Source organism: Paraburkholderia denitrificans, assembly GCF_042655705.1.
Lineage (GTDB): Bacteria > Pseudomonadota > Gammaproteobacteria > Burkholderiales > Burkholderiaceae > Paraburkholderia > Paraburkholderia denitrificans.
The window spans coordinates 1-225280 of sequence record NZ_JBHSMP010000016.1; the positions used below are offsets into that span (position 1 = coordinate 1).

A 225280-nucleotide genomic window follows, 5' to 3' on the forward strand; every position below is an offset into this window, starting at 1 on the left:
GAGGCGAGAGTCTCACGTACGGTTCTGCGAGAGACTCGGGATGAAATTCCCCGGGTCTACTCACCATGGCGCGGTTTGGACTGCACTTTTTCGGGAGCCCCGGGCTGCGCCCCGTGCCTGAAATCCCGCCGAAAGGCGGACCCGGGGTCCCGCTTCAGCGGTATCCACCACGAACGCATTCCCGGGCCACCGGACACCCGGTCCGCGCGGTACGACAGCAAAAAGAAGGCCGTCACCGCAGTCATGCCAGGCCGGGGCCGGAGTCCTGGGTGTTACATGCGTAGCTGGGCGAACTGCTGCAAGCTGGAATGTTCAAATAATCGGCCTTGTACCCCGCGCGGCACACGTGAGCTGATCAGTCGTCGTGGCCTTCGGTCAACTCGTTCAGTGTGACGCAGGTGAGGTTTGAAGCCGCCAAAACAGCGGGGTATTGTGAATTCCATTCAATGCGTTCAAGATCGTATTGCGCGGAAGATCCTGGGTGTCGATCAAGAATTGAGGCGGTTGACCAATTCGACAGATCTGTATGGGCCGGAGTACGCGTTAAAGCGCTAGTTCCGGATCGACAAGCGGTGAGGGAGAACCCTATGAAAACACCGAGTCGCATTCCTGACTTGAATCGTCGTGCGGTACTCAACGCGGTTGCCGCCGCAACGGCCCTGCAACTCGCGCCTCCCTTCATCATCAAGGCGCGCGGCGAGGCCCCTCTGCGAATCGGCATGGTCGACCCGTTGACCGGCGTCTATGCTGCAGACGCACAAAACGAAGTGATTGGCGCGAGGCTTGCCGTTCAGCAGATCAACGCCCGGGGCGGCATCCTCGGGCGACCCGTCGAGCTGATGGTGGAAGACTCGGCGAACGACGTCGGAACCGGCGTGCAGAAGGCGCGCAAGCTGATCGATCGTGATCAGGTCACGTTCCTCATCGGCGACGTGAATTCTGCAATCGCTCAGGCCATTGCCCAAGTCAGCAACGAGAAGAAGGTGTTGCACATCGTCTCTGGCGGCCATACCGACACAATAACGGGCAGCGATTGCAAATGGAATGTTTATCGTGTTTGCAACACGACGAGCATGGAGGCCAACGCCGTCGCCAATCTGCTGTTTACCAAGTACGGGAAGAAGTGGCATTTCATCACGCCAGATTACGCGTTCGGCCACACTTTGCAGAAGGCCGCGGCGGCCGACCTGCAGAAGTTGGGCGGCACGATCACCGGAAACGAACTCACGCCGCTCGGCACGACTGACTTCTCCGCCTATCTGATCAAGGCGCGCGCTGCAAAGCCGGACGTTCTGCTGGTGCTGCCGCAAGGCTCCGATATGGTCAACTGTTTGAAACAGATCGCGCAGTTCGGTATCAGCAAGGATATTCACGTCGCGGGCCTGCAACAGGAGCTTGAATCGCTCGAGTCGATGCCGCCCGAAGCGCGCGTCGGCATCTGGATGATGGAGTGGTACTGGAAACAGCCAGGCGTGCCGGGCGTCGAGAAATTCGTCGCCGACATCCGCAAGGTGAACGCCGGCAAAGTACCCACTGCCCGTCACTGGTTCGGGTACACGTCGGTCCGCACGTTGGCCGCCATCGCCAACAAGGAACAAACCCTCGACTCCAGAAAGCTTGCCGAGGCGCTCGGCGGATTCGAACTGTCAGATGACATCAAGCTGCAGCCCAACAGGGTCTACTACCGCAAGGGGGACCACCAGTTGATGACGTCTGCGTTCGTTGGCGAAGCGCTATCCAGGCCGGGCAGCGATCCTGAAGACCTCTTCCGTGTCGAACGCGTGGTCGCCGGCGACGAGACTGCGCTGCCCGAGAGCGAGACCGGTTGCAAGCTGCAGTGGCCGGCGTGATTCCGGAAAGCTTGCCCGGACTGTACTGTCGGGTGGCGTTCCGTAGGCGAACGTGCGTGGCGAAGCGAACGGCGCAAGCGCACCGGGAGAGGGCCGTACTCGGCATGCACGATAACAAGAACGGTGGGCCATGACCCAGCTTCTCCTGTTCAACGTCACCAACGGGCTGATCATTGGCGCGTTCTATGTGCTGATGGCACTCGGGTTATCGCTCATCCTTAACTTGAGCAATGTGATCAACTTCGCCCATGGCGGCTTCCTCGTTGCCGGCGGCTACGTCGCATACACCATCACACCATACGTGGGCTTCTGGGGCGCGCTGCTGATCGCGCCGCCGTGTATCGCCCTGATAGGCCTCGCCATCGAGCGGGTGCTGATCCGGCGAGTCTACGGGCGCGATCCGCTTTACAGCCTGCTGCTGACGTTCGGCCTCGCTTTCATCTTCGAGGACGGCACCCGCTTCATATGGGGTGCCCAAGGCAAACCCGTAACAGTTCCGGCCGTGCTGGCGCAGCCTTTGAGCGATACGTTCTTTTTCGTCACGGGCTACCGTCTGTTCATGGTCGCCACTGTAGCGGTGGCAGTGGCGCTGCTCTTCATTCTGCTGCGCTATAGCAGGCTTGGCATCCGTATTCGCGCAGGCACCCTCGACCTTGAAACCGTCGCCGCGCTCGGCATCAATGTGGGCAGGTTGCGCTCGCTTAATTTCGCGGTCGGGGCGTTTCTTGCCGGTCTGAGCGGCGTGCTCGCAGCCGGCCAACTCGGGCTGGAGCCAACCATGGGAACTGGATTACTGATGCCGAGCTTCATCGCCATCATTGTCGGTGGGGTCGGCAGTCTCACTGGCACGCTGCTAGGTGGATTGCTGATCGGGGTCGCGTCGGGCGTCACGGCTGTGTTCCTGCCCGCTGCGAGCGAGGCGGTCATATACGTGATGATGGCGGTGGTGCTGCTGCTGCGCCCGCGTGGTCTGCTTGGCGAAGAGGGGATGCTGGAATGAGCGAACGGCCACGGTCTCGCCAGCGTCGGCTGCTGAAGCTCGCAGCAATCTGGGCGGTGTTGCTGCTCGCCCCCTGGTGGATGCCACCGCTCGGCGGCTACACCGCGCTGGGCACGCGCGTGCTGGTGCTGGGCCTCGCTGCGATGTCGTTGAACTTTCTGCTTGGCTTTACCGGCGTACTCTCCTTCGGTCACGCGGCCTTTTTCGGCCTTGGTGCCTACGGCGCGGGCCTCGCGTTGAAGCTCGTTGCGCCGAGCACGCCGCTTGCGCTGCTATGCGGCACTTTGCTCGGTGGAATCGCCGGCGCGCTGCTGGGTGCGCTCTGCGCGCGGCGGCGTGGCGTGTACTTCGCCATGGTCACCATCGCGTTCGGACAAGTCTTCTACTACATCGCTTTTCAATGGAGCTCATTGACTGGAGGCGACGATGGATTGCGCGGGTTTTCACGTGTCCCCCTCCATCTTGGTGTTGTGACGATCGACATCCTCTCGAACTCCAACGCGTTCTACTACTTCGTGCTTTTTTGCACGGCGCTGGCGGTCGGATTGATGGGGTTCATTCTGTGCGCGCCCTTCGGGCGCACGATGATCGCGATCCGGGAGAACGAGCAGCGGGCCCGCTTTCTCGGCATTCCCGTCGATCGCCACATCTGGATCGCATTTACGCTGTCGTGCTTCTTCATGGGATTCGCTGGCGCGCTTTACGCGCTCCTGAACAACTTCGCCGATCCGCGCGGGTTGCATTTCAGCCAGTCCGGCGATTTCGTGATGATGGCCGTGATGGGCGGCATGCGCAACTTTTGGGGACCGCTCCTCGGTGCTGCGGTGTTCGTCGTGCTGCAGGACTATCTGTCGAGCATCACCGTGAACTGGATGTCCTTCATTGGCATGCTGTTTGTCGCGATCGTGCTGTTTTTCCCGTGTGGCCTGCTTGGCTTCATCAGGCGCGAGGGTGAATCATGAGCGTTCTTGAAGTCAGGCTCGTCAGCAAGCGCTTCGGCAACCTCGTTGCGGTGCGGGACGTATCGCTTGCTGTCGAGAAAGGGGAGTTGCGCGCAATCATCGGGCCGAACGGGGCTGGCAAAACCACATTCTTCAATCTGATCAGCGGTTTTTTCCCGCCGAGCGCGGGAGCAATCATCTTCGATGGACGCGACATCACGGACCTTCCGGCACATCGGCGCGTCGCGGCGGGTATCGCACGCACATTCCAGATCACCGAGATCTTTCCCGAACTCACGGTGTTCGAGAGCGTGCGCATCAGCACCGAGGTGGCGGCTGGTCTTCGCCTGCGCCCATGGATCAGCCGGGCAGAGAGGACGCAGGTGCGCGAGCGCGTCGAAGAGGCGCTCGACGTAACCGGCCTCGGCACCAAAGGTGACCGGCTCGTCGGCGAACTTCCGCATGGCGATCAGCGCGTTGCCGAAATCGCCATGGCGCTGGCCCTTCATCCGCGCGTGCTTCTGCTCGACGAACCGACCGCGGGCATGGGCGACCAGGAGACTCACGAGATTACGAAACTCATCCGCCGCTTATACCGCGGTGGTGACGTAACTATCGTCTTGATAGAGCACGACATGCGCGTTGTGTTCAATCTTGCTGATCGAATCACGGTGCTCGACCGCGGCAGTCTGCTCGCCGAGGGCGCGCCGCAACAGATTGCGACGAACGAGTCCGTGCAGGCCGCTTACCTGGGTGACTCCACATGAGCGCAGTACTCGTCGCCGAAGGCCTTCATACCTACTACGGGAAGAGCCATATCCTGCATGACGTGAGCCTTGCAGTCGAGGAGGGCAAGATCACGGCTTTGCTTGGTCGCAACGGCGCAGGCAAGACTACGACTCTGCGAACGCTGATGGGCCTGACACCCGCGCGCCGTGGACGCGTGACGATCTTCGGCGCGGATACCTCGCGCTGGCCGACCTTCCGGATCGCCGCCAGTGGCGTCGGCTATGTGCCGGAGGGGCGGAGAATCTTCGCCAATCTCACTGTCGAGGAAAACCTGAGGGTTCCGCTCGTGCGCAGCGGACCGTGGACGATTTCACGTATCTACGAGTTATTTCCTCGCCTCGCCGAGCGCAGGGAGAGCCGCGGGCGGCAGTTGTCCGGAGGCGAGCAGGAAATGCTGTCAATTGCCCGGGCGCTGCTGCTCAATCCTCGGTTGCTAATTCTCGATGAACCGTCACAAGGTTTGGCCCCGCTGATCGTGCGCGAGGTGTCTCGCGTCATATCGCAGATGTGCGATAAGGGGATTTCGGTGCTGCTGGTGGAGCAGAACGCGCGCATGGGTCTCAAGATTAGCGACTACGTTTATGTGCTGGACGATGGCGGCATCGTCCATTCCGGCAAGTCGCGAGATCTCGCCGCCGACGAGAATCGGGTGCGCGCGCTGACTGGTGTAAGTGCGCACGAGTAGACGCATCGAAGGATGCGCGACTTCATCGGCTGCGCGACGGCTTCGAACGGCATTGTCAAATTGCGGGCGATGCCGGATAGAACTCGCGATGAAGAAGAACTCGCCGTTTCGCGGCTTCCGTTTTCCGCCGGCCATCATCAGTTGCGCGGTACGGAGGTCCCACCGTTTCAATCTGAGCCTGCGCGATATCGAGGAACTGCTGCTCGAGCGCGGTGTAACGGCTACGTACGAATCGGTGCGTAACTGGTGCGACCGGTTCGGCGCACAGTTTGCTCGTCGTGCAAAAGCCGCGCGCCACCGTGCACATCTCACCGCGCAGCTTGCAATGTGGCAGCAATGGACTTCCGCTGACGCTGCATTTTAATAAGAATTCCAACCCATTTAAAGCAGACCTCGCTCGCGTCGCTCAACTTGACAAGGCCTGCCCCGCCTGTCACAGCACCCGTGCTGCCGGATGACTGCTATGACGCGAAACGGCAGGTGCACGCGGTGCAGATTTTTCCGATAAAAAGTTCGATTTGCTGCGCCTGCTGGTTGTGTTTGCAAGCAGGCAGGACCATACTTTCTCGCAATGCATTCAATATAGAGGGCATTACAGGATGCCAAGGCCGCCGGTCATCAAGGCACACGAAATTCGCCATGCACTCAAGGTCGCGGCGGTGACTGGGCAGAACGCGCTCCGCGATGTAGCGCTGCTGACGGTGTTCTACGGTACCGGACTCACGGCCAATGAAGTGGCCAGGTTGCAGGTGTCCGATTACCTCTCCAAGAGTGGAAAGATTCGTGTCGATTCGGCGGTGCGGCCAGAAATTGCATTTAACGGCAAGACCCGGCCGCTTGTATCGGCCAACACCAGGACGTGCGCGGCGATCGATGCTTAATCGCATATCGCGTAAACGCCCGCCAAGGGATTACTAACCACAGGGCGGTCTTCAGGGGCCTCGACGGGAACGGCTCGTTGTTCCTGACGAGTGACGGCGAGTCGTTTGCGTTCGCGAGGCGCGTCACGGGGACCGGGACGATCAGCTATTCGTGTGAGACGTTGACTGAAATCGTTCGGCGTCTGCATCAACAGGCAGGGATCGAGAATGGGAATGCGAGCGCCGCACGCCGAACTTTTGCTGTTCGGCTTTATCGTGACGGCCGATCGGTAAAGCTGATTCAGGAGCTGATTGGAGTTTCCAGCCTGTCTGCCGTTAAAAGATTGACAGACAGTGATCCGGTTCGACTGGCGTCCATCGTTAGCGGGGTGATCTAGTGCCACTTTGCGGGGGATAGCGCTGGCCAGTTTGCCCAGAAGCACCGGTCATCGGCGTGCGCGTCATAGAACGTTTCTGGTGCTGTACATCGTTTCCGATACTGAAAAATAGAGATAACAACAATGAGCGTACAAGTGAATATGCCAACCAAGCCTCGCGCCGTCGGCCTCGCAGTGATCGCCTTTCTCGGTTTCGCGCTAATTATCAGTGGTTTCGTGACCGTCGGCCCTGGGCAACGTGGAGTGCTTATGACATGGGGTGCGGTCGAACCGGGTGTACTTGACCCGGGCCTGCATTTGAAGGTCCCATTCGCGCAGTCCGTCGCTAAAATGGACGTTCAGGTGCAAAACTCGCAAGATGCCGAAACGGCGGCGAGCCTTGATTTGCAGGATGTGACGACCACGGTGGCGACGAACTGGCACATTCTGCCTGCCGACGCGGAGTGGGTCTATCAGCACATTGGCAATGAATCCGCTCTGGTTGCCAAGATCATTAGGCCGGCGATCAGTAATTCGGTGAAAGCGGTGACCGCCCACTACAACGCTGAAGATCTGATTACCCACCGAGATCAGGTACGTGGTCAAATCGAGGCGCAAATTACCACCGAACTCAAACCTTATCGGCTGGTGGTCGATTCTGTAAACATCACTGACTTTCACTTCAGTCCACAATTTGTGCAAGCGATTGAGCAAAAGCAGGTAGCCCAGCAGCGAACACAACAGGCGCAATACGAGTTGCAGAAAGCCAGGGTCCTTGCTGATCAGAAAATCGTCGAGGCACACGCTCAGGCTGAAGCGCAAAAGTTACTCCAGCAGACGATAACACCTGAGATCATTCAGCAGCAGGCAGTGGCCAAGTGGGATGGCCATTTGCCGGAAGTGCTGGGGAGTAGCGGAGTCTTGCCCATGCTTGGCAATCTTGGGATAGGTAAGGCAGATCGATAGGAAAATACGCAAATGTCGCGCAGATTCGGTCGCGCCTTCGTCGGACCTTCAAGTTGTAAATACACGGGAAAATATCGTGAGTGAACTCGACCTGCAGACGGATCTTTCGACGCTGCCCGGCGTGTCGGACGTGTACCGCGATCCCGAACGTAGGCGCCTCCTCGTGGGCTTCGTTGACGGGTCGACTGCAACGATTGATCGCGATCCCCTGGACCTGTTTGCTCGACGGGATTCGTACATCATGGGTCTGTTCGGTCAGCCGCAAGGCAGACCCGATGTGAATTTCGTTGGTCGCCCGCGGGCCAAGGTGATCGAGCACATTGCCGATCCGGCCGCGCGTGCGGCGACGTTGGCCTAACACGGAAAATCTGGAGATACTGATGGCGACAACCATGTACTTCGAAGAGACGATACGCGATCAAGGCGGCAAAGCGGCGCTTGATCTTGAGGTAGGTCGTTCGTCGTTCTATCCGGAGGACAGCATTTACCTGACCGTCGATGGTAAAACCGTAATCATGGATCGCGCCACTGCCAAGCGCTTTGTCGATGCTGTCGTCGCCGTCGGGCAATACCACTGCATGATCGACTAGGCGAACCACGGGAAAATGGCGCTTTGTCCTGCAAGCTGTATGCCGCTCTTTCCACGCGGTACGTATCTGCTCTTAGACGTAGCCGGGTTCACGCAATGGAAGCAATGCAGCGGCTGCGGACGGCTGGTCAAACCGTGTTGGTTGAATGGGAAGGCCGGGGTGCCACGTTATTTCATTGCGCGCCACGACGCATAGGGAAATCGAACTCATGACATACGTTATCAAATACACGCAAGGCTCCGGGCCGACCGAGCGATGGTTCCGCAACTGCGCTTCTGAAGCAGAAGCGCGCGCTCAGTTTTGGAGCCAGCCACAGGTCAAGAACAACCCAAAGACAGAGATCGTGACTGTCAGGGAGTTGCCCTGAAAATCGAGAGCAAAATAAATTTGCTTCAGCCAAACCAGCAGTGGATCGAACAGGCTCAGGCCGCGACCCGAAAGACCAATCCAACCGCCGCAGAGGTAGTGGCAGCCACGCGTAGTTTCGCTGTGCTGGGGCGTGAAGGCCTGTTTAACGCGCGCCTCTGTTACAGTGAATCGACCGATCCACGACGCCATCAAGGAAGTCACTGATCGCGCGGGCGTTCAGTGCGCGAGTGTATTTTCGGGAAACTGGCGTACAGCTATCTCGGGCCTCAGCAAAGCTGAGGAAGCGCATTTCAAGTTGCTGGTCTGCGATCACTGCACGGTTAATTAGCCGAGGAATTTATGGAAACGAGAACGATGAACGGTTTGCCGAAGCTCAAGCCGACCGGCGCTACGGACGAAACGTACGGCGGCGTCACGTATCACATTGGCGGCGAGCTTGTGCCCGTCCTTTCGGTCGACGTGTCACGTCAGTCCGTCTATTTCGAACACCATATCCTGCTCTGGAAGAACTCGAACGTAAAGATTGGCCTCCGCTCCATGAAAGGGGCTTTGAAGCGGATGATGGCGGGTATGCAAATTTTCGTAACCGAGGCGAGCGGCAATGGCGTCATTGCCTTCAGCCGCGACGGGGCAGGGCATATCGTCCCGATCCATCTTGCGCGAGGCGAAGAGTTGCATGTACGCGAGCATCAATTCCTCGCAGCGACAGCTAGCGTCGATTACTCGTTCGAGCGGGTGCGCGGCATCAGCAACATGCTCTTCGGGCAGAGCGGATTCTTCATCGACAAATTCCGCGGTGAGACGGGTGACGGGGTGCTCTGGCTGCACGGCTACGGGAATGTGTTCGAGAAAGAGCTCGCGGAAGGCGAGACCATCGATATCGAGCCGGGCGGTTGGCTCTATAAGACGCCTGCCGTCAAGATGGAAACCGTCGTCGACAGGCTCTCCAGCGGGCTCTTTGGCGCGGGCATGAACTTCATCGTCAACCGGTTTACCGGGCCCGGTCGTGTCGGTATCCAGTCGATGTACGTCAACTACGACAGCAGTGACAAGTAAGCTGCAAGTGGCGGGACTTGGTGCCCCAGGCCATCGTTCGACATCGGAATATCCCAATAAGCGATGGATACGAGCCAAACGCCGATGAGATTCGTCAATCGAGTGATGATGCTGACCCTGTTCGCGGGCAGTGCATTCATGCTGCGAGAGACCATGCGGCATTTCCGTAGGACGCGATAAATTTGTCACTACCCGTTCCCAGTAACCACGAGCCAAAGCACGACCCGGGTGACAGTTTTATTTACCTTTGAATCGCAATAAAAGCGTCAATTCGCACAAGTCCGTATTAAATTCGTCACTTCACCTCCTGGACTTCGAATCCCGTCCGTAAGGTTTTGATCTTATGGAACATTCCCTGAAAATCCCGGAGCCGGGTGCGCTCGCTCGGCTTCGTTGCGCTCTTTCCCGTGAACTCACCCATTGCATCATGATGTGATATAAAGTGCGGAAGGGCGCCATCGTCTTCTCGCCCGGCAAGAGGAATCATGAGCGATCACAAGGGCGATTTCGCTACCGATGTCCGGCTACTGCGCATTAGCGCCATCGCGGCCGCTGGCGGCGCGCTCAGCACCGTTGCGGCCGACTTCCTCCTGCACCTCATCCGCTTCTTCACGAACCTCTTTTTCTTCCAGACGCTATCCACGGCGAATCGTTCTCCTGCGGAGAACGCGCTTGGCGTATTCGTCGTCGCGGCTCCCGTGATAGGTGGTCTGCTCGTGGGGTTGATCGCCCGGTTCGGCTCGGAACAGATTCGCGGCCACGGCATACCCGAAGCCATCGAGGCCATTCTGTTCGGCAAGAGCCGGATGTCGCCGAAGGTTGCCGTGCTCAAGCCGCTTGCTTCCGCTATCGCGATTGGCAGCGGCGGCCCGTTTGGAGCGGAAGGCCCGATCATCATGACGGGCGGTGCGATCGGCTCGCTCATCGCGCAGTTCTTTCATCTCTCGGGTGCGGAACGCAAGGCGCTGCTGGTGGCGGGCGCGGTAGCGGGCATGACCGCCGTGTTCGGCACGCCGGTCGCCGCGGTGCTGCTCGCCATCGAGCTGCTGCTGTTCGAATTGCGGCCGCGCAGCCTGTTGCCGGTCGCCATTGCCTGTGCCGTGGCAGGGTTCACGCGTCCGCTGCTACTGGGCAGTGGCCCGTTATTTCCGCTGCAAACCATGCCGCTCGGGACGGTCGGCATCGTGTCGTCGTGCATCGCGGGGTTGATCGCGGGTGCGTTGTCGTGGGGCCTCTCCACATGGCTCTACAAGGTCGAAGACCTGTTCGGCAAGCTGCCGGTTCACTGGATGTGGTGGCCCGCGCTGGGCGCTATCGCGGTGGGCATAGGCGGGTATTTTCAGCCGCGCACGCTTGGCGTCGGCTACGACGTGATCGGCGACCTCCTGCACGATCACCTCGCCATGCAGGCCGTTATCGGCATCGTCGTCGTCAAGGCCATCATCTGGGTGATTGCGCTGGCTTCGGGCACCTCGGGCGGCGTGCTGGCGCCGTTGCTGATGATGGGCGCCGGCGTGGGTGCGCTCGTCGGCCCGTACATGCCAGGCAGCGAGCCCGCGGTGTGGCCGCTCATCTTCATGGCGGCCGCGCTGGGCGGCATGATGCGCGCGCCGATCATGGCCGCAGTGTTCGCGTTCGAATTGACGGGCGACGTCAACGCCTTGCTTCCGTTGCTGGCCTCGGCTGCGGTCGCGTACGGCTTTACGGTGCTGCTCATGCGCCGCTCGATCCTGACCGAGAAAATTGCCCGCCACGGCTATCACATCTACCGCGAATACAGTATCGACCCGCTCGAGCGTCACTACGTCGAAGAGGTGATGACGAAAGGCGTTCAGACGATTGACGCACGCGTGACGGTGGGCGACGTGCTGCGCAGCCATTTCGGCGCGCAGCAGAAGTTCCGCGCGTTTCCGGTTGTCGCCGACGGCGTGCTCGTGGGCATGGTCGACCGGGCGTTGCTTGACAGCACGCCTTCGGGGAACGCCGATACGCCCGTCGGCGAGTTGTTCACGCAGGCGCGGCCCGAGATCGCACTGCCCGGCGAGACCTGCCGGAACGTAGCCGCGCGTCTTGCCATTACGGGCCTCGATCGCGTTCCCGTGGTCGACGACGAAAAGACCCGGCGCCTGCTCGGTATCGTTTCGCGGCACGACCTGGTCAAGCCGTCGTTGTCGGTGTTCACGGAGGAGCGCGAGCGCGAACAGTTCCGGCGCGTGTGGGTTCCGCGCAGTACGCGCTACGCCCCGACCGGCAAGCAGCCGGGCACGACTACGGACGAGCCCGCCGACACAAAGCGCTGAAGGAAGCGTTGAACAACGCGCGTATATGGCCCGCAACGGAGAGATAGATGCCTGAAAAGGACAAGGCGCAGGGAAAAGCGAAACGCGGTATCGGCTCTTTCCTGAAATCGGTTGCGGCGAACGTGCTTTCCGAGCGTGACACGCACCTGGGCGGCGTGCCGAACGAATACTACGCCATGTGGCTGGACCCCAGAATGGTCTATTCGTGCGCATGGTTCGAAAGCGGCGAAGAAGACCTCGCTACCGCGCAGCTCAGGAAAATCGACCACGTACTCGCGAAAATCGGACTCCAGCCTGGTGACCGCCTGCTCGATGTCGACTGCGGGTGGGGCGCGCTGGTCATTCGGGCTGCTGAAAAATTCGGCGCGCGTTGCGTGGGCATTACGATGTCGAAGAATCAGCTCGAATGGGCCAACGAGTGCGTGACGGCGGCGGGCCTTGCCGACCGTGTCGAAATCCGCTTGCAGACCTATGCCGATGTCGAAGGCCGTTTCGACCGGATCACGAGTCTCGGTATGTTCGAATGCGACGGTCGCAACGATCTGCAGGACTACGCCACGGTATTGCAGCAGCACCTTGCGGCGGACGGCGTGCTAGTGACGCACGGGATCGTGTCCACGGCACCGGGCGGCATCGACTCGCGCTTCGGGCTGGACAATGGTGGGTACCTGGCGCGTTATCTCTTTCCCGACGACGACCTTCCGGACCTCGGCTACGCATTGACCGCCATGCGTGAAGGCGGGATCGAAGTGTCGAACATCCAGAACCTGCGGCGGCATTGCGTGAGGACGCTGCACTTGTGGGAGGCGAACTTCCGCACGAAGGAACTCGCATTGCGGAAACTCGTGAACGATCGCAAGTATCAAACCTGGTGCAAATATCTGCGCGACTGGGCTACTGCGTTCGAGCGCGACGAGGTGTCGATCTACGAGATCGTCGGGCGCAAAGTGGGCACACGCGCGAGCGCGCTGCCCTGGCCCGGCGTGGGCAGTGTTCTGTCCGAGGAATAACTTTGCATACAAGCCCGATTTTCTCGATGATGGAATCGGCGATCGCCGTCCACATGAACGGGCGTAAACCGAAACGGTTATGTGCGCCTGTGGCGGGCTGTAGCGAATCGCATTGTCGATTTGCCTCGTCCAGTCAAAGGCTTCTGCTCGCGTAGAACGTTTATCGCCTGGCTCGGAAGCGGCACGATATGCACGCCCCTGGACTTCATTTTCTCTGCCCGGATCCGCCATTCCGCTCCGTCGAGCTCGATTTCCGCCCATTCAGCGTGACGCGGCTTACCACGCCGGACAAGAGTACGGGAGCCAATCGGGCGGCACATTGGACAACACGCGAAGCATGCAGGCCATCTATGGCTCGCAACAATACACCAACCTGCTCGGGGTCAGTGATCGCCGGAAAGCCGATGATGGGCTTCAAGGGCTTCCGGTGTGCGCGCATCATCCTGTCTGGCATCGAGGTGATGCATATGATTCGAAAAGGGCAGATGAAGGATGCCGGAGGCACCCAAACCGCTGCCGGGCAATTCCACTTGCGGGCCATATAAGCAGTCCGGTTTAAATAGAAACTCTCGCGCCCACCTTCTCTTATCGCAACACAACCTCAAGTTGACCGTGCCCCTTTCTCCGGCCCTGGACACACTGACCATCGCATGATTCAACAGAGTTGATTTAGATCAAAAAACAGAGCGCTGCTGTTGAGAATGGATTTGATGGCAGCGTTAAGACTCCGGTAAGGAAGCTGTCCGAACATGTAAAGCATCTGTTGGGAGGATTCGCGATGCTCACGTCCGGGCGCCTGTGCGCACTTCGTTCTCTGTACATCTGCGGCATTGTCGCTGCCGCCGGTGTTTCAACCGCGTTCGCGCAATCTCCTGCACAAATCCTGAACGGCTACGCCGCGCAGTCGGGAACTACACCTGTTCCGTCACGAGGCCAGCAGTTCTTCACAACGCGGCACGGCCATGAGTGGGCCTGTGCAACGTGCCACGGCGCGACGCCGACCGGCAGCGGACGACATGCGGCCACCGGCAAAGCGATTGCACCGCTTGCCCCGGCGTTTAATCCGGAACGCTTCACGGACACGGCGAAGACGGAAAAGTGGTTCCGCCGCAATTGCGGGGATGTGGTCGGGCGCGAGTGCACGGCGTCGGAGAAGGCAGACATCCTGAGCTGGCTGATGACGCTCAAGCCATAGCGCGCACAAGCGCGATCCATATCGATGACTTCGCTGGTGACAGACACATGAGAATCCGATTCGCTTCTGTTATTGCATACGCGTTCGCGACACTTGCCGCGACCGTGCTTTCAGGCCTTGCTTTCGCGGAGGAGGAGCAACTGCAGGCAAGATCCGTGACGCCCCTGCCGAAGTACCAGCAGGAGTGTGCCGCCTGCCACATCGCGTATCCGCCGGGTACGTTGCCCGCGGATTCGTGGCGGCGCATCCTGAACAATCTCGATCACCACTTCGGCACCAACGCGTCTCTGGACGCCGCTTCCGTGAAGCAGATCGAAAGCTGGCTCACAGCCCATGCCGCAAACGCGGGGCGGGCGACGAGCGCCCCGCCCGAGGATCGCATCACCCGCTCCACATGGTTCATGGCCGCGCACGACGAAGTTCCCGCGTCGACGTGGCGGCGTCCGGCAGTCAAGAGCGCATCGAACTGCGCCGCCTGTCACACGCGGGCAGATCAAGGAAATTTCGATGAACGATACATTCGCATCCCGCGCTGACAATAAAACGCGCGCGTCCGGCACGGCCCGGATTCTGGTATGGGACGCGCCCGTGCGCGTGTTCCATTGGCTGATGGTTGCCTCGTTCGCAGGCGCATGGCTGACGGCGGAAAGCGAGCGATGGCGCCTGCTGCACGCGACACTGGGCTACACGATGGTCGGGCTGGTGGCGTTTCGCATCGCCTGGGGACTGATGGGAACCCGATACGCCCGGTTCTCCGCCTTCGTGCGCTCGCCAGCCGCGGTCATCCGCTACATGGCGAGCCTCGTCAAGGGACGTCCGGAACGACACGTTGGCCACAATCCCGCAGGCGCTATCGCGATCATTGCTATGCTGCTTATGACATTGGCCGTCGGAGTGACCGGTTGGGCCGTCTATAACAGCACCGGTGGCGAATGGCTTGGCGAGCTGCATGAGGGCGTCGCCAACGCCATGCTCGCGCTCATCGCCATTCATGTCATCGCGGTGCTGGCGAGCAGCCTGCTGCACCGCGAAAACCTGATTGGCGCGATGGTAACGGGATACAAATCGGGCCACGCGGACGAGAGCATTCGAACCGCGCGCTGGGGGTTCGCTGCATTGGTAATGGCAGTTGTCATCGCCTGGTGGTGGACGCAATGGCAGGCGGCGCCAGTACCGGCGCCGGATCAGACCGCGGGAGCCGCTGCGCATCCGCGGACCGAAGGCGATGGCGACGCCGACTGAGCCCGATCGACAGGACATTTCACGCGTGCGCATTCTGCTTGTCGAAGACGAACCCCTGCTCGGCGACGGCATTCGTGCCGGGTTGCGGCAGCAGGGTTTTCAAGTCGACTGGGTTCGCGACGGCGAGGCCGCGCAGAGCGAGTTGTGCGCGCATCCTTATGCGGCCGCGGTCCTCGATCTCGGCTTGCCGCGCATGGACGGAATCGAGGTGCTGCGAAGCGTGCGCCGCGCCGGTGTGGAGCTTCCCATTCTGGTGCTCACGGCGCGCGATGCCGTGCCGGATCGCATTCGCGGACTCGATGTGGGGGCCGACGACTACGTAGTCAAACCGATCGATCTGCATGAACTCGGCGCCCGGCTGCGGGCACTGGTGCGCCGCGCGCATGGCCGGCCGCGCGAGCGGCTTCAGGCTCAGGATGTCGTACTGGAACCGGCATCGCGCACGGTGTACCGCGACGGCGTACCCGTGACGCTGTCCGCGCGCGAGTTCGATCTACTGCACGTGTTGATGCTGAATGCGGGGCGCGTACTTTCGCGTGAACAGATCGAGCAGCACTTGTATAGCTGGGGCCAGGAAGTGGAAAGCAATGCAGTCGAAGTACATGTGCACCGCCTCAGAAGCAAGCTCGGCAGCAACCTGATCCGGACCGTGCGCGGCGTAGGCTACGTGCTGATGCGCGAAACCACGGGCGAACCATGAAGCTGCCGCGCTCGCTGCAGGGACGTTTGCTGGTTCTCGTGACGGGAGTGGTAGCGGCCGTGTGGCTGGTTGCGAGCGCACTCACCTGGCAGGACGCGCGACGGGAAATCGATCGGCTACTCGATAGCCATCTCGCGCAGGCTGCAGCACTGCTGGTGATGCAGCAGGCCCAGGCGGCAGACGACGACGAAACCCTGGATGCGCCGATTCTGCATCCCTATGCGCCGAAGGTGGTATTTCAGGTTTTCCACGAAGGGCGGCTCGGAATGCATTCGGCCAATGCGCCCGCGCAACCCATGGTGCCTCCCCAGGAGAAGCGGGTGTCGGGATTCTGGACCGTCCAGATAGATGGCAATGCATGGCGGGTGTTTGCGACGCCTGGCGCGCAGCACGATGTTGAAGTCTACGTGGGCGAACGGATCGATTCACGCACTTCGATACTGATGGCGGTGATGCGCAGCGCCTTCTGGCCCATGGCCGGCGCGCTGCCGGTGCTCGCGCTCGTGACCTGGTGGGCTGTCCGGCGAGGCGCGGCGCCGCTACGGGACCTGGGGAGCATGCTGGCGCGGCGCGATCCGCGTGCACTGGATGCGGTCCAGATGAATCGCGCGCCGCAGGAAATGCAGCCGATGCTCGATGCGCTCAACCGTCTGTTCGATCGCATTCGGGCCGTACTCGACGCGGAGCGGCGGTTTACCGCGGACGCCGCGCATGAACTGCGCACGCCGATCGCCGCAATCAAGGCGCAGGCGCAGGTGGCGATGGCGGAAGATGATGCCGGGCTTCGCACGCACGCGCTCTCTGGCGTGCTTGAGGGCTGCGACCGTATGGTGCATCTCGTCGATCAGCTCTTGCTGCTGTCGCGGCTCGAAGCCGGTGCGCCGACCGGCGATAGCGCTGCGGTCGATCTTGGCGCCGTAGCGAAGCAGGTTGTCGCCGACATCGCCCCGCAGTCGATCGGCAAGTTGCAGCAGCTCGAACTCGTTGCGCCTGAACGCTGTGTCGTCGCAGGCAACAAGGTGCTGCTCGCGTCGCTCATTCGCAATCTGGTCGACAACGCTGTCCGCTATAGCCCGCCTCGGGCTCGAATCTCGGTGTCGGTGCGCCGTCGCGATGACCACGTCATGCTGGCCGTAGAAGATAGTGGACCGGGTCTGCCGGAAGATGACCTGCAACGGCTGGGAGACCGGTTCTTCCGCGCGCGGGGCAGCGGGCAAAGCGGGAGCGGGCTCGGATGGTCAATCGTACGGCGCATTGCGAGCGTGCATAGCGCCGCGATCCGCGTCGGCAGGTCCTCTGCACTGGGCGGCTTGCGTGTGGACGTTTCCTGGTTTGGCGCGAATACATTGGATGACGTGAAATCGAACCCACACAGCGTCCAGACCTGAATCGATTGCGCGATCGGTGTGGAGCACTGATTCAGCGTTTGAACGTTCCGGGCTCAAGACTTCGCAGGACCTTTGTCCCTGCTTTTCGACGGCTTGGTTTGCCCTCGCCATCTCAACTTGCGCTGCTCTAACAGCATTTTCCAGTCGAGTTTCATGAGCACGTACACAAACGCAAGCAGTGCCAGTTGCGAAAGCGCGAACCCAACTCCGAGATACTTTCCGTCAAACAGGGATTCCGGGTCGACGGCCGCGGATGCAAACCGTCCGAGTCGCGCCCAGATCACATAACTCACGGCGCGTCCGGCAAAAAACGCTGCGCCGATAAACCTGAGCGGCAAGCCCGATAGTCCGTAAGCGATGAACAGATAATTGGACGGAAACGGGCTGAGCGCATAGACAAGAAAGGCGCCGACCGTCTTCTTTTTGTGCGTTTCGAGCCACGCGCTGACCACGTCGATGTTCTGGCGATCCGCTTCGCGGATCCAGCGCCTTCTTACAAGTGAACGAGAGAAGGCGGCCAGCGCGAGCCGGCCGAGCGTCGCCGCGCTGGCCGCAACAAGCGCAAAGAGCAGCGTGCTGCCCTCCTGAACGTTGAAGCCAACCCACGACATCGCCATCCAGGTGGGTGGCGCAAACGCCGGCATGAGATTGATCAGCAATACAACGAGAAACAGGACCGCCAGGGTCTTCACGCCGATCCTCCATGAACGCACACGGCGCATGCTTTCGCCGGTACACTCGACGCGGCTCGCATGTGCGCGCTCCGTCGGCGAGGTGATATTTGTCTTGCCTGCGACTAACCGGCCGACGCCGGCACGAGTAGCAGCGGTACTGACGTCAATCTCACCTCGCGTTCCGCGACGCTGCCGAGCAGCCAGCGAGTCAGACCGCGTCGTCCATGCGTTCCCAGCACAACGAGCTGCGCCTTCCAGTGGCGCGCCTCACGGTCGATTGCGTGAGGCACGTCATCAAACGTATTCCTCGTCTTGATGATCGCCGTCTCCACCACCCATTTCGTCTGCTGGCCGTACGCGGCGAGTTCGTCGGCTGCCGCCTTGACGGCGATTTGCCCGCTCTCGCCCAGCAGGTCTTCGAGCTGTTTTTCGACAGGCCCCGTCCCCGATGCAAGAAGCCGGTCGACTACGTAGATGACGCGGCAGTCCGCCTGCGGCGCCACCAGCCGGGCACCGACACGCAAGGCGGCTACGGACGCGTCGCTACCGTCGGTCGCAAACAGAACCCGGGACGGGGGTTCGTCTGGGCCAGTCTCATGGTCTACCGGAACGATCAGCGTCGGCCAGTGGAGCAGCCGCGCAAGCGGTGCGGAAACCTCGCCTTCCACCCAGCGCAAAAGCGTCCGGTGATGGCGCGTTCCGAGGACAACCAGATCGGGTGACCATTGCGACAGCGCTTCGGCCAGCGCGTGGACAAGATCTCCGCCTTCCCGGCTCAGGTCGACGAGTTGCCCCTCGAGTTGCGCGCCGCAACCCTCCAGGGCGGTCTGGGCAGCCTGGATTGCCTCTGCGGCAACGTGCCTCAGCTCCTCGCGCGCGGCTTCGAGCTGCGACCCGGCCCACGTTCCGAGCGGCACAAGCGTGCGTGGATTCTCGGCGATCGATACGACGCGCACCGCAACGCCGGGACGCAGGAGCGGCCTCAGGTATCGGAGCGCCGCAGCCGAGGCCGGCGTGGAATCGACAGCGACCATGATTCTTGCGAAGGGCATGGAAGCATTCGTGGCAGATTTCTGCGTCATTTCGGACCTCACGATCGATGGCGGAAAATCATCTCCTACACTGCCCGGGTTGCGGCGCCGACGTATGATGCAGATCATCCAGCTTTGCGCGTGAACCATCAAGATGGGCTGTTGATGTCTGTCGCGGCAGAACCCGTTTCGCCAGCGCGCTCTGAAACAGCAGAAGATCTCCCCGTGCGGTATCCCCGTCGTCCGATTGAGGTATGTCCTGGCCATGCGCTACATCGTACGATCGCCGAATGTGCTGCTGCTTGCCGTTTGCGCGGTGACGCTCATCGCGGGACTTGTCTGCCGCATCGCCGGATCGGACGAGGCGGCACGCCTCCTCTGGCTCGTGGGCCCGTTGCCGGTTCTCGCAGCGCTTGGCGCCTCGATCGCCAGTGCGCTGCGTCGCCGCGAGGCTGGGGTCGACATTCTTGCCGCGCTGGCGATTGTTTTCGCGCTGCTTCTGGACGAACGGCTGACTGCGGCCGTCATCGCCTTGATGCTTGCGACCGGCCGGACCCTGGAAGATTACGCACGCGAACGGGCGCGGTCCGAGATGACCGCTCTGCTTAGCCACGCGCCGCGCGAGGCGATGCGGTTCGAGGCAGGCGAGTGGCGCACCACCGCACTCGACCGTATCGCGGCGGGCGATCGTCTGCTCGTGCGTCATGGCGACGTCCTGCCGGTCGATGGAACCCTGACTGGCCCCGCAGACCTCGATGAATCGACGCTAACGGGCGAATCACGCAGTTGCGCACGCACATCCGGCGAAGGTGTCCGAAGCGGCGCCGTGAACGTCGGCGCGCCGTTTGAGATGATTGCGTCCGCCACGGCTGCGGACAGCACGTTTTCCGCGATCGTGCGGATGGTCGAATCGGCCCAGCGAGGGCGTAGCCCCGCGACGCGACTCGCCGATCGCTATGCACTCGGATTTGTTGTGTGCACATTATTCGTTGCCGCCGGTGCATGGCTTGCAAGCGGCGAGGCGGTACGTGCACTCGCGGTGCTCGTCGTGGCCACGCCCTGTCCGCTGATTCTCGCCGTGCCGGTCGCAATTGTGTCAGGCATGTCCCGATGCGCGCGCCGCGGCGTGCTCGTCAAGGATGGCGGCGCGCTCGAACAACTCGCGATTGCTCGCACGCTGTTTTTCGACAAGACGGGAACGCTGACCGCCGGGCACGCACGCCTTGTCGCGATTCAGACCGGCCCCGCGGACAGCCCGCAGCGCGTGTTGCGCATTGCCGCGTCGCTCGCGCAGGCCTCGGCTCACGTCATGTCCGAGGCCGTCACGTCGGAGGCGCGTGCGCGCCAGCTCGCACTGTCTGCTCCACAAGGTGTGCGTGAAGCTCCCGGCGCAGGAGTCGCCGGAAACGTCGACGGACACACGGTTGCAATCGGATCGTTTGAGTTCGTCTGCACGACGGCGCCCGCTGCCGCCTGGAGTGAGCGGCTTCTTCGTCGCGTTGCCTACGAAGGCGCGTCTGTGGTCTTCGTCAGCGAGGACGGGGTCATGACGGGCGCGATTCAGATGGCGGACCGCATCCGTACCGACACGCCGCGCGCACTCAGGCTGCTGCGACGCGAAGGCGTTGATCGGATCGTGATGCTGACGGGAGATCGGGCCGATGTGGCGGACACTGTCGGCACCATACTTCAGGTCGATGCAGTGCGCGCCGGTCAGACGCCTGCGGACAAACTCGCTGCAATCGACGAAGCGAGACAAAACGGCCCCGTCATGATGGTCGGCGACGGTGTGAATGACGCGCCCGCACTCGCGACTGCCGACGTCGGCATTGCGATGGGAGCGAGGGGCGCTGCCGCGTCGTCCGAGGCAGCCGATGTGATCCTGCTGGTCGACCGGCTCGACAGGCTGGTCGACGCACGGCGCGTGGCACAGCGTACGCGCCGCATTGCGATCCAAAGCGTGTACGTCGGCATGGGACTCTCTCTGGTTGCAATGGGTTTCGCAGCGATCGGGATCCTTTCCCCGCTGGCCGGTGCGGTGCTCCAGGAATTTATCGACGTTGCCGCCATCGCGAACGCACTGCGTGCATTGCGTGCCCCGGCAGGACTGGGGGGCGTCATGCCGACCGGCTCCGCCGCTCAGCTCCAGCAGGCGCATACGCAACTTGAACCGGTGATCGAGCAGATCCGGCAGCTTGCTGATGAGCTGCCGGATCTGCCCGCGACAGCGGTTAAAGGCCGGCTTTCCGATCTGGGGGTGCTGCTGAAACAGCAACTCATTCCCCACGAAGCTCACGACGATACGCAGGTCTACCCTCGACTTGCGCCGCTGCTGGGCGGGGACGACCCACTCGCGTCGATGAGCGCCATGCACCGCGAAATCTTTCACGTTACCCAGACACTGAACCGGATGGCGAACGACATGCCCACCGACGGTCCCGACTCCGACTGGCTGCGTGAAATCCAGCGCCTGCTTTACGGTCTTTACGCGGTCGTCCGTTTGCACTGCGCCCAGGAGGACGAGCTTTTTCACGCGCTCGGCGATAGCACATGACCTTGCCTGATTTGCGAACTGCTTCGACCATGCAACCGAACCGTCTCCAGCTACATGGCGTAGCGTCCAAAATCAACGCCGTGGTGCAAGGAGATGTGAATCGCAGCAGCAGTCAGGAATTCCGAGAAACAGCCACATGCCTCCAAGGATCAGAATGACGGCGGCTGTGAACTTCGCGAAGCCGGTGCGATGAAGTACAAATCGCCATCCCCGTGAGTTGCTGTCATCGGTTTCGGACTTCATATGCCAAAACCGTCGCAACAACTTGCTGAGCAGCATGTCCAGTCGCTCTATCGCGTACCTTCGAATGGGCCCACGAGACTCTTCGATGCACATCCGCTGCCAATACAACACTGACGACGGTGCATGCCGGGTGGCCGAAGCAGATTGACCCAGCGCAGGGGAAGATTACCGGTTACTGCGTTATCCGCTCTGTGTGCGCACATCTGGCAACGCTACCGGCGACTGGCGAAGCATGCGTCCAGACTGTCGGTCGCCGTTGGCCGTTCGCGCTGGCTTGGTGCGGCTCCGATGCGCAGCGCCGTCTTCCTGGTCTGGACACGCAGGGCGGGGTTGAAAAACGGTGTTCAACAGCCAGACGACAGGTGGCTTCGCCCTCGAGGACTCCGCCTCAACACCTCAACCAGCCCCTTCCGCGCGCAGTATCAATAAACGACCGCGCCCCATCGGCAATCTGGCCTTCATCGGCGCCTGAATACGCTGCCTGAAGCTCCGCGACAATGTCCGAAACGCTGCGCTGTCCGTCGCAACGCTTCAAGATCTCACCAGCGCTCATGTTGAGCTTGATCAGCCCTTCCGGATAAAGGATGACGTAGGCATCCTGACTGGCTTCCCAGCGGAAAACGAAATGCGGTGCGAGGCGCGGGCAGGCCTCAAGGGAGACGGCGAATTCGGTGGTCATGGCGGGATGCGGCGCTGGCGCCGGGCGGTGGTCCGTACTGCTACTGCTGTGCGGCCGCCCGGCGTCGGCTTACCGGACGTAGACGTAAGCGGTAACCTCGAAGCCGAGGCGGATGTCACAAAAGGCCGGGTTTTCCCAAGTCATGTCAAGTCTCCATTCATCGAGTTATGCGATGGCATCCTGTCATCGCTGATCGATTATCGGCACGACGTTCACGCGAGCGCTAGCGATGTTTCACGAGAAACCCCTCATGAAAATCTGGACTCGTCGAGCATCGTCCCGTTTTGGAACAGTGCGCGCCGCGATGTGTCCCGTAACGGCGCATTGACGCGCGCGCATTTGTCTCGGTCGGCCGCGCGTGCGCCTCAACGCGGATATCCGCCTCCATTGATCGTTCCCCCACAGGCCGACGATTTCCGTTCCTCGCGCGGCGCACAGCCATGCACCTTGTTAAGGTGGTATCGAACTTGCATCTTTTCAGCCGGAGGCAGCAAGCGCTCGCCTTCTACAAAAGAGGGCATGAGGGGATGACAACACAATTACAACCAGTGAAGTTGAGTCTGTCCACGCGCATCGGACTCGTGCTGACGGCGCTTGCCGCAGTGCTCGTCGCGGCGCTGGGCGCGATCTGGGTGCAGCAAACGCGCGACTCGATCCACGAGGAAATCACGGCCGCCACGCGCGTCGCCGAGCAATGGCTCGATGTCTCCGCGCGTGAGCTGCAGGCGTATCCGTCGGATTCGAGCCGCGCGCGGCTGCTCGCGCACATCGTTGCGGTCGGCCGGATTCGCGCCAACGCGCTCGAAGTCATCGACGCGCACGGACAGCGGCGCTATCTGTCGCCGCCGCCGACGTACAAGGCCGGTCGTTGGGCGCCTGCCTGGTTCACCGCGCTCGTCGAGCCCCGGTTTGCGCCGTGGCGCGCGCAAGCGGGAGACCTTACGCTTGTCCTTTACCCGGATGCGTCGCGCTCCACGCTCGATGCCTGGGACAACCTGTGTGCCATGGCCGGCTGGGCCGCGCTTCTGCTCGCGGCGCTGTTTCTGGCCGCGCGCTTTGCGCTCAAGCGTGCGCTGTATCCGCTCGATCACGTGATGACGGCGCTCGACCGCACGGGCCAGGGCCACTTCGACACGCGCCTGCCCGTGTTTCCAATTCCCGAGCTGGGCCGCCTCGCGAGAGCGTTCAACGGCATGGCCGACCGGCTTGCGCAAGCAGTCGACGACAACATCCAGCTCGAAGCCGAGCGCGAATTGAGCGTCCGCCTGCAGGCGAGTCTCGAAGCCGAGCGGCGGCATATCGCGCGCGAGCTGCACGATGAACTGGCGCAAGGCATTACCGCTGTACGCGCGCTCGCCGGTGTTGTCGCTCAGCATGGCGAGACGATACCCGCGCTGCGCCGGCCGGCCGAAAGCATCATCGTGGTGACGGGCCAGATGCAGGACGGCGTGCGCTCGATTCTCCATCGTCTGCGTGAAAACCCCGACAACGAGCTGCTCTGCACCGACGAACCACTGCGCCGTCACGTCGACATCTGGCGGCAGAACTTTCCCGACATCGTTCTCAGCGCGACCTTCGCCATCGGACCCGAGCCGTCCGGCAAGGCGTCGATGCACACCTTCCTGCGCGTCGTCCAGGAAGGGCTGACGAACGTCGTCCGCCATGCCCGCGCGACGCGCGTGGAACTCGCATTGCGGCGCTCGCCGGATGGCAACTGGCTGGAGCTCACTCTTGCCGACAATGGCGTCGGCTACCCCGGGCGCTCGCCGGCCGCCGGTTGCGGACTGGGGATGGCCGGCATGCGCGAGCGTGTGCGCGCGCTCGGCGGCGAGTTCGCGTTCGAGGCCATTGCGGGCCGAGGCGCTCGCCTTGCCGTGCGGCTGCCCGCCTTTGCCACACCTGCCGCAGTTGCCGCTGACGCCGCTGACGCCGCTGCCGCTGCCGTGACGCCTTTGGAGGATCTGCGAGCATGAGCACACCGCTTGCCGGCTATCGAATCTTGCTTGCGGATGACCACGCGATGGTCCGCACCGGCTTTCGCTTATTGCTCGAAGGCGCCGGTGCAACGGTCGTGGCCGAAGCCGAGAGCGGCGAAGAGGCCTTGCGCTTCTACGCGGAATGCGCGCCTGACATCCTCGTCATGGACGTGTCGATGCCGGGCATCGGCGGACTTGCCGCGCTCGAACGGCTGCGCGCGCGCCATTCCGAGGCCCGCGTGCTGATACTGTCGGCCCACCAGGACGCGATGATCCCGATCCGCGCGTTGAAGGCCGGCGCCACGGGTTACCTGAGCAAGCGCTGTCTACCGCAAGCGTTGATTCAGGCCGTGCATCAGGTCGCGCAAGGCCAGCGTTATCTCGACCCCGAGCTTGCGCAGCAAGTGGCGCTCGCCCAGATCTCGGGTTCCGCAGATCCGGCGCAGGCGTTGACGGACAAGGAATTCACGATCTTCCTGCAATTGGCGCGCGGGCGCAGCGTCAACGAAGTGGCAAGAGACTTCCATTTGAGCGGCAGTACGGTCGGCACGCATCTTTATCACATCAAGCAAAAGCTCAACGCGGGCAACGCCGCCGAGCTTGCCGTCATCGCCATGCGCGCCGGCCTGCTCGAAGTGTGAAGGGCGGCCCGAACAGCGTGCTCTCATGAAATTCACGAGGCCGGTTTACTGGAAAGATTGAGTGCACGTTCCATCGGATTGCGTCGCCGCCGCCGGGAAGAACGGTCAAGAATGTCATAAAACGGCGGGCATTCTGCACCGCCAGTCGAACAGAAAGGAGACGGCGATGCCGAAGGAATCTCAAGGAGTCAGCCTCGATGGCCAGGGCAAGCCACTGTGGCTGACGCTCGAACTCACCTATCGCTGCCCATTGAAATGCACGTGGTGCAACAACCCGCTCAACTTCAAAGACTACGAAAAGCGCGAGTTGTCCACGCAGGAGTGGAAAGACGTGCTGCGCGATGGGCGCGCGCTCGGTGCATTGCAGCTTGGGTTCTCGGGCGGCGAGCCGCTTGAGCGCGACGATCTCGAAGAACTCGTCGCGTATGCCGACGAGATCGGCTACTACACGAACCTGATCACTTCCGGCATCGGCCTGACCGAACAGCGGATGGCCGCGTTGAAGAAGGCCGGGCTCAAGCAGGTGCAGTTGTCGCTGCAATCGATGCATCCTGAACTGACGGACGAACTCGTCGGTGCGAAGGCGCACGCGCGCAAGCTCGAGGCGGCGCGTCTCATCAAGGCCCACGGTTTGCCGATGGTGCTCAACATGCCGGTGTGCCGCCAGAACATCGGCCAGATCGGCGCGGTCTGCGAGTTTGCCGCCAGCATTGGCATCGAGTACATCGAGTTCGCCAATATCCAGTACTACAACTGGGCGTTGCTCAACCGCGATGAACTGATGCCCACGCGCGATCAGGTGCGCGAAGCCGAAGCGGTGGTCGAGCGCTGGCGTCGCGAGCAGGGCGAGGACATGACGATCTACTTCGTCGTCCCCGACTATTACGAGAGCCGGCCGAAAGCGTGCATGAACGGCTGGGGCGCGATCCATCTGACGATCGCACCCGACGGCGTGGCCATGCCTTGCCAGGAAGCGCGTGTGATACCGGGCCTCGAATTCGAGTCGGTCCGCGACAAACCGCTGTCGTGGCTGTGGCACGAATCACCGCTGTTCCGCAAGTATCGCGGTCTCGACTGGATGCCCGAGCCATGCCGCTCATGCCCCGAGAAAGAGAAGGACTTCGGCGGTTGCCGCTGCCAGGCGTTCCTCCTCACCGGCGATGCGGCCAATACCGACCCTGCATGCAGCCGCTCGCCGCATCATCACCTGGTGACGCAGGCGACAAGCCAGGCCGGGTCGCCGGTGCGCTTTCGCAAGCCGCTCATCAAACGCTGGGACAACGGCGTCTCGACCGCCTTCATGGAGGACTGAATGGGCCATCCCTATGACTCGGCGAGAGGCACGGTCGTGCTCGGCCTGCTGCTGACGGTGGCGCTCGTCGCGCTCGCGCACCTGCTGATGGCGTGAGGCGCACCATGACCTATCTCGTCACCTTCGATCTCTTGTTGCGCTGGACGCATTTTCTTGCCGGCATCATCTGGGTCGGCCACAACTACGCCAACGTGATCCAGCGTCCGAATTGGCGTCCGCTGACAAGCGCCGATCTCGTCAACGATCAAAGCCCGCGTTTTCAGGCGCTGCTGAACCGGGAGCACGGCGTGTTCCGCTGGGCTTCGGTCGTCGCGTGGTCGGCGGGCATGCTGATGCTCTGGCGCTACGGCGCGCTCGTCGGCGCGCTTACGCTGCACGGCGCATTCGTGCCGATCGGCATCGGCGCTTACATTGGCACGCTGATGATGTGCAACGTCTGGTTCGTGCTCTGGCCGCATCAGCAAAAGGTGCTCGGATTCAAGCCCGCGTCGGTCGATGAGCGCGTGCGCTGCGCGCGCATCACGCACCTGTCGTCGCGCACCAATACGATGCTGTCGATTCCGTTGCTGCTGTTCATGGCGATCGGTGCGCACGGCGGCCTTGTGCTGCGATGAACGGCGACACGCTCGTCCAGTCGCGCCCGGCCACCCGAAGCGGTGCGTCATGGAACTTCGGTGCCGGCCCTTCGCGCCTGCCCGATGCCGTACTCGCGCGAGCCGGCGACAGCCTGCTTCGGCGCGCGGCCGACGGCATGGCGGCAATCGAGCGTCCGTTCGCGGGCACCACGTTCCGCGAAATCCTGGCAGCCGCGCGCGAGCGGCTTGCCCGGCTGCTCGGCGTGCCCGATCACTACCGCGTGCTGTTTCTCGCGGGCGGCGCGACGCATCAATTTTCCGCGGTGCCGATGAATCTGCTCGATCCGTCGTCCGGATTGCGCCGCGCCGCTTTTGCGGACTCGGGCTACTGGTCGCGCCGGGCGCTTGCCGAAGCAAGCCGCTATGCGGAAACAACCGTCATTGCGCGTCATGCGGGCGATACGCCGCTCGCCGTGCCGCCGCTCGGCGAGTGGACGCTGCCGCCCGACACGGCCTATTGCCACATCACGGCCAACGAAACGGCCGATGGCGTGGCCTGGCCGGCATGGCCCGAGACGGGCCCGGTTCCGCTCGTGGCCGATGCGAGTTCCTGCCTGCTCAGCGCGCCGATGGATGTCTCCCGCTTCGGACTCGTTTACGCGAGCGCGCAAAAGAACATCGGGCCGTCCGGGCTCACGATCGTCATCGTGCGTGAAGACTTGCTGCATCGCCCTGCGTCGATGGCGCCTCTGCCGTTTCAATATCGGCTCCAGGCTGCCGAGGAAAGCTGTGCGAACACGCCGCCGATGCTGGCCGTTCACCTGGCTGCGCTCGTCTTCGAGTGGATCGAGGCATGCGGCGGCTTGACGGCGATGGCAGCCACCAACATGCGCAAGGCGTCGTTGCTGTATCGGGCGATCGACGAAAGCGGCGGCTTCTATGTCGCGCCCGTGGAACCCGGCCATCGCTCGATGACCAACGCCCGCTTCCATCTGGGGCAGGCGTGCCTCACGGAACGTTTTCTCGATGAGGCCGAGGCTGCGGGGGTCATGCATTTGCGTGGCCATCGTCAGCTCGGCGGCGTGCGTGCGAGTCTCTACAACGCCATGCCGGAGGCCGGCGTCGAGGCGCTCGTCGGCTTCATGGCCGATTTCGCGGAGCAACACCGATGAACGACGGCAGTTGGCCTTCTCGCCTCGGGTTGGCCGGCGGTATCGACAAGGACGGCAGCCGGGCCGCCGAGTTGCTCGGGGCGGGATTCGACAGCGTCGAGTTCGGCACCGTGGCACCTGAAGCTGCACCGGACGGGCACCCCGGTGTTCGTGCGCTCACCGCGCGCCTCGCCGCGTTGGCGCCCGCCGAACGGGCCAGGGCGCGTGTGGGCGTCGGGTTGGGCATGAGCGCCGACGCGCCTGCATCCACGTTGCCAGGCGAATGGACGCGCGGGCTGCACGAAGCCTGGGCCGTTGCCGACTACTTGAGCTTCAATCTGAGTGCGCGGCGTTACCGGCCTCTGTTGAATGCCGATTACGCGGCACTCCTCTTGCGCGCTTTTGCGGGCGTGGCCGCCGAGCGTGATCGACGCACACGCGAAAGCGGCCGCCATGTTGCAATTGCGCTGAAGGTGCCGCTTGCCGGTGACGATCCGTTTCCGCTCGCGGTGGCCGAAGGCGCCGCCGATGCCGGCTTCGATGCGGTAATCGGCGTTCTGCCCGAAGACGCAGGGCGACTCGGGCAGTTGGGCTTGCTTGCCGGCCGGCTGCGCGGCAAGGCTGCGGTGCTCGCCGTGGGCGGCGTGCGCGCGGCAGTCGATGTGCGCGCCGCGCTGGAGGCCGGGGCCAGCGGCGTGCAGGTCCATACGGCCTTCACGCAGCTCGGCGCGCGCTGCGTTGCTGTGCTTCGCGGAGAAGCTCTGGTGCAAATCGGAGGGTGAATCCACCGTTTTTCACCCGCGCCCGAATTTGCACCACAGCCGGAATTTACGCCTGCCTTGCCGCTACGCCGAAGATGCCCGCAGGCGGGGGGGCGCAGCCGCACCCCACTGCCTGCGTCACTCGTGTTCACACGGGCCAGGCTTTTTCGACCCCATCGAGTATCGACCAGAGAATATCGAGCTTGAACTGGAGAATATCGAGCGCGCGCTGCTGCGCCTCGGGCGTGCGGAAGTAGTTCAGCGTGACTTCGAGACCGTGTTCGACATCGCGCTGGGCGAGCGGCACGCGGCTGCGGAAATACTGCAGCCCGTCCGGCTCGATCCACGGATAATGCGATGGCCAGCCAGCGAGACGATCGAGATGGATCTGCGGCGCGAACATCTCCGTGAGAGACGAGCACACTGCTTCCTGCCACGGCGCGCGGCGCGCGAAATTCACGTAGGCATCCACAGCGAAGCGGACTGAGGGCAGCACGAGCGACTGCGACCACATCGTCGCGGAATCGATGCCCACCGCTTCGCCGAGGCGCACCCACGCCTCGATCCCGCCCTCGCCCTGACCATCGGCCTGGCCGTCGTGGTCCACGAGTCGCTGAATCCAGCGCCGGCGTGTGGCGCGGTCCGGGCAGTTCGACAGGATCGCCGCATCCTTGAGCGGAATGTTGATTTGATAGTAGAAACGGTTCGCCACCCAGCCGCGGATCTGCTCGCGCGAACACTGGCCGCTATTGAGCCGCTGATTGAACGGGTGATGAATGTGATAGCGCGACTCCAGCGCGCGCAGCCGCGCCTCGAATTCCGCGGGTGTCCACGGCGCGTCGTGCAACACCTGTGTGGGGACCTGTGCGTTCATCTTCATACCTCGAGAACCATGCCGTCGTGCGCCACATCGATGCCGCAAGCGCGCAGTTGCGCGTGCTCGTCGGAATGCGGGTCGAGAATCGGATTGGTGTTGTTAATGTGCGTGAGAACCTTGCGCGTACCGCGCGGCAATGCTTCGAGCCAGTCGATCATGCCGCGGCGCTCACCCTCGGCGCATTGCGCCAGATGTCCCATTTCGTCCGCGTGCTTGGTCGAGATACCCAGATCGATCATCTCCGTGGCAGTCCAGAACGTGCCGTCCACAAGCACGAGATCGGAACCGCGCATCATGGCATTGATCTCGTCCTGCATCTCCGCCAGGCCCGGTGCGTAGAAGGCCCGAGTACCCTTGATTCGATCCTCGATCAAAAGGGCGATATTCGTGCCGTCGATGCTGCTCTGGCGAAATGGCGAATAGGGCGGCGCCTTGCCGTCGACGGCAATGGGCGTAAAGCGCAAGCCTTCGCATGCGGGAATCGTAAAGTGCTCGCCAGGCTGTATCTCATGCGTTCGCACGCCGCAGTAATGGCCGAGCAGCGGCACAAGCGGCAACCCCGTCGAGAGATCTTCCAGCACGGGCGCGCACGCGTAGAGCGGCAGTGGCGCGGTGCGCTCGCGCAGCATCAGCAACCCGGTCACGTGATCGATCTGCGCGTCGCTCAGCACGACCGCCGCGATTCCGCTGTCGCGTATTGTCCGCTCGGGCTGCATATCAGGATGCGCGCGCAACTGTGTGAGCACGTCAGGAGACGCGTTGACGAGAATCCAGTCGACACCGTTATCGCTGACCGCAATCGACGATTGCGTGCGTGGCAGCACATCGCCGCGCCCGTGGCGCGCACTGCGACAGTTCGCGCAGTTGCAGTTCCATTGCGGCAGGCCGCCGCCCGCGCCCGAACCCAGTATTTTGATTTTCATTGTCGTTGCTTCCGGACGCCACCCGCAACGCCGTTCGGGCGCTGCAGGCGGCGGGTCCCGGCCCGCTTAGCGATTGGCGACATACATCGTGATTTCAAAGCCGAAACGCAGGTCGGTGTACGACGGCGTGGACCATTGCATGGCATGTCTCCTTGTGTGCAAATGAATTGTAATTGGATGGAAGAACCGCACTGGATGCGCGGCCGTTTCCTTTGAAGCAAGAGGTATGCCGATGTCGATACACGAAGCGCGCAAGCGGCGCGAGCGGAGCTTCGTGCGATAGCCGACAAGGACATTGTCGTTTTGCAGACGCAAGGGGGCCGAACGTGTTGCCGCCCGACACGTTCGGGAAATGCACAGTGTTGATTTTTGGAGCACTTGTGCCGCAGGATGCAACACCCGTGTGACAACTCGCTCGAGAAAAAGCGTGGCGAAGACGGTGGAGAGTGCGGCAGCGCCAGCATTGCGACGAAAGCGTATGCGCTCGCAGCGCTGCGAGCGACATGCCGAGCTACAATTTGCGGACTCACCCCAATCTGTATCAATTCGTACCTCGCGTGCGATTCTTGCCTGGTTGAACGCTTTTTTTTCACTACGCGCTCGTGACGAGCGGCCCATTCATGCGCAGACAAACTTCCGGCTGGCCAACTTCGTGCGGCCCGCTGCGCCACCTGCGCCTGAATAGAGACGGGCATTCAATCGCGTTCACGGTGGCCGGCGAGAGCACGGCGCAGACAGTCGTCGTGCTGCACGGCGGCCCGGGCAGCGCAAGCCAGCCCGGCATGCTGGCCTTGTTTGACCTGACGAAAACACGTGTCGTACTCGTCGATCAACGTGGCGCGGGCGAGTCGCGTCCACGCGGCGGGTTGCGCGGCAACCGCACGGACCACCTCGTTGCGGATCTCGAGGCGATTCGCCGCGCGCTCGGCATCGCGCGCTGGGGGATCGTCGGCGGTTCCTGGGGCGCCGCGCTTGCGCTCGCGTATGCAGGTCAGCATCCCGCAAGTGTGCTGGGCGTCGTGCTGCGCGGCCTCTTTCTGACCTCGCGACATGAAGTACGGCACCTGTTCGTGACATCGCGCCACAAAGCGCCACGCGCCTGGCGGCGCCTGTACGCCGCGGCCGGATGCACCCGCGCGAGCGCGTTGCTCGCATGCTGTGGGAAGCGATTGCAGCCTGGCGCGGCATACGTGCGTCAACGTGAGGTCGCGCTCGCATGGCGCGCGTACGAAGAAGCGATACTCGCCTCGTCGTGGCCCGGCCGTGCTTCGGCATCTCGTCCACGCCGCGCAAACGCGCCGAAGGCCATGCGCACGCTCATCGCCAAGTACCGGGTCCAGGCGCATTACCTGTTGCACGACTGCTGGCTCGGCGAGCGGCGCCTGCTCGCTTTCGCACGCAACGCACAACACGCTGGCGTGCCGATCTATGCCGTGCACGGCCTGCGCGATCCCGTGTGCCCGGTCCGCAACGTCGATCGTCTTGCGAAAGCAACGCCTGGCGCGCACATCACCCGCGTACCCGGCGGACATCTCGCCAGCGATCCCGCACTGAAGCGCGGTGTCGCGCAGGCGATACGGGCCATGTTCGCCAGCGCGCCCCAGTCAGTCAGCGCCACGCTCAGTCCCACGCGTAGTGCAGTCCAACCCGGATGACGCACCCCCACTGGTTGCACGTGGCAGGCGCGGTGCCGACATGGCCCTTGTGCGTATTGAACGGAACGGCGCGCGGAAATCCGTCGCGGGAGAGGCAAATATTTTTTCTTCGCTGAATCGCTGAATCGCTGATTGGTGCCGAAGCGACAACAGAGTGCGCACTCCGCCGGTACTACTGGCCTGTGAGTCCCGGGTTTACCATGCTCGCGAGCCTGGTCCCGCGAAAGATCGTTCGATGCGGGCTCAACAAGCGCCCCCGAACCGGTCAGGAGAATCGAGCATGACGCAACGCCTCAACTACTTTCAGCAATCGCCGGAACTGTCCAGAAAGCTCGGCGAGCTTGGCGAACTTCTTCACAAAACGACGCTGGAAGCGCCCATTCGCGAGCTCGTCGAAATCAGGGCGTCGCAAATCAATGGCTGCGCGTTCTGCGTGGACATGCACGTCAAGATGGCGAAGCTCCACGGAGAGCGTGAATTGCGCCTGCATCACGTGGCGATCTGGCGCGAGTCGCCGCTGTTCTCGCCGCGCGAGCGTGCCGCGCTGGCGTGGGCCGAAGTTCTGACCCGCCTTCCGGCCGATGGTGTACCGGACGATCTCTACGAACACGTACTCGAACACTATTCCGCGCAGGAATTATCGGATCTCACGTTTCTCGTGGGTTTGATCAATAGCTGGAACAGGCTGAGTGTCGCATTCCGCAGCGTGCCGGGCTCGCTCGACAGGTTGTTCGGACTCGACAAGGCCAATCTGGAGTGACGCCATGAAACGCACCCTGCTTGCGCTGGCTGCCGCGATGTACTCGTGCATGCTGGCCGCGCTGCCGGCGAGCGCCGAGCCCACAGCCAAAGTCACGTCGCTCGGCACGCGAACCTTGCCCGAATATCCGGGCAAGGAAGTCCAGATGATCGTCGTGGACTATCCGCCGGGCAGTGTCGATCCCGTCCATCGTCACGATGCGCACGCATTTGTCTACGTGCTCGACGGCAGCATCGTGATGGGCCTGAACGGCGGCAAGGAAGTCACGCTCCATAAGGGCGATACCTTCCACGAAGGACCGGCCGATATTCACACGGTCGGGCGAAATGCCAGCAAAACGAAGCCGGCAAAATTCCTGGTGTTCCTGATCAAGAATCAGGGTGCACCGGTCCTCACGCCCGTAAAGTAGCGCGCTCGTCGATCGACGCCAATAGACACCAGTCGAAACCGTGACACGCTGCACGCCGCCATGAACTTTCGCGAGACGCTCGGCGTCGGCTGCGGCGTGCCGCACGTCAGCGGCCCAGGCAGGCACGCAGTGTTTGTGCGAGACGGTGCGCTTCGTGCGCATCGGCGATGTTCGCGAACCCGATGACGAGGCCGCGTGGCGTTTGCTGCGTGCGGCTGCTCGCGTACCAGATCGAAAGCGGCAAGACCGCGAGTCCGGCGTCGCGGGCGCGGGCAGCGACGGCGACGTCGTCGACTGGCCCTTCGGGCCCCTCGGTGAACCGCACCGCGAACTGGATGCCGCCTGACGGCAATTCGACGATCAGCCGTTCGCCGAACGCCTGCCGCAATGCGTGCACGATCAGCGTGCGCCGCTCGCCGTACAGCGTGCGCATCCGCTTCAGATGCCGGGCAAAGTGCCCCTGTTCGATGAAATCCGCCAGGGCCGCCTGCAAGAGCGCTGGCGAGCCGGCATTCATGCTGCATGCCACGCGTTCGACGCGCTCCACGGCGCGCTCCGGCACGACCGCGTACGCAAGCCGCAAACCGGGGTACATCGCCTTGCTGAAGGTACTGCAATAGACCACGTGATCCCGCCGGTCGAGACTCTTCAACGCCGGAAGCGGGTGGCCGAGATAGCGGAACTCGCTGTCGTAGTCGTCCTCGACGATCCAGCCCGACATTTTTTCGGCCCAATCGAGCAGTGCGATGCGACGGGAAAGCGACAGCGTGTGCCCGAGCGGGCTCTGATGCGACGGCGTCACCAGCGCGAAGCGTGCCTGCGCGTCCAGTTGCATGCCGCGCCCGACGTCGAGCCCTTCGACGTCCACCGGCACCGGGACGAGTTGCACGCCGGTCTCGGACAGGAAGCTGCGGGCGAGCAGATAGCCGGGATCCTCGAACCACACACGGTCGTTCGGACGCGCGAGACTGCGCAGCACGAGTTCCAGCGTCGAGCGGTAGCCGCCGGTGACGAACACCTGTTCCGGCACGCAGGTGACGCCGCGCAATAGCGTCAGATAGGTGGCGATGTGTTCGCGCAGCGGCCGGTAGCCGGCCGGATTCGGGTAGCCCAGCAGTGCGCGTTCGCTGCTGCGCGCCCGCTGCGACACGAGCCGGTGCCATACCTTGCGCGGAAATGCATCGAGCGCCGGGATCCCGGGCTGCAGCGGGCGCGGCTCGCCGCTCATCGCGACGGCGATTGGCTGCGGGCGCCGTGGAGGCTGACTGTCGTGCGGCGTGCCCGGCGCCCGGTGCAGATCGGCGTTTTCGGCGCGCCGCGCGTGTTCGTCGGCTCGCGCGGGCGACGAGCGCGTGAGCGATTCCGGCAGGGACGGCGATACGAACGTGCCTGCCGCGCCGCGCATTTGCAGATATCCCTCGTCGACCAGGATCGTGTAAGCCTGTTCCACGGTGCCGCGCGCCGTGTTCAGTTGCGTTGCCAGACCGCGCAGCGCGGGCACGCGATCGCCGGGACGCAGATGACCCGCGGCAATCGCGGTTCTGAACCGCTCGCAAATCTGCAGATAGACCGGCAACTGGTGCTGCCGGTCGATTTCGATGGTCAGTGCGGGTGTTTGCGCAGACATGGCGGTCTCGTGCGTCACGGGAACAGGTGCGACTTGGACTAGTCCAGTCGACGATTCTTGGCACTTATGGGCAGGACATGATTCTTTCACAATTGCGTCACGCGATGCGGTGGTTGTAAGCATTTCGTCGGATACGGCACGCGTCACGTGCCCACGCGTTCAAATTGAATCCTTGTGTCAGGAGAGTTTGCGATGAAGATCGTTGTCATCGGCGGTTCGGGCCTGATCGGCTCGCGTGTCGTCACGCTGCTCGGCGAAGCGGGCCATCAAGCGCTTGCCGCATCGCCGCGCACCGGCGTCAATACCATCACGGGCGAAGGCCTGACCGATGCATTGACGGACGCGGATGTCGTTGTGGACGTGGCGAATGCGCCGTCATGGGAACCGCAGGCGGTACTGGACTTCTTCCGCACGTCGGCGCGCAATCTCGGCAAGGCCGAAGTGGCCGCAGGCGTGCGCCATCACGTTGCGCTGTCCATCGTCGGCTGCGACCGGATGCCGGAGAACGGCTATTTCGCGGCCAAGGTCGCGCAGGAACAGGCGATCGAAGCGGCGGGCGTTCCGTACACGGTTGTGCGCGCAACGCAATTCCTGGAATTCATCGGCGGTATTGCGGATTTCGGCACGGAAGGCAGCACGGTCCGCATCGGCGACGGACTGTTTCAGCCGATCGCGGCGGAAGACGTCGCGGCACTCATCGCGCAATTCGCACTCGCCGGGCCGCTGAACGGCACGGTCGAGATCGCGGGCCCGGATCGCGCGCCGTTCGCGGAGATCGTCGCGCGCTATCTGAAGTCGGTCGGCGACACGCGCACGGTGGTGACCGATCGCGACGCCCGCTACTACGGCGGCCGTGTCGAGGAAAAATCGCTCGTGCCGCTCGGGCCCGCGCGAGTCGGCCGCATCGGTCTCGACGAGTGGCTTGCACGAGGCTGATGCGCGTTCGCACGTGTGGGTGGTCCGCTGGCGCGGGCCAGCGACGGGCAATCGGGATGAGCGGCATGTCTGGGGCGGCTGAAATGAATCGATCGGATCCATCGGAGCATGGCGTTCGTCGCGACCTGGCCGGTCGCGACGATGCATTGTCGGCGAGCTTTGGTGCGAGCTATGCGGGCATCCTTGCATTCGTCGCCGTGGCGAGCGAGGGGAGCTTTACCAAGGCCGCCGAACGTCTCGGAGTCGGCCGGCCGGCCGTGAGCCGGAACGTCCAGAAGCTGGAGACGCAGTTGAGTACGCGGTTGTTCCAGCGGACCACGCGCACGACCGAACTGACGCGCGAAGGCCAACGATTCTTCGAGAACTGCCATCAGGGCGTGGCGCAGATCGTGGAGGCCATGAACGACATGCTGGAGCTGCGGCAGGGGCCGCCGCGCGGCCTCATTCGGATCAGTTCCGCGGTGGGATTCGGCAGGAAAGTCGTTGCGCCCCTGCTGGAAACGTTTGCTCAGGCTTACCCCGACATCTTGATCGATCTGTTGCTCGACGACCGGCCGATCGATCTGGTGTCGGAGCGGATCGACGTCTCGTTCCGCAATGGACGCATTGAAGACTCCAGCATCATTGCCCGGCAACTGATTCCGATGCAGATGGCGCTCTGCGCGGCGCCGTCGTATGTGGCGAGGCATGGCCTCCCGCAGAGTCTGGAGGATCTGTGCGAGCACGAGTGCATCAATTTCCGTTTTGCGAGCGGACGCCTGTTCGAATGGGAATTCACCGTTGATGGCCGAGTGCAAAAGTACCTGCCGACGTCCCGCCTCACGTTCAACGATGCGGATCTGGTGTTGCGTGCGGTTCTGAACGGATCGGGCATTGCTCAGATGGCGGGCTATCAGATTCGCGACCATATTGCATCGAACGAACTCGTCGTCGCGATGGCGAAGCATGTGCCGGAAGATCGCGGCCACTATATCTGCTATCTCAGCCGGCAACATCTTCCGGCGCGCATCCGGATCTTCGTCGACTTCATGACTGAACAGATTCGCGCACTCGACTTGAACTGTATGACCCGATTTAATCCGGATATCGTGGATGCATCATCGGCGGGATTGGCTGCTTGAGGGCAGTCGGCCGTCGCAAATCGCGCGAGCGGCCTGCGGGCGCGTAACTTGCGCCGACCGGGAGGTAACATGAAACGCTTCATTGCGAGGCTCGGAATGAGCACTATCCCGACGCTGACGCGGGGCACCGCGGCAGGCATGGTTCTGCTGGTGACCTCCGTCTTGTTCCCGGCAGCGTATGCGCAGCCCGTTACCACGGGTCCTCTCAGCATCACCGGGTCGGCCGTCGTGCGCGGGCCGTTGACCGTCGACGGCTCGCTCACCGTCGCGGGTGACATCTACGCCCGCGGGCCGATCACGGCGGACTGGATCGAACGGATTCCGTTCAACGATCCCGCCGTACGCAGGCGCCGGGGAGAAAACCTGTTCGATGGCCCGCTCACGGTGCACGGCCCGCTGGTCGTGCACGGCGATCTGGAAGTGGATGGCCCGATTACCGTTGGCGGTCCTGCCGGTGCTGTCGGGCGTGTGAATGCCGAGGGGCCGATTACCGAGCGCCGTTGAATCTGCGCCGGACGAGATGTCTGGAGGTCTGTAACGTTTGGCAACTTGCCGCCGGTTGAACCCGTCGTTGCGAACGGTCGATCCCCGAAGCGCGGCGGCTGACCAGCACGCTCTTGTCGAATCGAGGCTAGCGCCGTCCGCTGCGGCCCCATACGTAACGCACCCACCGCTGCCACCGGCCTTGCGGCGGAGCGGGTGTGTGCGCAGCCTGCGCTTCGCGGTCGCGCTGGACGGACTTCTGCACCTGTTCGTGAATCTGCCGCAACGTCATGCCGCCCGGGCCCTTCAGCTTATCGGGATCCGAAGCAGGATCGAAATCAGGATCGTGTGTCATGGGAGTCACTCGTTTCTGATGCTGCGAGTTAATCTTGATACAGACGCCCGGTTGCAGCAAGCATGTGGACGCGGCGTAATCCAATCCACGTTGCATCTGCCGACGATTGCGCAACGCCGGTCAGTCCATGCCACCGCCTGATTTTCAGGTAATCGGATTAATCGAGAAACCGCTACAGAACGCCTTTCAGCGTGGGATGGAACTTCACCGGCGCGAATTCGGTTATGCGGTAAGCCGCTAAGCCATGCTGATAAAACGGATCGCGCGCAAGAATCGCATCCAGTTCCGTGCGGCTGACGCGGCCGCTTACAAGAATAACGCCTCCATCGCGCGGATTTTTTGGCCCGGACGCGAGGAACGCTTCACTGGCATATTGCTCATCGAGAAAACTACGATGTGCTTCCAACTGGATTTCAATGGCGTTAAGGGGCTTCAGGTACGAGAGTTCTACGATATACATCGCCATAACCTATAAAAGCGTTTTAAAAGTAGCTTCGCTGAAATCGTACATTACAAAAGCCGGGTCGCGCGCCGAATGGGCGTGGGCGGCACCTGAACCGCCGCTATGGAGCGGATTGCTAACGGTCTCCGCCTGTTCGTCAATCAGCGTTTACAAGGGGTAACATCCGTGCAGGCCCGTTGCGGGTGCAACGGCGCAATCGCGACAGGAAAATGACGATAGCAATTTGCCCGGGTTTGTCGAATGACAAACCCGGGCAATCAAGGCTACCTGCGTTTTTGCCGTAATTCAGTTATCCGGCGGCGCGGACCCATATTCATGCAAGAAACAAGGGAGTCGGGCGCAGTCAACCAGCCTGGGGGAATCGGCGATGCGGAGGAGGGACAGGGGGCGAAAGATTGTCGTGAGACATGTCACGTCCGACCGCAAGGTCTATCGCACTGGTGCGTGGAAGCTCGCTTACGCGGACTTCATGACCGCGATGATGGCCTTTTTTCTGCTGATGTGGCTGGTCAGCATGGAGTCCAGGGTTCAGATTCAGGGCGTCGCCGACTTCTTCAAGCAGCCCCTGAAACTCACGCTGTGGGGCGGCGAGCGCAGCGCGGTGGATTCGGGCGTCCTGAAGGCGGGAGGCCGGGACGTTTCCACTGACCGCCAGGGTGACACGCAGCAAACGGATGGTCATCTCGACCGGGGCGAGCACTCGGCGCAGCGGGCCGACGACAACACCGGCAAACTGCAGAGCCGCGATGTTGCATTGCGGGAACAGCTCCGTTTGCATGACCTTCAGATCAAGTTGATGGCGGCGCTGCAGGCCAATCCGGATCTGCGGCAATTCAGACAACAGATCCGGATCGACTCGACGCTCATGGGGCTGCGTATCGAGATCGTGGATTCGCAGAAGCGTCCGATGTTCGCAACCGCGCGGGACACGGTCGAGCCGTATATGCACGACATCCTCAGGGCGATCGGAGGCACGCTCAACAGCGTGCCTAACCGGATCATCGTTCAGGGGCACACGGACGCCGTGCCCTACCCGCATGGCGAGAAGGGCTACAGCAACTGGGAACTCTCCACCGACCGCGCGAACGCATCGCGCCGCGAGTTGATTGCAGGCGGCCTCGACACGGGTAAGGTTATGCGTGTCATTGGACTCGCTGCGACGCAGAACCTGAACAAGGCCGATCCGCTCGATCCGGAGAACCGGCGCATCAGCATCATCGTCCTCAACAAGAGATCGGAAGAGGCGCTCATGCAGGACAACACATCAACGACAACCGTTCCCAATGATGCGGCTGGCGCAGGAAAGTCACCGCTGTCGGGTCTCTCCGTATCCGCAGCCACTACCGCGCCTCGATAGACAAGTTTCGATCGTCAAGGCAGCCTGCGATTGGCGCTCGGCTTCATGGCAAATCCACTCGTGAAATTGCGTGACGATCTGGCGACGCGAAGCCTCAGGATGACTCACCACACAATACGTTCCTGACAACGGTACGCGCACGCTAAATGGCTCGACGAATCCGCCGGACTTACGCCATCGCGACGCGCGGAGTTCTACGGTAGCATCGGCTATCATGCTGCCCGAGGATGATGAAGGGATGTTCATGAAGGTGCTTATTGTCGAAGACGACTCCGCGATAGCCGCGAACCTCTACGACTATCTTGAGGCGAGCGGCTATGCGGTCGATGTGGCCTCCAATGGCAATGCAGGGCTGCAGATGGCGCTTGCCGATGCGTGGGATGCCATCCTGCTCGATCTGTCGCTGCCTGGCATGGACGGTCTCACGCTCTGTCGCAGGTTGCGTGAAGAGGCATGCCGCGACACGCCCGTGCTGATGCTGACCGCGAGGGACGCGCTTGACGACAAGCTGAAGGGGTTCGTGCACGGCGCGGACGATTACCTGGTCAAACCGTTTTCCCTGAAGGAAGTGGGGGCGCGTCTTGGCGCCATGGTCAAGCGCTATCGCGGCCAGGTCGCCAGCATGGATCTTCGATTTGCGGACGTGCGCCTCGATCTGTCGACGATGACCGTCGAACGCGCCGGGCGGCCGGTCAAGCTTCCTCCCAAATGTCTCCAGTTGCTGCGCATCATGATGCAGTCGCCGCACCGCACCTTTAGCCGCGCCGAGCTTGAATCGGAAGTCTGGGGCGACGAGTTGCCGGACAGCGACACGTTGCGCACACATGTCTACACCCTTCGCCGGGCACTGTGCGATCCTGGCGAGCCGGACGTTATCGAAACGCTCCATGGCGTCGGCTACCGACTTGCGGCAACCGGCCATGATACGAAATAGCCTGCGCTTCAAGGTCGCGCTCTTTTTCTCGGTGCTGGGCATCGCGCTGCTGCTGGCGCAGGCGTTTGGCGTTAAAGCGCTGGCCGAAACCCAGGAAGAAAAACTGATCGCGGCGCTTATCCATGATGACATGGCGAGCGTGCTCAAGAATTACGAAGCCGATCCGTCTTTGCTGCCGCCTTTCGATGCACGGATGAGTGGCTATGTATCGGGCGCGCACCGGGAGTCCATTACGCTGCCCGAGTCGGTCAGGGATCTGCCTTTCGGCACGCACGAGATCATCATCGGCGGACGGGAGATTCATGTCGCGATTGCGCCACTCGGCACGGCGCGTCTGTACCGGGTTTACAACTTCAATATCTACGAAAAGCACTTCAAGCAGGTTATCAATGTGCTGATGGCCGGTACGGGCATTTTCGCGCTGCTCACGATCTGGCTGTCCTTCGGTTTGTCGGGTCTGCTGGTGCGGCAGGTGGCGGGGCTCGCGCGACAGGTGAAGGAACTACGGCTCGGCGAATCGGCGCCGATTCAGCCCGGCAGATATGACGAGACCGAACTCGTCGGACTGGTGGAGGCATTCAACGATTATCACCAGCGTATGGCCGACATGATTGCGCGTGAGAAGGAATTCACGGGCAATGTCAGCCACGAGCTTCGCACGCCGCTCACGGCTATCAAGACAAGTTGCGAATTGCTTGAACAGGATGCGGCGATCAGTGGCAAGTCGCGCGCGCGTTTGCAGCAGATCGAGCGGGCCGCCGACAACATGCGCGAACTCACCAGCGCGCTGCTGATGCTTGCCAGGGAGGATTCGGCGCGCGATGTCGAACCGGTGGCAATGGCGAAGATGATTGAAACCACGCTGGCACCATTCGCTGACCAGCTCGCGCGAAAGGGACTCGACACGATCATCGACGTGGATTGCGAACTGCGGGTTGCGGCAAACCGGCCCGCGCTCGCAATCGTGCTCTCCAACATCGTTGACAACGCCGTGCGGCATACGGACCACGGACGTCTTCACTTTCGCTACGCCGATGGCTGGTTGTGCATCGAGGACACGGGGCCGGGTATTCCGGCGCAAGCGCTCCCGCATGTTTTTGAACGGTTCTATCAGACAGGTTCGCCACACAGCGCGATGCAGGGTGTCGGGATCGGCCTGTCTATCGTCAGAAAGCTGTGCGACCGCTACGGGTGGCGGATCGAGATCGGCAGCGAGCCAGGCATTGGCACCCGCGTTTCGCTTCGCCTGCCGACTGCGAACGAAGCATGAGCCGACTTCACGAGAACCGCTCAGTTTCTTGATGGGTTCTTGTCAGGTTCTTGACGAAAACTTCACAAGCACTGGCGTAGCATCGGCCCCGGAAGCTGCCCGTTCGGGCGGCACAACGTCCGATGGAATGCCAGAATGCGCCGCGCGTTTTCACTTGCATCATTGATTGCCTTGATTGGCATCGGCGGCTGTGCGACCTGGCATCCCCAGCCGATCGCCCCCGACCTGCTTGCCCGGCAATTCGAGCAGCGCTCACTGGCTAGCGAGGACCTGCACGCGTGCATCGCGCGCGAAGCAGGGCACGATGCTGCACCGTGGCCGCCCGCGGTCTGGAACCGCGAGTTGCTCACCCTGGCGGCGTTCTGCTACAGCCCCGCGCTCGACCTCGCACGCGCGCAATGGGACACGGCCAAAGCGGGCATCGACGTCGCCAACGCGATTCCCAACCCTGTTTTGCAGTTGCCGTTCCAGTACGACACACCGAACCCGGGGCCTGGCGCGCCCTTCACCTGGGGGCCTGCGCTCGACATCCCGATCGAAACCGCACACAAGCGCGGCTATCGCGTCGATCAGGCCGCTCACATGTCCGAAGCCGCACGGCTAAACATCCTGAGTGCGGCGTGGACCGTCCGTGCGCAGGTTCGCGACGCCATGCTCGCGCTGTACGCTGCCCGCAGCCGCATCGCATTCCTGTCCGCAAAAGCGGAAGCCGAGCGGCAGATCACGGCGATGAGCCGCCACCGTCTCGCCGTCGGCCAGTTTTCTCAGCCCGATGTCAACGCCGCCGTGCTTGCCGATACCCAGGCGCAGAGCGATCTGGCCGCCGCGTGCAGCGCGGAACAGGATGCGCGCGCGCAATTGAGCGCCGCCATCGGCGTGCCGGTCACCGCACTCGACGGTGTGACGCTCGACATCAGCGCTTTTGGCACGGCTGCGCCTGCGCCACCGGCAGCAGATGCGCAGCGCGCCGCCATTTTTCATCGTGCCGATCTGCGCGCCTCACTGGCCGACTACGCTGCGGCTGAATCGGCGCTCCAGCTCGAGATTGCGAAACAGTATCCGGATATCCATCTCGGCCCCGGCTATACGTACGACACCGGCACGAACAAGTTCGCGTTCGGACTGGCCGGTATCGCGTTGCCGATCTTCGATCAGAACCAGGGTGGCATTAAACAGGCCGAGGCCAAGCGCAAGGAGGCGGCAGTCCGCACCGGCGCGCTGCAAGACAAGATCATTGGCGATCTCGCGCACGCACTGGCGCGCTATCAGGCGAGCATCGACGCATTGCGGATTTCCGATGACCATCTGGCGAGCGCCCGCCGTCAACTCGACAGTCAGGCCGCTGCGTTCTCCAGCGGCGACGCGGACCGGCTGACTTACACACAGGCGAAAGCCGACTATCAGACGAGCGAAACCACGCATCTCGATGCCGAAGTCGTTGTCCAGCAGGCTGCCGGCGCACTCGAAGATGCGATGCAATTGCCCCTCGCCCACGAGGCGGTGACTCACACCCTCAGTGAGGGGACGACACGATGAAACTCCCGCTCATTCTTCCTGGTGTCGTTTCGCTCGCCCTGTGCGCCGGTGCGGGCTGGTACATCATTAACCAGATGTTCGACGCGCCCGGTGCATCGACTGCCACCGCAACGCAGTCGGCTCCGCCGTCCGCTGTGCAGACCGTCAACGGTGAAACAGTCGTGGTCTTGAGCGCCGACGCACAAAGCGCCAGCCATATTGAAGCCGCGCCGCTTGCCGCCGTCACGAGCCAGTCGCGCATCAGTGCCGACGCCACGGTCATCGATCTGCAGCCGCTCTTCGATCTGCGCAACCGCCTTGCCACCGCACGCGCGGACGTCGATACATTCACCGCGCAGGCGGCCAGCTCACGGACGCAATACGCAAGCAGCCGCACGCTGTTTGCCGACGACCGCAATATTTCTCAGAAGAGTCTGTTGGCTGCGCAGTCAACGATGCAAGGCGATGAAGCGAGACTGCAATCGGCGCGGGTCACGCTGGCAGGCCTTGACGGCACGATGCGCCAGCAGTTCGGCGACGCACTCGCGAACGCCGCCGCCGCACCGGTCTCGAAGCTGTTCCAGCGTCTCCAGTCGGGCCAGTCGGTTGTGCTGCGCGTCACGTTGCCTTCCAGCTTCGCCGCGACGCCGCCAGTGCAGATCGCGGTCGATACACCCGACGGCCGCACGTTGCCTGCTCAACGGCTTTCCGCTTCGCCGCTCGCCGATCCGGCCGTGCAGGGCACGCCGTGGCTATACGTTGCCGACGCGACGTTGCCAGCCAACCTGCGCACGAGCGCGCGCGTGCCGACGTCGAGCGAGGCGCTGTCCGGGCTGCTGATTCCCGAGCATGCGGTGGTGTGGTACGGCGGTCAGACATGGGCCTACGTACGTACTGCGCCTGGGCACTTCACGCGCCGCTACGTGCCTGCGGGTAACGAGGGCGAGCACGGTTTCGTGGTGACGTCCGGCTTCAACGCTGGCGACCAGGTCGTGACGCAGGGCGCGCAACTGCTGCTCTCCGAAGAACTCAAGCCGCAGGGCATCGCGACCGCCTGCAAGGATCCGCCCGAGTGCGACGACTGACCCGCGTATGACACGCCCGGAACAACTCGACAACACGTCCCATGCTTAGCGCGATCATCCGCTTTTCGCTGCGCTTTCGCGGCATCATTTTTTCGCTGGCCGTCATGGTGGCCGGCTACGGGCTGTTTACGCTGACGCGCGCGCGGCTCGACGTCTTTCCGGAATTCGCGCCGCCGATGAGCATTGTGCAGACGGCCGCACCGGGCATGAGCAGCGAACAGGTGGAAGCCCTCGTCACACAGCCGGTTGAAAACGCCCTCGGCGGCATGACCGGCCTGCAGTCGATTCGCTCGCGGTCCATGCAGGGCCTGTCCTCGGTCACGCTCGTGTTCGAGGACCATGCAAACGTGATGCAGGTCCGGCAGCTCGTCAACGAGCGCGTCGGCGGACTCGCGGGCACGCTGCCGGCAGGCGTCGCGGCGCCCCAGCTTCTGCCGCTCACGACGACGACGAGCGTCGTGCGCACGATCGGCCTCACCTCGAAGACGCGCTCGCTCGCGGACCTCTACGACATCGCCCAGTGGACGATCAAACCTCAGCTGCTGAGCACGTCAGGCGTAGCCGACGTGATCGTGTTCGGCGGCGAGACGCGCGAGTTGCAGATCCAGGTCGACCCCGCGAAGCTGATGCGCCACGGCCTGTCGATTCAGGATGTGATTGCCGCGGCGCGCCAGGCCACGGGCGTACGTGGCGCCGGATTCATCGAAAACAGCAACCAGCGCATCGCTGTCCATGCCGATGGCCAGATCGCGACACCGGAAAAACTCGCCGGTGTCGTGCTGCGCTCCAGCAACGGCGCGGCGGTTCGCCTTGGCGACGTCGCCAGCGTGACCTGGGGCAGTGCAGCGCCCGTGGGCGCGGCGTCGATCATGGGCAAGCCCGGCGTGATGGTCGTGATGGAGAGCCAGTACGGAACCAACACGATGGCTGTCACGCGCGGCATCGAAAAGACACTCGCCGGGCTCGCGCCCGTGCTCGCCCGCCAGGGCGTGGACGTGAATACCGACGTGTTCCGGCCCGCCAACTTCATCGACGCTTCCATCAATCACCTGCGCACGGCACTGATTGTCGGCGCTGTACTGGTCATCGCCGTGCTGTTTCTGTTCCTGCTCAACGTGCGCACGGCGTTGATTTCCGCAGCCGCCATTCCGCTGTCGCTGCTGGTTGCGATCATTGTGCTCACATCGTTCGGCGTCAGCCTGAACACGATGACACTGGGAGGGCTCGCCATCGCGCTCGGTGAGGTGGTCGACGACGCCATCATCGACGTCGAGAACATCTACCGGCGTCTGCGCGAGAACCGCGCATTGGCCCAGCCGCTGCCAGCGTATCGCGTCGTGCTGCGTGCTTCGCTCGAAGTTCGCAGCGCCGTTGTGTTCGCAACATTCATCGTGATGCTGATCTTCCTGCCCGTGATCACGCTTCCGGGTCTGGGTGGGCGGCTCTTTGCCCCGCTCGGTATCGCATACATCCTCGCCGTGCTCGCATCGCTTGGCGTCGCGCTGACGCTCACACCGGCGATGGCGCTCGCACTGCTGGTGAAAGGTCCTTTGCCCGAGCGGGAGCCACGCCTGATCGGGCGTCTAAAGACGCGTTACGTCGCGTTGCTGACCACGGTCGAGCAGCACGTGAAAGTGGTCATGGCGATCGTTGCTGTGATGTGCGCCGCAGCGCTCGCGGCGCTGCCGTTCATGAGCGGGAGTTTTATTCCGCAACTGCGCGAGGGCCATTACACGGTACACATGGGGCTCGCGCCGGGCACTTCGCTCGCCGAATCGATGCGCATCGGCACGCAGGTTTCGAACGCGCTGATGCAGGTGCCGGGTGTGCGTCTCGTGGCCCAGCGCGCAGGCCGTGCAAACGGCGTGGTCGATCCGACCGGCGTGCAGCTTTCCGAGTTCGAGGTCGACCTCAAGCCGATGAGCGCGTCGGGACAAAGCTGGGCGCTCTACCGGATTCGCCAGGCGATGGCGCGCTTTCCGGGGCTTTCCACCTCGGTCAACACGTTTCTGGAGGAACGCATCGACGAAACCATTTCGGGTACGACCGCTCCCGTGGTCGTGAATGTCTTCGGCAACAACCTCGATGTTATCGACCGCACGGCACAGCAGATCGCCCAACTGATCGGCACGATCCACGGCGTTGCCAGTGTGCGGGTGGATTCTCCGCCCGGGATTCCCGAACTGGATGTGAGGCTGAATCCGGACGCACTGAGCCGCTGGGGCTTTCGCCCGGTGGAGGTGCTCGATGCGATTCAGGCCGCGTACGCGGGCGTGAGCGTTTCGCAGATTTACGAGGGCAGTCGAACGTACGACGTCGCAGTCGTACTCGCTCCCGCGCAACGCCGCTCGGTGAGCGACGTGGGCAAACTCATGGTGCGCAATGCCGACGGTTTCGCCGTGCCCCTCCTTGCGCTCGCAACGATCCGGCAGGTCGCTGGCCGTTACCAGATCACGCACGACGGTGGTCAGCGAGTGCAAACGGTGTCGGTGAATCTCGGCAACCGGGCGGTCAGTGACTTCGTAAAGGAAGCGCAGGCGCGCGTGAATCGCGAAATCAGAATGCCGCCGGACACCTATGCCGTCTTCAGCGGAGAGAGCGAAGCGCGCGCGCAGTCGCAGCGCGACCTGCTTGCCTATGGCGGGATGGCGCTGGTGGGCATCGCCCTGTTGCTGTTCCTGGCGATGAAGAACCGGCGCGCCGTGCTGCTCGTGATGATCAACCTGCCATTCGCGCTGGTGGGCGGCGTCCTGGGCGTAGTGCTGACCGGCGCGAACCTGTCGCTTGGCAGCATGGTGGGTTTCGTCACGCTGCTGGGCATATCGCTGCGCAATTCGATCATGCTGATCAGCCACTATGAGCATCTGGTGCACGTCGACGGGTTGACCTGGAATATGGACACCGCGGTGCGCGGCGCGTCGGAACGGCTGGTGCCAATCCTCATGACCGCGCTGGTGACCGCGCTCGCGCTGGCGCCGCTCGCCGTGACGAGCGGCGCGCCCGGCAATGAAATCGAGGGCCCAATGGCAATCGTCATTCTTGGCGGCCTGATCACCTCGACCGCGCTGAACCTGATTGTCCTGCCTACATTGGCCTTGCGTTATGGGCGCTTCGTGCGCGACGAAGTCGCAGAACCGGGGACAGCGAATGCGTGAGTTGGGCTAAGCGATCTCGCCAGGCCATCGCATCGACCGGTTGAACTCGTATCGGTAAACAACTGCTTTACGCGGTAGCGGCTAAAGAGCAGCCCGTGCGCGTTCTGCGTGGCTGTCCTTCATTGTTTCAGGTTGAGATCGCGAACACATTACGTTACGAATGTTTACATGGTGTAGCGATCTTTCGGTATCGCGTTCGTACAATTCATTTACCTGAAGACGCTCGAAGGGAGCATCAAATGAATAAGCGACACTACGTAATCACGCTGGCTGCCGCGCTCCTTGCGCTTGGCACGACGACGGCAATGGCAGCAGCCGGCGGTCACGGTGGGGGCGGCATGGGTGGTACCGGCGGTGGCATGGGTGGCGCCGGTGGCGTCGGTGGCAACTCCGCCGGCCATATGAGTGCATCGGCACAGGCTCATTCCAACGGCTTCAACTCTGGCGACCGCGACGCAGGTCTCGCGCGCGCCGCTGACCGCTCCGACACGATCGCAGACCGTGCAGGCGTTCAGCCGGGCAAGGGCCACAGGCACGGCAGATCGCACACTATGACGGCGCCGAAGCGCGAAGCATTCGGGCACGTAGAAAGCAAGCCGTAAGTGCGTCGCGCGAAGCGAGCCGGGGCAGAGGCCGCGTTCGTGCTGTTCGTATGTAATGGCGGCTTCGCGTATGATTTTCGCCATGGAGTTGGCATGCGTCCGATAACCGCCGCCCACAAGCGGCTGATGATGCATGCGAATTCTTGAACGGAAAGCGCCGATCCAGCCGGTCGCGCCGGAATAGCCTGCGTAGGCATTGCAGTTCCCGTCCGGATAGAAGTACAAGCAAAAAGGACGCTGCACGCATGATGTGGAAACCCATCCTCGCCATTTCTCCGGGCGCGATCAACGCTTGCTGAGGGAGCATTGCCATGAAAGGCTTTCAACTTACATTCTTTACTCAGCAGGATCGCCGCCATCATGGCAAGCCGGTAGCCGACTGGCTTATTCACCTCGCCAAGGAGATGGGGTTGCACGGCGCGACCGTGCAGGCGGGAGCCGAGGGCATTGGTCACCATCATCGTATCCACTCGGCGGGTTTTTTCGAATTAGCCGATCAACCCCTGTCGATCGTTATGGCGCTCACGACCGACGAGTCCGATCGGTTGTTCGAACGCTTGCGCGCGGAAGGGGTGCATCTCTTTTACGTGAAGACGCCCGTCGAGTTTGGCGTTCTCGGTGAGGAGGACGGGGAGTCTGGTGGATGATAGGTGGGCCGGGATGGCGGCGCAATTCGCGGTTATCGATGCCCGTTTTCGAATCGGGGAACAGGTAGGGCGCTGCCGAACAACCGACCTGTTGATGTGATGAAAAGGCCGGTGCGCTGTAGAAGAACAGCGACCGGCATGACGACGTCTTCAGACGGCTTGTACTTCGCTCAGGGTCGGATAGTCGGTGTAGAACTTCTCCGTACCACCAAAGAAACCCTCCCGGTGCGGCTCGTTCATCACTGCATTGGCCTTGAGCCGTTCGACGAAATCCGGGTTCGCGAGAACCATCGACCCGTAAGCTTCCAGATCGGCCATGCCCGACGCAACGTCGGCGCCAACCTGCTCGCGCGGCCGGCCCGGACGGTTCAGGATCAGCTTGCCCCTCCAGAGTTTGCGGAGGTCGGCCAGAAGCGGCTCGTTGCCCTGATGCATCACGTGCAGGTAGGCCAGCCCCAGTTTGTCGAGTTCTGCAACCAGGTGACGATACAACTGCGGGCCTTCCTCGCCCTCGTCGATACCCCACATCGTTGTGCCGGGCGACAGGCGGATCGCAGTTCGATCAGCGCCAATTTCGTCGGCAATGGCCGTGGCGACTTCGATCGCAAAGCGCACGCGGTTCTCAATCGAGCCGCCATACTCGTCCGTGCGTGTATTGGCGCTGGGTGCGAAAAACTGCTGGATAAGGTACGCGTTCGCGCCGTGAATTTCGACGCCATCGGCGCCGGCCTCAACCGCTCGACGCGCCGCAAAAGCGAAGTCGGCCACCGTCTGGTGTACTTCCTCGGTCGTCAACGCGCGCGGCACCGGAATGTCCTGCATGCCCTTCGCCGTGAACATACCCGTGCCCGGTGCGATGGCCGACGGTGCGACGCCCATGCGGTGGTGAGGCGTGTTATCCGGGTGCGACATCCGCCCGGCGTGCATGAGCTGGATAAAAATATGACCGCCCCTGGCATGCACGGCATCGGCGATTTTCTGCCAACCGGCCACGTGAGCATCGGTGTAGATGCCCGGTGTGGTCAGGTATCCCTGGCCGTCGTCGGAAGGCTGGGTACCTTCCGAAACAATCAGGCCGACGCCTGCGCGCTGCGCGTAATACCTGGCGGCCAGCGCGCCAGGCGTGCCATCGAACTGTGCGCGCGAACGGGTCATCGGCGCCATGACCAGGCGGTTTTGCAGGGTGTAGCGGCCGACGCGGACCGAATCGAACAGTTTGCTCACGATGAAATCCTCGAATGGGGTTAATGCAAGGACAGGCAGCCCGTCTTTTACGGATCCGAACCTGAATGCCGCTCTGGTCCGCGAGTGCTTCGGATGCAGCATGATCTTGCGATGGAGGCATCATCGGCTGCTTCGCATGGAAGATAAAGATGGTGTTTCGGATATCATTGATCCGTAAATGGAGCAATGAAGATGGACGATTATCTGAATGACATGGCCCTGTTCGTGGAGGTCGTCAAAGCCAATGGTTTTCGCAACGCAGCAGAAGCGGTGGGGATACCGAATTCGACGCTGTCGCGGCGGATCAGCGCGCTGGAGCGAACTATCGGGCTGCGTCTTTTGCATCGCACGACGCGCAGGATCGAACTGACTGAGGCAGGGCAGATTTACTTTGAACGGTGCAAACGCATCGTCGATGAGGCGCGCCTTGCCCATGAACAGCTTGGCGAAATGCTCGCCCAGCCCAGCGGGGTATTGCGCGTGTCGTTACCGGTGGATTTCGCCGTGACTTACCTGGCGCCGTTAATTGCGGATTTTGCCGGACTTTATCCCGGCATGACCTTCGACTTCGATCTCACCCCGCGGCGAGTCGATCTGGTCAGTGAACCCTTCGACGTGGCGATCCGGATGGGAGAGTCCGAGAGTTCACAACTGATTGCGCGCACACTGACCTCACTGACACCGTGCCTCTATGCATCGCCGGGATACCTCGAACGTGCGGGTGAACCTGAAAAACCCGCCGATCTTGAACGGCACGCATGTCTCAGCATCCTGAAGGCCGACGCCTGGACGTTGCACGAAGGAAAACGAACGGTCACGGTGTCCGTAGGCGGGCGTTTCTCGCTCAACAGCGTCGGTATGATTCGTCGCCTGGCGACGCTCGATATGGGCATTGTCCTGATGCCGCCGGAGGTCGTCGCCGCCGAGTTGGCAAGCGGGGCGTTGCGTCCAGTCATGCCAGGATGGCGCGGCGCGCCAATACCGGTCTACGCCATCACGGAAACGCGCCTGCTACCCGCGAAAACGCAGCGCTTTATCGAGTTTCTTCAGGAACGTTTGACACGGTAAAGCGGCAATTCGCCAATCCTGGAGAGGAAGTGCCGGAACTCGGGTTCTGGCGCTGGACGATGAATCGCATAGCCCTGCCCATAATCGCAGCCCCATTCGCGTAGCAGCGACAGGGAGTCCGGATCCTCGATGCCCTCGGCCACCGTCTCCAATCCCAGAGACCTCGCCAGCAGCAAGATGGCGCGGACGATCTTCTGATTGTTGGGATCCACGGCCAGCGTCCTGATAAACATCTGATCGATCTTCAGGGCCGAAGCGCGCATCTTTTGCAGGTAAGCCAGCGAAGAATGACCTACCCCGAAGTCGTCTATGGCCACGCGATATCCGCGCTCGCGCAGCTCTGAAATCACGCGAATGCCATGGTCGACATCCATCATCACCGCGCTCTCGGTGATTTCCAGTTCGATGTCGTCCGCCATCAGGCCGCAGCGCCTGGCATTGAGGTCGATCGCATCGAGCAGCCCATGATCACGCAAATTGCGCACTGAAATATTCACCGCGACCCGCTGCGGGTATCCCGCTGTACGCCAGGCTGCGGCATCGGCGAATGCCGTGGCGATCACGTTGCGCGTAACCCGGTCGATCAGCATCGTCTCTTCGACCTGCGGGATGAACAGGCCCGGCGTGATCAAACCGCGCTGCGGGTGAAGCCAGCGCACCAGGGCCTCGCTGCCGGCCACATCGTTGGTGGACAGCGCAACTTTGGCCTGATACCACACGGACAACTCGCCGCGGGCGATGGCTCCGGGCAGCGCTCCGAGCAGGCTCAGGTTTTCCTTGTTGGTGCGATCGTTTGCAATGTTGTAGAGCGCGCTGGGGGATTTGCTCAGACTGGCCGAATACATGGCAACGCACGCTTTTTGCAGCAGACCCTCGGCCGTCTGCGCGTGATCCGGAAAATGCGCCGCACCTACGCTGGCGTCTACGTGAATGGGTACGCCATCCACGATGTACGACTCGTCGAAGATCCCCTCGATGCGAGCGAGCGCCAACTGGCGCGACTCGACGTCATCGGTCACGATCGCCAGCCGGTCATCCTGAATCAGCGCAAGCAGGGACCTGGGCGGCACGATTTGCTTGGTGCGTTCAATGATCTGTGCCAGCAGGCGCGTGCTGAAACTGGACCCGAAGGTATTCTGGATGTCGAGAAAAGCATTAAGCTGGATCACCGAGACGATTAGCGTGATCCCTTTGGGCGTTTTGCGTATTTTTGCGTCGAGCGCCTGGGTCAGTCCCGAACGATTGAGTACGTCCGCACCCTCATGATGGGTGCGAAGCCATTCCAGCTTGTGCAGGTATCGGCGATACAGGTGCGACAAGGCGCCGACCAGCGCACCATTGATACACAGGAAGATCAGGCGGTAGATCCAGTTCAGGTACGTCTGCATCTCCCCCGTGAGCGTGTCGATCGGCATGAACGGCCCGAGGGCCAGGCCACTGGCGATGCCCGCGAGTATGCCCCCCCGTATGCCAAACGCGAAGCCACCCAGCACGACCGGAATGTATATCAGGTGCGACCAGGAATAGCGGATGCCTCCCATCGTATAGACCAGCCATGCTGTAGCGAGCACCAGGCTGACGATCACGACGGCCGCTATCAATTTCACCGTCGCAGGCATGATGACGAGAGCCGCCCCGATCGGCCGGAGCAACTTCGCGTTGATTTTCTCTCTATGCCATGTACGCATGATTGCAGCCGTCCCCTTGCCAGTGGAGCGCCCGATTGCATGGCTGCATTCGCTTTAACGGCTCAAGATTCGTTACGAATGCAACGCGCATGTTCAGGCGGCTTCGATGACTATGGCTTGTGCCTCGATTTGCCGGTCGCGCCGCAAGGCCTGCTTTAGTTGCTTCGCAACTGTATCGTAACGTAACGCCTGGCGTCGTTCTCCTCAATCCTGATTCTCCCAAGGTGCACGGGACGATCGTCGCCTCGACTCAACGGGAGAGAAACTGTCTCGGCAAACCCCGCGCGTGCATATGGCCGACCGGCAGGGCCCGGTGGTAGAACCGGCCTATTGATCGGCGAATTCCACGCGGTTGCGCCCGCCGCGCTTGGCGCGGTACAGCGCTGCGTCGGCCAGACAGTATGCAGTATCGAAGCCGGTTCCGATTTCGTTGATGCTGACCCCAAAGCTGGCGGAAATGCGACGATTTACCGGTGGAACGATCAGGGTATCGCTGATGGCGACGCGCATGCGCTCGGCAAGAAGCGCTGCGCTGGCCGATTCATGACCGGGCAACAGCACGGTGAACTCTTCGCCGCCCACGCGCCCGACAAAGCCCTGTTCACCGACAATTCGCCGGAGACAATCGACGACACCGAGGATCACCGCGTCTCCCGTGGGATGGCCGTAATCGTCGTTGATCCGTTTGAACTCGTCGATGTCGAGGACGATCATCACTGCGCTGTTAAAGCGCAAAGTCCTGGTGGTCCGTTCGATTACAGCACTGCGGTTCAGCACGCCAGTTAATGCATCGTGCGACGCCCGATGCATTAACTGTTGAGCGAGCGATTGCATTTCACGCTCGGCGCGGTCGCTATGTCCGATCAGACGCCGTGTCTCGCGTATCAGGCGCTCGAAGTGTTCGATGAGTTCACCCAACGACCGGCGATAGTCGGTCGCATCGGCATCGGTAACGGCGTGCTTCGCTCGAGCTTGCTCCAGTGCGGCGCTCTCGCTCTGGAACAGATCGGGCGCGATACCCGGGGTTAATTCGCGGAAGGATGTCGAAGGCATCCTTATCGCCCTTCGTCCGCGATGGGACGATCCGTGAACTCGATTGCGCAGAAATCGGCCCTCAGTTCTTCGCCAAACTCGGCGATCGTCTCATCTTCCTCGTCGCGGTACCAGTTCATCAACACGCGGGTTCCCGACTGCGCCGCCTGATCCAGTGTGTCGAACATGTTGAACAGCATCTTGGTGCTCGAACTGTTGAAGTAGGTCAGCGCGACGTCGATGGTGATCACGGCCCCCGCGTTCTCGGCCAGATACCTGCGCAACTGCTCGATGATGGGAGCGTAAAACGCTGCCGCGTTCTCGGGATATGACTCGCCTTTGATCGACAACACGTGCTGATGAAAGCGGAAATCGACCTCGGGTGAGGTCGTCGTAGCGGCAATGTGTAGATTATCCATGGCTCGTATGCCTCCTTGATCAGATAATGGCCATGAGGCAAAACAGCGTGGTGCCGGGTTCGTCGGCACGCGAATGAAAAGCGAATTCAAGGGGCGCACTCGCATCGCGCGCCATTGTCAGAAAACCCAGACCTGCGCCCTTACTATTCGCAGGCGTGTCGGCGCGCAACGTTACCTTGTATGCTTGCCGGATCTCTTCAAGCGACATGTTGCGCAGAGGTTCCAGCTTGTTGCGCAAGCTCTCGACCTCGTCGGTCGCCATTGGATTGACGCACAACATCGCATAATGCTCACCGTCCCTGGAAATGCACACGGCTCCCTCGCGTATGGCGCCTCTGCCTTCGTCAGCCGGCTGGAGCGCATTCGATGAGTAATGGACGATGTTCTGCGACAGCTCGATAAAGGACGAGAAGAGTTTGCGACGGGTCGGACCGCTTACCCCCGCGACTTCCAGTTGCAGCTTTACAACCTCGCCCATCGCTGCGACGACGTTATGGGAGAAGTAGCCCTTGTGGTAGAAGAGCACGTTGCGTCGCTGCGCGAGTTCGAAAAAAGCGCTGTCTTGATCGAGTAGTTGAGACATTCTTGGACTTGACTAGATACGGGCACAAAAAAGCGTGACGTCATCGCGGCGTGGCTGCGCGCCTTGCCATTCGGCGAGCGCCAGCCGAAGGTGCTCGCAGATTGTCGACGGTGGTTCTGTTCGGTGATCGAGAATCATGTCCAGCGCGCGGCGTCGGCCGAAAGCAATGCTTCGCGGGCCGCCGATCTGATCGGTCAGTCCGTCCGTGCAGATGAACAGCAGGCTGCCGGCCGTTACCGGAATCGAGTGCAGGCTCCATGCATAGTCCGCGCCGCTGTCGACATAACCCACGCCCATTCGATCTGCAGTAATCGTCTCGAACTGTACGGCGTCGGGTGACAGGATGTGCAGCGAGACCCTCGCCCCGGCGAAATGCAGCACGCTCTCCCTGGGATCGAACCAGAAGAATGCGGCATCGAGGCCGTCGTTGGACTGGCTCCCTTCGTCCGCATCGTTCACCTGCCCCAACAGGCCTTTGACGTTTCGATTGACCGCTGCGAGCAGGGCGGCCGGGTCGCGCGGACCTATCTGTTCGAGCGCCTTCGACAACGACGCGGAGGCAAGCAAGGTCATGAACGCGCCAGGAACGCCATGGCCTGTGCAATCGGCGACAGCGCCAAACCAGCCATACGGAAAGGCGGCAAAGTGATAAAAATCGCCGCCGACCACGTCACGCGGTTCCCAGACCATTGCGCCGTCGCGAAGCCTTGTCGAGAGCGTCTCACTGGAAGTACGCAACATGGCGCGCTGGATCACGCTGGCGTACTCGATGCTCTGCATGAGTTGACGGTTTTTCTCCGCCTGCATTTCCGCAACTGCGCTTACCAGTTGAAGACCGCTGCCCAAGCCGAGGAAGCGTCCGTCGCGGGTCACGATGAAACCGTCGACCAGCGCCTTTTCTCCGGCCTCGACGGCCCTGAATGCCAGCACTTCGATATTGACGTTTGCATCGACGACGAGCGGCTCTTTATCCATGAACGCGATGCAGCTTTTCTTGTCGTAGAGCTCGTGATGGAAAGGCTTACTCATTTGCGACATGAAAATATCGCGATTGATCAGACCAATTGGTCGGAGATCGTCGAGTACCGCCAGGCTCCCCATATCGCGCCGCGCCGAAAAAATCTCCATGACCAGGGCGTTGGTGTCCTCGGCGTCAACGGATGGAACTTCCTGGCACAAGTCTCCCGCTGTGGACAGATTCCTCTGTGCGGAAGAGCGGCGAAACCCCGAGAACGCTGGATGCATGGTAACGCCAGTCGATGTATGCGGAAACATCGCAAGCTAAGGTGTCTCCGTGTACTTCTTGTGACAAAAGAAGGCTGATTCGATGAACGTATGCGAAATCGTAAATATGCGGTTGCGAAAACGTTTGCGTTTTGGGGGGGAATCGAAAACTGGTATTGGCTCATTTGCGCGAAGGCAACGTCCAGAAATTAGAATGCTTCTACTCACGCTTGGTTGATGAACGCATGGCGGCGCGCATTCCAGCGCTGCTGCGGGCGCTTCGTCGAGCGGCATGGTGAGCGATACGGCTTGATTGCCGGGCAATTGCGGATCAGATCACAATTTCCTGCTCCATGTTCTGGTCATCCGCACCACGGTGCAGCGTCTGCTGCGCATTCAGATAGTTCATAAGCTCGGCGTTCGTCACGAAGCTCGCGGCGGAGTCGTTCGCGAGAATGGCCTCGGCCTCTTGTGGTTTCGCGATTGCGAAGCCTTGCACGTAATCGACGCCTAGTTCATTCAGCGCACGCAAGGTGTCGAGATCTTCAACCCATTCGGCGATGCTGCGCATGCCGAGATTGCGTGCGAGGGTGATGATCGCCTCGACAATCGCAATATCGGCGGGATGGTTACACATCGTGCGCACAAACTCGCCGTCGATCTTCAGCGCGTCGGCCGACAGCTTCTTCAAGTACCGCAACGATGTGTGGCCTGCACCAAAATCGTCGATCGCGATCTTCGCACCCATCTCGTGCACGCGCGCGATGAAGCGTTCTGTGTGCTCAAGATCGTGCAGTGCGACGCTCTCGGTGATTTCGATGCACAGGTAATGGACGACGTCCTTGTGACGTGCGAACAATGCGAACAGCTCGTCGACAAAGTGTTCGTCGTTGAGCGATCCACCGCTCAGGTTCACGCATACGAAGCAAGTGGTGGCGAGCATTGCACGGTTCTCGCGCAGCCATGCGAGCGTCGTCGAGAGCACCCAGCGGTCGATCTCGACGATGGTGCCGGTGTCCTCGGCGGCTGCAATCAACTTCGCGGCGGTCGCCACCGAGCCGTCCGGCATGCGCAGGCGCAGCAGCACCTCGAAGTCGAGCGATTCCGCCGGTGCGCGCATCGACATGATCGGTTGCATCACGAGGAATAATCCCTCGGGCAGGCGGCTCTGACCCAGCGCCTCGATCAGATTGATCTCGGCGGCACGCTCCTCGAATGCCGGTGCGCCCTTGCGCAGTGTGACAAGCCGCGCGCTGCCGCCGCGTTTCGCGGCGCGACACGCGCGGTCGGCATGGGCGAGGGCATCAAGGACCCGCTCGCCTGGCGAGCACTCGACAACACCAATCGATCCCCTGACCTGGAACGCGCGTGTATCGACGTGAATCGGTGTGGAATTCAGCGCGACGACAAGTTCGCGGCAGCACGCTGCCGCGTCGTTGATCGCCGCATTCGCGAGCACCCACACGAATTCGTCACCGCCAATTCGCCCGATAGGGACGTGGGAGCCGAAACACTCGACGAGGCGCGTCGCGACGTGCCGCAATATTTCGTCGCCGGTCCCGTGGCCGAACAGGTCGTTGAACTGTTTGAACCTGTCGAGATCGAGATATGCGAGTGCCCACGATCCACTTTCGCCGCATCGGCGGCTAATTGCCTGCTCGATGCCGCGACGGTTCAGGAGCCCGGTGAGGGGGTCGTGCTCGGCCAGGAAGTGCAGCCGCTCCACGGCTTTCGAGTGGTCCGTCACGTCCTCAAGCGAGCCTTCGATGAAGCCGTTCGCGCGAATCGCCCGCAGCGAATAGCGCCGCGCCTCTGTCTGTGTGTCGGCTGTGCCCCCGATTTCGATTGACGCAGAGTCTTCGCGCTCCAGGAGCTCGGCGAGGGCGTGCTCGGCGCCAGGGATGAAATAGTCGGCCCAGCGCTGCGTACCGTCGTGCTCGTACGGCAGGCCCAGCATCGAGCGCAGCGCCGGATTGACGCGGACGAAGCAGTTTTCCGCGTTCAGCGTGAAAAGGCCGATTGGCGTCACGTCATACGTCTTGCGCAGCTCGGTCTCCACTTGCTGGCGGCGTGTGCGCTCTTCGCGCACACGTTCTGCAATGGCGACCGCACAAAGCATGCTTGACGACAGCGCCGTCACGACGGGACTCAGCCCGCCCGCCAGCGCTTTCACGCCGAGCGCGGCAGCGAGCACTTCTGATAGCGACGCGACCAGGACGATGGCCATTGACGCCACATACCACAGCACGGCGCGTGAGCGCACCTTGAAGACCAACTGCAGCAGGAAGTAAGTCAGTACCAGTATGCCGAAGCTGGCGCTTGCCCATAGCACCGGGATGAAACGTGCGTAGTTCAGTGTGAATGCTGCGGCCATCAGCAGGCAGCCAACATACTGCACGGCGCGCAGGCTCCAGCGCAGGCCAATTTCTCTCAGCTCGCGGCGAAACAGCTCCGAAAAGAGCGTCGCGGTCAGCACGTAATAGGAAGCGAACGTGAATTCCCGTAAAAACGCAATATGGTCGGGAGGAATCAGCCGGCCCAACCATTCGGTATCGAAGCCCATTGCGTTTGCGCTCAACCGGAGGTTGCCGACGAGCCAGGCGGCAAAGATCACATAAGTCCATTCACGATTGATGATTGCCGTAATAAATACGAAGGTAGCGAGTGTCAGCAGGCCGCCGGTGATCAGCGATGCGCCCTGCTGGAAATCAAGGTTTGTTTCCTTGAGCGTGTCGCCGCTCGCTGCGAAGGCCGTGATATAGGCGGGTTCCGAGAAGGTGCCTCGGCACAGGATCTGCTCATCAGGCGTGTGCTCAACGAGCCTGAGTGCAAATCCGGCCTTGTTGAAGCGCATCTCGCCGCTCGTGCCGTGGCGATCGCCCGCGCCGAGGAGCTTTAAATCGGGGGTCGTCCGCCAGCAGGATAGCGTTTTCGCGTGCCGCGACGGCAGGTCGAGGAACGTGGAGCCTCCGTTAGTGAGGACAGGCGGGGTGAGCAAGAACCAGATTGGCGTTTCCGCGAGATGGGTACTGAAGCGTGCAGTGGGTGCCGCATCGCGCAGGCGGGCGATAGCGATGGCGGGTGGCATTGTCGCCGACGGATCCGATATCGCGGGAAAGCTTAGCGGGACGGCTCCCGTAGTATCGAATTGGCGCGGTGCCCAAAGCACGACTGCAATGCTGCCAAGCACAATCAAAATTGGCGCTACGTACACTGAGAACCGACCGAAAATCCATCCGGTCAGTCGGTCCCTAAACGTCCACGTATCGCTTGTCATGTGCTGCCCTTTCCCCGATGACTTCATTCTTGATTTCATTGCAATGCTGCGATAGTCGGTAGCGAAAGACAATTGTGCTGACGCTACCGACCGGTTGTCCGCCCGAATGCCTTCGAGCGGACATCTCACTTTACGCTTCGCTCAGTGACCGCAGACGGCTAACGGTGCTACCCGGCAGATCGCCGCATTTAGCGCTGCGGCCGACGTCGCCGTGTTTCGTTACGACGCTAACATCGATGTCGGGGTGGTTCGTTTCAAAAACGAATCGGAATAACGGATGATTGACCCGCGCCCAGCGTTGACGCGCTAAAGCAACCGGTTTCGCCATCAACCGATGCGGCAACCCGCCGACGTGCGCCATCGGCAGGAATTCGTTTTGCCCGTATACATCGTCGAACAGCATCGCCTCGTATTCCCGATCAAGCGGTGAACGCGCCGTAATTAGCATCCAGTCGACTCCCTTTTGCGCGCAATACATAAAATAAGCCTTGCACAGCGCCACCTTCACCAGCCGGCCGATCGTCCCGCGCGCGACGCCAAGTCGCGTCGCCTCGGCAAGGCGCGTCTGGCCCAGCCAGTCCGGCAGGACGACCGATTGCTCGACGGCAAGCGGTCCGAACTCGTTCGTCTGCACCCGCATGGTGCCGAGCGGGCCGCCATCCAGCCGCGACTGCGCGAGCAGCACGACAGTACCGGGCGCAGCATCCATCGCCTCGATACCCATGGTTTCGGCGAATTCCGGAACGTGACGCCGATAAGCGGCGCGGCGCATCTCGACGGCCTTGTCGAGATCAGCCACGCTGCTTACCACCTTTATCGTAAACGGCAACGTCTCCGTTTTCTTTACGGCACTCTGATTGAAGCTCTCTCCGAGCGACGTGTATTCCGAATTTTGCGTTAAAAGAACTGACTCAGTGCGGTCCATATCAACCCCGTAGAAAAATGTGAAAGAAATTTGTCACGTTCGAAGCAGCAAAGTCGCTCCTGGCGCGACAAACCAGATTCTCATCCACGTAAATGCCGTGATATGCGTAATAGGGAACAGACGGGAGTCAGTCTTGAAGACAGCGTTTCGCACCGCAGATCACGAATTGGCGTTTCGACCGTAACGTCGCGCGTAAAGGCGCGTAGGAGGGAAGATTGGAGCGATGCTTTGCGGGTGAAGGCAAGCCCGGTAGGCGCCGACTTTATGCAGCCTGAATCGATTCAGGCTTCGCGGCCCCGCACGAACCCGGCAGGGAACGAAATGGGGCAATTAACGCTTCACCAGGCAGGGCTATTTATCGTTGATTCGAATGCCGCGTTAATTCCGTTGCGGTATTCGGCTGCGACATCCATTGCGCAATCAACGATTAATCGATTCTTTGTCGCAGATCATGCTTTGTGGATCGATATGCGATTTGGTAAACCAGCCGTGCCGCGATATCAAGCCGCCGAACCGTCGTCATTACGCTGACGATCTGTGCCGCGCGAGCCGCCTTCGAGCGTGAGTTCGAGCACGGCGGCAACCAGCGGCCAGCGCCGTGCCGCGCCGTGCCACGCGTCCTGCGCCTGCACGTCGAAATAAGTGTCGCGCTCCACACCTTCCACGAGCCGGGCAAGCCCGTCGATATCGCTCGGCAGCCGCGGTGCGCGGCTCACCGGCTGTGCTTTACGTCATCGCCGCATCGGCCGGTTCGCTCGTGAGCGCGGTGAAGCCGACGTGGCGCCCCTGCTCGTTACTGCGGAATGCCGCGAGTTGCTGGTCGTAGCTGCCCGACCGCTCGTCGCGCGTCGCATTGCGATTGTTGTTGCCGTTGTCGACGGTGTCGGCGAGCGACGTGCTGCTGGTTGCGTGAGCAATCAGCGTGCCGATGCCTTGCCATAGCGGCGCCACGATCAGCGCGATCAACACGAAGGTCGTCACGCGTATCCAGCGATTGAGCACGATGTATGCGAGCACGGCCGCGACGACGGCGGCGATCATCGACGGCGAGATCACGCGGCCCGCCAGTTCCAGCATGTACGAAGGCGTGAAGGTGGCCAGCACGGGAGCGTCTGGAATACGGGTTGCGCGACGTTTCCTACCCTGATCCTGATCGTGGTCCTGCCTGAATCCTCAGAGGAGTTGATCGGAGAGCGTCGAAACGCGATTTTCTTGTGCACGGGCGACCGGGGCTAACGTTGGCTGCGCAGTCATCGAAGGGAAAACGCACGATTGGACGAGAGGCGGTATGGCGATTGCCGGAGAAGTGCAGCGTTCAAATTTCGTGATCCACGGCGCGTTCGCGAACGTGTCGGGAGAGTCTTTCATCACTCCCTCCGCGATCCCATTATCCTGGAACGTTGCGCGAGCATCGTCGTGAGTCAAATCCGTTGCGCGCGGCCTTTGGGTAATTGGTTAATGATCCAGATGATTCGGTTCGTGAAGGCGGTCACTGCTGTCGCCGCCGAGCGTCCAGAACCGGTCGCAGCCACCGGTAACAACCCTGCGGATTGGAAGACGTTCTAGCGGGCTGCTGAAAAGTGCCGCGATTTGGCATGACGCCCCGGACAGGCGCAACGTATCATGTTGCGGGGCCGTGGCCTGAGTCACAGCCACCTAACAGGCTGGGCTGAGCGCGTTATGCTCATCTCGATCCAGTACGCCAAAAATGCCAGCCCACATACCCACACGAATTATGAGAACGGGTAGAGCGAGATAGACCCCGCGGCTTTGGAGTCGAGTCGACTGGATGGCGCAATTTTTCCAAATTAACAATAGTTAAGATTTGTCTGGTGGTTGAAATCAACGCTCTCTGGTAACCTCTTTTTACTCAGTACACACAAGCAATTCGAAGGGCGACGCCAAATCGATCATCACGATTTGGCGTCGTTGTCAAAATATTGAACGCCGTTGCATTGCGCGGGGCATCACCATGCATCTGAGGTACAAGAAATAAATGAATAGCGTCGCTGAACAGAATCACCTTGGGCGCAATACCAAAATGGCCAACTCGGCCAGTCCACTTGACGCGAGTCGCAATGTCACCGTAATGGCGGGCGCAGGGCCTGCTTCATCCGCAGGTGAACAATCTCGTTCGATATTCCATAGGCGATCACGCTGTCATGCATGGTCTCCAGAATAACGGCAAATACCCGTGCACCGTCGCCAGTTGATGAAAGGTAGTTTCGGCGGTTAGGCTTCGCCGGGCATACCAATACGCAGACGCGTGAAGATTGCTTCGAGTTGTAATCGGAATAATCAGAAATGCAGAAAAGCGTAATGATCTGGAAAGCCGTCTGCCCGTTCCGAAAGCGACGCCTCGTGTACGCCGCCTCCGGCGTGCGTCCGCCGGTTGATGGCTGATCGATGCCCTGAATTTACGGATATCCGGATTGTGTGCCCTGATGGTGAAAGCCCGAGCTTTCGCCGGGAGACCTGCGACCTTGAATCGAGTGAGCTGAGAAGAGCATGCATATAGGCATAGATATTGTAGAAAACGAGAGGATTAGCCGTGCTCTGAATAGAAGCGGACAAGCCTTCTTTGAAAAGTTCACGTCCCAGGAGGAAAGGCAGCGGGAGTCAATGAGCGATAGCAACATTGAACGCCTGGCGGGCATCTGGGCAAGTAAGGAAGCCGCGGTCAAAGCTTTGGGCACGGGTTTTCGGAACGGAATCGTGTTTCACGACATCAGGATAAGCCACGGCTCTCTGGGTGAGCCGTACTACACGTTTCACGGCGAATTCAAAAAAATCATGGCCAGTAAGGGGTTAAACAGTGCAACTTTGAGCATCTCCCATTGCGGAACGCACACGGTCGCTGTTGCCATACTGAGCTGACCAATAGTGTTTTTGTTCTGGAATTTATATGGGCTTTTATTCAGATCTTTCCGGTAAGCATGTCGTTGTAACTGGCGCGAGCGGAGATATCGGACTGGCTGTCTGCAGGAAGTATCTCGATCTTTCCAGTCGGGTTTTCGCCATTTACAACAGCTCGCCAGGCGGGCTCGAAAAACTCGCCAGTGAACATGAAAACGGCGCGTTGTTGAGCATGGAGCAATGCGACGTGTCGGATCAGGGCGATGTCGAGCGTTTGGCAAAAAAGCTGGAGAGCGAGGCAGGCAAGGTGGACGTGCTCGTGAACAACGCGGGCATCTGCAAGGACAACCTGTTCTCCGTGATGAGCTACGAAGATTTCGACAACGTCGTCAAAGTCAATCTTTACGGAACGTTCAATCTCTGCCGTTCGTTGCTGCGTCTGTTGCGGTCCTCGGGCCAGGCGAGCGTCGTCAACGTGGCGTCCGTCTCGGGCGTCACCTCGAGTTTTGGCCAGTCGAACTACAGCGCGGCCAAGGCAGGCGTGATCGGTTTTACCCGCACGATTGCGAGCGAATTCGCATCTAAAGGCATTCGCATCAATGCGGTGGCGCCCGGCATGATCGAGTCGCGGATGGTCAAGAAAGTGCCCCGGCAGATCGTGCGCACCATTCTCGACGCGATTCCGGTGAAGCGGATGGGGCGTGTGGACGAGGTTGCGAACATCGTGGCTTTCCTCAGTTCTGATTCGGCGAGCTATATCGTCGGTCAGACACTGGTAGCCGACGGCGGACTGGTAATGCGTTAAGGCCTGAGAGGAAATTATGTCGAGATCGGAAAGAAGTATTACCACGGCGCAATTGCTGCAAAAAATCGGTGCGTGGCGCTCCCCTATCTTCATGGTTGACCGCATTGAGGAATTTGCTCCGGGGGAGAAGGGGCACATCGTTGTCGCCAAGCACGTTACGTTCAACGAACCCTATATCGAGGCTCATTTTCCCGGCAATCCGGTCATGCCTGGCGTGATGATCGCCGAAATCTTCGGGCAGGCGAGCGAGTATTTCAGCCTGCTCGACGACTTCTGCCGTGCCTACGCACAGGCATCGAACCAGGCGTTGAAAAAGGGCGATGACGTTAGCCGTGCATTGAACACGCCGGAAGGCGAGAAGATCATCTTGCAGGAACGCGAGCGAATTGCCGGCTTTCTCGCCGCACAGGACCTGAAGTTCAAGAAAGTGGTCTATCCGGGCGACACGATCCATGTTGAGAGCGCGCTCAGTTTTTCGGACGTGCACGGGTTCCATCACTACAAGGTGGAAGCGCGAGTCGGACGACATGTCGTAGCGGAAGGAAAGGTCATCAACTTCCGGGCTGAGCGGGAAGCGATCATCGCCAAGAAGAATTCGGGTGTTTCAAGGTAACAGTGCTGAAGGGAAGCAGAACAATGAATGACGCAATTGAAGGAAAAGTGAACGAGGCAATTGAACAGCGCAAGATCGTCCTGGAAAAAATCAAGTCGGGCCTGATTCACCGTTTGAATCTCCACCAGACGGTCGACCAGATCGATGACGACACACCTTTGTTCGGCAGCGGACTCAAGCTGGATTCCGTCGACGCAACCGAAATCATCGTGTTGCTCGATGAGGCATTTGGTATTCGCGTCTCGGAAGGAGACGATCCGTCCTATATGCGCAACATCAATACGCTCGCGGCGTTTGTCCTGAGCCGGCAGCGCGAACAGGAAGCGGCCGCAGCGGACGAAGCGGACGAGGCGGATGCATAAGTCAGGCGGCTGATGAACAAACAGAAACAACCAGAGTTGAGGAATCGAAATGAGTGCGTTGGAAAGCCTGCATATCAAGAACGGCGCCGCGATGGGCACCCGCAATGGCGCAAGCGTGCCGCTGAATTACAACCAGCCGGAAGCGGAACGTGTCGCGATGCGCAAGACTATTCTGCTGACCGACTATTCGCATCTGGGGATGGCTGAAATCTCCGGGGAAGGCGCGTATGAACTGCTGAACCTGATGGTTGCGGGCGATGTGGGCTCGATTCGCGACGAACAGGGCATGTACACGATCATCCTGAACGACGAGGGAGAAATTGTCTCCGACGTGTATATCCTGTGCGACGACGAGCGTTTCATCGTGATGTCCGAATGGCTCACGGGCGACGCAATCAGCGAGATGATGAAGCACCTGCTCGAACAGCACGGGAGTGAATTCGAGGAAATCGGGCATATCGGCTCGCTGAGCAACAGCGTGGGCGTGCTTCATTTCGAAGGGCCCTACAGCTGGGAATTGCTGGCGGAAATGTACGGTATGGACGTGCTGGGCCTGCCGTTTCAGGAACACATGCACGTCGGTGACGATGAAATCCTGTTCCGCGCGGGGGAGCATGGCGAGTACTCGTACAAGCTGATCGCAAACAACGACCGCCTGGAAGCGATCTGGGAACAGGCAGTACAAACGGGTGAGAAATATGACATGGCGGTGGGCGGTCTGGATTATCAACGCGATGTCCGGCTGGAGAACCCCTGCTGGGAACCGGACGTGTTCAATGATTTTTCGCGTTGCCCGATTCAATTGCAGATGCAATGGACGGTGCGCTACGACAAGGATCAATTCAAGGGCAAGGACGCGTTGAATTCGGTTCTCGGGCGAGGCGTGGAGCGACGTGCGGTTGGTTTCTCGATCGAGGGCGCAGCCCCGGCGGATGTTGCGCGCGGCGACAAGGTTTATGTGGGCGAGAGCGAGATCGGCGTGGTCATCACGTGTGGCTACTCGAAAGACATCGGGGCGACGGTCGGTCGACTGCTGCTGAATGCAGCCTACGCTTACGCCGACCTCGACCAATATGAGGTGCAAACCTGCTCGGGTCGCCTGAACCTCAAAACGACGGCGGTGCCGATCTATCGGAACTTCAGTTTCCTGATCAATCCGTCTGAGCATAGCTACGTGGATAGTTCCCGCCCCAAACATCTGCTTGAGCAGCTGGAGTGGCAGGCCGCGGCAAAAGCGAAGGCCGAAAAGGAACTGGCCGAAAAGGAACTGGCTGCGGCGCAGCAGGCTGAGGCGCAGCGGGTTCAGGCTTAAGGCCTGGCATTCCTGGATGAGGGCATGAGAGACCGGTTCGGGATGTCTGTCCCGGACCGCTTTGGGAAGTACACCTCTTCCCCCGAATACCACTGAAAGCGCCGCTCTCGCAAGGTGACATTCCAATCTGTCACACCCTTATCGTTAGCTAAACCAAGATTATGATCGTCCAGAGAAAACGCGTGGTTGTGACTGGAATGGGACATCTTTCGTCCATTGCCAGCAATGTGCCGGAATTCAAACAGGCGCTTTTGAACAAGGTCTGCGGAATCAAGCCCAGCGAAAGATTTGCAGCTTACTTTGAGCACGCAAACGCGTCCGAAGTGCTGCAGGATGTCACGTACGAGAACCTGACTCCCGAGGTGGAAGCCTCGCTCGACAAGGCTGCGTTGTGGGCCTATAAGGTCGGCTACGAAGCGCTGTCTCAGGCGAAGGCGGACGATCTCGCGTTCCGCGAGAAAACCGGACTGATTATCGGCGTGTCGTCGGCTGGTACGGAAGCGTATATGCCGGTTATCGAAGGGGACTACGAGAAATTCTCGCTGCAAAAAACGATGATTTCCGGCAGTTTTGCTTCGTCCAGCGCGATCGTCTCGGGGCTGCTCGGTCTCAAGGGCGGCTTTGAACTGGTTGCCACGGCCTGTACGGCGAGTACGAATGCCGTCGGCATGGGCTTCGATCAGATCCAGAACGGCAAGAACCCGGCCGTGCTGGTGGTCGGCACGGAACCGCTTTATCTGCCTACCTTCGCGGGATTTTATGCGCTTCACGCCATGAAGCCGGAGCCTGCGAGTCCCTTTTCCGGGAATCCCGGCATGTCGATCGGCGAAGGCGCGGGTGCCATCCTGATCGAGGAGTACGAGCACGCCATCGCGCGCGGTGCGACGATACTCGGCGAAATCGTGTCTTACGCGACATCGGGCGACGGCTATCACGAGACCGCACCCGATCCCCGGGCGGAAGGGGCGGTGCAGGTGATGCGCGCTGCGCTGGCGAATGCGCAGATCGGTCCGCAGGACATTCAGTACGTGAACGCGCACGGCACGGGAACAGAAGCGAATGACCGGTGCGAGACCCTCGCGATGAAGAAGGTGTTTCCGAACATTGCGGATATTCGCGTCAGTTCCACCAAGGCTTATGTCGGACATAACATCGGGTCCGCCGGCATTATCGAGCTCGTGGCATGTTTCCTGACGTTGCCGGAAGGCAAGGTGTTGCCCACGCTCAATTTCACGACACCACGCGCGAATTTCGATCTGAATTACGTTCCTAACGAGTTTCAGGAAGCGCAGGTCGATCTGTTCATGAAGAACAATTACGCGTTTGGCGGCAACAACTGCTGCATCGTTGCCAGCACGCGCGCCGAGGCCAGTCCGGCAACGCACTACGAGCCGAAGCGCGTTGCGATTACCGGTATCGGTGCCGTTTCTTCGTTGGGCCACGATTTTCAGAGCATCGTGGCTGGCGTTTGGGAGGCGCGGTCCGCTGGCGCGGCGAGCAAGCTGATTGGCGAAAACGATGTCGGCTTCAAGGAGGCTGCCCGCACGCTGCTCGAAAGTTTCTCTTCCAATGAGGACGTGTCCAACTATCTGCGCAGCAAATGCGGTGACGGTGGCATCGAAGAATTGCTCGAACAGTCCGTCTGGCTGCATTCGGTGCAGGATCTCGACCCGAGAAAATATCTGCGCCGTTTCGATTCGCGCAAGGCCAACGCGATTTGCACGTTCGCCTTGCTGGCGATCACACAGGCCATGAAGCAAGCCGATCGTAAGATCAAGCGCGATGGTCACGATCTTGGCCTTATCCTCGGTATGGCGAAGGGGCCGCAGACGACTGTGGATCGCTATCTGAAGAGCCTGTTTCCCGAGCCGACCAAGGTGCGCACCTCGGAGTTTCCAGGCGCGCTGATGAATGCGATTTCCACGTTCTGCTCGATTACAGAAGGCATAAAAGGCTACAACACGACGCTTGCCACTGGCGCCAATGCTGCGCTCGGCGCGCTCAGCTACGCCTATGAGCTGGTGCGCCAGGATCTGCAGCCGCAGGTGCTCGCGGGTGGTTCCGACGAGAATTTTTCGAAGTTCTGGGCCTATCTGCAGGCGATGGAGGAGGGCCTGCAGCTCACCACCAAGCCAGAGGATTTCCAGGTCTATAGCGAAGAGGGGCGAGGTTTTCTGCCGGGCGAAGGGGCGGGCATTCTGTTCCTCGAAGACTACCAGCACGCAAAGAACCGCGGCGTACCGGTACTCGCTGAAATCGTTGGATACGGGAAAGCGAGCGACGGCTCCTATTTCGACCGCGACAATTGGAGCGCACGCAGCGCGTCGATGGCCGGGGCTATCCGCCAGGCGATGGACGAAGCGGGCATTACACCCCATGACGTCGATCTGATCTGCGGCAGCAGCAAAGGCACGCAACGAAGCGACCACATTGAACTCGACGCGATTCGCAGCATTTGGGGCGACCGTACTAACCAGGTGCCGCTGGTGAACTATACCGCCTGCTTCGGCATGGTCGATTCGTGCGTGAGCGTTCTGAATATGGCCGTGGTGATCGAGATCATGAAACGCGGAGAAATTCCGCCGATCCCGTACACGAAGAAATTCTGCTCGAATGAATTCGGCTTTGTTGTCGAACCGCTCAGGAAACAGGTTGGCACGGCGCTTGTCCTGGGTTCGACTGAAGGCGGAAATCATTACGCGTTTCTGCTGAAGCAAGGTGCGTGATGAGTGTAGGCAAATCCCGCACGGTGGTCAGGGGATACAGCATACAAAGTCTGTTCGCCGACAGCACGGATGGGCTGATTGCAGGGTTGTCCGAGGGACGCCATGTTGCCAGCACGCCCTATTTCGCCACGGATGAAGAAGTCGAACGGTTACGTCTGCCAGTCAATCCGAGCCATGTGCCGTTTTTGCGCATGTCGAAGAAGGTCAGAACGCTAGGCGTCGACTATCTCCGGAAGACGATTGAAAAGGCCATCGCGCAGACACTTCAGATGTCGGGCCTCGATGAAGCGTGTCTGCGCGGTAAGGACGTGCGCGTTTATCTGCCGGGGCATGGCGCTCGCGTGGACCTCCTGGATTGCGCGGGGTATCGGGATCGTAACGACGAAGAAGATCTGCTTTTCTTTCCTTCCATCAAGCAGTTGAGCGCGGCCAGCTATGGGCAGGACGTGCTCGCTCACGGTCTGGTGCGCCGGTACGGGCTGTCCTGGCCACCCGTGCCGGTCAATAGCGCCAGTTCATCGTCGAGTTCGGCGGTTCATCTGGCACATCAGGCAATTCGCAGCGGAGAGATCCGTCTTGCGCTGGTGGTGGGCTGGATGCAGTACGCGATGCAGGACATGCTGTCGCTCGGTGCTCAAGGCTTGCTGGCCTGCTCCGGTGTGAACCCGCCTCAGCCGTTTTCGATGAAGGGCGGTGGCATTCTGCCGGCGGACAATGTCGTCGGCATACTGCTGCAAAAAGAAGACGACGCAGCGCAGAGCGGTTTGAACGAGTATGTCGTTCTGAACAGCACGACGTCATGGCAAAGCAGTGGAACGGCGGGTGGTAATTCCTTTTCCGCTGATTTTCGCGCCGTCGCCGCGACAATCGAAACAGCGATGATCCAGGCCGACTTGTCTGCGGACCAGATCAAATGCGTGTTTCCGCACGGCAATGGCGTCTACGCGAACGACAAGGCCGAAGCCATGGCAATCCGGCGAGTTTGGGGCGAGAAAGGCATACCCGTCGTGACTTACAAGGCGCAGACGGGCTATTTCTCGGTGTGCAGCGGCATAGCCGATCTCATCATTGCGGCCGAGTCGCTCAAGAGAAAGGAACTGATTCCGTTCTCGGCGCACTACGAACTGGACGAATCCTTACAACTGGATTTTCATGCGAACCGTGCAACGTTGCCGGTCAAGTCCGGCGCTATTCTGAAAACGTCGCTCGGGCTGGACGGGTCGGTTGTTGCGCTAACGCTTTCTCATCATGAATAAGCCAGGTTTTCCTGAAACAGGACGTTTGCTAATTGACGAAGACTGCCGTGGAAAAAATGGAAAAACTGGGCCCTCCGGATACTGCGATCAGCATGATCGGACTTGGAGTGGTTGAAAGCGATGCCGGGTTTGTCGATTTCAAGCCGAGCTGGGTTAACGTCAGGGAAGCACAATTTCACAAACTTGCACAGCGTCGTCAGGGAAAAGAGACCTGGACGTTTAAGCGCTTTGGTATGAAGCCTGAATCCCGGTCGCCGGAGGATCTGCGCCGGGCGCATTACCGCGAGGCTCTCAACAGTCTGAGCACCGCGTGTAAAAAGGCTTTCGACTGTCTGAGCCGAAAGATGGAAAACCAGATCCGCAGGCAGCGGTCGGCATTGGTTTATTTCGATGCGTGGGGGGAGAGCTCCATCTTCGAGACGCCGAATAGCTGGCGCGATGCGGTTAGTCTGGATCTGTTGCCAAAGGCAATCGCGCGGGAATATGGGGTGAGTGCGTTTTCGTGCAAGCTGCGTGGCGAACGAAGTGGCTTTCTGCAAGGCCTGCGCGTGGCGGCGGATGTGCTGAACTCCGGTGAAGTCGACACCGTGCTGTTATTCGGGATCTTCCGTGCCTTTCCCGGCATGGTGCTCTCGGAGGCGTCGAGCGCCAATGCGCTGCACGGGCGAGCAAAGACCCATCTGAACAGCACGATCAACTACTCCATCGAGCGGTCAGGGTGTGTGATTTTACGCAAGGATCCTGGCGCGGGCATCGCCCTCAACGTCTCGGACTATTTCCTGCTACCGGAACATTCTCGCCGGGCGCGAAGGGAATTGACAGAACGTTGGCGCGCCTCGACAGGCGAAGACACGGCAAGCGTCTATGCAGGCATGCATCCCAGCAGCGCAATGCAGGCATTGGAGAGCGGTGCGTTTGATCGGCTTGAGCACAAAGCGAACTATTTTTCCATCTGCGATATGTACGGCGACAGCGCGTGCCTGAATCCGATGCTCGCGTTATCTCATCTTCATTCGACTGGACAGCTTCAGCAACGGCGCCATGCGCTCATCAGCGCCGATGATGGACAGGCAGGAATCTGGCTGATCGAGTGCTGGAGTGGCGCAAATGGTTAAGTTCGTGCTACCCGGATTGCAATCTACTGTGGCGACAATGCTTGGTTTATTGGCGGCGAATTGTGTGGCTGAGCCCGCGTATGAAAACTACCGGGCCGTGTATCGCGTCTACGCACCCGGTAGCAGCAGGGAGATCGGAAGCTATCAGGTCCGGCTGAACTGGGTTCCCGAGAAGCAGCTGTACCGGCTGGCGGGCGAGATCAATTTCGACTATCGGGCTTTCCTTTCACGGATTAAATATGACTATGCCGATGTAGTCTGGTTTGATTCCCGGGACGATGTTGCCTTCGAGGCACAGGAAGTCAACAACGGGAGAAAGAGGCTGATCAACGGCCAGCGCGACCCGCTGAACGGTGGCTTGCTGGTGAAGATAGAGGACGGGAGTAGTGCCGATCGCACTTCCCGGTTTGCCGCGGCCGACTACGATTTCACCACTTTTGCGTTGCGGTTTCCAAAGGCATGTGGACCGGCATCGGTCGGAGAGAAACTCGACAAGCGCATGCTCGATCCGATTGGTGAACGGATCGACCGGGTGTCCAGCGAGTACGTCAGCTATGGTAGCGCGCGGCTGCCGAACCTCGCGAGTTCGACATCCCCGTTGTGTCTGGTTCAGACGCACAGTACCAGAGACGCGTTAAACCGCCGTTCGTGGATTTCTCCGGATGGATATCTGGTTTATGAAGAATCGCCCGCATACACGTTGGCACTGGATTCAAGCCGATCCGTATTACCGCCGCAACGGCGAAAAGGAACACCATGAGCAGCAGGATTGCAGAGCCATTGCCCATTGTTTCGCTGCAGGGTGCAAGCAAGCGTTATGGACGAGAGCGCAACACCGTTCATGCACTGAAGGACGTCACCGCGACGGTGAGCCGGGGCGAGTTCATCGCCCTTTGTGGACCGTCCGGCAGCGGTAAGAGCACGTTGTTGAATTTGATGGCGGGGATCGACAGCCCGACGGAAGGCAAGGTCTTCCTGATGAATCACGACCTGTCCGCCTTGAATGACCTACAGGCGGCCAGACTGCGGGCCGATTCGGTCGGGTTTGTCTTCCAGTTTTTTAATCTGCTGCCGGTACTGAGCGTTTTCGATAACGTCTATTACCCGCTGATGCTGAACGGACGCAGTCGTGGCGCCGCTCGCGAAGATGTGATGGAGATGATCGAAAAGGTCGGCCTGATACAGCACTACACCCGGCGGCCAGACGAATTGTCCGGCGGGCAGCAGCAGCGTGTCGCAATCGCGCGCGCATTGGTCAAGCGTCCGGCGCTCGTGGTTGCGGACGAGCCCACTGGCAATCTCGATACCCGAACAGGTCACGAAATCATCGAACTGCTGCTCGAAATGAACCAGGCGCTGCAAACGACGTTTGTGATATCCACGCATTCACCGCAGCTTAGAGATATGGCAAGGCGCGTGATCGAAATTGAGGATGGGAGGTTGAAGGATGGTCACGTCGAGGCTTAAGCGCATCGCGGGAATACTATTGGTGATGCTGCTTTCAACAAGGTTCACACTCGCATATGCCGACGCGCATACGGATGAAGCGGAGACAGTGCGGCAGACGATAGCCGGGATGGTCGAGCAGAACCGGGGCAATGCACGTAACGAGGCGATCTTGCAGATCGCCGGACCAACGTCACCATCCGACGTCAGGAATGCAGTTGGGGTACTGGAATCGTATATCGTTGCCAACCCGGACGACCGGTATGCCGAGATGTATTACGGCTACGGCTTACTGTTTCTCGCCGGCGATTATCTGAAAAACAAGAATTACATCAAGGCGGCAGAGTTTTCGAAAGAGGGCTTTTTCTACATTGACGAGGCGGCAGAGAGTTCGCCGGACAACTGGCGGCTGCGCTATTTGCGCACGCGTATGGATGCATTCGTCCCGGCAAGAAACGGTCGCTGTGTCGTTGCGCTCAAAGACATCGACTTTATGACGCAAAACGGTAGGGCGCCAGCGTCGCTGGATACGATGATCTCGATGATGAAAGCGCGCGCCCAAAAGTCTTGCGGCGTAGCGGACCGTGCTGCACCTGATCAGATGAAGCAATCCGGCCGTGCCGCCGTGCCGTTCCTGACGCGGACGGAAATCAGCGAGGTGTTGCAAGCCGCCGTGGGAGGTGAGGCATGACGAAAGCATTGTTTTACGTGTCCAACGTAATCATGATCTATGCGTTGGTTGTGGTGGTTGGTGCGATAATTTTTCGCCGCACAGATATTCAGTACACCTTTTTGAATCTCTTGCGTCATCGCCGCCGCTCGGGTATCACGCTACTGGCGATCGTGTTGGGCGGGATATCGGTTTTCATATTCGGCGGCTTTGTCGACTACTCGTACTGGGCGTTGCGCGAGCAGACGATCCGAACCAATCTTGGACATATCCAGCTCTACAAGAAGGGTTATCTGGAAAGTGGTGCGGCGACCGGAACCATGACGTACAGCATCTCGAACTATGACGAGGTGAAAAATCTTCTGCTTTCCGATCCGGAGATCGGATCGAAGATCAACACGATTACCGGTCAGGTTGAATTTTCCGGGATCATTTCCCACTACGAGAGCGGGGTGTCGACGTTCTTCTCGGGTGTCGGAATTGATCCGAAGACATCGCTGATGCTCGGTTCGTTCGATCAGATCGTGTCGGGCAGCGATCTGTCGCGCGTGGAGTTGAATGGCGCGACGATCGGCTCAGGTATCTCGTCCGCCCTGAAGGCCGGATATGACGAATGGGCCGACATGCTCGTCGTCACGCCGGGCGGTGGTCAGAATGCAATGTCGGCTCAGATTCGCGGGGTGTTCCAGTCCGGAATCAAGCAATACGACGACACCACAATCAAGCTTCCGTTGCAGACGGCCCAGCAACTTTTGCAGACGTCGAACGTCAGCAAAATCATCGTTCTGTTGCACGACACGGATCAGACGGACAGCGTGATGAAACGCGTCAACCAGTTGATCGCGGATCACGATCTGTCGCTGGAAACCCGTTCATGGAGTGATCTGGCGGTGTTCTATCACCAGGTCGTCAATCTGTTCGAGGGAATTTTCTTCTTCGTCAAAGCGTTGGTGAGCGTAATCGTGGTGTTCATGATCGGCAATACGTTGATGATGAGCGTGGTCGAGAGAACACGCGAGATTGCCACGCTGCGCGCACTCGGGCTCAAGAAGCGTCATATCGGGCGACTGTTCATGCTCGAGGGCATCATGATCGGCATTTTCGGCGCCGTGATTAGTGTGGTGCTGGGTATCGGTATTGCAGAGCTGATCAACATTAACGGCATTCCGATGCCGCCCTCTCCCGGTTATACCCAAGGCTATCTGGCTTTTGTATTGTGGAACAGTGATTACCACCTGTTCTGGTTCGCCTGCGCATTGCCGCTTGTGACGGCCGTGATCGCCTCGATCATTCCGTCCCGTCGTGCAGCCAATCTGGTGATCGCGGAAGCGTTCCGGTTTGTTTAATCCAAGGTATGAATATGAAAAAGAATCAGCGGGTTTTGATTACAGGTGCGGGCCGCGGTATCGGACTCGCGATTGCGCAAAAGCTTGCTGCGCAAGGCTACGATTTGATCCTCAACTATCGCTCGGACCAGGGCAAGAGCATTGCCAATCTGAAGCAGTTCGAGCAAAGCGACGTGGCGAAAGAGATCGAGGTTACGCTGGTCAAGGCAGACATTGCAGAAACGCGCGACGTCGAGAACATGTACAGGAGCCTTCGTAATCAGGGTATCGACAGAATCGATCACCTGGTGCTGAACGCCGCTAGCGCGCCTTTCAAGCATTTCTCGGACATGAACCGCTTCGACTGGAAGCTGCTGTTGAACAGCAATCTGGTTGGAAACGTGGCGTGCGTGAACGAAACCGTTCCCTTCATGACTCAAGGCGGCACGATCTGCGCGATCTCCAGCCTTGGAAGCCAGCGCGTTCTTGATAAGTATCCGCTGGGGATCATGAAATCCGCGCTCGAAAACCTGGTGCGATACCTTGAGGTCGAGCTTTATGACGAGAACGTCAGGGTCAATGGGATTTGCGCGGGCGTGGTCAACACGGACATGTTTCCGTTTCTCAAGGAAATGTGGCCGGACATGTGCGCGAAAAGCGATCAGGAAAAGCGCCGCTGGCTGGTTGAACCGGACGAAGTGGCCAATATCGTGTCGTTCCTCATTTCGCCGGAATCCTCGGCGATTCGAGGCGAGATTCTGCAGGCCGATCTTGGCACAGCACTGCGGGCGTGAAGACGGTTGTTGCACAGGCAATCTTCAGGTGACGTCTGTCATTCCATGCAGGAAATGAGATTTGAAACTCGACCATAGGTTTTTTGCGGCGCTACTGATCGCGGTGACCGCTTGTGCCTCGGCTGCTCAGTCGGCCGTCAATGCCGACACCGCGGCTTCGGAGGTTGGCGTTCAGCAGGACGCGCGAGCCCAGGGGATCATTCGCAATGCAGATCGCGTCCGCGCGCCGGATCAGCCGTTTCGCTATACGCTGCGGCTCGAGGCATTCAGGCAAAGCCAGAGTGCCTCGCAGCAACAATTGGACGTATCGATGCGCTTCTACAAGCCAGGTCCGGGTCACGAGCAAGGCGATGCCAGGGCGCTGGTGCGCTTTGTGTCGCCCGCGAGCGATAAAGGAAAGGCCATGTTTTCTGATTTCGAGAAGATGTGGTACTACGCGCCTGATCTGCGACGGCCCATTCCTATTTCGAAGCAGCAGCGTTTGATCGGACAGATTTCCAATGGTGACGTTGTGGCCGCTGATTTCGACTACTCGTACATTTCTCAATTGCAGGGCGAGGAGCGTTGCGGCGACAAGACATGCTACCGGTTGCAACTGGTTCGACGCTGGCTGCACGTGACCTATCCGAAGATCACATACTGGGTCGAGAAGGACACCTACTATCCTTACCGTGCCGATTTCATGTCGGACTCCAACCTGGTGATGAAGCGTTCTTATTATAAAAACTACCAGATGGCCGCGGGCAGGGTGAGGCCGCTTCAGATTGTCGTGGAAGACGCGCTGCAGAAAGGCAATTACACAACGATGAATTATTCGGACGTTCGTCTTGAATCGCTTCCGGAAAGTTATTTTCAGAAAGACTACCTGATGCGGCTGAACTGACGTGCTGGACGACTACGTTCAGCATGGTGACCATTTGACGGGACCGATAGTTCATGAATAACAGACTCAGCCTCACGGTGTGTGCCGTGTTGATTGCCCACGGTTATATGTCGCCCGCACACGCCATGTCATGCAATTCCGGGCGTGGCTATGTCGGCACGGAGGGAGTCGGCGCACTTAAGAGCCAGGGGCTTTGGCATCCGAATGGCGAGGCGTTTCGCGACAACTTCACGATCAACACATACGCGGCGGCAAGCGGAAGCTGCATGCTGGCCGACAACCTGAAGGCAACCGCGAGCGGTGTTCTGCAATACGCCAGCTCGGTGCGTGAGCCCGGTGTGCTCGACGGAAAGCAGAACAGCGCGTTGGCGATCGCAACCGAGGCTTACCTGACCTATACGCCGTCCGAAAAGGTGTTCATCGACATTGGGAAAATCAAGCGCAGTAACGGCTTCATGTTCTCGATGAATCCGCTGGACTTGCTGCGCAATACATCTGGCCATCCCCGTTCCGCCACGGTGAATGCCGATAGCAACAATCCCAATAGCTTTTACGAGGAGGGGTCGATCGGAGTTGGCGGCACGGTGTATGCCGATTCAGGCACGTTCGAACTTGCGGCGCTCCCCAAGCTGACGACTAACGATTCGTTTCGCGAGTCGGCAGAAAAATGGAGCATGCTCGAACGCACGAATTCGACCAACCGGTTCTACGGCGCGTTTACCACCAGCAAATTCAGCGATTTCAATCCCACGGTCAATATGGTGGCCGGGTCGTCGTACAACGCGTTGGGTTTGGGCGTTAGTGGATATGTCAACGACAACCTGATCCTGAGTATGGAGTCCGCGGTTGCACGAGGTGAGCGCTGGCGTCATCTGAATATGGAGGCGGCAACCGCCATTCAGCAATACGGCAATGTCGGCGATCCATTCGGGCAGAACAGCCGGAGACTGACCGCGAACCTCGCCGTCGGGCTGCGATATACCGACTCCAGTCGTACGGAATACGGCATCGAGTACTTCGGACAAACCGAAGGCTATAGCCGCAGTGAATGGCGGAATTACTTCAAGACAGTCAGATTCGTCAATGGCGGATTTGCGGCCGGTCTTCCGACCGGGTTGGGGGCGTCGCTAGCGCCGCTTTATGGGCAATACGCAAACCTGTTGGCGGTGGAGACTGACAACGCCAATCGGGGCAATAACTTTCTCGGCAAGCACTACATCACGCTGTTCGCGAGTTCGAAGACGGAGCAGCTTCGCAAAGTGGGCTGGAGCGTGTCTTCCACAACCAGTCTGGCCGATGGGGGCACGGTGTTGAAGGCAAACCTGAGCACCAGCGTATCGAAGAACACCGTGCTACATGCAGGCACCTCATTTAGCTTTGGGTCGCAGCAATCTGAATTTGGTCAATTTGGGCAGAGGAAAACAATCTATGCAGGCGTTCGGTTTGTCATCTGATCGTGTGATCCGGAATCACGTGTTCCTGTTCCAGGGGCAAGGGATGCCGGCAGTCGGCATGGGCGCCGAAGTGCGTGGCGTTTCTCCTCGCAGCGAAGTGGTATGGGACTGTGCCAGCGACATATCGGGAATCGATGTGCGCAGACTTTGCCAGAAAGGCCCGATGTCCCAGCTGACGCAGACGCGCTTCCAGCAATTGGCTGTTACGACCGTCAGTGTTGCGATGTTCGAAAAGCTTCAGGATTCGGTGCATATCGAGAACGCGGTGTTCGCCGGCCATAGCGCGGGAGAATATGCCGCGCTGTATGCAGCTGGGGCATTCGATCTCGAAACGCTGTTCAGAAGCATTGTCATCCGGGCGACGCTGATGCAGGAGATGGCAGAAAATAGCGACGGGGCAATGTACGTGATCAAGTCGATCGATCGCGCGACCCTGCAGCGCTATATCGACGGGCAAACGTGGCACGGCCCGGTACAGATTGCAAACGATAACTCGCCGAGTCAACAGGTTTTGTCCGGTAACGCGGACGACGTGCGTGCACTGGCTGCGCAGTTGCAACGCGATGGCTATGGCACGCTCAAACTGCCGGTCAATGGAGCATGGCACAGCGATCTGATGGTGCCCGCACGCTCGCGACTCTATGAGGCATTGAAGGGATTGCCGATCCGGGCGCCAGAAAGGCCCATTTACATGAACCTCACGGCGGCGCCCGTCGATGAGGTCGGGCAGATCGTGGACAACCTCTCGGATCACCTGACGCAGACGGTGCGTTGGCGCGAAACGATGGAAGCGGTCTATCGCGAAGGCTATAGCGAGTTCGTTGAGATGAGTACGCGCAAGGTTATGGGCGGCATGCTCGCGCACTACGCGATGGGGGATCAGATGACGGTCTCATGTTTCCCTGATTGGTGTTGAGACCGATGGTCCGATAGTCCGATGTTCTGATGGTCCGGCCATCCGGTGCGTTTTCGGACGCGTTCAATGAGTGAAATCGATGATTCCGAGTTTTGAAGTTTATCTGCGCAAGCATCTTTTTTCTGTATTCGTTTTTATTCTGCCGATGACGGCATTTTTTGCCGCATCGATCACGCGGAATATTCTGGATATCTCGCTTGCCGAACTGGTTGTGTCGCTTGGTGTAATGAGTGCGTCACTGATTTATGCGTTGTTACGTGATAGCCGTGGCTACTGGTTCTATGTGATGTGCTCGGTGAAGTTATTTGATTCGAAGGAGCGCCGCAAGCAGTATATGGAAGAAAGCGTTCCGCCGATTCTGGTCAAATTCTTGCCGTATCCCGTGCGGGGCGCGTTGTTGGGGTTTGTGTTGACGGCCCTTGTCTGCATCCCGGCGTATGCGTTGTTCCAGTCGAACATTCATATCTTCATATTTTTATTTTGCCTGACATTACAGCCAAAACTGGTGCAGTTCACCGCAAAAATGGCCGCGAAGATGCAGGTGAAAAGAGTGATCGATAGTGTGGAAAATCTCGCCATGCATGAAGAGCGGTCCAGAGTCCGGGTGCTTGATATCATCGGCATGGACCTTCTTTTTACGATGCTGATCAATCTCGCATTGGTGCTGCCGATTGCGCGCAAGCCGGCATTCGATCTGCAGCATGGCTACGGGAACCCGGCTTTCATCGTGGCGTTCCTGATTCTGATGTCGATCGTGCATGTGCTTCTGCTCCTGTTTGCCGGCAAGTCCAGGCGCTTTGCAATGACCGGAGAACTGATGCTGGGAATACTCGATAAACGCTTTATGAAGCTTTCCCCCAGCGGCGGCGCGTTCTTCAAGTTGAGCAAATTGCGACGTTGTGTGTGCTATTTCATCGCGATGACTGTCTGGAGCATCGTGTTGTGCGTGGGCTTCGACATGCTTGATATGCAGCGCAATTTCGCGTTGATTTATCTCGTCGGGCTCGCTCCGCTTATGCTGTGCTACGTCGTTGAGCGTTTCGATGTACTGCGACGAGACTTCCTGGCAGCACAGGATACCCACCAGAGGCTGGTGGCGATTGGCGAGAACCAGCCGGCGATCACCGAGTTGTAGTGGCAATGCGCGGGTCCGGCATGAATGCCGGACCCGCCTGCGTTTACTGAGTCGGCACTGAACAATTCGGAGCGCCTTGTGCGACGGATCCTGGAGGCCGAAATGGTGTTGCGAGATTTGCAGGGCGGGGGATGTGTGATGTGGAGCGACAGCTCTTCCACGCGGCGCTGTGCGGCGCCGGTCTCGATCTCCGGATGATCCTGAGAAAGCTGCTGCTTCTTTGTGTCTTTGTTCTCGCGGACCTGTTTAACTGCTGCACTGACGCCGACAGCACGAAAACAGAATTGCTAAGAGTGACTAAATAGATCCCACTATTGGCTCATGGAGCCAGGCGCGGCTACTCATTTCGCCGCTTATTCAGCATTTTTAAAGGTAACGTAAAAATTAATATGATATCGAAAACAATGCGTACGCGGCAAAGTACCTGCGCGGCAACACTAGCGTTTCTGGCAATGGCACTCGTACCAGGTTCCGTCCTGGCTGCATCGCATGAGAAGGGTTGCTGGAAGATCGAAACCGAAATGAAAAAGAAGAACTCGCCGAGGTATACGCAACCCGGCTTGTACTATAAACCTTGGGCGGGTGCCGCTGACGCTGCGGGGCAAGGCGCGTATCCCATGACGGTCCAGATAACCGGTTTTTCCAACGACGGCGACTTGATCGGAAGCAGCACCGCCTCGCTCGACGATATGGGCCGCGAAGGCGTCGGTAGCTACAGAGGCGAACAGGTATTGTTCCGGTGCTCTCCCGATGCAGGCGAATTGCACGAATTCTTCTCGACGAACGGCGACAACCCGAATGCTGGCAAGGACGATATTAGCCACATTTCCGGCATCCCCGGTACCTACCGCTTCCCGGAGAAGGACATCATATCGCGCGTGACTAACCTGGACACGAATCAGGTGGTGACGCGCTACTGGCTGGCGCGGCAGATGAAGAACCTGGATAAGGATGAGCAGGGCTGGACTCTCGTGAAAGTGAAAGATTTCAGCCGGTACAAGGTCGATCTGTATCAATGCAAGGCCTGCGGTTCAGAAACGGATTCCTGGATGCAGCCGATTGCGTACGTCGCGTTCAAGGGGGGGGCAGGCCTCAACGCCATGAGCCCAAACCTCTCCGTTGGCGCCGATCACAACAACAACTGGTCGGGCTGGCATAACGACTGGCCCGGCGCGATTAACCCGAAGCCGAATCTCAACGTACGAACCGGAAAGGTGACCTGTGCCGTGCGCAATACGACGCCGGTGGTTAATTTTCGGCCGATGTCGGTGGCGGAGCTCGAGGGCGGCGAGAAGGCCACGATGCCGATCACGATCGACATTCAGTGCGAAAGCGGATTCGGCAAACTCAGTAGCGGAACGGGTGCCAATCAGACCGCAATGGGCATCATGGCTCGGGAGGAGAACGCTGCGTACGCGAGACCACTGGGACTCGTAACGGGCGGAAGCGCCGTGACTGATCTGCTGTCTGACGGCTACGGCGGGAAGAATGTGGCAAAGGGCGTTAGCGTCGTGCTGTACGGATCGAACGGCACGACACCGATATATTTCCTCACCAGCCGTTACCTCACGATGGGCGGCGCCAAGGACGGCTGGTATCCGGTGCTCCAGGATGCAACGCAAACCGGCTCGGACAGCAACTGGGACTACTACACGCGCACGGTCAATGCGACCTTCGAGGCGTTTCATCCGGGGAAAGGGGAGGTTTCCGCCGGAAAATACAAAGCAACAGCGGAAGTCGTCATCGCGATCCAGTGATGTGATGTCAATGTCTGAAAAACGGTCGATGGCAGCGACGCCTATCGGGCATTTATCGCTCTTCGGATTCTTTGCGTCTGGAAGACGCTGAAGAGCGCGGATCTTGTCGTTGATTCGGATCTGCTTGGACAGTCTCCAGATTACGCGGCTGAACCTGGCGCGCGACTTCGGGCGAGCACCGGCCTGATGCCCGATCTCAGCGCGACACGCAATCTGGTGGGTGCAGCGAAGCGCAACGTACGACGGATGTCAGCCATCGACGGCCGCGTGTTGCGTCCGATCAATTCCGCTGCGCTGAAATTTCTGTTCAAGCAGTTAGATAAAACGGACCCGTTGCAGGCCGACATCGCCGAAACAGTTCGAAAGAAAGTCGCGCTCGCCAACGAAATCGCTGACGAGTGGCGCTACTACTGATGCCGTGAGATTGCGCGGCATCAGGCTGCCGAAATGCGGCGTCGGCGTTCGTACCAGTGCTGCGAACGATTGACGACACCAACGACGAACAGCATGACCGGCACCTCGATCAGTACGCCAACGACGGTCGCCAGCGCCGCGCCGGAATGAAATCCGAACAGGCTGATTGCAGTTGCGACGGCCAACTCGAAGAAATTGCTGGCGCCGATCAGGCTCGAAGGACCGGCCACGCAGTGCGCGACGCCGAGCCGGCGATTGAGCAGATACGCGAGTCCGGAGTTGAGCAGCACCTGAATCAGGATCGGCACGGCCAGCATGACGATCACGAGCGGTTCGCTCACGATGGCCTGTCCCTGGAACGCGAACAGCAGCACGAGCGTGGCCAGCAACGCGCCGATCGACCACGGGCCAAAGCGCGCGACCGTTCGCTGAAAATGGGCCTCGCCCTTGGCGAGCAGGTGGCGTCGCACCAGTTGCGCGATGGCGACCGGAATCAGGATGTACAGCGCGACCGAGATCAGCAGCGTATTCCACGGCACGGTAATGGACGACAAGCCGAGCAGCAGCGCGACCAGCGGCGCGAACGCAATGACCATGATCGTATCGTTCAACGCGACCTGCGATAACGTGAAATAGGGATCGCCTTTACATAGTTGCGACCACACGAACACCATCGCGGTACACGGCGCGGCGGCCAGAAGAATCAGTCCGGCGATGTAACTGTCCAGTTGCCCGGCGGGCAGCCACGGCGCAAACACCTGCCGGATGAAGATCCAGCCGAGCAGCGCCATCGAAAACGGCTTGATGAGCCAGTTCACGAAGAGCGTTACGCCGATCCCGCGCCACTGGCGGCCAACCTGTCCCATCGCAGCGAAGTCGATTTTCACCAGCATCGGCACGATCATTACCCAGATCAGCGCGCCGACCGGCAGGTTCACGTGCGCGACTTCCATCCGGCCAATGGTCTGAAACACCTCGGGCAGCACCTGCCCGAGCACGATCCCGCCGACGATACACAGCGCGACCCAGACGGTCAGATAACGTTCGAAGAATCCAATCGCCGGGCGACGGCCGGAGACGGCCGTATCAGTGCTGGCCATTGGCTATCTCCGGTGCACGTTCGCCGATTGCCCGCATTTCGCGGTGGATTGCTGCATGGTCGAGCATGTGCAGCGGCAGATTCACGAACTGCATCACACGGTTCATGATTTGCCGGAACACCTTGTCGAATTCGTGGCGTTTCGCTTCGTCCGATCCAACGAAGGCCGCCGGATCCTCGAAGCCCCAATGCGCAGTCAGCGGCGTGCCGGGCCAGAACGGGCAGGTCTCGCCAGCCGCCTGATCGCAGACGGTGATCACGAAATCCATCTGCGGCGCTTCGGGGCTCGCGAACTCGTCCCAGCTCTTGCTGCGCAGGTTCGAGGTGTCGTAACCGAACGCCGCGCAGCGTTCCGCCGCGAACGGATTCACCTTGCCAGCCGGATGGCTGCCTGCGCTATACGCGCGGAATCGCCCTTTGCCGAGGATGTTGAACAGCGCTTCAGCCATGATGCTGCGCGCACTGTTGCCCGTGCAGAGGATCAGCACTGAGTAGACTTTGTCGCTCATCCACGGCTCCGCAATGTCACGCGTGATTCGACCGGCACACAGCATGCGGCCGATGTCACAGCCGGTTCGTGCGACGTGCCAAAAACCGGCGCGGCTTCAAGCGTGCGAAACGTCTCCCACGCGACACCTTGCGGATCGACGGTCCACGTCTTGTCCGACTTCGCATAGCAGCACGTCGTGCCGATTTGCTCGTCAACCGGCAATTGCGCCGCAGCGAAACGCGCATTCATCTCGGCCAGTTCGTTATCGGTCTCAACCTGAATGCCGATGTGATCGACGCCTGTTTTTGCGCCACGCTTCGAAATCGCGAAGTTGACGGCCGGGTCGGTCAGCTCCCATTTGCAGTAGTCAGGCTTCAACACGGTCGGCTCGGCATTGCCGAATATCGCGCGATAAAAGCGGATGCTGTCGTCGAGATTCTCGACCGACACGTGAATGTGCATGCGTTTCATTGCTTGCCTCCGCAGGCGTTGGAGAGATCGCTCGCGGTGCAGGTCGCACCGGAGCAGCAATTCTCGGTGAGGAAACCGATCAAGCCCGTCATCGCGTCGAAGTTGGCGGTGTAGATGACGAAGCGACCGTCCTGCCGCGACTTCACGAGTTCTGCGTGGGACAGGTCTTTCAGATGAAACGACAGACTCGACGGGGTAAGCCCCAGTTGCTGCGCGATTTCTCCGGCCGGCATGCCGTCGGCACCGGCAACGACGAGGGCGCGGAATATCGCGAGACGCGAATCGTGGGCAAGCGCACCGAGGGCGCGCACGGCGAGGTTGGAATTCATGCGTGAAAGGATAGTCGAAACATTTCAATATTTCAAGTATCGTGGAAATAACGCCGGGAACCGCGGACCGGGTTTTAAAGGACGCTATAGTTTGAACTGGCAGAGTATCCACAGTAGATAAACAGGAAAACGATACTGCGATGAAACTCGCTCATACACTCAAAGTTCTGGTTGTAACGGTTGGCATGACCGCACTCGGTGCGCATGCCGCCGATGAAACCCAGGTGCTGCAGTTTGAAACCCATGCCGCGTTCTTCTCCAAAGAAACCGGGCAAAAGGCACTGCTGGATCCGCAGGTGTTCGTCGCGCAAGAGGGCGCGCCCGCCGCCGAAGGCAACGCGGTGCTGACCACGATCGCTCCCGCGCCGCTCACGCACGACAACGCCGTGCTGGTGGTCTACCACTCCGATGGGAAATCGCACGGCAAGCTGCGCGGCGACATTGGCGTGACGGCGCACCACCAGCTCATCGCGAGGCCGTAAGCGGCTCGACGCTATCGGCCGCCAAGGCACGCCGTGCGCGTGCCTACTTCCATCCTTCGAGCCGAAGCGTGGCTCGCACGAGCCGCTGCTCCTCGCTTTCGATCTCGCGCAGATAGTCGATGACGTTGCGGATATGCTCGCTCGCGGCCTTGCGTGCCTGCTCGGGCAGTCTGCCCGTGACCGCGTTGTAAAGGCGGGCATGCTGGCGGTCGATCTGCTTCTTGAGCGGCTCGCGGTGGTAGAGATTGTTGACGGACGCAAACACCGAACTCAGCAGCAGATCGGTCAGCGACTGCAGCGTGTTGACGAGCACCGGGTTGTGCGACGCTTCGCAGATCGCGCGATGAAACGCGTGATCGAGCTTCGCGCGTTCGTCCGGTCTCAAATCCTGCGCTTGTGGCGCAATCATCTCCTCGTAGCGCCGCGTGATCAGGATGAAATCGGCCTGGGTTCCGCGGCGCGCCGCGAGCCGCGCGGCCTCCGCTTCGAGCATCTCGCGCACCTCGAACAGGTCATAGAGGGTGCGCGGCTGCGACGCGAGCAGGTGCATCATCGGCGTGATCTGCTTTTGTTCGCTCAGGTTCGAGACGAACGAGCCCTTGCCGTGCAGCGTCTCGATGATGCCGCGCGCGCGCAGCAACTTCATCCCTTCGCGTAGCGCGGTGCGCGATACGCCGAGCTTTTCCGTGAGGCGCCGCTCGGACGGCAGCGCCTGACCGGCCTTGAGTACGCCCTCGACAATCAGCTTCTCGATTCGCTCGGCCACGACGTCGGCGACGCGCCGGGTGACAGCCGTTTCTTCCTTCATCGTCACTGGTATGACCACTTTGAGTTAACGGACGCAATTTTGGCATAAATCAAGTTGTTGCTGGTTTTGAGGGCCATGCGGCGGTGCTGAGACGAGACGCCTTGAAAAAACTGGTATGACCACTGCTGCGGGCTCTGGACAGCGGGGCGCGTACCCAGAAGAATCGGCGGAATTCAAAATCAGGCGCGGCCTGCGCCGGGCACATGACGGAGATACCGGAAATGAGCTTCATGTATGACGAGTCGATCGACGGCCCGCTGCCGACAGTCGACCGCGTCGAACTCGTGGCGGCGCTACGCGCGCGTGCGCCCGAAATGGAAATCCTGACCGAGCGTGAGGATTTGCGGCCATTCGAATGCGACGGCCTCGCTGCCTATCGCAACGTTCCGCTCCTCGTCGTGCTGCCGTCGACTGTCGAGGAGGTGCAGACCGTGTTGCAAACCGCAGCCGCGCGCGGCGTGCCGGTTGTGGCGCGCGGCGCGGGCACGGGTCTCTCGGGTGGCGCGATGCCGCTCGAAAAGGGCATCCTGCTCGTGATGTCGAAGTTCAACCGGATCCTCGATATCGATCTCGAAGCATGCGTCGCGCGCGTGCAGCCGGGCGTGCGCAACCTCGCGATCTCGCAGGCGGCCGAGCCGTACGGTCTCCATTACGCCCCCGACCCGTCGTCGCAGATTGCCTGCTCGATCGGCGGCAATGTTGCGGAGAACGCCGGAGGCGTGCATTGCCTCAAGTACGGCCTGACCGTCCACAACGTCCTGAAGGTCGAGATGCTGACCATCGACGGCGAACAGGTCACGCTCGGTTCCGATGCGCTCGATAGCCCCGGCTTCGATCTGCTCGCGCTCTTCACGGGCTCGGAGGGGACGCTGGGCATCGTCGTCGAAGTGACGGTCAAGCTGCTGCCGAAGCCGACGAGCGTCAAGACGCTGCTGGCGAGCTTCGACGACGTCACCTGCGCGGGCGCAGCCGTGGCGAAGATCATCGGCGAGGGCGTGATTCCCGGCGGCCTCGAAATGATGGACAACCTGTCGATCCGCGCAGCCGAAGATTTCGTTCACGCGGGCTACCCCGTCGACGCCGAAGCGATCCTGCTGTGTGAACTCGATGGCGCGCGCGATGACGTTGAGGAAGACACCGAGCGCGTCGGTGCGTTGCTGCGCGAGGCCGGTGCCGTGGAGTTGCGGGTCGCGCGCGACGAGGCCGAGCGCCTGCGTTTCTGGGCGGGCCGCAAGAACGCATTCGGGGCCGTGGGCCGCATTTCGCCCGATTACTACTGCATGGACGGCACGATTCCGCGTCGCGAGTTGCCGCGCGTGCTCAAAGGCATCGCCGCGCTGGCCGACGAGTTCGGCTTGCGGGTGGCGAACGTGTTCCATGCGGGCGACGGCAACATGCACCCGCTCATTCTGTTCGACGCAAACCAGCCCGGCGAAATGGACCGCGCCGAGGCGCTCGGCGGCCGGATTCTCGAACTGTGCGTCGAGGTGGGCGGCAGTATCACGGGCGAGCACGGCGTCGGGCGCGAGAAGATCAATCAGATGTGCGTGCAGTTCAGGCACACCGAGATCGAGTATTTCCACGCGGTCAAGGGCGCGTTCGATCCGTCGCGCCTGCTCAATCCCGGCAAGAACATCCCGACGCTGCATCGCTGCGCCGAGTTCGGAAAGATGCACGTTCACGGCGGTCAACTTCTGTTTCCTGGACTGGAGCGGTTTTAATGCGACGCGAACTGAATTCGATGGACGATAGCGCTGCATTGATCGCACAGGTCGAAGCGGCGCGCGCCGCGGGCACGCCGCTTCGCATTCGCGGTGGCGACAGCAAGGCGTTTCTCGGACGCACGGTCGTTGCGCAGACAATCGACACACGCGGACATCGCGGGATCGTGACCTACGACCCGACCGAACTCGTCGTGACGGTGCGTGCGGGCACACCTTTCTCCGAAGTCGAGGCCGCGCTCGATGCAGCCGGCCAGATGCTGCCGTTCGAGGCGCCCGCGTTCGGCGGGGCGGCCACGGTGGGCGGCGTGTTTGTCACCGGCCTGTCCGGGCCGCGGCGTCCGTGGGCGGGCTCGGTGCGCGACTTCGTGCTCGGCTGCCGCATCATTTCGAGCGACGGCAACCCGCTGCGTTTCGGCGGCGAGGTCATGAAGAACGTCGCGGGTTTTGACGTGTCGCGCTTGATGACGGGGAGCTTCGGCTGCCTCGGGCTCGTGACCGAAGTGTCGTTCAAGGTGCTGCCCAAACCGCGCGCGACGCGCTACGTCGCGCTCGAACTCACGCCGGAGGTGGCGCGCGAGCGCATCGCGGGCTGGCGCCGCGCGGGGCTGCCCGTCACCGGCGCATGCCACGCCGACGGGGTGCTGCAAGTGCGTCTGGAAGGCGGCGTCGGCTCGGTGCGCGGCGCACAAGAAACGATTGGCGGCGTCGAGGCGCACGAATCGTTCTGGACGCAACTGCGCGACTTCGCACTGCCGTTCTTCGACGATGCGCGTCCGCTGTGGCGTCTGTCGCTGCCCGTTGCGGCGCCGCATGTGGCGTTGCCGGGCGACGCGCTGCTCGACTGGGGCGGCGCACAGCGCTGGCTCAAGACCGATGCGGGCGCAAACGAAGTGCGCCGCATCGCGCGCGAACTGGGCGGCCATGCAACTGCGTTTGCGCCGGGCGTCACCGACGCGCCGTTCCAGCTGCTGCCCGGGCCGCTCATGCAATTGCACAAGCGCCTCAAAACGCAGCTCGACCCGCTGGGGATCTTCAACCCGGGCCGCATGTACGCGGATCTGTGAACCCGAAAATTCTGTCCGATGCAAACCAATCTGAGCGAAGCGGCGCAGTCTCTCGAGCGCGCCGAAGAGGCGGAATCGATCCTGCGCGCGTGCGTGCACTGCGGGTTCTGCAACGCGACCTGCCCGACCTACCAGTTGCTCGGCAACGAGCTTGACGGGCCGCGCGGCCGCATTTATCTGATCAAACAGCTGCTCGAAGGAGAGCCCGTCACCGAGAAGACGCAACTGCATCTCGACCGGTGCCTCAGCTGCCGCAACTGCGAAACGACGTGCCCTTCGGGCGTGCGCTATCACGCGCTGCTCGACATCGGCCGGGCCGAGGTTGCGCGCCGCACGGTGCGTCCGGCGCGCGAGCGCTGGCTGCGGGCGGGGCTGCGTCATGCGGTGTCGCGGCCTGCCTTGTTCGCCGCGCTGCTCGGCGCGGGCCGCGTGGCGCGCGCGGCGTTGCCCGAAACGCTGCGCGACAAGATTCCCGCACGTGCGCCCGTGGCGAGCCCGCGACCGTCCATGCAGCAGACCGCGCGCCATACGCGCCGCGTGCTGATGCTCGAAGGCTGCGTGCAACCGTCGCTTGCGCCGAACACGAACGCCGCTGCCGCACGCGTGTTCGACCGGCTCGGGATCGGCGTGACGCCGGCGCCGCAGGCCGGTTGCTGCGGTGCAAACGACTACCACATGGACGCGCAGGAGGCGGGCCTTCAGCGTGCGCGGCGCAATATCGACGCATGGTGGCCCGCAATCGAGGCGGGCGCCGAGGCGATCGTCATGACGGCAAGCGGATGCGGCGCGTTCGTGAAGGAGTACGGTGATCTGCTGCGTTTCGATCCGGCCTACGCGGACAAGGCGCGGCGCGTGAGCGCGCTTGCGCGCGACCTCGTCGAGGTGATCGCCGCCGAGCCGCTTGAACAGCTCAACGCGCTCGCGCCTGCCGCCGCAAAGCAGATTGCGTTCCATTGCCCGTGCACGCTGCAGCACGCACAGCGGCTGGGCGGCAAGGTCGAAGCCGTGCTCGCGCGGCTTGGCTTCGGGCTGACTGGCGTGGCGAACGCACACCTGTGCTGTGGCTCGGCTGGAACGTATTCGCTCACGCAACCGGAAATCGCGAAGCAATTGCGCGACAATAAGCTCGACGCGCTCGAAACCGGACGGCCGGACGCGATTGTTACTGCCAACGTCGGCTGCCAGACGCACCTGAACAGCGCGGGCCGCTCCAACGTCACGCACTGGATCGAACTTGTCGATTCGCTGTTGACACCAGACCAGGAGATGAATTGAGATGCAGATGAAACCCGCACTCGGCATTGCCGAAGCAAACCGGATCCTTGATGCGGCGCGCGACGAAGCGCAGCGCAACGGCTGGGCCGTCGCAATCGCGGTGGTCGACGACGGTGGGCACCCAATCGCGCTCGCTCGTCTCGACGGCACGGCGCCGGTGAGCGCGTACATGGCGCAGGAAAAGGCGCGCACGGCGGCCCTTGGCCGTCGCGAGTCGAAGCTTTACGAGGACATGATCAACGGCGGGCGCACGGCGTTCCTGAGCGCGCCGCTCACGGCGACGCTCGAAGGCGGCGTGCCGGTTATCGTCGATGGACAGGTGGCCGGTGCGGTCGGCGTCTCGGGCGTGAAATCCGACCAGGACGCGCAGATCGCCAAGGCTGGCGTGCGAAGCATCGCAGCCTGAGCGCCACAGCATTTTCAGTTGATTCAGGAAGAGAGCGAAATGATTGAACATCACGGACTTCAGGTCGACGAGGCGTTCGGCCGGTTTATCGAAACGGAAGCGCTGCCGGGTACGGGCGTCGAAACTGACGCGTTCTGGCGCGGCTTCTCCGCGCTCGTGCACGAGCTTGCACCGCGCAACCGCACCCTGCTCGCCGAGCGTGACCGGCTGCAGCGCGAACTGGACAGCTGGCACCGCGCGCACCCGGGACCAGTGCGCGATTTGCGCGCCTACCGCGATTTTCTGGCGAAAATCGGCTATATCGTCCCGGTGCCTTCGAGCGTCGCCGCAACGACTGCAAACGTCGATAGCGAAATCGCGTCGCAAGCGGGCCCGCAGCTCGTCGTGCCGCTGTCGAACGCGCGCTATGCGCTGAACGCGGCGAACGCGCGCTGGGGCAGCCTGTACGACGCGCTGTACGGCACCGATGCGCTGCCCGAAGACGGCGGCGCCACGCGCGAAGAGGCGTACAACCCGGTGCGCGGCAAGCGTGTGATTGATTTCGCACGCAACTTCCTCGATCGCGCGGCGCCGCTTGCGGGCGGTTCGCATCGCGATGCGACGGGCTACACGGTGGCGGGCGGCCAGTTGTCGGTGAAGACCGGCGCGGGTGCGACGCGCCTCGCGGATCCGGCGCAGTTCGCCGGCTACCAGGGCGGCGCCGATGCGCCGAGCGCGATTCTGCTCAAGCATCATGGGCTGCACATCGAAATCCAGATCGATGCATCCACACCGATCGGCGCGAGCGATCCGGCTCACGTGAAGGATGTGGTGATCGAGGCGGCGGTCAGCACGATCATCGACTGTGAGGATTCGGTCGCGGCCGTCGACGCCGGCGACAAGATCGAGCTTTACCGCAACTGGCTCGGGCTCATGCAGGGCACGCTGCAGGAGGAAGTTGCGAAGGGCGGGCGCACGTTCACGCGGCGTCTGAACGCCGATCGCGAGTATCACGCGCCGGACGGCTCGACGCTGACGCTGCATGGCCGTTCGCTGCTCTTCGTGCGCAACGTCGGGCACCTGATGACCACGGGCGCGGTGCTCGACCGCGACGGCAACGAGATCCCCGAAGGCATTCTCGACGGCGTCGTGACGACGCTGTGCGCGATGCACGACCTGAAAGCGAAGCGTAATTCGCGCACGGGCTCGATCTACATCGTGAAGCCGAAGATGCACGGTCCGGCCGAAGTCGCATTCGCCGACGCGATTTTCTCGCGCGTCGAAGACATGCTCGGCCTGCCGCGCAGCACGATCAAGATGGGGATCATGGACGAAGAGCGCCGCACGAGCATCAACTTGTCGGCGTGTATCGCAGCGGCGGCTTCGCGTGTCGCGTTCATCAACACGGGCTTTCTCGACCGCACCGGCGACGAGATGCATTCCGCCTTCGAAGCGGGCCCGATGTTCCGCAAGGGCGACATGAAGTCGTCGGCGTGGATCGCCGCGTATGAGCGCAACAATGTGCTGGCGGGTCTCGCTGGCGGGCTGCGCGGCCGAGCGCAGATCGGCAAGGGCATGTGGGCCATGCCCGACCTGATGCACGCGATGCTCGAACAGAAGATCGCGCATCCACGCGCGGGCGCGAACACCGCCTGGGTGCCGTCGCCGACTGCGGCGACGCTGCACGCGCTGCATTATCACGAGGTCGACGTTCAGGCTGTCCAGCAGGAACTCGAACAGATTGATTACGCAACGGAGCGCGGCGCGTTGCTCGACGGGCTGCTCACGATTCCGGTTGTCGAGCGCGCGCAGTGGAGCGACGAGGAAATCCGCCTCGAAGTCGAGAACAACGCACAGGGAATTCTTGGCTACGTCGTGCGCTGGGTCGAACAGGGCGTGGGTTGCTCGAAGGTGCCGGATATCAACAACATCGGCCTGATGGAAGACCGCGCGACGCTGCGCATTTCGAGCCAGCACATTGCGAACTGGCTGCGGCACGGTGTCGTGACGCGCGAGTTCGTGCTCGACGTGTTCCGCCGCATGGCGGCGGTGGTCGATCGTCAGAATGCGGGCGACGCGAATTACCGCCCGATGGCGCCGAGCTTTGGCACGTCGTATGCATTCAAGGCCGCGTGTGCGCTCGCGCTCGAAGGCAAGGACCAGCCGAGCGGCTACACCGAGCCGCTGCTTCATCAGTACCGGCTCGCGTTCAAGAAGCAATAAGGCAGCAAAAAACAGCAGCAAATAACAGGAACAAAAAAAACGCGTGTGATTTTCCCCGGAACGGGCGCTGCGGCGCCCGTTTTTTTCGTCTGTGCCACCTGGGATTGTCACGTTGACGGAGTTGCGTAAGATAAGGAAAGCGAGCGGCGTCAGCTATGCAAAAAAAAACGGTAGGGCTGCGGCTAACTCGTTTGTTTTTTCACTGCCAGGCGAACAGAACACAAAGGAGGCAGCATGAACAAAAACGGTGCGAGCGGATTAATCGGCGCAATGCTGATTGCGGCCATCGCGAGCTGGGCGGCTGGTGTGAGTGCGAGCGCGAGTGCGCAAACGGATGTGACTGCCCCGCTCGGCGCGGTCGTGGAACGGGTAGCGGTCCCTGGGGTGCCGCCTCGAAACAGACCGGATACTTCGATTATTCGCGACGTTCGCCGTGCCTTCAGGCGCGTGCCGGGGCTCGACGATTCGAGAATTCACATCAGGGTGCGCTTCGGCGTCGTTACGCTCACAGGCAAGGTGCCGGAGAGCTGGCAGATCTCGCGCGCGGGTATCGCGGCAAGATCGGTGCTCGGCGTCAGGTCGGTGTTCAACAGACTGACCGTGGGGAGAAGGCGGTAGGGGTTGCGATCACGCCCGGAAGGGATGAGCCGTCATTTGCCGCGAGCACGGTTCGTCCCGGTTCTCGATGCCTTGAACCGAACCGGTCACCGCAAGTGGTTGCTTCCCAAAGCGCGCTCACGGAGCGCCGAGCGGGCCGTCAATTGGCTCAGGAACACGGCAGCCGCGCAGGCTGCCACGCCACCGGCGGCAAGCGTTGCATAGGCCGAGGCCCATTGATGGGTTGCGTCGAAGGCCGCACCAAACGCTGCGGGCGCCAATGCGCCGGAGCCGAAGCCAAGCACGGATCGAACGCCCATCACGCGGCCAAGGCTCGCGGGCGGCACTTCATCCGTCATGGCGGCGGAAAGCACGCCCGAGTCGCCGAGGATGAAGAAACTGCCGATTGATGCGATCACAACGGTCCACGCAGGGCCCCAGTGAATCGACCATCCCATCAGCAACGAGCAGGCCGCGCCCGCGCCGCCCACAAAAACAAGGACTTTCGAGCGATCCAGTCTGTCCGATAAGGTACCGATTGCGGTCGTGGCCAGCATGCCGGACAGGTGCACGACAGCGCCCACGATTAGCGCCATCGTTACGGCATTCAGATGAAGCGGTTCGAGTGCAGTCGCAAGCAATGAAGGCGTCCACGCGTAGTGGCCGAGCAGTTCCCAGCAGTGCGCGATGTATCCGATCAAGAGGCAAACCGCGACCGGCGTGAAGGTCGAGCGCCAGCGAAATGCGGGGGCATTTGCTTTGCCCGAGTCATGCTTTGTGTGTTTCGCGGGCTGCATTCCGGCCAGACTCAATTGACCGATTGCGGTGCCTGCAAATACGCCAACGGCACAGACACCGAAGCCCGCTGCGACGCCGAATGTTTGCGTGGCCCACAACGAAAAGAAGACGGAAAGCAGATAGCCGAATGAACCGGCGGCCAGCATCATCCCCATCGCCCGTCCGCGCTTCGACGGCAAGCTCAGGTCCGCCGCGAGCATCAGCGCGGGGGCATATGAGCCGCCTTGCGTAAGTCCAACGAAGATGATCAATACGAGTGCGGTTTCGGGAGAGCGCGCAAATAGCGCGAAACACGCAAGGGCGATCGTCCCAGCCCACGTACACCAAAGGTAGACGCGCTTCGCACCGAAGCTATCGGATAGCCAGGCTGCGGCGAGCAGCGCGATGGCGTTCGAAAGGTTGAAAGCAGTCTGGATCGTGCCCGCCGTTCCAGCGCTCATATGCCACGTGTGCCGGAGAACAGGCAATGCGCCTACAAATGCCATCGTCCCCATGCAGGCGCCGGTGCGCCCGATACAAAGCCATACCAGACGATTCATGCGTTGCCTCGCAGCGAACAGTGCGCTTTTCCCCTCGCCGTCGATTGCTTCGCGTCGTCGATACGTTTCATTTTGTCAAGCAGCTTGAGCGATGGCGCAATTTGGACATGACCGTCGCATTCCATCCGGCTTATCAGATTCGAAAGATTCTGCCAGCTTGCCACCAGGTAGCGCACGCTTTTTCCATTCCCATCCTGGTGAATTATCGCGCTGGAATTTAAACCGCAGGAAAGCGATTTGCTTTTACGTTTCTGTGATATTCAGAAACGCTGGTTGCGCGACGGGCTCGACATTCTGGTTTCCGTGAACCTGCCGGCCGAGGCGCTCGACGATCCGCGCTATTACGACATTACCCGCGAAGCGCAGCGCCGCTACGGCATTCGGCCGCAGCGGCTGATGCTGGAAGTGCTGGAGACATCGGATGCGGCTTCGCGCGATAGCGAACGTCGCGGGCTGGAGCGATTTCGGGCACTTGGCATCAAGCTCGCCGAGGACGATCTCGGTGCCGGACACAGGAGTTTCATGTGCGGCTTCTGTTCGGCACATCGCTTTCAAGGGTGGTCGAATTTCTGGCGGATTACACGCTGATTCCGCCGTTCAGATCGGCCAATCCGGGGTTGCAGACCGCGCTGCTGGATGCCGCGGCGAAGCACGGTATTGCAGGCCCGCAATATTTGGCCGCTCGCGAGCGGTTGATTGCGGCGTTGAGCAGGGGATGATGATGAATGGTCAAGCGCCTGATCTGTGCTTGCCAGGCTGATTGCAGATGGCGCGATCCCGTCGTATGAATCGACGCTTTCACGGACATCGTGGAAGCATTTTGTAATACGTGTTCGTCAAAGAAATATTCAAGATGCAACGGCAATTGCCGTTAGTCAGTTATGCGCGGAAGGTACGTGAACTGCGGGAATGAACGCTGCGATTCACACTAACAAGATGTTGCAGCTTGTCTCTAAAGACCGACGACGCACAGGTTTGAGGATCACCTGACCTGAATCTGGGAGACAGTCTGGAGGCTGCCGTGAGGGCGGGCGTCTGGATGAGGCAAGTTCGTCATAATTTTTGAGCAGGCTGTCAACCAAAGGAGTTGCAGATGGGGTTAGGTCTTAACGGCATGCGCATCGGCGTGCGGCTAGGCGTCGGCTTTGGAATCTTGCTGATGCTGTTATGCGCGGTCGGCGGTTTTGCTACCTGGCAGGCGTCGCGCATCAATGCCAGCACGGTCGATATTGCCGATAACTGGCTGGCCAGCGTGCGTACGCTGGGAAGCGCGCGTACCGCTGCGAATGGCGTACGCCGCGCATCCTTGCGTGTCGTGCTTGAGAGCGACGCTGCGAAGAAGCAGACGCAGCGCGCCGAGCATGACGCGCAGCTGAAGCTGTATGACCAGGCCATGGGCGCGTACGAAAAGACCGTTTCGGGCGCTGAGGAGACTGCGCTCGCTCAGCGCATCAAGTCGGCCTGGGCCGACTATCTGGCGGTCGACAAGCAACTGCTCGAACTTTCCGACGCGAATAACGATGCAGCAGCCCGTACGTTGGCAACTGGCGAATCGTCCGCTACGTTCCAGGCGCTAAACGAGGCAATCGCGAACGATGTCGCGTTCCAGACCAAGGGTTCGAACGAAGCGCGCAATAGCGCCGAATCGACCTACGAAGCCGCGCTTTGGGCAACTGTTGCGCTGATCGTGATTGCTGGCGTGGCGGGTGTCGGCATGGCCGTTATCATCACGCGATCGATTACCCATCCGCTCAATCAAGCGGTTAAAGTCGCGGAAACTGTCGCGAACGGCGATCTGACCTCGCAAATCGATGTATCGGGCCGCGACGAAACTGCCCAGTTGCTCGGCGCATTGCGCAACATGAACGGCAACCTTGCCAATCTGATCGGTCAGGTGCGCCATGGTGGCGAAAGCATTGCGACCGGCGCATCGCAGATCGCGGCAGGCAATACCGATCTCAGTGCGCGCACCGAGGAACAGGCAGCATCGCTCGAAGAAACCGCATCGAGCATGGAAGAATTGACGGCCACGGTTCGCCAGAATGCGGAAAGTGCGAAGCAGGGCAACATGCTGGCAGCGAACGCATCGGAAGTTGCCGTTCGCGGCGGCGACGTGGTGGGGCGTGTTGTGAACACCATGCAGGAGATCGCGGACAGCTCGATCAAAGTGGCCGATATTATCGGCACGATCGAAAGCATCGCATTCCAGACCAATATTCTTGCGCTCAATGCGGCAGTGGAAGCAGCGCGCGCCGGCGAGCAGGGCCGCGGCTTTGCCGTCGTTGCGGGTGAGGTGCGCGCACTGGCGCAGCGTTCGGCGACCGCCGCGAAGGAAATCAAGGACCTGATTAACGAGTCGGTGAACCGCGTCAGGGCGGGTACGGCGCAGGTGGATGAAGCGGGACGGACGATCGACGAGGTCGTGTCTGCCGTGCGCCGCATGACCGATCTGATGGGCGAGATCGCTGCGGCTTCGGACGAACAGCACCGTGGCATCGAGCAGGTCAATCAGGCCGTGGTGCAGATGGATCAAGTCACGCAGCAGAACGCGGCATTGGTGGAAGAGGCGTCGGCTGCGGCGCAGTCGATGGCCAACCAGGCGCTCGGATTGCGGGACGCGGTGTCGGTGTTCAAGATATCGGGCACGCAGGTGGCGGCAGCGAAGACGGCTGCGTCCGCCGGGCAAACGCCACGCCGGGCAGTGACGCCGAAATCGACGGCGCGGCCCGCAAAAACCGCGGTTTTCCAGCGGTCCGGTTCGGCTGCTGCGACACACGGTAAAGCGGCAGTTGTCGAGGCGCAGCAGACGCCGGTCGCTGGAGCCGCTGGCGCGCCAGGCAAATCAACCGTTGCCGATGCACCGAAGTCTCCCCTTTTGACAGCGGCTGTTGCGCACGACAGCGCTTCGGATTGGGAAACCTTCTGAAGCTTCAGTTACCGATGGCGTTCGACGTGCGGACGCCATCGGCCACAGTTTCGAATAGCCAATCCGGTTTGAAAGCGTAACGTGTTGCGCGACCGGATCGCGTATGGCGCGCGTTCGGAAAACCCTCATGCGTTGTCGTTTTTTCTAACTTCTCGATAATCGGGTCTGGAATGACTCCAAGATCGAATTTCACTTCGGCGATCCGTAAATTTATCGGAATACTTACGCAATGTGTCAAATTGTCCGATGTAATTCAGGCTAATTATTTTTAAATGGTTAAAAAGTTGAATTGATTTGCATCAGCTTGATTCGGGCGGGAATACGGTAGACTCGCCCGCGCGAATACTTGTATTCGCCATCGGTGGTCTGCGGCGTGTTGAAGCGTTGTCAGGATGAGAACGCCACACGCCCAGTGCCGCTTCTTTATTGAAGCGGAGAGTCCGAAAAAACGGTGTAGATTGAATCATGCGTATTAACCAGCCAGTCACGAATGACGAGTACGTATTGCCGCAGGACGAGGTCATTATTACTCGTACTGACCTGAAAGGCAGAATCGAATACGCCAATGATGCATTTCTTCGCTCCTGCGGTTTTTCACGCGAAGAGGTGTTGGGCAAAGCACAGAATATCGTCCGGCATCCCGATATGCCGCCGTGCGCTTTCGAAGACCTGTGGGCGACGATCAAGAGTGGCCGTCCGTGGACCGGAGTCGTCAAGAACTGGCGCAAAGACGGCGGGTTCTACTGGGTGCTCGCCAATGTCACGCCCTCTGTACGCAACGGCAAGGTCACCGGATACATCTCCGTGCGCACGCGTCCGACCGAGGCGGAGATCGCTGCGGCCGAACGCCTGTATGCAGACCTCAAGCAGGAGCAAGGGTCCAGGTGGCGTCTGAAAGGCGGGCGCGCTATCCGCAAGGGTATTTTTGGCATTCCGCAGCGACTGCTGAGCCTTCCGGCCAGCATGCGCCTCGACGCATTAATGGTGCTTCAGGCAGTGATGATCCTGCTGGTGCCGATCTGCACGGCAACCGGGCTTCTCGCGCATACGGCGGGCGTGCAGCTTGGATGGTCGATTGCCATCGCAGCCGCATCGTTGTGCGGAGTGATGGCCGTCTACTTGTCCCGCAATATTTTCGTGCCGCTCGCCGAGATGAACGCAAGCGCGCTCAAGGTTCTCGCGGGCGACCTGCATCATCGCTTTCTGGAGCGGGGCGATACGAACACGCAGCGTCTCGGGCGCGTGCTGAACCAGATGAACGGCAAGTACATCGGCGTATTGATGGACACGCGCGTATCGATCGACAGAGTGCGCGACGCCTCCGCGGGACTCGCCACCGGGAATGCCAATCTGTCTGCGCGTACCGAGCAGCAGGCGAGCGCCATCGAACAGACCACGGCAACGCTGAGTCAGATCACCGATACGGCGAAGCACAACGCTCAATCGGCGAAACAGGCCAGCTCCGAAGGGGAGCGCACGGCTGAGGCAGCCTCGGCTGCCGCAGAGGCTGTCCGCCGCTCGGCACGGCTCACGGACGAACTGGCTGGCCACTCGCGGCGAATTTCGGAAATCACGGCCACTATTGACGGCATCGCGTTTCAGACGAACCTGCTGGCCTTGAATGCAGCAGTTGAAGCTGCGCGGGCCGGGCAGAACGGACGCGGATTTGCCGTGGTCGCGAACGAGGTGCGTACGCTCGCGAAGCAGTCGGAGGCCGCAGCGCGCGAAATCAAATCGCTGATCGACAACTCGCTCGAACTGATGACGGCAAGCGCCCAGGCCGCGGCCAGCGCCGGGGGCGACATGGGCAAGGTCGAGCAATCCATTGCGGGACTCACGCGCACCATTTCAGATATTGCGCACGCAAGCAGTGGACAAAGCGTCGAGATCGGCGAGTCGCAGATTGCCGTGGAGCAGCTTGCCCAGATCACCCAGATGAACGCGGCGCTCGTCGAGGAATCGACTGCTGCGTCGGCCGCGCTCAACCAGCAGGCCCAGGCGCTTGAAGACGCCGTGAACGTGCTGATGGGCTAGCGATCCGGTAGATAAAGCGACAAATAAAAAAGCCGCACGGCACGAAGCCGCGCGGCTTTTCGTTTTTGCAGAACCAGCTACCGTTTCCAGCAGATGGCTCTTTGTGATCAGGCGATCAGGCGAGATCGAAGCGGTCGAGGTTCATGACCTTCACCCACGCGGCGACAAAGTCATCCACGAGGCGCTCGCGGCCATCGGTGCTGCCATAGACTTCGGCGAGTGCGCGCAGGATCGTGTTTGAGCCGAACACGATGTCGACCCGCGTGCCGGTCCACTTGACCTTGCCCGTCTTCCGGTCGCAGCCCTCGTAGAGGTCGCCCGCCGGCTTCCACTCGGTGCCCATGTCGAGCAGGTTGACGAAGTAGTCATTGGTCAGTGCGCCAGGCGTGGCCGTGAATACGCCGTGCTGGCTGCCGTCCGCGTTGATGTTGATCGCACGCAGGCCGCCAATCAGCGCGGTCATTTCGGGCGCGGTCAGCATCAGCAACTTGGCCTTGTCGATCAGCAGCGCCTCCTCGCGAACAGCGGGCTTGCTCTTCACGAAGTTGCGGAAGCCGTCGGCAAGCGGTTCGAGCACCGCGAAAGTCGTCGGATCGGTCTGCTCAGCCGAGGCATCGACGCGGCCCGGTGCGAACGGCACCTTGACGTTGACGCCTGCGGCTTTTGCGGCCATTTCGATACCGACGCCGCCGGCCAGCACGATCACGTCGGCGAGCGACGCCTTGCCGGAAGCCTTCTGGATTTTTTCCAGCGTGGCCAGCGTGCCCGCAACCGGCTTGTTGACTTCCCAGTCCTTCTGCGGTGCGAGGCGAATGCGTGCGCCGTTTGCGCCGCCACGCTTGTCCGAACCGCGGAACGTCGAGGCCGAAGCCCATGCGAGCGCAACGAGTTCAGAAGCCGACAGGCCCGATGCGGTGATCGTGGTTTTGAGCGCGTCGATGTCGGCCTCGCTCGGCTTGAACGTTGCAGCCGGGATCGGATCTTGCCAGAGCAGGTCCTGCTTCGGCACTTCCGGGCCGAGGTAGCGCGCCTTCGGGCCCATGTCGCGATGCGTGAGCTTGTACCACGCGAGCGCGAATGCATCGGCAAAGGCCTGCGGATTGTCGAGGAAGCGGCGCGAGATTTTCTCGTAGGCCGGATCGAAGCGCATCGAGAGGTCGATCGTCAGCATGGTCGGCTTGCGCTTGGGCGAACCGGCTGCCGGGCCCGGAATCACATCTTCCGCATCCTTTGCCACCCACTGGATTGCGCCAGCCGGGCTCTTTTCCTGAACCCATTCGTAATTGAACAGGTTTTCGAAGAAGAAGTTGCTCCATTGCGCGGGCGTCTGCGTCCAGGTCACTTCAAGACCCGAGGTGATCGCGTCGGCGCCCTTGCCGGTCTTGTAGGTGCTTGCCCAGCCGAGACCCTGCTGTTCGAGCGGCGAGGCTTCGACATCGGGCCCAAGACTGCTTGCGGGACCCGCACCGTGGGTTTTGCCGAACGTATGGCCGCCTGCGATCAGCGCGACCGTTTCCTCGTCGTTCATCGCCATGCGAGCGAAGGTCTCGCGAATGTCGTGTGCAGCCGCAACGGGATCGGGATTGCCGTCCGGGCCTTCCGGGTTCACGTAAATCAGGCCCATCTGCACGGCAGCGAGCGGATTGTCGAGATCGCGCTCGCCCGAGTAGCGGCTGTCCGGCTTGTCGCTGGTGGCCAGCCACTCCTTCTCAGCGCCCCAGTAGACGTCGTTATCCGGTTCCCAGGTATCTTCACGGCCGCCGGCATAACCAAAGGTGCGAAAGCCCATGGTTTCGAGCGCCACATTGCCGGTCAGAATGAACAGGTCGGCCCACGAAATCTTCTGGCCGTATTTCTGTTTGATCGGCCACAGCAGCCGGCGCGATTTGTCGATGTTGACGTTGTCGGGCCACGAGTTCACAGGTGCGAAGCGCTGCTGGCCGCGTCCGGCGCCGCCACGACCGTCACCGCTGCGATAGGTGCCAGCGCCGTGCCAGGCCATGCGAATGAACTGCGGGCCGTAGTGGCCGAAGTCGGCCGGCCACCAGTCCTGCGAGTCGGTCATGAGCTTGCGCAGATCGGCCTTGAGAGCTTCGTAATCGAGCTTTTTGAATTCCTCGCGATAGTTGAACTTCTTGCCGAGCGGATCCGATTTCTCGGAATGCTGATTGAGAAGATCGACGCGGAGTTGGTTCGGCCACCAGTCTTTGCTGGTTGCGCCGCCGCCGATGGCCTGGGCGGCGGCATGGCTGGTAAATGGGCACTTGGCTTCGGATGACATGTCGCTCTCACTTGGTTGATAGACATCGTGAAATCCACAGCTGGCGCAGCCTGCGGGGGGATAGCCGATCATGCCGGAACGCATCTGGCACGAACAATTGAATTTCTTTATGAAGGCGATTCGAAAAGCATCGTGAGTAGGTTGGTGATGTGTCGGATCTTTGACAACGCGTCGGCATGGGCGTGTTGTTCATGGCCTGCAACGGATGATCTGTCGCCTATGAATCCGCCGGATGCCTGCGAGCAAATCGTATAGGAATTCTGATTAGTAAGGGCGTAGCCTGTGCAAGCCTATATCCGGCGCCAGTCGATGTATGCGAACGGAGTGAATGTGAAAACGATTCGGTGCGACGCGTCGATGGCTCGATGCCGAATGCGTGCGTGAAATCGTTTAACGGAATATTCGTGGGGAATGCGCCGGAGGTCGGCGAATGCGACGATCAACGAATCGTCGTAGACCAGTTCGCCGCGCGTGAGCGCGGACCTGAGCAGGTTAGCTCAGGCCGAACTCGTACTGAAGGACGCGTGAGGGCCGGAGCAGCGTCAGCCGCCCTCACATCCCCGCAAGCGCCGTCTTACTCGCATGATGTTGACCCGGCGGCATGGGGAAAGCATTACGCTGCCATGACAAAAGCTCGTTGACCCGTTCCGCGGGCGCGGGCCGTGCCAACAAAAAACCTTGCCCCTGATGGCAGCCCGCATCCTGCAGGAACGCGAGTTGTTCCGGCGTTTCCACGCCCTCCATCACGACGTCGAGGTCGAGCGCGCGTCCCATCGCCACAATCGCGCGAATAATCGCACGATCCGCACTGTGCGCGTCGCAGCCGCTCAGGAACGATCGGTCGATCTTCAGCGTATCGACCGGCAGATCCTTGAGATATGCGAGCGACGAGTAGCCCGTGCCGAAGTCGTCGATGGCGATGCTTACGTTGCGCGTTTCCAGTTCGCGCAGCAAGACGCCGATCTCCTCGCGCGTATTCATCGTTGTGCTTTCGAGCAGTTCGAGTTGCAGGCGTTCGGGCGGCAATGCGGTTTCGCTGAGTATCCGCGTGAGGTCGGTCAGGAAGCTATCGGTGTGGCACTGCCGGGCCGACAGATTGACCGCGATGCGGCCGAATTCGAGGCCCGCGTCGAGCCAGTTGCGCGCCTGTCTGCAGGCTTCCTGAAGGACCCAGCGGCCGAGCGGCACGATCAGCGCGGACTGCTCGACGATCGAGATGAACTTGTCGGGCAAAAGCAGCCCGCGATGCGGATGACGCCAGCGCAGCAGGGCTTCGACGCCGACGACGCGTCCGCTCGAAAGATCGTATTGCGGCTGGTAGAACAGGCAGTATTCGTTCTGTTCGAGTGCGCGGTGCAGTTCGCCGACCATATCGAGCTGCGCGATCGCCGACGACGTCATCTTGCTCTCGAAGAACTGGAACGCATTGCAGCCCTGGTTCTTCGCACCGTACATCGCCTGATCGGCGAGCATCATCAGCTGCTCGGCCTCGGTGCCGTCGTCGGGATAGATGCTGATGCCGATGCTCGGCGTCGTGAAGATATCGTGCCCGTTGAGATCGATGGCCTGCCCGACCGAATTGAGCAGCGACTTCGCAATACGGCCCACGTCCCGCACGTCGTTGAATTCCTCCAGCACGAATGCGAATTCGTCGCCGCCGAGCCGTGCAACGGTATCGCTGTCGCGCACGCCCGCAGCGAGCCGCGAGGCTACCGTCTTCAACACTTCGTCGCCGGCATGATGGCCGAGCGTATCGTTCACGAGCTTGAACCGGTCCAGATCCAGATACATCACCGCGACCTGGCGTTTGCTGTGGCTCGCATGGATGATCGCGCGTTCGAGCCGCTCCTCGAACAGCGCACGATTCGGCAGGCCGGTCAGTACGTCGTGGGTGGCGAGGTAGCGCAGCCGCTCTTCGTTCTGGCGTCGCTGCGTGATGTCCGAGAAGATGCCCGCGTAGTGCGAGATGTTGCCTTCGGTATCGTGAATGCTCGTGATCGTGAGGTATTCGAGGTACAGCTCGCCGCTTTTGCGGCGGTTCCAGATTTCGCCTTGCCAGTGGCCGTTGGTGACGAGCGAGTGCCACATGTTCTTGTAGAACGACGCGTCCTGATGGCCCGAGTTCAAGAGGCTCGGGCTGCGCCCGAAAACCTCTTCGTCCGAGTAGCCGGTCAGGCGCGTAAAGGCCTGATTCACGCGCTCGATCTTGCCGTGGCGATCGGTCACCATGATGCCTTCGAGCGCGGAGTCGAACACGAGATCGGCCATGCGCAGACTGAAGCGGGCACGTTCGAGCGCTTCGTCGCGCTCGACCAGCGCGCTTTGCAGCTCGCTCAGATACTCCTCTTCGATGTTCTGCATGATGTCCGCAAAGCTCAGCACGGCGGTGAGACGGCCTTTGGGGTCGCGCACGCCGAGATGGCGGATATGCTGCTGCAACATGAAGCGCTGCGCGGCATAAAGGCTCTGCGTGGCGGCCAGCGCCCGCAGCGGGCGGCTCGCATGATCGCTGACCACGCCAGCGAGCGTTTCGTTGGCGATCAGCCGCACCACGTCGCGTTCGGTCAGGATGCCGTGCTCGCCGTCTGCATAGGCCACGACGACCGCATCGAGCTTGTTCCTGCGCATCGTTGCGATGGCGTCATGCAGCGGATACTGTTCCGGCACGACAACGGGCGCGCGCAACTGAATCGATTCGAGCGACTTCAGGCGCAGGAAAAACTCCGCACCCTGGTTGACGATGACGTCGGTTTGCGTGATCACGCCGATGCACGCGCCGTCTTTCACGACGCCGAAGTGGCGGATGCCCGACTGCTTGAAGCGAACCGCCGCCTCGCCGAGCGGCGTATCGGCATCGAGCGTCAGCAGCGGGGCGCTCATGACGGCGCCGATCGGGAGATCGGGCGTGTTCGCATCCTCGCCCGCCGAAAGTGCGTCCTGTTCGGTCCAGATGCCGACGGCACTGGCGCCTTCCATCACCACGATCGAACTGCAGCCTTCGGCCAGGAGGCGGCGCACGGCTTCACGCACCGATGTGTCGGGCGTGCAGGTGAGTAACGGACGTGCGATCAGGCTCGAAATCGGAACGTGGTAGCTGCTGGTATACATTTTCTTGCGGACCCCAGGCGATTGACCAGGCGATTGATACCGGCGAGCCTTATCCAACATCGCCGGTCGCTGATTAGACCCATCGCGCCTCAACGGCGGGCGCGTCCTGAAACTTGAGTGTCAAGTTGTCGCAGGCGATCTGGGGATGTTGCGGGTCGATCCGGCTACGCGGCGGACGACAAGGGAAGGGCAGCATGGCTCGACCAGATGATTTCGTCGTGCCGCCACGCTGCAATGGTCCCGCATCAGGCTGTTTCGACGTGCGCAGATGGCCTGCGCACGTCGCGGCGAGTGGAGCTGGCTAAACAGGATTTAAAGCGGCTGGCTTTAAAACAGCGGGCTTTAAAGCGGACCGTAAAGCGGGGCGAGCTTTAAAGCGGTCTCACTTCGAATCGGATTTGGACAGCGGACAGGTCCTCAGCCCAAGGAGGCGGTAGGCCGGGCACACGCGCACGAGACCCGTGACGAGCGGCACGATGCCAATCCATCCCCAGACTCCGATGCGTCCTGTTGCGGCGAGGCCAATCAGGGCCAGCCCAATCACGATCCGGAGAATCCGGTCGACGGTTCCGATATTTGCTTGCACAACAGTCTCCTTGCCAGAACGACGGGTTGTATACCGAAGGCGGGATGGACCGGCGAGCGCGTGCATTCGGCCTTCGAAGCGGGCGTTACCCGTCTAGTCTCGCCTGGCGAGCGAGACCGGATGCTGATGCAGCGTAAGGTTCCGTGAAATGACGACACTGGCGTGCGTTTTACGAGGCGCTGAGCGTCGCAGTTTCCCAACCGAGCCCTTCGGCAGGCGCCGTTAAGGCGTGTGGTCCGGTACTGCCGGAGTTGGCGGGGCCTGGGGACGAACGAGATCGCCCCAGCCGAGCGGCGCGTAGACCGTGCCGCCCACCAGTTCGACGCATTCGACGAACTTCTCGATCGTCGATCCGCCCATGATGAAGAGCGGCTTCGGCACCAGGTAGTTTTCGGTGCGCAGCCACGGAACGTGGCCGTCGTTGATCGTTTCCACGCTGTACGCTGCGCCGTGCGCGCCGCTTTCGGGCCGCAGCAGCGAGCCGTCGAACGCGAGTTTGAGAATCTGGCCGGGTTCCCCGGCGTACGGTTCCCCGGCGTATTGCTCGTAGGGTGTGCGCTCCCAGCCGTCGCCCCACTGCCGATTGAGGTCGAGCCGGGTGAAGAACGCCCATGTGTCGCGCACGAAGCAGAGGCGGTAGCGCTGCTTCACGCCGCTCAGATCGACACGCATGGCCATGACGTTGGCTCCTTGAGTCGGGAAGACACGGACTCGCTGCCGTACGCGAGCCGTCACTCCCCGCGTTGTACCCTGCCTGCCCGAATCGGCCCGGCAGCCGGTTCGGCGCGAACCGGGAAAGCCCGATTGATGCACATCAACCGCGCACGGCCTGCCGGGTCTATGCTCAAATCGATAGCGTACCCGCGAACGGCCGCGGATTAACCGCACGATCAGGGCGAGCCGCCTGCTATGGAGCGTGAGTCATGACTCTCAACGGAAACATCGACGCGGGTACGTGGAGCGTGACCGCGGAAAGCGTGCCATCGCCGGAGGGTGGGTACGGTTGCCTGATTCACGTCGAGCACACAGGGCCCCAGGCGCAGTTCACTCACACGTTCGCCCATCACAGCACGTTTGAAAACGAAACCGATGCCGTGCTGGACGGGTTGCGCGAAGGCATGCTGTGGATCGAACTGAAATCCCGTCACGCGTTTCATGTGTGACCTCATGTGCGAGCACATGTCTGAGTGATGCCCTGCGCAGCCCGCCTGTGCGTGACGCTCGTGTGTGCTGTCCGCCTGTGCCGATTTACATGCCTTCGTCGGCGAACAGGCTGTCGGCGGCCACGCACTCAGTCGGGTCCACACACTGCACATGCCATCTGCCTTCCTCCCTCTCAGCCCGGTCGTACTGGTCGTGCCGGTCGTGGGTAAGCCAGCGAATTGCGCCGGTTTCGCCTTCGAACGGACCGCCCGGCGAAGCAAGATCGAGTCCTTCCAGCACACATAGCGGCTCTTCGCCGCTGCCCGCCAGCAGGCAGGTGCCGTCCGACGCGTGCCCCGCATGCCCCCAGGGCGGCACGCCGCTTCCGACATGACCTTCGCGGGACCACTTGCCCGATTGCGTGTCGAGCCAGACGATGGCGCAGGCGTCGGGGTTGTGGCGATCGTAGCGGTCCAGATGAGCGGTGATGCGCATAATGGCACTCCGAAAATGAAAATCGTCGGTTTATTGGCTCAATACCCACTGTACGAGCGTATGGGTATCGTCGCGGGAAAGCGGGCCGCCTCGCTGTTCGGGCGGCGGCATCGGCGTGTCGCCCCAGTGCGCACGACCGCCGATCAGCAGCTTCTGTTCCAGCATCGCGCTTGCGTCGGGCGTCTTGCGGTAGCGTTCGGCAATTTGACGGAACGACGGCGCGAGAAAAGCTGCATCCATGGTATGGCAGAACATGCAGTGTTGCGCGTTGACGAGTGGTGTCGGTTCGGGCAATTCGAGTATGCGTGAGTACACCGTGTATTCCTCCGACCAAATAATCGTTGGCTCAGCGGGCCGTCACGTCGTCGATGGCCGTTGGCGCTTTATACGTTTCGTTTCGTCTCGCTTCGCTTTGCTTGAACGTTGCGCACACAGCAGCAGAGCCGCAGCGCGTGTCCATGCGTTCAATGCGACATCAGCACCGGCACCGTCGCAGAATCGACTATCGTGCGGGTCACGCCGCCGAGCACGCGCTCTTTCCAGCGCGCATGGCCATACGCGCCCATCACGACGAGATCGTAGCCTTCCCCGGCCGCGAACGAGAGGAGCGCGTCGCCGCTGGTCTCGTCGATATCGTTGCGAATTTCGGTGTAGCTGGCGTTCACGCCGTGCCGTGCGAGCGTCGCCGTGACGTCGGTGCCCGGTGCGCGTACCGGTGCGCCCGAGCCCGGCGTGTTGATGCGCACGACGGTGACCCGTTGCGCGCCGGCGAGAAGCGGCATGGCATCGAAAAGCGCACGCGCCGACTCGCGGGTGCCGTTCCATGCCACGAGTACGCGCGAGCCCACCGCTTCGTGGTGTCCCGCATACGGCAGCATGAGTACCGGCCGGCCCGACGCCATCACGACGGACTCGGGAAAACGGTCGGCGATATAGGTTTGTGGGTCATCCGGGTCGTCCTGCCCGAGGATGACGAGATCGGCGTAACGGCAATGCGCGACGACCGATGGCTCGGCGGACTGCGACACCGCGATCCATTCGCCTTTCACCCCGGCGCGCTGCAACTCCGCGCGAAAGATCCGCTCGGTTGCGCCGCGCTGCTCTTCGTGGTGCTTGCGCTGCGTTTCGAACCAGCTGGCCGAGCCAGCCATGGCATGGAACCCCCGCGGGTCCGGCATGAAGGTCGCGAACAGTCCGGTGAGGTGCGCTTCGAACCGGCGCGCGAAGCGCAGGGCGATCTCGAGCCGCGCCTGAACGCGATTGCTCGTATCGAGGTGAACCAGCAGGGTTTTGTAGGTCATCGCGGCAACTCCTTGGGTAGCGCACGAAGCGCACGAAGGGGGCAAGCGGTTACGGTCGGCGCGGTGTGCGTGGTGGGCGCCGTTACGGTGATGCCGGTCTGCAAAGGTGCGCGCTTCATGCTGAGGCAGATCCGGGTTGTGCGGGCAGCGCGGCTTCGCGGGCGGCGCAGGGTTGATCGCGCGGCGCGGGCTCAGGCAAGTCTACCGATTCCAGGTAACCCGGCACCTCGCAGCGCCAGCCCAGTGTTTCGGTGATGCGCCGCCGCAGCGCGTCCGCCGCCGCGGGTTCGCCGTGCGTGACGAAGGTGCGCAGCGGCGGGCAGGTCAGGCCGCCGAGCCAGCGCAGCGTTTCGCTGTAATCCGAGTGGGCGGACAGCGACGAGATCGCGGCGACTTCGGCGCACACGCTCACGTATTCGCCGTGCAGCTTGATGGTGGGCGCGTGCGCTGCGAGCGCCGCGCCGCGCGTGCCGGCGGCCTGATAGCCGACGAGCGCGATCGTGTTGCGCGGATCGGGCGCGTAGAGCGCGAGGTGGTGCAGCACGCGGCCACCGGTTGCCATGCCGCTGCCCGCGATGATCACCATCGGCCCGCGCCGCCCGGCAATCGCCTTTGATTCTTCCACGGTGCGCGCGGTGAACGTCGCATGGTCGATTGCGTGCAACTGCGAGAGCGTGAGACGGTGCTCGCGCATGTGGCGGCGGTACAGGCCGGTCACGCTGATCGCCATCGGGCTGTCGAGATAGACCGGCACGCTTGCCATGCGTCCGGTTTCCTTGAGGCGCGCGATGTAATACAGGATTTCCTGGGCACGACCCACGGCGAAGCACGGCATCACGACGATGCCGCCGCGCGCGAAGGTGCGCGCGAACATCTGCGCGAGTTCGTCCTCGGGATCGCTCGCCGCGTGCAGGCGGTCGCCGTAGGTCGATTCGACCACGACATAGTCGGCATGCGCGGGCGGCAGGGGTGCGCGCATCAGCGGGTCGTTGGGGCGGCCAAGGTCGCCGGAGAACGCCAGCAGCGTGTGGTCGCAGGACAGCACGACGCTGGCGGCGCCGAGAATATGGCCTGCGGGCAGCAGCCTGAAGCCGAGCCTGGCGCTGAGCGCGGCGGGCGCATCGAACTCGTGCGGGCGGATGAGGCGAAGCGCGCGCTCGGCGTCTTCGACCGTGTAAAGCGCAAGGGCCGGGTGGTGTTTGGAGTAGCCGTGACGGTTGGCGAACGCGGCTTCCTCCTCCTGCAGGCGTGCGCTGTCGCGCAACATCACCTCGCAGAGATCCGCCGTGCCGGGCGTGCAGTAGACCGGGCCGCGAAATCCGTCGCGCGCGAGCACGGGCAGGTAGCCGCAGTGGTCGATGTGCGCATGGGTCAGGATGACGGCATCGATCGAGCCGGCGGGCACGGGCAGGGGCGCCCAGTTGCGCTGACGCAGGTTTTTCGTGCCCTGGAACATGCCGCAGTCGATCAGCACGCGCTTGCCGGCGGCGTCCAGCAGATAGCGCGAACCCGTTACGGTTTCCGCCGCGCCCAGAAACGTGAGTTTCATCGTCGACTCCCAGTCACGCGCCGCAGTAGCGCCATGATTCGATTGGAGCATGTATGGGCGCTGGCTCCTTGACGCGGATCATGTCTTGCGCGAGGTGCTACATCGGGCCGCGCCCGCTGCCTGAAAAAATGGGAGTCCGAATCATATGCAATGGCGCAATGCAAAAATCCCTAATCACATCGTTGCCATTTTCAGGCGATTTCAGATGCTCCTTTTCGCAGATGGGGTTATCGATGCAGCGCGCGCAGAACAGGGCGAAAATAGCGGGCATGTACAACAGCGCGTGGGCATCGGAGTGAGCATTGCTGCGAATGCACTTCTGCGGCGATCCGGAGGAGTCGAATTTTAACGGTCGTGCGTTTTGCGCAATGCGGCGTGTCGTGTGTAATGTGTTTGTAAGTAATCGGCTATGCGAGCCTTGCGCCGCGAAAATTCGTGCGCGTATCGATCGTCGCGCGAACGCCGAACGACCGAAGACTCGGGGTGAGTCCGAATAGCTGGTCGACGCCGATTCCTGTAAAAGACACAAGGCGTTTACACGTTTATGTACCGCGCGCGCTGCTGGCCGATGTCTTGCCCCGCGCGCGTTCCATGCCGATTCACGGATCTGGCGCTTGCGTTGTTCGACGCCAATTATCCGGTAAAAATCCGGCAAAAATCCGGCGAAAGTCCGGAAAGAATCCGGCAAGGTGCTGGGCCATCTGGAGGAAATCATGCTCGAAGCCATTCAATCAGCCGACGGGCACGCGGCTGTGCGGCCTGCTGGCTGGCCCGCGCTATCGATCCAGAAGGCGCACGAACGTTCGAAAACTTTCGGATTGTGCGCATCGGCGCGCCCCGACTACGACGTTCTCTCGAATACGGGACTGACGCTCAAGCGCGAGCAGAACAGCGTGTTGTGCGCGCATGCGATGCCCGTGATGGAGACGTTGCACGAGCAGATCATCAACACGCAGAGCATGATCGTGCTGACGAACGCCGAGGGCCTGATTCTCTATTCGATCGGCGACGACGATTTTCTGGAGCGCGCGGAGAAAGTCGCGCTGCGTGCAGGCGCGAACTGGGCCGAAGACCGGCAGGGCACGAATGCGATCGGCACGGCGCTCGCCGAAGGCTGCCCGATGGTGGTCCACGGCGAGGAGCACTATCTCGTCGCGAATCGTTTCCTGACCTGTTCGAGCGTGCCGATTTTCGATCCCTGTGGCAACGTGGTCGGCGTGCTGGACGTGACGGGCGACCACCGCAGCTATCACCCGCACACCTTGGCGCTCGCGAAGATGTCCGTGCAGATGATCGAGAATCATCTGTTTACGACGGCCTTTCAGGAGACGTTGCAGGTGTCGTTTCATGGCCGCGCCGAGTTCCTCGGAACGTTGATGGAAGGCATCGTTGCGTTCACGAACGATGGCCGCTTCCTGTCCGCGAACCGCAGCGCGCAATTCCAGCTCGGCATGCCGCTGGCGGCATTGCGGGCTCATACGTTGTCGTCGCTGTTCCAGCTCACGAGCACGCAATTGATCGACCGTGCGCGCGCGAGCCACGAGCCGCACATCACGTTGAGCCTGAGCAACGGCGCCGTCGTGCGCGCACGCGTGCAGTTCAGACGCGCGCCGCTCGGGGGGGCGCAGCGCCTTGCCGACACCCACGTCAGCGAGGAGCCCGTTGCGCGTGCCGTCGTCGCACAGCCCGTCGCGCACGCCGTCGTCGCGCAGTCGGCTGCGGGTCTGTCGCGGCTCGCGTACCTCGATACCGGCGACGCGCAGGTGGCATCGGTCATCACGAAGGTCCGCAAGGTGAGCGGCAAGGACATCCCGATTCTGATCACCGGCGAAACCGGCACCGGCAAGGAACTGCTGGCCAACGCGATCCACAACGATTCGCCGCGCCGCGATGGACCGTTCGTCGCGGTCAACTGCGCGTCGATTCCGGAGACGCTGATCGAATCCGAACTGTTCGGCTACGAAGAGGGCGCGTTCACCGGCGCGCGGCGCAAGGGGGCAGTCGGCAAAGTCTTGCAGGCCAACGGCGGCACGCTGTTTCTCGACGAGATCGGCGACATGCCGTACCCGTTGCAGGTGCGCCTTTTGCGCGTGTTGCAGGAGCGGCTCGTCAATCCGCTCGGTTCGACGCGGACCATTGCCGTCGACATCGCGATCATCTGCGCGACGCACCGCGATCTGCGCGAACTGATTGCGCAGCACCGTTTCCGCGACGATCTCTACTACCGGCTCAACGGACTCGTGGTTCGTTTGCCGCCGCTGCGCGAGCGTACGGATCTCTCGATTGTGATCCAGAAGATGCTCCAGCGGGAATCGGCGACGCGCACGGGCGCACAGCCGCTCAGCGTCGCGCCCGACGTGATGGCGCTGTTCACGCGCTGCACGTGGCCGGGCAACTTCCGGCAGCTCGGCAACCTGCTGCGCACGGCGGCGGCAATGGTCGACGACGATGGCGAGATCCGGCGCGAGCATCTACCCGAAGACTTCTTCGAGGACCTGTCTGGCGACGGTGTGCAGGAACCCGCTGCACCCGCGCCGCGCGCCGCCGATGCGCTGATTGCGCAGGGCGAACGCCTGCAGGATGTCGCCGCGTCGGTGATCGCCGCCGCGCTCGCGCGCCACGGCGGCAACGTCTCGGCCGTAGCGCGCTCGCTCGGGGTTTCGCGCAATACGATCTACCGCAAGATGTCCACCGTGACGCACAACCAGACGCCGGACGATGCCTGACGCGCTTTTTCGCGCGTTTCTATCTCTTCCGGTGTAGCGGCTTCGCCGTTCCCGATTCCGCCGTCCATCACACGGATGTTGCGTCCCGCAACATCCGTTTCCTCCTCCGCAATGTCGATCCGCCTGGCGCGCCGTTGTGCGTTGTTTGCGTGCGCGCACGCACGGCGTTCGTCGTGCTGCGAGACGTTGTAAAGAAGACGTTCTCATTCCGGCGTATCCTCTATGCCGACGCGTTCACCCGCCGCGCTCACGTAGCTTCACGCATCTTCATGCACACGGGCGGACGCGCAACAGACACAACAGACACAACTACGCAACGACATCTACGCAACGACGCAAGGAGGCAGGCCAATGGGAAGCATGACTTCAGTGACGGCGGCGGCAGTCGCGTTCGTGGGCACCCATTTCATCTTGTCCCACCCATTGCGCAAGCCGTTGGCGGGCGCGATCGGCGAGCGGGGTTTCCAGGGCGTCTATTCGCTGGTGGCGTTCCTGACGTTTGGCTGGCTCGTGTACGCCTTCAGGCGGGCCCCGGTTACCGCGACGCTATGGCCGGTCGGGGACGTTCTGTGGGCGATTGCGAGCGCCGTCATGTTGATCGCGTCGATCCTCTTGATGGGCTCGCTGATCCGCAATCCGGCGCTGCCCACTGGCGGGCGGCCCAGTCCGTTTCCCGAAGTGGCGCGCGGCGTATTCGCGGTGACGCGTCATCCCATGATGTGGGCGTTGGCACTCTGGGGGCTTAGCCATATCGCCGTGTATCCGGTGGTCAAAAACGTCGTGCTCGGATCGGCTGTCGTGATCCTCGCGCTCGTCGGCTCGGCGTTGCAGGACCGCAAGAAGGAGCAGCTTCAGCCCGAACTCTGGCCTGTATGGGAATCGAAAACGAGCTATTGGCCGTTCGCGGCGATCCTCGCCGGTCGCGCGCGGCTGGGCGGGTTCGGCATGCACTCGCTCGCTGGCGGCCTCGTTGTCTGGCTTGTCGCGACCTGGGCGCATATTCCGCTCACCGGCTGGGCCGCGGGCATCTGGCGCTGGCTGTAGCGACCCATCGCGCCACAGAGCAGTGGGCGCTGCCGGACCGTGGAAAAACACGCATGAAAACGCTGTTGATCGTTTATCACTCGATGACCGGGGGAACGCAGCAGATGGCCGAGGCTGCCGCCCAGGCGGCGCGCGAGCAGCCGGGCATCGACGTCCGGCTGCAACGCGCTGACGCGACGCGCGCCGACGACGTGCTCGCCGCGGACGGCTATCTGTTCGCGACGCCGGAGAATCTCGCGGCGATGTCCGGGATCATGAAGGACTTCTTCGATCGCACCTATTACGCGGTGCTCGACCGCGTGAATGGCCGTCCGTATGCGGCCATGATCTGTGCGGGCAGCGACGGCCAGAACGCCTTGCGCCAGATCGATCGCATCGCGACGGGCTGGCGGCTCAGGAGCGTGGCGCAAGGGCTGATCGTGTGCACGCATGCTCAAACGCCGGAGCGCATTCTCGCGCCCAAGATTCTCGGCGCCGACGATCTCGCGCAGTGCGCCGAACTCGGCGCGGGCCTTGCGGCGGGCCTCGCGCTCGGCGTTTTCTAACGAATTCTCCAAACGCTCGGACGAACCCGCGTTTTAGCCGAACGTGAACGAATACGCGCGCACGCCGGGGTCGAGAAACCGGATCTCGAACGTGCGGTCGACGACTGCGTCGCGCTGCCGGATCAGCTGATACAGCCGCTGTTCCGTGACGATGCCGTTGCCGCCGGCATCGACGTCGGTGCCGTGGTTCGCGCCGGGCGGCGCGCCGTCGATGCTCACGCGGAACCGCACCGGCTCGCCGCTGGCCGACGGGCCGAGCACCAGATGCAGATCGCGCGCGCGAAACCGGAACACGATACCGCCGCCCGCGCGATCGAGGTCCGTGTGCTCGGCGCCGAGCGTCCACGTTCCCACAAGCGCCCACTGGTTCAGGTCGAGCGGCCCGGCGGCGTAACGGTGCGGCTGGTCGGCGACAGGATCGCCGGGCGATGCAAAACCATGCGCGCGCTCGTAGCCGAGATACGTCTCGGGCGACTGTATTTCGCTCATCGCGGGCGGCGCTTCAACGCCCGTGCCCGTATTGGCGACGAATCCGCCCGGCAGATTTTTCGCACCCGCTTCGGTCAGCAGCGCGCGGATAACCTGTTCGGATTCCGCGTAATTCCCCTCGCCGAAATGGTGATGGCGAATCTGGCCTTGTGCGTCGATGAAATAGTGCGCAGGCCAGTAATCGTTGTTGAACGCGCGCCAGATCGCGTAGTTGTTGTCGATGGCGACCGGATAGTCGATCTTCAGATCGGCGACGGCGCGGCGCACATTGCCGATGTCCTTTTCGAACGCGAACTCCGGTGCGTGCACACCGATCACGACGAGGCCGGACGCGCGGTATTTGTCGGCCCACGCCTTCACATACGGCAGCGTGCGCAGACAGTTGATGCACGAGTAGGTCCAGAAATCGACGAGTACGACCTTGCCGCGCAGATCCGCAGATGTGAGCGGCGGTGAGTTAAGCCATTGCACGGCGCCGTCGAGCGGCGGCAGCGTGCCTTCCACGGGCAGTGCCGCGTTGTCGGATGCTTTCACCGCGAGCGGCGACGCACTGCGCGCTGCGAGCGCCGCAGCGCCTTCTTGCGGGCCCGCGTGCGCGGGGTGAAAGCGGTCGAGCAGCCCTTGCTCGATTTGCGTTGTGCCGGCGAGCGAGACGCGCGACAGAATGCCGGTATCGACCCGCAGCGCAATCGCCGCCACGCCCGCTAGCACCGCAATACCGAGCGCGCGCCGCACCCATTCGCTCACGCCGAGCGAGCGCTTCATCGCCGCGAACACCTTGCCGCCGACGGCAAGTGCGAGCGCAAGCGACGTAGCCGCGCCCGCGGCATAGGCGAACAGCAGCAGCGAGGTGCGTGCGCTTGCGCCTTGCAGCGCGGCACCGGTCAGGATGAGACCGAGAATCGGCCCGGCGCACGGTGCCCACAGCAGGCCGGTTGCCACGCCCAGCAGCAGCGACGAACCGATGCCCGATCCAGTTTCTCGCGCTTGTCCGGCAGAGTCGGAGAGCCGCGCGCCGAAGGCGACGAGCGGACGCGTGAGCTTCTCGGCGAGCGACGGTACGAGCAGCGTGAGGCCGAACAGCGCGAGGAGCGCGAGCGCGGCGAAACGCGCGTACTGGTTCGCCGCGACAGCCCAGCCGCCGCCCACGGCAGCGAGTGCGCCGACCGCGCTGAACGACAGCGCCATGCCCGCGAGCAACGGCAGGCCGCTTTGCAGGAACGGCTTGCCCGTGCGGGCGAATACGAAAGGCAATACCGGCAGGATGCACGGGCTGACGATGGTCAGCACGCCGCCAAGCCAGGCGATCAGGAAAAGAGCCATGGTGCGAGTCTCCATTGCAGGGAGCGCCGTGCGGGGGCGTCGCGATCCGCAAGCGTTCGAAGGGATGAACACCTTGCGTCGCCGAATATTCCCGCTCAGTTTCTGCACGCCGCCCGGGGGAGGCAACTGTTCGCAGGCGTCTACGCTCGTACGTGTTAGTTCGACTGGAGACGCGCCACGGTTACAGCAGGACAAGCAGAACGCAATGGCTTACTCAGTCCACCCGGTTTCCGCTTGCAGATACAACTCGCGCAGCGACTGCCCGAACGCCGCGCCCACTTCGCGCGTCATCCCCTCGCGCACAAACATGGCGACGGGCGGCAGCGTCCAGCTGAGCGAATACGGCACGATCGCCACGCCCGTCAAATGCACGAGTTCCTCGGCGATATCGGCGGGCACGATCGACACCGCGTTTTCGTTCGCGACGATCATCTCGCCGATCAGCCGTGACGTGTAACTCTCGACAATCGGCACGGGCGGCGCGACGCCCGCTTGCAGAAAGATGTCCGCGATCTGCTCGCGCATGGGCGTGTGCGGCGCACCGAGAATCCAGTCGAGTTCGAGCAGTTTGTCGAGGCTGAGGCGCGTACGCGCGAGCCGCGCAGCCAGCCGCCGGCTCGCAATGAGCCGGGGCTTCTGCTGATACAGCACTTCGAAACGCAGTTGCGCGAGATCGACTGACGAGGAGGCGCGTCCAATCACGATATCGAGCGTGTGATCGCGTAGCAGCAGCATGAGCGCCTCGCTCGTGCCTTCGTGGATCGTCATCGTGAGCCGCTGCGGCAGGCGCGCCTGTGTGCGCTGGATCGCCGAGGCGAGCGTGCGCCCGGAGACGAACGGAATTACGCCGATTTGCAGCCGCGTGGCATGGCCCGCCACGACGGCTTCGATGTCGCGGGCGAGATGGTCGAGGTCGTTCAGCATAGCTTCGGCGCGCGCGAGCACGACGTTGCCGAGCGCGGTGGGCGTCATGCCGCGCGACGAACGCTCGAAGAGCGCGCCGCCGAACATGCTCTCCATTTCAGCGAGCGCGTTGGTGACGGCCGGCTGGCTGGTGGCGACCTGCTCGGCCACGCGGGTCAGCGAGCCGTACTGGCGGATCTGCAGCAGCAGCGCCAGGTGGCGCATTTTGAGGCGCGTGTTCAGGCGCCGGGCGAGTTCGTCGGGACTGAAAGTCGTCACGGGGTTCAATCAAAAGCGAGGCAAAAAGCAGGATGCCAGGGCACGATAGCTGCCAAGTATCATGAAAAAGTGATGGGGCTATAGTAAATCAAAATTTGAAACTTATGGCGACTGCCTAAAATCGCGTCATTCGACCCTTGCCGGGGCGCTCCCGGCACCCAAAAACGAGTGAGAAATATGAACCAGACCGATCGCCAGGCCGCTCTCGAGTACCACCAGTATCCGACCCCCGGAAAGATTTCGGTCACGGCGAGCAAGCCGCTCGTCACGCAGCGCGACCTCGCACTCGCCTATACGCCGGGCGTCGCGGTGGCCTGCGAGGAGATCGCCGCCAACCCGCAAGAGGCGTTCAAGTACACGAGCCGCGGCAACCTCGTGGGCGTCATCACGAACGGCACGGCCGTGCTGGGCCTCGGCAACATCGGCCCGCTCGCGGCGAAGCCGGTGATGGAGGGCAAGGCGGTCCTGTTCAAGAAGTTCGCGGGCATCGACGTGTTCGACATCGAAGTCACCGAATCGGACCCGGACAAGCTCGTCGAAATCATTGCGAGCCTCGAAGCGACCTTCGGCGGCATCAACCTCGAAGACATCAAGGCGCCGGACTGCTTCACGGTCGAGCGCAAGCTGCGCGAGCGCATGAAGATCCCGGTCTTCCACGACGACCAGCACGGCACCGCGATCACGGTGTCGGCGGCGTTCCTCAACGGCCTGAAGGTCGTGGGCAAGGATATCCGCGAGGTCAAGGTGGTGACCTCGGGCGCGGGCGCGGCGGCGCTCGCGTGCCTCGACCTGATGGTCGACCTCGGCTTGCCGGTCAAGAACGTCTGGGTCACCGACATCGAAGGCGTGGTCTACCAGGGCCGCACGTCGCTGATGGACCCGGACAAGGCGCGCTTCGCGCAGGAAACCTCGGCGCGCACGCTCTCCGACGTGATCGAGAGCGCCGACGTGTTCCTCGGCCTCTCGGCGGGCGGCGTGCTCAAGCCGGAAATGGTGAAGAAGATGGCGGCGAAGCCGCTGATCCTCGCGCTGGCGAACCCGACGCCCGAGATTTTCCCGGAAGTGGCGCTCGCGGCGCGCGACGACGTGGTCATGGCGACGGGCCGTTCGGACTTCCCGAACCAGGTGAACAACGTGCTGTGCTTCCCGTACATCTTCCGCGGGGCACTGGATGTGGGCGCAACGACCATTACGCGCAACATGGAAATCGCGGCGGTGCGCGCGATTGCGCAGCTTGCCGAAGAAGAACTGAACGACTCGGTGGCGGCGGCGTATGGCGCATCCGATCTGCGCTTCGGCCCGACCTATCTGATCCCGAAGCCCTTCGATTCGCGACTGATTCTGCGCATTGCCCCGGCAGTGGCGAAGGCCGCCATGGAAGACGGCGTGGCGACGCGCACCATCGACGATTTCGAGGCCTACCGGAACGAACTCCAGCAGTTCGTCTACCACTCGGGCTCGTTCATGAAGCCGGTGTACGCGTTGGCCAGGCAGTTCGTACGCGAGGGCGGCAAGTCGCGCATCGTGTTTGCCGAGGGCGAAGATGAGCGCGTGCTGCGCGCGGCGCAGGTGATCGTCGACGAAAAGCTCGCGCGTCCGATCCTGATCGGCCGCCCGGAAGTGCTGCTTGCGCGCATCGAGAAGTTCGGCCTGCGCCTGCGGCTGGGCGAAGACATCGAAGTGACGAATCCCGAGTATGACGAGCGCTTCCACCAGTACTGGACGACTTACTGGGAAATGCGTTGCCGCGACGGGATTTCGAAGGAAATGGCGCGCGTGGAATTGCGTCGCCGCCTTACGCTGATCGGCGCGATGATGGTGCGCCTCGGCGATGCCGACGGCATGGTGTGCGGCTCGGTGGGCGCGTATCACGATCATCTGCGCTTTATCGATGAAGTGATCGGGAAAGCGCCTGGCGCGAACACCTATGCGGCGATGAACATCCTGCTGCTCGACAAGCGCACGGTGGCGCTCGTGGACACGCACGTCAACGATAACCCGAACGCGCAACAGATCGCCGAATTCACGATCGAGGCGGCGCGGCAAATGGCGTGGCTGAATCTCTGCCCGAAGGTCGCGCTGCTTTCGCGCTCGAACTTCGGCTCGGGCAGCTCGGCATCGGGTGTGAAGATGCGCGAAGTGCTCAAGCTCGTGCACGAGGCGGCGCCCGATCTTGAGATCGACGGTGAAATGCACGGCGACTGCGCGCTCGATGAATCGCTGCGTGAGCGCATTCTGCCGCATTCGCGCCTGAAGGGTTCGGCGAACCTGCTCGTGTGCCCGAACGTCGACTCGGGCAATATCGCCTATAACCTGCTCAAGACGAGCGCGGGCAGCAATGTGGCGGTGGGACCGTTCCTGCTGGGCGTGAATGCGCCGGTGAATATTCTCACGTCCAGCTCCACGGTGCGGCGGATCGTGAACATGGCGGCGCTGACCGTGTTGCAGGCTAATCGCGATTGAGTGTTGGTGGCTTGATTCGTGGTTGATTTTGGTTGATGAACGGCGGTGCGCGAAAGCGGCCGCCGTTTTTGTTTGGGCAGTGTGGAGGGCTGGAAGTAAGGGCGGTTAGCCAACGAAACTGTATAACCATCCCCGACACCATCAAGGAAAGTGCCCGAGCCAAAGCGACGTCAGTTCGGCCCTGTTATGCACTCCAAACTTGGCGTAAATCGATTTGATGTGGATGTGCGTCGTATTCGGACTCTGGCCCAGCAGTGAAGCGATGATCTTTTCGTGTTTCCCGTCCAGAAGCTCCAGCAGCACCTTGCGTTCCGTCGCCGTGAGCGGCGCCGTGGCGATCAGCAGTCCGTGGCTGAGAACCTGTTGCCGGTAGAACCAGCGCAGCCCGCGCAAGGCGAGGCCGAAAGGCTCCTTGTCGGTGGATACGAATCGCGGCGCCTCTGTGCTGCGGAAGATAAAGATGTGCACGCGGACATCTTCGTTGAGCGCGCAACGCATTGACATGCTGTCCGCGTGGCCGACCGTCAAATAATGAATGACGCCGGCAATGCGGGCCGTCGAACCACTCGGCCGGAAGCTCGTCCAGCGAGGAAAAGCGCGCGATCCGCATTGCCGCCGAGGGCGTGCCCGGCGTCAAGCACGTAGAGAGCCACTTGAAGTCTCCGCGTGCGATGCCGACGCTGTAGCTCACGCCTGGACTTCCAGGTCACCCGTCGAGTTCGTTCAGGAAGGAGAGTAGTAACCGGCTCACTTCGTGGGCACGCTCTCGCTGCAGCCAATGGCCCGCACCTTCCAGCACGTGAGCACCGCGCAACCCAGGCAGCACTTGCGGCAACGCAGCGACATGCTGCTGCATGCTTGGCAACCTGAGTACATCGTCGCGTGAGCCGCCAATAAAAAGCGATGGCTGACGAATCGGGCAACCATGCCAGGGGGCGAGCAGTTCCGCGCTCCTGCGAATCGCGCGGTACCAATTCAATCCGCCGCGAAAGCCAGTGCGTTGAAACTCCTCGACGACATAATCGAGGTCGTCCTGAAGAAGCCAGGCCGGCAATACTTCGGGGTCGACGGTGTTGTCGAGAATGCCGGCGCCCGGCTTGAGGATGCCCGCGACGATGCTGCCCGGGCCGTTGCCTGACATGCTGAACATGAAGCGGCGCATGGTTGCGGCCACATCGGCCTGAAGCTCCGCCTCAGCTACACCCTCCTGCTGGAAGTACTGCATGTAGAAGGTCGTCACGCCCTGCCGTTCGAGTGCCGCCAGCAAGTCGGTCTTCGCGGGCGGGACATAGGGGACGCTCAGACCGACGACTGCACGGAAGACATCGGGCCGCAGCAGCGCACTGTGCCAGGCTGCGGGCGCGCCCCAGTCGTGGCCCACGATCACCGCCGAACCGGCGCCGAGCACCCTGACCAGTTCCACCATGTCGCCTGCGTGGTGCAGCATCGTGTACTGCGCAGGGTCGGGCGGTGCGTCGGTCCCGCCGTAGCCGCGCATGTCCGGCGCCGCAGTGCGGTAGCCCGCGTCCGCGACCGCAGCCATCTGTGCGCGCCAGGATACCCACGACTCCGGAAATCCGTGGCAAAACACCACGAGCGGCCCATCGCCCTGCAGCGCGACGCGCATGCGGATGGCGCCGATCTGCAGCGTCTCGAGCTGCACCTCACGCGGGCCGCTCACGCTGCCTCCGCTGTTGCCATCAATTGCGCAATGCGCTGCGCCGCATTCGCGCAGGAAGAGCAGTCAATGTCCAGCGTGTCCGGATCGGCGGCGAGTTCGCCCTTTCCCGTCGTGAAATAGTCGGACTCGATCGATGCCATGTCAACATTCCTTGGTGGAAGCCGTTGAAGCTGCGTGAGCGACCTGTCACGCCGACACTTCATATAGTTCGAGCGGAAGGCCATCGGGATCGGCGAAGAAGACGAAACGCCTGTTTGTGTACTCGTCGATACGCACGGCCTCGACTGAGATACCTTTCGATTCAAGAAACGCTTTGCAGGCATCGACGTTGTCGACGCCAAATGCAAGGTGCCGCAATCCACAGGCTTCCGGATACGACGGCCGCGGAGGAGAATCGGTAAATGAAAACAACTCGATCTGCGATCCATCGGGAAGCATGAGGTCGAGCTTGTATGACTGTCGATGCTCGCGGTAGTGCTCGGCTACGATCTGCAAGCCGAGCACCTCCGTGTAGAACCGGCGAGAAACCTCGTAATTCGAGCAAATGATAGCGGCGTGATGAATGCGCAGAAGCATGATAAAAATGGCCCACTGACGATCCCAGACGGACTCTACCGGCCTTTTTACCCCTCCCGCAAGCCTCTTTTGCACTCGCAGCCGCGACAGGTCGAACGCCAGAAGTTTGCTATCAATCGCAAGAAGTCGCACGGCGCTGACCTTCCGGGCGACGCCTTGCGGTTCGCAGCACCGAGTTTCAGATTCCCCAGAGCGGTGGGCTCATGGTGGCGTCATAGTCGGCGAACATGACGTTGAAGCTGACGCTCACGCGTGCTTGCGCGCTCGTGTTCGCCGACACCGAATGCGATAGCCAGGCGGGAAACACCAGCAAGGTGCCTTCGCTGACCGGCAAGACCACCTGATCCGTGTTGTAAGCCGTCAACTCAGTAACGGGCGGACGAATAACGCTCGTCTGCGGGCGCGGATCATGGAAATTGATCGTATCGGCACCAGCTTGCGAGCGCACGTAATACACGCCGCTCAGGAAATTGTTGGGATGACTGTGCATCGCGTGCGCCCCGCCTGGATCCAGTACGTTGATCCAGCATCCGGTAATGCGAAACGGGGCAGCAGCGACTTTAAGAAACGTGAGGACGTCGCGTGCAGCCTGTTCGATTTGCGCGATCAGCAAAGCAAATTCCGGCCTTTTATGTTGCTGGTGACCGGACTGCCATGCGGCGCCGGTACGGGTGCCGACGCCGCTGCGGATCAAGGTGTCGACATACGCCATTAGCTCGCGATCAAGCGGCTCGTAACACGCCTGCTCGAGGCGACGGCACCATACGAAAGTCGGGAAAAGTCGGATGATATCCGCGGCGGGGGCTTCCATTGCCGGTTGCGCAACGCGCTAGTCGGGACGCTCATCGATCACTATAGTCGTCCGGGCGGCAAGCACGTACGCCTTTTGCTCACGCGGCCGTGGTGTGTTGCGGCGCTTGCCTCGCGACTTACTGTGCTGGCGCCGAATCGATCAGTTCGTCGGCTTCACGTTTCAATTCTTCGGCCTCAGCCGAACGTTGCATGTGGCTTAGCAGCGTGCCGAGATTCCGCAAGGTGCGTATCTCATCCTGCCGCCAGGTCGACGGATCGTCCTGTGCGAGTTTGCGGTAAAGAGCCAGTGCGCGTCGCCACGCGTCTTCCGCTTCGCGCGGCCTGCCCGTGCGGCTGTAGAGCACACCCAGATTATTCAGTATCCGCGCCTCGTCAGGCTGGTAATCGGCAGGCGTATCGCGCGAGAGTGCGTGAACGATCTGCAGAGCCTGCTGATACGCCCGCAGTGCCTTTGCCGGCTGCCGTTCGAGTCGGTACAGCACGCCCAGATTGCCCAGCGTACGCGCCAGGTCGGGCCGGTAAATCGCGGGGCTTTCGCGGGCGAGCTGCTGGCGGATCTTCAGCGCTTCCCGGTAGGCGTGCTCTGCTTGCGGCAGACGCTCGTTTGCGCTGTAAAAGTTTCCGAGGTTATTCAACGTACGTGCAAGCGCCGGACGCCAGGCCGCAGGATTATCGTGTGCGAGCGCGCGCTGGATCCCGATGGCTTCGAGATAGGCGAGTTCCGCGTCATGCGTGCGCTGTGTCGCACTGTAGAGGATGCCGAGGTCATTGAGTGTCGTCGCGACTGCGGGCCGGTACATGACCGGGTCCTGTCGTGCCAGTGCGCGGTCGAGGGCGAGGACTTCGCGCCACGCGTCTGCCGCATCCTGAAGACGTTGCGTGTCGCGGTACAACGTTGCGAGGCTGTCAATGGTCCTGGCCACTGCGGGACTGTAGGTCGAAGGATTCACACGCGCGAGCGCCCAGTAGATTTCGAGCGCGTGCAGCCATGCGGCTTCGGCTTCCTTCTGCTGCTGCCGCATGAGATACAGGCTGCCAAGCTTGCCGAGCGTACGCGCGATGGACGGCTGCAAGGTGGGGGGCTTTTGTTGCGCGAGCATCCGATACTGGGTCAGCAGCGCCTGATACACCGGCTCCGCGCGCTCGGGTTCGTGCTGCTCGAGCAGCGTGTCGGCGTATGCGGTGGCGATGTCCATATCGTCGGGTTGGAATGCGTGCGCCTTCTCCAGGTACGGCAACGCGTTCCATGGCATGAAGCGAAGCAGTTCGACGCTCGCCGCGTCGTAGTTGCGCGCCGCGGATAGCTGGGCGGTAGTGGGCACTTCAGCGATGAGCCGTATGAGAAGCGCGGATGCGTTATCCAGATCGAGGCGCCGCGCAGCTTCGTCGAATTGCAGTTCGGTGGGATCCGCGCTGCGTGTGATCGACAACCTGCGCAGCAGATCTTCATAACGTGCGGTCCATTTCGACGCTTCGGCTGTGGGGTCGATATCGGGGCGCGTCCTGATTTGCGATGCGAGGCTTTCGAGGATCGTTTCGAAGTTGACGAACGCGGCGTTGCTTGTGGGTTCGCTGTGGTCTGTCTGCGAAAAGAAAGTCTGCAGCATCACGTTGGCGGCTGTCGCCAGCGCAACGCGTTGCGCTGCGGAGAGCCCGTCGCTTTTCACCGCACGGTTCAGGCGCTCAGTGACGCGCTCGATCGTGGGCGCCGACACAGCACAGCGGGTCCGCACTTCGAGTCCGCGCGTGACGTCGACCTCGGAGAACGACGGCGAACACGCACCGGCTGCTTCGGCAGCGGCGCATGTGATGGACAGCGCGGCCATCGCGATGCCGGACAGAATCTTGCACGCATTCATTTCCAGTCGGGTCTGAAGCGTTACCAGTACAGCGTTGCGCGGCGCCTCGCCTCTCGCTGCGCTGCGACATCGCGCGTACTCATTCTATCGAATACAGGTAAGCAAGTTCGGTGCGAGGCAGGCTTCGAGTTTTTCCCTCGGCGCGCAAACAGGATCAAAGTCGACGCAATAGCAGGCTGGCATTGACGCCCCCAAAACCAAAGCCATTGGAGATCGCATACTCCGTCGATAGCTTGCGGGCCGATCCGCAGACAATGTCGACGCCTTCCGCCGCCGAATCAGGTTGTGTCAAGTTGAGCGTAGGAGGCGCAAGCTGGTCGCGCAGCGCAAGCACCGTGAAAATGGCTTCCACGCCGCCGGCCGCGCCGAGCAAATGTCCCGTCGAGGACTTCGTGGCTGATACGGCTGGACCTCGATCGGTTCCGAATACGGCCTTGATGGCGGCCAGTTCGCTGATGTCGCCGACCGGCGTGGACGTCGCATGGGCGTTTAAATGCCCGATCAGCTTGGGTTCAATGTTTGCCTGCCGGATTGCGAGTTCCATCGCGCGTCGTCCGCCGTCACCGTCATTGGGCGGAGACGTCATATGGTATGCGTCGGCGCTCGTGCCATAACCGAGCACTTCCGCAATCGGCGTCGCGCCTCGTCGCAATGCGTGCTCCAGTTCTTCTATGACGAGCATGCCGGCGCCTTCTCCCATGACAAAGCCATCTCGTCCGGTATCGAACGGGCGCGAAGCCTGTGCGGGATGGTCATTAAAGCCGGTGGACATGGTTCTTGCGGCGGCGAACGCGCCAAGGCTGACTCGATCGATGCAGGCCTCGGCTCCGCCACATACGGCAATATCGGCTTCGCCAGCACGAATCAGGCGCGCTGCATCGCCAATGGCCTGTGCGCTCGCAGCACATGCGGTAACCGGTGCGCTTAGCGGGCCACGAAAGCCGTGCCGGATGGAGATATGGCCCGCGGCCATATTGGCCAGGAAACAGGGGACGGTGAAAGGAGAAAGCCGCCGTGGCCCGCGGTTATCAGTCGTTCTCACGGCATCCACAATCGCACCGAAACCGCCAACGCCAGACGCCACAATTGTTGCCGTTCTTTCGCGAGCGCTTTCAGTTTCAGGCTGCCAGCCGGATTGATTCAAAGCCTGTTGCGCTGCGGCCAGCGCAAACACAGTGAACCGATCCATTTTCTTTTGGTCCTTGGGTTCAACTGCGAGGTCAGGATCGAATCCCCACGGACAATCTGACGTCAACATCCGCACGACGCCACCGACTTTTGATGCAATTCCTTCCGTGATGTCGTCAGGCAAGCCAACCAGGCCTGAATCGCCGTTCAGGAGACGGCTCCAGACGGATTCAACGTCACAACCCAACGGCGACACCATGCCCATGCCAGTCACGACAATGCGTCTTGTATTCAAACCATGCCCCACTTTTGATTGGTGAAGATATGCGGCCAATGATTGGCACAACGCGCCATGTAGCAACGATTACAAATACCAAACACTGCAGAAATTACCCGCCAGTATAGGCGGGAGAGGAACAGGAAATTGACGCATTGCGCCAATCAATATGCAAACCGCGCCATAATGAGCGAACCATGAACCTGTCCTGGCAACGCCCTCTCACGGTTTCTTCTCACTTCTTGCACGGGATGCTGCGCTTCATCCGCACCCGTCACGGGGAAGAAGGGGCAGCACAGGCGCTCGCAAGCGCCGCCATCCCCCAGTCCCTTCTAAATCAGCCTGATGCGCGAATGACACGCGAGCAATACGTCGCGTTGTACAGAACAGTCGCGGCGACACTCGATGATGAGATGCTGGGACTGTGGTCCAGGCCAATCCGGGGCGGCACGTTAAAGTACCTGATGCTCAGCTTGCTGGATGCACCCACCGTGCTGGTCGCGTTCAACCGTTTTGTTCGCTTCTGGAATTTGCTGCTGGATGACTACCGACTGCAGATTTCAACGAAGAATGATCTGGTGCGACTGGCTCTGGTGGAAAGGACGCCTGGCACGCCGGTCACGCCGCTCGGACATGAGTTAATGATGAAGCTGGCTCACGGTATGGCATCGTGGCTGCTTGGCAGGGAAATCATCCTGCATCGGGTCGAATTCAACTTCGCGAGGCCGAGGCATGTAGAGGACTATGCGTTTTTGTACCCCGGCCCAGTGCACTTTGATTCAGGGGTGACGAGCATTTATTTCTTGTACCAGGATTGCGCGGAACTGTTTAAACGCGAGAAGCACGAGTTATGGGCCTTCCTGAAGCGCGCGCCTGGAGACTGGACATTCACGGCGTTTTATCACGGTTCCATTGTGGCTAAAGCGCGCGAGTATCTTGAACAGAACATTGCGCAGCCGGTAACGATACGGGATCTTGCGCAGGCGTTGCACACCTCTGTACGCACGCTCAACCGCAGATTTGCAGACGAAGGAACGAGTTTTCAGCTGGTGAAAGACGGGCTGCGAAGGGATATCGCAGTGCATCGGCTGACAAACTCGAATACGAGCGTGGCAGTGCTCGCGTTCGATCTCGGTTTTTCGGATGCCGCCGGTTTCTGTCGCGCATTTAAGCATTGGACCGGCAGTAGTCCGTCTGATTATCGGAAGGGTGCTCGTGAGGGGGAGTGACGAGATAAAGTCATGTCACGCCGATCCCGGATATCTGCGCCACGCCCGAGCGTGCTTACGAAACCGATGCTCATTCAACACTGATCGTCAATTTCGACATCACGTTAGAGAAAAATGGCTACATCGCGGATTCCAGCAAAACATATCTTGTCGGTGAAGTATCGCCGCTGGCTAAACGGCTCGTGCAAGTGACCTACGAAGCAATGTGGAAGGAGATCAGGGCCGTTCATCCAGGCGCCAGGCCTTCAGTTCGACGGCCAGACGACCACCGGCTCAGCTACCGTTGGCGCCTGTTCGAGCCGGTTGCCGCCGAGTGACTTCGCGCGATACAACGCGCGATCGGCGACCGAGAGCAGGTCGGCGAGGCACGCCGTTGCTTGATTCGATTCGGCGAGACCCACGCTGACGGTGGCGCGAACCCAGTCGCCGTCGGCGTCGTGGGATATCGCTGCGAACCGGCGGGCGACCGTCTCGCCGGTCTTTTTTGCGCGGACACTGTCGCAGTCCGGCAACAGGGCAGCAAACTCCTCGCCACCCGTGCGGGCGAGAATCGCGTCGGCACCCGTGACAAATCGGAGGGTATCGGCAAATGACCTTAAGACCTCATCGCCGCTTTTGTGTCCATAGCGGTCGTTAATGCTCTTGAAGCGATCGAGATCGAATGCAAGGAGCGCGAGCGGTCGCCGCGCCTGCGCGCAGTCGCAGAAAATCCGCTCCCCCTCTTCGAAAAACAGCTTTCGATTACCGAGGCGCGTCAGATAATCGGTACGCGATTCCTGCATCAGTTCGCCATGAACTTCCTCTCGGGTGAGCCGAAGTAGCGTCATCGGCATAATGACCGAGTAGAGAACACCCTCGTACATCGTGATGTTGCTGGCAATCGCCAGCAGATTCGTGCCGAACCGCGGGACCAGCCAGGGCAGGATGAAAGCTCTCGCGGCGTAAAACGACGCGTGAATGACCACCACCACCACGGCGACGCGCCGGGCCTGGACCGCCGGAACGCCATCGCCTCGCATCAGCTCGCGGGCCGTCATGGCCGAAACCAGCGCGATGGGAGCGGCGCTCGCATAGAGCCACATGACAACCTGCCGACGCGCGCCACCCGCCGCCCACGCGACGCCCATCAGAACCAGCAGACCGATCGAGGCCGCGAGATACCGCCGGCTGTTGAACATCGCGACACCGCGCAGCACCAGGAGATAGCCGCCGAGAATCAAGAGATTGGACAGCGCCGCGCCGGCGACGCCGAGCAGTTCGCCCCGGAACCGTGCCACCCCGCAGCCGATGCCGAGCAGGGCATATCCGGCCGCCAGCATGCGCAATTCCTTGCCTCGCTTGGGATGAGACACGTGCTCCCAATATGTCATGGCGGAACTGGCAAACAAGGTTCCGATTACGAGAAGGTAAAGGGTGGCTAGATCGATTTTCATCGCTGATGGAGAACGATATTCCACGGCGCATCCTAGCGAAAGAATTATGGAATGGCCAGAGGGAATATCCGGGGCGTCGGACAGTCGAAAGGATTAATTCGGGCGCGGAATAATAGGCGCAAACGTTTCAACCGGCGGCCAGAAGGCGATGCGGTGAATCGTTCATTTGGGGAATTCTCGCCAGGACTGGCGGAATACAGTCAGTGCCTCGACACCACTCCTGTGCGTGCAGCCCGTTACACAGCGAGAAAGATTTCGCACCTTATACCCGCTTTTCCTGTCAAAAGATCAGGCCGCCCGAACTGCCGTTCAGGGCGCCGAGCACGTCCGCGCCTACCGGCATGGGTTGTGCGCGTGATCTCCTGCACGGATTCGAAATCTGAAGAATAAGGAGGGCGGTCATGACCGCGACTGCCAGTTTTCACATCGGGTATACGCGATATCTCGATCCCGAAGGCGAGCCCGTGCAGCCCTTGCCGGACTTTGCGCGCGAACCCGAGGCGCTGATTTCCCTCTATCGCGCGATGGTGCTGACCCGCGCATTCGATACCAAAGCCGTTGCGCTGCAACGCACCGGCAAGCTCGGTACGTTTGCGTCGTCGGTGGGGCAGGAGGCGATCGGCGTGGGCGTCGCGAGCGCGATGCAGGCCGACGACGTACTGTTCCCTTCGTACCGCGATCATGCGGCGCAATTGCTGCGCGGCGTCACGATGACGGAAAGCCTGCTCTATTGGGGCGGCGACGAACGCGGCAGCGACTTCAGCGTGCCGCGACTCGACTTTCCAAATTGCGTCCCCATCGGCACGCAGGTGTGCCATGCCGCCGGTGCGGCCTACGCGTTCAAGCTGCGCGGCGAGCCGCGCGTCGCCGTTGCGATCTTCGGCGATGGCGGCACGTCGAAAGGCGACTTCTACGAAGCGATGAACATGGCGGGCGTCTGGCAGGTGCCGGTCGTGCTCGTCATCAACAACAACCAGTGGGCGATCTCGGTGCCGCGCAGCATGCAGAGCGCGGCGCAGACGCTTGCGCAGAAGGCGGTCGCGGCCGGCATCGACGGCTTGCAGGTCGACGGCAACGATGTCATCGCCGTGCATCAGGCGATGCATGCGGCGCTCGCGAAAGCGCGGCGAGGCGACGGCCCAACGCTGATCGAAGCCCTCAGCTATCGGCTCGGCGATCATACGACGGCCGACGATGCAACACGCTATCGCGACTCCGATGAAATTCAGAAGCAATGGGAATACGAGCCGCTGCTGCGTTTGCGCAAGTATCTGATGCGGATGAACGTCTGGGACAAGGCGCAGGACGAGCAGCTCGGCAAGGCGTGTCACGCACAGGTCGAAGCAGCCGTCGAAGCGTATCTCGCGGTCCCGCCGCCCGATACATCCGCGATGTTCGATCACTTGTACGAGACCCTGCCGCATGCAATGCGCGAGCAACTTGAAAGCGCGCAGCGATTCGCGCCGATAGCGGGCTCCGGCCGGAACGGTCGGAATGGGAGCAACGGCCATGGCTGATCTGAACATGATCGACGCGCTCAATCTGGCGCTCGCATACGAACTCGAACACGATCCCGACGTGGTGCTGCTCGGCGAGGACATCGGCGTGAATGGCGGCGTGTTTCGCGCGACGGTCGGCCTGCAGGCGCGCTTCGGCGCGCAACGCGTGCTCGACACGCCGCTCGCTGAAACAGCGCTTGCGGGCGCGGCAATCGGCATGGCGGCGATGGGACTGAAGCCCGTCGTCGAGATCCAGTTCAGCGGGTTTCTGTACCCGACGATCGATCACGTGCTCAATCATGCGTCGCGTCTGCGGCATCGGACGCGCGGACGCCTCAGTTGTCCGCTCGTGATCCGCGCGCCGTGCGGGGCAGGCATCCACGCACCCGAGCATCACTCCGAAAGCCCCGAAGCCCTGTTCGCGCATATTCCAGGCTTACGCGTTGTCACGCCTTCGTCGCCGGCGCGCGCATACGGGTTGTTACTGGCCGCGATTCGCGATCCCGACCCGGTGATCTTCTTCGAGCCGACGCGCCTCTATCGCCTGTTCCGGCAGACAGTGGATGACGACGGCGAAGCGCTGCCGCTCGACACCTGCTTCACACTTCGTGACGGCCCGGATGCGACGCTGGTGAGCTGGGGTGGTGCCGTGCAGGATGCACTGGGCGCCGCCGATCTGCTCGCGCAGGAAGGCGTGATGGTCGAAGTGATCGACGTCGCGACGCTCAAGCCGATCGACATGAGCACGATTCTCGCGTCGGTCGCGAAGACGGGCCGCTGCGTGATCGTGCACGAGGGCTCGCGCACGGGCGGCATTGGCGCGGAGATCGCCGCCAGTATCGCCGAGCGCGGACTTTATTCGCTGCTCGCACCGGTGCAGCGCGTGACCGGCTACGACGTCGTCGTGCCCCTTTACCGGCTCGAGAATCAATACATGCCAGGCGCCTCGCGCATCGTCGCTGCGGTGAAGCAAGCTCTGGAGGCATCGTAAAGCCATGAAAATCTTCAAACTGCCCGATCTGGGCGAAGGCTTGCAGGAAGCGGAGATCGTCGAGTGGCATGTAAGCGATGGCGATGAAGTCGGCGCGGATCAACCGCTGCTGTCGGTCGAAACGGCGAAGGCGATCGTCGATATTCCGTCGCCGCAATCCGGTCGCATCGCGAAGCGGTTCGGACAGGCGGGCGATATCGTGCATCTGGGCGCGCCGCTCGTCGCGTTCGAAGGCGAGGGCGATGATGCAGACGCGGGCACGGTCGTCGGCCATATGGAAGTCGGCCAGCATGTCATGCAGGAAGCGTCTGCGCTGGCTGGCACGGGCGGTGGGGTCGGCGCGGGCGGCGCCGTGATCAAGGCGATTCCGGCGGCGCGCGCGCTTGCGCGCAAGCTGGATGTCGATCTGTCGATGGTGACGCCGTCCGGCCCGGAAGGTGTCATCACGACGGCTGACGTGCAGCGCCTCGCGAAGATACTTGGCGAAGTCGGTCCGCCCGAAGTGCTGCGCGGCGTGCGGCGTGCGATGGCGCGCAACATGGCGCGCGCGCAAAGCGAAGTGGCCGCCGCTACCGTGATCGACGATGCCGACATTCACGCGTGGTCGCCGCACACCGATGTGACGATCCGGCTGATTCGCGCGCTGGTCGCGGGCTGCCGCGCGGAGCCGGGACTGAACGCATGGTTCGATGGACATACGGGGCGGCGTCACGTACTTGAGAAGATCGATCTCGGCATTGCCGTCGATCTGCCCGACGGGCTTTTCGTGCCCGTGCTGCGCGATGTCGCGCATCGCGACGCGGCGGATCTGCGCGGCGGTCTCGACCGGATGCGCGCCGATATCCGCGCACGCAGGATTCCGCCGGAAGAGATGCGCGGCAACACGATCACGCTGTCGAACTTCGGGATGATTTCGGGGAAGTACGCGGCGCCCATCGTCGTGCCGCCGACCGTCGCGATCCTCGGTGCGGGGCGCATCCATGAACAGGTGGTCGCGGAACACGGTGCGCCTGCTATTCACCGGATCTTGCCGCTCAGCCTGACGTTCGATCACCGCGTCGTGACGGGCGGCGAAGCGGCGCGTTTCCTGGCGGCGACGATCGCGGATCTGCAGCGCGCGTGACAGCCGCTCACCTCATCAATGCATAGGCGCTGGCATTGACTGCCTCGCAGTTGGATGTGCATGCATGGTTCGCGAAGCGCGCTGTTGCCGCCGCGGCTGCCATCAACAGTGGACATTGAACATCGATACCGGGATGGCCGACAATCCGCAAAACGCGGCGCTGTCCAGTGATTAGCGTGGCCAGGAACAGCTGGCGGTCGTGACAGCGCGTATCACTTAAATCGGCCAGGCGGACTATCATGATAGAAGCTGCATTCATCAGCGCAGGAGCACATCATGCAGAACGTGCTGGTAGGTTATGACGGTTCGGCGTCCGCGCAATACGCCGTTGCTTTCGCGGTCGATCTCGCGAAGCGTTTCGACGCGCGCTTGCATGTGCTTGTCGTCGCACGCACGCCGGACTGGGGGGCGATCGAAGTTGAGCGAAAAAGCCTGATCGAATTTGAAGTGCGCCATGCCAACGAGATCCTCGACGAAATCAAGGCAACGCTCGCCGCTTCGATTGAGGCCGTGACGTTCGATCTCGTGGTCGGCCCGCCAGCGAAGGAAATCGTGCTGTACGCGGAGCGGCATGCGATCGACCATCTCGTGGTGGGGCATCGCGGATATACGCCGTTCGATCGCTGGCTGATCGGCTCGGTCGCCCGCCAGGTTCTCGCCTACGCGCCGTGCGCGGTCACCATCGTGCGCGATCCGGCGATGATGAAAAAATCGCGGCACGAGAACTGAGCACCATCGGCATAAGACCGACCGGTTGAATCCGCCGTCATCATCTAACTGCGTTCCTCCAAAGTGCCTTCGATAACGCCGACGACGCCCCAACTTCCATGGCCGTGTACCGGCGTCCATTGACCCGGAAGCCAGACTAGCGCGTACAGCGACAGACTCTTGTCCGGAGCCTCATGGATGAGGTTCCGCGTATGGCGCGAGCGCGCTCGCAGCATCTCTTTCGAAGTCGATCCCCGCGATCTGCGAATGTCGATTGCAGTTCCGATGCCGCCTGCGGGATCTGCGCCGGTTGCAGCGTCAGCACCCTCAAAGCCGGTATCGACGCACAAATGGAAAGGCGAAGGCCCCACGCTGTCGAGGAAGGTTGTGGGGCCTTCTGGATCGCTGCTGTTTTTATTCAAGACCGCGGCGACCTGTAGATAAGTGTATTGATGCCGAGCTGAAATGATCTTGAGGATTCTCAACTTATGTACCGTGGCGCCTGTGGCGGAATCGCGCAGTGGCGCCGCCCGCCACCTGATTACGACGCGAAGTCCATACGGATACTTCCGGTTTAAATCCATCGAACACAAGCATGACCGGATAACGCTGTTTCAACTGGCCAATCGGCGAGTGATCACCAGTCGCGCGCACAACGTAACCTGGCGTTGCTTGGCGCACGTATTTCAACCCCCACCCAGTCCATAACATCGTGAGAGATTATTCAACTTTCAAAATCCTTTCAATCATCGGCGGGTTTCAGGAATCCGGCATGCTGCTACCACACTAGTGTGCCCAATGTTTGGACCGGATCCTGAAACAGTCTGAGAATTAATCGCACTTGCTGGCGTGCCGCCAAATCCCGGCTGGATGGCGCGTACGCGAAATGGAGCCGGTACTGCAATCGCCCGAAACCTGCGGCGAGGCTTAAGGACAGTGGCCATGCCGTTCGCCGCCCAGGCAAAAATGTTGTGGCATGATTCCAAACTCTGCATCTGCTATTTCGTTCGGTTCGTATATCGCGCAGCGAAACAAGGTGGACAGATGATTGATGACGTCAACCGTGGTTTCAGTCGCAGTCGCTTGCGCTGGCATTCGCGCAGTGCGTCTCGCCGCCATGCAGCCTGTGAGATGGTTGCGCACGCTGCTTTGGTCGCTGTTCTGATCGCCTTCTCCGGCTGCACGGTGGGCCCGAATTACCATACGCCCGCGCCGCCCGCCACCAACACCTACACACCCACGCCACTACCCGATCAGACGGCCTCGTCGCCGGGCGCATCGGGCGTGCCGCAACAGTTCGTCGCCGGTCTGGACATTCCCGCCCAGTGGTGGACGCTCTTTCATTGCGATCCGCTCGACGCGCTGATCCGCGAAGCGCTCGCCAACAGCCCCAACGTCGCCGCGGCGCAAGCGGCGCTCAGGCAGGCCGGCGAGAATCTTCGCGCGCAAATGGGCACCACGCTATATCCGTCCGTCGATGCAAAGGCGAATGCGACGCGCGAGAAGTTCACCGGCGTCACTTTCGGCCAGCCGCAGCTCACGGAGCTTCTGAACCTCTACAACGCATCGGTGAACGTGTCGTACAACCTCGATGTGTTCGGCGGAGGAAGGCGCGAACTGGAATCGCTGCGCTCGCAGGTTGATTACCAGGGCTTTCAGTTGCAGGCTACCTATCTCGCGTTGTCAGCAAACATCGTGACTGCCGCCATCAAGGAAGCCTCGCTGCGCGAGCAGATCGAAGCGACCGAGCACATCGCCGACGACGAAGACGCGCAGCTCGGCATATTGCGTCAGCAGCTTGCGCTAGGCGGCGTGAGCCGCGTCGCCGTGCTTTCGCAGGAAACGCTCGTGGCCCAGACCCGTGCGACGTTGCCGCCGTTGCGTCAGTCGCTCGACCAGACGCGTCACCAGCTCGCGGTTCTGGCGGGCAAGCTGCCGAGCGATACCGACGTGCCCGAGTTCAGGATGTCGATGTTCACGCTGCCGCAGACGTTGCCGGTCAGCGTGCCGTCGTCGCTCGTGCGGCAGCGCCCCGATATTCTCGCTGCCGACGCCACGCTGCATCAGGCGAGCGCCCAGGTTGGCGTTGCGACCGCAAACATGTATCCGCAGCTCACGCTCTCGGCGAGTTATGGACCCGAGGCGTTGACGCCCGCGGGCCTTTTCAGGTCCGCCGACATGATCTGGAGCATCGGCGCAGGCCTCACGCAGCCGATTTTTCACGGTGGCCAGTTAAGTGCGCAAAAGCGCGCAGCAGAAGCGGCATTCGATCAGGCCAATGCGCAATACCGGCAAACCGTGCTGCTGGCATTCCAGAACGTCGCCGATACGTTGCGCGCGCTAGAACACGATGCAACCGGTCTGAACGCGCAAACGCAAGCATGGCGCGCGGCCAGCGGTTCGCTCGACCTGGCGCGCGGCCAGTTTCGCGTCGGCGGCGTCAGTTATCTGGCGCTGCTCGATGCACAGCGTCAATACCAGCAGACCGTCGTGAATCTCACGCAGGCGCAAGCCGCGCGCTATGCGGATACGGCGGCGCTGTTCCAGGCGCTCGGTGGCGGCTGGTGGAACGATACGGCGACGAGCGCGGCAGCCCAGCCCCCATCGGCTACGCCGAAGTGAATTCTGCCCCACGCAAGGCTGTATGCCCTGCAAGGACATGACGATGACGACGAAAAAACCGATGGCGAAGCGGATGATCATCATGCTGTTCTGCGTGGGATTTCTGTTAGCTGCGCTGTTCGGTTTCAATCTGTTCAGGGCGCACATGATCAAGAAGTTCATGGCGAGCAACACTGCGCCGCCCGCCACCGTCACGGCTGCTGTCGCCGGCTATCAGACATGGCAGCCGCAGCTTGCCGCCGTGGGCAGCCTGCGCGCGGTGCGCGGCGTCGACGTGACAACGGAAGTGGCCGGGCTCGTGCGCGAGATCGTGTTCATCTCGGGCCAGGACGTGAAGGCGGGCCAGGTGCTCGTGCGCCTGAATGACGATTCGGACCGCGCGCAACTCGCGTCGCTGCAAGCCGCGGCTGAACTTGCGCAAACGGTCTACGTGCGCGACAAGGCACAGTTCGGCATTCAGGCGATTGCCAAGGCGCAACTCGACGCCGACGCCGCCGACCTCAAAAGCAAAAGAGCCCAGGTCGATCAACAGGCCGCGCTCGTCGAAAAGAAGACGATTCGCGCGCCGTTCGCGGGACGCGTCGGCATCACGACAGTCAATCCCGGCCAGTACATCAATCCGGGCGATGCCATCGTGACGCTGCAAGCCATCGACCCGATCTACGCCGACTTCTTTTTGCCGCAAAGGCAACTCGGGCAATTGCACGTCGGCCAGACCATCGCCGTCGATACGGATGCGTTCGGCAACCGCTCCTTCGACGGCAAGATCCGTTCGATCAATCCGCGCGTGGACAGCGCGACGCGCAATGTTCAAATCGAGGCGACCGTCGACAATCGCGAGCGCAAGCTATTGCCCGGCATGTATGCGAACGTGAAGGTCGATGCGGGCAGCGTGCAGCGCTATCTGACCCTGCCGCAAACGGCGATCACCTATAACCCGTATGGCGCGACCGTGTTCATCGTGAAGCCCGGCGAGCAAAAGAATGCGCAAGGCAAGATCATGCCCGTCGCGCAACAGGTGTTCGTCACGCCAGGCCCGACGCGTGGCGACCAGGTCGCGATTCTCAAGGGCATCAGCGAAGGCACGCAGGTCGTGACGAGCGGTCAGCTGAAGCTGAAAAATGGCACGCCGCTGGTGATCGACAACCGCGTGCAGCCTGCGAATAACCCGAATCCGACGCCTCAGGAACAATAAAGGGCCGTGCGATGAAATTTACCGATATCTTCATCGAACGCCCGGTGCTCGCATCGGTGGTGAGTCTGCTGATACTCGTGCTCGGCTTGCGCTCGCTCGCGGCGCTAAAGGTTAACGAGTATCCGCAGACCGAAAACGGTGTGGTGACAATCACCACCGCGTACTATGGCGCGAGCGCCGACACGATGGCGGGCTTCATCACGCAGCCGCTCGAAGCCGCAATTGCACAGGCACAGGGCATCGACTACATGTCGTCGACGAGCAGCACGGGCGTCTCGACGATCGTTGCGACGCTGCGCCTGAACTACGACTCCAATCGCGCGCTGACCGAGATCAACACGCAGATCGCATCGGTGCGCAACCAGTTGCCGCCGCAGGCGCAACAGCCGGTGCTGACCGTGCAAGTGGGACAAACCACCGACACGATGTACATGGGTTTTTACAGTGACGTGCTGCCGAGCAACAACGTCACGGATTATCTGCTGCGCGTCGTAAAGCCGAAACTCGATTCGATCCAGGGCGTGCAGACGGCGGAAATTCTCGGCGGCCGTCAATTCGCGCTGCGCGCATGGCTCGATTCGAGCAAATTGGCCGCGCACAACGTGACGGCTGGCGATGTCTTCACCGCGCTTGGCAACAACAATTATCTGGCGACGCTCGGCACGACCAAAGGCCAGATGATCAGCGTCGATCTGAATGCGGGCACCGATCTGCATTCCGTCGATGACTTCCGGAAACTCGTCGTCGCGCAGAAGAACGGCGCGATCGTGCGCCTCGAAGACGTCGCGAACGTCGTGCTCGGCGCGGACAATTACGACTTCAATGTCGCGTTCAGCGGCAAGCGATCGGTGTTCATCGGCATCAAGGTAGCGCCCGATGCAAACGTGCTCGATGTCGCGAAGCGCGTGAGAACGGTTTTCCCGGACCTGCAGAAGCAGTTCCCGACCGGCATGACGGGCGACATCGTCTACGACGCCACCGACTTCATCAACACGGCCATCGCGGAAGTGGTGAAGACCCTCGTCGAAGCGCTGCTGATCGTGACGGCCGTGATTTTCCTGTTCCTCGGCAGTTTCCGCGCGGTGATCGTGCCCGTGATCGCGATGCCGCTTTCGCTGATTGGCACGTTCTTCGTGATGCAGGTGCTCGGCTATTCGATCAATCTGCTGACCCTGCTTGCGCTCGTGCTGGCAATCGGTCTCGTCGTTGACGACGCAATCATCGTGGTCGAGAACGTCGACCGGCATATGAAGAAAGAGGGCAGGCAGCCTCTCGAAGCCGCACTGATCGCCGCGCGCGAACTCGGCGGCCCGATTCTCGCCATGACGGTCGTGTTGATCGCCGTGTACGTGCCGATCGGCTTTCAGGGCGGACTGACGGGTGCGCTTTTCACCGAGTTCGCGTTCACGCTGGCGGGCGCCGTCGCCGTGTCGGGCGTGATCGCGCTGACGCTTTCACCGATGTTGTGCTCGCGCTTTTTCCGCAGAGACCAGGAGTCGGGCCGCTTTGCGAGCTTTGTCGACCGGCAGTTCGAACGCGTTCATCACGGCTACCTGCGAATGCTGCACGCGATGCTCGACACATGGCCGGTGTTTATCGTAATGGGCGCGCTGCTTCTGGTCGGCACCGTGTATCTCTTCATGACGTCGAAATCGGAGCTTGCACCGCAGGAGGATCAGGGCATCGTGCTGTCGCAGATCCAGGGGCCGCCTAATGCGACGATCCAGCAGATGCAGACCTACGCGGACCAGGTCTTCGATATCTCGAAGCAACTGCCCGAATACGCGCAGATGTTCCAGCTCACGGGTGAGCCGACGTTGAACCAGGGCATTGGTGGCGTGCTGTTCAAGACGTGGGACAAGCGCAAGAAGGGCGCGACGCAATTGCAGGAGGAATTGCAGCAGAAGTGGAACGGTATTGCGGGCGCACGCGTCGCCGCATTTCAGTTTCCGCCGCTGCCGGGTGCACGAGGTTTGCCCGTGCAATTCGTCATCAGCACGACGGAGCCGTTCGAAAACCTGAATGAAGTGTCGCAAGCCGTGCTGCAAAAGGCGCGCGAAAGCGGTATGTTCTTCTTCGTCGACAGCGATCTGAAGATCGACAAGCCAGAAAGCGTATTGATCGTGGACCGCGACAAAGTCGCTTCGCTCGGCCTGACGCAGAGCGATGTCGGGCAAACGCTGGGCGCTGCGCTCGGCGGCAATTTCGTCAACTACTTTTCGATTGCAGGCCGCTCGTACAAGGTGATTCCGCAGGTGCTGCAAACGGACCGGTTGAATCCGTCGCAGGTACTCGACTATTACTTGCGCACGCCCAGTGGCAGCGTGATTCCGGCATCGACGGTCACGCATCTGCAGCAGAATGTTGTGCCCGAATCGATCAATCACTTCCAGCAGCTCAATTCGGCAACGATTTCCGGCGTGCTCGCCCCGGGCATCTCGCAAGGCGAAGTGCTCGACTTCCTGCGCAAAGTCACTGCGGAAGTCGCGCCGACGGGCTACACGGCCGACTATTCGGGTTTGTCGCGGCAGTTCGTGCAGGAGTCCGGCGGCTTCGTGATCACGTTGCTGTTCGCAACGATCATCGTGTTTCTCGCGCTTGCGGCCCAGTTCGAGAGTTTTCGCGATCCGGTCGTGATTCTCGTGTCCGTGCCGATGGCGTTGTTCGGTGCGCTGATCTTCATCAACCTGGGACTCACGACGCTCAATATCTATACGCAAGTGGGTCTCGTCACGCTGATGGGCCTCATCAGCAAGCACGGTATTCTGATCGTGCAGTTCGCGAACGAGCTGCAACGCGCGGGGCGCGGCAAGCGCGAAGCGCTCGAAGAAGCGGCTGGCGTGCGCCTGCGGCCGATCCTGATGACGACGGCCGCGATGGTGCTGGGCGTGGTGCCGCTCGTGATCGCGTCGGGTGCGGGCGCGGCGGGCCGCAACGCGATGGGGCTCGTGATCTTCACGGGGATGTCGATCGGCACGCTATTCACGCTGTTCGTCGTGCCTGCGATGTATATGTTCCTCGCCGCGGACCATCATCGGGACCGGGCGCAGCCGAAGACATGAACCATTGAAGGCAGCGACATGTGCGGGCGCACCGGCCATTTTCAGTTGGCTTGGCGTGACGATGTACCTCGATGAGGCCGCGGTCATCGAGACCTTGCGCTTCATCACGCGCTGCGCCAAAAGCAGTGCTGTGCTATTCGAGTATGCGTTGCCGCTGGTCTGATGCTGGCGAGGGTTTAACAACAAGGGCGCTTCCGCGCAACGGTAGCCGTCGGCCCGGCGAATCCGTTGCGAGGTTGCTTATCGTTGAATCCAGTAAAGAATTGTCGGCCCATGCTGTTCGATCTTCAGCACGCGGTATCCGTAGCGCTTCACATCGGCGGGAATGCTGTTGATCGACTGGGGACAGTCGCTGAGCACTTCGAGAATCTCGCCGGGCTGCAGATTCGGCATGGTTTCGAGTGTCGCGACCACCGGATAAGGGCACGGCTCGCCACTGAGGTCGAGACGGAAGTCGGGGGTCAAGGTTTCGTCGGCCATCAGATTGCGCTCCCGGGTTCGGTTTGGCGAAGGGTGCGCGTTTGCGCACGATCGAGGAAGGTTTTTTCCCACCACAGCAACAGGGCGAACGCGATGACGAGGCCCGCATAAGTCGCGATCAGACCGCCCATCGGCCCCAGTGCATTCAGCAGGTTGACCTTCGGGTAGTCGAGCACCAGCACCGGTGCGACGCGATCCCAAAGTGCCGCGATCAGCGTTCCGCCCAGAATGTTGCCGACGCCGACCCACCAGTAATGCACCTGGCCTTCCATCGCGCGATACATCCAGCCCGTTTCGCAGCCGCCTGCCACCACGATGCCGAAGCCGAACATCACGCCGCCGATGATCGCATTCGGACCGGCCCAGAAGATCTTCGGCGCGACGCCGAGCTGGACGTAACTGAAGATCCCGATGGTACTGGCGGCCATGCCGAGCACGATGGCGCGCGCCGTGGTTGTGCGTCCTGTGATCCACATGTCGCGGAATGCCGATGTGAAGCAGATTTGCGCGCGCTCGATCAGCACGCCGAATGCTATGCCAAATGCGGCGGCAAGGCCGAGCTTCTCTGCACCGAAGGCAAGAGCGAGCGAAGCGGCAAGCGCGGCGGCGAATACGGCGACGCCGATGCGGAATTGCCAACGCGGTTGTCTGGCGGGAAGGGCCGATTTCTGGCCAGCCGCCACGCGCTCAAGACGAGGTTCGGCCTTAAGAAACCGCAGCAGTGCTACGCGTGTGCCGAAATACGAGCCGACGATGGTGGACAGCGCAAACAACCATGCATGCAGCGAGAATTGGGGAATGCCCGTGAAAAAGGCCGCGAGATTGCATCCCATCGCGAGCCGCGCACCGAATCCGGCTATCGCGCCGCCAACGAGCGCCTGGACGATGCGGCGCCGCCTGCGCGGAAAACGGAGCTTGACATTGTTGGCCCACAGCGCGGCGGACAGGCTGCCTGCGAACATGCCGAGCACCATGACGCCGTCGATGCGCGTCCACGGCGCACCGTGCAGTCCGATGACCTTGAAGTAGCTCCAATTCTCGGGATGCAGGCCGAATGCCTGAAGCACATGACCACCCCAGCGCGTGAATTCGCCGGTTACAGCCCAGAAGGTGCCCGTAATACCGAAGTAGAACGCGGAGAGCACGCCGGCTGCAATGATCGAGGGGAGTGGCGCCCAAAACCGGATTAAATAATCTTGCCGAATGCGGCGCCATGTCATGAGATCAACTCCAGAAAAGGTATGCGAATCCGCGAAAGGCGCTCATGATAGCCAGCTATCTTTGAAAACATCGAGACCGACCTGTGCCTTGTGCTTCTGCGTGACGCAAAGCGGGATGATTGGCTGGCATGCTATCTGAATCGCGGCGTGAAAAAGATCCATACCGATGCGAACTGGCGAAGCGATACTCGGAGCATCAATCACTTTGGACACACAGAATATCGGCAATTTCAATTTCTGAGCGGATAACGTGCCAATCGCGCGGCGAACAGCCCGGCTTGCTTAAAGGCGGCCCGAGTGTTCGTTATGCGTGTCGAGGTGCGGCGGCCGTTCTAGAATGTCGCATTCGTGCGCCGACGGCCCACGCCATTATCCGAAAACCCCGCATGCAAGCGCCGAGCGCAACTGTTCCGATCTCTCTCGTCAATGGCTTTCTCGCGTCAGCGGGGGCGAAGGCTGAAGTGAGTCACCGCTATCTGAAGCAGGCTGGCGTGGCGCCCGAGCTGCTGCGCGAACCCGGCGCACGCGTGACGGAAGAGCAGTTTTCCGCGCTCTATCAGGCGCTGGCCATCGAACTCGACGACGAGATGCCCGGCGTTTTCACCCGGCCGTTTCGCAGCGGCACGCTGAAGTTTCTTTGTTTGAGCCTGCTCGATGCGCGCAACCTCGAAACGGCGCTGCACCGTTTTGGCCAGTTTTTCCATATCGTGCTGGACGATTTCCGGCTCGAATCGCGCCGCAGCGGCCCGGTGGCGCAGGTCGAACTGTGCCCGCATTCCGCATATGGGCCAATCGGCCCGCTCGGACAGGAATTGATGCTCAAGCTCGCGCACGGTGTCTCGTCGTGGCTGATCGGGCAGAAGATTCCGCTGTTGCAGGTTGAATTCGCGTGCCCGCAGCCGCCGCACGCGCGCGATCACCGTTACTTCTTTTCAGGGCCCGTGCGCTTTGGTTGCGAATCCACGCTGATGCGTTTCGGCGCGGCGTATCTCGACATGCCGATCCGCCAGAGCAAGCGCAATCTGCGCAACTTTCTCGCGCGCTCGCCCGGCGACTGGATTTTCGAATCGTTCAGCGAACAGCGTGTCGGGCACCGCGTCCGCCAGTATCTCGCCGGGACGCTGCCCGATTTGCCGACCATCGAGCAAGCGGCGCAAAACCTGCATTGTTCGGTCCGTACGCTTTGCCGGCGCCTCGCCGCCGAAGACACATCCTTTCAGTCGCTCAAGGACGACCTGCGCCGCGATATTGCCATCCTGCGTCTCACCGAAACGCAGGACACGATTGCGGCCATCGCGGGCGACATCGGCTTTGACGATCCCAGCGCCTTTCATCGCGCATTCCGCCACTGGACCGGCAGCACGCCAGGCACGTACCGCGTGCGCGGTTGACGGCAACCACCCTGAATAGGTATGCGCGCGGCACGACGTGGCCAGATTTGTCACCAGGTGGTCCGGTTTGGACAGTCCGTGCGCATGCCTTTGGCGCTACGATCTGCCGAAACCCGAGTGTGCCCCGCCGCTTTGCCGGCCTGCAGGCGCTGTGTGTTTCCTCATTTACCGCGTCACTGGAAGGACCATCATGAGCTATACCGCCCCCGTCAAGGACATGCTGTTCGTGCTGAAGGAACTGGCCGGCATGGACACCGTCGCCGCTTTGCCCGGTTTCGAGGATGCGAACTTCGACACCGCGCAGGCCGTGCTCGACGAAGCCGCGAAGCTCTGCGGCGAAGTGCTCGCGCCGCTGAACGTGACGGGCGACCGCGCACCGAGCAGCTGGCACGACGGCGAAGTGACGGCGACGGCGGGTTTCAAGGAGGCGTTCCGCCAGTTTGTCGAGGGCGGCTGGCAAGGTTTGCAGCATCCGTCCGAATACGGCGGCCAGGCGCTGCCGAAATTGATCGCCACGCCGTGCATCGAAATGCTGAATGCGGCGAACCTTTCGTTCGCGCTGTGTCCGCTCCTGACCGATGGCGCAATCGAAGCGCTGCTCACGGCGGGCACGGACGATCAAAAAGCTCGCTATGTGCCGAAGCTGATTTCGGGTGAATGGACCGGCACGATGAATCTCACGGAGCCGCAGGCAGGCTCCGATCTCGCGCTCGTGCGCTCGCGCGCCGAACCGCAGGCGGACGGTTCGTACCGGATCTTCGGCACGAAGATCTTCATCACGTGGGGCGAGCACGACATGGCGGAGAACATCGTGCACCTCGTGCTGGCCCGCACCCCCGACGCACCGGCTGGCGTGAAAGGCATCTCGCTCTTCATCGTGCCGAAATTCCTCGTGACTGAAGACGGCAACCTCGGCGCACGCAACGACGTGCGCTGCGTTTCGATCGAACACAAGCTCGGCATCAAGGCGAGTCCCACGGCGGTTTTGCAGTACGGCGACGAAGGCGGCGCAGTGGGCTATCTGGTCGGTGAGGCGAATCGCGGCCTCGAATACATGTTCATCATGATGAACGCGGCGCGCTTCGGCGTGGGCATGCAGGGCATCGGCGTCGCGGAGAGCGCCTACCAGAAGGCTGTTGCGTATGCAAAGGAACGCGTGCAGAGCCGCCCCGTCGACGGATCGGCGGCGCAGGCCGTGTCGATCATTCACCATCCTGACGTGCGTCGCATGCTCGCGACGATGCGCGCGCTGACCGAAGGTGCGCGCGCGCTAGCGTATGTGGCCGCCGCGCACAGCGACCACGCGCACCGCCATGCCGACGCAGCAGAGCGCGAGCGTCATCAGGCGATTTACGAGTATCTCGTGCCGATCGTGAAAGGCTGGAGCACGGAGATGGTCAACGACGTGGCGAGCCTCGGCGTGCAGGTGCACGGCGGCATGGGCTTTATCGAAGAGACGGGCGCCGCGCAGTTCTATCGCGATGCACGGATTCTCGCGATTTACGAGGGCACCACGGCTATTCAGGCCAACGACCTGGTCGGACGCAAGACCGTGCGTGACGGCGGCGCGGTTGCGCGTGCGGTGCTCGCCGAAATTGCGGAAACGATCGAAGCGCTCGCTCAGGTGGACGGCACGGCTGCGGCGTCGATGGGCGCGCAGTTGAAGCAGGGCGCGCAGGCGCTTGCCAATGTGGTTGAGTTCGTCGTTGCGAATACGAAGCGCGATCCGAATGCGGTGTTCATGGGCAGCGTGCCTTACCTGAAGCTGGCGGGCATCGTGCTGTGCGGCTGGCAGATGGCGCGCGCGCTGCTTGCATCGACGCGTTGCCACGCAGACGATCCGTCGTTCCATGGTGCGAAGATCGTTGTGGCGCAGTTCTACGCGGAGCACATTCTCCCGCTGGCGGGCAGCATGGCGGTGTCGATTCTCAGCGGGCGCGGTGGCCAGAGCGTGCTCGCAATGAGCGAAGACCAGTTCTGAACTGAAACGATGTAAAGCACGCCTCGCGTTTGCGAGGCGTGTGCTGTTTACACGTGTGGTGGTTAATCGCCGATGACGATCCGCTGATACATACCGGCCTCGTAATGGCCCGGCACATAACACGCGAACAGGACGTTACGCGTATGGAGCGGATCGAAGCGCCAGATTAGCGTTTTGGTTTCGCCAGGCTGAAGGCTGACGACGTTCGGATCCGGGTGCTCCATGCCCGCCATGCCGGGCATCGCCGCCATCTGCTTCATTTCGTTTATATGTTCGCGCCGGAATGCGTCATCGCCGACCGCGAACTCATGCGGCACCTGGCCCACGTTCTTGACGACGAACTTCACCACGTCGCCGCGCCGGATTGCCATGGAGTCGAAATTGAGCCGCATCTGATCATTGGCCTCAACGTGGATCGTCTTCGTCACGTCGGCTTCCTGGGCCGGACGGCCAAACGCAAACGCATGATGCGCATGTTGCGCATGTTCCATATGCATCGCCGGCATCTGGGCAAATGTCGTGCTGGCCTGGAAAAGCGCTGCGGCCAGCATGACCATGGAAAGAGATTTCATCTTCATTGCTGTATTCCTTGCAAACGTGCCGCAACCTGCGCTGCGGCCAGGCGAGGGCGCGCCACCGCTCGGGTTTGGGCGCCCGCTCATGTCGTTCATCGGCATCGATCAGAAGCGGCCATACAGCACGCCCGTGCGCCCGTCCGCAGTCAACTCATAGACGTCGAGCGTGCCCGGCTGGTACGTGCCCATACCGGGCGCGTGCTGCGGCATGCCCGGAATGGACAGTCCGAGGATAGGGGGTTTTTCGGCCAGCAGGCGCTTGATGGCCGCCACGGGTACATGACCCTCGATGACGTAGTTGCCGATCTTGACGGTATGGCAACTGGCCATTTCGGGCGTGACGTGAAACTGCTTTTCAACGCGCGACATGTCGTCGGTGTTGATCGCCGTGACGGCGAAACCGTTTTGCTTGAGGTAGCTGACGTAGTCTTCGCAGCAGCCACAGGTCGGGCTTTTATAAACGATCGCCGGAATGGCGGCCAGGGTGGACATGCTGAGTACCGCCAGCAGGGCGGCAACGAGAGAATGGCGGAATTTGGGCATGATGGCCCCTCCAGCGTGATGGATGTGTCGTCATCGATCCTGGCGTGCGCAAACACGCCGGGACGGCGGGTACAGTGCTCAAACTGGCGCCGGGGGACGATGGGGCGGGGGGAAGGTGATGCCGCTCAGGAGCGCCGGATGTGTCGAAATCCAGGCGCTTGAACGCGTTGCAGCCGCAAATCGCGCGGCTGCAACGGCGGGAACCAGCGGGCCGCAAACCGGACAGCAGGACGGTACGCTGCAGGCATTCTTGTGTTGCACGCAGGGTTTAACGGGCTGCGCCGTTGCGGCGGAAAAGGCGACGTGGTCGCACGCGCTGCTCGCCATGCCGTGGGTGGCGGTGGCCGGCATGATCGTCGCCATTGCCCAACCGTTCAGGGCGGGGAGCAGAAACACGATCAGAAGAATGAAGCGGCGCAGACCTTTCATGGCTTTGGGGTATTGCGTGCGTAACGGCGAAAAAATCGCCGGGCGGTTCACGCATGATATGCGTCAATCGCGAGCGGTGGGACCTGGAGGATAGGTCATGTCGACCAGAACTGCGCCTATTGCTGCATTGACTGTGCGCGGCAGCGTTCGCTCACGAACCAGACGAATCCATCATCGGCCATACTGTCTCGAAGTAACGTTGCTGGAGTTCACGCCATCATGAAGCCCATTTGCTTCGCAGCGGCCCTCATCGTGTTCACTACCGGCTGTACCTCGGCATCGTCGCCCGCGAATAACCAGACCGTGCGGCCACATTTGGCCGACACGGATGCCTACATTTTACACGCGCCCGAAAAGGTGACGCCCGGCGACGCTGCGTCACATCCGCCGAGGCTCAGCGTCGGCACCAGCTACCCCGATACGCAGCTGATTCTGCCGTGGTTTCTCAACGACATCATTAACTTCGTCAACTATCGGTAGTCTGGTGTACGGGGGCTCTCGGGTGACGAAATCACCTTCAGTTTTTTTCGCCTGGCAATAAATTGCGGCAGGCGGGAATACACACGTCAGAGTCGTAAAAGTTGAGGCTCGATCTAACGACCACTGAAAGGTCCGGATCCGTAACCCTAAAGGCGTTTCTGGCGGCATTGGTGGTTTCCGAAGCTGCCGGTGGCGGCGCGTCAATCGTGCATTCTTCCGATTTCTGGAATTGACCAATCCAGATTCTGCAATTTTTCAAAAGATCGCAAAGAACTATGCTCCGCAGGTTCGTCTGGAGGGCAACTCGATACCGCTATCGGGATATCGCCCCCAGACTTCCCACGGTACATATAAATGAAAAAAATTATTATTTCGGGGGCACTTGGCGCACTTACCGCGGTTGCCACCCCTTCTGCCCATGCCCAGAGTTCTGTGACCTTGTACGGTATCGTGGATACCGCATTGCGCTATCAGACGAATGCCGCTGCCGATGGCAAGGACTCGATTAGCATGGTCGTCGGTCCGGAGACGAACAGCCGCTGGGGCTTGCGTGGAACCGAAGATCTCGGCGGCGGGTTATCCGCGATCTTTCGACTGGAAAATGGCTTTCAAGCGAATAGTGGCGCGCTTCACGAACGTGACACGCTGTTCAGCCGTCAAGCCTATGTTGGCCTGTCGAGCGACCGTTACGGCGCGGTGACACTGGGCAATCAATATGCGCCGCTCTACGACACCATGGGCGATATATTCGATCCGCTCACCGTGGGCAACTATTGGCAGGACAGTTGGATGTGGAATGGCATCGGCCCATATCTCACGATCAACAACAGTATCAAATACAAGTTGAGCACCAATGGATTCAGCATTGATGCAATCTATGGATTCGGAAATCAAGCGGGCGCGGTGGGTCTTGGCAGCACCTACGCCGTCGAATTGACCTACGAGCGTGGACCGGCGTTACTGGGCGCTGGCTTTCAACAGACTTCGGTTACCCAGGCTCAGGGTAGCGCGATCAACGGCGCCAAGATCAATCTGCTTCACGTCAGCGGCGCCTACCAGATCACGCCCGCCATTCGCCTTTTGGCCGGGTGGCTTCATGCGCAAGATCGTACCGGCACGACCGACAGCAACATGCAACAGTCCGGCGCGCCGAAACTGGCTGGCGCCAGTCCGAATCGAATCGATGACACGCTCTACATCGGCGCGAACTGGCAGGCGACCCGCCCGCTGCTGATTACCGTGGCCGGCTATTACGGGCACACGCGTAACGCCGAACTGCTCGACGGCACGCTGGGTTCGGGCATTAACTATTCCGCTACTGTGCTCGCCGAATATTCCCTGTCGAAACACACGGAAATTTATGGCACCGTGGATTTTTCGCGCGGCAATGGCGCGTTTGCTGCCGATTATCCGGGTACGACCGACAAAATCACGGGTGCTGTTGATTCGCTCGGCCGAAGCAATAATGTGGGCGCCGCGATTGGGTTGCGCAAGATGTTCTGAACTTCTGCCGCTGCAAACGACATCTCGCAGCGGCAGATCGAGTCACAGCGCCTGCACCTGAACAGGAGCCCCAGGCTTGCCCGCTATTTGAGGGGCGACCACGAGGTAGCGGCGCTTGTCTCCGGCGGTGCTCGCTTCCGATGTGACCAGTTGGCGAATCTGGCCGAGAGCATTGACGATCGCCGAGCCCGCTGGATTAGACATGAAATTCGCAAGCACCTGCACTTCACCCGTGCCATCGGGGTTGTCAACAAGACCGAGTACATAGGGCTGCTTCGGCTGCAGGCCGGTGACAGCGGCCTGGAGAACCTGAACGAGCCCCTGGTCGAACAACGCGACAGTCGTCGGTGCATTCACGGCATCCGCGCGCTTGCCCGCCCCGACCGGCAGCAGTGCAATATGAACGCTCTGTCCAGCCAGGCCGAGTGTCTGCAGGTTCTGCGTGCCATCACCTTCCGGTACTGCATTCGGCACGTAGGTGACAGCCTGCGGCGCCTGGCCAATGGGCACAGTCGCGATGACCGTGTTGGTCAGTGTGTCGATCGCATCCATTGCGTCGGCGTTTTCGAGGCCGACATAGATGCGGCTGCCGTCCCCCGAAGGCCACAGTCCATGCGGCAGGTTGCCGACGGGGATTGTCGCGACCTGTGAAAAGTCGTCGGTTCGAAACACCTTGACCACGTTCAGGCCGCCAACGGTGACGTACGCGAACGTGCCCCTGGGGTTATGCACGATATTGACGTGATTCGTGATCGGTCCCGTGTCGAGTGTTCTGATGAGCGTAAATGGGGGCCTTGCATCGAACACCTGGACTTTGCCGGTGTCCTTGAGCGTGAACCAGACTTGCTTGCCGTCGGGCGTTGCCGCGAGGTCGGGACAGAAGGGGCTGGCCTGTTTGACGGTGCCGACGATCTTGTGGTTGGCCACGGACACCACCTCAGTCTCCGGATTGAAGGACGAACAGACATAACCGTACTTCCCGTCCGGCGAGAAGATCTGCATGCCGGGACCCGCCGGGACGGTAATGCGCGTTTTCTCCTCGTACGTCTTGCCGTCGAGTACCGCGACATAGTTTTCGCCTCGCACAGTCACCCAGACTTCCTTTCCATCGGGCGTGAAGAAAGCCTCATGAGGCGAGCGGCCGACGTAGGTGACATGCTTGACGACGTTAGTCCGCGTATCGATGAAGGAAACCGCGTTCGATCCGATCGAAACGACCGCAATCGTGTGATGGTCAGGCGAGTAACCCATGCCGTGCACGAGCAATTGGCCCTTGTACAAAGGGCTGAAATTGCCCGGTGAGGGATCGCCGAGACGAATCAGACCGACCAGTTTGTTGTCGGCCGGGTCGATCACCGACACCGTGTTGGAAAACTGCTCGGCAGCGTAGACGCGATCGTGATGGCTTACCGGAATGTCCGGGTCGGACAGCGATCCCGGAGCCTGTCCGGCCCACGCGAACTGTGCCGCGGCTAGCGCGGCAGCTGACAACGTGATGGTAAAAATCGATTGGCGTTTCATCACTGATTCTCGCGCATAGGGTTGAGCATGTTCATTTGCCGGTTGTCGTCGGATCCGGCGTGGGCAGGGGCGGTAGGTAGAGCGGCTGGTTTTTGCTGGTCCGGAGCGGGGGCCGACGGCGGCAATGCCTGCCCGAGCGCGACGCGCATGGCGACGATTTCCTGCTGCTGTTCGACGACGATCTCTTGAGCAATGCGGCGTAACTGTTCGTTGTGCCCGTAGCGTAGTTCGGCCTGTGCCATGTCGATGGCGCCTTGATGGTGAGGCACCATCAAGGCGACGAAATCGCTATCGACGTCGCCTGTGGGCTTCACGGACATGCCGTCCATCATCCTTGTCATGGCGGTATTGTTCTCCGCCAGGAAGGGCGTTTCGTCGGAGGCTGCGGTTAGTAAACGCGCAGCGAAGGCAGGCGAGCCGTAAAGTGCCGACATCGTCAGCACAATGACGACGCTCAGGAACATTCGCCCGGTATAAGGACTTGGGGGGTGCACGATGGTTCTCCCGTTGTGACAAACAGGTGTCTCAAAGGAGTGAACCCATCAGAAGCGGAGCTATTCCATCGCTCACGCAGATTTTATGCAAATGCAGGTTCGAAGCCCGACGGGCTGCCGGGCTGGCGCCCGTCGATGCGGGGTGCCGGAGCGGCGCGCGGTGTCCGCAGTGTCCGTAGTGTCAATAGCGCCTGATTGACGCGCTATCCTCGTTTGCGCAGCGGCTCAAGCAAGTCCCTCAGGCCGTTATGGTCCATCTCTTGCATCAGTGCGAGCAGCTGGCCGAGTTCGCCCCGCGGAAATCCTTCGCGGGCAAACCAATTAAGGTAATGCCCGGGTAGGTCGGCGATGAGCCGGCCTTTGTATTTACCGAAGGGCATGGTGACGGTGACAAGGCGTTCAAGATCTGGGGCTCGCATGGGGGTATTGTGCACGGCTTTTCGTTTGCGCACGTCCGGCAACGGAGCTTCACGCAGCCGTTGCCCTGGCAACGAACTCGCGGGGCCTGCGCTTGAACCTCACCGCTGCGGCCGCAACAGCCCCCAGCTCAGGAGAATCGCCTGGATGCTGTGTGCGTAGGCGTCGCGCTCGTGCGGCGATTCCGAGTGATATGCGCCGATTGCGCGCCACGTGTTGCCGTAACGCACCATCTTCTGCTTGAGCAGCCAGGCGGCCACGAAGATATTCACGCACGGGTCCGTGAGCGCGCGGTGCGGAATGCCCCGGCTCTCGAGTTCCGGAAAGTGGATCGAATTGATCTGCAATTGCCCCACGTCGATCGAACCGTTGGCGTTACGGTTGATGGCGGTCGCGTCGCCTTTCGATTCGCGCCACGCCACGGCGCGCAGCACGAGCGGATTGACGCCCTGGTAAGCGCCGGCTTTGTCGAAGCAATCGTCGGCGGACGGGGCGGCTTGTGCGGCCGAACTGCCGAGCGCCAGCAGCGCCGCCCAGGCGCATATGGCCCACAATCGCAAGGGGCGGAAGGTGTTGGTCTTGTGCGGGTCCACGGGTCGGTGCTCCAGGTTCTGCTTTACTGCGCCAGTGCGGAATCGAGCTTTTGCTCGATGTCATGGAGATAGGTGCGCGATGCATCGGAGACGATGAGGCGCGGCATCGGCATCGCGCAGCGGCAATCGTGCTGGCGCATCTTCTTCTTGCCGCGCCATGTCGAGTGCGGCGCGGGAAGTTCGTCGTCGTCGCCGGTGGAGGGCGGCAGCATGGCGAGCGAGGGCAGCGGCGGGTAGACCTTGTCCGCAGAGGCTGTGGCGGCAGCGGTTGCAGGCGCGCCAGCGGCAGGCTGGCCGGCCCACGCGGCTGAACTCAAGCATAGCGATAGCGCGGCGAAAGCAATCAGACGCATCGTGTCAGCTCCCCGCATGTTGCAGCTCGATCGAGACGCTGTACGGCTGGTTTGCGCCGGACGTGAGGTTTTCGAGCGTGGGTTTGAGCCCGTGCTGCGGCACTCCCCGCCAGATCGCCAGGTTGATGTACTTGAAGTCCTGGCCCAGCGCCGTCACGCGGATCACGGTGGGCTGCTTCTGTGAGGCGGCGAGCGCGCCCGCCTTGGCGAGCACCGCAGTCAGTTGCGGATCGCGTGCGCCGAGTGCATCGGCGGGAATGTCGAACTTCATGATCACGTTCGACATCGCAGGTTTCTCGGCTTGAGCCGTGTTGGGGTGCTGCAGCTGTGCGCAACCTGTCACAAACATTACAGCTAGCAAAAGCACAACGCGCCTCACGTCGGGCCTCCAAAGTTTTGTGGCGATGTACGCGTTTTCGGCGTGGGACGGTGAGACTTGATACCTTGAGCGCAAACGTTTGTAAAAAAATAGGAGTTCGCTCTTGCGGCGCCGCTTCCCGGAAAGTCGCTGCAGCGGACAGCGGCCTTCGAGCAAAGAACTTCTTGCCCTATCGGGTAAAGCCACCGTCATGAAGGTTCGTAAGACTGCAGGTCGCAAGCTTGACTGTCGTTTCGCTTTGTTTGCGCCGCTGATTCGTCGGATGAATTTTTTAACTGCACTAAAACTCGTCCTTGCAACCCAAACGGCTCGACCGGCGGAAACGGGTTGCGGATTCAACCGGTCGATGCAACACACTAGAGACTGCGAAAGCAGTCAAGGTGTTGCAAATGAAGAAAGGGTGCTGCGCGGGCAATTGGCTGTCGTGTCGGCTGGCAAGGGCTATTCCGAGAAGGGAGTCGACAGCCTGCAGATTGAGGCATCAACGCGAGCCGAAGTTTTGGATCGTATACTTAACGATATCCTCACCTGCCTTTGTAACAGCTTCTTCGTATGATCCGCCGAAGAAACCGCTACCAATCTTCCCTTCGACCTCGGTCTTTGCCAACTCGGTATCGGTCGTATCGAGATAGCGCACCATGACGACGAGTGAACCTTCCCCAGCATTGCCAATACCGCCTAACAACCAACGTTGAAACTGACTCCCAGGATTGTTGGAAACAATTGTATAGACGATTCGCAAGTCCTTTCCACGCGTGAAGGTACCATTCTCATAAAGCCCTTTTTCGATAACTGAGCGCATTTTCGCGGTTACTTCAGGCGGCACTGTCACCGTTGCCTCGCTTTCGACGAGTTCGACCCCCGAAAATCGGTCATGAGTCTTGGCCGGCTCCAGTACCACGGTTCTCGCCGTTCCACACGCCACAAGGAGCAGTGCGAGTCCGATGACAAGTGTGCGCTTCATTAGTCGTTTCTCCCGTACGACACAAGCCGTTTTCAGCGGCGAACAACCGTTGCGCCACGAGTCCACAGCTAACAGCCACAAAATAGGCGTGTATGTGCGTCAGCACCCGTCGGCTCACGATCAGTACAGCCACTCCGGCCGGCATTTCCCATCACTCACGGAAATCCGCGAAGAACCTTATTTTCGACCGCAGGATCTGAATGCGTATGTGGTGATCTGGATAGCGTTATGGGTCGCAATGACGGTGTTGAAGAACGCTCCCGTCCCACGTTGATGCGTTGCTGTATCTTGCGCAGCCAGGTGTCTCCTGCTGGCTTGACAAGCATGCTTACTCTTGGGGCTGCAGGCCCGTGGATTGTGAGCCGGAAGATTCGATTAGAGTGACCGGCGTTCGCTTACAGGCGGTGCGACCGTCCCTTTTGGGGTGTCAACTATCGGCACAACCCGTATCGGCGCCGCTAAACTTGCGATGCCCCACTCTCGAGGAAGTTTTAAATGGCACATATCCCCGACGCTCTGCTTGCCCTTGGCAGAATCAACGGCGAGCGCTGCGACGTCACCGTTGCTACCCGGAAAAGTCATAGCAGTCCGCTGCACACGCATCCCACCACCAATTACGTGCTGGTCAGCGCTGGCACGCTCCACCTGACGCTGGACGGCGCCGAACGACCGGTGAGCAGCGGTGAATGGTGCATCATCCCGGCTGGCGCCGAGCACGCCGAGCGCTTCGAAGAAGAAACTTCAGTGGTGGTGTTCTGGGTGAAGGAACAAGCCGCGAACGCCTGAAGTACTACCGGCTGATACGGTCATCGCTCATCGGATCGGCCGCACGGATCTTCGAATCCAGCACACGGCGCGCGAACCGCGCCGAAAGCTCTGAGCGCGGCATCATACGTAATATCAAAGCTGGATACGCCGGATCACCTTAACAGCAATACCGGCTAGCGAACGTATCCGTTGCAGCCGCGATCGGCACGCACTGCGTGCGCCAGACCACATACAAGGGCGTGCGCCTGTGCTTACGCTGTACTGGCCGGTGTGGCGCCAGTCTTCCACGCTGGCCGAGGCGCTGAAACCGGGGCGACCTTCATTCCTCTTACCATTGCGGACGGGGCGGCTGGCAGTGAGTGCTTCACACGCACGATGGCCCGCACATCGAAGGAAACCATAGCCATGAACCCGCAACCGTTTGTGGTGACGCCACGCGAATACGCGCGCGCCCTCAATGTCGTCGGTGAAAAGATCACCGTGCTGGCATCGCGCGAGGCGACGCGTGGCTACGAAATCTTCCTTCAGGAAGGCCCGGAAGGGAGTGGCCCGCCTCCCCATAGCCACGACTGGGACGAGTCGTTTTACGTCATCAAGGGCAGCGTCGAGATTACTTGCAACGGCATGACCACCACAGCCACGCCGGGCACGCTCGTTCATGTGCCGGCCGGCGCCGTGCATAGCTTCACGATGGGTGTGGGCGGGTGCGAAATGCTTTCGGTGGCCGGGCACACCGGCGAGGCCTCGGCGCTGTTCACGATGATCGACGCGGAAGTGCCGCCTGGGCCCCCCGATGTTGCGAAGCTGCTGGAGATCGCCGCGAAATGCAACGTGCGCATCGGTGCATGACCTCACTCGAACCGCGCGGGCGGCTACGTATCAATGCGCCCGTCAGTTTCGAGGAGGGGGGTGCAGATTCAACCGGTCGAGTTGCCGATACCGCGTTCGCTGCCCGTGAGAGCGGGCAGCGTTGAACCCTCACGTCAGAACGTATACGTGATCTTGCCGAACGCCGTGCGTCCGAGCGTGTTGTAACCGAAGGCGGTCACGTATTGCCGGTTGAACAGATTCGAAAGCGAGGCGGACAGCGCGAGATGCGGGTTGACCTGGTACGAGGCGCGCAGATCCACGGTCGTATACGACGGCAGATAAATCGTGTTGGCCTGGTCGTCGAACGTCGATCCGCCATACAGCACGGAAACGCCGGTGCTGAGCGCGTGCAGGTGCAGTTCGTCCCACATGTGATCGATGCTCAGGCTACCCGTCTGCCGTGGGCGACGGGGGAGCCAGCTCTGGCCCGTAACGTCCTGCGGATTCAGAATGCTGAAGGAGAGACTCACAGGCGTCGACTTGCCGAGCGAGCCCTTGTACGAGAGGTCGATGCCCTGAATGCGCGCCTGCCCAATATTGATGGGTGTGTAGGTCACGAAATCGGATGTGACGAGCGCGATGAGGTCGTGAACGCGGGTCTCGTAGACGGCCGCCGTGAACGTGCCGAACGACGTCGTCGCATCGAGCGCGGCCTCGACCGAGTTGCTGCGCTCGGGCTTAAGGTTCGGATTCGAGAAGCCCGGGTAGAACAGATCGTTGAACGTGGGCAGACGGAAGGCGTTGCCGTAGGAGACGCGTGCGGTGTACACCGGCGTGATTGCCCAGGCGAGCGAGACGTTGCCCGTGTTGACCGACTGACCCTGCACGATCTCGTGCCGGCCTGCGAGGAACAGCGTCCACGGGCCGAGCGTGGTCGACTGATGAAGCGACACGGCCGAATCGTTGCGCGCGGGAAGACCGCCCGGGATATCGAACGGCAGGAATGCCTGTTCGCGCGTGAAGTCGTAGGCGAGCTTCGTTTCGCCGGTCAGCGGCTGGCCGAACAGCCTGTGGCCCGTCTCCTGATGGGTGATCGACGTCGATGTGGAGAATCGCGTCGAATCGATTTCGTCGTTGGGAATCGACGGGTTGTGCGCGAAGAGGAACTGACGGTCGTTCGCGAAGCCGACTGACTGGTCGAACTGCGTGTACGGCGTAATGTCCAGATGGAACGCAGCGCCGGTCGTCAGTTGATTATCGCGTTGCAGGTTGTTCCCGCCCGCGTTATCGAACGAAAGCTCGGAGCGGTGATAGAGCGCGAAGGTCGAAATCGACCAGTTATCGCGCGCATATCCCAGGCGCGCATCGACATTTTGCGCGTGATACGGGTTGCGTCCGTCCTCGTGGCCGAACGCAAAAGGCTGGGTTGCGTCGATGCCCGCCGTGTTGTAGTCGTGCAGTCCGAGCGAGTAGGTGAGCCCGCCTAGCGCGGACATCGGCCCCGTCGACGGGATCGTGCCCGAGGTGCGCAGCTGCGTGTCGAACGTCTTGTTCGAGCCGCCGCCGAACGACGCGATTGTCTGATTCGGCTGGTTCGATGCGTGGCGCGTGAAGAGCTGCACGACGCCGCCGACTGCGTCCGCGCCGAACGAGGCCGCTGCCGGGCCGGAGATGACCTCGACGCGATCGAACGCGGAGGTCGGCAGATCCGCCCATTCGGCCACGCCGGTGGTCACGGAGCCGACGCGAATACCGTCGATGAATACGGCAACCTGATTGCCCGCCGAGCCGCGAATGCTGACCGCAGTGGCCGAACCCGGCCCGCCGCTCTGCGAGACGGTGATGCCCGGCAGCGTGGCGAGCGCTTGTGCGATGCCCGGATCGGCGGGAGAAAGACGATCGAGATCCGTACGCGTGAGGACCTGTGTGGTCGCGTAGCGCTGGTCGAACGATTGCGGCAAATGCTGGGCGTCGCCCACGACGAGAATGTCCGGCAGGGTGCTTGCCGCGCCCGGCTGCTCCTGTTGCGCAAGCGTTGCGTCGTCCGCGGCCTGGGCGCTTTGCAAGGCGCAGGCGGTGATGGCGGACGTGACGATGAGATGACGAAACTTCATGAGTGACTCTTCAAATACGTTTTGGGTCTGAACCGGATGCAGCGGCTGGCGCGGGCCTTGCGGCGCGCGCTTAGGCACGTTCGCTCCGATCGGCGATCGGAATGGCGCGGCAGTGCGCAATGCGACTAAAAGCGGGGCGAAAAGCGGAGCTAATACGCCCGATCAGAGGCGCGAGCGGACGAGACAGACGGAACGGATGAGCGAGCGGCTCGTGTGGTTCGAGGGAGCCGGCTGGCGGCGCGGCAATGCGGCATAGCCCGCAAGGAGGCGGGTCGAGAATTAACGGACATGTGACAGTTCCTGAGGCCGGGCTGTCCTTGCAACGAGCGACCGCACAGGGCGGTGCTGGCGCATCGGGACACCCCGCCCGGTGCGGCTGCTTGGACCTCGGTTGATGGCAGGTCTCCTGGCTTGCGGGTCGTTGTCCGGTGCCGACCTTCCCGGGTATCCCAGTGGTCGCGCCTGGCACGGACTCGCCGCTTACAGTTGCGGGGGCAGCCGCAGATTCGAAGCGTGGGTGCTTCTACTGCGTTCCCATTTGATCCCTTTGGCGGGAACCATCGACGCGAGAGGGTACAGATTCCCGCTCGCCGCCGTCAAGTTTTTGGCTAACAGTTGTTGTAAGTTTGCCCGCGACACTTTGGCTGCACAGCTTCAGCGTTGTCGGGCAGGAAGCGGCGGGCGGGTCATGCAATCCGCGTGGTCCCGCGCTTTCCCATACCTGAAAGTAATCGCCGTGCTGAATGACCTGCGTGATTTAGCTGGGCCGTTTCAATCCTGGAGACCGGCCTGGATTATTTCCGTTAAACAATATTTCTGCGTGAACTCATTGGGCGTCAGTTAATCGACGGACTCGTTGGCGATCCCGTCGTTAATGTGGTGCGGATCAATCTCGAACTGCGCCGTGAATACGGCGCACCGGCCGGATGCGTTCCGCCGGATCAGGCAGCGGAAAAGGGGGCAGTAGGTCGTTAAGCCGTTGTTAATTATGCGTGTCTATAATCACAGACTCTTTCGTTTCGTGTGTGCGACACAAGGAGTCTTTCGATGCAATCCAGCCCTCGAAGTTTGGTCGAACACGTCGTCAGCAAGGTGCCCGAGGTAACGCTCGGCTTTTGGATCATCAAGATCGCATGCACCACGCTCGGTGAAACCGGTGGCGATTGGGTGACGATGTCGCTCAATCTCGGTTATCTGATCGGCACGCTTATTTTCTTCGTCGCATTCGTCGTGCTGGTTTCAGCACAGATCCGCGCACGCAAGTTTTATCCGTTTCTCTATTGGGCGACCATCGTCGCCACGACGACACTCGGCACGACGCTGGCCGATTTCTGTGATCGCTCGCTCGGTTTGGGTTATCCCGGCGGCGTCTCGATCATCCTCGCATTGCTGGTCGCAAGCCTCGCGATCTGGTACCGCGTGGAGGGTACCGTTTCGGTTGAAAGTGTCGTGACGGCGCGCGTGGAGTGGTTTTACTGGGCCACGATTCTGTTTTCGCAGACGCTCGGCACCGCGCTCGGCGACTGGGTTGCCGGAGACGACCGCGGCGGCCTCGGCCTCGGCTATGAAGTCAGCGCGGCGATCTTCGGCGCTGGACTCGTCGTCGTCGGGCTGCTCTGGTTGTGGCCGCGCGCGTCGCGTACAGCGCTGTTCTGGGCGGCGTTCGTGCTCACGCGTCCGCTGGGCGCGACGCTCGGCGATCTGCTCGACAAGCCCCTCACGCAAGGCGGCATGCAGTTCAGCCGGTTCTATGCGTCGGGTATCCTGCTTGCCGTCATCCTGGGTTGCATCCTGCTGATCCCGCAGCGCGCCGCGCGTCGTGTGCCGGTGGCCGTGCGAGAACGTTGAGCGGATGGTGTTAAGGATCGTTCGCGCCGGGTGCGTATTGCACACCCTTGCACACCCGGCGCCGAACCTGGTACGAGCTTTACCCGTAGTTAGTCCGTACTTGGCCCGTTTTCAACTTGATGCGCCGATCAAGTGCGCGAGCAAGCTGTCGTACTCGGCCACGAGTGCGGGATTTTCGGGCGTATAACGCCTCAGTATGTCGCGCTGACGCCGCGTGTACTCCTGCCAGTCGGCATCATGCTCGCGCAACGCGCGCAGCAGCAATTCCGCTCCTTGTTGCACGTCGTTATCCGGGTAGTAGTAACCGAGATCCGGCGCCAGGCTCGCGTTATGGATGAGCGGATAGCCCTGCCAGCACACTTCCAGATAAAAGTAGTTGAGCGGGTTTTCCCACTGATGGGAAACGACGACATCGGTCAGTTCGGCGAGGAAATCCGGTGTGTCGAAGCGCCCGACGAAGCTTGCCTTGCCCGCGCGCACGATCTCGAGATAGTTCATCAACATCACGAATTCCGGGCTTGATTTCGCCAGATATTCGGCGTTGGTCGTATGTGCGAACGAGATGGCATCGGGCGCGCGACGGAAAACCTCGTCGATGATCAGCATCGGATAGACGCAAAACTTCACCACGTCGTGATTCGGCTCCATCACCGTCGCACGCTTCGCGTGCGCGCCGCTCGGCCGATATTCGCCATGATGGCGCAAACGTCGCGTGCGTTCCGTGAGGAACATCGGATCCCAGACGAACGGCACGACACGCCCCGGGCAGCGCCGCAGCGACTGCAGGTACGGCAGTGACGACGTCGCGATCTGCGGAATGGCCCAGACTTCGTTGAAACCGCGATTGATGAAGAGCGTGTTCCACAGACGCCGGCCAAACAGCATGGATTCCATCACGTTGATGTATTCGACGCCGCAGCAGTAGCTGACGAGCTTCGCGCCGCGCGCCTTCAGGTAGGCGGTCTGTTCGGCGTTGATCTGTCCGCCGAGTTCGATGAGCACGTCGAGCACATCTTTCACCTCGCCAAACGTACGGGTGTCGTAAGCCATGCGGTCCCACGGCAACGCATCGGTCAGCGGGACGTCGGTGGTGTTGACGAGCGTGACGCGATGGTCGTGCGGCGATGCCGTCAGCAGCTTCGCGAGAAAGAGCGCGTTCTGCTTGATGCCGTTGATCCACAGGCTTTCGTCGGGCGCGCGCAGGCCGATTGTGATACCGATGCGAAGGCCGTTCAGTTGGGGAGGGCGGTTCATTGTGGGCAAGGGCATGAGCGTCGAATCAAGTATGTCGGGACGGGTCGCGATCTGACGTGCAGACAGCATCAGATAGTTCGTTATGCAGATAATGCTGCGCATTCTGCCACGTATGCGACACGTCACATCTCCATATGCGGCCATTACGGCGTACACGGCATAGCGGGTCTCGAACATCGCGATGTCGTCTTCGGCCATGTCGCGACTTTGCGTGCAGGCTTGCAGTGCGCAAAATCTGCCTGAGCGGAAGAAACGCCAGGCGTTTGGCAACGTGTGCGGGCACCATGGAGCCGCCGATAAACCGCACGGCCTAAAAAAACCACACGGCCTGAAGAGCCTTGCCAAAAACCCCATCGTGCACTAAAAAACAGCTACCCGGTTCGCATGCTTGCCGGCCGTGCTATCTAAACTCAGGGAATACGCATGAACGAAAACAATCGCATCGCCTTTCTCGTGGCACGAGACGGCATGAGCGCTACAACGGAATGGGTGCGGCGAACGATGATCATCTATCGCCAGGCGGTGCTGACGAAGGGGCACTACGCGAACGGTCATCAATATCGCCGCGAGTTCATCCTGGCTTATTGCGCGTTCAAGAAGTGGCTCGGCCGTCCGGCGTGAAGATATCGGCGCCGCGCGCGGGAAAACGGCGCGGCGCTGTCATGCAGTGATGCAATCCCCGTTTTTCACGCTTCATGGCTGGCGACTACCCGCTCAGCCAGCCTGGCGTCGTAACTCGAATGGATGTGCACGCGTTTCTTGTCCGGGTAGGCGTAGTGGTACGCCTTGCGCAGGGCAAGCGATGCTTCGTGGAAACCGGAAAGAATCAGCTTCTGTTTGTTCGGATAGGTGGCAATATCGCCTGCCGCAAAGATGCCGGGCACCGAGCTTTCATAGCTCGACGTGTCGACTGCGATGCGCCCGCCCAGCATGTCGATTCCCCAGCCTGCAATCGGACCGAGATCGGAAACGAGCCCGTACAGCACGAGCAGTTGATCGGCGGCTAGACTCACCGAACCGTCGATCTGACGAATCTCGATCGATTCGAGCGCGCTGCCCTGTGCGTTCAGTCCCGCAATCATCCCCAGGACAAAATCCATTTCACGCGCCTCGATTGCGCGGCGCACTTTTTCGACGCTCGAATCCGCTGCGCTAAAACCGTTGCGGCGATGGACGAGCGTGACGTGCTGCGCGACCGAGCGAAGTTCCAGTGCCCAGTCGAGTGCGGAGTCGCCTCCGCCCGCTACCACGACTTTCTTCCCGGCGAAATCAGCGAGTCTCGGAACGCTATAGTGCAGCGCATGCCCTTCGAGCAGCGCGGCTTCCGGCAGTTGCAACCGTTGCGGGACAAACGAACCGTTACCAGCGGAGATCAGGATCGCCGTTGCTTCGAACGTGAGACCTTTATCGGTGCGGGCGCGCCATTTTCCGTCGTCGCGGCGCTCGACCGTTTCGATGCGATGGCCGAGATGCATGGGAGGGGAGAATGGTTTGCATTGCTCAACAAGACGGTCGACGAGTTCGCGTGCGGTGCACATCGGAATCGCCGGAATATCGTAAATCGGTTTGTCGGGATACAGCTCGATGCATTGGCCGCCCGCCCGCTCGATGCCATCCACGATTTGACACGAGAGGCCGATCACGCCGGCTTCGAATGCTGCGAACAGACCGACAGGTCCAGCGCCGATGATCAGTACATCGGTGATGATCGGTGCGGTGTTTGCCGGAGAAGTCATAGGTGCTCCTGGTGCAAGACAGAATGCATCGGTTGGCGATGCACAGTTCCACGATACAGTTGCGCATACACGCTGGCAATGAATTCAATACTGGGGGTGGGGGCAAGAACGCGCGGCTGCGACAAGGAATACCGAGCCGCGAACATGGTTTCTCGATGGGGAAAGCGAGAGAAGGCGATTGACGCAGTAACCATACGAGCGGCATGACTTCTCGCCAGAAGCCGAAAACAATGCGGCTATCCGTGCAAGGAGAAGAGGGATGGCTCTAATCCAGTCGAGTGCACGTCAATTGCCAACACGGATTTCCAAAGCGGATTGCACAACGCGTTGTGCTATTCACCTCGCGCGACAAGCGGATTCCCCAACATTGCCATGAGCGTGCGCGCATTGCGCTGTCCCTGATCTTCGTAGTTATTGTTGAAGAGCACATGCGTTTGCGCGACATGGGCGGCGATCTTGCGAATCTCTTCGGCGAGACCGGCCAGCTCGTCGTCGTTGTAGTCGTAATTGAAGCGCTCGCTCGATGCCGTTGCACCTTTGATATTCCATGTTGCCTGATTGCGCCCATGCAGGCGAACCAGCGCAAGCGTGTCGTTCGTAACCTCCCATACCGACGGAATCGTATTCGCTGGGCCCTGTGGTTTGTCGGCCACGACGTGAACGAGCGCGTGCTCGCGCTCGAATGCGAGCGTCGAAGCGGCGTGCGCGTCGTCAAACCATGAACGGTTTCGAAATTCGACAGCCATGCGATAGCCGGGCGGCATCTGCTCCGCGCAATGCGCGACGTGTGCGAGGCCATCCGGTCCCGACGTGACCCACGGTGCGAACTGGAAATGCACCGCACCCAGTTTGCCCGCGTCGTGCAATGGCGCGACGGCTTCGAGAAAGCGTCGCCAGAGTTCGTTGCGAATCGCGTCGGGCATGTCCTTGTAGTAGAGGTTCGCTTTGCCGTTCTGTGGCAGTGCGGCCTGCATGTCGCCCGGAAACGTGTCGCGCGGTGTCTGATGGCCGGTGAAAAGGCGGAATGCCTTGATGTTGAAGACGAAGTGCGGCGGTGTGCGTTCGACCCAGAGCGCGGCGTTCGAGCCGCTCGGCATCGCGTAGTAGCTCGAATCCACCTCGACGATTGGAAACTGGCTCGCGTAGAAGCGCAACCGCGCCTCCGCGCTGGTGCAGCCGGACGGGTAGAACCGCTTGCTCTTGATGAGCGTGGGATCGGTCCAGGATGCGGTGCCTACCAGAATGGACATGACGCGTCTCCTGGTAAAAGAGGCCGCGTGGCGGCGCGCACTGTTCGCCGTCGCGGGATTCGTCGCGTGATTCGTTATTGTGCGCGCGAGTCCGGTGTGGCAGCGGCGAGAAGGGCCGCGCGATTCCTGCCTTCCTGACAAACCGTAGGCTTGCCTGAAATTTGGCTGAAAGTACCCGTTGTTAGAGTCGTCCAAGGCGTATGGCCGCCCGGCGCTCGAATGCGCTCGGGTGCAAAGGCAGATAAGACAAGAGCGAACACTCATGAATCAGGCCCGCGCATTCTGGCTCGTTTTGACGCTGTTCTTTACCACGCCCGTCTGGGCATTCCAGACGGGGGTCGTGTCCATCCCGAGCGTCGCCATGCGGCGTGCGTTCGACGCGACGATCGTGCTACCCGACGACTACGCGCGCGGCGATCACACGCAACGTTATCCGGTGATCTACGTATTGCACGGCTCGGGCGGCGACTATACCGACTGGACTTCGAACGCGCCGATCGGCCGGCTCGCGGACCGGTATCACGTGATTCTCGTGATGCCCGACGGCGGCCATGAAAGCTGGTATATCGACAGCCCGTTCGACCCGCGCAGCCAGTACGAAACATACGTCGGCACCGAAGTGGTGAACTGGATCGACGCACGCTTTCGCACCATCGCTGCCAGGCAGGGCCGTGCGATCACGGGCCTGAGCATGGGCGGCTTCGGTGCGCTGCGTATCGCGCTCGACCGGCCGGGAACATTCGGTGCGGCAGGCAGCATCAGCGGCGCTGTCGATCCGCGCAAGTGCGAAGACGAGCCCGGCATCGACCGCGTATTCGGCGATCCCGCAGAGCATGCCGCGTTCTGGAACAGCAATGCGATCGTTGCGAACGCGCGCGAGTTCGAGCGCGACCATATCGATCTGACCATCGATTGCGGCGTGAGCGACGGCTTCGTCACATCGAATCGCGCACTGCACCAGCGGCTCGTCGAACTGGGCGTTCCGCACGACTACGCCGAGCGTCCTGGCGGGCACACGTGGTCCTACTGGTCCAATGCCATTCGCTATCAGGTGATGTTCTTCGCCACCTCGTTCCGGCACAACGGCTGGCATCGGCAGTCCGCGCAGGTTTGACGGTTGCGCTTTACTTGCAGCCGCAACATCGCGCATTAACTGCTATTGCGAATTAAATCGCAAATTGCGCTGGGCGCTTACGGCATCTCACGGCAACTGCATGCGACGCAGCATGTCGATCAGTTGCGAACCGGCAAACGGCTTGCGCAGAAAACCGACCACATCGGCGCCCGGCGGCGGCGTGACCACCGCCGACATCAGCACGAGCGGCACGTTGGCCAATTCGCGATTGCGGCGCAATTCCCGCATCAGGGTCAGGCCGTCCATATCGGGCATCATGCAGTCCGATATCACGACGTCGGGCGGCTCGGCGAGCGCGCTGCGCAGCGCGTGCGTGCCGTCCGCGGCCGTCATGACCCTGTAGCCCTCCTGACCGATCAATTCCTTTAGCGCATCGAGCGCGTTGACGTCGTCATCGACGAGCAATACGGTAGCCATAATCCTTTACCCGAGTGACGCGGACCAGACAGCGTCCTTGTTTTCGCATCTCTGCTGCCGGTGCGTGCTCGCATTAATGCGGGCGGGACCCGGCGTTCATCAGATCATTCGCAAGTGCCGTTCCCGGCCCGGGTCGGAATGCGATGCGCTCGGGGTTCGATCGAAGATACGGCGCGGATGCCGTTGTGCGCGCGCTGGAGCGGATAACAGAGCGGATAACAGAGCGGATAACAGCGTGGATACCGGCGCGGTTACCAGCGCAGCAGCTTCGGGCCGAGCCACGCGCCGAGCGCCGCTGGAATTGCCATCCCAAGCAGGTACCAGAAAGCCCAGAATGGCGCACTCATTTCGGGGCAATGCAGGCAGTAGGCGAGCGTCGCCGTGGCGCTCGCGAGCAGTCCGCCCGCGAAACCGGCGGTGCGCAGGCGCGTGGGCGCAAGGCCGCGCAGCGCCCAGAAAACGGCGATGAAAGAGGGGACCGAAAGCAGCGCGATATTGAACGGACACACGCGCCACGTCTGCCCCATGACGAGCGGCAGGCGCGCGTCGGGTGCGGCGAACCAGAGGAGCGCACCCGCGCCGATCCATACCGCGACCACAGGCCAGGCCACGGCAGCCCATGCCATGCCGGGCGTACCGGCGGGCCGCGCCAGCCGCGTGGTGGCGAAAAGGGCGCCGAGCGCGATGAAGAACGGCAGCGCGAGCTTGAACCAGAAGACCGGCGTGGCGGCCACGGTCGCGAGATCGGGGCGCACGCCAAAGACAAGCGACACCAGCAGCGTCGAGCCCGCGCCGCCCGCGATCAGCGCCCAGCAGAAGCGGCGGGCGACCACGTGACGGTCGACCGGCGCAGCACCCGTGGCGAGTAACGAAATGAGATCCTCTGTTTTCATGATGCGTTTTGAAACATCATCGCGAGCGCTTTGAGGCCGCGGTGTACGCCTACTTTCACGGCCGACTCGGAAAGGCCGGTCAATTTCGCCGTTTCCGTTACCGAAAGCCCCTGAAGTTTCACGTGCAGGATCGGCAGACGCTGCCGGTCCGGTAATTGCTCGAGCAACTTGCTCAGATCGCGGCTGGCATCGGCGGCTTCGGTATCGGAAGTGGCAAAAATCTCCAGCTCCTCGTCGAGCGGTATTTGCAGCGCCTCACGCCGGGCGCGCGCGCGGAAAAAGTCGGTCAGCTTGTAGCGCGCAATGGCGTGGACCCACGCCGTAAGCGGCTGGTCGGGCCGATACGTGGCTCTTCCGTTGTGTACGGCCAGCAGGATTTCTTGCACCAGATCCTCCACATCGTCCTGCAGCGCAAAAAGACGCTTGCGCAGGAAGCCGCGCAGATGCGCGCTCAGGTCGGCGAGAAATGCCTGATAAGCGGCTGTATCACCGTCGAGGCCGCGCACGAACAGCGCCTTCAGCCGTTCCTCCGTGCCGCGCGCAGGCTCACTACCCGTAGTTCGATTCATCGCGAACTCCGGTTACAGCGCAGACGAAACAATATGCACGCGTGCGCAACGCCGCGCGCATCAGCCCGGCAGCTTGTCCGCGAGGACATCGGCGCGGCGGATCTGTGGGGCTTCGGCGAGCAGTTCTGCCGCGTGCGCTATCAGGGCGGCAGCGACCTTTCCGCTCAGATGGGCGTCGCGGCCGGATTCGTCGTCGAAGGCGTCGAAGATTGCAAACGTCTGTGCGTCGAAGCGCGCTCCGAACCATGCACGCGTGGCGGGTTCGGCATCGACCAGCGGCTTTGCGCCGGTGAGGAAGGCGGTCAGCGCGTCCTCTTTGCCGGAACGGGCTTTCAGCTCGACGTATAACGCGTAGCGGGTCATGACGATGCTCCGGTGGCTGGGAAAAGATCCCTGTTTATAGTCGCGGCCCTTGGCGTCGTTCGTCAAGCACGGGCTGTGCGGTTTTCTTTCCGATGGCTTTCGGTAATTGCGCGGTGTGTGGCGTGGTGCGCGTCCGTACGTCTATTCGTCCGGCAGCGGTTTTCGGTTACAGCCAAGGGCAAAAAAATATTGCGTCGAAAAAGCGCATCGCGCTGTAACCGCTGGGTGGGCCGCCTCGTATTTACAGGCAGATCGCTCGCGCATCAATAAAGAAGGCGATAACGATCTGAATACTGTTCTTTTTAAACCAGTCGAGGCTATATCATGAGTACTCTTAAATTGTCGGCGGCAGCAATAATTCTTGCCACGCTTGCAAGCGGCGCGAGCGCTGCTCAGGCTCAGGGTGGCAGCGTGGAAAAGTGTTACGGCGTTGCGATGGCCGGCCACAACGACTGCAAGGCGGGGGCGGGGACGACCTGCGCCGGCTCGCAAAAAATGGACTACGACGGCATTCACTGGAAGAACGTGCCGACGGGAACCTGCACGACGATCCAGACGCCGAAGGGCCACGGTTCGCTTACGCCGCTTCAATCCTGACGCGCACGGCCGCCCGACCATCATGAATACGCCATTCGAATGCGGCGCCGGACTCGGCCTCAAGCCGCAGCACTACGACGATGCGCTCAACTGCGATGCGCGCGGCTTGTGGTTCGAGATCCATCCGGAAAACTACATGGTTGCGGGCGGCCCCCGTCTCGCGTGGCTCGAGGCGATACGCGAGCGGCACGCATTGTCGCTGCACGGCGTGTCGATGTCGCTTGCCGCCGACCGCGCGCCGGATGCGGCGAATCTGCACCGCCTGCGTGAGCTTGCGCGGCGTGTGCAGCCCGCGTGGGTGTCCGAGCATCTGGCGTGGTCGGCGTGGGGCGGCCACTATCATCCGGATCTGCTGCCGTTCCCGCGTAACGGTGCGGCGCTCTCGCGCATCGCCGCGAACATCGCCTGTGTGCAGGACACGCTGGGGCAGCGCATTGCTATTGAAAATCCGTCGCACTATCTGAGCGTCGAAGGTCATGAGTGGAGCGAGCAGGCCTTTCTCGCCGAACTGGTGCGGCGCACAGGCTGCGCGTTGCTGCTCGACGTGAACAACGTGTATGTGAGCGCACGCAACATGGGTTTCGATGCGAAGGAATGGCTCGATGCATTCCCGGGCGAATTTGTAATCGAAATCCACCTTGCGGGACATAGCGTCGATACGCAGACACAGCCGCCACTCCTGATCGACTCGCATGACGCACCCGTCGATGACGCCGTATGGGCGCTCTACCGGCATGTGATCGCGCGTTTCGGTGCGCGGCTCACGCTGATCGAGCGCGACGATCACATCCCCGGATTCGTCGAACTGCTCGCCGAGCGCGCGCGCGCCCAGGCGATCCTGGATGATGCGGAGGTGACGGTATGAACACCTCGCTCGCTGCGTTCCAGGATAGTTTCATTCGCGCGCTGTATGGCGCGACAGAAAGCGATCCGCGTGTGGCGGCGGTGGCCGCTCAACCGGGCTTTGCCGTGTACCGCAATACCGTGTTCAAGGGCTGCGTGGATGCCTTGCAGGCGAATTTTCCGTCCGTGCAGCGGCTCGTCGGTGAGGACTGGTTTCGCGCAGCGGCGCTTGTCTATGCGCGTGCCACGCCGCCCGACGACGCGCGTCTTCTGCTATACGGCGCGACCTTTCCCGCGTTTCTCGAAGCGTTCGAGCCCGCGAGCGCACTGACTTATCTGGCCGGTGTGGCGCGTCTGGACCGCCTGTGGATCGAGTCGCATGTCGCGCCCGATTTTGGGTCCGAAGTTGTGTCCGAAGTTGCGTCCGAAAACACGATGCGGCGTGCCACGGAAATCACGCGTCTTTCTCCTGACAAATTCTTGCGGACCGTCCTGCTTCCGAACGCGACTGCGCGCTGGGCATGGTTCGACGCGCAACCGGTCTACACGATCTGGCGCGCGACCCGGGAAGAAGTGGCGCTGCCCGATCCACTCGACTGGCGCGGCGAGGGTGTATTGCTGCTGCGCGCAGGCGGACGCGTGACGTGGCGCCAGGTGGGCAAGGGAGTCTGTGCGCTGCTCGACGCCTGCGCGGCTGGCGTGACGTTCGGGAATGCAATGGAACGCGCACTCGAGGTCGAACCGGATCTCGATCTCGTGAGCATCACGGCTACGTTGTTTGCCGACGGCGCGATTAGTGCAGCCGTCACCGGCCCGGACATCGGGTTTCACGAAATACACGGAGACTGAAATGGACACGACCCGCATCGCCGCGGCTTCGCCGCTCTCGCATCTGCGCGCAGGCTGGAATGCTGCCGCCGATCTGGCCAGCCGCATCATCGGTCATTCGCTACTGGCGTTGATTTGCCGCTTTTCGATTGCGGCGATCTTTTTCATGTCGGGCCGCACGAAAGTGAGCGGCTTGCTGACGATCACGCAGGGCACCTACGAACTCTTTCGAAACGAATACAGGATTCCGCTCATCGCGCCGGAGCTGGCCGCACATATCGCAGCGTACTCGGAGCACTTCTTCCCGCTGTTGCTCGTGCTCGGACTTTTCACGCGTGGTGCGGCGCTCGCGTTGCTCGGCATGACAACCGTAATCGAAGTGTTCGTCTATCCGGATGCATGGCCAACGCATCTCTCGTGGGCCGGTTTACTGCTCTATATGATCGCGCGTGGCGGTGGCAGGCTGTCGTTGGATCGGCTGCTGGGTATCAAATAGGGACGTGTTGAATTGAAGGAGGCGTGTCTGAAATAAATATCGACATGTAATGCTAATTAATATATTGGAAAGCAAACATTCATTTTGTCTGTTTCAGGAAGGGCGCGTTTCGCGCATGTCGCTTCAAACCTGATCGCTCGGCACTTCATATTATGCGCAATGTATCGTCCGGTACCCGAATTCATGGAGTGTGCGCCGCATCACGCTATTTCCAGATTCAGGAAGCATAGTTAACGCCGCCAGGCCCGTCCTGGCGCGATTTTTTGCCGGATAATCGTTTCACTTGCGTCTCGTGCGTCGGACCGCGTTCTACGCGGAAAGTCTCACCTCGCGGATAACCGGCGCAGCCATTTCAGCGCGCCCGTCGTATCGACCGGGCGCCCCTTCCTTCATCAATATTGGCGATCACGCGAGGCGGAAGTCGTGCGGGTGTCGGGGCGTCCATTGATGGTGGCCAAAGGCCGCAAACCAGATCAGCGCCGTTTTTGCGTGGCCGGGAAGGCCCTATGAAGCGGCAGTGCGGTCTTGCGCACACCTGCGCATTGCTGCCGCACACATTGCCCCCGTCTGCTCTGCATCCTGATGACCGTGTTCGTCGGTCATCGCCTCAACCTTTTCTATCTGCCCGAGATCATGACGTCAGCGGCATGCCGATCGTGCATGGCGTAGTCGCACGGGCATTTTTCCGGCCAGCCATTCCCAGGTATCGCTAACGGGGCGAATTACCCGGAGGGCGGCCTTTAACCACGAGGAGCATCAAATGAAACTTCGCAGCAACTGGCGCAGCGCCCAAAACAACGACGCGGCATTGCCGGCCATTCTCGCAGCGCGTGTCGACCGCTATTACCGGGAGCGGGTGCAGGAGCACTGGGCAGGCGGGCACATCATGATGGGGCGCGAGCCGGGAAACGATGCATTACATCTGTCGAGCAACGACTATCTTTCAATTGCGCGCCATCCCGAGATTCTCGACGCGGTGTGCGCGAATATCCGCGCCGAGGGCAATGGTCTGCTGATGTCCGGTATTTTCCTGCACGGCGACGCGTGTCCGCAACTGCAGCTGGAAGACCGGTTCGCCGCCTATATGGGCGCGGAAGCCGGCGTGCTGTGCCAGTCGGGATTCGCGGCCAATACGGGGCTGATCCAGTCGATTGCCGACGCACAGACGCCGATCTACGTCGACATGATGGCGCACATGTCGCTTTGGGAGGGCATTCGCAGTGCCGGTGCGCGCGCAATCAGTTTCCTGCATAACGACGTCGATCACCTCGAACAACGCATCGAGCGCAATGGTCCGGGCGTCGTGATCGTCGATTCGGTGTACAGCACGAATGGCAGTGTGGCGCCGCTCGCCGCCATTGCCGATGTTTGCGCGGAACACGATTGCGTGCTCGTCGTCGACGAATCGCATTCGCTCGGCACGCACGGGCCGCACGGCGCTGGGCTCGTTGTCGAGCTGGGCCTGACCGATCGCGTCCATTTCCGCACGGCGAGCCTCGCCAAGGCGTTTGCAGGCCGCGCGGGCTTTATTAGTTGTTCGCGTCGCTTTCAGGAGTACTTCAAATTCGAGGCGTTGCCCGCGATTTTCAGTTCGACGTTGTTGCCGCACGAAGTGGCGGGGCTCGCGGCCACGCTCGACGTGATCGAACGGGAAGACTGGCGCCGCATGCGGCTTGCCGCGAACGCACGCTACCTGCGCGTGCGGCTCACTGAACTCGGCTACAACCTCAACGGCAGCGAGACGCAGATCATCGCGCTGGAAGCGGGCCCTGAGCAGCGGACCATCGTGCTGCGCGACGCGCTCGAAGCACGCGGCATCTTCGGCTCGGTGTTTTGCGCACCCGCGACGGCGCAGAACCGCTCGCTTGTGCGGATTTCGGTGAATGCGGCGCTGACCGATCAGGAACTGGAACGCTTCATCGATGCGTGCGACGAGATGCGCGGCGAGGTGGACATGTGGAACTGGCCGTCCACGCGGCGCGCGGCTGGGCGCGGCGCGGCCCGCGCCGGGGTGCGTCAGGTGCAACCTGTCGCAGAGCGTGCGACGGCTTGATGAAGGCGCGGCGTGAGGCCGCGCGATGCGCGTCTCACGCCGCCGGGACTTCGCCGTCCAGTTCGCGCAGATACGTTTCGTAGGGGAGGATTGCATCGAGCGCCAGCCCGGCCGGCTGCTTGATGACCGTGTAGATATAGCGGCGCTCGCCCTGAAAAACCGAAGCCGGGTGCATGTAGGGTTGCCACTCTTCGCATTGAGACGGGTAGTGGCCCTCGGTTTGCCAGAAATAGGGCAGCTTGCGGTGGCTGTCGAGCTCCTCGAAGAAGCTCGACGGCGCGCCTTGCTCGACGGCGATCTCACGCACGCCGCGCAGCGTCTCGTCCGTGTGGATCACCAGCAGGTACGCCGTGCCCGCTTCGTCGAACATCAAGAGCCCGTGGGGCTGATACGAAAGATAGTGCTCGACGATGCCGAGGCTTTCAAAGAGGCCGCTGACGTGCGCCGCGAGTGCGCTGTCCTTCAGGAATCCATATTCGGCGACCGAGAGCGCGTCGCGCACGGATGCGCCCGCCCAGTCGAGGTACGCATCCTGCATATCGCGGATCGCGTGGTTCAGTGTTTCGACGGCGTCGACCTCATGCTTGCGGATAAAGCGGTCGATGATGCCTTCGTTGAAACTGCGTACCGCCACGTGTTCATCGGCTTTGCCGGTGAGCATGATTTTCTTCACGGCGGGGTTGGCGATACGGCGGCAGAAATCCAGTCCGTTCGGTTCGGGCATGTCGTAATCGACCACCACGACCGAAACCGAATCGAAGCGGGCGGGTTCGTGCACGAGACTGCGGATCGCATCCACGCGCATGGCGACGACCTGTTGAGCGTCGTTTTCCTCGGTGCGGTCGTGATATGGACTGAAGATGAGTTCGGTGCCCTGTTCGTGCGCGGGGCGCTCATTCAGGAACTTCAGTGCCTGAGTGGATGAACTGAACATCCGGAATGCCAGCCGCGGATCGAGCTGCAGGCTCAGGTTCGACAAAAATGACGCGCTGTCGTCGACAAAGGCGACGGTGGTCGGGTACGCGAACGGCTTGATGGCTTTCATCATGGCGCTGGGAAAGTCAAAACGAACTCGGTGTACTCGCCTCGCACCGAAGAACAGGTAATGGCTCCTCCGATTGCTTGCATGACGTCGTAGCAAAAGGCGAGTCCAATTCCTGCTCCGAGCGAGACATCGTCGGTGGCGGTTGTCGAAGTATAAAAGCGTGTGAAGATATGCGGCAAGATATCTGGCGCAATTCCTGAGCCGGTATCGCTAAAAATCAACCGATTTGCACGTGGCCCTGTTTCGAGGCGAATGGAAATATATGCATCGTCAATACCGCCCATATGGCGGAACGCGTTTTTCAACAAATTAAAAAGAACGTGGACGGTCAGCATTTCCGAGCCGCGAAACGAGAAATCGGGGCGCAGATTGCACTGCACGCGGCGCCGGTCGCCCTCTCTAAACGGATAGCGCGAAAGCGCCGTTTCCACGCAATTCGCGATTGAACACAACGTTGCGTTTTGCATGTTTCCGCCCGTGAAGCGCGCGGTGGCAAGCAGCATGTCGATGATCGCGTTTGAATAAAGCGCTTCCTGTTCGATGCGGCCCACCACGCCCTGGAGCGAGCGCAGATGCGCCGTGCGGATGCGCGGCACGGGCAAGAGATGGCGCTGCGCGAGCAGGTACGTTTCGAGGAGGCCGGGCAGGAAGCGCATGAGGCCTGCGGCGCCCACGCGGATCGCCACGAGCGGCGTGCGCAGTTCGTGCGCCACGCTGCCCGCGGTGGCGAGCATGGCACGCTCCTGTTCGACCTGGATGCGCTCCTGATCGTAGTTCGCCGCCGCGCCGATCGCCACGGCGAACGAAAAGATCGTGAGGTGGGTGAGGTAATTCGCGCCAAAGTTGACGGGGTGGCTGGTCAGGCTATAGGCGAGCATGGCGAGGCCGATGCCGACCACGAACTGCAGCACGAGCATGAGCCAGTCGTGAATCAGCACCATCACGAACGCCGCGATCAGTGCGCTTTCCACCCACACCTGATTGCCGTTGTTCTTGAGCAGCATGAAGGTGAAGAAGAACGGCAGCGCAAAGAGGGTGACGCTGTACCAGTACCAAGGCAGCAGTTTCTTCGCGGCGGCGGGCCACCGGTCAAACGCGATCACGGGCAGGAACAGCGCGGAGCCGAGGAGGCGCAGCGGGAGATTCTCGTACGGCTGCGGGAAGAGGACTTTCCAGACGTAGTAGTAAAGCGGGAAGCCGATTACCGCCACCAGCGCGAACGGCTGCAATCTTCGTTTTGCATACTGCAGGTTGCGCACCGCGGGCGCGAAGGCTTGCCGAATGCGCGGGCGTATCGACGCCGCTGTGCGCCGCATCCACGTGCGCTGCGAAGTTCTCGGTGCATCCATCTGGGTCGATTCGCTCATGGTTGAAACCGGCGCGCGTGCGCCGCCAGATGATGGGCGCTGCGTCACACGCGGGCGCCAGCCAGTGCAGACAATATCACCAATGCATCGTGCTTACCCAGTGTTTACGGCATTTCGCCGCCCTGAGATTAGCCCCGATGTTTGCGCTGATGTTCCGCGCTCGATTCACCGTGCATGAATGGCGGAAACGTCAACCCGTCGCGCGCGTTTCCGGCGTCGCTTCAGGTGACGGTTTCTGTACGCGGTTTCAGGCTGAAATCGCGCGTTGCTGCTGTTCGAGCACGAATTGCGCAATGGCGTCGTCAAGCGCTTCCGGGGCATCGCGCTGCGGCGAGTGGCCGCCTTGCGCGAGCGCGTGTACACGTGCATGCCGCACTGCGTCACCAATGGCATCGATCTGCGCCAACGTGCCGTAGTGGTCGTCGATTGCCTGCACCGCGAGCAGCGGCGCGCGGATCGTGCCGAGCTGAGCGACGATATTCCACGAGCGGAAAGCCGGACTCAGCCAGATATCGCTCCAGCCGAAAAACGCCGAATCGACATCGTCGTGATAGCGCGCAAGCCGGTCGCGAAAGCTTGTCGTTGCGTACGCAAATTTCGTTTCGGCGATACCCTGGATCGAGACGTCCTCGACGAAAACGTGCGGCGCGATCACCACGGCTGCGCCGAGCGCGCGCGGGAAAAACGCGGCGTAAAGCAGCGCGATTGTCCCGCCGTCGCTATGGCCGATCAGCCACATGCGTTCGCGCTGCGCAGCGCTCACGCCGAGCGTATCGAGCAGTGCGGGCAGGACGTCGCGCGCCTGCTGCGACAGATAGTCGACGGGCCACTTCACATCGGGCGGACGCGGCGTCGAGCGCCCATATCCGGGGCGCGACCAGACGAGCCCGCGCATGCCGAGCCGCTCGCAAAGCGCCTGTGGCCAGTCTTTCCACATCGCGATCGAGCCGAGCCCTTCGTGCAGAAAGACGGCGAGCGGCGCGTCGGCGCGTTCGACGCCGATCCAGCGGTATTCGATGGAAAGGGCGCCATGCGTCGCGGTGGCGGGAAGTTCGGCAAATTCGCTCGGATTCATGGCTTCAACGGTGCGGCTTTTACGGCTCGCGCAGACGGAATCGCTGGATTTTACCTTTTGCGGTCTTCGGCTGGCTGACGGTGATTGAACGGCAACGGAACGGCGACTGAACGGCAACGGAACGGCGCGGCGGGCGGGTTGATCCGCTGGTTCGATGCGCACGCATCAAACGTGTTCCGGTTTCAATGAATCTCGTAGCAGAATTGCCGTCCGGCCTGACCGGGCTCGAACAGTTGCAGCACATGATCCAGCATGGCGGGCGCACGCCGATTGGCGACACGCTCGACTTCCATCTCGTCGAAGTCGAAGCCGGGCGTGTCATATTCGAAGGCACGCCGCGGCTGCACGCCTATAACCCCATCGGTACGGTGCATGGCGGCTACGCTGCCACGCTGCTCGACTCCGCATGCGGTTGCGCGGGACATTCGCGGCTCGGCGCGACACAGGGCTACACGACGCTCGAACTGAAAGTGTCGTATCACCGTGCAATGACGGTCGATACCGGGCCGGTGCGCGCGGAAGGCCGCGTGATCACGATTGGCTGCCGCACAGCCTTCACAGAAGCCACGATCACCGACAAGGCCGGCAAGGTCTATGCAACGGCCACGTCCACGTTGCTCGTCTTCGAGCGCTAATGCGCCAACGTTGCTAGACCTCTTTCGTATCGAACAGCAGGAGGTCGGCGCCCGCGTCCGCGAAGTTGCCGACGTCGCGCGCCGCCGCCTGGCCTTCGGGCGAGCCAAGACCGGCACCCAGGGCTTCGAAGCTGTCGAACTCCAGCACCGCTGCGAGGTGGTACGACGAGGGGCCTTGCGGTGTCGTCACCGGGCCCGTGCTGATCTCGTAGCGCGCGAGCCCGGGGATCTGCTTCGCGAGCGGCACATGCTTCGTCATGTAGTAGGCGTCGAATGCGGCGGAATCCGCAGGTGTTTTGTAGAGCACGACGAGTTTGGCCATGGCGATATCTCCTGAATCGATGGACGGGGGCTTCACGCGCGGGAACGCAATTCCCCGCGCTTCATTGCAATTTACTGCAATTCGCCGCGCTTCCCGCGCCGCTGGAATCAAACGGCGTCGTGCGCCTTGTCCTCGATGAGGCGCACGAGTGTGTGGAGCAGCCGGTTTGCGGGCGTGGGCACGCCGAGCGCCGTGCCGCGCCGTACGACGAATCCGTTGAGGTGGTCGATTTCGCTGCGCTTGCCGCGCGCAAGATCCTGCGCGGTGGATGAGTATTGCCCCGGCATGGTTTCCGCAATGCGACGCACGGCAACGTCGATGTCGGGCGGCAATTCGACGTCATCGGCTTGCGCGAGCGCGACACATTCGGCCACCACGTCGCGCATCGAATCGCGCACGCCTTCGCCCTCGACGAGCCGCCCATAAGGCAGCTGCGAAATTGCCGAAAGCGCGTTGTACGCGCAGTTGAGGATCAACTTGGCCCACAGCGCACCGCGCACGTTATCGGAAATCTCGACGGGAATCTGTGCGGCGGCCAGCGTTTGCGCGACGGCCTCGCTGTGTGGCGAAGGCTCGATCACGAGTTCGCCGCGTCCGTGATGGCGCACGTGACCGGGGCCGGCCATTTCGGTGGCGACGTAAACCACCGCTGCCGCCACGTCCTGAGCCAGCACGCCGCGCAGGCGCTCGGCGTTGTCGACGCCATTTTGCAGCGTGAGCACGAGCGCATCGGCGGCGAGATGGGGCTTGATGGAAGCGCCTGCGCTTTCGGTGTCGGTCGACTTCACGCAGAACAGCACGAGTTGCGCGCCGGCAACGGCGGCGGGGTCCGTGCTGCCGGTAAGGTGCGGGGGGCCAACGCGTTCGTCGAACTGCTGGGTCTCGAGGCGCAGGCCTTCGTGTTCGATGACGTCCACGTGCTGCGCACGGCCGATCAGCACGACATCGTGTCCCGCGCGCGCCAGCATGCCGCCGTAATAGCAGCCCACCGCGCCCGCGCCCATGACTGCAACTTTCATACTTGTTTCTCCAATCCGGGGTCGCTCTATTGCATTGATCTACGCTGGCGCGCTCGCAGTGGTGGCTGTGCAGTCATTCGTGCCCGCGCCTTCGTCAGGCGACGTATGGTACATGATGCCGCACCCGCGTTTTAGCGCGCGCCCGCGTGACTGCCGGATTGCAATGGCGCGCGATTCTACGGCCTGAGCTAACAGTGTCCTCGCGGGGCTCGCATTTATCCGGGCGCGTTACCTCCCTAAACTTTGTTCAACGGATGCAGAAAAGCACTGCACCGGTATCTGGATTTTTTGGAGGTATTTGCATGAACTCGCTCATCAAGGCTGTTGCGCTCGCTACCGTGCTTGCAATGCCGGCCGTTTCTTTTGCGCAGGCGCAATCCACCAATGGGCCGGTCACGCGCGCTCAGGTTCGCAACGAACTGGTCCAGCTGGAAAAGGCCGGTTACCGTCCGAGCGCAAAGGATGAGTACTATCCGAGGGACATTCAGGCGGCGGAAGCGCGCGTCAACGCCGAAACCGGCGTACAGGCGAGCGGCTACGGCGCGGCGACGGGCGGCACGTCACAGGCAGGCGCTCCGCATGATGGCGCGGTCATCGGCTTCTCGCCGCGGGATAATTTCGGCGGCCACTAAAGTTCGATGTGTAGCTTTTCGATGTGTGGCAGCGGCGCTAGCGCCGCCGCGCGGCGCGCTCTGCCGCGTGCGTCACGGCTTCGGCGGCTTCGTGGGCGCCGCGCTTGTCGAGGCGGTCGGCGAGTACCTCAAGAAAGATCGCAAGATCGACGGCGCCGTACTGGGCCACGAACCCGTCGACCACTTCGGCGATTGCGGTCGCGTGGCTTTGCGGTGTGAGTGTGCTCGCGATGTATGAGCTTCCGCGTGCCAGTTCCAGTCCGTATTGATCGTCGCACCCGGCCGCGCTCATCGAGCGCCGGTTTTTTTTGGCGTGGTCCATGATGTTGTGGCTGGCGGGCGAACCGATGCGGGTTTAATGCCCGGTGCATCCGTTTGCCGTCCCCGTGGCCAGTAAAGCGTTTGGTCTGCGTGCGGCGCGGCGTCCGCAACGCGCTTTATTCTCGTTTTCCTGCGTGCCAGCGTATTTGATCCGCTGTGCATGCGTGCCGCAATACCTGGAATCAGGTAGGGCCGGCGTCCGTGTGTGGGTGCGCGGGCAACACTCCGGCACGTGCAATTGTGCGAAGCTAACGGTTGTCCGCGCAAGCAGATTCCGCGGCTGGCGTTCCACACCGCGTGTTGCGGCCTTTTTCGCGGTTCTTTTGCCTTCGCCCATGAATCTACCGCTTCCCGAAACGCATGAATCGGTACTGCCCGGTCCGCTTCTGATCGTCGAAGACGACCCGTTGATGCAGCGCCGCCTCGGCACCATCCTCGCGAGCCTCGGCTATCAGGCCGACGCCATGATGTATGCGGGCGGCATACGCGCCGCACAGGCGCTGCTCGCCGAGCAGCCGTTCGCGATGGTGCTGGCCGATATCGGGCTGCCCGACGGCAACGGGATCGACCTCGTCCGCGACCTTTATACGCGTGATCGGGCATTGCCGGTTCTGGTAATCTCGGCGTGGAGTACCGAGCAGATCATCGTCACGGCGCTGGAAGCCGGGGCAACGGGGTATCTGCTCAAGGAACGCGACGATATCGAGATTGCGTTGTCGATCCGCAGCGCATTGCGCGGCGGCGCGCCAATCGATCCGTTTGTCGCGAGGCGGATTCTCGACATGGCCGGAGCGGGGCCGGCCACCAGAATGAAGAGCGGCGCGCAGACAGCGCCGCTCGCGAAGTCGCTGAGTCCACGGGAGATCGAGATTCTTGCGCTGGTCGGAAAAGGGCTGACCAACCGTGAGATATCGGAAGTGCTGACCTTGTCCAGGTTGACGGTCGAATGCCACATCAAGAATATCTACAAGAAGCTGGCGGTCAATTCGCGCACGCAAGCGGTTTTCGAGGCGCGCACGCATGGTTTGTTGCCCTGATCGGGGCGCTCTGTCTTTTGCATCTCGGCGCAGCGGCTGCCGCGCCTTCCTCACCCGTCGATATCTCCACAGGCATACTCGCGTTCACGCGCATCGAAGCCGCGCGCAGCGACTGGCACGCCGCGCAGCCGCCCGCAACGGGCTGGGTCGACGTGACGCTGCCCGACGGCTGGGCGAGGCGCTGGCCCGGCTTCGACGGCGTCGTGTGGTACCGGCTCACCTGGCAGGCCCCGCCGAACGCGCCGCCGCTTGCGGTCTCGCTCGACTATCTGAACATGGCGGGCGCGCTCTTTCTGAATGGCACGCTGCTCGATCGCGACACCTCGCTCGTCGAGCCGCTCACGCGCGCCTGGTACACGCCGCGCTACCGGCTATTGCCCGCGCCGCTCGTGCATGAGGGCGAAAACACGCTGATCGCGCGCGTATCGGGACTCGCGGCGTTTTCGCCGGGACTCGGCAGGGTGACAGTGGGCGATCCGCACGCGCTGGCCGCCGTCTATGCGCGCGAGCGCTTCCTGCGGCGCGATCTGCAGCTATACAGCCTTGCCGTGACTGCGACGCTCGGCTGCTTCTTCTTTACGCTATGGCTGATGCGGCGCGGCGAAGCGGCGTATGGCTGGTTCAGCGTGATGTCGCTCGCGTGGTGGTGGGTGGCGTTCAACGAGGTGACGACCACGCCCTGGCCGTTCGAGAGCAACAACGCCTGGGAGCGCGCGAATTCCATCGCTTTGATCGTCTATAGCGGTGCGTTCGCAATGTTCATCGTGCGCTATAGCGAGCGCCGCTTGCCGCGCCTCGAACGCGCGCTCTGGGCCGTGGTGTCGATTGGCGCGTTGGCGATGCTCGTCGTGCCGCACAGGAGCATTGCAACGACGCGCATTGCGCTCGCGCTCGCTGCGGCGGGTATTTTTTTGCTGACGTGCAGCGCGTTTCTGTGGTTTGTCTGGCGTCGCGGGCGCATGGACCAGCGCATCGTGGCGTTGAGCGCGGTGGCGTTCTTCGCCGGGGGCGCACATGATCTGCTCACTTTCATCGGCGTCCTGAACGACAACATCTACTTTGCCGCAGTGGCCGCGCAGTTGCAGATGGTGTCGATGGCGTTGATGCTGGCGTGGCGGTTCGTCGATTCGCAGCGCCGCGTCGAGCGTTTTAACGACGACCTGAACCGCGGGATCGCGGAGGCCCGCGCGGAACTCTGGCAAACGCTCACGCGCCAGTACGAACTGGAAGTTGCCAATGCACGGCTTTCGGAGCGCGTGCGGCTCGCTCACGAACTGCACGATGGCCTGGGCGGCACGATCGTCGGCGCCATCGCCGAACTCGAACACGCGCCGGAGCCGCCGCCGCCGGGCCGTTCTCTCTCGATTCTCAAGGAGTTGCGCGACGATCTGCGCATCATCGTCGACGCGGCTTCAAGCGAGGAGCGCGGCGAATTTGCGCTGGCCGGCCAGATCTGCTCGCTGCGGCACCGGCTCATGCGACTGTTCGAGCAGCAGGGCGTAGCGTGCCGCTGGACGCTGGAGGGGCTCGACGGCTGCCGTCTGCCAGGCGCGCGCGGGCTCGATCTCATGCGCGTCATTCAGGAAGCGCTGACCAACGTGCTCAAACACAGCCAGGCCTCACAGGCAGAGGTCGCGCTGCGGCGCGAAGGCAATATGTTGCATCTGACGATCACCGATAACGGCATCGGCTTCGACACGCGCGAGATCGCACCGGGCGGTGCGGGCACGCGCAGCATGCGTGCGCGCGCAGCGCGGCTTCGCGGCACGTTGACCGTCGAATCGGCGCCGGGCGGCACGCGCATCGTGCTCGTCATGCCGCTCGACGTGACGGTCGCATTCGCGCGCTGACGTCGTCCGCGTTATCTGCGTCACAGCGCGGCGTCACAGAGCGACATCACAGCGCGGCATCACTGCGCCTGCGTTTTCTCCCAGCCGCCGCCAAGCGACAGGAACAGCTTCACCTGATCGCGTGCCACCTGGCTTTCCGCCGCCGCGACCTGCGCGTGCACGGAAGTCAGCGTGCGCGTTGCGTCGAGGTCGGACAGGAAAGAGTCGCGTCCGGCTGCGTAGAGCCGGTGCGTTTCGTCGGCGGACTCCTGTGCCGACGCATAGGCCGTGCGCAGCGCGTCGGCGCGCTGGTCGTCGGCGGCGTAGGTTGCCAGGCTCGACTGCGTTTCGCGCAGCGCGTTGAGCACGACGCCGTCGAAGTGCGCGAGCGCGCCGCTCGTCTCGGCTTCGGCCTCGCGCACGCGCGCACGTTGCCCGTTGATCGGGAACGACCAGCTGATCAGCGGACCGATCGACCAGCGGTTGGTGGCCGGCGTGAACAGGTCGCCCGCAATGCCGAGCGTTCCCGCGCCCGCGCCGATGCTGATCGACGGATAGAGCGCTGCCGTCGCCACGCCGATGCGCGCCGTCGACGCCGCAAGTTTCCGCTCGGCCTCGCGCACATCGGGCCTGCGCTGCAGCAGCGCTGCGCCGTCGCCCACGGGAATCGGCTGCTTGAGCTGCGGCAGGTGCGTGCAGGCGAGCGCGCCGGGCGGCAGGTCGGCGGGCGCGCGTGCGAGCAGCATCGCAAGCTGATATTGCGCGATGCGGCGGCGCGCCTCGAAGCGGGGAATGTCGGCGGCGAGCGTCTGTGCCTGCGTCAGGCCGCGCGTCACGTCGGGCTGGTTGCCGCGGCCCGCGTCGCGCAGCCGCTTCGTGAGCGCGACGCGTTCGCGCGCGAGCTTCAGCGACTCTTGCGCGATGGCGAGTTCCTCGGCGGCCGAGCACGATTCGACATACGCCTGCACGACGTCCGCGACCACGGTGATACGCGCGAGATCGGCGGCGGCCTGCACGGCCTCGTCGTCGGCGCGCGCCGATTCCACGCCGCGCCGCAGCTTGCCGAACAGATCGATCTCATATGAGACGTTCAACGCGAGATCGCCTTCGTACGCGACCGGGAGCTTGCTCGTGAGCAGGTACTGTTCCGCCGATTCCTGCGCGCGCACGAACGCGGTGCTCGCGCCGCCCGAGAAACCGCCCTGTTCGTTCGCGACCTGCACGGCCGCGCGCGAGCGCGCGAGGTTCGCGGCGGCGACGCGCAGGCTCGTGTTCGACTGCAGCGCCGCTTGCACGAGCTCGTCGAGCGCGGGGTCGTCGTAGAGACGCCACCAGTCGGCGGGCACTTCGCCCGAGGCGACGGGCGCATGCTGCACGCCGTCGATCGGTCCTTGCGCGAGCGGAGCGTTGACGAGCGCGTCTTTCGGCAGCCGGTAATCGGGGCCGACATTCATGCAGGCGCCGAGCGCGAGCGCAAGCGGCGCGAGCGCAAGCGTGCGCCAGAGCGGACGGCGTGTCATTGCGAGGCTCCGGCTGCACTGGTTGCGCTCGCATTCATCCCGCCCGAAGCGCCCGAAGCACCCGAAGCACCCGAAGCACCCGAAGCACCCGAAGCACCCGAAGCACCCGAAGCACCCGAAGCGTTCGTGGCTGCCGCCGCGCCGCCGCCGCCGCCGCTTGTGCCACTTGTGCTGCTTGCACCGCTCGCGCCACCGGCTGCGGCGGCGCTTTGGTTATCGCTCGCGGACGTGCGCACCGCGACGGTTGCGGTACGGCCTGCGATCATGCGGAAATCTTCGGGCACTTCGTCGAGCGCGACGCGCACCGGAATGCGCTGCGCGAGCCGCACCCAGCTGAAGGCGGGATTCACGTTCGGCAGCAGATTCGGGCCCTGCGCGCGGTCGCGGTCCTCGATCCCGGCGACGATGCTCTGCACGTGTCCGCGCAGCACGCGCCGCTCGCCCATCACCGAAATGTCGACCGGCTCGCCGATATGGATGCTGCCCAGCTTCGTTTCCTCGAAGTAGCCGTCCACGCGGAACGAATGCAGATCCACGACCGCGAGCACCGGACGGCCCGACGACACATATTCGCCGACGCGCGGCGCGCGGTCGCTCAGATAGCCGTCGACGGGGCTCACGATCGTCGTGCGCTGCAGGTTCAGGCGCGCGGTGTCGACCTGGACCTGTGCGTCCGCAACGGCTGCTTCGCCCTGGTCGACGCGCATGCGGCTCTCCTCGATCGTTTCGCTCGCAACGAGATTGCCGAGTGTCAGGTTGCGCGCGTACTCGCGCCTGGCCTGCGCGAGTGTCGTACGGCGCTGATCGAGCGTGGCCTGCGCGAGCCGCAGCGCGAGCGCGTAGCGCGCCCGGTCGATCACGAACAGCACCTGGCCTTGCTTGACCTGCTGGTTGTCGGCCACCTCGACTGCCGTGATGAGGCCGCCCACGTCAGGCGCGACCTGGATCACGTCGGCGCGGACGTGGCCGTCGCGCGTCCAGGGCGAGAACATGTAGTAGTTGACGATGCGCCACAGCACGACGGCGGCAATCGCGACGACGACGAGCGTCAGCAGGATCCGGCCTGCGGAGAACAGGGTTTTTTTCACGTTAGTTGGGCATGAAACGATGCGAAACGACAATGACGGCAGCCAGTACGAAGACATAGATGCCGAGATCGAAAATGGAGCGGTGCCAGACGAGCCGGTAAAAGCCGATGCGCGTGAGCACCTTGCCGATCACGATGTTGATGAGGTACGCGATCAGCATGAGCACGAGCACGGCCGGTACGAATACGCCGAAGATATCGATTTCGCCGATCATGGTGCGAGGCTCGAAAGGAGAAGAGTGGAACGGGGGCTCATGCGTGGACCTCTGCGGCGTGCGGCGGATTCGTGCCCTGCTGCGGAAAGAGCGACAGCCGCATGCCCACGAGCGCATGCCGCGCGTCGCTCATCCAGCGCTGCGAGGCGCTCGCGCGGCGGCTCGCGCCGGGCGGAGTTGCGGGCGTATCCGGCGTGCCAGGTGCCTCGGGCGCCTCGGGCGCAACTGAAGCGGCGCCATGCGATGCGATGCGCCCGAGCGCGTCGTCGATGGTGTGAAGCAGCGTCTGCGGCGCGTCCTGGCGCGCGCTCGCTTCGGCGCACTTCGCGTAATGGGCGCTGACGCCCAGCAGCACGCGGTCGATGGCATCGGGAAGATCGCCGCCGAGCCTGCGGCGCGAGCGGCGCAGATCGAGCGCATTGAGCGCGATGCGCAGATCGCGGAAGCTCTCGATCGACGGATGACGATGCTCGTCCGACGCGGCCAGACGCGGAATCAGCTGCATCAGGCGGTCGAGCATGCGCGAGGCGAGATTGCGCTGGTTGTCGAGCGGCGCGGAGGAGGCGGAAAGCGCCACGTCGTGCCAGCTCGAACGCAGCAAGCGCTTCGCGGCGAGTTCGGCGCCGAACGGGCGCGCCACGCGCGTCCAGACGAACGCGAAGAGCAGCCCCGCGACGCCCGCGAGATTGCTGTTCAGGAACACGAGAAAGTCGGCGTCGTACGCGCCCTGAAGGCTGATGAAGGTGGCCGTGTTCACGGCGACGAGCATCGTGACCATGCTGAACTGCGGGCGCGGAATCAGCGTGCCGATCAGGATGAACGGCACCGCGAAGATCACGATCAGCATCGCGAAATCGTGGACGTGCGGCAGCACGACGAACAGATAGAGCCCGGCGAACACGACGCTCGCGCAGGTCGAAAGGAAAAAGCGAAACACCATCGGCGCGGGTTCGTCGAGCGCCGCGAAAAAGCAGCACGCGACCGCCGCGAGCGCGACGGCGGCCGCGCCGTCGTGCCAGCCCGAACTGATCCACAGCGAGCATGCTGCGATGATCGCGGTCACCGGCACGAGGCACGAAATCAGCATCATGCCGCGGTCGAAGAAGCGCTCGGTGCCGCCGAGCCGCCAGTGGCGATAGCGCGGCTGCCACACGGCCGATTCGTGTGCGATGAGCGCGCGCAGCGACCGGCAGTCCTGCCACACGTCGATCACCTGGCCGAGCCGCCAGAGCGCATTCGAAAGCAGCGCGCCGTCCCAGCCCGTGAGCGATTCGCGTTCGGGCTGCAACGCGGCAATGCGTGCGTGCAGGCTGTCGGCCACGGGATCGCCTGCGTCGTCGTGCATGTCGCGCGCGCGCACGGCGAGCGGCGCGGTGATCCATTGCGCGGCGTCGGCCAGCAACGCATCGAGGCCGGCAGGGCGCACGTGCAGGTTGCGCAGCGCGGCCAGCGGGTCGGCGAGCGCGGAGATCATCGGCAGGAAGAGCTGCATGCGCCCGCGCATCGCTTCAGCGCGCGCAAGGATTTCCGGGTGCGTGTGGTCGTAGCTCAACTGGCTCAACAGGAATTCGAGGCCGTTGATCGTGCTCGCAAGCCGCTGCCGGCGCTGCGAAATGTCGGTCCCCACGAGGTGGCCGAGGAGCGCTTCGCGGCCATAGAACGCGGCGTCGCGAAACCACGCGTCGGCGCGCTCGATCAGCGTGGGTGCAAGCCGGCTCGGCAGCACCGTGCTCCCCACCACGCTCGCGCAGACGATGCCGAGCGTGATCTCTTCGGTTCGCGCGAGTGCCACGTCGAATATCGTGCCCGGATTGGTGACCGTGGGCAGCGCGATGAGCGGCATCGTATAGCCCGCGAGCATGAACACGTAGCTGCGCGCGGTGCGGTCGGAGATGGCCAGATAGAGCAGCGTGCCGGTCCACAGCGCGACGATCACGCTGAAGAGGTACGGCATTTCGACGAAGGGCGGCACGAGCAGCACGGCGGCAGCCGCGCCGAGCGCCGTGCCGAGCGCGCGATAGAGCGCCTTCGAGCGCGTTGCGCCGACGAACGGATTCGACACGATGTAGACGCTCGCCATCGCCCAGTACGGCCGCGGCAACTGGAAATAGAGCGCGAGATAGAGCGCGAGCATCGACGCGGCGAACGTCTTCACCGAAAACAGCCAGTCGCGGTAGGTCGGGTAGTTCATGACGCCGTTCAGTCGTGATGCGCGGTGTCGGCCGCATTGAACGCATCGAGCACGCGCAGCGTCGCTTCGAGGTCGGCGCGCGTCACGCCCTTTAGCACGCGCTCGCGCAACGCGCGCAGATCGCGCTCCATCTTCGCGGTGACGGCACGGCCTTCGTCGGTCAGCGAGATCGTTTTGGCGCGGCGGTCGTCGGGGTCTTCGTCGCGGCGCACGAGGCCCGCGGCGCAGAGCTGGTCGAGCAGGCGCACGAGCGACGGCCCTTCGATGCCGACGTATTCGGCGAGCGTGACCTGGCGCACAGCTTCGCCGAGCCGCCCCGCAGTGAGCAGCGGCGCTGCGCACGCTTCCGACACGTTATACGCCGTGAGCGCGCCGTGAATGGTGCGCCGCCACTTGCGCGAGGCAAGAACGAGCGTGCTGCTGACGGAAAGTCTTAAGGTATGAAGATTCGACATCGGCAGGATAAAAGGCCAGAGCGATTCGGTAGCAAACTATCTATTCAGGCTGATCACGCCATCATCGGATGGTATGCGAGTCAGCCAACGTGTGCTTCCTGGGTGAGCGAAGCGTGTGTTTTACAGCGTATCTTGCGTAGCGTAGCTTGGGCGGGCTTACGGAGCGCCTTCGGCCCCCCCGCGCGCAAGCAGCGCAGGTAGCTCCGCCATGTCGGTGAAAACGTGCGCGACGCCCGCTTCGCGCAGCGCATCGGCGCTGCTGTGACCCGGCGCGCCCGGGCTGTAACCGAAGACGGTCGCGCCCGCGGCGAGACCCGCACGCGCGCCCGACACCGTGTCTTCAATCACCGCGCAGCGCGCGGGCGCGACGCGCAGGCCGGCGGCTGCGGCGAGATAGACATCCGGATGCGGCTTGCTGCGCGGCATTTCATGGCCGCTGTAGATGTGCGCTTCGAAACACTCGAACAGGCCCACCTTGCGCAACTGCAGTTCGACCTTGCGGCGGTCGGCGCCCGAAGCGACCGCGATGCGTCCGTCGAATGCCGCGTGCACGGCGCGCACGGCGGCAGGGGCGCCCGGAATCTCCACCAGATCGCGCGCGAGCGCATCGTTGCGGCGTGCGCGAAAGCTTTCGAGCCAGGCGTCGTCGATGGCGAAACCCGTATGGGCCTTGATGCGCGCGGCCTCGTCCTTCACCATCTTGCCCACGAAAATGCGCATCGCGTCCTCGATGTCGAGCGTCCAGCCGAGTTCGCCGAGCATCTGCACGAGCACGACGTGCGTGATGCGTTCGGAGTCGACGAGCACGCCGTCGCAGTCGAAGAGCACGGCATCAAAGGGGAGGTGGGACATCGTGAGTCTGGGTTCGCGTCAGGTGGCGCAGGGGCCGGGATGGCGCGCACGGCTGCCCGCGACGCGCAAGGGCGCGATGATAACCGGACTTGGCGTAGGACGTCGCGTTCGTCTGCAAATAGTGCTTCTTTGGAAGGTGATTGAAAGTTTCCGGTGCGCGGAATTGCAGTGTTGCGGCGTCATGGCGAGTCGTCGTCCACGCACAGTTGCGCATCGGCGGCGAGGCAGTCGCCCGCGACGGGCGACATGGGGCAGTCGCCCGTCGCGGGCGGTATGGATATCGCTTGCGTGAAGCGCGGGCTGGAACAAAGCGTGCGAAACGCGGGAAAATAGCGCTTTCGCCAAAACGCGTCACGCACGATGTCCGCCGATAAACCCGTTCCCCCCGCGACTTCCGCAATGGAAGAGAATGCACTCCCAGGCCGCGCGAACTATTCGCAGTTCGCCGACCGCTACGCGCAAAGCGTGCCGGAGAAACCGCATAACGCGCTGTACGAGCGGCCCGCGACAGCGGCGCTGCTGGGCGACGTGTCGGGCTATACCGTGCTCGACGCCGGATGCGGCCCAGGCATTCTGAGCGCGAAGCTCGCTGCAGACGGCGCGCGCGTGCACGCCTTCGACGTGACGCCCGCGATGGTCGAATTCGCGCAGGCGCGCTGTGCCGGGTCAGGCGTCGAAATCGCGTTGGGCGATCTGGGCCAGCCGCTCTCCTGGCTCGCAAATGAAACATTCGACCGCATCGTTTGCTCGCTGGCGCTCGACTACGTTGAAACGCTCGCGCCGACTTTCGCGGAATTTCATCGCGTGGCGAAACCGGGTGCACTGCTGGTCTTTTCGATGGCGCACCCGATGCGCGACTGGATCGACACGCGCACGCGCGGCTCGCGCAGTTACTTCGAGACGACGCGGTTTGGTTTGCGCTGGGGCGGATTTGGCGAACCGAAGCCGTATGTCGAAGCGTTCAGGCGGCCGCTCGCTGAGATCGTCAACGGCTTGACGGAAAACGGCTGGATGCTCGACCGGCTGATCGAGCCGCGGCCCGCGCCGGAAATGAAGACGGTTGCGCCCGCACTGTATGACGAACTCGAATTGTCGCCCGCGTTTATCTGCGTGCGCGCGCGGCGTGTGTGACTTTTGTTGTGGGAATTGAACGATGTACGCTTAAATACACGCGCGCAGTATTGAAAAAATAGGCAGTTGCGCTTGCAATGGTTTATTGATAGTATCCGCCGAATCGCTGATTCAGGCCGGAACACCTTTTCGGTACGAAATGCAGCGAACGGGGCAGGCGGATCGCTTGCGCAAAACAGGCTGCATTCCTTGCAGTCTCGCCGAACTCGGTCGCTACAACGCGGCCGATACTTGCCGGGCCCCGTCACGTCTTTTTTTCTCAGGCTCGTCAAGGTCGTTCCCCAATGCAGTTCGATTGGGGTGCTGTTCGTTTGCGCAGGTCGATCCGTTTGACCGGATGACCCAGAACAATCGAGGAGCACCTGATGACGTTGTCCCGCCTTACCTCTCTCTCCGTGGCTGCCGCGCTGCTCGCTTTTGGTGCGTATGCGCAAGCCGACACCGTGAAAATCGCCATTGCGGGTCCGTTCAGCGGCCCGGTCGCCCAGTACGGCGATATGGTCAAGGCGGGCGCGCTGACCGCCATCGAGCAGATCAACGCTGCAGGCGGCGCGAACGGCAACAAGCTCGAAGCCGTTGTGATGGACGATGCATGCGAGCCGAAGCAGGCTGTCGCCGTCGCGAACAAGATCGTCTCGCAGCATATCCAGTACGTCATCGGCCACGTGTGCTCGGGCTCGACGATTCCCGCTTCGGATATCTACGAGAACGAAGGCGTCGTCATGGTCACGCCGTCGGCCACCGCGCCGCAGCTCACCCAGGGCAAGAAGCGCCAGTTCATCTTCCGCACCATCGGCCGCGACGACCAGCAAGGTCCCGCTGCTGCCGCGTACATCATCAACAAGGTCAAGCCGAAGAAGGTCGCGATCCTGCACGACAAGCAGTCGTACGGCCAGGGCATCGCAACTTCGGTGAAGGGCGCGCTCGACAAGGCGCACATCCCCGTCGTCGTGTTCGAAGGCATCAACGCGGGCGATTCGGATTATTCCGCAATCGTCACGAAGCTCAAGTCGCAAGGCGTGGACTTCGTCTACTTCGGCGGTTACCACCCGGAAATGGGCCTGCTGCTGCGCCAGTCGCGCGAACAAGGTGTGAAGGCAACGTTCATGGGGCCCGAGGGCGTGGGCAACAAGGACGTGACGGCGATCGCCGGTCCGGCTTCGGAAGGCATGCTCGTCACGCTGCCCGCGGACTTCTCCGCCGATCCGGCCAACGCGAAGCTCGTGAAGGCATTCACCGACGCAAAGCGCGACGCCAACGGTCCGTTCCAGATGCCGTCGTACGCAGCGGTCCAGGTGATCGCCAACGGCATCGCGGGCGCGAAGAGCACCGACCCGACCAAGGTTGCGGCCTACCTGCACAAGAACGCGTTCAACACGCCGATCGGCAAGGTGGAATTCGACGCGCAGGGCGACCTGAAGGCCTTCCGCTTCGTCGTCTACACGTGGCACAAGGACGCCACGAAGACCGCCGCCAACTAATCGCGGCGTGTCACCGGGACGCCCTGCTCCTCGTTGCGATGGGCGGGGCGTTTTCGAATCCGGGCTTGACCGGTTTTATCGGTGTTGTCGCCGCAAGGCTTTCGCATGAATGATTTTCTTCCGCAGTTCACCCAGCAGCTCGTCAACGGGCTTACGCTGGGCGCGATCTATGCGCTGATCGCCATCGGCTACACGATGGTCTACGGCATCATCGGCATGATCAACTTCGCTCACGGCGAGATCTACATGATCGGCGCCTATGTGGGTCTCGTCACGCTCACGGCCATCGGCACGTCGGCGGGCTATCCGTTGCCGCTCGTCTTGGGCGCGGCGCTCATCGTCTCGGTGCTCGTCACGGGGCTCTACGGTTTCGCGGTCGAACGCGTGGCGTATCGGCCGTTGCGCGGCGGGCCGCGTCTCGTGCCGCTCATCTCCGCGATCGGCATGTCCATCTTCCTGCAGAACTACGTGCAGATCGGGCAGGGCGCGCGCGATGTGTCGGTGCAGGAACTGATCTCCGGCGCGCTCGAATTCAACATGGGCGGCAACTTCGACGTGACGATTCCGTATGCGCGCATGTTGATCGTCGGCGTGACGCTCGTGCTGATGATCGCCCTGACGCTCTTCATCACCCGTTCGCGCATGGGCCGCGCCTGCCGCGCCTGCGCCGAAGACATGAAGATGGCCAATCTGCTCGGCATCGACACGAACCGCGTGATCTCGCTCACGTTCGTGCTCGGCGCGATGCTGGCCGCCGTGGGCGGCGTGCTGATCGGCCTCACGATCGGCAAGCTCAATCCGTATATCGGCTTTATCGCGGGCATCAAGGCTTTCACGGCGGCAGTGCTCGGCGGCATCGGCAGCATTCCGGGCGCGATGCTCGGCGGCGTGCTGCTCGGCCTCGTCGAAACCTTCGCTTCGGGCTACATGCCGGCGGAGTACAAGGACGTGGTCGCGTTCGGCCTGCTCGTGCTCGTGCTGCTGTTCCGTCCCACCGGCCTGCTCGGCAAGCCGGACGTCGAAAAGGTGTGAGGACGTCATGAGTCAAACCGTTCCTGTTTCCGTGGGCGCACAACGCGCGTACGGCGCCTCGTCTTCGCAGACCGTCAAGGGCGCGTTCGCCGCCGCACTGGCGACGATCATCCTCACCGCGCCGATTCTCGGCCTGCAACTCACGCTCGACGGCTATCAAGTCGCGCTGCACCAGCATTGGCGGCCCGTCTGGATCGCCGCTGCGATTGTGTTCGTGTTTCAGCTTGTCAAGCCGCTCTTCAAGCGCGCGACGCTCGGCGTGCGCCTGCCCGCGCTGCCCGCGCCCGGCGCGAAACAGCAGCGCGTGGCGATCTGGGCGCTGCTCGCGTTCGGCTTCGTGTTCGCCTTCATCGGCTCGCGCGGCGCCGTGGACGTCGCGACGCTCGCGCTGATCTACGTGATTCTCGGCCTCGGCCTGAATATCGTGGTGGGTTTCGCGGGTCTGCTCGATCTCGGCTACGTCGGCTTTTACGCGGTCGGCGGCTACACGTATGCGCTGCTCAACCAGTATTTCGGGCTTACGTTCTGGGAGTGCCTGCCGCTCGCAGCCCTCGCATCGGCCACGTTCGGCTTCCTGCTCGGCTTTCCGGTGCTGCGTCTGCGCGGCGACTATCTCGCGATCGTCACGCTCGGCTTCGGCGAAATCATTCGCCTCTTGCTGAACAACCTCACGACCATCACCGGCGGACCCGACGGCATTTCGGGCATTCCGAAGCCGACCGTGTTCGGTATCGAAATGGCGCGTCACGCGAGCGTGGAAGGCGCGAAGACATTCCATGAGCTGATGGGCTGGGAATACAACGGCGAGCACATGGTGATCTTCCTTTATCTGCTCGCGCTCGTGCTGGTTGCGTTCACACTTTTCGTTACGAGCCGCCTGTTGCGCATGCCGATGGGCCGCGCATGGGAAGCGCTGCGTGAGGACGAGATTGCGTGCCGCTCGCTCGGGCTGAACCCGACGCGCGTGAAGCTCTCCGCATTCACGCTTGGTGCTTCGTTTGCGGGTCTCGCCGGAGCGTTCTTTGCAGCGCGCCAGGGGCTCGTCACGCCCGAGTCGTTTACGTTCATCGAATCGGCGCTGATTCTCGCGGTGGTCGTGCTCGGCGGCATGGGCTCGCAACTGGGCGTGGTGCTCGCGGCGGTCCTGCTGACCGCGCTGCCGGAGGTGGCGCGCGGCTTCGCCGAGTACCGGATGCTGATATTCGGCCTCGTGATGGTGCTGATGATGATGTGGCGTCCGCAGGGTCTTCTGCCAGCGAGCCGTCCGCATGTGGAGTTGCCGCGATGAGCGCAGAACAGTTGTTGAAAGTATCGGGCCTGCAAATGCGCTTTGGCGGCCTGCTCGCCGTCGACGGGATTGAATTCGATGTGCGCGCAAACGAAGTGTTCGCGATCATCGGCCCGAACGGCGCAGGCAAGACGACGGTGTTCAACTGCGTCGGCGGTTTTTATAAACCCACCGCGGGCGACATTCGTCTGCAGGGCCATGCGATCACCGGTCTGCCGAGCCATCAGGTAGCGCGGCGCGGTCTCGTGCGCACGTTCCAGAATATTCGTCTGTTCCGGCAACTCACGGTGCTGGAGAACCTGATGGTTGCCCAGCATCTCAAGGTCAACCGCAACATCCTGAGCGGCCTGTTCACGACGCCCGCGTATCGCCGCGCCGAGCGTGCGGCGCTCGAACACGCAGCGCAGTGGCTTGAGCGTGTGGGCCTGACGAGCGTGGCGAACCGCGAGGCGGGCACGCTCTCGTACGGTCACCAGCGTCGGCTCGAAATCGCGCGCTGCATGATTACCCGGCCGCGCCTCTTGATGCTCGACGAACCCGCCGCGGGCCTGAACCCGCAGGAGAAGATCGAACTGCAGGAGATGGTGGATGGATTGCGCAACGAATTCGGTATTTCGGTGCTCCTGATCGAACACGACATGAGTCTTGTGATGGGCGTGTCGGACCGCATTCTCGTGATGGAGCACGGCAAGCCGATCATGATCGGCAAACCCGACGAAGTGCGTAACGACCCGCGCGTGATCAAGGCGTATCTCGGAGAGGACTGATGCTGAAGCTGGAAAAGGTCCATACCCACTACGGCGCGGTGGAAGCGCTCGCGGGCGTGTCGATCGAAGTGAACAAGGGTGAGATCGTCACGCTGATTGGCAGCAACGGCGCGGGCAAGACGACGCTCATGATGACGGTGTGCGGCACGCCGCGCGCCTCGTCGGGGCGCGTGTCGTTCGAAGGCGAGGACATCACGCGCACGCCGACGCACGAGATCATGCGGCTCGGCATGGCGATTTCGCCGGAAGGCCGCCGCGTGTTCCCGAGCCTCACGGTGCTCGAAAATCTGCAGATGGGCGGTTTTTTCTCATCGCACGACGAGATCGAGGCCGGCATCGAGCACGTCTTTACGCTGTTTCCGCGGCTGAACCAGCGCGCGAAGCAGCGGGCCGGCACGATGTCGGGCGGCGAACAGCAGATGCTCGCAATCGGCCGCGCGCTCATGAGCCGTCCGCGTCTCTTGCTGCTCGACGAACCCACGCTCGGTCTCGCGCCGCTCGTGATCGCGCAGATCTTCGACATCATCCGCACGATCCGCGATGAAGGCGTAACGGTGTTCCTCGTCGAGCAGAACGCGAACAAGGCGCTTCATGTGGCCGATCGCGGCTATGTGCTGGAGAACGGGCACGTCGTGCTCGCCGACACTGCGGACAACCTGCTAGCGAACGACAACATCAAGCGCGCCTATCTAGGCGGCTAGTTTTGCCCACGGCAGCGGCCGATCGGTAAGCCTTCGGTCTTTGCAAGCTGTACGCCACGCCCGCGCGTGCCACCGTTCCAGAAACGGCGACACGCGCGGGCGTTGTCGTTGGTGCTCGTTGTTGTTAGTTGGGCGGCGCAACAAATTCTCATCCTCGAATTCAATGAACGGGAGTAGAGGGCTATTCCTTCATTCAGCTTTCAATTCGATGCGGTTGGATTTTCGCTTTGAAAAGATGCATGCTCATAATTGGACAAGCGGGCCGCGCTCACCATAATTGAGCGTCCCTGAGTGCGCGCCACCTATCGAGTGGCCGAAGAGGCTGTGCGCGCGTTTTACCGCGTGTCTTACCGCGTGTTTTACCGGAGAATCACTGGATGTCTGAAGAGTATGAAGTGCACGGGCCGCACGATCACGCGGTTGAACATGCCGCCAGCGGTCACGGCGCACATGGCGAAACCGATTCGTTCGCGGGCCGTATGGCGGTGATGACGGCGATTCTCGCGTCGATCGGCGCGATCTTCGCGTACCAGAGCGGGACGAGCGAAAATCTGGCGCTCTATTACAAGAACGAGGCGGCGATCCGCAAGACCGAGGCCGCGAACCAGTGGGCGTACTACCAGGCGAAAGGCGAGAAAGAAAATCTTGCGGCACTGGGTGCGGCGCTCTCGGCGAATGCAAGCGAAGCGCAGCGCCGCTTTGCTGCCGATGTCGATCGTTATCGCCAGCAGAAGGAGCCGATACGCGCGAAGGCCGAAGCCATCGAACGCGAAGTGGCGCTCGACGACGCGCGCAGCGAAACGCTCATGCACGGCCATCATCGCTGGGCGCAGGCCACCACGGCCATCCAGATCTCGATTGCGCTCACGGCGATCACGCTGCTCACGCGCCGCCGCTGGCTGCTTTACACCTCGATGGGAATGGCGGCCGGGGGCGTGGTGCTCGGTGCACTGGCGTTCTTTTCGGCCTGACTCGCCTGGCGTGTCCTGAGTTCATGCGGCGCGTGTCAGCCGCCGCAAACTATGGCCGTGAGCAGCATCGGCACGACGGTCTGCACCGTCGCATCGCTGTTGGCCTCGCTCAGCCTTAGCCGCACCGAATCTTCCGGTGCGGATACCACCACGCCATAAAGCGGTGAATCGATTTCTTTGCCGGAGCCGTGGTGAAAGAGTGCGTCGTCGTGCGCGAAGCCGAGCACCATGTAAATCGGAAAGCCGAACGCGCGGAGCTGGCGACCATGAGCGGGCCGGAATGCGTTGACCGAATTCTCCTCGACCCGGCTGGGCTTCGCATCGATCGACTTCTCGTGGATCAGCGATGAGATGAACGTATGCGGATTCGACGTGCAATCGAAGTGCTCGTCGCGATGCTCAGCGTGCGCGAATGCCGGGACCAGCATCGCAGCGAGACCCGCGAAGAGTGTGACAACGGGAGTTTTGTGCTTGCTCATAGCCGTGACGACTGAAACACCCCGGAAACTCTTTCGACATTCCGGCCGCATTCATGTTCAACGGCGCGCGGCACAAAATTTGCGCGCGTGCCTTGCCGTGCCACTGATTGTGGCACGACAGGGGGGTGCTAGTGCAAGCACGTTATCAATGTGAACCGGCTCTACAGCATCGATTTCGCCTGGGCCAGGATCTTGTCGCAGACCTGGCGCGTGGCGGCCTGCTTGAGTCCGCTGCCCGAGAGATCGAGCTTCGAGCCGTTGCCGGCGGTCAGAATGCCGCTGCTGCCTTGCTGGTAGCCGGTGTCCGTCGTGTTCGCGCCGCCCGGCAGCTTGCTGAGCAGCGAGTCCTTGACGCTGCCCGCAGCATCGGCGTTCAGATAATTGTTCTTGATGCAGTACTGGAGCAGGCCGGTCACATTGCCGACACTGTTCGACGTGACGGACGCGCCGGAAAGCGGGCTGCCGAGATTGCCGACATTGCCGAGATTGCCGAGTGCATTCCCGGCCGAGCCGCCCGTTGTGCCCTGGTTCAGCAGGTTGCCGAGCTGGGCATGTGCGGCCGACAACGGCAAGACAAGGCCGATGGCGAGCGCTGCGGCGAGGCGCGGTACAGACGTTTGCATACACGAACCTCCGAGGTGAGCCGATGATTTATCACTATAAACGGATTCGTTTATATGACGCGCCTGGGTTGCCGCAGCGTCGGACAGGGCCGTCGGCGGCGGGCGAGGTGCAACCCGCGCGGCCAGCCATGTTGTCGTTCAATGTCATCGTTCTGCCGTTGGTTGTGATCGCAACAGCACGAGATAACCGGTCGAGGGAAAATGCACGCTTTACCTGCTGCGATGGAGGCCACTCGCATACCGCCCATGCAGCGTTGCGAATCGCAAATCAGGAATAAATGCCGTACTTACAGGTGTATTTCGGCAAAAATCACGCTGTTTATGCCTTCAGTTTGTTTCTAACCGTAACACTTATTTCGGCCCTCCTCAGTGGCCGGTTTCAGGTGGTATGCTTCCTGCACAATTTCTCCCGTGCACGAGTGAGACCACGTTCTTTGCGTCACTACCGTGAATACGCGCACTTCCTGAGTGCAGCGTCTGACGCAAATGAGCCAGGCATACAAGCAAATGGTGCAACCGAGTATTCTCGCGCGAATCAACCATGATTCGCGCGCGGATGCTTTGTCACTGCAGCTCTGGTCCGGCTGCGTGGAGAACAGCATGAATTTCGAAGAACTGAGCGATGACGAGTGGATGATGGTGTCGTCGCTCGTATCCGATGAACCGCCTATTCGAATCAATCGCCGCGGCCGGCCTCGTGCGGAGCCGCGGGTTGTGGCCAATGCGGTGTTGTGGATTTTGACCACGGGTGAATCGTGGTCGCGCCTGCCCGCGCGCTATCCTTCCGGGCCCACTTGCCGCCGCCGTTTCGACGAATGGCACGCGAGCGGCACGCTCGTCGAAATCGTTCAACGGCTCACACAGAGCGGGCGTAGTTTCGTCTACGTGCCCGAACCCCCGCAGCCTGTGGCAGAGACTGTCGCCGCGATTGCCGATGAAACGGATCCCGACGATGGATTGCCTGCTGTTTACTGGAAGAGTCCGGATGCATGGCAGGCACCCGCAAGCAGGGCCGATGCGCCGCTCGCCGATCCGATCGAAAGCATGACGCGCCAGCTCGTGGCCGCGGAGCCGCCCGTGCTCGCGAACGACGCGCCGCCCGCTGCGCCGGTGCACGCGCGCAAGCGCGCGCACGCACCCGTTGCACCCGCATCCGTTCCTGTACCGCGCGACGAAAGTCCCGTGGCGGCGCGTAGTCCGACGTGGACGAACCGTACGCCGCACCTGGCGCAGGTTGCCGAATGGCGCGGTTATGTGATGAAACTGACCGTGCAGCCGGTGCGCAACCGCATGTATCGCGCGGCCGTGGAGATCCTCAAGGACAACCAGCGTGTCGAGCGCTCCGGGCTAATCGGGCCGCCGTTCCAGGACCGCGACGCGGCCAAGCGTTTCGCATTGGATTGGGGGCGTGACTGGATCGAACGCGAGTGCGTCGGCGGACCTGCTGCGCAGGCCGCAGCGCCCGGTCAGCATACGGCCGGTGCGGCGGTCGCACACGCGCCAGCCAACGCGGTCGTCACGCGCACCGTACCTGTTGTGACAAACGCGGTGACGAATGCGGTGACAAGCGCGGTGACAAACGCGGTGGTGAATGCGGTGCAAAACGTGGCACCAAACGTAGTACCCAGCACGGTGGCGGACGCAGTCGCAAGCGCGATGGCAACCACGGGTGCGCCCGCCAATGCACGTCTCGTGCCGCTGCAGCGCTTTACGGCGTCCGGCGCGCTGGTGTCGGCCAACGACAGGCGCGATAGCGGCGCCGAGGCGAGCCGTTCCTCCGAGCGTCGCAGCGCCGATCCGCAATACAGACCGCGCACGCGGGCCCACGCAGGCTGATACGCGGGCCCGGTGCAGCGCGGCTCGCGGCGCATCCGCGCCGCGTTCGCTCATGCCTGGCCGCTTATTGCCGGCCATATTGATCGTCAAGACGCACGATATCGTCCTCGCCAAGGTACGAACCCGACTGCACCTCAATGATTTCGAGCGGCATTTTGCCGGGGTTTTCGAGCCGATGCGCGACGCCGAGCGGAATGTAGGCCGATTCGTTCTCGGACACGATAAAGCGCTCTTCACCACGCGTGACGAGCGCCGTGCCGCGCACCACAACCCAGTGTTCGGCGCGATGATGATGCATCTGTAGCGACAGACGTGCACCCGGATCGACGACGATGCGCTTGACCTGGAAGCGTTCGCCGCCGTCGACGCAGTCGTAATGTCCCCATGGGCGCTGCACGAGCCGATGCGTGACGGCCTCGCTGCCATGCTGCGCACGAATGCGTTGCACGACCTTCTTCACGTCCTGCGAGCGCGAACGGTCGGCCACGAGCACGGCATCCGCCGTCTCGACGACGATGAGATCCTGGGTGCCGAGGCACGCAACCAGCCGTCCATCCGAATGCGCGAACGTATCGCTGGCGCCTTCGAACATCACGCGCCCGTGCGCCACGTTGCCCTCGTCGTCCTTCGGCGACACTTGCCACACCGTGTCCCACGAACCGAGATCGGTCCAGCCCGCCGTGAGCGGCACGACCACGGCGGTTGCCACGGACGGGTCGGTCGCGAGCGGCTCCATGACCGCGTAGTCGATCGAGTTCGACGGTGCCTGCTCGAACGCTTCGCGTCCGACGCGAAAGAAGTCGCCGTCGCTACTGCCGCTTTTCGTCGCGGCGACACAGGCCTCGTATATCGCGGGCTGGAAATGGCGGATCGCCTTCAGCCACGTGGTTGCGCGCACAATGAAGATGCCGCTGTTCCACCAGTAGCTTTTCGATGCGACATACTGCTTCGCCAGCTCGAAATAGGGCTTCTCGACAAAACTGTTCAGGCGCCGCGCGCCATCGGGAGCGGCTGCGGCCAGCGGCTCGCCGACGTGAATGTAGCCATAGCCCACTTCGGGGCGGGTCGGCACGATGCCCATCGTGACGATCTGGCCCGCTGCCGCATGACGCACGCCCTCGGCCACGGCGGCCTGGAATGCGCCGAGATCGGCGAGCGCGTGATCGGCGGGCATCACGACAAGAATGCCGTCCTGCTGTTCTGCAACGACCGAAAGCGCGGCGATCGTCAGCGCGGGTGCGGTGTCGCGGCCCGCTGGCTCAAGGATGAGACGCGCACGCTTGCCTTCGTGCCGCACCTGCTCGGCGGTCGTGAAGCGATGCTCTTCGTTGCACACGATCAGCAACTGATCCGCAAGCGTGACCTGTTCGGCCAGCGCGTCGAGGCGTCCCGCCGTTTCGGCGAGCAGCGACCGTTCGCCGACGAGGTTGATCATCTGCTTGGGGTACTGCTCCCGTGACAGGGGCCACAGCCTCGAACCCGCGCCGCCTGCCAGTACCACGGGGCAGACCTGCAGTGTGCTGCGCGAATCGCTGCGTTTGGCCGCGCGCACCGTAGCTGTTGCGGAACCCGTTTCCATCATCTCGCTCTCCTGAAGAGGGTTTCGGTCAGGTCATTTGTAGCATGCTGAAATTCATGAATTAAAAGAGGGTAATTAAGAAAATGAAAAAATAACGATTTCAGCCTGACCCGGATTTTCGATTAAGCGAATTCGCGAGTAAAAAATAAAATAAAAAATGGCGGACAGGCAGAAAGGCGTTCCGGACGGGTGCGATGCCGGTAGCCTGAAATCGGTAAGAATGCGCCAGAAACGGCGCGCGCTTCGAGCCCTCCGGCAGCGAGAATCCGCAAATCTTGCCGAAAATATTCGCTTATAAAAGGCCATCCGCATAACGATACATTTGGAGATATTTTTGCGCCTTGCGGAATCAATTTTTATCGCGCCATATTAGGGTTAATTCGGATGCGATTTAACGGTGCTGGCGCGCAGTGAGCGCCGCAATCCCCAACTTGATAACGCGATGGCCACGACACAGGCCCGTGGCTGCGATTCTTTTTTTGATCCGAGGTGCCGGATATGTTTAGCGTTCTAGCCAGAATCATCGACGTTGCCGCCATTGTTGCGGGCGCGCTGGTCGCGGCCGCTTTGCATCACGGAAGGATCGTGCCGCTCAGCGACGCCGAAAGTATCGTCCTTGCGTTCAACTGCGTGCTGGCGATCTGGATGTTCCCTGCGTTCGGCATCTATCAGTCGTGGCGCGGCAAGTCGCTCTACGACCTCTTCGCCCGCGTGTGCATTGCCTGGATCGCCGCCGAAGCGACCGGCATCCTGCTCAGCTTCAGCGTACACCGCGCGGATTCGCTGTCGCGGCTGTGGCTCGGGTGGTGGGCCGTGGCTTCGGTGGTGCTCCTGATCCTGGCGAAGGCGCTCGGCTACATGGTGCTCAAGGGACTGCGCCGCGAAGGCTACAACCAGCGCGACGTGGCCGTCGCGGGCGGCGATCGCTATGGGCGTTTTCTCGTCGAGCAAATGCGCCAGCACCCGGAAGCGGGCTTTCGCCCCGTGCTGCTGTTCGATGAGGATTGCGATGCCGATGTCGAAGCCACGGTGGACGGCGTGCCGGTGGAGCGCAATCTTCCGGCGATGCTCGATCGCGTGCGCGAACACGGGATTCGCGAGCTTTGGCTGGCGCTGCCGATCTCGAAGGAGCGCACGATTCATCGCATCGTGACGGAGCTGCGCGATGACTTCGTGAATATCCGCTTCATTCCGGACGTGCGCGCGCTGGCGCTTTTCAGCCAGCCCGTCGTGGACCTGCTGGGTGTGCCCGCAATCAATCTGGCGGCGTCGCCGATCACGGATCTGCGCGTGCTGCCCAAGCGTGCGTTCGACTGGCTCTTCGCCGCGTGCGTACTTGCGGCACTCGCGCCGCTTCTCGCGGTGATCGCAGTGGCCGTGAAGTGTTCGTCGCCGGGGCCGGTGCTGTTTCGCCAGCGCCGCAAGGGGCTCGACGGCAACGAATTCGAAATCTACAAGTTCCGCTCGATGAAGATGCACGCGGAAAGCGCGGGACAGGTGACGCAGGCGCGCCGCAACGATCCGCGCATCACGCGGGTGGGCGCATTCCTGCGCCGCACGAGCCTCGACGAACTGCCGCAGTTCATCAACGTGCTCAAGGGCGAGATGTCGGTGGTCGGGCCGCGCCCGCACGCGCTCGAACACGACGACATCTACAAGAATCTCGTGCGCGGCTATATGCAGCGCTATCGCATCAAGCCCGGCATTACGGGCTGGGCCCAGGTCAACGGCTTTCGCGGCGAAACCGATCGCGTGGAAAAAATGCGCGACCGCGTCCGCTTCGATCTGCATTACATGCAGCACTGGAGCTTCATGTTCGACCTGAAGATCGTCGCGATGACGATGTGGAAAGGCTTCGCGGGACAAAACGCATATTGAGCCGGGCGGGCATGCGGCGCGCGATAGCGCCGCCGGTCCCGCCGCCGGTCACACGGTAGGCAATCGCTAATCACTTTTTTTGAGGTGTGCATGAATCTGACGATCATTGGCAGCGGTTATGTGGGTCTCGTAACGGGCGCGTGTCTGGCCGACATCGGCAACGATGTGTTCTGCCTCGATGTCGACGCACGCAAGATCGAAATGCTCAATCAGGGCGTCGTGCCGATTCACGAGCCGGGTCTGCAGGAGATCATCGAACGCAACCGCCGCGCGCGGCGCCTCACGTTCTCCACGGACGTCGCCGCCGCCGTTGCGCACGGCGACGTCCAGTTCATCGCGGTGGGCACGCCGCCCGACGAGGACGGTTCGGCCGACCTGCAATACGTGCTGGCCGCTGCGCGCAATATCGGGCGGCACATGAACGGATTCAAGGTGATCGTCGACAAATCGACCGTGCCCGTGGGCACCGCCGCGCTCGTGCACGACGCCATTGCGAGCGAATTGCGCAAGCGCGGTAAATCGCACATGTTTTCTGTGATGTCGAATCCCGAGTTTCTGAAAGAAGGCGCGGCGGTGGAAGATTTCGCGCGGCCCGATCGTATCGTGCTCGGCTGCAATGACGACATGCAGGGCGAGCGCGCGAAGGAAATGATGAAGCGCCTGTACGCGCCGTTCAACCGCAATCACGAACGCACGCTGTATATGGACGTGGCGTCGGCTGAATTCACGAAATATGCGGCAAATGCGATGCTCGCCACGCGCATCTCGTTCATGAACGAACTCGCGAACCTGGCCGACCGCGTGGGGGCCGATATCGAATCGGTGCGCCGCGGCGTCGGTTCCGATCCGCGCATTGGCTACGATTTTCTGTATGCGGGTTGCGGTTACGGCGGCTCGTGCTTTCCGAAGGATGTGAAAGCGCTGATGCGCACGGCGGAAGATTTTGGCGACCCGCTGCAGATTCTCCGCGCGGTCGAATCGGTCAACAACGCGCAAAAGCTCGTCCTCGCGCAAAAGATCGTCACGCGCTTCGGCTCGGACCTGAGCGGAAGGACCTTCGCTGTCTGGGGGCTCGCGTTCAAGCCGAATACCGACGACATGCGCGAAGCGCCGAGCCGCACGCTGATCGCCGAACTGCTTGCGCGCGGTGCGATCGTGCGCGCCTACGACCCGGTTGCGGGCGGCGAGGCACGGCGCGTGCTCGCACACGATCTGGCGAACGTGCCCGAGCAGGCCGCGCGGCTCACGTTCGCAAGCGATGCGATGGATGCCGTCGACGGCGCCGACGCGGTTGTCATCGCAACTGAATGGAAGGCATTCAAGGCGCCCGATTTCGACGTGCTGAAAGCGCGGCTGAAGTCGCCGATCGTATTCGACGGCCGCAATCTTTACGATCCGCCCGCGCTTCAGGAACTCGGCATCGAATATCACGCCGTGGGCCGTGCGAGCGCGACGCATTCGGCCCGCGCACGCGCCGAGTCCGCTGTGCGGACCCAGGCCGCGTAATCGCAGCGCTTACTGCAATAACGGGAAACAACGGGCAACAAAGGGGCCGCCATGTTTCAGGACGTGTTGATTGTCTGTCACGCGAACGTCTGCCGCTCGCCGGCGGCGGAGCAACTGTTTCGTGCGGTTTCGCGCGAATGCGCCGGCGCGCGCAAGCACGCGTTCCATTCGGCGGGCATTCACGCGAAGGAAGGCGCGGACATGGATCCGGTAATGCAGCGCCTGCTCGAAGAACGCGGCGTGGCGGTGGGCGAGCATCGCGCGCGCCGCCTGACGCGGCGTCTCGTGCGCGCCGCCGACCTCGTGCTCGTCACGGAGCGCAAGCAGGTATCCGTGATCGAGCGCATCGAACCCACCGCGCGCGGCAAAGTGTTCGCGCTCGGCAAGTGGGAAAACTCGGATGTCGCGGATCCGCACGGCCTCGATGAGGGCGTGTATTGCGACAGTCTCGAACTGATGGATCGTCTGGTGAAGGGATGGATGGGCCGAATATGCTAAGGAAAAAACTCACTGTAGTGCTGGCGCTGAGCGCGTTCGTTTCGGCGTGCTCCACGGCGCCCGGCAACTACCTCGATACGTCGCGATTGCACGAGGAACCGTCGAACCAGCCGAAACAGCAGTTGACGGTGCATCTGATCGACTCGCAACTCGTGATGCAGCAGGCCCAGGGTGCGGCGACGCCGCAGGTCATGCCGCCATCGCGCTATCAGGACGCGGCGAATTACACCTATCACATCGCGCCGCAGGACATCCTCGGCGTGACGGTCTTCGATCATCCGGAACTCACGACGCCGCAGGGCTCGACGTTCTCGGCGGGCGGCAACACCACGCAGACCGTGGGTCAGGCGCTCTCGCAGCCCTATACGAGCGCGCTGCCGGGGCAGGCCGATCCATACGGGCAGACGGTCGCTGCGGACGGAACGATCTACTTCCCGTTCGTCGGGCGCGTGCGCGCGGCGGGCAAGACGCCGAGCCAGTTGCGCGACCAGCTCGCGTCAGGACTCGCGCCGTACGTGAAGAACCCGCAGGTGGACGTGCGCGTGCTCGCTTACCGCAGCCAGAAAGTGCAGGTGACGGGCGACGTGAAGACGCCGGGTCCGCTCGCCATGAGCGACGTGCCGCTGACGCTCGTCGATGCGATCACGCGCTCGGGCGGCACGACCGACAACGCCGACATCAACCGCGTGCGTCTCACGCGCGGCGGCAAGCTCTACGTGCTCGACGCGGACCGCATGCTCGATGGCGGCGATGCGAGCCAGAACGTGATGCTTCAGGACGGCGACGTCATCAACATACCGGATCGCACGGATAGCCGGATCTTCGTGATGGGCGAGGTGAAAACGCCGACGCAGACGAGCCTGATCCGCGGAAAACTCACGATTGCCGATGCGCTCACGCAGGCGGGCGGCATTCTCGACACCGATGCGAACCCGCGCCAGGTCTTCGTGATGCGCGGGATGAAAGACAACCCCACTCAGCCGGATATTTACCGGCTCGACATGACGCAACCGGACGCGATCATGCTTTCGTCGCAATTCCAGCTCAAGCCGCTGGATGTCGTGTACGTCGGCACGGCCGCCTCGGCTACCTTCAACCGCGTGTTGCAGCAGGTGCTGCCGACCATCCAGACCGTTTTCTATCTCAAGCAGATCGCGAAGTGATGCGTGTGCTGCCTCAGTACGAAGACGAACACAGTCAGGAGCAACACTTACTCATGGGGATCGAAACGTGAGCATGCAAATCATCCCGCAGGCGGCCCCGGCGGCTCGCACCGAAGAAGAGGACGTGGTCCTCGGCCAGCTACTGCGCGTCATACTCGACGACATCGGCTGGCTTATCGCCATCGCGGCGGCTGTGATCGGCATCGCCGTGTTTTATTGCTACGTGGCGAAGCCGGTCTATACGGCCGATACCCAGGTTCGCGTCGAGCCAGCCGACTACACGTCACAGGCGCTTACGCAAACGCAGACCGGCGCGGCGATCAATAGCGGATCGTCGGCGTCGCTGCCGACCGACGCCGAAATCGCGATGATCAAGAGCCGCAGCGTGGTCGAGCCGGTTGTCGACAAGTTCAAGCTGAACTTCTCCGTCACACCCGTCTCGCTTCCGGTGCTCGGCAATCTGGCGAACCGGCTTGCAACGCCGGGTACGCCCGCGAAACCATGGCTCGGCCTCGACAAGTTCGCGTGGGGCGGCGAAATCGCCGACATCGATTCGATCGACGTGACGCCTGCGCTCGAAGGCAAGAAGCTCACATTGACGGCCTTGTCGAACGGACGCTTCGTACTGCACAGTCCAGACGGCGAGCGCCTGCTCGAAGGCGTGGCGGGCGAAACCGCGCAGGGCAATGGCGTGACGCTGCTGGTGAACAAGCTGGTTGCGCGCCCCGGCACGCGTTTTACCGTGGTCCGCATGAACAACCTCGACGCGATCACGGCATTCCAGAACGCGATCACGGTGCAGGAAGAGGGCAAGCAAACGGGCGTGATCGACATCTCGCTTGAAGATACCGATGCCGTGCGGGCGGCTGAAATCGCCAATGCGCTTGCGCAGTCGTATCTGCGCGTGCACGTTGCGAGCAAGCAGGCCGACGCCAGCAAGATGCTCGACTTCCTGCGCAGCGAGCAGCCGCGCCTGAAGGCCGACCTCGAAAACGCCGAAGCCGCGCTCACGGCGTATCAGAGCAAATCCGGCTCGATCAACGCGAGCGACGAGGCGAAGATCTATCTGGAAGGCAGCGTGCAGTACGAGCAGCAGATTTCCGCCCTTCAATTGCAGATCGCTTCGCTGCAACAGCGTTTTGGCGACGCGCATCCGGTGCTCATCGCCGCGCATAAGCAGCTTGCCGAACTGGAAGGCGAACGCGCCAAATACGACACGCGCTTTCGCGATCTGCCCGCGACGGAAGTTAAAGCCGTGCAGCTGCAACGCGACGCCAAGGTGGCCGAAGACATTTACGTGCTGCTGCTGAACCGTATTCAGGAGCTGGCGGTTCAGCGCGTGGGTACGGGCGGCAATGTGCATATCGTCGATGCGGCGATGCGTCCGGGCAAGCCTGCGAAGCCGAAGAAACTGCTGATCATTTCGGCCGCGTCGCTGCTCGGCCTGATTGTCGGCACGGGCTTCGTGCTGATGCGCCGCAATATGTTCAAGGGCATCGTCGACGCGGACCAGATCGAGCGCGCATTCCAGTTGCCGGTTTTTGGCCTCGTGCCGATGTCCACGGAGCAGACGGCGCTCGAAAAGCGTGCGCCCGTGCGCGGCGGCACGCGCATGCGCGAAGTGCTCGCCAACGTGCACCCGAAGGACCTCACGGTCGAAAGCCTGCGGAGTCTGCGCACCTCGCTGCAATTCAGCGTGATGGACGCGCGCAATCGCGTGGTGATGCTGACGGGTTCGGTGCCCGGTGTCGGCAAGAGCTTTATCACCGCGAATCTGGCCGTGCTGCTTGCGCACTCGGGCAAGCGCGTGCTGATGATCGACGGCGACATGCGGCGCGGCACGCTGGAACGCTACCTCGGCGGCTCGCAGGAGAACGGTTTTTCCGAACTGCTCTCCGGCCAGATCTCGCTCGATGAATCCATTCGCTCGACCGAAGTGGACAACCTGCATTTCATCTCATGCGGGCGCCGTCCGCCCAATCCGTCCGAACTGCTGATGTCGCCGCGCCTTGGCCAATATCTCGAAGGGCTGTCGCAGCGCTATGACGTGCTGCTGATCGACACGCCGCCGGTGCTTGCCGTGACCGACGCCGCCATCATCGGCGGACATGCGGGCTCGACGTTCCTCGTGCTGCGCTCGGGCATGCATTCGGAAGGCGAGATTGCCGATACGCTCAAGCGTCTTCGCAATGCGGGCGTGCGTGTGCAGGGCGGCATTTTCAATGCGGTGCCGCAGCGTGCGCGCGGCAGCTATGCGTACGGTTATGCAGCCGCGCAGGAATATTTGAGCGCCTGATTCATGGATCGACATCACCTAACCTTTGAGCGCGCCATTCGCGTGACCGTACTCGTGCCAACGTATCGCCGTCCCGAGGATCTGGCGCGATGCCTGTCCGCACTGCTGTGCCAGGCGCGCTCGCCGGAGCAGATCGTCGTGGTCGCGCGTGCCGACGATGAAGCGACGCACGCGTGCCTCGCCGAACATGTCACGCCGCGCGTGCTGAACGTGGAGGTGGCGATCGTCGACGCGCCGGGACAGGTGGCCGCGCTCAATCGCGGGCTCGAGGCCGCCACGGGCGACGTGATCGCGATCACCGACGACGATGCCGCGCCGCGCAGCGACTGGGTCGCGCGCATCGCCCAGGCGTTCGAGATCGACCCGAAGCTGGGCGCGCTCGGCGGACGCGACTGGGTCCACGAAGCGGGGCGCGTGCTCGACGGCGAGCGCGAACTGGTCGGCAAGCTTCGGCCTTCGGGCCGCATCGTCGGCAATCATCATCTCGGCGTGGGCAAGGCGCGCGAAGTCGATCTGCTCAAGGGCGCAAACATGAGTTACCGGCGCGCGGCAATCGGCAGCCTGCGTTTCGATGCGCGTTTGCGCGGCAGCGGCGCGCAGACGCACAACGACATGGCCTTCAGCATGGGCGTGAAGCGCGCGGGCTGGAAGCTCGTCTACGACCCGCTCGTCGCCGTCGATCACTACCCCGCGCCGCGTCCCGGCGAAGACGCGCGCAACGCGCAGACGCTCGCGTCGATGCGCAACGCCGCGTTCAATCTGCATCTGATCCTGCGCGGCCATCTTTCGCCGCTGCATCGCGAGGCCGCATGGTGGTGGTATGCGCTCGTCGGCACGCGTGTTTATCCGGGGCTGCTGCACGCCGGACTCGGCGCGCTGCGCGCCGGATCGCCGGGCGACGCCTTCGCGCGCTGGCGCGCGGTGCGCAACGGCGCACGCGAGGCGCGCCGCGCGCTTGCCTGGCGCGCGGCCCACGATTACACGGAGGACCCTGAATGAGTAGTACGCAAGTCCACGTTCATCTTTTTTACGGCGCCGATCCGCGCCGCTATCGCAAGGGCGAGAATATCGGCAGCCTGTACGGTTACCATCACGCCCAATCCCCTGAATTCGCGCTCGATTATTCGCGCGATACCGACGAACGCGCACCCGTGCGTTTTTTGCGCCGCGCACTGAAGACGGTGTGCGGCTTCGATTTCATTCATACGTGGCGCAATCGCCGTGCAATTCTGCAATCGGACGTGATCTGGACGCACACGGAGCAGGAGCATCTGGCCGTGGCGCTGCTCTTGCTGATGCATGCACGCAAGGGCGGGGAGCGCCCGCTCTTGCTCGCGCAGAGCGTGTGGCTGCTCGATCGCTGGACGGGCTACAGTGCGCTGCGTCGCGCGTTCTATCGCAAGCTGCTCGCGCGCGCCGATCTGCTCACCACGCTGGCAAGCGAAAACGCGGCGCTCTGCGGGCGCTATTTCGGCCGCGAAGCGCGCCGCGTGCTTTACGGCCTGAATACCGGCGATTTCCCGCTGCGCCCGCCCACGCACTGGCTGCCGCATGGGCCGGTGCGCATCGCTGCCATCGGCAACGATCGCGACCGCGACTGGACGACGCTCGTTGGCGCGCTGGGCAACGACCCGCGCTATGAAGTGCGCATTGCCACGCGCCGTCGCATGCCGTCCTCGGCGCGCGCGTCGAATGTGGAGATCGTGCGCGTATCGGGCCTGACGCAACAGCACGCGCTTTACGAGTGGGCCGATCTGATCGTTGTGCCGTTGCGCCAGAACACGCACGCCTCCGGTATCACCGTCATGCTGGAGGCCGCCGCGCTCGGCAAGCCGATGATCGCGACGAAGGTCGGCGCGCTCGACGATTATTTCGACGAGCAGGCTGTCTCCTGGGTCGAGCCGTTCAATCCGCAGCAATTGCGCGATGCGGTGAATGCGTTGGCAACGAATCCGGCGCGCGCGCTCGATCAGGCCCGCGCCGCCTGCGAGCAATTGCGCACGCGCGATCTGACGACCCAGCACTTTGCCGGGCAGCACGTGCAACTCACGCGCGAAATGCTGCTTGCACGCGACGCGCAGTACGCGCGCACGGCGGCGGGAACGTCGTCTGCCGCGCGCGGACTGCCGCGAGGGATGTGACGATGCGACTGCCGCCCGCCATGCCTCGCCCTGTTCCCGTTCCAGGTCCCATCCCCGGTCCTGCGCCCGCCGTCATGGCGATGCCCATGCCGCCGCGCGCGCCGGCGCGCAAGCCGTCCGGCCTGCGTCGCGCGATGAGCCGCGATACGTTGGCGCCGCTTGCACTGTGGCTCTTGACGGCGCTGCTCGTGGTCGCGCACCAGGGCTCGGTGCTCACGGTAGCGTTCCCGGTGCTCGCGGTGATGACCGGCCTGTGGCTCTACTTCGTGAATCCGGTGCGCTATATCGGCTTCATGTGGTGGCTGTGGTTTCTGAGTCCGGAAGTGCGGCGTCTCGCCGACTACGGCAAGGGCGCGTTCACGCCGACAAGCCTGATCCAGGTTGCGCCGCTCGCCGTCACGATGATCAGCGGCATTTCGTTGCTGCGCTACTACCCGTTGCTCGCGCAACGGCGCGGCCTGCCGCTCCTGCTCGCGCTGGCCGGTATCGGCTATGCGTTCGTGGTGGGCGTGGTGGCGAGCGGCCCGGCCGCCGCCGTCTACGATCTTGCGAACTGGCTTTATCCGCTTCTGATCGGCTTTCACATCATGGTGCTCACGCGCCAGTATCCCGAGTCGCGCGACACGATCGTCAATACGTTCATCTACGGCATGCTCGTCATGGGCATTTATGGTCTCGTGCAGTTTTTCGTGATGCCGCCGTGGGACGCGATGTGGATGATCGGTTCGGACATGAATTCGCAAGGCGACCCCGTTCCCTACGGCGTGCGCGTGTTCAGCACGATGAATTCGTCCGGCCCGTTTGCGTTCGCGATGATGGGCGCGATGGTATTCGTGATGGCGGCGAAGCACCGCGTGCGCTGGATCGCAGCAGCCCCCGGTTTCTTTGCGTTCGCGCTGTCGCTCGTGCGTTCGACGTGGGGCGGCTGGGCGATTGCGATGCTGATCCAGTTGATGAAATCGAGCAACCGCGTGCGCGTGCGAATCATCATCAGCGCAGTCGTTCTCGCGGGCGTGTGCGTGCCGCTGCTGACCGTTGGCCCCGTGGCGGACCGTATGCAGCAGCGCCTCAATACGCTCGCGAACCTCAGCAACGACCAGAGCTACGAAGCGCGCAACCAGTTCTATGCGGACTTCGCGAAGACCGCGTTTACCGATGTGACGGGCGAAGGCCTCGGCGCGACGGGCGCCTCGACGAAGCTCTCGAGCAACAACGGCCAGCTCGGCAAGTACGGCAGCTTCGACAGCGGTGTGATGAACATCCCGTTCGTGCTGGGCTGGCCGGGCACGCTGCTCTACATGTCGGGCGTGTTGTGGCTGCTGGCGCGCGCGGTGCGCGTCGCGCTGCGCATGCCTGAAGACCGCTACGTGTGCGCGTGCCTGAGTCTCGCGTTGTCGATCTTCGCGATGCTCGTGTTTACCAATTCGCTGGTCGGCACCGGTGGCCTGCTGCTGTTTTCCAGCGTGTTTTCCATACTCAGCGCGGGGCACTGGCACAAGCTGACCCGGCGCGAGACCCTCTTTACGGAGGTTATCGATTGAGAGTCGCAATCGTCACGCACGTCGTGCGCCATAACGACGGCCAGGGGCGCGTCAATCACGAGATCGCGCGCGCCGCGCTGGAAGAGGGATTCGACGTCACGCTGATCGCATCGCACGTCGCGCCCGAACTGCTCGCGCATCCGAAGGTGACATGGGTGCGCGTGCAACCGTCGCGCGCATGGCCGACCAATCTGCTGCGTCAACAGGTGTTCGCGCTGAAGAGCGCGCTGTGGCTGCGCCAGCATCGCGCCGAATACGATGTCCTGCATGTGAACGGCTTCATTACCTGGGCGCGCGCCGATGTCAACACAGCCCACTTCGTGCACGGCGGCTGGGCGCGCAGCCAGTATTACCCGTTCGGCCTCACGCGTGGCGTGTGGTCCGCCTACCAGTTCGTCTACACGCGTGCGAATGCGGTGCTCGAACGCTGGGCGTATCGCCGCTCGCGCGTGATTGCGGCCGTGTCGCGCAAGGTGGCCGACGAAATTCGTGTGTCGGGCGGCAATCCGGTGGAGCGGCTCGATGTGATTTACAACGGCGTCGATACGCAAACCTTCGCCTCGGCCAGCGCCGACCGGCTGAAGTTCGATCTGCCCGCCGACGCGTTCCTGCTGCTCTTCGTCGGCGACCTGCGCACGCCGCGCAAAAATCTCGGCACGGTGCTGCATGCGTTGAAGGCCTTGCCGGAGCACGTGCATCTCACGGTGGCCGGTTATCTGCCGGGCAGCCCATATCCCGCGATGGCGCGTGAACTGGGCATCGCTTCGCGCGTGCATTTTCTCGGCCTCGTGCGCGAGATGCCGACGCTGATGCGTTCCGTCGATGCCTACGTTTTTCCGTCGCGCTACGAAGCGATGAGCCTCTCGCTGCTGGAAGCGATGGCGGCCGGTCTGCCTGTCGTGACGGCGCGCACGGCGGGCGGCGCGGAGATCATCACGCCGGATTGCGGGATCGTGCTCGACGATCCCGACGATGTTGCCGCGCTTGCGCGTGCGGTGGGGCAACTCGCCGACGACACGCCGCGACGGCACGCGATGGGCAAAGCCGCGGCGCGGCTTGCGATGTCGTTCGGCTGGGCGCGCATGGCCGCGCAATACATCGCGCTGTACCGGCAAATAGCCGGCGATGCGAGCGACGTCGCGCACCGCGACGCGCACGATCTCGCCCATGCCGCAATGCCGGGCGTGCATTCGCTGCAGCTCGAAGAAACGCCCTGAATACCGCATTCAAGCAATCGGGCAGAACAAGGAAAGGAAACACGCAATGACGACTCAATCCATCCATTCGCTGCAGATTGGCATGCACTGGTTTCCCGAGCGTGCCGGTGGACTCGACCGCATGTATTACTCGCTCGTGGGCGCACTGCCGGGGGCTGGCGTTCACGTGCGCGGCGTCGTGGCCGGTTCGCCGAAAGTCGAGCAGGATAGCGGCGGGGCGATTCACGGTTTCGGCTCTGCCTCGCGTGCGCTGCCGCTGCGCCTCATGTCCGCGCGCCAGGCGCTGCGGCGCGAAATCCGGCGGCATCGGCCCGATGTGATTTCGTCGCACTTCGCGCTCTACACGTTCCCGGGCCTCGACGTGACGCGCGGCATTCCGCAGGTCTCGCACTTCCAGGGGCCATGGGCCGACGAGAGCTTCGTTGAGGGCGCAGCGACCTTGAGCCAGCGTATCAAGCACCATCTGGAGCAGTCCGTGTATGAGCGCTCGTCGCGGCTCATCGTGCTGTCGCGCGCGTTCGGCGATATCCTCACGAAGCGCTATGCGATCTCGCCGGAGCGCGTGCGCGTGGTGCCGGGCTGTGTGGACACCGCGCAGTTCGATCCGCCTTGCACGCCCGCCGAAGCGCGGCTCAGGCTGCAACTGCCGCAGGGCCGGCCGATCGTGCTCGCGGTGCGCCGGCTCGTGCGCCGGATGGGTCTCGAAGACCTGATCGATGCGGTCAAGCAGCTCAAGCCGCGTCATCCCGATGTGCTGCTGCTGATCGCCGGACGCGGACGGCTCGAGGCGGAACTGCAGCAGCGCATCAACGATGCGGGCCTTGCCGACAATGTGAAGCTGCTCGGCTTCGTACCCGACGCGCATCTGCCGTCGCTTTATCGTGCTGCGACGTTGAGCGTCGTGCCCACGGTCGCGCTCGAAGGATTCGGCCTGATTACCGTCGAATCGCTTTCGGCGGGCACGCCCGTGCTCGTGACGCCGGTGGGCGGGCTGCCGGAAGCGGTGGCGGGTCTCTCGCAGGATCTCGTCTTGCCCGCCACGGGCGCGGACGCCGTTGCGGACGGCGTCGACTCAGCGCTCTCGGGCAGGCTGAAGCTGCCCGATGCGCAGGCTTGCCGCGACTACGCGCGCAATCATTTCGATAATGCGGTCGTCGCGAAGCGGGTGGCGGAAGTCTATGCGGAGGCGATCGCCGCAGCGAATCGCGGCGTGCAGTAAGGGAAAAGGGGCACGCTGTGCCCCTTTCAACATTCTTCGGCGCGCGTGTGTCTATCGCGCGCCTGCATCAAAACGTTTCAGGGCGCTCGTTGCGCGCGAGGTCGGCGGTCACCATCATCTGGCACAACTGTTCAAGCGAGGTGCGGGCTTCCCAGCCGAGTTCCTCGCGCGCCTTGCTCGCATTGCCGATCAGCAGATCGACCTCGGCGGGGCGATAGAAGCGCGGATTGACGCGCACGAGCTGGCGTCCCGTGGAGATGTCGACGGCCGTTTCGCGTTCGTCGCGGCCCGACCATTCGAGTTGAATGCCGGCGGCGGCGAACGCCATCGTCACGAAGTCGCGGACGGTTTCCGTGCGGCCCGTGGCGAGCACGTAAGTGTCGGGGCGCTCGGCCTGGACCATGCGCCACATGCCCTCGACATACTCCGCCGCGAAGCCCCAGTCGCGCTTGGCGCTGAGGTTGCCCAGTTCGAGCGTGGCTTGTTTGCCGAGCTTGATTCTGGCGACAGCGTTCGTGATCTTGCGCGTCACGAATTCGTGGCCGCGCAGCGGCGATTCGTGATTGAAGAGAATGCCGCTCGTCGCAAAGATGTCGTACGACTCGCGATAGTTGACCGTCGACCAGTGCGCGAACAGCTTGGCGGTGCCGTACGGGCTGCGCGGGTAGAACGGCGTTTCTTCGTTCTGCGGCACGGCGCGCACCTTGCCGAACATCTCGGACGTGGAGGCCTGATAGAAACGAATGTCGGGATCGACCATGCGGATCGCTTCCAGCAGATTCAGCGCGCCGATGCCGGTGGCTTCGGCGGTCGTGACGGGCTGATCGAACGACACGCCGACGAAGCTTTGCGCCGCGAGGTTGTAGACCTCGTCCGCACACGAATGCTCGATGAGCCGCAGCGTGGAGCCCGAATCGGTGAGATCGTGCTCGACGAGTTCGAGTGCGGGATGGTCGAGCACGCCGAGTTCGCCCATGCGCCAGAAATTGGTGGAACTGGTGCGGCGATACGTGCCGGTGACGTGATAGCCCTTGTCGAGCAGCAGGCGGGTCAGGTAGGCGCCGTCCTGGCCGGATACGCCGGTGATAACGGCTTTGCGTCGTGCATTCATGGAATATCCCTTACGTGAGGTGATAGTGAGTCCGATGGTGAATCCTGTTGTGAGTCAGATCGGTGATGAATCAGGACCGTGTGCCCGAAGTGCGCGCCATGGCGGTGGCGTGCGGCTGCGTGGTGTGCGCCGCGCGTGGACCGCGTGTCAGGCGCTTTTCGAAAAGGAACCAGCTGGCGCTCGCATAGACGAGCGTAAGCGCGAGCGCGATAACGGCGCTCTCCACGCGTCCATGTCCGAGCCGCCACACGGCGTACAGGAGCGTGAGGTGAATGAGGTAGATCGTGTAGCTGATCGTGCCGAGATAAACGAGTACGGGATTCGACAGGGCACGCCGCACGATGCCTTTCGATTGCAGCGCGACGACGACCAACGATGTGCAGAGCACGAGAGAGACGCTATAGAGCATCGCGTTCGAAAGCGGCGTATTCGCGGCGCGAAAGCGAGGGTAGTGCAGATGCAGCCATGCGAGCACGGCGAGTGCGGTGAAAAAGAAAATCGCGGCGGGCACTTTGAAGCGTTCGAGCGCGTCGCGATCGCGCTGCACGACTATCGCAAGCAGTGCGCCCGCGGCGAGCAGATCCATGCGGAACGGCGTGAGATAGTAGATCGGCCAGAACGAGTCGAACCACGGCGTGGCGATGGCGCGCAGCACAGGCACGATCACGATCAGCGCCATGGCCACGACGGCCAGCAGTCGTCGCGGCAACAGCAGCACCACGAAGGGCCAGAAGATGTAGAACTGCTCCTCCACGGCGAGCGACCAGAGGATGTTGAGGCTGTCGTGGCCGCTCTGCCCGAGCGCGTCGCCGATATTCGTTGCGAAGAACGCATACCAGGGCCAGAAACGTAGCCATCCGAGGCCGAACAGCAGCGACGAGACCACCATCAGCAACAGATAAGGCGGCAGGATGCGGCGGATGCGGCGCGCGTAGAAATAGCTGAAATACGACTGACCGCGCGCCTTGCGTTCGAGCAGGATGCCGGTAATCAGAAAACCGCTGAGCACGAAAAACAGATCGACGCCCATCCACAGCGGCGCGCGCAACGCGTGCTGGGCGAACACGGCCATGACGGCGAGTGCGCGCAGTCCGTCGAGCTGGACGATGCGGTGTGAAGGCGGGTTTTGAATGGCGAGGCTCTTGACGGTCATCAGGTGTCCGGTGGGTCCATACGCAGATAGTCCGGATCATTCTAAAAAGAATTAATTGGCCAAAAACCGCGAAATATATTCGCTTTGTAAATCGAGAATGAAGGCGATCTGAAGCGTGAATAGCGGGTCCTTATCGAGCGGAACAGGGTGGCACGATTTTCAGTGCGCGGTCGGTGCGAGTCAGGATCGGAAAAAAGCACCCCGATCGGCCAACGACACGGCATGTTCGACCGCATTCTCCCCATTAAGAGAGATCGGGCAGAAATAGGGTGAAAACGGGGCGAAAACGTTGAAGCATTGAATTTTTTTGAATTATTTTCGGTTTTCGACAGACGATTTTTCTCGCCGGTTGTGCGGCATGATCCGGACAGATTGCCGAGAAGCCACGGAGGAATTGCCTTGCCGTTATTGAGTCCCGGTCACCGCATGCGCAGGCCGCTGGCGCTAGCCGTACTGTGCGCGTGTATCTGCACGTCGTCGGTTCAGACAGTGGCTGCGCCGCAATTGAACGTGACCTCGTCGTGGATTGGCAATACGTATGGTTATGGCGATGGCGCGTGGACGCAGATCAATATCACCGCCATTGCCGTTACGCCTGAAGGCAAGGTGTTGACGAATGCGCCGTGGGACGAAAGCGGTGCGGAAATCAGCGCGTATCAGGACGGCAAGGTGCTCGGCTTCGCGGGCGGCACGCACGGTTGGGGCGGCAGCGGCGGCAATGCGATTGCCGTCAATAAGCGCTATCTGTATGCGGCTGTTGGCGTCGGCAATGAAAAGGGCCACCTCGTCGGAATCGGCATCTGGCCGCCGAAGGGGCATCAGTGGATCGGCATTACGCGGCGGCCACTCGACGACCCGAAGCACGCCGCGGCATTCCAGTCTTCGCCCGATCCGCTCAACCCGCACGCGCAACTCGCAGGCGCGTTTCTCAAGATCAACGACGTCACGACGGGCGCTCACGCGGATATCGGCGGCCTCGCGGCATCGGATTCGAAGCTCTATGCGAGCAACACGGCGATGAATCGCATCGAGGTGGTTGACGCCAATACGATGCAGCGCCAATCGCAGTGGGATGTCCGCGAGCCGGGGCGCATTGCGCTCGCTGGCGACGGTTCGCTGTGGGTGCTCACGGGCACGCTCAACGATCACGCGCCGCGCGTCGCGCATTATTCCGCGCAAGGCAAATTGCTCGCTGAAGACGTGCTTGCGCTGCCGACCGATGCGGTACCCGTCGATATCGCCGTGGATCCCGCGCAGCGCATTCTGATTGCGGACAACGGGCCGCGTCAGCAGATTCTCATCTACGCGCGCAACGGCAGCGGCTATATGCAAAGCGGCACGCTCGGCGAACGTGGCGGTATTTTCTCCGGCGTTGCAGGGCGTCCCGGACCTGGGCGTTTCAACGGCTTGACCGGCGTCGCTACCGATGCGCGCGGCAATATCTACGTTTCGACCAACGGCATCGGGCCGCGCCATGAAAGCATCGGTGCGGGTCTCGGCGCGACGCTCGAGAGCTATACGCCTGCGGGCAAGCGCAACTGGATCGTGGAGGGGCTGCTCTTCGTCGACGGCGCCTGGATGGACCCGTCGCGGCCGAATAGCGTCTATACCGGCAACAAGCGCTTCGAACTCGATTTGTCGAAACCGGCCGGGCAGGAATGGAAATACGCTGGATTCCTGTCCAATCGATTCCGCTATCCCGACGACCCGGTTTTTCACACCGATCAATGGCCGGGCTTGCCGACCGCGCGCGCGCTGGAGGGACACACGTTCCTCTATTTGACCGACATGTACGCCGATCACCTGAAGATCTATCGCTTCGATGCGCAGCACGACGGCGAGACGGCGATTCCCTCGGGCTTTATTGCGGGACGCGAGCGGCCGGTGCTGCACGTGCCGAATGCGCCGCCTGGCGGCGACTGGATCTGGCGCGACACGAACGGTAATGGCACGTTCGATGCGGGCGAATTCACGCGCAATCCGGGCCGCGAGAAGCTGGGCGGCGGCTGGGGCTGGTGGATCGACACGCGCGGCGATATCTGGCGCGCACGCGACGACAAGGGCATCTGGTGCTTTCGCTTCGGCGGCCTCGACGCGAAGGGCAACCCGATCTATTCGTACGACAAGCTCGACAAGTACGACGTGCCTGCGCCGTTTACCGAAGTGCATCGCGCGATCTACGAGCCGGATAGCGATTCGCTCTATGTGACGGGCTACACCGCCGATGCGCCGCACGATCCTGGTTTCTGGAAAGAAGCGGGCCGCGTGCTCGTGCGCTACGACCACTGGTCGAGCGGCCACCCGGAACAGCGCTACGTGCTGCGCCTGCCGTGGGACCCGAAAGCGAAGCCGCCTGTCACGCCGGCTGGACTGACTGTCGAAGGGCAATACGTGTTCGTGGTCGAGCCTGCGGGCAATGTCCACGTGTACGACAAAACCAGCGCGAAGGAGATCGGCACCTTCGGGCCGGGCCCGGAAGTCGGGCGCGCATCGGGCTGGGTGGACGTGCCGTTCGGCATCAGCGCGCACCGGCAGCCCAATGGCGAATATCTGGTTTTCGTCGAGGAGGATGCGCGCGGCAAGGTGCTCATGTACCGCTGGAAACCGGCCTGACGCCGCATCGAATCTGCCGCTACTGGAAACTTCATGGACAAGGGAATACTACGTAACGTCGCGATTAATCTGCTCGGTCTCGTACTGCCGACTTTCGTGTCGCTGGTCACGGTGCCTTCGTATATCCGCCTGCTCGGCGTAGAACGTTACGGCGTGATTGCGCTCGTGTGGACGTTGATCGGCTATTTCAGCGTGCTCGATCTCGGCATGAGCATGGCTGCACAGAATCAAATTTCGAAGGCGCATGCGTCCGGCGACGCCGAAGCCTGCGAACGCGTGTTCTGGAGCGCGTTCTGGCTCAATTTCACGACCGGCGTGATCGGCGGGCTGTTGATCTATTCGGGCGGCGCGCTTTATACCGCGTATTTCACGCACGTTTCGGCCGAGCTGCGCCACGAGGTGTATCTCGCGCTGCCGTGGCTCGCCGTGGCGATTCCGCTGGCGAACGTCACGTGGGTGTTTGCGGGCGCAATCAACGGCGCCGAGCGTTTCGGCATCTACAACACGAATCAGACAATCGGCACGTTCCTGTTTCAGTTGCTGCCGCTCGGCGCGGCGTGGGCCATCGCGCCGAACCTGCAGACCGTGCTCGCCGCCGCCGTCTTCGCGCGGCTCATTGCGGGCGCGATGCTCGGACGCTCCGCGCTGCGCGTGCTGAATATCCGCACGCTGCGCGCGCCGCGTTTCGATACATCGAAGGCGCTCTTCAACTTCGGCGGGTGGATGCTGATTTCGAGCATCACCACCATGGTGGCCGATTCGCTCGATCGCATGATGCTCGGCGGCGGCCTCGGCGCGCGCTTCGTCACCTACTACACCGTGCCGCAAAACCTCGTTACGCGCCTGAACCTCGTGCCGAACGCGCTCGTGCGCACGCTGTTTCCGCGTCTTTCTGCGCTGCACCGCGAACATGCCGACGAAATCGCCGCGCAGTCGCTCCAGTTTCTCAACGCGGTCTTCACGCCGGTCGCCATTGGCGCGATTGTCGTGCTCGGCCCGTTCCTGCACGCGTGGGTCGGGCCCGTGCTCGCGGAGCATGGCGCGCCCGTGGGCCGCTTGCTCATCGTCGCCGTGTGGCTGATCGGACAGGCCAGCGTGACGCGCGTGCTGATCCAGGCGCAGAACAATCCGGCGGCGACGGCGCGCGTCGGGCTCATCGAATTGCCGTTGTTCGCGGGCTTGTTGTGGCTCGGCATCAATCGCGCCGGTTTGCCTGGCGCCGCCACGGCGGTGCTGGCGCGCGCGCTGTTCGACTACCTGGTGCTGCTGTATCTCTCGCGCATTCATGCCCGCACGATTCTGGTCGACATGTTCGCGCATTTGAGCTTCCTCGCAGCCGCGCTCGCGCTCGCGTGGTGGCTGCCGGGCGCGGTCTACGCGATTGGCGCGGGCGTGGTGCTTGCGGTGGCGAATGCCGTGTGGTCGGTGGCGACCACGCCGATGCTGCGCGGCTATGCCCGTTCTCTTCTGTTTCGTTTGAATTCACGGAAAAGCGCATGAGTCACGAACTGATTGACGAAGCGGCGCCGTCCGAACGCGTCGCAGTGCCCGCTATGCGGCGCGAGGTGCCCCCTACGAAACGCGGCGAGGCCGCGCTTGTTACAGCGCATGTTACAGCGCCTGTGACCGCACTGCGGCCCGCGCCGCTCAGGCGCGCGCCGCGTGTGGCGATCGTGCACGACTGGCTCGTCACTTACGCAGGCGCGGAACGCGTGCTGGAACAGATCATCGCGTGCTTTCCCGACGCGGATCTCTTCGCCGTGGTCGATTTTGTCGACGAGAAGGATCGTGCATTTTTGCACGGCAAACAGGTTACGACGTCGTTTATCCAGAAGCTGCCGTTCGCACGCGAGAAATACCGCACGTGGCTGCCGCTGATGCCGCTCGCGATCGAGCAACTCGACGTGTCGGCCTACGACGTGGTGATTTCGAGCAGCCATGCCGTGGCGAAGGGCGTGCTGACCGGCCCGGACCAGTTTCACCTGAGCTACGTTCATTCGCCGATTCGCTACGCGTGGGACCTTCAGCATCAATACCTGAACGAATCGAATCTGACGCGCGGGCCGAAATCGGCGTTGGCGCGGCTCATTCTTCACTACATCCGCAACTGGGATGTGCGCACGGCGAATTCCGTCGATCAGTTCGTCGCCAATTCGCAGTTCATCGCGCGGCGCATTCGCAAGGTGTATCAGCGCGAAGCGCAGGTGGTGTATCCGCCGGTCGATATCGATGCGTTCGAACTCGAAACGCAGAAGGACGATTTCTATCTGACCGCGTCGCGGCTCGTGCCGTACAAGAAGATCGATCTGATTGTCGAGGCGTTTGCGCGTATGCCGGAACGCAGGCTCGTCGTGATCGGCGATGGACCGGACATGGGCAAGGTGCGCGCGAAGGCTGCGCCGAACGTGGAGATCATGGGCTATCAGTCGTTTGCCGTGCTGCGCGAGCGCATGCAGCGTGCGAAGGCTTTCGTGTTCGCAGCGGAGGAGGATTTCGGCATCTCGGTGGTCGAGGCGCAGGCGTGCGGCACGCCCGTTATCGCTTACGGCAAGGGCGGCGCACTGGAAACGGTGCGCGATATCGCGTCCGATAGTGTGCGGCCCACGGGCCTCTTTTTCGCGGAACAGCGTGCCGAGGCGATCATCGCCGCCGTCGATGCGTTCGAGCGCGAGCCAGGGCGTTTTCGCGCCGAGGATTGCCGGGCGAATGCCATGCGGTTTTCGACTGCGCAATTTCGCGAGCAACTGTTCGCGCGCGTGGCGCAAGCCGTGCCGGAGATTGCGATGCGCGATGTCGCGCGTGTGGCGCCCGCGCGTGGCGAACAGGCTGATGCCGCCGCCGTTCGCGCGCTGCGCGTGCTCGCCATCGACCAGAGCGGCGTGCTGGGCGGCGCGGAGTTGTCGCTGCTCGAAGTGGTGAAGGGGCTGCGCGCGCGCATCGAAGTGCTGCTGTTCAACGACGGACCGTTTCGCAAAGCGCTGGCTGCTGCTGGCGCACGCGTCGACGTGCTCGATTCGGGCGCGCTTCAAAACGTGCGGCGCGATGGCGGCGCCGCGCCGAGGCTCGGCGTGCTGGCCGGTGTCGCATCGCTCGTGCGTGAGACGCGCCGCCGCGCGCGCGACGCGGACGTGCTCTACGCCAACACCCAGCGTGCGATGGTGATCGGCGTGCTGGCCGGGCGGCTTGCGCGCAAGCCCGTGGTCTGGCATTTGCGCGATATCGTGAGCGAGGCGCACTTCGGTCGTGCGCAGCGCGCAATCATCAAGATGTGCGCGAAGTATGGCCTCGCGCAGGTGATCGCCAATTCGCATGCGTCCGCAGCCGCATTCGAGCAGCTCACCGGGTTCGACGCGCGCCGCATCGAAGTCGTGCACAACGGCGTCGATGAAGCGCCGTTTATCGCGCTGAAGGATGCGACGCAAAAGCAGTTGCGCGAGCAAACAGGTTTGCCCGCCGATGCTTTCCTGGTCGGCGCATTCAGCCGTCTCGCGCACTGGAAGGGGCAGCACGTCCTGCTCGAAGCGGTGCGGCGCGATACGCGCATGCATGCAGTGCTGGTGGGCGCGCCGCTGTTTGGCGAAGACGCCTACGCGGCGGAACTGCGCGCGTTTGTCGATGCACATGACTTGTCCGGGCGTGTGCACTTTCTCGGCTTTCGCCACGACATTGCAGCCTGCATGCGTGCCGTCGATGTCATCGCCCACACGTCGATCACGCCCGAGCCGTTCGGCCGTGTTGTCGTGGAAGGCATGCTGGCGGAGCGCCCGGTCGTGGCTTCGCGCGACGGCGGCGTGACCGAAATTGTCGAGCACGGCGAGAGCGGACTGCTGTGCACGCCAGGCGACGCCGCCGAACTGGCCACCACGCTGGCTTCGCTGCATGACGACGCGGCATTGCGCGCGCGTCTCGTCGCACAGGGGCTGGAACGTGCGCGTGCGCGCTTCGGGAAGGTGCAGTACGTGGAGGCAGTAGAGCGCGTGCTGAAGGATGTCGCCACGCACAGCCGGTAAAAGCGGATCGCTTTTACCGGCTGCTTTTACCGCGCCTTTTACGGCGCTTTTTAACGCGCTTTTATCGACGTCGCAACCGGTTCGTGACGTTCAGCGCGGGACGTTCGAAGAGACGGTAAAAGACCCAGGCCACCGGCAATACAGCCAGCGTAAAGCCGAACGAAGGCCAGATGGACGGCTGCAATGCCGAGCGATACAGCAGCGAGGCGAGCAGCACGAAAAGCGGCAGGTGGATCAAATAGAGCGAGTAGCTGAAATCGCCGATCTTCGCGAACACCGACGTCAAGAAGCCACCCGTCGCAGCGGGCCGTGACAGAACCTTCACGAGATAGCACGCGAAGGCGATGGCCCAAAGCTGAAATGCGCCGTACTGCCCGAAGTGAAACGCGACGCAGCCAGCTACCGCGAAAAACGCAGCGGCAGGGTAGGTGAACGCAAACCCGGCGAACGCAAACCCGGTTGACCCACGCACACGCGCTTCGGCCACCCACACGCCGAGAATCCACGAAAACCAGTACGACGTGAAAAAGATCAGGTCGTGCCGCTGGAGCGTGAGCGCCGATACGACGTTAAGGGCGGCAATGGCCGCGACGACAGCGCCGAGACCCAGGCGGCGGCGCAGTGCGAAAACGAGCGGATAGAGCAGATAGAACTGCACTTCGAGCGAGAGCGTCCACAACGCGCCGTTGGAGCCGTACGTCTTGCCCGCCACGCCTTGCAGCGAAAACAGATTGACGAAAAACGCGCGTGGCCCGATGTCGAGAATCTTGTGGCTGACCGGCGCGAGCGTGAGGCTGATCGAATCGGCCGCGAACGTGAGCAACAGCGCGGCGAGCAGCACCGGATAGATGCGCACGAAACGACGCAGCCAGAATTGCCGGGCGTCGAGCCGGAAATCCGGATTCGCGGCGAGTTTTGCGGCGCCGCTGCGATGGATGCAATAGCCGCTGATGACGAAGAAAATCGGCACGCCCGCCGATCCCCATGCCACCGGCAGCGTGAGCCAGGCCGCAATCGTGCCGGGATTGGCGAGGCTCGCGTGGGACGCATGGAACGCGCCCATGCCGATCCACGTGACCTGGCGGCAGTGGAAATACGCGACGAGCAGGGCGGCGAAGCCGCGCAGCGCTTCGATCGCGTGCTCGCCCGCCAACGCAGTGGCGGCAGGACGCGCGGGCGCGGCGGGTACGGAAGATGCTCGTGGCAGAACAGTATCGAGTGCGGGATCGCTCATCGGTGTGCAGTTTTCCTGAGGTTACCTCGCGATCATAGGGATCGCCGCGCACCGAAAGTATGCGAAAGATTTTCAAAATGTATTCGTGCGACACGATTAGAAATGGCGCTCGAAAAGAGAGAAATTCATAAATAAATCGATATTGGGGGAAACGAGTTTATTTGTGGAATTTGTGGTGCTAGCTTAGAAGCATCTGTTTTTTGGTCTATGGTCGCAGGAGATTTCGATGAATCTGAATCTGCATTTGCTGGCTGGCGTTGCGGTGCTGTTGATACTCGTTGCGGTATCGGCGTACCGCGAGGCCCTCAGAAACGAGCCTATCCGCCGCGTTCGCGCGCGCTCGGGCAAATTGCCCACCATCGACGATGTCGAGTAGATGCGCATCTGAATGCGTCTGAATGCGTCTGAATGCGTCTGAATGCGCATCTGAATGGATCGGGAAATTCGTGCCGATTATCCGGCAACCATGGAAATAATTTCCGCTGATCCAGTTGAACTCAATTTCTCGAATTCCGTATGTGCCAGTTATGACCGGTAACGGCACGGAGTCGAACCCTTCAATATAAAAACGGCTGCGCCAACACAATCACCGGGGACGCCGGGCTTGCCTTGCTGCGAGGCCGTTATTCAAACGATCGATCTGGGAATGAACACCATGCTCAAAGTTACCAAAGCGGTATTTCCTGTTGCGGGTCTCGGTACGCGCTTTCTGCCCGCGACCAAGGCCAGCCCCAAGGAAATGCTGCCGATCGTCGACAAGCCACTGATCCAGTACGCAGTGGAGGAGGCGATCGCCGCGGGCATCACGGAGATGATCTTCGTGACCGGCCGCAGCAAGCGGGCGATCGAGGATCACTTCGACAAGTCGTACGAGATCGAGGCCGAACTCGAAGCGCGCCGCAAGGACAAGCTGCTCGATCTCGTTCGCAGCATCAAGCCGGGCAATGTGGATTGCTTCTACGTTCGCCAGGCCGAGGCGCTCGGACTTGGCCACGCGGTGCTGTGCGCCGAAAAGCTCGTGGGTGACGGCCCGTTCGCCGTGATTCTCGCCGACGACCTGCTTTACAGCCCCACGCCGGTCATGAAGCAGCTCGTGAACGTGTTCAACCACTATCACAGTTCCATTGTGGGCGTCGAAACGATTGCGCGCGAGAACAGTGCTTCATATGGCGTTGTCGATGGGCGCGAGTGGGAGGAAGACGTGTTCAAGCTCTCGGGCATTGTCGAAAAGCCCGTGCCTGAAGTCGCGCCGTCGAATCTCGGCGTGGTGGGCCGCTACGTGCTGATGCCCACGATCTTCGATCATCTGCGCGCGCTCAAGCCCGGCGCGGGCGGCGAACTGCAATTGACCGACGCGCTGCAGTCGCTGCTCACCGATGAGCAGGTGCTTGCGTATCGCTATACCGGCACGCGCTTTGACTGCGGCAGCAAACTCGGTTATCTGAAGGCCACGGTGGAGTTTGCGTTGCGCCACCCGGAGGTGCGGGACGAGTTCGAAGCGTATTTGCAGAATCATCTGCCTGTGACGCTGGCCGCCGCTTGAGGCGATGCTGGACCCACTGAAACCGCTGAAACTGCCTGCTGCCAACTCCGGCAGCAGGCAAGAAACCTCGCGCGCCGCACGCTTGCGCGCACAACCGTGCCTTTCTGCGCGCTTCACAGCGCAATACTCGCCTGGCTTTCTCCTCGACGTGATCGCGTCAAACGTTACGCCCGATCCTGATGTCTGCAATCAGCCCGCATCGCTCGGGATAATCCCGGCTCGATCGAATTCCGCCTCCTTCCATTGTTCCTTTGCACGCTCGCTCGGCGGCGGTGGCGCCTGCGGCAAGCGCTCGCTTGAAGGGATGTTCCTGCCGGGCTGCGTGATGACTGCCAAGGCCGCTGCCCGGGACATTACCGGGAAAAGCTGAACGCAAACGCTTGAACGGACGAGCCTGAACGGGAAAGGCCGTCCAGGCTCGCCGCAGCGGCCTCAAGCGGCTTCAAGCGGCCTTAAGCGGCTTCAAGCAGCCTCAAGCGGCGCTGCCGTTACGAGGCGCGGCCGATCCAGCGCGAGACGTGCCGCCGGTAATCGGCGTACTCCTCGCCGAAGATCTGGCCCAGTGCCTGTTCCTCGGGCCGAATCTGCGCGACGGTGATGAAGATTACGAACAGCGGCACGATGAACCACGGGCTTGCTGTGCCGAGCCAGATCGCCCAGCCGGTCAGGAACAACGTGAGCCCGAGATACATCGGGTTGCGGCTGAACCGGAAAACCCCGTCCGTCACGAGATGCGAAGCCTTGCTCGGGTTCAGGGGATTGGTGGTGGTTTGCGCACGGCGAAAACGCCTCACGGCCGCTGCGGCGGTGGCAATTCCAGCCAGCGCCGGAAGGACGCCCAACAGGTTCCAGGGCGCGGCAAAACAGATCGACATCGGTGCCCAGCGATGCAGCGCCCACATGAGGGCCGCTGCGATCAACGTCACGATAGGGGGTGGAATGCGCGGTTTCATGGTGGATCCCCGGGAATTATTCGACTCAAGAACGCTCAAGTGCATCTCCTCAAAATGCCTGCAACACTGCAGATGCCAGTCGTTGCGCGATCTCGCTTGCGCGCCGCGGGGAACCTCGGTGCGTTCTCAACGGCAGGTGCGAAAGCCCACAAAGACGTCATTGCGGTGCGGCAGGTAAAAGTTTCGATAGCGAGGATTGCACATCCGGACGTGTGTGGCGAATGATGCACCACGTACGCTTCGATGCGTATCAAACCAGGGTGCAGAATAATCCGCGTAAGGGTCCGCTGAAAAGCCCGCGTACGGCACAAAGGGATCGGCGGTCCATTCCCAGACCGATCCGCCCCAGTCGATCAGATCGTGGCATGCGGCGT

At 61.9% G+C, this 225280-nt stretch carries 215 protein-coding genes, 4 pseudogenes and 1 riboswitch (1 of these 220 cut by a window edge); of the genes and pseudogenes, 128 read left to right on the top strand and 91 right to left on the bottom strand.

What is annotated here, in order from left to right:
- The first annotated feature begins 587 nt into the window (after nt 1–587).
- The 11 genes and pseudogenes from ACFPTO_RS12870 to ACFPTO_RS12920 all read left to right on the top strand — a co-directional run bounded on the left by ACFPTO_RS12870 (nt 588) and on the right by ACFPTO_RS12920 (nt 8058).
- A complete protein-coding gene (locus ACFPTO_RS12870) occupies nt 588–1850 on the top strand; it encodes an ABC transporter substrate-binding protein (RefSeq protein ID WP_377711732.1) in 1263 nt (420 codons plus the stop codon).
- A gap of 130 nt (nt 1851–1980) precedes the next feature.
- Nucleotides 1981–2850: a branched-chain amino acid ABC transporter permease gene (locus ACFPTO_RS12875; RefSeq protein ID WP_377711733.1), complete on the top strand. Its 870-nt coding sequence runs from the start codon at nt 1981–1983 to the stop codon at nt 2848–2850.
- Nucleotides 2847–3812 (top strand): branched-chain amino acid ABC transporter permease, encoded by a 966-nt coding sequence (locus tag ACFPTO_RS12880; protein WP_377711734.1) that lies wholly within the window; start codon nt 2847–2849, stop codon nt 3810–3812. Before ACFPTO_RS12875 ends, ACFPTO_RS12880 begins: the two co-directional genes overlap by 4 nt.
- Nucleotides 3809–4558 carry an ABC transporter ATP-binding protein gene (locus ACFPTO_RS12885; RefSeq protein ID WP_377711735.1) on the top strand — a complete coding sequence of 250 codons (750 nt, stop codon included), beginning with the start codon at nt 3809–3811 and terminating at the stop codon, nt 4556–4558. The genes ACFPTO_RS12880 and ACFPTO_RS12885 overlap by 4 nt, the downstream gene beginning before the upstream one ends.
- Entirely contained in the window at nt 4555–5265 is a 711-nt protein-coding gene (locus tag ACFPTO_RS12890; RefSeq protein ID WP_377711736.1) for an ABC transporter ATP-binding protein, read from the top strand. Before ACFPTO_RS12885 ends, ACFPTO_RS12890 begins: the two co-directional genes overlap by 4 nt.
- A gap of 88 nt (nt 5266–5353) precedes the next feature.
- Nucleotides 5354–5587: pseudogene (locus tag ACFPTO_RS12895) on the top strand (IS6 family transposase); the annotation flags it as partial.
- Nucleotides 5588–5783: 196 nt separating this feature from the next.
- Nucleotides 5784–6146 (top strand): hypothetical protein, encoded by a 363-nt coding sequence (locus tag ACFPTO_RS12900; protein WP_377711737.1) that lies wholly within the window; start codon nt 5784–5786, stop codon nt 6144–6146.
- Entirely contained in the window at nt 6125–6523 is a 399-nt protein-coding gene (locus ACFPTO_RS12905) for a tyrosine-type recombinase/integrase (protein ID WP_377711738.1), read from the top strand. The genes ACFPTO_RS12900 and ACFPTO_RS12905 overlap by 22 nt, the downstream gene beginning before the upstream one ends.
- Nucleotides 6524–6646: 123 nt before the next feature.
- Entirely contained in the window at nt 6647–7468 is an 822-nt protein-coding gene (locus ACFPTO_RS12910; RefSeq protein ID WP_377711739.1) for a prohibitin family protein, read from the top strand.
- Nucleotides 7469–7544: 76 nt separating this feature from the next.
- On the top strand, nt 7545–7826 hold the full coding sequence (locus ACFPTO_RS12915) for a hypothetical protein (protein WP_377711740.1): 282 nt from the start codon (nt 7545–7547) through the stop codon (nt 7824–7826).
- 22 nt (nt 7827–7848) lie between these two features.
- Complete coding sequence (locus tag ACFPTO_RS12920; protein ID WP_377711741.1) at nt 7849–8058, top strand: hypothetical protein; 210 nt, start codon at nt 7849–7851, stop codon at nt 8056–8058.
- 294 nt (nt 8059–8352) lie between these two features.
- Here the strand turns inward: ACFPTO_RS12920 and ACFPTO_RS12925 are convergent, their stop codons facing one another.
- Nucleotides 8353–8628 carry a hypothetical protein gene (locus tag ACFPTO_RS12925; RefSeq protein WP_377711742.1) on the bottom strand — a complete coding sequence of 92 codons (276 nt, stop codon included), beginning with the start codon at nt 8626–8628 and terminating at the stop codon, nt 8353–8355.
- Nucleotides 8629–8766: 138 nt separating this feature from the next.
- Here ACFPTO_RS12925 and ACFPTO_RS12930 point away from each other — a divergent pair, with 138 nt between their 5' ends.
- The 9 genes and pseudogenes from ACFPTO_RS12930 (at nt 8767) to ACFPTO_RS12970 (ending at nt 17318) form a co-directional block, all read left to right on the top strand.
- Complete coding sequence (locus ACFPTO_RS12930; RefSeq protein WP_377711743.1) at nt 8767–9483, top strand: AIM24 family protein; 717 nt, start codon at nt 8767–8769, stop codon at nt 9481–9483.
- Between the two features lie 485 nt (nt 9484–9968).
- The gene (locus ACFPTO_RS12935) at nt 9969–11783 is read left to right on the top strand and encodes a chloride channel protein (protein WP_377711744.1); all 1815 of its coding nucleotides are present in this window, start codon (nt 9969–9971) and stop codon (nt 11781–11783) included.
- A 47-nt stretch (nt 11784–11830) separates the two neighbouring features.
- Nucleotides 11831–12793 (top strand): class I SAM-dependent methyltransferase, encoded by a 963-nt coding sequence (locus tag ACFPTO_RS12940; RefSeq protein ID WP_377711745.1) that lies wholly within the window; start codon nt 11831–11833, stop codon nt 12791–12793.
- 398 nt (nt 12794–13191) lie between these two features.
- Nucleotides 13192–13338 (top strand): annotated as a pseudogene (locus tag ACFPTO_RS12945) (IS6 family transposase); the annotation flags it as partial.
- A 233-nt stretch (nt 13339–13571) separates the two neighbouring features.
- Nucleotides 13572–13988 (top strand): DUF1924 domain-containing protein, encoded by a 417-nt coding sequence (locus ACFPTO_RS12950; RefSeq protein WP_377711746.1) that lies wholly within the window; start codon nt 13572–13574, stop codon nt 13986–13988.
- A 47-nt stretch (nt 13989–14035) separates the two neighbouring features.
- On the top strand, nt 14036–14524 hold the full coding sequence (locus ACFPTO_RS12955) for a diheme cytochrome c (RefSeq protein WP_377711747.1): 489 nt from the start codon (nt 14036–14038) through the stop codon (nt 14522–14524).
- The gene (locus ACFPTO_RS12960; protein ID WP_377711748.1) at nt 14496–15230 is read left to right on the top strand and encodes a cytochrome b/b6 domain-containing protein; all 735 of its coding nucleotides are present in this window, start codon (nt 14496–14498) and stop codon (nt 15228–15230) included. Before ACFPTO_RS12955 ends, ACFPTO_RS12960 begins: the two co-directional genes overlap by 29 nt.
- Before the next feature lie 25 nt (nt 15231–15255).
- Complete coding sequence (locus tag ACFPTO_RS12965) at nt 15256–15930, top strand: response regulator (RefSeq protein ID WP_377712083.1); 675 nt, start codon at nt 15256–15258, stop codon at nt 15928–15930.
- Nucleotides 15927–17318: an ATP-binding protein gene (locus tag ACFPTO_RS12970; protein WP_377711749.1), complete on the top strand. Its 1392-nt coding sequence runs from the start codon at nt 15927–15929 to the stop codon at nt 17316–17318. Before ACFPTO_RS12965 ends, ACFPTO_RS12970 begins: the two co-directional genes overlap by 4 nt.
- 53 nt (nt 17319–17371) lie before the next feature.
- On the opposite strand, the gene ACFPTO_RS12975 is transcribed toward ACFPTO_RS12970, so the two are convergent.
- Nucleotides 17372–18010 carry a TVP38/TMEM64 family protein gene (locus ACFPTO_RS12975; RefSeq protein WP_377711750.1) on the bottom strand — a complete coding sequence of 213 codons (639 nt, stop codon included), beginning with the start codon at nt 18008–18010 and terminating at the stop codon, nt 17372–17374.
- A gap of 104 nt (nt 18011–18114) precedes the next feature.
- The gene (locus ACFPTO_RS12980) at nt 18115–19044 is read right to left on the bottom strand and encodes a universal stress protein (protein ID WP_377711751.1); all 930 of its coding nucleotides are present in this window, start codon (nt 19042–19044) and stop codon (nt 18115–18117) included.
- Nucleotides 19045–19288: 244 nt separating this feature from the next.
- Between ACFPTO_RS12980 and ACFPTO_RS12985 the strand changes: the two genes are divergently transcribed.
- The gene (locus ACFPTO_RS12985) at nt 19289–21577 is read left to right on the top strand and encodes a heavy metal translocating P-type ATPase (RefSeq protein WP_377711752.1); all 2289 of its coding nucleotides are present in this window, start codon (nt 19289–19291) and stop codon (nt 21575–21577) included.
- A gap of 631 nt (nt 21578–22208) precedes the next feature.
- Here the strand turns inward: ACFPTO_RS12985 and pqqD are convergent.
- Both pqqD and pqqA (ACFPTO_RS12995) read right to left on the bottom strand, forming a co-directional pair.
- Nucleotides 22209–22499, bottom strand: coding sequence for a pyrroloquinoline quinone biosynthesis peptide chaperone PqqD (gene pqqD, locus ACFPTO_RS12990; RefSeq protein WP_377711753.1), 291 nt, complete (start codon nt 22497–22499; stop codon nt 22209–22211).
- A 69-nt stretch (nt 22500–22568) separates the two neighbouring features.
- On the bottom strand, nt 22569–22643 hold the full coding sequence (pqqA, locus tag ACFPTO_RS12995) for a pyrroloquinoline quinone precursor peptide PqqA (RefSeq protein WP_085228737.1): 75 nt from the start codon (nt 22641–22643) through the stop codon (nt 22569–22571).
- A 410-nt stretch (nt 22644–23053) separates the two neighbouring features.
- Between pqqA (ACFPTO_RS12995) and ACFPTO_RS13000 the strand changes: the two genes are divergently transcribed.
- The 6 genes from ACFPTO_RS13000 (at nt 23054) to ACFPTO_RS13025 (ending at nt 28936) form a co-directional block, all read left to right on the top strand.
- The gene (locus ACFPTO_RS13000) at nt 23054–24472 is read left to right on the top strand and encodes a HAMP domain-containing sensor histidine kinase (RefSeq protein WP_377711754.1); all 1419 of its coding nucleotides are present in this window, start codon (nt 23054–23056) and stop codon (nt 24470–24472) included.
- Nucleotides 24469–25116 carry a response regulator gene (locus ACFPTO_RS13005; protein WP_377711755.1) on the top strand — a complete coding sequence of 216 codons (648 nt, stop codon included), beginning with the start codon at nt 24469–24471 and terminating at the stop codon, nt 25114–25116. Before ACFPTO_RS13000 ends, ACFPTO_RS13005 begins: the two co-directional genes overlap by 4 nt.
- Nucleotides 25117–25282: 166 nt before the next feature.
- Nucleotides 25283–26428: a pyrroloquinoline quinone biosynthesis protein PqqE gene (gene pqqE, locus ACFPTO_RS13010; RefSeq protein WP_377711756.1), complete on the top strand. Its 1146-nt coding sequence runs from the start codon at nt 25283–25285 to the stop codon at nt 26426–26428.
- Between the two features lie 104 nt (nt 26429–26532).
- Nucleotides 26533–27042, top strand: a complete 510-nt coding sequence (locus tag ACFPTO_RS13015) for a urate hydroxylase PuuD (RefSeq protein ID WP_377711757.1) — start codon at nt 26533–26535, stop codon at nt 27040–27042.
- Nucleotides 27039–28175, top strand: coding sequence for a 3-phosphoserine/phosphohydroxythreonine transaminase (serC, locus tag ACFPTO_RS13020; RefSeq protein ID WP_377711758.1), 1137 nt, complete (start codon nt 27039–27041; stop codon nt 28173–28175). The genes ACFPTO_RS13015 and serC overlap by 4 nt, the downstream gene beginning before the upstream one ends.
- Entirely contained in the window at nt 28172–28936 is a 765-nt protein-coding gene (locus ACFPTO_RS13025) for a hypothetical protein (RefSeq protein WP_377711759.1), read from the top strand. Before serC ends, ACFPTO_RS13025 begins: the two co-directional genes overlap by 4 nt.
- 127 nt (nt 28937–29063) lie before the next feature.
- On the opposite strand, the gene pqqC is transcribed toward ACFPTO_RS13025, so the two are convergent.
- The 3 genes from pqqC to pqqA (ACFPTO_RS13040) all read right to left on the bottom strand — a co-directional run bounded on the left by pqqC (nt 29064) and on the right by pqqA (ACFPTO_RS13040) (nt 30856).
- On the bottom strand, nt 29064–29789 hold the full coding sequence (gene pqqC, locus ACFPTO_RS13030; RefSeq protein WP_377711760.1) for a pyrroloquinoline-quinone synthase PqqC: 726 nt from the start codon (nt 29787–29789) through the stop codon (nt 29064–29066).
- Between the two features lie 2 nt (nt 29790–29791).
- Entirely contained in the window at nt 29792–30715 is a 924-nt protein-coding gene (pqqB, locus tag ACFPTO_RS13035) for a pyrroloquinoline quinone biosynthesis protein PqqB (RefSeq protein WP_377711761.1), read from the bottom strand.
- Between the two features lie 66 nt (nt 30716–30781).
- The gene (gene pqqA / locus ACFPTO_RS13040; RefSeq protein ID WP_377712085.1) at nt 30782–30856 is read right to left on the bottom strand and encodes a pyrroloquinoline quinone precursor peptide PqqA; all 75 of its coding nucleotides are present in this window, start codon (nt 30854–30856) and stop codon (nt 30782–30784) included.
- A gap of 479 nt (nt 30857–31335) precedes the next feature.
- On the opposite strand from pqqA (ACFPTO_RS13040), the gene ACFPTO_RS13045 reads away from it, so the two are divergent.
- From ACFPTO_RS13045 to ACFPTO_RS13055, 3 genes are all read left to right on the top strand, one after another.
- Complete coding sequence (locus tag ACFPTO_RS13045) at nt 31336–32370, top strand: alpha/beta fold hydrolase (protein WP_377711762.1); 1035 nt, start codon at nt 31336–31338, stop codon at nt 32368–32370.
- Nucleotides 32371–32650: 280 nt separating this feature from the next.
- Entirely contained in the window at nt 32651–33130 is a 480-nt protein-coding gene (locus ACFPTO_RS13050; protein ID WP_377711763.1) for a carboxymuconolactone decarboxylase family protein, read from the top strand.
- 4 nt (nt 33131–33134) lie between these two features.
- The gene (locus ACFPTO_RS13055; RefSeq protein WP_377711764.1) at nt 33135–33539 is read left to right on the top strand and encodes a cupin domain-containing protein; all 405 of its coding nucleotides are present in this window, start codon (nt 33135–33137) and stop codon (nt 33537–33539) included.
- A gap of 106 nt (nt 33540–33645) precedes the next feature.
- On the opposite strand, the gene pdxR is transcribed toward ACFPTO_RS13055, so the two are convergent.
- On the bottom strand, nt 33646–35166 hold the full coding sequence (pdxR, locus tag ACFPTO_RS13060; protein ID WP_377711765.1) for a MocR-like pyridoxine biosynthesis transcription factor PdxR: 1521 nt from the start codon (nt 35164–35166) through the stop codon (nt 33646–33648).
- A gap of 192 nt (nt 35167–35358) precedes the next feature.
- On the opposite strand from pdxR, the gene ACFPTO_RS13065 reads away from it, so the two are divergent.
- The 3 genes from ACFPTO_RS13065 (at nt 35359) to ACFPTO_RS13075 (ending at nt 37727) form a co-directional block, all read left to right on the top strand.
- Complete coding sequence (locus tag ACFPTO_RS13065) at nt 35359–36102, top strand: SDR family oxidoreductase (RefSeq protein WP_377711766.1); 744 nt, start codon at nt 35359–35361, stop codon at nt 36100–36102.
- 83 nt (nt 36103–36185) lie between these two features.
- Nucleotides 36186–37223 carry a LysR family transcriptional regulator gene (locus ACFPTO_RS13070; protein WP_377712087.1) on the top strand — a complete coding sequence of 346 codons (1038 nt, stop codon included), beginning with the start codon at nt 36186–36188 and terminating at the stop codon, nt 37221–37223.
- 69 nt (nt 37224–37292) lie between these two features.
- Nucleotides 37293–37727 (top strand): hypothetical protein, encoded by a 435-nt coding sequence (locus ACFPTO_RS13075; RefSeq protein WP_377711767.1) that lies wholly within the window; start codon nt 37293–37295, stop codon nt 37725–37727.
- A gap of 127 nt (nt 37728–37854) precedes the next feature.
- Here the strand turns inward: ACFPTO_RS13075 and ACFPTO_RS13080 are convergent, their stop codons facing one another.
- Nucleotides 37855–38061, bottom strand: coding sequence for a hypothetical protein (locus tag ACFPTO_RS13080; protein WP_377711768.1), 207 nt, complete (start codon nt 38059–38061; stop codon nt 37855–37857).
- Nucleotides 38062–38233: 172 nt separating this feature from the next.
- Nucleotides 38234–38521 carry a YciI family protein gene (locus tag ACFPTO_RS13085; protein ID WP_377711769.1) on the bottom strand — a complete coding sequence of 96 codons (288 nt, stop codon included), beginning with the start codon at nt 38519–38521 and terminating at the stop codon, nt 38234–38236.
- A gap of 370 nt (nt 38522–38891) precedes the next feature.
- Between ACFPTO_RS13085 and motB the strand changes: the two genes are divergently transcribed.
- The 8 genes from motB to ACFPTO_RS13125 all read left to right on the top strand — a co-directional run bounded on the left by motB (nt 38892) and on the right by ACFPTO_RS13125 (nt 49089).
- Nucleotides 38892–39881 (top strand): flagellar motor protein MotB, encoded by a 990-nt coding sequence (motB, locus tag ACFPTO_RS13090; RefSeq protein WP_377711770.1) that lies wholly within the window; start codon nt 38892–38894, stop codon nt 39879–39881.
- Nucleotides 39882–40125: 244 nt separating this feature from the next.
- Nucleotides 40126–40815, top strand: a complete 690-nt coding sequence (locus tag ACFPTO_RS13095) for a response regulator transcription factor (protein ID WP_377712089.1) — start codon at nt 40126–40128, stop codon at nt 40813–40815.
- Nucleotides 40805–42085, top strand: coding sequence for a sensor histidine kinase (locus ACFPTO_RS13100; RefSeq protein WP_377712091.1), 1281 nt, complete (start codon nt 40805–40807; stop codon nt 42083–42085). The genes ACFPTO_RS13095 and ACFPTO_RS13100 overlap by 11 nt, the downstream gene beginning before the upstream one ends.
- 135 nt (nt 42086–42220) lie before the next feature.
- Nucleotides 42221–43621 (top strand): TolC family protein, encoded by a 1401-nt coding sequence (locus ACFPTO_RS13105; RefSeq protein ID WP_377711771.1) that lies wholly within the window; start codon nt 42221–42223, stop codon nt 43619–43621.
- Nucleotides 43618–44685: an efflux RND transporter periplasmic adaptor subunit gene (locus tag ACFPTO_RS13110; protein ID WP_377711772.1), complete on the top strand. Its 1068-nt coding sequence runs from the start codon at nt 43618–43620 to the stop codon at nt 44683–44685. The genes ACFPTO_RS13105 and ACFPTO_RS13110 overlap by 4 nt, the downstream gene beginning before the upstream one ends.
- 41 nt (nt 44686–44726) lie before the next feature.
- Nucleotides 44727–47840, top strand: a complete 3114-nt coding sequence (locus ACFPTO_RS13115) for an efflux RND transporter permease subunit (protein ID WP_377711773.1) — start codon at nt 44727–44729, stop codon at nt 47838–47840.
- A gap of 239 nt (nt 47841–48079) precedes the next feature.
- Nucleotides 48080–48442 (top strand): hypothetical protein, encoded by a 363-nt coding sequence (locus tag ACFPTO_RS13120; protein WP_377711774.1) that lies wholly within the window; start codon nt 48080–48082, stop codon nt 48440–48442.
- Nucleotides 48443–48753: 311 nt separating this feature from the next.
- The gene (locus tag ACFPTO_RS13125) at nt 48754–49089 is read left to right on the top strand and encodes a DUF190 domain-containing protein (protein WP_377711775.1); all 336 of its coding nucleotides are present in this window, start codon (nt 48754–48756) and stop codon (nt 49087–49089) included.
- Nucleotides 49090–49239: 150 nt separating this feature from the next.
- On the opposite strand, the gene ACFPTO_RS13130 is transcribed toward ACFPTO_RS13125, so the two are convergent.
- Complete coding sequence (locus tag ACFPTO_RS13130; protein ID WP_377712093.1) at nt 49240–50313, bottom strand: alkene reductase; 1074 nt, start codon at nt 50311–50313, stop codon at nt 49240–49242.
- A gap of 192 nt (nt 50314–50505) precedes the next feature.
- On the opposite strand from ACFPTO_RS13130, the gene ACFPTO_RS13135 reads away from it, so the two are divergent.
- Nucleotides 50506–51381, top strand: a complete 876-nt coding sequence (locus ACFPTO_RS13135) for a LysR family transcriptional regulator (RefSeq protein ID WP_377711776.1) — start codon at nt 50506–50508, stop codon at nt 51379–51381.
- Here ACFPTO_RS13135 and ACFPTO_RS13140 read toward each other — a convergent pair.
- The 9 genes from ACFPTO_RS13140 to bcsG all read right to left on the bottom strand — a co-directional run bounded on the left by ACFPTO_RS13140 (nt 51360) and on the right by bcsG (nt 61633).
- On the bottom strand, nt 51360–53069 hold the full coding sequence (locus ACFPTO_RS13140; protein ID WP_377711777.1) for a putative bifunctional diguanylate cyclase/phosphodiesterase: 1710 nt from the start codon (nt 53067–53069) through the stop codon (nt 51360–51362). The genes ACFPTO_RS13135 and ACFPTO_RS13140 overlap by 22 nt on opposite strands.
- A gap of 327 nt (nt 53070–53396) precedes the next feature.
- Entirely contained in the window at nt 53397–54122 is a 726-nt protein-coding gene (locus ACFPTO_RS13145; RefSeq protein WP_377711778.1) for a GGDEF domain-containing protein, read from the bottom strand.
- Nucleotides 54123–54124: 2 nt separating this feature from the next.
- Entirely contained in the window at nt 54125–54520 is a 396-nt protein-coding gene (locus tag ACFPTO_RS13150; protein ID WP_377711779.1) for a DUF1987 domain-containing protein, read from the bottom strand.
- A gap of 19 nt (nt 54521–54539) precedes the next feature.
- Entirely contained in the window at nt 54540–55103 is a 564-nt protein-coding gene (locus ACFPTO_RS13155) for a SiaB family protein kinase (protein WP_377711780.1), read from the bottom strand.
- Between the two features lie 12 nt (nt 55104–55115).
- Complete coding sequence (locus ACFPTO_RS13160; protein WP_377711781.1) at nt 55116–56348, bottom strand: SpoIIE family protein phosphatase; 1233 nt, start codon at nt 56346–56348, stop codon at nt 55116–55118.
- A 310-nt stretch (nt 56349–56658) separates the two neighbouring features.
- Entirely contained in the window at nt 56659–59604 is a 2946-nt protein-coding gene (locus tag ACFPTO_RS13165) for a putative bifunctional diguanylate cyclase/phosphodiesterase (RefSeq protein ID WP_417629192.1), read from the bottom strand.
- Between the two features lie 130 nt (nt 59605–59734).
- Nucleotides 59735–60403: an N-acyl amino acid synthase FeeM domain-containing protein gene (locus tag ACFPTO_RS13170; RefSeq protein ID WP_377711783.1), complete on the bottom strand. Its 669-nt coding sequence runs from the start codon at nt 60401–60403 to the stop codon at nt 59735–59737.
- Between the two features lie 626 nt (nt 60404–61029).
- Nucleotides 61030–61245 carry a hypothetical protein gene (locus tag ACFPTO_RS13175; protein ID WP_377711784.1) on the bottom strand — a complete coding sequence of 72 codons (216 nt, stop codon included), beginning with the start codon at nt 61243–61245 and terminating at the stop codon, nt 61030–61032.
- 10 nt (nt 61246–61255) lie between these two features.
- Nucleotides 61256–61633 (bottom strand): cellulose biosynthesis protein BcsG, encoded by a 378-nt coding sequence (bcsG, locus tag ACFPTO_RS13180; RefSeq protein ID WP_377711785.1) that lies wholly within the window; start codon nt 61631–61633, stop codon nt 61256–61258.
- Nucleotides 61634–63037: 1404 nt separating this feature from the next.
- Here bcsG and acpS point away from each other — a divergent pair.
- From acpS to ACFPTO_RS13275, 19 genes are all read left to right on the top strand, one after another.
- On the top strand, nt 63038–63406 hold the full coding sequence (gene acpS, locus ACFPTO_RS13185) for a holo-ACP synthase (protein ID WP_377711786.1): 369 nt from the start codon (nt 63038–63040) through the stop codon (nt 63404–63406).
- Between the two features lie 28 nt (nt 63407–63434).
- Nucleotides 63435–64190, top strand: coding sequence for a 3-oxoacyl-ACP reductase FabG (fabG, locus tag ACFPTO_RS13190; protein ID WP_377711787.1), 756 nt, complete (start codon nt 63435–63437; stop codon nt 64188–64190).
- Between the two features lie 16 nt (nt 64191–64206).
- Nucleotides 64207–64803 carry a 3-hydroxyacyl-ACP dehydratase FabZ family protein gene (locus ACFPTO_RS13195; RefSeq protein WP_296651494.1) on the top strand — a complete coding sequence of 199 codons (597 nt, stop codon included), beginning with the start codon at nt 64207–64209 and terminating at the stop codon, nt 64801–64803.
- Between the two features lie 2 nt (nt 64804–64805).
- Nucleotides 64806–65165 (top strand): acyl carrier protein, encoded by a 360-nt coding sequence (locus ACFPTO_RS13200; protein WP_377711788.1) that lies wholly within the window; start codon nt 64806–64808, stop codon nt 65163–65165.
- 49 nt (nt 65166–65214) lie between these two features.
- Entirely contained in the window at nt 65215–66477 is a 1263-nt protein-coding gene (locus ACFPTO_RS13205; RefSeq protein ID WP_377711789.1) for a hypothetical protein, read from the top strand.
- 161 nt (nt 66478–66638) lie between these two features.
- Nucleotides 66639–69203 carry a beta-ketoacyl synthase N-terminal-like domain-containing protein gene (locus tag ACFPTO_RS13210; RefSeq protein WP_377711790.1) on the top strand — a complete coding sequence of 855 codons (2565 nt, stop codon included), beginning with the start codon at nt 66639–66641 and terminating at the stop codon, nt 69201–69203.
- Nucleotides 69203–70459 carry a beta-ketoacyl synthase N-terminal-like domain-containing protein gene (locus ACFPTO_RS13215; protein ID WP_377711791.1) on the top strand — a complete coding sequence of 419 codons (1257 nt, stop codon included), beginning with the start codon at nt 69203–69205 and terminating at the stop codon, nt 70457–70459. Before ACFPTO_RS13210 ends, ACFPTO_RS13215 begins: the two co-directional genes overlap by 1 nt.
- Nucleotides 70460–70491: 32 nt before the next feature.
- Nucleotides 70492–71574 carry a hypothetical protein gene (locus ACFPTO_RS13220; RefSeq protein WP_377711792.1) on the top strand — a complete coding sequence of 361 codons (1083 nt, stop codon included), beginning with the start codon at nt 70492–70494 and terminating at the stop codon, nt 71572–71574.
- Nucleotides 71567–72334 carry a hypothetical protein gene (locus tag ACFPTO_RS13225; RefSeq protein WP_377711793.1) on the top strand — a complete coding sequence of 256 codons (768 nt, stop codon included), beginning with the start codon at nt 71567–71569 and terminating at the stop codon, nt 72332–72334. Before ACFPTO_RS13220 ends, ACFPTO_RS13225 begins: the two co-directional genes overlap by 8 nt.
- Nucleotides 72331–73041, top strand: coding sequence for an ABC transporter ATP-binding protein (locus tag ACFPTO_RS13230; RefSeq protein WP_377711794.1), 711 nt, complete (start codon nt 72331–72333; stop codon nt 73039–73041). The genes ACFPTO_RS13225 and ACFPTO_RS13230 overlap by 4 nt, the downstream gene beginning before the upstream one ends.
- Nucleotides 73042–73060: 19 nt before the next feature.
- Entirely contained in the window at nt 73061–73711 is a 651-nt protein-coding gene (locus ACFPTO_RS13235) for a hypothetical protein (RefSeq protein ID WP_377711795.1), read from the top strand.
- Nucleotides 73708–75036 carry an ABC transporter permease gene (locus tag ACFPTO_RS13240; RefSeq protein WP_377711796.1) on the top strand — a complete coding sequence of 443 codons (1329 nt, stop codon included), beginning with the start codon at nt 73708–73710 and terminating at the stop codon, nt 75034–75036. Before ACFPTO_RS13235 ends, ACFPTO_RS13240 begins: the two co-directional genes overlap by 4 nt.
- A 14-nt stretch (nt 75037–75050) precedes the next feature.
- Nucleotides 75051–75809, top strand: coding sequence for an SDR family oxidoreductase (locus ACFPTO_RS13245; RefSeq protein ID WP_377711797.1), 759 nt, complete (start codon nt 75051–75053; stop codon nt 75807–75809).
- 61 nt (nt 75810–75870) lie between these two features.
- A complete protein-coding gene (locus ACFPTO_RS13250; RefSeq protein ID WP_377711798.1) occupies nt 75871–76692 on the top strand; it encodes an outer membrane lipoprotein-sorting protein in 822 nt (273 codons plus the stop codon).
- Between the two features lie 53 nt (nt 76693–76745).
- Entirely contained in the window at nt 76746–78146 is a 1401-nt protein-coding gene (locus tag ACFPTO_RS13255; protein ID WP_377711799.1) for a hypothetical protein, read from the top strand.
- On the top strand, nt 78121–79062 hold the full coding sequence (locus ACFPTO_RS13260) for an ACP S-malonyltransferase (protein WP_377711800.1): 942 nt from the start codon (nt 78121–78123) through the stop codon (nt 79060–79062). The genes ACFPTO_RS13255 and ACFPTO_RS13260 overlap by 26 nt, the downstream gene beginning before the upstream one ends.
- A 70-nt stretch (nt 79063–79132) precedes the next feature.
- Nucleotides 79133–80197, top strand: a complete 1065-nt coding sequence (locus tag ACFPTO_RS13265) for a hypothetical protein (protein WP_377711801.1) — start codon at nt 79133–79135, stop codon at nt 80195–80197.
- A gap of 521 nt (nt 80198–80718) precedes the next feature.
- Nucleotides 80719–81954, top strand: coding sequence for a fimbrial protein (locus ACFPTO_RS13270; protein ID WP_377711802.1), 1236 nt, complete (start codon nt 80719–80721; stop codon nt 81952–81954).
- 186 nt (nt 81955–82140) lie between these two features.
- Nucleotides 82141–82368, top strand: a complete 228-nt coding sequence (locus ACFPTO_RS13275) for a hypothetical protein (protein WP_377711803.1) — start codon at nt 82141–82143, stop codon at nt 82366–82368.
- 20 nt (nt 82369–82388) lie between these two features.
- On the opposite strand, the gene arsB is transcribed toward ACFPTO_RS13275, so the two are convergent.
- The 4 genes from arsB to ACFPTO_RS13295 are packed head-to-tail and all read right to left on the bottom strand — an operon-like array spanning nt 82389 to nt 84757.
- The gene (gene arsB / locus ACFPTO_RS13280) at nt 82389–83468 is read right to left on the bottom strand and encodes an ACR3 family arsenite efflux transporter (protein ID WP_377711804.1); all 1080 of its coding nucleotides are present in this window, start codon (nt 83466–83468) and stop codon (nt 82389–82391) included.
- Nucleotides 83455–83976, bottom strand: coding sequence for an arsenate reductase ArsC (locus ACFPTO_RS13285; protein ID WP_377711805.1), 522 nt, complete (start codon nt 83974–83976; stop codon nt 83455–83457). Before ACFPTO_RS13285 ends, arsB begins: the two co-directional genes overlap by 14 nt.
- The gene (locus ACFPTO_RS13290; RefSeq protein ID WP_377711806.1) at nt 83973–84428 is read right to left on the bottom strand and encodes an ArsI/CadI family heavy metal resistance metalloenzyme; all 456 of its coding nucleotides are present in this window, start codon (nt 84426–84428) and stop codon (nt 83973–83975) included. Before ACFPTO_RS13290 ends, ACFPTO_RS13285 begins: the two co-directional genes overlap by 4 nt.
- Nucleotides 84425–84757 carry an ArsR/SmtB family transcription factor gene (locus ACFPTO_RS13295; protein WP_377711807.1) on the bottom strand — a complete coding sequence of 111 codons (333 nt, stop codon included), beginning with the start codon at nt 84755–84757 and terminating at the stop codon, nt 84425–84427. The genes ACFPTO_RS13290 and ACFPTO_RS13295 overlap by 4 nt, the downstream gene beginning before the upstream one ends.
- A 140-nt stretch (nt 84758–84897) precedes the next feature.
- On the opposite strand from ACFPTO_RS13295, the gene ACFPTO_RS13300 reads away from it, so the two are divergent.
- On the top strand, nt 84898–85239 hold the full coding sequence (locus ACFPTO_RS13300; protein WP_377711808.1) for a hypothetical protein: 342 nt from the start codon (nt 84898–84900) through the stop codon (nt 85237–85239).
- Between the two features lie 43 nt (nt 85240–85282).
- Here the strand turns inward: ACFPTO_RS13300 and glcC are convergent, their stop codons facing one another.
- Nucleotides 85283–86047 (bottom strand): transcriptional regulator GlcC, encoded by a 765-nt coding sequence (gene glcC, locus ACFPTO_RS13305; protein WP_377711809.1) that lies wholly within the window; start codon nt 86045–86047, stop codon nt 85283–85285.
- A 221-nt stretch (nt 86048–86268) separates the two neighbouring features.
- Between glcC and glcD the strand changes: the two genes are divergently transcribed.
- The 6 genes from glcD (at nt 86269) to ACFPTO_RS13335 (ending at nt 93336) form a co-directional block, all read left to right on the top strand.
- Entirely contained in the window at nt 86269–87768 is a 1500-nt protein-coding gene (gene glcD / locus ACFPTO_RS13310) for a glycolate oxidase subunit GlcD (protein ID WP_377711810.1), read from the top strand.
- Nucleotides 87768–88835: a glycolate oxidase subunit GlcE gene (glcE, locus tag ACFPTO_RS13315; RefSeq protein WP_377711811.1), complete on the top strand. Its 1068-nt coding sequence runs from the start codon at nt 87768–87770 to the stop codon at nt 88833–88835. The genes glcD and glcE overlap by 1 nt, the downstream gene beginning before the upstream one ends.
- A gap of 18 nt (nt 88836–88853) precedes the next feature.
- A complete protein-coding gene (gene glcF, locus ACFPTO_RS13320; protein ID WP_377711812.1) occupies nt 88854–90110 on the top strand; it encodes a glycolate oxidase subunit GlcF in 1257 nt (418 codons plus the stop codon).
- A 1-nt stretch (nt 90111) separates the two neighbouring features.
- Complete coding sequence (locus ACFPTO_RS13325; protein WP_377711813.1) at nt 90112–90516, top strand: heme-binding protein; 405 nt, start codon at nt 90112–90114, stop codon at nt 90514–90516.
- A gap of 39 nt (nt 90517–90555) precedes the next feature.
- Complete coding sequence (locus ACFPTO_RS13330; protein WP_377711814.1) at nt 90556–92718, top strand: malate synthase G; 2163 nt, start codon at nt 90556–90558, stop codon at nt 92716–92718.
- Between the two features lie 234 nt (nt 92719–92952).
- Complete coding sequence (locus ACFPTO_RS13335; protein WP_377711815.1) at nt 92953–93336, top strand: BON domain-containing protein; 384 nt, start codon at nt 92953–92955, stop codon at nt 93334–93336.
- A gap of 86 nt (nt 93337–93422) precedes the next feature.
- Here ACFPTO_RS13335 and ACFPTO_RS13340 read toward each other — a convergent pair whose 3' ends face one another.
- Together ACFPTO_RS13340 and ACFPTO_RS13345 are read right to left on the bottom strand one after the other, a co-directional pair.
- Complete coding sequence (locus ACFPTO_RS13340) at nt 93423–94652, bottom strand: MFS transporter (RefSeq protein ID WP_377711816.1); 1230 nt, start codon at nt 94650–94652, stop codon at nt 93423–93425.
- On the bottom strand, nt 94649–94828 hold the full coding sequence (locus ACFPTO_RS13345) for a hypothetical protein (RefSeq protein ID WP_377711817.1): 180 nt from the start codon (nt 94826–94828) through the stop codon (nt 94649–94651). The genes ACFPTO_RS13340 and ACFPTO_RS13345 overlap by 4 nt, the downstream gene beginning before the upstream one ends.
- Nucleotides 94829–94889: 61 nt before the next feature.
- Here ACFPTO_RS13345 and ACFPTO_RS13350 point away from each other — a divergent pair, with 61 nt between their 5' ends.
- Nucleotides 94890–95240: an EAL domain-containing protein gene (locus tag ACFPTO_RS13350; RefSeq protein WP_377711818.1), complete on the top strand. Its 351-nt coding sequence runs from the start codon at nt 94890–94892 to the stop codon at nt 95238–95240.
- Here ACFPTO_RS13350 and ACFPTO_RS13355 read toward each other — a convergent pair.
- Nucleotides 95230–95511, bottom strand: coding sequence for a hypothetical protein (locus ACFPTO_RS13355; RefSeq protein WP_377711819.1), 282 nt, complete (start codon nt 95509–95511; stop codon nt 95230–95232). The two genes, ACFPTO_RS13350 and ACFPTO_RS13355, sit on opposite strands and share 11 nt — an antisense overlap.
- 234 nt (nt 95512–95745) lie before the next feature.
- Here ACFPTO_RS13355 and ACFPTO_RS13360 point away from each other — a divergent pair, with 234 nt between their 5' ends.
- A complete protein-coding gene (locus ACFPTO_RS13360; RefSeq protein ID WP_377711820.1) occupies nt 95746–97578 on the top strand; it encodes a methyl-accepting chemotaxis protein in 1833 nt (610 codons plus the stop codon).
- 4 nt (nt 97579–97582) lie between these two features.
- Here ACFPTO_RS13360 and ACFPTO_RS13365 read toward each other — a convergent pair whose 3' ends face one another.
- Nucleotides 97583–97771: a hypothetical protein gene (locus tag ACFPTO_RS13365; RefSeq protein WP_377711821.1), complete on the bottom strand. Its 189-nt coding sequence runs from the start codon at nt 97769–97771 to the stop codon at nt 97583–97585.
- A 272-nt stretch (nt 97772–98043) separates the two neighbouring features.
- Between ACFPTO_RS13365 and ACFPTO_RS13370 the strand changes: the two genes are divergently transcribed.
- Nucleotides 98044–99612, top strand: a complete 1569-nt coding sequence (locus ACFPTO_RS13370; protein WP_377711822.1) for a methyl-accepting chemotaxis protein — start codon at nt 98044–98046, stop codon at nt 99610–99612.
- A 115-nt stretch (nt 99613–99727) separates the two neighbouring features.
- On the opposite strand, the gene katG is transcribed toward ACFPTO_RS13370, so the two are convergent.
- From katG to ACFPTO_RS13390, 4 genes are all read right to left on the bottom strand, one after another.
- Nucleotides 99728–101893 (bottom strand): catalase/peroxidase HPI, encoded by a 2166-nt coding sequence (gene katG / locus ACFPTO_RS13375; protein WP_377711823.1) that lies wholly within the window; start codon nt 101891–101893, stop codon nt 99728–99730.
- Between the two features lie 552 nt (nt 101894–102445).
- The gene (locus tag ACFPTO_RS13380) at nt 102446–105001 is read right to left on the bottom strand and encodes an EAL domain-containing protein (RefSeq protein ID WP_377711824.1); all 2556 of its coding nucleotides are present in this window, start codon (nt 104999–105001) and stop codon (nt 102446–102448) included.
- 382 nt (nt 105002–105383) lie between these two features.
- Nucleotides 105384–105587 carry a YgaP family membrane protein gene (locus ACFPTO_RS13385; protein WP_293040293.1) on the bottom strand — a complete coding sequence of 68 codons (204 nt, stop codon included), beginning with the start codon at nt 105585–105587 and terminating at the stop codon, nt 105384–105386.
- Nucleotides 105588–105809: 222 nt separating this feature from the next.
- A complete protein-coding gene (locus ACFPTO_RS13390) occupies nt 105810–106265 on the bottom strand; it encodes a hypothetical protein (RefSeq protein ID WP_377711825.1) in 456 nt (151 codons plus the stop codon).
- Between the two features lie 245 nt (nt 106266–106510).
- On the opposite strand from ACFPTO_RS13390, the gene ACFPTO_RS13395 reads away from it, so the two are divergent.
- Nucleotides 106511–106750 carry a hypothetical protein gene (locus ACFPTO_RS13395; protein ID WP_377711826.1) on the top strand — a complete coding sequence of 80 codons (240 nt, stop codon included), beginning with the start codon at nt 106511–106513 and terminating at the stop codon, nt 106748–106750.
- 85 nt (nt 106751–106835) lie between these two features.
- On the opposite strand, the gene ACFPTO_RS13400 is transcribed toward ACFPTO_RS13395, so the two are convergent.
- The 5 genes from ACFPTO_RS13400 to ACFPTO_RS13420 all read right to left on the bottom strand — a co-directional run bounded on the left by ACFPTO_RS13400 (nt 106836) and on the right by ACFPTO_RS13420 (nt 110790).
- Nucleotides 106836–107225: a DUF3564 family protein gene (locus ACFPTO_RS13400; protein WP_377711827.1), complete on the bottom strand. Its 390-nt coding sequence runs from the start codon at nt 107223–107225 to the stop codon at nt 106836–106838.
- A gap of 30 nt (nt 107226–107255) precedes the next feature.
- Nucleotides 107256–107480, bottom strand: coding sequence for a c-type cytochrome (locus ACFPTO_RS13405; protein WP_377712095.1), 225 nt, complete (start codon nt 107478–107480; stop codon nt 107256–107258).
- Between the two features lie 209 nt (nt 107481–107689).
- Complete coding sequence (locus tag ACFPTO_RS13410; RefSeq protein WP_377711828.1) at nt 107690–108526, bottom strand: universal stress protein; 837 nt, start codon at nt 108524–108526, stop codon at nt 107690–107692.
- A gap of 115 nt (nt 108527–108641) precedes the next feature.
- Nucleotides 108642–110075, bottom strand: coding sequence for an MBL fold metallo-hydrolase RNA specificity domain-containing protein (locus ACFPTO_RS13415; RefSeq protein ID WP_377711829.1), 1434 nt, complete (start codon nt 110073–110075; stop codon nt 108642–108644).
- Between the two features lie 97 nt (nt 110076–110172).
- Nucleotides 110173–110790, bottom strand: coding sequence for a hypothetical protein (locus tag ACFPTO_RS13420; RefSeq protein WP_377711830.1), 618 nt, complete (start codon nt 110788–110790; stop codon nt 110173–110175).
- On the opposite strand from ACFPTO_RS13420, the gene ACFPTO_RS13425 reads away from it, so the two are divergent.
- From ACFPTO_RS13425 to ACFPTO_RS13435, 3 genes are all read left to right on the top strand, one after another.
- Complete coding sequence (locus tag ACFPTO_RS13425; protein ID WP_377711831.1) at nt 110789–112801, top strand: sigma-54-dependent Fis family transcriptional regulator; 2013 nt, start codon at nt 110789–110791, stop codon at nt 112799–112801. The two genes, ACFPTO_RS13420 and ACFPTO_RS13425, sit on opposite strands and share 2 nt — an antisense overlap.
- A gap of 351 nt (nt 112802–113152) precedes the next feature.
- Entirely contained in the window at nt 113153–113845 is a 693-nt protein-coding gene (locus ACFPTO_RS13430) for an NnrU family protein (RefSeq protein ID WP_377711832.1), read from the top strand.
- Nucleotides 113846–113898: 53 nt separating this feature from the next.
- Nucleotides 113899–114390, top strand: coding sequence for a flavodoxin family protein (locus tag ACFPTO_RS13435; RefSeq protein WP_377711833.1), 492 nt, complete (start codon nt 113899–113901; stop codon nt 114388–114390).
- A 33-nt stretch (nt 114391–114423) separates the two neighbouring features.
- Here the strand turns inward: ACFPTO_RS13435 and ACFPTO_RS13440 are convergent, their stop codons facing one another.
- Both ACFPTO_RS13440 and ACFPTO_RS13445 read right to left on the bottom strand, forming a co-directional pair.
- On the bottom strand, nt 114424–116202 hold the full coding sequence (locus ACFPTO_RS13440; RefSeq protein WP_377711834.1) for a cytochrome c biogenesis protein DipZ: 1779 nt from the start codon (nt 116200–116202) through the stop codon (nt 114424–114426).
- A gap of 210 nt (nt 116203–116412) precedes the next feature.
- A complete protein-coding gene (locus ACFPTO_RS13445; protein ID WP_377712097.1) occupies nt 116413–117330 on the bottom strand; it encodes a LysR family transcriptional regulator in 918 nt (305 codons plus the stop codon).
- A gap of 231 nt (nt 117331–117561) precedes the next feature.
- Here ACFPTO_RS13445 and ACFPTO_RS13450 point away from each other — a divergent pair, with 231 nt between their 5' ends.
- Nucleotides 117562–119847 carry an NADP-dependent malic enzyme gene (locus ACFPTO_RS13450; RefSeq protein ID WP_377711835.1) on the top strand — a complete coding sequence of 762 codons (2286 nt, stop codon included), beginning with the start codon at nt 117562–117564 and terminating at the stop codon, nt 119845–119847.
- 141 nt (nt 119848–119988) lie between these two features.
- Here ACFPTO_RS13450 and ACFPTO_RS13455 read toward each other — a convergent pair whose 3' ends face one another.
- The 7 genes from ACFPTO_RS13455 to fabF form a co-directional block, all read right to left on the bottom strand.
- Nucleotides 119989–120345, bottom strand: a complete 357-nt coding sequence (locus tag ACFPTO_RS13455; RefSeq protein WP_377711836.1) for a helix-turn-helix transcriptional regulator — start codon at nt 120343–120345, stop codon at nt 119989–119991.
- 208 nt (nt 120346–120553) lie between these two features.
- On the bottom strand, nt 120554–121528 hold the full coding sequence (locus tag ACFPTO_RS13460) for an alpha/beta fold hydrolase (protein WP_377711837.1): 975 nt from the start codon (nt 121526–121528) through the stop codon (nt 120554–120556).
- On the bottom strand, nt 121525–121668 hold the full coding sequence (locus ACFPTO_RS13465) for a hypothetical protein (protein ID WP_377711838.1): 144 nt from the start codon (nt 121666–121668) through the stop codon (nt 121525–121527). The genes ACFPTO_RS13460 and ACFPTO_RS13465 overlap by 4 nt, the downstream gene beginning before the upstream one ends.
- Before the next feature lie 46 nt (nt 121669–121714).
- Nucleotides 121715–122104 (bottom strand): SMU1112c/YaeR family gloxylase I-like metalloprotein, encoded by a 390-nt coding sequence (gloA2, locus tag ACFPTO_RS13470; RefSeq protein WP_377712098.1) that lies wholly within the window; start codon nt 122102–122104, stop codon nt 121715–121717.
- A gap of 178 nt (nt 122105–122282) precedes the next feature.
- The gene (locus ACFPTO_RS13475; RefSeq protein ID WP_377711839.1) at nt 122283–122915 is read right to left on the bottom strand and encodes a 2OG-Fe(II) oxygenase family protein; all 633 of its coding nucleotides are present in this window, start codon (nt 122913–122915) and stop codon (nt 122283–122285) included.
- Between the two features lie 118 nt (nt 122916–123033).
- On the bottom strand, nt 123034–124776 hold the full coding sequence (locus ACFPTO_RS13480) for a tetratricopeptide repeat protein (protein ID WP_377711840.1): 1743 nt from the start codon (nt 124774–124776) through the stop codon (nt 123034–123036).
- 154 nt (nt 124777–124930) lie between these two features.
- The gene (gene fabF, locus ACFPTO_RS13485) at nt 124931–126211 is read right to left on the bottom strand and encodes a beta-ketoacyl-ACP synthase II (RefSeq protein WP_377712100.1); all 1281 of its coding nucleotides are present in this window, start codon (nt 126209–126211) and stop codon (nt 124931–124933) included.
- Between the two features lie 167 nt (nt 126212–126378).
- Between fabF and ACFPTO_RS13490 the strand changes: the two genes are divergently transcribed.
- Both ACFPTO_RS13490 and ACFPTO_RS13495 read left to right on the top strand, forming a co-directional pair.
- Nucleotides 126379–127410 carry an AraC family transcriptional regulator ligand-binding domain-containing protein gene (locus ACFPTO_RS13490; RefSeq protein WP_377711841.1) on the top strand — a complete coding sequence of 344 codons (1032 nt, stop codon included), beginning with the start codon at nt 126379–126381 and terminating at the stop codon, nt 127408–127410.
- Between the two features lie 83 nt (nt 127411–127493).
- Nucleotides 127494–127652, top strand: a pseudogene (locus ACFPTO_RS13495) (M24 family metallopeptidase); the annotation flags it as partial.
- Between the two features lie 3 nt (nt 127653–127655).
- Here ACFPTO_RS13495 and ACFPTO_RS13500 read toward each other — a convergent pair.
- Nucleotides 127656–128843 (bottom strand): GGDEF domain-containing protein, encoded by a 1188-nt coding sequence (locus ACFPTO_RS13500; RefSeq protein ID WP_377712102.1) that lies wholly within the window; start codon nt 128841–128843, stop codon nt 127656–127658.
- Nucleotides 128844–129123: 280 nt separating this feature from the next.
- The gene (locus ACFPTO_RS13505; protein WP_377711842.1) at nt 129124–129246 is read right to left on the bottom strand and encodes a hypothetical protein; all 123 of its coding nucleotides are present in this window, start codon (nt 129244–129246) and stop codon (nt 129124–129126) included.
- Between ACFPTO_RS13505 and pdhA the strand changes: the two genes are divergently transcribed.
- From pdhA to ACFPTO_RS13525, 4 genes are all read left to right on the top strand, one after another.
- Nucleotides 129245–130360: a pyruvate dehydrogenase (acetyl-transferring) E1 component subunit alpha gene (gene pdhA / locus ACFPTO_RS13510; protein WP_377711843.1), complete on the top strand. Its 1116-nt coding sequence runs from the start codon at nt 129245–129247 to the stop codon at nt 130358–130360. The two genes, ACFPTO_RS13505 and pdhA, sit on opposite strands and share 2 nt — an antisense overlap.
- Nucleotides 130353–131333 carry an alpha-ketoacid dehydrogenase subunit beta gene (locus ACFPTO_RS13515; RefSeq protein ID WP_377711844.1) on the top strand — a complete coding sequence of 327 codons (981 nt, stop codon included), beginning with the start codon at nt 130353–130355 and terminating at the stop codon, nt 131331–131333. Before pdhA ends, ACFPTO_RS13515 begins: the two co-directional genes overlap by 8 nt.
- A gap of 4 nt (nt 131334–131337) precedes the next feature.
- Nucleotides 131338–132456, top strand: a complete 1119-nt coding sequence (locus tag ACFPTO_RS13520; protein ID WP_377711845.1) for a dihydrolipoamide acetyltransferase family protein — start codon at nt 131338–131340, stop codon at nt 132454–132456.
- A 276-nt stretch (nt 132457–132732) separates the two neighbouring features.
- Nucleotides 132733–133185: a universal stress protein gene (locus ACFPTO_RS13525; protein ID WP_377711846.1), complete on the top strand. Its 453-nt coding sequence runs from the start codon at nt 132733–132735 to the stop codon at nt 133183–133185.
- A gap of 44 nt (nt 133186–133229) precedes the next feature.
- Here ACFPTO_RS13525 and ACFPTO_RS13530 read toward each other — a convergent pair whose 3' ends face one another.
- On the bottom strand, nt 133230–133649 hold the full coding sequence (locus ACFPTO_RS13530) for a hypothetical protein (protein WP_377711847.1): 420 nt from the start codon (nt 133647–133649) through the stop codon (nt 133230–133232).
- 646 nt (nt 133650–134295) lie between these two features.
- Between ACFPTO_RS13530 and ACFPTO_RS13535 the strand changes: the two genes are divergently transcribed.
- The 4 genes and pseudogenes from ACFPTO_RS13535 to ACFPTO_RS13550 all read left to right on the top strand — a co-directional run.
- Nucleotides 134296–135786 carry an efflux transporter outer membrane subunit gene (locus tag ACFPTO_RS13535; protein ID WP_377711848.1) on the top strand — a complete coding sequence of 497 codons (1491 nt, stop codon included), beginning with the start codon at nt 134296–134298 and terminating at the stop codon, nt 135784–135786.
- A 43-nt stretch (nt 135787–135829) separates the two neighbouring features.
- Nucleotides 135830–136981, top strand: a complete 1152-nt coding sequence (locus tag ACFPTO_RS13540; RefSeq protein WP_377711849.1) for an efflux RND transporter periplasmic adaptor subunit — start codon at nt 135830–135832, stop codon at nt 136979–136981.
- Between the two features lie 11 nt (nt 136982–136992).
- A complete protein-coding gene (locus tag ACFPTO_RS13545; protein WP_377711850.1) occupies nt 136993–140043 on the top strand; it encodes an efflux RND transporter permease subunit in 3051 nt (1016 codons plus the stop codon).
- A 25-nt stretch (nt 140044–140068) separates the two neighbouring features.
- Nucleotides 140069–140200, top strand: a pseudogene (locus ACFPTO_RS13550) (SAM-dependent methyltransferase); the annotation flags it as partial.
- A gap of 83 nt (nt 140201–140283) precedes the next feature.
- Here the strand turns inward: ACFPTO_RS13550 and yedF are convergent.
- Together yedF and yedE are read right to left on the bottom strand one after the other, a co-directional pair.
- Nucleotides 140284–140523, bottom strand: a complete 240-nt coding sequence (yedF, locus tag ACFPTO_RS13555; protein WP_377711851.1) for a sulfurtransferase-like selenium metabolism protein YedF — start codon at nt 140521–140523, stop codon at nt 140284–140286.
- The gene (yedE, locus tag ACFPTO_RS13560; RefSeq protein ID WP_377711852.1) at nt 140523–141743 is read right to left on the bottom strand and encodes a selenium metabolism membrane protein YedE/FdhT; all 1221 of its coding nucleotides are present in this window, start codon (nt 141741–141743) and stop codon (nt 140523–140525) included. Before yedE ends, yedF begins: the two co-directional genes overlap by 1 nt.
- A gap of 386 nt (nt 141744–142129) precedes the next feature.
- Between yedE and ACFPTO_RS13565 the strand changes: the two genes are divergently transcribed.
- Together ACFPTO_RS13565 and ACFPTO_RS13570 are read left to right on the top strand one after the other, a co-directional pair.
- Nucleotides 142130–143134 carry an AraC family transcriptional regulator gene (locus ACFPTO_RS13565; protein ID WP_377711853.1) on the top strand — a complete coding sequence of 335 codons (1005 nt, stop codon included), beginning with the start codon at nt 142130–142132 and terminating at the stop codon, nt 143132–143134.
- Nucleotides 143135–143324: 190 nt separating this feature from the next.
- On the top strand, nt 143325–145115 hold the full coding sequence (locus tag ACFPTO_RS13570; RefSeq protein ID WP_377711854.1) for an acyl-CoA dehydrogenase: 1791 nt from the start codon (nt 143325–143327) through the stop codon (nt 145113–145115).
- Between the two features lie 62 nt (nt 145116–145177).
- On the opposite strand, the gene ACFPTO_RS13575 is transcribed toward ACFPTO_RS13570, so the two are convergent.
- The 3 genes from ACFPTO_RS13575 to ACFPTO_RS13585 all read right to left on the bottom strand — a co-directional run bounded on the left by ACFPTO_RS13575 (nt 145178) and on the right by ACFPTO_RS13585 (nt 146713).
- On the bottom strand, nt 145178–145693 hold the full coding sequence (locus ACFPTO_RS13575) for a cupredoxin domain-containing protein (RefSeq protein WP_377711855.1): 516 nt from the start codon (nt 145691–145693) through the stop codon (nt 145178–145180).
- Nucleotides 145694–145795: 102 nt separating this feature from the next.
- Complete coding sequence (locus ACFPTO_RS13580) at nt 145796–146233, bottom strand: DUF411 domain-containing protein (RefSeq protein WP_293033945.1); 438 nt, start codon at nt 146231–146233, stop codon at nt 145796–145798.
- 78 nt (nt 146234–146311) lie between these two features.
- A complete protein-coding gene (locus ACFPTO_RS13585; protein WP_377711856.1) occupies nt 146312–146713 on the bottom strand; it encodes a hypothetical protein in 402 nt (133 codons plus the stop codon).
- 168 nt (nt 146714–146881) lie between these two features.
- On the opposite strand from ACFPTO_RS13585, the gene ACFPTO_RS13590 reads away from it, so the two are divergent.
- Together ACFPTO_RS13590 and ACFPTO_RS13595 are read left to right on the top strand one after the other, a co-directional pair.
- A complete protein-coding gene (locus tag ACFPTO_RS13590) occupies nt 146882–147142 on the top strand; it encodes a hypothetical protein (protein WP_377711857.1) in 261 nt (86 codons plus the stop codon).
- A 354-nt stretch (nt 147143–147496) separates the two neighbouring features.
- A complete protein-coding gene (locus ACFPTO_RS13595; RefSeq protein ID WP_377711858.1) occupies nt 147497–148645 on the top strand; it encodes a porin in 1149 nt (382 codons plus the stop codon).
- Nucleotides 148646–148687: 42 nt separating this feature from the next.
- On the opposite strand, the gene ACFPTO_RS13600 is transcribed toward ACFPTO_RS13595, so the two are convergent.
- From ACFPTO_RS13600 to ACFPTO_RS13630, 7 genes are all read right to left on the bottom strand, one after another.
- Nucleotides 148688–150166 carry a YncE family protein gene (locus ACFPTO_RS13600; RefSeq protein ID WP_377711859.1) on the bottom strand — a complete coding sequence of 493 codons (1479 nt, stop codon included), beginning with the start codon at nt 150164–150166 and terminating at the stop codon, nt 148688–148690.
- A complete protein-coding gene (locus tag ACFPTO_RS13605; protein WP_377711860.1) occupies nt 150166–150660 on the bottom strand; it encodes a DUF305 domain-containing protein in 495 nt (164 codons plus the stop codon). The genes ACFPTO_RS13600 and ACFPTO_RS13605 overlap by 1 nt, the downstream gene beginning before the upstream one ends.
- Before the next feature lie 203 nt (nt 150661–150863).
- Nucleotides 150864–151079, bottom strand: coding sequence for a DUF3820 family protein (locus tag ACFPTO_RS13610; protein WP_377712104.1), 216 nt, complete (start codon nt 151077–151079; stop codon nt 150864–150866).
- Nucleotides 151080–151178: 99 nt separating this feature from the next.
- Nucleotides 151179–151670 carry a lytic transglycosylase domain-containing protein gene (locus ACFPTO_RS13615; RefSeq protein ID WP_377711861.1) on the bottom strand — a complete coding sequence of 164 codons (492 nt, stop codon included), beginning with the start codon at nt 151668–151670 and terminating at the stop codon, nt 151179–151181.
- 23 nt (nt 151671–151693) lie between these two features.
- Nucleotides 151694–152023, bottom strand: a complete 330-nt coding sequence (locus ACFPTO_RS13620) for a hypothetical protein (RefSeq protein ID WP_377711862.1) — start codon at nt 152021–152023, stop codon at nt 151694–151696.
- A 4-nt stretch (nt 152024–152027) separates the two neighbouring features.
- Nucleotides 152028–152402 carry a hypothetical protein gene (locus tag ACFPTO_RS13625; protein WP_377711863.1) on the bottom strand — a complete coding sequence of 125 codons (375 nt, stop codon included), beginning with the start codon at nt 152400–152402 and terminating at the stop codon, nt 152028–152030.
- A gap of 481 nt (nt 152403–152883) precedes the next feature.
- On the bottom strand, nt 152884–153366 hold the full coding sequence (locus ACFPTO_RS13630) for a hypothetical protein (RefSeq protein WP_377711864.1): 483 nt from the start codon (nt 153364–153366) through the stop codon (nt 152884–152886).
- Between the two features lie 495 nt (nt 153367–153861).
- Here ACFPTO_RS13630 and ACFPTO_RS13635 point away from each other — a divergent pair, with 495 nt between their 5' ends.
- Nucleotides 153862–154152: a cupin domain-containing protein gene (locus tag ACFPTO_RS13635; RefSeq protein WP_377711865.1), complete on the top strand. Its 291-nt coding sequence runs from the start codon at nt 153862–153864 to the stop codon at nt 154150–154152.
- A gap of 387 nt (nt 154153–154539) precedes the next feature.
- The gene (locus ACFPTO_RS13640; protein WP_377711866.1) at nt 154540–154983 is read left to right on the top strand and encodes a cupin domain-containing protein; all 444 of its coding nucleotides are present in this window, start codon (nt 154540–154542) and stop codon (nt 154981–154983) included.
- A 134-nt stretch (nt 154984–155117) separates the two neighbouring features.
- On the opposite strand, the gene ACFPTO_RS13645 is transcribed toward ACFPTO_RS13640, so the two are convergent.
- Nucleotides 155118–157058, bottom strand: a complete 1941-nt coding sequence (locus tag ACFPTO_RS13645; RefSeq protein ID WP_377711867.1) for a TonB-dependent receptor domain-containing protein — start codon at nt 157056–157058, stop codon at nt 155118–155120.
- Nucleotides 157059–157437: 379 nt separating this feature from the next.
- A riboswitch (cobalamin riboswitch) is annotated at nt 157438–157636 on the bottom strand.
- A 469-nt stretch (nt 157637–158105) separates the two neighbouring features.
- Here ACFPTO_RS13645 and ACFPTO_RS13650 point away from each other — a divergent pair.
- Nucleotides 158106–158906, top strand: a complete 801-nt coding sequence (locus tag ACFPTO_RS13650) for a COG4705 family protein (protein WP_377711868.1) — start codon at nt 158106–158108, stop codon at nt 158904–158906.
- A gap of 111 nt (nt 158907–159017) precedes the next feature.
- Here the strand turns inward: ACFPTO_RS13650 and ACFPTO_RS13655 are convergent, their stop codons facing one another.
- Nucleotides 159018–160160: a DUF2827 domain-containing protein gene (locus tag ACFPTO_RS13655; protein WP_377712105.1), complete on the bottom strand. Its 1143-nt coding sequence runs from the start codon at nt 160158–160160 to the stop codon at nt 159018–159020.
- Nucleotides 160161–160583: 423 nt separating this feature from the next.
- On the opposite strand from ACFPTO_RS13655, the gene ACFPTO_RS13660 reads away from it, so the two are divergent.
- Nucleotides 160584–160781, top strand: a complete 198-nt coding sequence (locus ACFPTO_RS13660) for a hypothetical protein (protein ID WP_377711869.1) — start codon at nt 160584–160586, stop codon at nt 160779–160781.
- A 65-nt stretch (nt 160782–160846) separates the two neighbouring features.
- Here the strand turns inward: ACFPTO_RS13660 and ACFPTO_RS13665 are convergent, their stop codons facing one another.
- A complete protein-coding gene (locus ACFPTO_RS13665) occupies nt 160847–161896 on the bottom strand; it encodes an NAD(P)/FAD-dependent oxidoreductase (protein WP_377711870.1) in 1050 nt (349 codons plus the stop codon).
- 332 nt (nt 161897–162228) lie between these two features.
- A complete protein-coding gene (locus tag ACFPTO_RS13670) occupies nt 162229–163146 on the bottom strand; it encodes a DUF72 domain-containing protein (RefSeq protein WP_377711871.1) in 918 nt (305 codons plus the stop codon).
- Between the two features lie 262 nt (nt 163147–163408).
- Here ACFPTO_RS13670 and ACFPTO_RS13675 point away from each other — a divergent pair, with 262 nt between their 5' ends.
- Nucleotides 163409–164260: an alpha/beta hydrolase gene (locus ACFPTO_RS13675; protein WP_377711872.1), complete on the top strand. Its 852-nt coding sequence runs from the start codon at nt 163409–163411 to the stop codon at nt 164258–164260.
- 87 nt (nt 164261–164347) lie between these two features.
- On the opposite strand, the gene ACFPTO_RS13680 is transcribed toward ACFPTO_RS13675, so the two are convergent.
- The 4 genes from ACFPTO_RS13680 to ACFPTO_RS13695 all read right to left on the bottom strand — a co-directional run bounded on the left by ACFPTO_RS13680 (nt 164348) and on the right by ACFPTO_RS13695 (nt 166523).
- Complete coding sequence (locus tag ACFPTO_RS13680; RefSeq protein ID WP_377711873.1) at nt 164348–164698, bottom strand: response regulator; 351 nt, start codon at nt 164696–164698, stop codon at nt 164348–164350.
- Nucleotides 164699–164949: 251 nt separating this feature from the next.
- The gene (locus ACFPTO_RS13685) at nt 164950–165591 is read right to left on the bottom strand and encodes a DUF1109 domain-containing protein (RefSeq protein ID WP_377711874.1); all 642 of its coding nucleotides are present in this window, start codon (nt 165589–165591) and stop codon (nt 164950–164952) included.
- Nucleotides 165588–166160: a sigma-70 family RNA polymerase sigma factor gene (locus ACFPTO_RS13690; RefSeq protein WP_377711875.1), complete on the bottom strand. Its 573-nt coding sequence runs from the start codon at nt 166158–166160 to the stop codon at nt 165588–165590. Before ACFPTO_RS13690 ends, ACFPTO_RS13685 begins: the two co-directional genes overlap by 4 nt.
- 60 nt (nt 166161–166220) lie before the next feature.
- Nucleotides 166221–166523, bottom strand: a complete 303-nt coding sequence (locus ACFPTO_RS13695) for a putative quinol monooxygenase (protein WP_377711876.1) — start codon at nt 166521–166523, stop codon at nt 166221–166223.
- A gap of 324 nt (nt 166524–166847) precedes the next feature.
- On the opposite strand from ACFPTO_RS13695, the gene ACFPTO_RS13700 reads away from it, so the two are divergent.
- The 5 genes from ACFPTO_RS13700 to cqsA all read left to right on the top strand — a co-directional run bounded on the left by ACFPTO_RS13700 (nt 166848) and on the right by cqsA (nt 171340).
- A complete protein-coding gene (locus tag ACFPTO_RS13700; protein ID WP_296653635.1) occupies nt 166848–167120 on the top strand; it encodes a BufA1 family periplasmic bufferin-type metallophore in 273 nt (90 codons plus the stop codon).
- A 22-nt stretch (nt 167121–167142) separates the two neighbouring features.
- Complete coding sequence (gene bufB / locus ACFPTO_RS13705) at nt 167143–167985, top strand: MNIO family bufferin maturase (RefSeq protein ID WP_377711877.1); 843 nt, start codon at nt 167143–167145, stop codon at nt 167983–167985.
- Entirely contained in the window at nt 167982–168812 is an 831-nt protein-coding gene (locus tag ACFPTO_RS13710) for an HvfC/BufC N-terminal domain-containing protein (RefSeq protein ID WP_377711878.1), read from the top strand. Before bufB ends, ACFPTO_RS13710 begins: the two co-directional genes overlap by 4 nt.
- A 1-nt stretch (nt 168813) precedes the next feature.
- Entirely contained in the window at nt 168814–169287 is a 474-nt protein-coding gene (locus ACFPTO_RS13715) for a DoxX family protein (protein ID WP_377711879.1), read from the top strand.
- A gap of 760 nt (nt 169288–170047) precedes the next feature.
- Complete coding sequence (gene cqsA / locus ACFPTO_RS13720; RefSeq protein ID WP_377711880.1) at nt 170048–171340, top strand: alpha-hydroxyketone-type quorum-sensing autoinducer synthase; 1293 nt, start codon at nt 170048–170050, stop codon at nt 171338–171340.
- A gap of 34 nt (nt 171341–171374) precedes the next feature.
- Here the strand turns inward: cqsA and ACFPTO_RS13725 are convergent, their stop codons facing one another.
- The 3 genes from ACFPTO_RS13725 to ACFPTO_RS13735 form a co-directional block, all read right to left on the bottom strand.
- Entirely contained in the window at nt 171375–172388 is a 1014-nt protein-coding gene (locus tag ACFPTO_RS13725; protein WP_377711881.1) for a response regulator, read from the bottom strand.
- Nucleotides 172385–173752 (bottom strand): sensor histidine kinase, encoded by a 1368-nt coding sequence (locus ACFPTO_RS13730; RefSeq protein ID WP_377711882.1) that lies wholly within the window; start codon nt 173750–173752, stop codon nt 172385–172387. Before ACFPTO_RS13730 ends, ACFPTO_RS13725 begins: the two co-directional genes overlap by 4 nt.
- Before the next feature lie 247 nt (nt 173753–173999).
- Nucleotides 174000–174827 (bottom strand): alpha/beta fold hydrolase, encoded by an 828-nt coding sequence (locus ACFPTO_RS13735; protein ID WP_377711883.1) that lies wholly within the window; start codon nt 174825–174827, stop codon nt 174000–174002.
- Between the two features lie 185 nt (nt 174828–175012).
- Here ACFPTO_RS13735 and ACFPTO_RS13740 point away from each other — a divergent pair, with 185 nt between their 5' ends.
- Nucleotides 175013–175462 carry a PaaI family thioesterase gene (locus ACFPTO_RS13740; RefSeq protein WP_377711884.1) on the top strand — a complete coding sequence of 150 codons (450 nt, stop codon included), beginning with the start codon at nt 175013–175015 and terminating at the stop codon, nt 175460–175462.
- A 13-nt stretch (nt 175463–175475) separates the two neighbouring features.
- On the opposite strand, the gene ACFPTO_RS13745 is transcribed toward ACFPTO_RS13740, so the two are convergent.
- Together ACFPTO_RS13745 and ACFPTO_RS13750 are read right to left on the bottom strand one after the other, a co-directional pair.
- On the bottom strand, nt 175476–175784 hold the full coding sequence (locus ACFPTO_RS13745; protein ID WP_377711885.1) for an EthD family reductase: 309 nt from the start codon (nt 175782–175784) through the stop codon (nt 175476–175478).
- A 107-nt stretch (nt 175785–175891) separates the two neighbouring features.
- Entirely contained in the window at nt 175892–176803 is a 912-nt protein-coding gene (locus ACFPTO_RS13750) for a ketopantoate reductase family protein (RefSeq protein ID WP_377711886.1), read from the bottom strand.
- Nucleotides 176804–177105: 302 nt separating this feature from the next.
- Here ACFPTO_RS13750 and ACFPTO_RS13755 point away from each other — a divergent pair, with 302 nt between their 5' ends.
- The gene (locus tag ACFPTO_RS13755; RefSeq protein WP_377711887.1) at nt 177106–177435 is read left to right on the top strand and encodes a DUF4148 domain-containing protein; all 330 of its coding nucleotides are present in this window, start codon (nt 177106–177108) and stop codon (nt 177433–177435) included.
- Nucleotides 177436–177472: 37 nt separating this feature from the next.
- Here ACFPTO_RS13755 and ACFPTO_RS13760 read toward each other — a convergent pair whose 3' ends face one another.
- Nucleotides 177473–177757 carry a hypothetical protein gene (locus ACFPTO_RS13760; RefSeq protein ID WP_377711888.1) on the bottom strand — a complete coding sequence of 95 codons (285 nt, stop codon included), beginning with the start codon at nt 177755–177757 and terminating at the stop codon, nt 177473–177475.
- 334 nt (nt 177758–178091) lie between these two features.
- Here ACFPTO_RS13760 and ACFPTO_RS13765 point away from each other — a divergent pair, with 334 nt between their 5' ends.
- Nucleotides 178092–178793, top strand: a complete 702-nt coding sequence (locus ACFPTO_RS13765; RefSeq protein WP_377711889.1) for a response regulator transcription factor — start codon at nt 178092–178094, stop codon at nt 178791–178793.
- Nucleotides 178794–178810: 17 nt separating this feature from the next.
- On the top strand, nt 178811–180643 hold the full coding sequence (locus tag ACFPTO_RS13770) for a sensor histidine kinase (protein ID WP_377711890.1): 1833 nt from the start codon (nt 178811–178813) through the stop codon (nt 180641–180643).
- A gap of 59 nt (nt 180644–180702) precedes the next feature.
- Here the strand turns inward: ACFPTO_RS13770 and ACFPTO_RS13775 are convergent, their stop codons facing one another.
- The 6 genes from ACFPTO_RS13775 to ACFPTO_RS13800 form a co-directional block, all read right to left on the bottom strand.
- Nucleotides 180703–182142, bottom strand: coding sequence for an efflux transporter outer membrane subunit (locus ACFPTO_RS13775; protein WP_377711891.1), 1440 nt, complete (start codon nt 182140–182142; stop codon nt 180703–180705).
- The gene (locus tag ACFPTO_RS13780) at nt 182139–183230 is read right to left on the bottom strand and encodes an efflux RND transporter periplasmic adaptor subunit (RefSeq protein ID WP_377711892.1); all 1092 of its coding nucleotides are present in this window, start codon (nt 183228–183230) and stop codon (nt 182139–182141) included. The genes ACFPTO_RS13775 and ACFPTO_RS13780 overlap by 4 nt, the downstream gene beginning before the upstream one ends.
- A 1-nt stretch (nt 183231) precedes the next feature.
- The gene (locus tag ACFPTO_RS13785) at nt 183232–183444 is read right to left on the bottom strand and encodes a DUF1656 domain-containing protein (RefSeq protein WP_293042997.1); all 213 of its coding nucleotides are present in this window, start codon (nt 183442–183444) and stop codon (nt 183232–183234) included.
- Nucleotides 183445–183481: 37 nt separating this feature from the next.
- On the bottom strand, nt 183482–185635 hold the full coding sequence (locus ACFPTO_RS13790) for an FUSC family protein (protein WP_377711893.1): 2154 nt from the start codon (nt 185633–185635) through the stop codon (nt 183482–183484).
- Between the two features lie 8 nt (nt 185636–185643).
- Nucleotides 185644–186090 (bottom strand): MarR family winged helix-turn-helix transcriptional regulator, encoded by a 447-nt coding sequence (locus ACFPTO_RS13795; protein WP_377711894.1) that lies wholly within the window; start codon nt 186088–186090, stop codon nt 185644–185646.
- Nucleotides 186091–186246: 156 nt separating this feature from the next.
- Nucleotides 186247–186942 carry an HAD family hydrolase gene (locus ACFPTO_RS13800; protein ID WP_377711895.1) on the bottom strand — a complete coding sequence of 232 codons (696 nt, stop codon included), beginning with the start codon at nt 186940–186942 and terminating at the stop codon, nt 186247–186249.
- 399 nt (nt 186943–187341) lie between these two features.
- Between ACFPTO_RS13800 and ACFPTO_RS13805 the strand changes: the two genes are divergently transcribed.
- The 7 genes from ACFPTO_RS13805 to ACFPTO_RS13835 all read left to right on the top strand — a co-directional run bounded on the left by ACFPTO_RS13805 (nt 187342) and on the right by ACFPTO_RS13835 (nt 194313).
- Complete coding sequence (locus ACFPTO_RS13805) at nt 187342–188073, top strand: class I SAM-dependent DNA methyltransferase (RefSeq protein ID WP_377711896.1); 732 nt, start codon at nt 187342–187344, stop codon at nt 188071–188073.
- A gap of 365 nt (nt 188074–188438) precedes the next feature.
- Nucleotides 188439–189554 carry a branched-chain amino acid ABC transporter substrate-binding protein gene (locus ACFPTO_RS13810; protein WP_377711897.1) on the top strand — a complete coding sequence of 372 codons (1116 nt, stop codon included), beginning with the start codon at nt 188439–188441 and terminating at the stop codon, nt 189552–189554.
- A 105-nt stretch (nt 189555–189659) separates the two neighbouring features.
- Nucleotides 189660–190586, top strand: coding sequence for a high-affinity branched-chain amino acid ABC transporter permease LivH (livH, locus tag ACFPTO_RS13815; protein ID WP_377711898.1), 927 nt, complete (start codon nt 189660–189662; stop codon nt 190584–190586).
- A gap of 7 nt (nt 190587–190593) precedes the next feature.
- The gene (locus tag ACFPTO_RS13820) at nt 190594–191874 is read left to right on the top strand and encodes a high-affinity branched-chain amino acid ABC transporter permease LivM (protein ID WP_377711899.1); all 1281 of its coding nucleotides are present in this window, start codon (nt 190594–190596) and stop codon (nt 191872–191874) included.
- Complete coding sequence (livG, locus tag ACFPTO_RS13825; protein ID WP_377711900.1) at nt 191871–192641, top strand: high-affinity branched-chain amino acid ABC transporter ATP-binding protein LivG; 771 nt, start codon at nt 191871–191873, stop codon at nt 192639–192641. The genes ACFPTO_RS13820 and livG overlap by 4 nt, the downstream gene beginning before the upstream one ends.
- Entirely contained in the window at nt 192641–193342 is a 702-nt protein-coding gene (locus ACFPTO_RS13830; RefSeq protein WP_377711901.1) for an ABC transporter ATP-binding protein, read from the top strand. The genes livG and ACFPTO_RS13830 overlap by 1 nt, the downstream gene beginning before the upstream one ends.
- A gap of 377 nt (nt 193343–193719) precedes the next feature.
- Complete coding sequence (locus tag ACFPTO_RS13835) at nt 193720–194313, top strand: DUF4337 domain-containing protein (RefSeq protein ID WP_377711902.1); 594 nt, start codon at nt 193720–193722, stop codon at nt 194311–194313.
- Nucleotides 194314–194348: 35 nt separating this feature from the next.
- On the opposite strand, the gene ACFPTO_RS13840 is transcribed toward ACFPTO_RS13835, so the two are convergent.
- Nucleotides 194349–194792 (bottom strand): hypothetical protein, encoded by a 444-nt coding sequence (locus tag ACFPTO_RS13840; RefSeq protein ID WP_377711903.1) that lies wholly within the window; start codon nt 194790–194792, stop codon nt 194349–194351.
- A 161-nt stretch (nt 194793–194953) separates the two neighbouring features.
- Complete coding sequence (locus ACFPTO_RS13845; RefSeq protein ID WP_377711904.1) at nt 194954–195415, bottom strand: YjjA family protein; 462 nt, start codon at nt 195413–195415, stop codon at nt 194954–194956.
- A gap of 600 nt (nt 195416–196015) precedes the next feature.
- On the opposite strand from ACFPTO_RS13845, the gene ACFPTO_RS13850 reads away from it, so the two are divergent.
- On the top strand, nt 196016–197251 hold the full coding sequence (locus tag ACFPTO_RS13850) for a transposase (RefSeq protein WP_377711905.1): 1236 nt from the start codon (nt 196016–196018) through the stop codon (nt 197249–197251).
- A gap of 64 nt (nt 197252–197315) precedes the next feature.
- Here ACFPTO_RS13850 and ACFPTO_RS13855 read toward each other — a convergent pair whose 3' ends face one another.
- A complete protein-coding gene (locus ACFPTO_RS13855; protein ID WP_377711906.1) occupies nt 197316–198833 on the bottom strand; it encodes a mannose-1-phosphate guanylyltransferase/mannose-6-phosphate isomerase in 1518 nt (505 codons plus the stop codon).
- A 495-nt stretch (nt 198834–199328) separates the two neighbouring features.
- Here ACFPTO_RS13855 and ACFPTO_RS13860 point away from each other — a divergent pair, with 495 nt between their 5' ends.
- The 10 genes from ACFPTO_RS13860 to ACFPTO_RS13905 all read left to right on the top strand — a co-directional run bounded on the left by ACFPTO_RS13860 (nt 199329) and on the right by ACFPTO_RS13905 (nt 212289).
- Nucleotides 199329–200708: an undecaprenyl-phosphate glucose phosphotransferase gene (locus ACFPTO_RS13860; protein ID WP_377711907.1), complete on the top strand. Its 1380-nt coding sequence runs from the start codon at nt 199329–199331 to the stop codon at nt 200706–200708.
- Between the two features lie 90 nt (nt 200709–200798).
- Nucleotides 200799–202214 carry a UDP-glucose dehydrogenase family protein gene (locus ACFPTO_RS13865; protein ID WP_377711908.1) on the top strand — a complete coding sequence of 472 codons (1416 nt, stop codon included), beginning with the start codon at nt 200799–200801 and terminating at the stop codon, nt 202212–202214.
- Between the two features lie 51 nt (nt 202215–202265).
- Nucleotides 202266–202712, top strand: coding sequence for an arsenate reductase/protein-tyrosine-phosphatase family protein (locus tag ACFPTO_RS13870; protein WP_377711909.1), 447 nt, complete (start codon nt 202266–202268; stop codon nt 202710–202712).
- A complete protein-coding gene (locus ACFPTO_RS13875; RefSeq protein ID WP_377711910.1) occupies nt 202706–203875 on the top strand; it encodes a polysaccharide biosynthesis/export family protein in 1170 nt (389 codons plus the stop codon). Before ACFPTO_RS13870 ends, ACFPTO_RS13875 begins: the two co-directional genes overlap by 7 nt.
- A gap of 73 nt (nt 203876–203948) precedes the next feature.
- On the top strand, nt 203949–206171 hold the full coding sequence (locus ACFPTO_RS13880) for a polysaccharide biosynthesis tyrosine autokinase (protein WP_377711911.1): 2223 nt from the start codon (nt 203949–203951) through the stop codon (nt 206169–206171).
- Nucleotides 206172–206207: 36 nt separating this feature from the next.
- Nucleotides 206208–207170: a glycosyltransferase family 2 protein gene (locus ACFPTO_RS13885; RefSeq protein ID WP_377712106.1), complete on the top strand. Its 963-nt coding sequence runs from the start codon at nt 206208–206210 to the stop codon at nt 207168–207170.
- Nucleotides 207167–208312: a glycosyltransferase gene (locus ACFPTO_RS13890; RefSeq protein WP_377711912.1), complete on the top strand. Its 1146-nt coding sequence runs from the start codon at nt 207167–207169 to the stop codon at nt 208310–208312. The genes ACFPTO_RS13885 and ACFPTO_RS13890 overlap by 4 nt, the downstream gene beginning before the upstream one ends.
- Nucleotides 208313–208398: 86 nt before the next feature.
- Nucleotides 208399–209853, top strand: coding sequence for a glucose-6-phosphate isomerase (locus ACFPTO_RS13895; protein WP_377711913.1), 1455 nt, complete (start codon nt 208399–208401; stop codon nt 209851–209853).
- Nucleotides 209850–211070: a glycosyltransferase family 4 protein gene (locus ACFPTO_RS13900; protein WP_377711914.1), complete on the top strand. Its 1221-nt coding sequence runs from the start codon at nt 209850–209852 to the stop codon at nt 211068–211070. The genes ACFPTO_RS13895 and ACFPTO_RS13900 overlap by 4 nt, the downstream gene beginning before the upstream one ends.
- Before the next feature lie 46 nt (nt 211071–211116).
- Nucleotides 211117–212289, top strand: coding sequence for a glycosyltransferase family 4 protein (locus ACFPTO_RS13905; protein ID WP_377711915.1), 1173 nt, complete (start codon nt 211117–211119; stop codon nt 212287–212289).
- A gap of 67 nt (nt 212290–212356) precedes the next feature.
- On the opposite strand, the gene gmd is transcribed toward ACFPTO_RS13905, so the two are convergent.
- Both gmd and ACFPTO_RS13915 read right to left on the bottom strand, forming a co-directional pair.
- Nucleotides 212357–213400: a GDP-mannose 4,6-dehydratase gene (gene gmd, locus ACFPTO_RS13910; protein WP_377711916.1), complete on the bottom strand. Its 1044-nt coding sequence runs from the start codon at nt 213398–213400 to the stop codon at nt 212357–212359.
- A gap of 70 nt (nt 213401–213470) precedes the next feature.
- Nucleotides 213471–214553: an acyltransferase family protein gene (locus tag ACFPTO_RS13915; protein ID WP_377711917.1), complete on the bottom strand. Its 1083-nt coding sequence runs from the start codon at nt 214551–214553 to the stop codon at nt 213471–213473.
- A 426-nt stretch (nt 214554–214979) separates the two neighbouring features.
- Between ACFPTO_RS13915 and ACFPTO_RS13920 the strand changes: the two genes are divergently transcribed.
- From ACFPTO_RS13920 to ACFPTO_RS13930, 3 genes are read left to right on the top strand one after another with little or no spacing between them, the layout of a single operon-like run.
- On the top strand, nt 214980–217166 hold the full coding sequence (locus ACFPTO_RS13920; RefSeq protein ID WP_377711918.1) for an NHL repeat-containing protein: 2187 nt from the start codon (nt 214980–214982) through the stop codon (nt 217164–217166).
- A 33-nt stretch (nt 217167–217199) separates the two neighbouring features.
- Entirely contained in the window at nt 217200–218666 is a 1467-nt protein-coding gene (locus tag ACFPTO_RS13925; protein ID WP_377711919.1) for a flippase, read from the top strand.
- Nucleotides 218663–221176, top strand: a complete 2514-nt coding sequence (locus tag ACFPTO_RS13930; RefSeq protein ID WP_377711920.1) for a glycosyltransferase family 4 protein — start codon at nt 218663–218665, stop codon at nt 221174–221176. The genes ACFPTO_RS13925 and ACFPTO_RS13930 overlap by 4 nt, the downstream gene beginning before the upstream one ends.
- A 61-nt stretch (nt 221177–221237) precedes the next feature.
- Here ACFPTO_RS13930 and ACFPTO_RS13935 read toward each other — a convergent pair whose 3' ends face one another.
- Nucleotides 221238–222410 (bottom strand): acyltransferase family protein, encoded by a 1173-nt coding sequence (locus tag ACFPTO_RS13935; protein ID WP_377711921.1) that lies wholly within the window; start codon nt 222408–222410, stop codon nt 221238–221240.
- 226 nt (nt 222411–222636) lie between these two features.
- Between ACFPTO_RS13935 and ACFPTO_RS13940 the strand changes: the two genes are divergently transcribed.
- From ACFPTO_RS13940 to ACFPTO_RS13950, 3 genes are all read left to right on the top strand, one after another.
- The gene (locus ACFPTO_RS13940; protein ID WP_296653854.1) at nt 222637–222786 is read left to right on the top strand and encodes a hypothetical protein; all 150 of its coding nucleotides are present in this window, start codon (nt 222637–222639) and stop codon (nt 222784–222786) included.
- Between the two features lie 279 nt (nt 222787–223065).
- Entirely contained in the window at nt 223066–223953 is an 888-nt protein-coding gene (gene galU / locus ACFPTO_RS13945; protein WP_377711922.1) for a UTP--glucose-1-phosphate uridylyltransferase GalU, read from the top strand.
- Between the two features lie 4 nt (nt 223954–223957).
- The gene (locus tag ACFPTO_RS13950; protein WP_377711923.1) at nt 223958–224323 is read left to right on the top strand and encodes a hypothetical protein; all 366 of its coding nucleotides are present in this window, start codon (nt 223958–223960) and stop codon (nt 224321–224323) included.
- A gap of 118 nt (nt 224324–224441) precedes the next feature.
- On the opposite strand, the gene ACFPTO_RS13955 is transcribed toward ACFPTO_RS13950, so the two are convergent.
- Nucleotides 224442–224906 carry a methyltransferase family protein gene (locus ACFPTO_RS13955; RefSeq protein ID WP_377711924.1) on the bottom strand — a complete coding sequence of 155 codons (465 nt, stop codon included), beginning with the start codon at nt 224904–224906 and terminating at the stop codon, nt 224442–224444.
- A gap of 126 nt (nt 224907–225032) precedes the next feature.
- Nucleotides 225033–225280 carry the 3' end of a selenoneine synthase SenA gene (gene senA, locus ACFPTO_RS13960; RefSeq protein WP_377711925.1) on the bottom strand. 994 nt of this gene lie beyond the right edge of the window, so only the last 248 of its 1242 coding nucleotides appear in the window; the start codon falls outside the window, past its right edge; its stop codon occupies nt 225033–225035.

What these genes read in the sequence shown, in the direction of transcription:
- ACFPTO_RS13915 (WP_377711917.1), bottom strand. Translation starts at nt 214,553, where the DNA reads ATGACCGTCAAGAGCCTCGCCATTCAAAACCCGCCTTCACACCGCATC.
- ACFPTO_RS13750 (WP_377711886.1), bottom strand. Translation starts at nt 176,803, where the DNA reads ATGAAAGTTGCAGTCATGGGCGCGGGCGCGGTGGGCTGCTATTACGGC.
- ACFPTO_RS12950 (WP_377711746.1), top strand. Translation starts at nt 13,572, where the DNA reads ATGCTCACGTCCGGGCGCCTGTGCGCACTTCGTTCTCTGTACATCTGC.
- ACFPTO_RS13285 (WP_377711805.1), bottom strand. Translation starts at nt 83,976, where the DNA reads ATGAGCGACAAAGTCTACTCAGTGCTGATCCTCTGCACGGGCAACAGT.
- ACFPTO_RS13005 (WP_377711755.1), top strand. Translation starts at nt 24,469, where the DNA reads ATGAGCACACCGCTTGCCGGCTATCGAATCTTGCTTGCGGATGACCAC.
- ACFPTO_RS13045 (WP_377711762.1), top strand. Translation starts at nt 31,336, where the DNA reads ATGCGCAGACAAACTTCCGGCTGGCCAACTTCGTGCGGCCCGCTGCGC.
- ACFPTO_RS13760 (WP_377711888.1), bottom strand. Translation starts at nt 177,757, where the DNA reads ATGGACCACGCCAAAAAAAACCGGCGCTCGATGAGCGCGGCCGGGTGC.
- ACFPTO_RS13390 (WP_377711825.1), bottom strand. Translation starts at nt 106,265, where the DNA reads ATGGCCATGCGTGTCGATCTGAGCGGCGTGAAGCAGCGCTACCGCCTC.
- ACFPTO_RS13155 (WP_377711780.1), bottom strand. Translation starts at nt 55,103, where the DNA reads ATGTCTCAACTACTCGATCAAGACAGCGCTTTTTTCGAACTCGCGCAG.
- glcE (WP_377711811.1), top strand. Translation starts at nt 87,768, where the DNA reads ATGCGACGCGAACTGAATTCGATGGACGATAGCGCTGCATTGATCGCA.
- ACFPTO_RS13260 (WP_377711800.1), top strand. Translation starts at nt 78,121, where the DNA reads ATGCAGGCGTTCGGTTTGTCATCTGATCGTGTGATCCGGAATCACGTG.
- ACFPTO_RS13835 (WP_377711902.1), top strand. Translation starts at nt 193,720, where the DNA reads ATGTCTGAAGAGTATGAAGTGCACGGGCCGCACGATCACGCGGTTGAA.
- ACFPTO_RS13810 (WP_377711897.1), top strand. Translation starts at nt 188,439, where the DNA reads ATGACGTTGTCCCGCCTTACCTCTCTCTCCGTGGCTGCCGCGCTGCTC.
- ACFPTO_RS12880 (WP_377711734.1), top strand. Translation starts at nt 2,847, where the DNA reads ATGAGCGAACGGCCACGGTCTCGCCAGCGTCGGCTGCTGAAGCTCGCA.
- ACFPTO_RS13425 (WP_377711831.1), top strand. Translation starts at nt 110,789, where the DNA reads ATGCTCGAAGCCATTCAATCAGCCGACGGGCACGCGGCTGTGCGGCCT.
- ACFPTO_RS12960 (WP_377711748.1), top strand. Translation starts at nt 14,496, where the DNA reads ATGAACGATACATTCGCATCCCGCGCTGACAATAAAACGCGCGCGTCC.
- ACFPTO_RS12980 (WP_377711751.1), bottom strand. Translation starts at nt 19,044, where the DNA reads ATGCCCTTCGCAAGAATCATGGTCGCTGTCGATTCCACGCCGGCCTCG.
- gmd (WP_377711916.1), bottom strand. Translation starts at nt 213,400, where the DNA reads ATGAATGCACGACGCAAAGCCGTTATCACCGGCGTATCCGGCCAGGAC.
- ACFPTO_RS12970 (WP_377711749.1), top strand. Translation starts at nt 15,927, where the DNA reads ATGAAGCTGCCGCGCTCGCTGCAGGGACGTTTGCTGGTTCTCGTGACG.
- glcC (WP_377711809.1), bottom strand. Translation starts at nt 86,047, where the DNA reads ATGAAGGAAGAAACGGCTGTCACCCGGCGCGTCGCCGACGTCGTGGCC.
- acpS (WP_377711786.1), top strand. Translation starts at nt 63,038, where the DNA reads ATGCATATAGGCATAGATATTGTAGAAAACGAGAGGATTAGCCGTGCT.
- ACFPTO_RS13370 (WP_377711822.1), top strand. Translation starts at nt 98,044, where the DNA reads ATGCGTATTAACCAGCCAGTCACGAATGACGAGTACGTATTGCCGCAG.
- livG (WP_377711900.1), top strand. Translation starts at nt 191,871, where the DNA reads ATGAGCGCAGAACAGTTGTTGAAAGTATCGGGCCTGCAAATGCGCTTT.
- ACFPTO_RS12955 (WP_377711747.1), top strand. Translation starts at nt 14,036, where the DNA reads ATGAGAATCCGATTCGCTTCTGTTATTGCATACGCGTTCGCGACACTT.
- ACFPTO_RS13475 (WP_377711839.1), bottom strand. Translation starts at nt 122,915, where the DNA reads ATGGAAGCCCCCGCCGCGGATATCATCCGACTTTTCCCGACTTTCGTA.
- ACFPTO_RS13450 (WP_377711835.1), top strand. Translation starts at nt 117,562, where the DNA reads ATGAACCAGACCGATCGCCAGGCCGCTCTCGAGTACCACCAGTATCCG.
- ACFPTO_RS13085 (WP_377711769.1), bottom strand. Translation starts at nt 38,521, where the DNA reads ATGTATATCGTAGAACTCTCGTACCTGAAGCCCCTTAACGCCATTGAA.
- ACFPTO_RS13620 (WP_377711862.1), bottom strand. Translation starts at nt 152,023, where the DNA reads ATGCGTCTGATTGCTTTCGCCGCGCTATCGCTATGCTTGAGTTCAGCC.
- ACFPTO_RS13740 (WP_377711884.1), top strand. Translation starts at nt 175,013, where the DNA reads ATGAATCTCGTAGCAGAATTGCCGTCCGGCCTGACCGGGCTCGAACAG.
- ACFPTO_RS13420 (WP_377711830.1), bottom strand. Translation starts at nt 110,790, where the DNA reads ATGATTTCCTCCAGATGGCCCAGCACCTTGCCGGATTCTTTCCGGACT.
- fabG (WP_377711787.1), top strand. Translation starts at nt 63,435, where the DNA reads ATGGGCTTTTATTCAGATCTTTCCGGTAAGCATGTCGTTGTAACTGGC.
- ACFPTO_RS13015 (WP_377711757.1), top strand. Translation starts at nt 26,533, where the DNA reads ATGACCTATCTCGTCACCTTCGATCTCTTGTTGCGCTGGACGCATTTT.
- ACFPTO_RS13300 (WP_377711808.1), top strand. Translation starts at nt 84,898, where the DNA reads ATGAAACTCGCTCATACACTCAAAGTTCTGGTTGTAACGGTTGGCATG.
- ACFPTO_RS13695 (WP_377711876.1), bottom strand. Translation starts at nt 166,523, where the DNA reads ATGACCCGCTACGCGTTATACGTCGAGCTGAAAGCCCGTTCCGGCAAA.
- pdxR (WP_377711765.1), bottom strand. Translation starts at nt 35,166, where the DNA reads ATGTCTGCGCAAACACCCGCACTGACCATCGAAATCGACCGGCAGCAC.
- ACFPTO_RS13755 (WP_377711887.1), top strand. Translation starts at nt 177,106, where the DNA reads ATGAACTCGCTCATCAAGGCTGTTGCGCTCGCTACCGTGCTTGCAATG.
- ACFPTO_RS13735 (WP_377711883.1), bottom strand. Translation starts at nt 174,827, where the DNA reads ATGAATCCGAGCGAATTTGCCGAACTTCCCGCCACCGCGACGCATGGC.
- ACFPTO_RS13080 (WP_377711768.1), bottom strand. Translation starts at nt 38,061, where the DNA reads ATGACACACGATCCTGATTTCGATCCTGCTTCGGATCCCGATAAGCTG.
- ACFPTO_RS12875 (WP_377711733.1), top strand. Translation starts at nt 1,981, where the DNA reads ATGACCCAGCTTCTCCTGTTCAACGTCACCAACGGGCTGATCATTGGC.
- ACFPTO_RS13655 (WP_377712105.1), bottom strand. Translation starts at nt 160,160, where the DNA reads ATGAACCGCCCTCCCCAACTGAACGGCCTTCGCATCGGTATCACAATC.
- ACFPTO_RS12870 (WP_377711732.1), top strand. Translation starts at nt 588, where the DNA reads ATGAAAACACCGAGTCGCATTCCTGACTTGAATCGTCGTGCGGTACTC.
- ACFPTO_RS13840 (WP_377711903.1), bottom strand. Translation starts at nt 194,792, where the DNA reads ATGAGCAAGCACAAAACTCCCGTTGTCACACTCTTCGCGGGTCTCGCT.
- ACFPTO_RS13270 (WP_377711802.1), top strand. Translation starts at nt 80,719, where the DNA reads ATGAAAAAGAAGAACTCGCCGAGGTATACGCAACCCGGCTTGTACTAT.
- ACFPTO_RS12935 (WP_377711744.1), top strand. Translation starts at nt 9,969, where the DNA reads ATGAGCGATCACAAGGGCGATTTCGCTACCGATGTCCGGCTACTGCGC.
- ACFPTO_RS13565 (WP_377711853.1), top strand. Translation starts at nt 142,130, where the DNA reads ATGCAAGCGCCGAGCGCAACTGTTCCGATCTCTCTCGTCAATGGCTTT.
- ACFPTO_RS13580 (WP_293033945.1), bottom strand. Translation starts at nt 146,233, where the DNA reads ATGCCCAAATTCCGCCATTCTCTCGTTGCCGCCCTGCTGGCGGTACTC.
- ACFPTO_RS13675 (WP_377711872.1), top strand. Translation starts at nt 163,409, where the DNA reads ATGAATCAGGCCCGCGCATTCTGGCTCGTTTTGACGCTGTTCTTTACC.
- ACFPTO_RS13095 (WP_377712089.1), top strand. Translation starts at nt 40,126, where the DNA reads ATGAAGGTGCTTATTGTCGAAGACGACTCCGCGATAGCCGCGAACCTC.
- ACFPTO_RS13690 (WP_377711875.1), bottom strand. Translation starts at nt 166,160, where the DNA reads ATGAATCGAACTACGGGTAGTGAGCCTGCGCGCGGCACGGAGGAACGG.
- ACFPTO_RS13940 (WP_296653854.1), top strand. Translation starts at nt 222,637, where the DNA reads ATGAATCTGAATCTGCATTTGCTGGCTGGCGTTGCGGTGCTGTTGATA.
- ACFPTO_RS13955 (WP_377711924.1), bottom strand. Translation starts at nt 224,906, where the DNA reads ATGAAACCGCGCATTCCACCCCCTATCGTGACGTTGATCGCAGCGGCC.
- ACFPTO_RS12940 (WP_377711745.1), top strand. Translation starts at nt 11,831, where the DNA reads ATGCCTGAAAAGGACAAGGCGCAGGGAAAAGCGAAACGCGGTATCGGC.
- katG (WP_377711823.1), bottom strand. Translation starts at nt 101,893, where the DNA reads ATGTCATCCGAAGCCAAGTGCCCATTTACCAGCCATGCCGCCGCCCAG.
- ACFPTO_RS13290 (WP_377711806.1), bottom strand. Translation starts at nt 84,428, where the DNA reads ATGAAACGCATGCACATTCACGTGTCGGTCGAGAATCTCGACGACAGC.
- ACFPTO_RS13765 (WP_377711889.1), top strand. Translation starts at nt 178,092, where the DNA reads ATGAATCTACCGCTTCCCGAAACGCATGAATCGGTACTGCCCGGTCCG.
- ACFPTO_RS13480 (WP_377711840.1), bottom strand. Translation starts at nt 124,776, where the DNA reads ATGAATGCGTGCAAGATTCTGTCCGGCATCGCGATGGCCGCGCTGTCC.
- ACFPTO_RS13525 (WP_377711846.1), top strand. Translation starts at nt 132,733, where the DNA reads ATGCAGAACGTGCTGGTAGGTTATGACGGTTCGGCGTCCGCGCAATAC.
- ACFPTO_RS13575 (WP_377711855.1), bottom strand. Translation starts at nt 145,693, where the DNA reads ATGAAGATGAAATCTCTTTCCATGGTCATGCTGGCCGCAGCGCTTTTC.
- ACFPTO_RS13870 (WP_377711909.1), top strand. Translation starts at nt 202,266, where the DNA reads ATGTTTCAGGACGTGTTGATTGTCTGTCACGCGAACGTCTGCCGCTCG.
- ACFPTO_RS13890 (WP_377711912.1), top strand. Translation starts at nt 207,167, where the DNA reads ATGAGTAGTACGCAAGTCCACGTTCATCTTTTTTACGGCGCCGATCCG.
- pqqD (WP_377711753.1), bottom strand. Translation starts at nt 22,499, where the DNA reads ATGACCACCGAATTCGCCGTCTCCCTTGAGGCCTGCCCGCGCCTCGCA.
- ACFPTO_RS12985 (WP_377711752.1), top strand. Translation starts at nt 19,289, where the DNA reads ATGCGCTACATCGTACGATCGCCGAATGTGCTGCTGCTTGCCGTTTGC.
- glcF (WP_377711812.1), top strand. Translation starts at nt 88,854, where the DNA reads ATGCAAACCAATCTGAGCGAAGCGGCGCAGTCTCTCGAGCGCGCCGAA.
- pqqB (WP_377711761.1), bottom strand. Translation starts at nt 30,715, where the DNA reads ATGAAAATCAAAATACTGGGTTCGGGCGCGGGCGGCGGCCTGCCGCAA.
- ACFPTO_RS13820 (WP_377711899.1), top strand. Translation starts at nt 190,594, where the DNA reads ATGAGTCAAACCGTTCCTGTTTCCGTGGGCGCACAACGCGCGTACGGC.
- ACFPTO_RS13105 (WP_377711771.1), top strand. Translation starts at nt 42,221, where the DNA reads ATGCGCCGCGCGTTTTCACTTGCATCATTGATTGCCTTGATTGGCATC.
- ACFPTO_RS13880 (WP_377711911.1), top strand. Translation starts at nt 203,949, where the DNA reads ATGCAAATCATCCCGCAGGCGGCCCCGGCGGCTCGCACCGAAGAAGAG.
- livH (WP_377711898.1), top strand. Translation starts at nt 189,660, where the DNA reads ATGAATGATTTTCTTCCGCAGTTCACCCAGCAGCTCGTCAACGGGCTT.
- ACFPTO_RS13395 (WP_377711826.1), top strand. Translation starts at nt 106,511, where the DNA reads ATGACTCTCAACGGAAACATCGACGCGGGTACGTGGAGCGTGACCGCG.
- ACFPTO_RS13685 (WP_377711874.1), bottom strand. Translation starts at nt 165,591, where the DNA reads ATGAAAACAGAGGATCTCATTTCGTTACTCGCCACGGGTGCTGCGCCG.
- ACFPTO_RS13505 (WP_377711842.1), bottom strand. Translation starts at nt 129,246, where the DNA reads ATGACCGCCCTCCTTATTCTTCAGATTTCGAATCCGTGCAGGAGATCA.
- ACFPTO_RS13325 (WP_377711813.1), top strand. Translation starts at nt 90,112, where the DNA reads ATGCAGATGAAACCCGCACTCGGCATTGCCGAAGCAAACCGGATCCTT.
- galU (WP_377711922.1), top strand. Translation starts at nt 223,066, where the DNA reads ATGCTCAAAGTTACCAAAGCGGTATTTCCTGTTGCGGGTCTCGGTACG.
- bufB (WP_377711877.1), top strand. Translation starts at nt 167,143, where the DNA reads ATGAATACGCCATTCGAATGCGGCGCCGGACTCGGCCTCAAGCCGCAG.
- ACFPTO_RS13925 (WP_377711919.1), top strand. Translation starts at nt 217,200, where the DNA reads ATGGACAAGGGAATACTACGTAACGTCGCGATTAATCTGCTCGGTCTC.
- ACFPTO_RS13120 (WP_377711774.1), top strand. Translation starts at nt 48,080, where the DNA reads ATGAATAAGCGACACTACGTAATCACGCTGGCTGCCGCGCTCCTTGCG.
- ACFPTO_RS12890 (WP_377711736.1), top strand. Translation starts at nt 4,555, where the DNA reads ATGAGCGCAGTACTCGTCGCCGAAGGCCTTCATACCTACTACGGGAAG.
- ACFPTO_RS13225 (WP_377711793.1), top strand. Translation starts at nt 71,567, where the DNA reads ATGGTTAAGTTCGTGCTACCCGGATTGCAATCTACTGTGGCGACAATG.
- ACFPTO_RS13730 (WP_377711882.1), bottom strand. Translation starts at nt 173,752, where the DNA reads ATGAGCGAATCGACCCAGATGGATGCACCGAGAACTTCGCAGCGCACG.
- ACFPTO_RS13145 (WP_377711778.1), bottom strand. Translation starts at nt 54,122, where the DNA reads ATGCCTTCGACATCCTTCCGCGAATTAACCCCGGGTATCGCGCCCGAT.
- ACFPTO_RS13515 (WP_377711844.1), top strand. Translation starts at nt 130,353, where the DNA reads ATGGCTGATCTGAACATGATCGACGCGCTCAATCTGGCGCTCGCATAC.
- yedF (WP_377711851.1), bottom strand. Translation starts at nt 140,523, where the DNA reads ATGGCCGACGAAACCTTGACCCCCGACTTCCGTCTCGACCTCAGTGGC.
- ACFPTO_RS13430 (WP_377711832.1), top strand. Translation starts at nt 113,153, where the DNA reads ATGGGAAGCATGACTTCAGTGACGGCGGCGGCAGTCGCGTTCGTGGGC.
- ACFPTO_RS13570 (WP_377711854.1), top strand. Translation starts at nt 143,325, where the DNA reads ATGAGCTATACCGCCCCCGTCAAGGACATGCTGTTCGTGCTGAAGGAA.
- ACFPTO_RS12930 (WP_377711743.1), top strand. Translation starts at nt 8,767, where the DNA reads ATGGAAACGAGAACGATGAACGGTTTGCCGAAGCTCAAGCCGACCGGC.
- ACFPTO_RS13785 (WP_293042997.1), bottom strand. Translation starts at nt 183,444, where the DNA reads ATGATCGGCGAAATCGATATCTTCGGCGTATTCGTACCGGCCGTGCTC.
- ACFPTO_RS13660 (WP_377711869.1), top strand. Translation starts at nt 160,584, where the DNA reads ATGAACGAAAACAATCGCATCGCCTTTCTCGTGGCACGAGACGGCATG.
- ACFPTO_RS13380 (WP_377711824.1), bottom strand. Translation starts at nt 105,001, where the DNA reads ATGTATACCAGCAGCTACCACGTTCCGATTTCGAGCCTGATCGCACGT.
- ACFPTO_RS13725 (WP_377711881.1), bottom strand. Translation starts at nt 172,388, where the DNA reads ATGATGAAAGCCATCAAGCCGTTCGCGTACCCGACCACCGTCGCCTTT.
- ACFPTO_RS13645 (WP_377711867.1), bottom strand. Translation starts at nt 157,058, where the DNA reads ATGAAGTTTCGTCATCTCATCGTCACGTCCGCCATCACCGCCTGCGCC.
- ACFPTO_RS13165 (WP_417629192.1), bottom strand. Translation starts at nt 59,604, where the DNA reads ATGACAAGCGATACGTGGACGTTTAGGGACCGACTGACCGGATGGATT.
- ACFPTO_RS13335 (WP_377711815.1), top strand. Translation starts at nt 92,953, where the DNA reads ATGAACAAAAACGGTGCGAGCGGATTAATCGGCGCAATGCTGATTGCG.
- ACFPTO_RS13445 (WP_377712097.1), bottom strand. Translation starts at nt 117,330, where the DNA reads ATGCGCCACCTGGCGCTGCTGCTGCAGATCCGCCAGTACGGCTCGCTG.
- ACFPTO_RS13865 (WP_377711908.1), top strand. Translation starts at nt 200,799, where the DNA reads ATGAATCTGACGATCATTGGCAGCGGTTATGTGGGTCTCGTAACGGGC.
- ACFPTO_RS13905 (WP_377711915.1), top strand. Translation starts at nt 211,117, where the DNA reads ATGACGACTCAATCCATCCATTCGCTGCAGATTGGCATGCACTGGTTT.
- ACFPTO_RS13210 (WP_377711790.1), top strand. Translation starts at nt 66,639, where the DNA reads ATGATCGTCCAGAGAAAACGCGTGGTTGTGACTGGAATGGGACATCTT.
- ACFPTO_RS13240 (WP_377711796.1), top strand. Translation starts at nt 73,708, where the DNA reads ATGACGAAAGCATTGTTTTACGTGTCCAACGTAATCATGATCTATGCG.
- ACFPTO_RS13640 (WP_377711866.1), top strand. Translation starts at nt 154,540, where the DNA reads ATGAACCCGCAACCGTTTGTGGTGACGCCACGCGAATACGCGCGCGCC.
- yedE (WP_377711852.1), bottom strand. Translation starts at nt 141,743, where the DNA reads ATGACATGGCGCCGCATTCGGCAAGATTATTTAATCCGGTTTTGGGCG.
- ACFPTO_RS13405 (WP_377712095.1), bottom strand. Translation starts at nt 107,480, where the DNA reads ATGTTCTGCCATACCATGGATGCAGCTTTTCTCGCGCCGTCGTTCCGT.
- ACFPTO_RS13410 (WP_377711828.1), bottom strand. Translation starts at nt 108,526, where the DNA reads ATGACCTACAAAACCCTGCTGGTTCACCTCGATACGAGCAATCGCGTT.
- ACFPTO_RS13710 (WP_377711878.1), top strand. Translation starts at nt 167,982, where the DNA reads ATGAACACCTCGCTCGCTGCGTTCCAGGATAGTTTCATTCGCGCGCTG.
- ACFPTO_RS12885 (WP_377711735.1), top strand. Translation starts at nt 3,809, where the DNA reads ATGAGCGTTCTTGAAGTCAGGCTCGTCAGCAAGCGCTTCGGCAACCTC.
- ACFPTO_RS12910 (WP_377711739.1), top strand. Translation starts at nt 6,647, where the DNA reads ATGAGCGTACAAGTGAATATGCCAACCAAGCCTCGCGCCGTCGGCCTC.
- ACFPTO_RS13025 (WP_377711759.1), top strand. Translation starts at nt 28,172, where the DNA reads ATGAACGACGGCAGTTGGCCTTCTCGCCTCGGGTTGGCCGGCGGTATC.
- ACFPTO_RS13400 (WP_377711827.1), bottom strand. Translation starts at nt 107,225, where the DNA reads ATGCGCATCACCGCTCATCTGGACCGCTACGATCGCCACAACCCCGAC.
- ACFPTO_RS13630 (WP_377711864.1), bottom strand. Translation starts at nt 153,366, where the DNA reads ATGAAGCGCACACTTGTCATCGGACTCGCACTGCTCCTTGTGGCGTGT.
- ACFPTO_RS13230 (WP_377711794.1), top strand. Translation starts at nt 72,331, where the DNA reads ATGAGCAGCAGGATTGCAGAGCCATTGCCCATTGTTTCGCTGCAGGGT.
- ACFPTO_RS13845 (WP_377711904.1), bottom strand. Translation starts at nt 195,415, where the DNA reads ATGCAAACGTCTGTACCGCGCCTCGCCGCAGCGCTCGCCATCGGCCTT.
- ACFPTO_RS13595 (WP_377711858.1), top strand. Translation starts at nt 147,497, where the DNA reads ATGAAAAAAATTATTATTTCGGGGGCACTTGGCGCACTTACCGCGGTT.
- ACFPTO_RS13195 (WP_296651494.1), top strand. Translation starts at nt 64,207, where the DNA reads ATGTCGAGATCGGAAAGAAGTATTACCACGGCGCAATTGCTGCAAAAA.
- ACFPTO_RS13070 (WP_377712087.1), top strand. Translation starts at nt 36,186, where the DNA reads ATGAATCGATCGGATCCATCGGAGCATGGCGTTCGTCGCGACCTGGCC.
- ACFPTO_RS13075 (WP_377711767.1), top strand. Translation starts at nt 37,293, where the DNA reads ATGAAACGCTTCATTGCGAGGCTCGGAATGAGCACTATCCCGACGCTG.
- ACFPTO_RS13255 (WP_377711799.1), top strand. Translation starts at nt 76,746, where the DNA reads ATGAATAACAGACTCAGCCTCACGGTGTGTGCCGTGTTGATTGCCCAC.
- pqqE (WP_377711756.1), top strand. Translation starts at nt 25,283, where the DNA reads ATGCCGAAGGAATCTCAAGGAGTCAGCCTCGATGGCCAGGGCAAGCCA.
- ACFPTO_RS13805 (WP_377711896.1), top strand. Translation starts at nt 187,342, where the DNA reads ATGGAAGAGAATGCACTCCCAGGCCGCGCGAACTATTCGCAGTTCGCC.
- ACFPTO_RS13830 (WP_377711901.1), top strand. Translation starts at nt 192,641, where the DNA reads ATGCTGAAGCTGGAAAAGGTCCATACCCACTACGGCGCGGTGGAAGCG.
- ACFPTO_RS13860 (WP_377711907.1), top strand. Translation starts at nt 199,329, where the DNA reads ATGTTTAGCGTTCTAGCCAGAATCATCGACGTTGCCGCCATTGTTGCG.
- ACFPTO_RS13360 (WP_377711820.1), top strand. Translation starts at nt 95,746, where the DNA reads ATGGGGTTAGGTCTTAACGGCATGCGCATCGGCGTGCGGCTAGGCGTC.
- ACFPTO_RS13920 (WP_377711918.1), top strand. Translation starts at nt 214,980, where the DNA reads ATGCGCAGGCCGCTGGCGCTAGCCGTACTGTGCGCGTGTATCTGCACG.
- ACFPTO_RS13590 (WP_377711857.1), top strand. Translation starts at nt 146,882, where the DNA reads ATGAAGCCCATTTGCTTCGCAGCGGCCCTCATCGTGTTCACTACCGGC.
- ACFPTO_RS12920 (WP_377711741.1), top strand. Translation starts at nt 7,849, where the DNA reads ATGGCGACAACCATGTACTTCGAAGAGACGATACGCGATCAAGGCGGC.
- ACFPTO_RS13160 (WP_377711781.1), bottom strand. Translation starts at nt 56,348, where the DNA reads ATGCATCCAGCGTTCTCGGGGTTTCGCCGCTCTTCCGCACAGAGGAAT.
- ACFPTO_RS13050 (WP_377711763.1), top strand. Translation starts at nt 32,651, where the DNA reads ATGACGCAACGCCTCAACTACTTTCAGCAATCGCCGGAACTGTCCAGA.
- ACFPTO_RS13930 (WP_377711920.1), top strand. Translation starts at nt 218,663, where the DNA reads ATGAGTCACGAACTGATTGACGAAGCGGCGCCGTCCGAACGCGTCGCA.
- ACFPTO_RS13520 (WP_377711845.1), top strand. Translation starts at nt 131,338, where the DNA reads ATGAAAATCTTCAAACTGCCCGATCTGGGCGAAGGCTTGCAGGAAGCG.
- pqqC (WP_377711760.1), bottom strand. Translation starts at nt 29,789, where the DNA reads ATGAACGCACAGGTCCCCACACAGGTGTTGCACGACGCGCCGTGGACA.
- ACFPTO_RS13440 (WP_377711834.1), bottom strand. Translation starts at nt 116,202, where the DNA reads ATGGCTCTTTTCCTGATCGCCTGGCTTGGCGGCGTGCTGACCATCGTC.
- ACFPTO_RS13340 (WP_377711816.1), bottom strand. Translation starts at nt 94,652, where the DNA reads ATGAATCGTCTGGTATGGCTTTGTATCGGGCGCACCGGCGCCTGCATG.
- ACFPTO_RS13935 (WP_377711921.1), bottom strand. Translation starts at nt 222,410, where the DNA reads ATGAGCGATCCCGCACTCGATACTGTTCTGCCACGAGCATCTTCCGTA.
- ACFPTO_RS13150 (WP_377711779.1), bottom strand. Translation starts at nt 54,520, where the DNA reads ATGGATAATCTACACATTGCCGCTACGACGACCTCACCCGAGGTCGAT.
- ACFPTO_RS13490 (WP_377711841.1), top strand. Translation starts at nt 126,379, where the DNA reads ATGAACCTGTCCTGGCAACGCCCTCTCACGGTTTCTTCTCACTTCTTG.
- ACFPTO_RS13125 (WP_377711775.1), top strand. Translation starts at nt 48,754, where the DNA reads ATGAAAGGCTTTCAACTTACATTCTTTACTCAGCAGGATCGCCGCCAT.
- gloA2 (WP_377712098.1), bottom strand. Translation starts at nt 122,104, where the DNA reads ATGCTTCTGCGCATTCATCACGCCGCTATCATTTGCTCGAATTACGAG.
- ACFPTO_RS13540 (WP_377711849.1), top strand. Translation starts at nt 135,830, where the DNA reads ATGACGACGAAAAAACCGATGGCGAAGCGGATGATCATCATGCTGTTC.
- ACFPTO_RS13610 (WP_377712104.1), bottom strand. Translation starts at nt 151,079, where the DNA reads ATGCGAGCCCCAGATCTTGAACGCCTTGTCACCGTCACCATGCCCTTC.
- arsB (WP_377711804.1), bottom strand. Translation starts at nt 83,468, where the DNA reads ATGGCCAGCACTGATACGGCCGTCTCCGGCCGTCGCCCGGCGATTGGA.
- ACFPTO_RS13635 (WP_377711865.1), top strand. Translation starts at nt 153,862, where the DNA reads ATGGCACATATCCCCGACGCTCTGCTTGCCCTTGGCAGAATCAACGGC.
- ACFPTO_RS13435 (WP_377711833.1), top strand. Translation starts at nt 113,899, where the DNA reads ATGAAAACGCTGTTGATCGTTTATCACTCGATGACCGGGGGAACGCAG.
- ACFPTO_RS13715 (WP_377711879.1), top strand. Translation starts at nt 168,814, where the DNA reads ATGGACACGACCCGCATCGCCGCGGCTTCGCCGCTCTCGCATCTGCGC.
- ACFPTO_RS13065 (WP_377711766.1), top strand. Translation starts at nt 35,359, where the DNA reads ATGAAGATCGTTGTCATCGGCGGTTCGGGCCTGATCGGCTCGCGTGTC.
- ACFPTO_RS13110 (WP_377711772.1), top strand. Translation starts at nt 43,618, where the DNA reads ATGAAACTCCCGCTCATTCTTCCTGGTGTCGTTTCGCTCGCCCTGTGC.
- ACFPTO_RS13600 (WP_377711859.1), bottom strand. Translation starts at nt 150,166, where the DNA reads ATGAAACGCCAATCGATTTTTACCATCACGTTGTCAGCTGCCGCGCTA.
- cqsA (WP_377711880.1), top strand. Translation starts at nt 170,048, where the DNA reads ATGAAACTTCGCAGCAACTGGCGCAGCGCCCAAAACAACGACGCGGCA.
- ACFPTO_RS13680 (WP_377711873.1), bottom strand. Translation starts at nt 164,698, where the DNA reads ATGGCTACCGTATTGCTCGTCGATGACGACGTCAACGCGCTCGATGCG.
- glcD (WP_377711810.1), top strand. Translation starts at nt 86,269, where the DNA reads ATGAGCTTCATGTATGACGAGTCGATCGACGGCCCGCTGCCGACAGTC.
- ACFPTO_RS13800 (WP_377711895.1), bottom strand. Translation starts at nt 186,942, where the DNA reads ATGTCCCACCTCCCCTTTGATGCCGTGCTCTTCGACTGCGACGGCGTG.
- pdhA (WP_377711843.1), top strand. Translation starts at nt 129,245, where the DNA reads ATGACCGCGACTGCCAGTTTTCACATCGGGTATACGCGATATCTCGAT.
- ACFPTO_RS13950 (WP_377711923.1), top strand. Translation starts at nt 223,958, where the DNA reads ATGCTGGACCCACTGAAACCGCTGAAACTGCCTGCTGCCAACTCCGGC.
- ACFPTO_RS13875 (WP_377711910.1), top strand. Translation starts at nt 202,706, where the DNA reads ATGCTAAGGAAAAAACTCACTGTAGTGCTGGCGCTGAGCGCGTTCGTT.
- ACFPTO_RS13670 (WP_377711871.1), bottom strand. Translation starts at nt 163,146, where the DNA reads ATGTCCATTCTGGTAGGCACCGCATCCTGGACCGATCCCACGCTCATC.
- ACFPTO_RS13455 (WP_377711836.1), bottom strand. Translation starts at nt 120,345, where the DNA reads ATGCGTTGCGCGCTCAACGAAGATGTCCGCGTGCACATCTTTATCTTC.
- ACFPTO_RS13855 (WP_377711906.1), bottom strand. Translation starts at nt 198,833, where the DNA reads ATGATGGAAACGGGTTCCGCAACAGCTACGGTGCGCGCGGCCAAACGC.
- ACFPTO_RS13665 (WP_377711870.1), bottom strand. Translation starts at nt 161,896, where the DNA reads ATGACTTCTCCGGCAAACACCGCACCGATCATCACCGATGTACTGATC.
- ACFPTO_RS13545 (WP_377711850.1), top strand. Translation starts at nt 136,993, where the DNA reads ATGAAATTTACCGATATCTTCATCGAACGCCCGGTGCTCGCATCGGTG.
- ACFPTO_RS13650 (WP_377711868.1), top strand. Translation starts at nt 158,106, where the DNA reads ATGCAATCCAGCCCTCGAAGTTTGGTCGAACACGTCGTCAGCAAGGTG.
- ACFPTO_RS13775 (WP_377711891.1), bottom strand. Translation starts at nt 182,142, where the DNA reads ATGACACGCCGTCCGCTCTGGCGCACGCTTGCGCTCGCGCCGCTTGCG.
- ACFPTO_RS13205 (WP_377711789.1), top strand. Translation starts at nt 65,215, where the DNA reads ATGAGTGCGTTGGAAAGCCTGCATATCAAGAACGGCGCCGCGATGGGC.
- motB (WP_377711770.1), top strand. Translation starts at nt 38,892, where the DNA reads ATGCGGAGGAGGGACAGGGGGCGAAAGATTGTCGTGAGACATGTCACG.
- serC (WP_377711758.1), top strand. Translation starts at nt 27,039, where the DNA reads ATGAACGGCGACACGCTCGTCCAGTCGCGCCCGGCCACCCGAAGCGGT.
- ACFPTO_RS13115 (WP_377711773.1), top strand. Translation starts at nt 44,727, where the DNA reads ATGCTTAGCGCGATCATCCGCTTTTCGCTGCGCTTTCGCGGCATCATT.
- ACFPTO_RS13465 (WP_377711838.1), bottom strand. Translation starts at nt 121,668, where the DNA reads ATGGCATCGATCGAGTCCGACTATTTCACGACGGGAAAGGGCGAACTC.
- ACFPTO_RS13330 (WP_377711814.1), top strand. Translation starts at nt 90,556, where the DNA reads ATGATTGAACATCACGGACTTCAGGTCGACGAGGCGTTCGGCCGGTTT.
- ACFPTO_RS13790 (WP_377711893.1), bottom strand. Translation starts at nt 185,635, where the DNA reads ATGAACTACCCGACCTACCGCGACTGGCTGTTTTCGGTGAAGACGTTC.
- ACFPTO_RS13415 (WP_377711829.1), bottom strand. Translation starts at nt 110,075, where the DNA reads ATGAAACTCACGTTTCTGGGCGCGGCGGAAACCGTAACGGGTTCGCGC.
- ACFPTO_RS13295 (WP_377711807.1), bottom strand. Translation starts at nt 84,757, where the DNA reads ATGAATTCCAACCTCGCCGTGCGCGCCCTCGGTGCGCTTGCCCACGAT.
- ACFPTO_RS13245 (WP_377711797.1), top strand. Translation starts at nt 75,051, where the DNA reads ATGAAAAAGAATCAGCGGGTTTTGATTACAGGTGCGGGCCGCGGTATC.
- ACFPTO_RS13135 (WP_377711776.1), top strand. Translation starts at nt 50,506, where the DNA reads ATGGACGATTATCTGAATGACATGGCCCTGTTCGTGGAGGTCGTCAAA.
- ACFPTO_RS13055 (WP_377711764.1), top strand. Translation starts at nt 33,135, where the DNA reads ATGAAACGCACCCTGCTTGCGCTGGCTGCCGCGATGTACTCGTGCATG.
- ACFPTO_RS13215 (WP_377711791.1), top strand. Translation starts at nt 69,203, where the DNA reads ATGAGTGTAGGCAAATCCCGCACGGTGGTCAGGGGATACAGCATACAA.
- ACFPTO_RS13275 (WP_377711803.1), top strand. Translation starts at nt 82,141, where the DNA reads ATGCCCGATCTCAGCGCGACACGCAATCTGGTGGGTGCAGCGAAGCGC.
- ACFPTO_RS13500 (WP_377712102.1), bottom strand. Translation starts at nt 128,843, where the DNA reads ATGAAAATCGATCTAGCCACCCTTTACCTTCTCGTAATCGGAACCTTG.
- ACFPTO_RS13700 (WP_296653635.1), top strand. Translation starts at nt 166,848, where the DNA reads ATGAGTACTCTTAAATTGTCGGCGGCAGCAATAATTCTTGCCACGCTT.
- ACFPTO_RS13795 (WP_377711894.1), bottom strand. Translation starts at nt 186,090, where the DNA reads ATGTCGAATCTTCATACCTTAAGACTTTCCGTCAGCAGCACGCTCGTT.
- ACFPTO_RS13850 (WP_377711905.1), top strand. Translation starts at nt 196,016, where the DNA reads ATGAATTTCGAAGAACTGAGCGATGACGAGTGGATGATGGTGTCGTCG.
- ACFPTO_RS13535 (WP_377711848.1), top strand. Translation starts at nt 134,296, where the DNA reads ATGGTTGCGCACGCTGCTTTGGTCGCTGTTCTGATCGCCTTCTCCGGC.
- ACFPTO_RS13140 (WP_377711777.1), bottom strand. Translation starts at nt 53,069, where the DNA reads ATGCGTACATGGCATAGAGAGAAAATCAACGCGAAGTTGCTCCGGCCG.
- ACFPTO_RS13745 (WP_377711885.1), bottom strand. Translation starts at nt 175,784, where the DNA reads ATGGCCAAACTCGTCGTGCTCTACAAAACACCTGCGGATTCCGCCGCA.
- ACFPTO_RS13895 (WP_377711913.1), top strand. Translation starts at nt 208,399, where the DNA reads ATGCCGCCGCGCGCGCCGGCGCGCAAGCCGTCCGGCCTGCGTCGCGCG.